The sequence below is a fragment of the Nonlabens sp. genome (assembly GCF_965657255.1).
Classification (GTDB): domain Bacteria; phylum Bacteroidota; class Bacteroidia; order Flavobacteriales; family Flavobacteriaceae; genus Nonlabens.
On the sequence record NZ_CBFHNM010000006.1, the window covers coordinates 1 to 190540 of the forward strand.

Annotated in this window: 164 protein-coding genes, 2 tRNA genes, 1 other RNA gene, 1 pseudogene and 1 riboswitch; of the genes and pseudogenes, 92 read left to right on the forward strand and 76 right to left on the reverse strand. The window is 34.6% G+C overall.

Annotated elements, in window-relative coordinates:
* Positions 1–1670, reverse strand: a 1670-nt coding sequence (locus ACTF54_RS08255; protein WP_438969135.1) for a beta strand repeat-containing protein, incomplete at its 3' end; no start/stop codon positions are given.
* Positions 1671–1915: 245 nt separating this feature from the next.
* On the opposite strand from ACTF54_RS08255, the gene ACTF54_RS08260 reads away from it, so the two are divergent.
* The 4 genes from ACTF54_RS08260 (at position 1916) to ACTF54_RS08275 (ending at position 10712) form a co-directional block, all read left to right on the forward strand.
* Positions 1916–3694, forward strand: a complete 1779-nt coding sequence (locus ACTF54_RS08260) for an AMP-dependent synthetase/ligase (RefSeq protein ID WP_438969136.1) — start codon at positions 1916–1918, stop codon at positions 3692–3694.
* Between the two features lie 103 nt (positions 3695–3797).
* Complete coding sequence (locus ACTF54_RS08265; RefSeq protein WP_347196694.1) at positions 3798–5075, forward strand: exonuclease domain-containing protein; 1278 nt, start codon at positions 3798–3800, stop codon at positions 5073–5075.
* Positions 5076–5129: 54 nt separating this feature from the next.
* Complete coding sequence (locus ACTF54_RS08270) at positions 5130–5840, forward strand: SAM-dependent methyltransferase (protein ID WP_347196695.1); 711 nt, start codon at positions 5130–5132, stop codon at positions 5838–5840.
* Positions 5841–5972: 132 nt separating this feature from the next.
* Positions 5973–10712 (forward strand): T9SS type B sorting domain-containing protein, encoded by a 4740-nt coding sequence (locus ACTF54_RS08275; protein ID WP_347196696.1) that lies wholly within the window; start codon positions 5973–5975, stop codon positions 10710–10712.
* Positions 10713–10796: 84 nt separating this feature from the next.
* Here ACTF54_RS08275 and ACTF54_RS08280 read toward each other — a convergent pair whose 3' ends face one another.
* Positions 10797–11192 carry a nucleoside triphosphate pyrophosphohydrolase family protein gene (locus ACTF54_RS08280; RefSeq protein ID WP_347196697.1) on the reverse strand — a complete coding sequence of 132 codons (396 nt, stop codon included), beginning with the start codon at positions 11190–11192 and terminating at the stop codon, positions 10797–10799.
* 54 nt (positions 11193–11246) lie between these two features.
* On the opposite strand from ACTF54_RS08280, the gene ACTF54_RS08285 reads away from it, so the two are divergent.
* Entirely contained in the window at positions 11247–11468 is a 222-nt protein-coding gene (locus ACTF54_RS08285) for a hypothetical protein (RefSeq protein WP_347196698.1), read from the forward strand.
* A 67-nt stretch (positions 11469–11535) separates the two neighbouring features.
* Here ACTF54_RS08285 and ACTF54_RS08290 read toward each other — a convergent pair whose 3' ends face one another.
* Positions 11536–13545, reverse strand: coding sequence for a dipeptidyl-peptidase 3 family protein (locus ACTF54_RS08290; protein WP_438969137.1), 2010 nt, complete (start codon positions 13543–13545; stop codon positions 11536–11538).
* 169 nt (positions 13546–13714) lie between these two features.
* Between ACTF54_RS08290 and ACTF54_RS08295 the strand changes: the two genes are divergently transcribed.
* Genes ACTF54_RS08295 through ACTF54_RS08305 form a run of 3 tightly spaced genes read left to right on the forward strand, consistent with a single transcriptional unit; the run spans position 13715 to position 17055 of the window.
* Positions 13715–15478 (forward strand): sensor histidine kinase, encoded by a 1764-nt coding sequence (locus ACTF54_RS08295; RefSeq protein WP_347196700.1) that lies wholly within the window; start codon positions 13715–13717, stop codon positions 15476–15478.
* Positions 15475–16104, forward strand: coding sequence for a response regulator transcription factor (locus tag ACTF54_RS08300; protein ID WP_347196701.1), 630 nt, complete (start codon positions 15475–15477; stop codon positions 16102–16104). Before ACTF54_RS08295 ends, ACTF54_RS08300 begins: the two co-directional genes overlap by 4 nt.
* A 3-nt stretch (positions 16105–16107) precedes the next feature.
* Positions 16108–17055: an alpha/beta hydrolase gene (locus ACTF54_RS08305; protein ID WP_347202167.1), complete on the forward strand. Its 948-nt coding sequence runs from the start codon at positions 16108–16110 to the stop codon at positions 17053–17055.
* A 94-nt stretch (positions 17056–17149) separates the two neighbouring features.
* Here ACTF54_RS08305 and ACTF54_RS08310 read toward each other — a convergent pair whose 3' ends face one another.
* Positions 17150–19114 carry a TonB-dependent receptor plug domain-containing protein gene (locus ACTF54_RS08310; protein ID WP_438969138.1) on the reverse strand — a complete coding sequence of 655 codons (1965 nt, stop codon included), beginning with the start codon at positions 19112–19114 and terminating at the stop codon, positions 17150–17152.
* Positions 19115–19246: 132 nt separating this feature from the next.
* Positions 19247–19474, reverse strand: a riboswitch (cobalamin riboswitch).
* A 122-nt stretch (positions 19475–19596) separates the two neighbouring features.
* Between ACTF54_RS08310 and ACTF54_RS08315 the strand changes: the two genes are divergently transcribed.
* The gene (locus ACTF54_RS08315) at positions 19597–20754 is read left to right on the forward strand and encodes an ABC transporter substrate-binding protein (protein WP_438969139.1); all 1158 of its coding nucleotides are present in this window, start codon (positions 19597–19599) and stop codon (positions 20752–20754) included.
* Between the two features lie 158 nt (positions 20755–20912).
* On the opposite strand, the gene ACTF54_RS08320 is transcribed toward ACTF54_RS08315, so the two are convergent.
* Together ACTF54_RS08320 and ACTF54_RS08325 are read right to left on the reverse strand one after the other, a co-directional pair.
* Positions 20913–23360, reverse strand: coding sequence for a T9SS type B sorting domain-containing protein (locus tag ACTF54_RS08320; RefSeq protein ID WP_347197257.1), 2448 nt, complete (start codon positions 23358–23360; stop codon positions 20913–20915).
* Between the two features lie 172 nt (positions 23361–23532).
* Positions 23533–23784, reverse strand: coding sequence for a type B 50S ribosomal protein L31 (locus tag ACTF54_RS08325; RefSeq protein ID WP_347197258.1), 252 nt, complete (start codon positions 23782–23784; stop codon positions 23533–23535).
* A gap of 148 nt (positions 23785–23932) precedes the next feature.
* Between ACTF54_RS08325 and ACTF54_RS08330 the strand changes: the two genes are divergently transcribed.
* From ACTF54_RS08330 to ACTF54_RS08385, 12 genes and pseudogenes are all read left to right on the forward strand, one after another.
* Positions 23933–24424, forward strand: coding sequence for a DUF4199 family protein (locus ACTF54_RS08330; RefSeq protein ID WP_347197259.1), 492 nt, complete (start codon positions 23933–23935; stop codon positions 24422–24424).
* 53 nt (positions 24425–24477) lie between these two features.
* A complete protein-coding gene (locus ACTF54_RS08335; protein WP_347197260.1) occupies positions 24478–25038 on the forward strand; it encodes a DUF4199 domain-containing protein in 561 nt (186 codons plus the stop codon).
* A gap of 1 nt (position 25039) precedes the next feature.
* Positions 25040–26008: a glycosyltransferase family 2 protein gene (locus ACTF54_RS08340; RefSeq protein ID WP_438969198.1), complete on the forward strand. Its 969-nt coding sequence runs from the start codon at positions 25040–25042 to the stop codon at positions 26006–26008.
* 153 nt (positions 26009–26161) lie between these two features.
* A complete protein-coding gene (locus ACTF54_RS08345) occupies positions 26162–27874 on the forward strand; it encodes a phospho-sugar mutase (protein ID WP_347197261.1) in 1713 nt (570 codons plus the stop codon).
* Between the two features lie 3 nt (positions 27875–27877).
* Positions 27878–29698 carry an ABC transporter ATP-binding protein gene (locus ACTF54_RS08350; RefSeq protein WP_347197262.1) on the forward strand — a complete coding sequence of 607 codons (1821 nt, stop codon included), beginning with the start codon at positions 27878–27880 and terminating at the stop codon, positions 29696–29698.
* Positions 29699–29719: 21 nt separating this feature from the next.
* Positions 29720–31387, forward strand: a complete 1668-nt coding sequence (locus tag ACTF54_RS08355; protein ID WP_438969140.1) for a pseudouridine synthase — start codon at positions 29720–29722, stop codon at positions 31385–31387.
* Positions 31388–31472: 85 nt separating this feature from the next.
* Positions 31473–32927 (forward strand): DNA recombination protein RmuC, encoded by a 1455-nt coding sequence (gene rmuC, locus ACTF54_RS08360; RefSeq protein ID WP_438969141.1) that lies wholly within the window; start codon positions 31473–31475, stop codon positions 32925–32927.
* Positions 32928–33035: 108 nt separating this feature from the next.
* The gene (locus ACTF54_RS08365; protein WP_438969142.1) at positions 33036–33656 is read left to right on the forward strand and encodes a MarR family transcriptional regulator; all 621 of its coding nucleotides are present in this window, start codon (positions 33036–33038) and stop codon (positions 33654–33656) included.
* A pseudogene (locus tag ACTF54_RS08370) lies at positions 33640–34082 on the forward strand (DUF3307 domain-containing protein). The gene ACTF54_RS08365 and the pseudogene ACTF54_RS08370 overlap by 17 nt, the downstream one beginning before the upstream one ends.
* The gene (locus ACTF54_RS08375; protein WP_438969203.1) at positions 34016–34345 is read left to right on the forward strand and encodes a hypothetical protein; all 330 of its coding nucleotides are present in this window, start codon (positions 34016–34018) and stop codon (positions 34343–34345) included. Before ACTF54_RS08370 ends, ACTF54_RS08375 begins: the two are co-directional and overlap by 67 nt.
* Complete coding sequence (locus ACTF54_RS08380) at positions 34342–34710, forward strand: 6-phosphogluconate dehydrogenase (RefSeq protein ID WP_438969143.1); 369 nt, start codon at positions 34342–34344, stop codon at positions 34708–34710. The genes ACTF54_RS08375 and ACTF54_RS08380 overlap by 4 nt, the downstream gene beginning before the upstream one ends.
* A gap of 50 nt (positions 34711–34760) precedes the next feature.
* The gene (locus tag ACTF54_RS08385) at positions 34761–35306 is read left to right on the forward strand and encodes an acyl-CoA thioesterase (RefSeq protein ID WP_438969144.1); all 546 of its coding nucleotides are present in this window, start codon (positions 34761–34763) and stop codon (positions 35304–35306) included.
* Here ACTF54_RS08385 and ACTF54_RS08390 read toward each other — a convergent pair.
* On the reverse strand, positions 35303–36637 hold the full coding sequence (locus ACTF54_RS08390; RefSeq protein WP_438969145.1) for an aspartate kinase: 1335 nt from the start codon (positions 36635–36637) through the stop codon (positions 35303–35305). The genes ACTF54_RS08385 and ACTF54_RS08390 overlap by 4 nt on opposite strands.
* Positions 36638–36734: 97 nt before the next feature.
* Here ACTF54_RS08390 and ACTF54_RS08395 point away from each other — a divergent pair, with 97 nt between their 5' ends.
* A complete protein-coding gene (locus tag ACTF54_RS08395; protein ID WP_347197270.1) occupies positions 36735–37409 on the forward strand; it encodes a hypothetical protein in 675 nt (224 codons plus the stop codon).
* Positions 37410–37472: 63 nt separating this feature from the next.
* Here the strand turns inward: ACTF54_RS08395 and ACTF54_RS08400 are convergent, their stop codons facing one another.
* Genes ACTF54_RS08400 through ACTF54_RS08410 form a run of 3 tightly spaced genes read right to left on the reverse strand, consistent with a single transcriptional unit; the run spans position 37473 to position 39559 of the window.
* Positions 37473–38318: a DUF5777 family beta-barrel protein gene (locus ACTF54_RS08400; RefSeq protein ID WP_347197271.1), complete on the reverse strand. Its 846-nt coding sequence runs from the start codon at positions 38316–38318 to the stop codon at positions 37473–37475.
* Between the two features lie 58 nt (positions 38319–38376).
* Entirely contained in the window at positions 38377–39144 is a 768-nt protein-coding gene (locus ACTF54_RS08405) for a choice-of-anchor V domain-containing protein (RefSeq protein WP_347197272.1), read from the reverse strand.
* A gap of 19 nt (positions 39145–39163) precedes the next feature.
* Complete coding sequence (locus ACTF54_RS08410; protein ID WP_438969146.1) at positions 39164–39559, reverse strand: OB-fold protein; 396 nt, start codon at positions 39557–39559, stop codon at positions 39164–39166.
* A gap of 73 nt (positions 39560–39632) precedes the next feature.
* On the opposite strand from ACTF54_RS08410, the gene ACTF54_RS08415 reads away from it, so the two are divergent.
* Together ACTF54_RS08415 and ACTF54_RS08420 are read left to right on the forward strand one after the other, a co-directional pair.
* Positions 39633–39989, forward strand: a complete 357-nt coding sequence (locus ACTF54_RS08415) for a hypothetical protein (RefSeq protein WP_347197274.1) — start codon at positions 39633–39635, stop codon at positions 39987–39989.
* A 5-nt stretch (positions 39990–39994) separates the two neighbouring features.
* The gene (locus tag ACTF54_RS08420; protein ID WP_347197275.1) at positions 39995–40558 is read left to right on the forward strand and encodes a YceI family protein; all 564 of its coding nucleotides are present in this window, start codon (positions 39995–39997) and stop codon (positions 40556–40558) included.
* An 8-nt stretch (positions 40559–40566) separates the two neighbouring features.
* On the opposite strand, the gene ACTF54_RS08425 is transcribed toward ACTF54_RS08420, so the two are convergent.
* The 4 genes from ACTF54_RS08425 to rpmH form a co-directional block, all read right to left on the reverse strand.
* Complete coding sequence (locus tag ACTF54_RS08425) at positions 40567–42093, reverse strand: serine hydrolase (protein WP_438969147.1); 1527 nt, start codon at positions 42091–42093, stop codon at positions 40567–40569.
* A 70-nt stretch (positions 42094–42163) separates the two neighbouring features.
* Positions 42164–42529 (reverse strand): hypothetical protein, encoded by a 366-nt coding sequence (locus ACTF54_RS08430; RefSeq protein WP_347197277.1) that lies wholly within the window; start codon positions 42527–42529, stop codon positions 42164–42166.
* A gap of 296 nt (positions 42530–42825) precedes the next feature.
* Positions 42826–45678, reverse strand: a complete 2853-nt coding sequence (carB, locus tag ACTF54_RS08435; RefSeq protein ID WP_347202067.1) for a carbamoyl-phosphate synthase large subunit — start codon at positions 45676–45678, stop codon at positions 42826–42828.
* A 101-nt stretch (positions 45679–45779) separates the two neighbouring features.
* On the reverse strand, positions 45780–45944 hold the full coding sequence (rpmH, locus tag ACTF54_RS08440; protein ID WP_082438615.1) for a 50S ribosomal protein L34: 165 nt from the start codon (positions 45942–45944) through the stop codon (positions 45780–45782).
* Between the two features lie 372 nt (positions 45945–46316).
* Between rpmH and ACTF54_RS08445 the strand changes: the two genes are divergently transcribed.
* Positions 46317–46832 carry a DUF2892 domain-containing protein gene (locus ACTF54_RS08445; protein WP_347202068.1) on the forward strand — a complete coding sequence of 172 codons (516 nt, stop codon included), beginning with the start codon at positions 46317–46319 and terminating at the stop codon, positions 46830–46832.
* 61 nt (positions 46833–46893) lie between these two features.
* Here the strand turns inward: ACTF54_RS08445 and ACTF54_RS08450 are convergent, their stop codons facing one another.
* The 5 genes from ACTF54_RS08450 to rpsA form a co-directional block, all read right to left on the reverse strand.
* Positions 46894–47802, reverse strand: coding sequence for a ribonuclease Z (locus ACTF54_RS08450; protein WP_347197426.1), 909 nt, complete (start codon positions 47800–47802; stop codon positions 46894–46896).
* A 93-nt stretch (positions 47803–47895) separates the two neighbouring features.
* Positions 47896–48228, reverse strand: a complete 333-nt coding sequence (locus tag ACTF54_RS08455) for a ribonuclease Z (RefSeq protein WP_347197425.1) — start codon at positions 48226–48228, stop codon at positions 47896–47898.
* Positions 48221–49156, reverse strand: a complete 936-nt coding sequence (locus tag ACTF54_RS08460) for an aspartate carbamoyltransferase catalytic subunit (protein WP_347197424.1) — start codon at positions 49154–49156, stop codon at positions 48221–48223. The genes ACTF54_RS08455 and ACTF54_RS08460 overlap by 8 nt, the downstream gene beginning before the upstream one ends.
* On the reverse strand, positions 49156–49701 hold the full coding sequence (gene pyrR, locus ACTF54_RS08465; protein ID WP_347197423.1) for a bifunctional pyr operon transcriptional regulator/uracil phosphoribosyltransferase PyrR: 546 nt from the start codon (positions 49699–49701) through the stop codon (positions 49156–49158). Before pyrR ends, ACTF54_RS08460 begins: the two co-directional genes overlap by 1 nt.
* A gap of 243 nt (positions 49702–49944) precedes the next feature.
* Entirely contained in the window at positions 49945–51798 is a 1854-nt protein-coding gene (gene rpsA / locus ACTF54_RS08470; RefSeq protein ID WP_347197422.1) for a 30S ribosomal protein S1, read from the reverse strand.
* 324 nt (positions 51799–52122) lie between these two features.
* Between rpsA and ACTF54_RS08475 the strand changes: the two genes are divergently transcribed.
* Together ACTF54_RS08475 and ACTF54_RS08480 are read left to right on the forward strand one after the other, a co-directional pair.
* Positions 52123–54258 carry a YfbK domain-containing protein gene (locus ACTF54_RS08475; protein WP_438969148.1) on the forward strand — a complete coding sequence of 712 codons (2136 nt, stop codon included), beginning with the start codon at positions 52123–52125 and terminating at the stop codon, positions 54256–54258.
* Positions 54259–54371: 113 nt separating this feature from the next.
* Entirely contained in the window at positions 54372–54830 is a 459-nt protein-coding gene (locus ACTF54_RS08480; protein ID WP_438969149.1) for a DUF1801 domain-containing protein, read from the forward strand.
* Between the two features lie 210 nt (positions 54831–55040).
* On the opposite strand, the gene cmk is transcribed toward ACTF54_RS08480, so the two are convergent.
* The 3 genes from cmk to mtaB all read right to left on the reverse strand — a co-directional run bounded on the left by cmk (position 55041) and on the right by mtaB (position 58158).
* Complete coding sequence (gene cmk / locus ACTF54_RS08485) at positions 55041–55736, reverse strand: (d)CMP kinase (protein WP_347202240.1); 696 nt, start codon at positions 55734–55736, stop codon at positions 55041–55043.
* Entirely contained in the window at positions 55737–56750 is a 1014-nt protein-coding gene (gene porQ, locus ACTF54_RS08490; RefSeq protein WP_347197418.1) for a type IX secretion system protein PorQ, read from the reverse strand.
* 67 nt (positions 56751–56817) lie between these two features.
* Positions 56818–58158 (reverse strand): tRNA (N(6)-L-threonylcarbamoyladenosine(37)-C(2))-methylthiotransferase MtaB, encoded by a 1341-nt coding sequence (mtaB, locus tag ACTF54_RS08495; RefSeq protein WP_438969150.1) that lies wholly within the window; start codon positions 58156–58158, stop codon positions 56818–56820.
* Positions 58159–58651: 493 nt separating this feature from the next.
* Here mtaB and ACTF54_RS08500 point away from each other — a divergent pair, with 493 nt between their 5' ends.
* From ACTF54_RS08500 to ACTF54_RS08515, 4 genes are all read left to right on the forward strand, one after another.
* Complete coding sequence (locus ACTF54_RS08500) at positions 58652–59257, forward strand: tRNA-(ms[2]io[6]A)-hydroxylase (protein ID WP_347197416.1); 606 nt, start codon at positions 58652–58654, stop codon at positions 59255–59257.
* A 283-nt stretch (positions 59258–59540) separates the two neighbouring features.
* Complete coding sequence (locus ACTF54_RS08505; protein ID WP_438969151.1) at positions 59541–60590, forward strand: COX15/CtaA family protein; 1050 nt, start codon at positions 59541–59543, stop codon at positions 60588–60590.
* A 90-nt stretch (positions 60591–60680) separates the two neighbouring features.
* Positions 60681–61199 (forward strand): IS1096 element passenger TnpR family protein, encoded by a 519-nt coding sequence (locus tag ACTF54_RS08510; RefSeq protein ID WP_347197377.1) that lies wholly within the window; start codon positions 60681–60683, stop codon positions 61197–61199.
* A 3-nt stretch (positions 61200–61202) separates the two neighbouring features.
* Positions 61203–62261, forward strand: coding sequence for a nucleoid-associated protein (locus ACTF54_RS08515; protein WP_347197376.1), 1059 nt, complete (start codon positions 61203–61205; stop codon positions 62259–62261).
* A gap of 96 nt (positions 62262–62357) precedes the next feature.
* Here ACTF54_RS08515 and ACTF54_RS08520 read toward each other — a convergent pair whose 3' ends face one another.
* Positions 62358–63422 (reverse strand): hypothetical protein, encoded by a 1065-nt coding sequence (locus tag ACTF54_RS08520; protein ID WP_347197375.1) that lies wholly within the window; start codon positions 63420–63422, stop codon positions 62358–62360.
* Positions 63423–63480: 58 nt separating this feature from the next.
* Here ACTF54_RS08520 and ACTF54_RS08525 point away from each other — a divergent pair, with 58 nt between their 5' ends.
* The 12 genes from ACTF54_RS08525 (at position 63481) to crcB (ending at position 81558) form a co-directional block, all read left to right on the forward strand.
* On the forward strand, positions 63481–64377 hold the full coding sequence (locus ACTF54_RS08525; protein ID WP_438969152.1) for an ABC transporter ATP-binding protein: 897 nt from the start codon (positions 63481–63483) through the stop codon (positions 64375–64377).
* Between the two features lie 8 nt (positions 64378–64385).
* A complete protein-coding gene (locus tag ACTF54_RS08530; RefSeq protein ID WP_347197373.1) occupies positions 64386–65228 on the forward strand; it encodes an ABC transporter permease in 843 nt (280 codons plus the stop codon).
* Positions 65229–65364: 136 nt separating this feature from the next.
* Positions 65365–68664 (forward strand): T9SS type B sorting domain-containing protein, encoded by a 3300-nt coding sequence (locus tag ACTF54_RS08535; protein ID WP_438969153.1) that lies wholly within the window; start codon positions 65365–65367, stop codon positions 68662–68664.
* A 25-nt stretch (positions 68665–68689) separates the two neighbouring features.
* On the forward strand, positions 68690–70738 hold the full coding sequence (locus tag ACTF54_RS08540) for a gliding motility-associated C-terminal domain-containing protein (protein WP_438969154.1): 2049 nt from the start codon (positions 68690–68692) through the stop codon (positions 70736–70738).
* Positions 70739–71099: 361 nt separating this feature from the next.
* Positions 71100–71558: a MarR family winged helix-turn-helix transcriptional regulator gene (locus tag ACTF54_RS08545; protein WP_347197370.1), complete on the forward strand. Its 459-nt coding sequence runs from the start codon at positions 71100–71102 to the stop codon at positions 71556–71558.
* A gap of 1 nt (position 71559) precedes the next feature.
* On the forward strand, positions 71560–73968 hold the full coding sequence (locus ACTF54_RS08550) for a 3-hydroxyacyl-CoA dehydrogenase/enoyl-CoA hydratase family protein (RefSeq protein ID WP_438969155.1): 2409 nt from the start codon (positions 71560–71562) through the stop codon (positions 73966–73968).
* Between the two features lie 4 nt (positions 73969–73972).
* On the forward strand, positions 73973–75163 hold the full coding sequence (locus ACTF54_RS08555; RefSeq protein WP_347197368.1) for an acetyl-CoA C-acyltransferase: 1191 nt from the start codon (positions 73973–73975) through the stop codon (positions 75161–75163).
* Between the two features lie 39 nt (positions 75164–75202).
* Positions 75203–77002 (forward strand): acyl-CoA dehydrogenase family protein, encoded by a 1800-nt coding sequence (locus ACTF54_RS08560; protein ID WP_347197367.1) that lies wholly within the window; start codon positions 75203–75205, stop codon positions 77000–77002.
* Between the two features lie 180 nt (positions 77003–77182).
* Positions 77183–78004 carry a mechanosensitive ion channel family protein gene (locus ACTF54_RS08565; protein ID WP_347197366.1) on the forward strand — a complete coding sequence of 274 codons (822 nt, stop codon included), beginning with the start codon at positions 77183–77185 and terminating at the stop codon, positions 78002–78004.
* Positions 78005–78326: 322 nt separating this feature from the next.
* Positions 78327–79664 (forward strand): M28 family metallopeptidase, encoded by a 1338-nt coding sequence (locus ACTF54_RS08570; protein WP_347197365.1) that lies wholly within the window; start codon positions 78327–78329, stop codon positions 79662–79664.
* 496 nt (positions 79665–80160) lie between these two features.
* Positions 80161–81183, forward strand: a complete 1023-nt coding sequence (locus tag ACTF54_RS08575; protein WP_438969156.1) for an SRPBCC family protein — start codon at positions 80161–80163, stop codon at positions 81181–81183.
* Positions 81184–81558 (forward strand): fluoride efflux transporter CrcB, encoded by a 375-nt coding sequence (gene crcB, locus ACTF54_RS08580; protein WP_438969157.1) that lies wholly within the window; start codon positions 81184–81186, stop codon positions 81556–81558.
* A gap of 100 nt (positions 81559–81658) precedes the next feature.
* Here crcB and ACTF54_RS08585 read toward each other — a convergent pair whose 3' ends face one another.
* The 5 genes from ACTF54_RS08585 to ACTF54_RS08605 all read right to left on the reverse strand — a co-directional run bounded on the left by ACTF54_RS08585 (position 81659) and on the right by ACTF54_RS08605 (position 84513).
* A complete protein-coding gene (locus tag ACTF54_RS08585; RefSeq protein ID WP_347197362.1) occupies positions 81659–81898 on the reverse strand; it encodes a hypothetical protein in 240 nt (79 codons plus the stop codon).
* A 17-nt stretch (positions 81899–81915) separates the two neighbouring features.
* Positions 81916–82419, reverse strand: coding sequence for an endonuclease/exonuclease/phosphatase family protein (locus tag ACTF54_RS08590; RefSeq protein ID WP_347197361.1), 504 nt, complete (start codon positions 82417–82419; stop codon positions 81916–81918).
* A gap of 127 nt (positions 82420–82546) precedes the next feature.
* Entirely contained in the window at positions 82547–82774 is a 228-nt protein-coding gene (locus tag ACTF54_RS08595; RefSeq protein WP_438969158.1) for a hypothetical protein, read from the reverse strand.
* A 169-nt stretch (positions 82775–82943) separates the two neighbouring features.
* Positions 82944–83906 (reverse strand): DUF3078 domain-containing protein, encoded by a 963-nt coding sequence (locus ACTF54_RS08600; protein WP_347197359.1) that lies wholly within the window; start codon positions 83904–83906, stop codon positions 82944–82946.
* A 136-nt stretch (positions 83907–84042) separates the two neighbouring features.
* Entirely contained in the window at positions 84043–84513 is a 471-nt protein-coding gene (locus tag ACTF54_RS08605; protein ID WP_347197358.1) for a PepSY-like domain-containing protein, read from the reverse strand.
* A 179-nt stretch (positions 84514–84692) separates the two neighbouring features.
* On the opposite strand from ACTF54_RS08605, the gene ACTF54_RS08610 reads away from it, so the two are divergent.
* A complete protein-coding gene (locus ACTF54_RS08610) occupies positions 84693–86906 on the forward strand; it encodes a TonB-dependent receptor plug domain-containing protein (RefSeq protein ID WP_438969159.1) in 2214 nt (737 codons plus the stop codon).
* A 289-nt stretch (positions 86907–87195) separates the two neighbouring features.
* On the opposite strand, the gene ACTF54_RS08615 is transcribed toward ACTF54_RS08610, so the two are convergent.
* Positions 87196–88266 carry a flavin-containing monooxygenase gene (locus ACTF54_RS08615; protein ID WP_438969160.1) on the reverse strand — a complete coding sequence of 357 codons (1071 nt, stop codon included), beginning with the start codon at positions 88264–88266 and terminating at the stop codon, positions 87196–87198.
* 203 nt (positions 88267–88469) lie between these two features.
* The gene (locus ACTF54_RS08620) at positions 88470–91952 is read right to left on the reverse strand and encodes a methylmalonyl-CoA mutase family protein (protein WP_438969161.1); all 3483 of its coding nucleotides are present in this window, start codon (positions 91950–91952) and stop codon (positions 88470–88472) included.
* Between the two features lie 126 nt (positions 91953–92078).
* Here ACTF54_RS08620 and ACTF54_RS08625 point away from each other — a divergent pair, with 126 nt between their 5' ends.
* The 6 genes from ACTF54_RS08625 to ACTF54_RS08650 all read left to right on the forward strand — a co-directional run bounded on the left by ACTF54_RS08625 (position 92079) and on the right by ACTF54_RS08650 (position 99023).
* Positions 92079–93185 carry a serine hydrolase domain-containing protein gene (locus ACTF54_RS08625; RefSeq protein ID WP_347197354.1) on the forward strand — a complete coding sequence of 369 codons (1107 nt, stop codon included), beginning with the start codon at positions 92079–92081 and terminating at the stop codon, positions 93183–93185.
* Positions 93186–93258: 73 nt separating this feature from the next.
* A complete protein-coding gene (locus ACTF54_RS08630; protein ID WP_347202276.1) occupies positions 93259–93729 on the forward strand; it encodes a DUF1206 domain-containing protein in 471 nt (156 codons plus the stop codon).
* Positions 93730–93858: 129 nt separating this feature from the next.
* The gene (locus ACTF54_RS08635) at positions 93859–94035 is read left to right on the forward strand and encodes a hypothetical protein (RefSeq protein WP_438969162.1); all 177 of its coding nucleotides are present in this window, start codon (positions 93859–93861) and stop codon (positions 94033–94035) included.
* Positions 94036–94214: 179 nt separating this feature from the next.
* Complete coding sequence (locus tag ACTF54_RS08640) at positions 94215–94556, forward strand: lipocalin family protein (RefSeq protein WP_438969199.1); 342 nt, start codon at positions 94215–94217, stop codon at positions 94554–94556.
* A 106-nt stretch (positions 94557–94662) separates the two neighbouring features.
* Positions 94663–97209, forward strand: coding sequence for a PIG-L family deacetylase (locus ACTF54_RS08645; RefSeq protein ID WP_438969163.1), 2547 nt, complete (start codon positions 94663–94665; stop codon positions 97207–97209).
* Between the two features lie 80 nt (positions 97210–97289).
* Positions 97290–99023 (forward strand): sodium:solute symporter, encoded by a 1734-nt coding sequence (locus ACTF54_RS08650; RefSeq protein WP_347195365.1) that lies wholly within the window; start codon positions 97290–97292, stop codon positions 99021–99023.
* Positions 99024–99608: 585 nt separating this feature from the next.
* Here the strand turns inward: ACTF54_RS08650 and ACTF54_RS08655 are convergent.
* From ACTF54_RS08655 to ACTF54_RS08675, 5 genes are all read right to left on the reverse strand, one after another.
* Positions 99609–100454 carry a DUF2911 domain-containing protein gene (locus ACTF54_RS08655; protein WP_347195364.1) on the reverse strand — a complete coding sequence of 282 codons (846 nt, stop codon included), beginning with the start codon at positions 100452–100454 and terminating at the stop codon, positions 99609–99611.
* Between the two features lie 69 nt (positions 100455–100523).
* Entirely contained in the window at positions 100524–100913 is a 390-nt protein-coding gene (locus ACTF54_RS08660; protein WP_438969200.1) for a TSUP family transporter, read from the reverse strand.
* Positions 100914–100933: 20 nt separating this feature from the next.
* A complete protein-coding gene (cls, locus tag ACTF54_RS08665; protein WP_347195363.1) occupies positions 100934–102412 on the reverse strand; it encodes a cardiolipin synthase in 1479 nt (492 codons plus the stop codon).
* A gap of 3 nt (positions 102413–102415) precedes the next feature.
* Complete coding sequence (locus ACTF54_RS08670) at positions 102416–103366, reverse strand: lytic transglycosylase domain-containing protein (protein WP_347195362.1); 951 nt, start codon at positions 103364–103366, stop codon at positions 102416–102418.
* Positions 103367–103441: 75 nt separating this feature from the next.
* A complete protein-coding gene (locus ACTF54_RS08675) occupies positions 103442–104089 on the reverse strand; it encodes an alpha/beta fold hydrolase (RefSeq protein ID WP_438969164.1) in 648 nt (215 codons plus the stop codon).
* 185 nt (positions 104090–104274) lie between these two features.
* Here ACTF54_RS08675 and ACTF54_RS08680 point away from each other — a divergent pair, with 185 nt between their 5' ends.
* A complete protein-coding gene (locus tag ACTF54_RS08680) occupies positions 104275–104586 on the forward strand; it encodes an N-acetyltransferase (protein ID WP_347195360.1) in 312 nt (103 codons plus the stop codon).
* A gap of 52 nt (positions 104587–104638) precedes the next feature.
* Here the strand turns inward: ACTF54_RS08680 and kdsB are convergent, their stop codons facing one another.
* From kdsB to ACTF54_RS08705, 5 genes are all read right to left on the reverse strand, one after another.
* Positions 104639–105382, reverse strand: a complete 744-nt coding sequence (gene kdsB / locus ACTF54_RS08685; RefSeq protein WP_347195359.1) for a 3-deoxy-manno-octulosonate cytidylyltransferase — start codon at positions 105380–105382, stop codon at positions 104639–104641.
* Between the two features lie 16 nt (positions 105383–105398).
* Positions 105399–105701, reverse strand: a complete 303-nt coding sequence (locus ACTF54_RS08690) for a hypothetical protein (protein WP_347195358.1) — start codon at positions 105699–105701, stop codon at positions 105399–105401.
* A gap of 294 nt (positions 105702–105995) precedes the next feature.
* Entirely contained in the window at positions 105996–106301 is a 306-nt protein-coding gene (locus ACTF54_RS08695) for a hypothetical protein (RefSeq protein ID WP_438969165.1), read from the reverse strand.
* 72 nt (positions 106302–106373) lie between these two features.
* Complete coding sequence (locus ACTF54_RS08700; protein WP_347195356.1) at positions 106374–106955, reverse strand: DUF4126 domain-containing protein; 582 nt, start codon at positions 106953–106955, stop codon at positions 106374–106376.
* Position 106956: 1 nt separating this feature from the next.
* Positions 106957–108381, reverse strand: coding sequence for an ATP-dependent DNA helicase (locus tag ACTF54_RS08705; RefSeq protein WP_347195355.1), 1425 nt, complete (start codon positions 108379–108381; stop codon positions 106957–106959).
* A gap of 118 nt (positions 108382–108499) precedes the next feature.
* Between ACTF54_RS08705 and ACTF54_RS08710 the strand changes: the two genes are divergently transcribed.
* The 4 genes from ACTF54_RS08710 to ACTF54_RS08725 are packed head-to-tail and all read left to right on the forward strand — an operon-like array spanning position 108500 to position 111104.
* Positions 108500–109252 (forward strand): hypothetical protein, encoded by a 753-nt coding sequence (locus tag ACTF54_RS08710; protein WP_347195354.1) that lies wholly within the window; start codon positions 108500–108502, stop codon positions 109250–109252.
* Positions 109233–110006 (forward strand): DUF3822 family protein, encoded by a 774-nt coding sequence (locus tag ACTF54_RS08715; RefSeq protein WP_347195353.1) that lies wholly within the window; start codon positions 109233–109235, stop codon positions 110004–110006. The genes ACTF54_RS08710 and ACTF54_RS08715 overlap by 20 nt, the downstream gene beginning before the upstream one ends.
* A complete protein-coding gene (gene rsmD, locus ACTF54_RS08720; protein WP_347195352.1) occupies positions 109997–110551 on the forward strand; it encodes a 16S rRNA (guanine(966)-N(2))-methyltransferase RsmD in 555 nt (184 codons plus the stop codon). The genes ACTF54_RS08715 and rsmD overlap by 10 nt, the downstream gene beginning before the upstream one ends.
* Positions 110552–110585: 34 nt before the next feature.
* Positions 110586–111104 carry a SecDF P1 head subdomain-containing protein gene (locus ACTF54_RS08725; RefSeq protein ID WP_438969166.1) on the forward strand — a complete coding sequence of 173 codons (519 nt, stop codon included), beginning with the start codon at positions 110586–110588 and terminating at the stop codon, positions 111102–111104.
* Here the strand turns inward: ACTF54_RS08725 and rnpB are convergent.
* Positions 111097–111453: RNase P RNA component class A (gene rnpB / locus ACTF54_RS08730), an RNA gene on the reverse strand. The genes ACTF54_RS08725 and rnpB overlap by 8 nt on opposite strands.
* Before the next feature lie 92 nt (positions 111454–111545).
* On the opposite strand from rnpB, the gene ACTF54_RS08735 reads away from it, so the two are divergent.
* Complete coding sequence (locus tag ACTF54_RS08735) at positions 111546–113375, forward strand: DNA polymerase III subunit gamma/tau (protein WP_347195350.1); 1830 nt, start codon at positions 111546–111548, stop codon at positions 113373–113375.
* A gap of 64 nt (positions 113376–113439) precedes the next feature.
* Here the strand turns inward: ACTF54_RS08735 and ACTF54_RS08740 are convergent, their stop codons facing one another.
* The 8 genes from ACTF54_RS08740 to ACTF54_RS08775 all read right to left on the reverse strand — a co-directional run bounded on the left by ACTF54_RS08740 (position 113440) and on the right by ACTF54_RS08775 (position 120705).
* Positions 113440–114009, reverse strand: a complete 570-nt coding sequence (locus ACTF54_RS08740) for a porin family protein (RefSeq protein ID WP_347195349.1) — start codon at positions 114007–114009, stop codon at positions 113440–113442.
* A gap of 72 nt (positions 114010–114081) precedes the next feature.
* The gene (locus ACTF54_RS08745; protein WP_347195348.1) at positions 114082–114978 is read right to left on the reverse strand and encodes a Ppx/GppA phosphatase family protein; all 897 of its coding nucleotides are present in this window, start codon (positions 114976–114978) and stop codon (positions 114082–114084) included.
* Between the two features lie 3 nt (positions 114979–114981).
* Positions 114982–117027 (reverse strand): polyphosphate kinase 1, encoded by a 2046-nt coding sequence (gene ppk1 / locus ACTF54_RS08750; protein WP_347195347.1) that lies wholly within the window; start codon positions 117025–117027, stop codon positions 114982–114984.
* Entirely contained in the window at positions 117024–117509 is a 486-nt protein-coding gene (locus ACTF54_RS08755; protein WP_347195346.1) for a SixA phosphatase family protein, read from the reverse strand. The genes ppk1 and ACTF54_RS08755 overlap by 4 nt, the downstream gene beginning before the upstream one ends.
* The gene (pdxH, locus tag ACTF54_RS08760) at positions 117509–118153 is read right to left on the reverse strand and encodes a pyridoxamine 5'-phosphate oxidase (protein ID WP_438969201.1); all 645 of its coding nucleotides are present in this window, start codon (positions 118151–118153) and stop codon (positions 117509–117511) included. Before pdxH ends, ACTF54_RS08755 begins: the two co-directional genes overlap by 1 nt.
* A 226-nt stretch (positions 118154–118379) precedes the next feature.
* Positions 118380–118454: transfer RNA gene (locus ACTF54_RS08765), tRNA-Pro, on the reverse strand.
* 44 nt (positions 118455–118498) lie between these two features.
* A tRNA-Ser gene (locus ACTF54_RS08770) sits at positions 118499–118582 on the reverse strand.
* Between the two features lie 95 nt (positions 118583–118677).
* Positions 118678–120705: an HD family phosphohydrolase gene (locus tag ACTF54_RS08775; protein ID WP_438969167.1), complete on the reverse strand. Its 2028-nt coding sequence runs from the start codon at positions 120703–120705 to the stop codon at positions 118678–118680.
* Positions 120706–120841: 136 nt separating this feature from the next.
* Here ACTF54_RS08775 and ACTF54_RS08780 point away from each other — a divergent pair, with 136 nt between their 5' ends.
* Both ACTF54_RS08780 and ACTF54_RS08785 read left to right on the forward strand, forming a co-directional pair.
* Positions 120842–122014 carry an acetyl-CoA C-acyltransferase gene (locus ACTF54_RS08780; protein WP_347195343.1) on the forward strand — a complete coding sequence of 391 codons (1173 nt, stop codon included), beginning with the start codon at positions 120842–120844 and terminating at the stop codon, positions 122012–122014.
* Positions 122015–122021: 7 nt separating this feature from the next.
* Positions 122022–122771, forward strand: coding sequence for a C40 family peptidase (locus ACTF54_RS08785; RefSeq protein ID WP_347195342.1), 750 nt, complete (start codon positions 122022–122024; stop codon positions 122769–122771).
* A 91-nt stretch (positions 122772–122862) separates the two neighbouring features.
* Here ACTF54_RS08785 and ACTF54_RS08790 read toward each other — a convergent pair whose 3' ends face one another.
* Both ACTF54_RS08790 and gyrA read right to left on the reverse strand, forming a co-directional pair.
* On the reverse strand, positions 122863–124047 hold the full coding sequence (locus tag ACTF54_RS08790; protein WP_347195341.1) for a tetratricopeptide repeat protein: 1185 nt from the start codon (positions 124045–124047) through the stop codon (positions 122863–122865).
* Between the two features lie 13 nt (positions 124048–124060).
* The gene (gyrA, locus tag ACTF54_RS08795; RefSeq protein ID WP_438969168.1) at positions 124061–126589 is read right to left on the reverse strand and encodes a DNA gyrase subunit A; all 2529 of its coding nucleotides are present in this window, start codon (positions 126587–126589) and stop codon (positions 124061–124063) included.
* 268 nt (positions 126590–126857) lie between these two features.
* Between gyrA and ACTF54_RS08800 the strand changes: the two genes are divergently transcribed.
* On the forward strand, positions 126858–129419 hold the full coding sequence (locus tag ACTF54_RS08800) for an ATP-dependent Clp protease ATP-binding subunit (RefSeq protein WP_347195339.1): 2562 nt from the start codon (positions 126858–126860) through the stop codon (positions 129417–129419).
* 168 nt (positions 129420–129587) lie between these two features.
* Here the strand turns inward: ACTF54_RS08800 and hutH are convergent, their stop codons facing one another.
* Both hutH and ACTF54_RS08810 read right to left on the reverse strand, forming a co-directional pair.
* Positions 129588–131090 carry a histidine ammonia-lyase gene (gene hutH / locus ACTF54_RS08805; protein WP_347195338.1) on the reverse strand — a complete coding sequence of 501 codons (1503 nt, stop codon included), beginning with the start codon at positions 131088–131090 and terminating at the stop codon, positions 129588–129590.
* Between the two features lie 249 nt (positions 131091–131339).
* The gene (locus tag ACTF54_RS08810; RefSeq protein WP_438969169.1) at positions 131340–132863 is read right to left on the reverse strand and encodes an NAD(P)H-hydrate dehydratase; all 1524 of its coding nucleotides are present in this window, start codon (positions 132861–132863) and stop codon (positions 131340–131342) included.
* Positions 132864–133009: 146 nt separating this feature from the next.
* On the opposite strand from ACTF54_RS08810, the gene gcvT reads away from it, so the two are divergent.
* A complete protein-coding gene (gcvT, locus tag ACTF54_RS08815; protein WP_347195336.1) occupies positions 133010–134092 on the forward strand; it encodes a glycine cleavage system aminomethyltransferase GcvT in 1083 nt (360 codons plus the stop codon).
* Positions 134093–134675: 583 nt separating this feature from the next.
* Entirely contained in the window at positions 134676–135491 is an 816-nt protein-coding gene (locus tag ACTF54_RS08820) for a sugar nucleotide-binding protein (protein WP_347195335.1), read from the forward strand.
* Between the two features lie 75 nt (positions 135492–135566).
* Here ACTF54_RS08820 and ACTF54_RS08825 read toward each other — a convergent pair whose 3' ends face one another.
* Entirely contained in the window at positions 135567–136406 is an 840-nt protein-coding gene (locus ACTF54_RS08825; protein WP_347195334.1) for a 1,4-dihydroxy-2-naphthoyl-CoA synthase, read from the reverse strand.
* A gap of 33 nt (positions 136407–136439) precedes the next feature.
* Positions 136440–136706: a hypothetical protein gene (locus ACTF54_RS08830; protein ID WP_438969170.1), complete on the reverse strand. Its 267-nt coding sequence runs from the start codon at positions 136704–136706 to the stop codon at positions 136440–136442.
* Between the two features lie 272 nt (positions 136707–136978).
* On the opposite strand from ACTF54_RS08830, the gene ACTF54_RS08835 reads away from it, so the two are divergent.
* From ACTF54_RS08835 to ACTF54_RS08860, 6 genes are all read left to right on the forward strand, one after another.
* Entirely contained in the window at positions 136979–137389 is a 411-nt protein-coding gene (locus ACTF54_RS08835; RefSeq protein WP_347195332.1) for a DUF2452 domain-containing protein, read from the forward strand.
* A 170-nt stretch (positions 137390–137559) separates the two neighbouring features.
* Positions 137560–137922, forward strand: coding sequence for a BlaI/MecI/CopY family transcriptional regulator (locus ACTF54_RS08840; protein ID WP_347195687.1), 363 nt, complete (start codon positions 137560–137562; stop codon positions 137920–137922).
* Complete coding sequence (locus tag ACTF54_RS08845) at positions 137919–139721, forward strand: M56 family metallopeptidase (RefSeq protein ID WP_438969171.1); 1803 nt, start codon at positions 137919–137921, stop codon at positions 139719–139721. The genes ACTF54_RS08840 and ACTF54_RS08845 overlap by 4 nt, the downstream gene beginning before the upstream one ends.
* Before the next feature lie 351 nt (positions 139722–140072).
* A complete protein-coding gene (locus ACTF54_RS08850; RefSeq protein ID WP_347195689.1) occupies positions 140073–140201 on the forward strand; it encodes a hypothetical protein in 129 nt (42 codons plus the stop codon).
* Between the two features lie 184 nt (positions 140202–140385).
* On the forward strand, positions 140386–141579 hold the full coding sequence (locus ACTF54_RS08855) for a PQQ-dependent sugar dehydrogenase (protein ID WP_438969172.1): 1194 nt from the start codon (positions 140386–140388) through the stop codon (positions 141577–141579).
* 489 nt (positions 141580–142068) lie between these two features.
* Complete coding sequence (locus ACTF54_RS08860) at positions 142069–142503, forward strand: c-type cytochrome (protein ID WP_347196079.1); 435 nt, start codon at positions 142069–142071, stop codon at positions 142501–142503.
* A gap of 138 nt (positions 142504–142641) precedes the next feature.
* Here ACTF54_RS08860 and ACTF54_RS08865 read toward each other — a convergent pair whose 3' ends face one another.
* Entirely contained in the window at positions 142642–142944 is a 303-nt protein-coding gene (locus ACTF54_RS08865) for a DUF2853 family protein (protein ID WP_347196081.1), read from the reverse strand.
* 91 nt (positions 142945–143035) lie between these two features.
* On the reverse strand, positions 143036–144706 hold the full coding sequence (gene menD, locus ACTF54_RS08870; RefSeq protein ID WP_438969173.1) for a 2-succinyl-5-enolpyruvyl-6-hydroxy-3-cyclohexene-1-carboxylic-acid synthase: 1671 nt from the start codon (positions 144704–144706) through the stop codon (positions 143036–143038).
* A gap of 372 nt (positions 144707–145078) precedes the next feature.
* On the opposite strand from menD, the gene ACTF54_RS08875 reads away from it, so the two are divergent.
* The gene (locus ACTF54_RS08875; RefSeq protein WP_347196077.1) at positions 145079–145267 is read left to right on the forward strand and encodes a hypothetical protein; all 189 of its coding nucleotides are present in this window, start codon (positions 145079–145081) and stop codon (positions 145265–145267) included.
* Positions 145268–145273: 6 nt separating this feature from the next.
* Here ACTF54_RS08875 and ACTF54_RS08880 read toward each other — a convergent pair whose 3' ends face one another.
* Together ACTF54_RS08880 and ACTF54_RS08885 are read right to left on the reverse strand one after the other, a co-directional pair.
* Positions 145274–146317, reverse strand: a complete 1044-nt coding sequence (locus ACTF54_RS08880; RefSeq protein WP_438969174.1) for a chorismate-binding protein — start codon at positions 146315–146317, stop codon at positions 145274–145276.
* A 30-nt stretch (positions 146318–146347) separates the two neighbouring features.
* Positions 146348–146761 carry a hotdog fold thioesterase gene (locus tag ACTF54_RS08885; RefSeq protein ID WP_347196075.1) on the reverse strand — a complete coding sequence of 138 codons (414 nt, stop codon included), beginning with the start codon at positions 146759–146761 and terminating at the stop codon, positions 146348–146350.
* Positions 146762–146796: 35 nt separating this feature from the next.
* Between ACTF54_RS08885 and ACTF54_RS08890 the strand changes: the two genes are divergently transcribed.
* The 5 genes from ACTF54_RS08890 (at position 146797) to ACTF54_RS08910 (ending at position 150434) form a co-directional block, all read left to right on the forward strand.
* The gene (locus ACTF54_RS08890) at positions 146797–147441 is read left to right on the forward strand and encodes an alpha/beta hydrolase (RefSeq protein ID WP_347196074.1); all 645 of its coding nucleotides are present in this window, start codon (positions 146797–146799) and stop codon (positions 147439–147441) included.
* A gap of 2 nt (positions 147442–147443) precedes the next feature.
* Entirely contained in the window at positions 147444–148022 is a 579-nt protein-coding gene (locus ACTF54_RS08895; RefSeq protein WP_347196073.1) for a non-canonical purine NTP diphosphatase, read from the forward strand.
* A gap of 49 nt (positions 148023–148071) precedes the next feature.
* Positions 148072–148890 carry a carboxypeptidase-like regulatory domain-containing protein gene (locus tag ACTF54_RS08900; RefSeq protein ID WP_347196072.1) on the forward strand — a complete coding sequence of 273 codons (819 nt, stop codon included), beginning with the start codon at positions 148072–148074 and terminating at the stop codon, positions 148888–148890.
* A 158-nt stretch (positions 148891–149048) separates the two neighbouring features.
* Positions 149049–150002, forward strand: coding sequence for a M28 family metallopeptidase (locus tag ACTF54_RS08905; protein ID WP_438969202.1), 954 nt, complete (start codon positions 149049–149051; stop codon positions 150000–150002).
* Positions 150003–150074: 72 nt separating this feature from the next.
* On the forward strand, positions 150075–150434 hold the full coding sequence (locus ACTF54_RS08910) for a hypothetical protein (RefSeq protein ID WP_438969175.1): 360 nt from the start codon (positions 150075–150077) through the stop codon (positions 150432–150434).
* Between the two features lie 70 nt (positions 150435–150504).
* Here the strand turns inward: ACTF54_RS08910 and ACTF54_RS08915 are convergent, their stop codons facing one another.
* Positions 150505–152019, reverse strand: coding sequence for a DEAD/DEAH box helicase (locus ACTF54_RS08915; protein ID WP_347196080.1), 1515 nt, complete (start codon positions 152017–152019; stop codon positions 150505–150507).
* 252 nt (positions 152020–152271) lie between these two features.
* On the opposite strand from ACTF54_RS08915, the gene ACTF54_RS08920 reads away from it, so the two are divergent.
* Both ACTF54_RS08920 and ACTF54_RS08925 read left to right on the forward strand, forming a co-directional pair.
* Positions 152272–152805: a YqaA family protein gene (locus tag ACTF54_RS08920; RefSeq protein WP_347196069.1), complete on the forward strand. Its 534-nt coding sequence runs from the start codon at positions 152272–152274 to the stop codon at positions 152803–152805.
* A 136-nt stretch (positions 152806–152941) separates the two neighbouring features.
* Positions 152942–153619 (forward strand): hypothetical protein, encoded by a 678-nt coding sequence (locus ACTF54_RS08925; protein WP_438969176.1) that lies wholly within the window; start codon positions 152942–152944, stop codon positions 153617–153619.
* A gap of 169 nt (positions 153620–153788) precedes the next feature.
* On the opposite strand, the gene ACTF54_RS08930 is transcribed toward ACTF54_RS08925, so the two are convergent.
* The 3 genes from ACTF54_RS08930 to ACTF54_RS08940 form a co-directional block, all read right to left on the reverse strand.
* Positions 153789–154673, reverse strand: coding sequence for an OmpA/MotB family protein (locus ACTF54_RS08930; RefSeq protein ID WP_347195685.1), 885 nt, complete (start codon positions 154671–154673; stop codon positions 153789–153791).
* A gap of 121 nt (positions 154674–154794) precedes the next feature.
* Positions 154795–155793, reverse strand: coding sequence for a glycosyltransferase family 2 protein (locus ACTF54_RS08935; protein WP_438969177.1), 999 nt, complete (start codon positions 155791–155793; stop codon positions 154795–154797).
* The gene (locus ACTF54_RS08940; protein ID WP_347195683.1) at positions 155790–156236 is read right to left on the reverse strand and encodes a type I restriction enzyme HsdR N-terminal domain-containing protein; all 447 of its coding nucleotides are present in this window, start codon (positions 156234–156236) and stop codon (positions 155790–155792) included. The genes ACTF54_RS08935 and ACTF54_RS08940 overlap by 4 nt, the downstream gene beginning before the upstream one ends.
* A gap of 33 nt (positions 156237–156269) precedes the next feature.
* On the opposite strand from ACTF54_RS08940, the gene holA reads away from it, so the two are divergent.
* The 3 genes from holA (at position 156270) to ACTF54_RS08955 (ending at position 158870) form a co-directional block, all read left to right on the forward strand.
* Positions 156270–157280 carry a DNA polymerase III subunit delta gene (gene holA / locus ACTF54_RS08945; RefSeq protein WP_347195682.1) on the forward strand — a complete coding sequence of 337 codons (1011 nt, stop codon included), beginning with the start codon at positions 156270–156272 and terminating at the stop codon, positions 157278–157280.
* Positions 157280–158416: a 1,4-dihydroxy-2-naphthoate octaprenyltransferase gene (gene menA, locus ACTF54_RS08950; protein ID WP_438969178.1), complete on the forward strand. Its 1137-nt coding sequence runs from the start codon at positions 157280–157282 to the stop codon at positions 158414–158416. Before holA ends, menA begins: the two co-directional genes overlap by 1 nt.
* 256 nt (positions 158417–158672) lie before the next feature.
* Positions 158673–158870 (forward strand): hypothetical protein, encoded by a 198-nt coding sequence (locus tag ACTF54_RS08955; RefSeq protein WP_347195680.1) that lies wholly within the window; start codon positions 158673–158675, stop codon positions 158868–158870.
* 77 nt (positions 158871–158947) lie between these two features.
* On the opposite strand, the gene ACTF54_RS08960 is transcribed toward ACTF54_RS08955, so the two are convergent.
* Entirely contained in the window at positions 158948–159886 is a 939-nt protein-coding gene (locus ACTF54_RS08960) for a hydrogen peroxide-inducible genes activator (protein ID WP_347195679.1), read from the reverse strand.
* A 411-nt stretch (positions 159887–160297) separates the two neighbouring features.
* Here ACTF54_RS08960 and ACTF54_RS08965 point away from each other — a divergent pair, with 411 nt between their 5' ends.
* From ACTF54_RS08965 to ACTF54_RS09030, 14 genes are all read left to right on the forward strand, one after another.
* Positions 160298–160744 (forward strand): c-type cytochrome, encoded by a 447-nt coding sequence (locus tag ACTF54_RS08965; protein WP_438969179.1) that lies wholly within the window; start codon positions 160298–160300, stop codon positions 160742–160744.
* A 69-nt stretch (positions 160745–160813) separates the two neighbouring features.
* On the forward strand, positions 160814–161314 hold the full coding sequence (gene tpx / locus ACTF54_RS08970) for a thiol peroxidase (RefSeq protein ID WP_438969180.1): 501 nt from the start codon (positions 160814–160816) through the stop codon (positions 161312–161314).
* Entirely contained in the window at positions 161315–161692 is a 378-nt protein-coding gene (locus ACTF54_RS08975) for a diacylglycerol kinase (RefSeq protein WP_347195676.1), read from the forward strand.
* A 96-nt stretch (positions 161693–161788) separates the two neighbouring features.
* On the forward strand, positions 161789–164230 hold the full coding sequence (locus ACTF54_RS08980; protein WP_438969181.1) for a DNA translocase FtsK 4TM domain-containing protein: 2442 nt from the start codon (positions 161789–161791) through the stop codon (positions 164228–164230).
* Between the two features lie 9 nt (positions 164231–164239).
* Positions 164240–164884, forward strand: coding sequence for a LolA family protein (locus ACTF54_RS08985; RefSeq protein ID WP_347197223.1), 645 nt, complete (start codon positions 164240–164242; stop codon positions 164882–164884).
* A gap of 1 nt (position 164885) precedes the next feature.
* Positions 164886–166328, forward strand: a complete 1443-nt coding sequence (locus ACTF54_RS08990; RefSeq protein WP_438969182.1) for an LptF/LptG family permease — start codon at positions 164886–164888, stop codon at positions 166326–166328.
* Between the two features lie 32 nt (positions 166329–166360).
* Positions 166361–167509: a 3,4-dihydroxy-2-butanone-4-phosphate synthase gene (ribB, locus tag ACTF54_RS08995; RefSeq protein ID WP_347197221.1), complete on the forward strand. Its 1149-nt coding sequence runs from the start codon at positions 166361–166363 to the stop codon at positions 167507–167509.
* Positions 167510–167547: 38 nt separating this feature from the next.
* Positions 167548–168363: an N-acetylmuramic acid 6-phosphate etherase gene (gene murQ / locus ACTF54_RS09000; RefSeq protein ID WP_438969183.1), complete on the forward strand. Its 816-nt coding sequence runs from the start codon at positions 167548–167550 to the stop codon at positions 168361–168363.
* Between the two features lie 2 nt (positions 168364–168365).
* Entirely contained in the window at positions 168366–168599 is a 234-nt protein-coding gene (locus ACTF54_RS09005; protein WP_347197219.1) for a DUF6095 family protein, read from the forward strand.
* Entirely contained in the window at positions 168599–169375 is a 777-nt protein-coding gene (locus tag ACTF54_RS09010) for a hypothetical protein (RefSeq protein ID WP_347197218.1), read from the forward strand. The genes ACTF54_RS09005 and ACTF54_RS09010 overlap by 1 nt, the downstream gene beginning before the upstream one ends.
* Positions 169376–169524: 149 nt before the next feature.
* The gene (locus ACTF54_RS09015; RefSeq protein ID WP_347203142.1) at positions 169525–171231 is read left to right on the forward strand and encodes an OstA-like protein; all 1707 of its coding nucleotides are present in this window, start codon (positions 169525–169527) and stop codon (positions 171229–171231) included.
* Entirely contained in the window at positions 171221–172405 is a 1185-nt protein-coding gene (locus ACTF54_RS09020) for an aspartate aminotransferase family protein (RefSeq protein ID WP_438969184.1), read from the forward strand. Before ACTF54_RS09015 ends, ACTF54_RS09020 begins: the two co-directional genes overlap by 11 nt.
* Positions 172406–172512: 107 nt before the next feature.
* Entirely contained in the window at positions 172513–173895 is a 1383-nt protein-coding gene (locus ACTF54_RS09025) for a tetratricopeptide repeat protein (RefSeq protein WP_347197215.1), read from the forward strand.
* Between the two features lie 60 nt (positions 173896–173955).
* Positions 173956–174636, forward strand: a complete 681-nt coding sequence (locus ACTF54_RS09030; protein ID WP_438969185.1) for a tyrosine-protein phosphatase — start codon at positions 173956–173958, stop codon at positions 174634–174636.
* A 17-nt stretch (positions 174637–174653) separates the two neighbouring features.
* Here ACTF54_RS09030 and ACTF54_RS09035 read toward each other — a convergent pair whose 3' ends face one another.
* The 12 genes from ACTF54_RS09035 to ACTF54_RS09090 form a co-directional block, all read right to left on the reverse strand.
* Positions 174654–177026, reverse strand: a complete 2373-nt coding sequence (locus ACTF54_RS09035) for a GumC family protein (protein WP_438969186.1) — start codon at positions 177024–177026, stop codon at positions 174654–174656.
* Between the two features lie 2 nt (positions 177027–177028).
* Entirely contained in the window at positions 177029–177808 is a 780-nt protein-coding gene (locus ACTF54_RS09040; RefSeq protein ID WP_438969187.1) for a polysaccharide biosynthesis/export family protein, read from the reverse strand.
* 61 nt (positions 177809–177869) lie between these two features.
* A complete protein-coding gene (locus tag ACTF54_RS09045) occupies positions 177870–179819 on the reverse strand; it encodes a polysaccharide biosynthesis protein (protein WP_438969188.1) in 1950 nt (649 codons plus the stop codon).
* A 160-nt stretch (positions 179820–179979) separates the two neighbouring features.
* Complete coding sequence (locus ACTF54_RS09050; protein WP_438969189.1) at positions 179980–181935, reverse strand: T9SS type A sorting domain-containing protein; 1956 nt, start codon at positions 181933–181935, stop codon at positions 179980–179982.
* A 157-nt stretch (positions 181936–182092) separates the two neighbouring features.
* Positions 182093–182767 carry a hypothetical protein gene (locus ACTF54_RS09055; RefSeq protein ID WP_438969190.1) on the reverse strand — a complete coding sequence of 225 codons (675 nt, stop codon included), beginning with the start codon at positions 182765–182767 and terminating at the stop codon, positions 182093–182095.
* A 170-nt stretch (positions 182768–182937) separates the two neighbouring features.
* Positions 182938–184074 (reverse strand): DegT/DnrJ/EryC1/StrS family aminotransferase, encoded by a 1137-nt coding sequence (locus tag ACTF54_RS09060; RefSeq protein WP_438969191.1) that lies wholly within the window; start codon positions 184072–184074, stop codon positions 182938–182940.
* A gap of 703 nt (positions 184075–184777) precedes the next feature.
* Positions 184778–185308, reverse strand: coding sequence for a sugar transferase (locus ACTF54_RS09065; protein WP_438969192.1), 531 nt, complete (start codon positions 185306–185308; stop codon positions 184778–184780).
* Positions 185298–185891, reverse strand: coding sequence for an acetyltransferase (locus ACTF54_RS09070; RefSeq protein WP_438969193.1), 594 nt, complete (start codon positions 185889–185891; stop codon positions 185298–185300). Before ACTF54_RS09070 ends, ACTF54_RS09065 begins: the two co-directional genes overlap by 11 nt.
* Positions 185891–186493 carry a sugar transferase gene (locus tag ACTF54_RS09075; protein ID WP_438969194.1) on the reverse strand — a complete coding sequence of 201 codons (603 nt, stop codon included), beginning with the start codon at positions 186491–186493 and terminating at the stop codon, positions 185891–185893. The genes ACTF54_RS09070 and ACTF54_RS09075 overlap by 1 nt, the downstream gene beginning before the upstream one ends.
* Positions 186494–186590: 97 nt before the next feature.
* A complete protein-coding gene (locus ACTF54_RS09080; protein WP_438969195.1) occupies positions 186591–187760 on the reverse strand; it encodes a glycosyltransferase family 4 protein in 1170 nt (389 codons plus the stop codon).
* A 42-nt stretch (positions 187761–187802) separates the two neighbouring features.
* Entirely contained in the window at positions 187803–188771 is a 969-nt protein-coding gene (locus ACTF54_RS09085) for a hypothetical protein (protein WP_438969196.1), read from the reverse strand.
* Between the two features lie 74 nt (positions 188772–188845).
* Positions 188846–190015, reverse strand: coding sequence for a hypothetical protein (locus ACTF54_RS09090; protein ID WP_438969197.1), 1170 nt, complete (start codon positions 190013–190015; stop codon positions 188846–188848).
* Positions 190016–190540 lie beyond the last annotated feature (525 nt).

Below are 190540 nucleotides of genomic sequence, written 5' to 3' on the forward strand. Positions count from 1 at the left end.
CCTCCATTTCCTGGCGCGCCTGGTCCAGTAGTTACTCCTGCTGTATTGTTACTTAAGTTTACATTAGTAAGCGTTACCGGTGCATTTCCGTTAGCTTCGATTCCTCCTCCGGCACGATTTGCACCATTACCAGTTATTGTGCTTCCTGTTGCATCAAAGGATCCTCCAGCTACTAATACCCCACCACCAGTACTCGTACTTCCTGTTGCATTATTATTGTTTATGGAAACTGTTCCGGTTATCACAATTGCTCCACCTTCATTGTAGATTCCTCCACCGCCAGCTTCTCCTGGATTCATAGCTCCCATTGAAGCTTCTCCGCTTGCTGTATTGTTATTAATTACAGCTGATCCCATTATATTCATAGATCCTGATCCATTCCATAGTCCACCACCTTCATTTGCAGCTATATTTTGTGTATAAGATCCATCTGTGATATTTACTGTTCCTGCTTGTGAAACATGAAGTGCACCTCCATTTCCTGGTGCGCCTGCTCCTGTTACTGCTCCAGTAATATTACCATCCATAGTTACGTTTGTAAGGTTGGTTGTTGATACCTGATTTTGCTCGATTCCTCCACCAGCTCGATTGGAACTATTATTTGAAATAGTAGAACCCATTGCTGTGAAAACTCCGTTTGCATTGAGAACACCACCACCAGTTCCTTGAGCTCCATTGGCAATATTGTTTGTAATAAGAGTTGTCGCATCTGTAGTTACTGTTCCACCTTCATTATAGATTCCTCCACCACCAGATGCACCTGCTACCATTGCATCACTACCTGACGCGATGTTCATATCTATGGTAGAATCTGTAACTGTCATTAATCCTGTTCCATTCCATAATGCTCCACCTTCATTTGCAGCTATGTTGTTTGAAAAAGAACTAGAATCAATTGTTGAATTTCCAGCACCTGTCATATGAATAGCACCGCCGTTTCCTGGATTGCTATTAGTCGTATTAGATATAAACTGAGAATTCTCAATATTTAATGCACCTAAAACGCCAGAATTGTCTTCTATAGCTCCACCTGCTCTGGAGGCAGTATTTGCACTAAAAGTAGCGCCATCCAGATTAATAGTACCTCCGTTTGCATTAAATATAGCACCACCACTACCTGAAATCCCAGTAGCATTATTTGACGTAAAAGAGGTTAATGATCCCGTAAAATTAATAGTAGCGCCATCATTATATAAGGCTCCACCACCTTCAGCAGCTGTATTTCCAGTTGCTGTATTTGAAGTAAAAACACAGTCTGTAAAATTTGCAACCGTAGTAGCACCACTAACTAAAACCGCACCACCAATAACAGAAGTTGAATTTGCAAATTCAATATTGTTAATTGATATAGCGCCTGCTATCAGAGTAGATATATCAAAAATTCTATTTGCAGAGGACCCAACTAATGTAGTAGATGATCCACCGTTATTGCCGTCAATTGTCAAACCGACAAATGCGCTTATATCAATATCACCATTAGTAATATTTATAGACTGTCCTTGAATTGAACTATCAAACGTAACGGTACCGTTTGCACCTGCATTTGCTATTTCAACTCTTAATGTTCCTGGAGTTCCATCGTCAACAGTTTTTGTTACTACCTGCCCAAATGAGAAAGTAGAAAACAAAAAAAGAATAAGAGGTAAACTCAATCTTGTAAAGTTCTTCATAAAGTTTAAGTATCGATTATGAAAAAGTTACGTAATTGACTAAAAGATGGTTTCCTAATGAAAAGTTAAATAAATTAAGACGTGATTTTTACTATTAATATAACCACAACTTAAAATATTAAGACTATTTTAATTTATTAATTCCATTTTCGCAAAAGCGGAATAAAGAAAATCTCCACCATAATAATTTTACGATTTGAAAAATGATATTCTTTCACTATTTTGCGATACAGAAATAACGACACATGCAATATAAAAGACTATTCGATTTCCCTCATTACCAGTTAGAAAATTTTCCAAGAGAAGATGCTCTAGTTTCAAAAGTTAATGGTGAATGGGTAAAAACATCTACAGAATCATTTGTAGAGCAATCAAGCGCTATATCTAGAGGTCTTTTGCGATTAGGTGTTGAAAAAAATGATAAAATAGCCATCATTTCTTCAACCAATAGAACAGAATGGAATATAGTGGATATAGGTATTATGCAAACTGGTGCGCAGGATGTTCCTATTTATCCTACCATTTCCGAAGACGATTATGCTTACGTACTCAATCATAGTGAATCTAAATATGTTTTCGTATCTGATAAAGAAGTCTACGATAAGGTAATGAGTATTAAAAGTCAGGTATCATCTTTGATCGACGTATATTCTTTTGAAGATATCGACGGTTGCAAAAGCTGGAAAGAAATTAAGACATTAGGTGAAGATAAAAGTAATCAAGATACTTTAGAAGGTATTATGGGTAGTATAGATGTAGAAGAACTGGCTACCTTAATATATACTTCTGGTACGACTGGTAGACCTAAAGGTGTAATGTTGTCACATAAGAATATTTCTAGTAATGCAATGATTAGTGCCACACGATTACCATTAGAATTAGGAAAATCTAAAGCTTTGAGCTTTTTACCTGTGTGTCATATATATGAACGCATGCTTCAATATATGTATACATATACTGGAACCGGGATTTACTTTGCAGAATCTTTAGAAACTATATCTGATAATTTGAAAGAAATATCTCCAGAAGTAATGAGCGCTGTACCTAGACTATTAGAAAAGGTATACGACAAAATTATTGCTAAAGGAACTGACCTTACCGGTGTAAAGAAAAAACTATTCTTTTGGGCTGTAGAATTAGGCCTAGAATGGCAACCTTACGGAGCTAATGGATGGTGGTATGAAAAAAAATTAGGCATTGCTAAAAAACTTATCTTTTCTAAATGGCAAGAAGCTCTAGGTGGCAACCTTCTAGCAATAGCTAGCGGTAGTGCTGCCTTACAACCTAGATTAGCAAGAGTATTTAATGCTGCAGGGGTACCAGTTATGGAAGGTTATGGTCTTACTGAAACAAGCCCGGTGATATCTGTTAATGATATGAGAGATGGTGGTTTTAGGATAGGAACCGTTGGGAAAATGCTATCGCATACCGATGTTCAAATTGCCGAGGATGGAGAAATAATCATCAATGGACCACAACGTATGATGGGTTACTTCAAAGACGAAGAAAAAACTAAAGAAGCTATCGATGAAAATGGTTACTTCCATACTGGCGACATAGGAGAAATAGATGCGGAAGGTTTCTTAAAAATCACTGATCGTAAAAAAGAAATGTTCAAAACGTCTGGTGGTAAATATATCGCACCTCAAGTAATTGAAAATATGATGAAGCAAAGTCGCTTTATAGAACAAATTATGGTAATAGGTGAAGGTGAAAAAATGCCAGCAGCTTTTATACAGCCTAATTTTGAATTTTTAACCGACTGGGCAAAACGTAAAGAGATCAAATTTACCGACTGGGACGATTTATGTTCTAATGAAATTGTTATCAGTAGATTTCAAAGAGAAATTGAAGAGCACAATAAGAAGTTCGGTAAATGGGAACGTGTTAAAACTTTTGAATTAACACCAGAAGAATGGACCATAGATGCTGAACATCTTACACCTACTCTAAAATTAAAGCGTAGAAATATAAAAACGCGCTATGAAAATCTATACCATAAAATTTATGGCGCAAAAATTTAATAAGTCATTGCATAAGTTACCTAAAGCCGTGTTTATGACACGGCTTTTTTTATTAGCTTACGCTCAATAATTACAGACAAATCTGTATAATAAAAAATTAGAATTGTACGCAATAGTAGATGTTGAAACCACTGGTGGAAAGTTTAATGAAGAAGGTATTACAGAAGTAGCCATCTATAAATTTAATGGTCATGAAATTGTAGATCAATTTGCTAGTCTTATTAATCCTGAAAAAGAAATACAACCATTTGTTGTAAAACTTACAGGAATAAATAATGCCATGTTGAAACGTGCTCCTAAATTCTATGAGGTAGCAAAAAGAATTATTGAAATAACTACAGATGTTACTCTAGTTGCTCATAATGCAGAGTTTGATCATCGCATGTTACGTTTAGAGTTTGACCGATTAGGTTTTAATTATGAAAGACCTACACTTTGCACAGTAGAACTAGCACAAAGCTTACTTCCAGAGCAAAAAAGCTTTAATCTAGGTAAACTGACTAAGGCCCTAGGTATTCCTATTACAGATAGACATAGGGCAACTGGTGATGCTCTTGCAACCGTTAAATTATTCCAACTTTTGCTACAAAAAGACGTCGATAAAAAGATTATCTCACAAAGCCTAAAATTTTATAAACCTCTAAAAATAGAGCCTAATTTAAAATTAATACTTGAGAATATTCCTAATTCTACAGGTGTATTTTATGTTTATAATCGAGATAATGAGATAATATTTATAGGTAAGAGTAAAAATATAAAGAAAAGAGTCACACAACTATTTACTGGCTCTAATAAAAAATCTAAAGAAATTCAAAAACAAGTAGCCGAAGTTACTTTTGAAAAAACTGGTAGTGAATTGATTTCTATTTTAAAAGAATACATAGAAGTTAAGAAACATTTACCTTCATTAAATGGTAAAATCAGAAGAACTAATTTTTCTCATGGATTGTATAGATATGTTGATGAGAAAGGAGTCTCACATCTTGAAATAAAATCTGTTGTGAAAAATCCTAATTATTTATTAAGTTTTTCTTCTTCAAAATCTGGAAAAAATTTCTTAGATAAACTAAATGGAGAGAATGAAAAACTTTCTAATTCAAATGAAAAGGAAGATTTATTTGAAAAAATAAAAGAACAATACAGTTTAAAAAATAAAACCAAACTCATAGTTGACAAGGGTCGTGAGGCTAGTGAACGTAGTGTCATACTTATTGAAAATGGTAAGGCGATAGGTTATGCCTTTGTTCACCTACGTATTCAAATGACAGATATCTCAATGCTCAAAAGCCTTTTAACGCCTGTAGAAGGAAGTAATCAGATAACGCATATTTTATCTAGTTATTTGAGACACAAAAAAGTATATCAGGTCATAGACTTATAAAAGTTACGCTTTCGCGAAAGCGAGGCCAACATCCAACTTTAACAATATCAAATTATGGAAGAAAAAGGAAGATTATTTCTTATACCAGTAACCTTAGGAGACATAAGCCCACTAGAAGTATTACCATTATCAGTTAAAAAAGTAGTTGAAATGGTGGATCATTATATTGTAGAAAACGAAAAAACAGCAAGGAGATTTATAAAAAGTGTTTATCCTTCAAAGTCACAACCTTCTTTAGAGTTCTCTACCATCAATAAATTTACAGAGCAAAGCGAGCTTCCTGCATTTCTACAACCTTGTTTAGAAGGAAAAAATATGGGATTAATGAGTGAGGCTGGAGTACCTGGAATTGCTGATCCTGGAGCAGATGTAATTGCCATAGCTCATGAAAAGGGCATACGCGTGCAGCCACTGGTAGGTCCTAGCTCTATTCTCATGGCAATGATGTCTAGTGGTTTAAACGGTCAAAATTTTGCTTTTAATGGTTATTTACCCATTGATAAACAAGAAAGACGTAAAAAAATCAAGGACTTAGAATCCATATCAACAAAATACCAACAGTCTCAATCTTTTATAGAAACCCCATATCGCAATAATAAAATGCTGGAAGAGCTTTTATTAAGTCTTTCAGGAAAAACAAAACTGTGTGTGGCTTGCGATATAAGTTTACCTACAGAGTTCATTAAGACGCTGCCCATTGATTTATGGAAAAAGCAAATTCCTGATTTACACAAAAGACCTGCTATTTTTATAATTCAGGGTTAATGTTTTAATTTTCAAGATTACTTAACATTTGATATTTGTAAGTCAACTAGTATGTAGTATAACGATTTTTGATTCAGTTTAAAGAATTCATATAAATACTGTATTTTACGAGCTCCAAATTTAAAAATAGCCATGAAAAAACTTTTATTCTTAACATTTCTATTTATTCCTATTTTAACATTTGCACAACTTGAAGCCGCATGGTGGTTTTTTGGGACAAATGCAAGTGTAGATTTTAATAGCGGCGCTCCAGTAGCTGCACCTGCCGGACAGTTAGATACGATTGAAGGATGTAGTAGTATTTCTGATCCATGTGGCGTTCTTCAAATGTATTCTGATGGTAGTAGAGTATGGGACAGAAATGGGAATATAATGCCCAATGGAAATGGACTTCAAGGAAACCAATCCAGTTCTCAATCTGCAATCATTATACCTGATCTAGGAAATGCCGATAGATATTTCCTTATTACTGTGAGTCAAGCAAGTAGTGTGGGTTTAAGGTATAGTATAGTAGATATGTCAATGAATGGTGGTTTAGGTGACGTTGTTGCCGGAAGAAAAAACATCTTGATACTCGATGATTATAATGAAAAGGTTACAGCAACTATAAATGATGCAGGAACATTTTACTGGATAGTAACTGGTAAAGATGGCGTATACAATTCTTTTCCAGCAGCTGGAGGAATTATTTTACCAGCAAGGGCTGTAACATCAACTTTACCTGGAACAGATTCGTTTATAAATATTGGATACTTAAGGTTAAGTCCTGATGGATCTAAACTTTGTAATACTCATGTAGCAGATTCAAATAATGCGTGGTTGATGGATTATAATAATGTCACTGGTGTGGTTAGCAATCCTATTGCACTTTCCAATCCTGGACCCAACAATAACTTTTATGGTGCTGAGTTTTCTCCAGATTCTAACTTACTATATTTAAACGGTAACTCTAGTAATACAGCAAATGGCTGTGGTGGTGGTAATAATAGAGAAATATTGCAATATAATATAGGTAATGGAGGTGGATGGAATTCAAATCCTTTTTCTTTTCCTGCAACAGGTGCAAATAGTGGACGTGGTGCATTACAGCTAGGTATCGATGGTAATATTTATCACGCGAGGACATGTCAGCCATGGCTAGGGGTTATTAGATCACCCAATTCTGTAGGAGCTGGCGCTTCTTATACTGATGATGGAGTAGCGCTAAACAACGACTGTTTTGAAGGTTTACCTCCTTTTATAACATCGTTTTTTGAACCTTCCTTCAACTCTTTTCCACAAGGATCTGCAACTGGTGGCTCTATAAATCAAACTAATTTTTGTGAAACGACTCCAGTTCAATTTGAAGCCTCAACTGCTGATTTGTGTCCGACATCTTTAATAACTTGGGATTTTGGTGACGGTAGCCCTACTTCAAATATATTTAATCCAGTACATACCTTTCCTGCTGCTGGTGTTTATACGGTAAGCTTAGTAATTAGTAATGGAGGCTTTAACTTTACAGCTACTTCTGATATTACCATTTATGAAAACCCAATAGCAAACTCAGTAACTAATGTGTTTTTATGTGATAGCGATGGAGATGGAATAGAAACAAGGGACCTCACTATCGTAGAAACTCCACAAGTTGTAGATATGCAGGTAAATACTAACTTTCAAGTAACCTATCACCTATCTCAAAGTGCAGCAGATAATAATTTGAGTGCAATTACATTACCATATGATTTTTCCATTGGAACTACTCCACTATTTGCACGGATTACTAATAATGAGAATTCAACTTTCAGAATCTGTCACGATACTGTATCTTTTGATGTGATTGTGGCTAGTGGTTCTGGAGCAACTAGACCAAGTGACTTAACTAATTGTGATAATGACAACGATGGTTTTTCTTTATTTGATCTAACAAGTCTAGAAGGAGAGGTTTTAAATGGATTGCCAGCAACTGCTTTTACTATTTCATATTATACAAGTGCTGCAGGTGCTGCCACTGGTGGAACAACTGATTTGATTTCTAACCCAAGTAGTTATACTAATGGTACTATAGACACTGAGAGAATATATATTAGATTAGAAGACAATAGCCCAAGTGGCTGCACCTCTACAACTGAGGTTGATCTTTTTGTTTGGGATACTCCTACTGCAAATCCAGTTATGGATATAGCTGTTTGTGATACAGGAAATGACAATTCTGAGATGATTTCGTTAACTGATTTTGATATTGAAGTGCTTAACGGTCAAACTAATCCTGATTACGTGATTACCTATCACTTAGATCAAACTGATGCTGATACTGGTGCAAATGATCAAACATCACCTTTCACTTTAACAGGAACTACGACTTTCTTCGCTCGTATTGACAACTTAAATAATGAGCTTTGTGCAAACACTGTATCTTTTGTAGTCGAATTAAATACTGTTCCAGAAGCAAATCCGGTAGCGGAATACCGACTCTGTGATGATATTTCAAATAACAATTCAGAGGTGTTTGACCTAGTTTCCAGGAATACAGAAGTGTTACTTGGTCAGTCTACAACTGATTTTAGCATTGAATATTTTACAACACAAGCTGAAGCTGATCAAGGAAGTTTAGGTGGCGCAACACCAGTGAATAACATGTATAGTAGTGGTGGACAAACTATTTTTGTACGTATAGAAAGTAATGCAAATAGAAATTGTTACAATACTACGTTTTTTGATTTAGTTGTTGACGCTCTTCCTATTGAAGCACCGGTTGTAGATCTTATGCTTTGTGATGACGACACAAATGATGGAACGGAAGATATTGATTTAAACACACGTTTTGATGCATTCATTTATAATGGTCAAAGCACAACGACCTTTAATATTAGCTACCACGCAACTCGTGCTGATGCAGATGCCGGTACTCCACTTCTAACAAGTCCTTATACAGTAGTGACTGGAACAAATTCTATATTTGCAAGACTGACTAATCCAGCAAACACTACTTGTTTTGCTGTTACACCTATCAACATAATTCTTAATCAACAAGCAATCGCAAATATAGTTGCAGAATATAGACTTTGCGATGATAGTACTAATGATGGTTTAGAAGATTTTGATTTAAGTTCTAGAAATGCAGAAGTTTTAAACGGTCAAAATCCAGCAAACTTTACAATTGAATATTTTACCTCGCAAGTAGATGCTGATCTAGGAAGTTTAGGAGGAGCAACTCCGCTACCTAATACTTATAATAGTGGTTCGACTACTATATTTGTAAGGATAGAAAATAATTTAGATCGAAATTGTTATAGTACAAACATGTTTAACATTTTTGTTGATCAATTACCAAGATCAGTAACACCTTCTGATATTATTGTTTGTGATGACCCTTCTAACGACGGTACAGAAGATGTAGATTTAACTCAATTTGATTCTATAATTTTAGACGGACAATCTAGTCCTATTAATGTCTCCTATCACGCTACACAAGCTGATGCTGATAACAATATATCACCACTTGGCAGTCCTTACACAGTGACTAGTGCAACGCCTAATATTTTTGCTAGGATTGATAATTCAAACAATGAAATTTGTGCTACTACAACAACGTTTCGTTTTGTAATCAGTCCTACACCTACTGCAAATGATGTGGAAGACATGATTACGTGTGATGATCCAGGAAATGATGGATCTGAAATATTTGATCTAACTATGGCAAACAGTGAAGTGTTAAATGGCCAAAATCCAGCAGAATTTAATATTACTTATCATACTACATTGAATGGTGCGCAATCTGGTATGGGTACTGATCAAATTATGAATGATACGGCATATCCAAGTAATACGACTACCCCAGAAACTATTTTTGTAAGAATAGAAGCTGCAACTAACCCTACATGTGCAGATGATACAAGTTTTACTTTAACTGTAAGTGAACAGCCTACAGCAGGTACTGCAATAGACTTAGTAGGCTGCGATGATATTAGCAATGATGGTTTTGAGGAATTTGACTTTACAATTCAAGATGCTGACATCTATGATGGCCAAAACCCAGCTGACTTCAATATAACCTATCACACAAGTCAGACAGACGCCATAAACGATACTGGTGCACTTAGTTTTCCTTATATTAATGTATCTAGAGTACAAACTATTTATGCTCGTATCGAAAACGCCTCTAATGAAGAATGTGCTGATTTTTCTTCTTTTGAAATAGAGGTGTTTGCAAGACCTGTAATTGCAGATCAAGGACCATTTACTATCTGTGCTGGAGTAGCAGAAACCATAGATGCAGGACCAGGATTCTCCAGCTACTTATGGTCTACAGGAGATACGACACAGTCTATAGATGTTGATTCTGGTGGTGATTATACTGTAACTGTAACTAATACCGATGGATGTGATAGTACTGCTACTGTAAGAGTAGTAGAATCTGATGTTGCTACTATTGAACGTATTGATGTAGGTCAATTTGAAGTAAATACAAATACGCTTACTGCGATTGTAACAGGAAGTGGTGATTATGAATATTCATTAGATGATTTTGTATATCAAGATAGTCAACGATTCTCTAACTTATATCCTGGATTCTATACCGTTTATGTACGAGATAAGAATGGCTGTGGTACCGTTTCAATGGACGCAGTCATTATAGGTGGACCACCATATTTTACACCTAATCAAGATGGGTACCACGACACATGGCAGGTTATTGCCGTAAGTGAAATTCCAGATGCTAGTATTTATATTTTTGATCGCTTTGGAAAATTGTTGAAACAAATAAGTCCTACTGGTGCTGGTTGGGATGGTACGTATAATGGCAACCCAATGCCATCAAGTGACTACTGGTATGTAGTAGAATTAACTGATGGACGTAGTTTTAAAGGACATTTTGCTTTAAAAAGGTAATCTTTAAGATTTTAAATAGAAAAAGCGAGTCATTTTCAATGACTCGCTTTTTGCATTTTATAGTATAACTATTATACTTCTACTCTATTCTTTACGATCACCTAAAATAGGTGCAAAATTAGGTTTAAAATAAGATGGCCCTTTTAAAACCTTACCGTCTTCACGGTAAATAGGTAATCCATCTGCTCCTAGTTTAGACATATTAGAGCGTTGTATTTCATCAAAAACATCTTCAATAACATCTTGCATACCATGCTCTATAATGGTTCCACAAAGAATATATAGCATATCGCCTAATGCATCTGCAACCTCTACTAGATCATTATTTTGAGCTGCTTCTAAATATTCTTCATTCTCTTCTTTCATTAATTCATAACGCAATTTATTACGACGTTCTGTTATGTCAGCAACTGGAGAATTATTCATTCCTAATTTAAACGCTGTGTGAAATTTATGCACACTTTCTATTTGTTTCTTCATATCTATGATGGTATTGCTAGTTTTGGTTTGTAATTTTGTAAAAATAAGTTTTCTATGAATGCATTGCCATTAGTTGTAAAAGATCCTATGTTCAGTACTGGACAAATTTATTTTGGAATCGCTTTCTTCATTGTCTTTTGTATCGTCATATCCTTTATGTACTTAAAAGATAAAGCATTGCATAAAAAAAACTATAAGGGCGTATTTTGGGTACTTATAGGGTTTGTTTCCTTTATCGTTCTTTTGGTCGCTATTAAATTCGGTCTAGAAAAATAAAAAAGCACCAGATTTGTTCTAGTGCTCTTTTGAGGTCTCGCTTTCGCGAAAGCGGAATTAAATAAAATTATTCCAAAAATCCATAATTCTTTGAGTACATCAACATCTGTTCTTCAAATGTATCTGGCTGCTCAATTTTAAAACTGGTTATCTTCTCGCCTTCCATTATAGGTACAATGACAGGATTTACAAAACCTCGATACGCAGGTGCTTTGAATTGTTTATTTCTATTTAGTACTTCTTTATGTATTGCTTGATCTACCTTCACACCATAAGTTTCTACTAACTCTTGTCCAGCTTCAAAATCTCCTTCACTCGTAATGCGCTGTGTTTCTCTAAGTAGCTCGCCAAAAAGCATCCTCAATTTATCATAATCTTTGATGTCATAGTAGGTTTTACCGTTTTTGATAACTTTTTCAATCACGTTCTCTTCCTTTCCTTTCTCATATACCCAAGCACTGACCCATTGTCTATTACGCATGTGCGCTTCTTCTACATCTTTTCCTAATTCTAAACGAACTAGCTGTGAAACCAATCCATTTCTAATATAACCGTCATAAGCAGCCATACCGTAATTTTTCCAATTATCTACTAATCCTAATTCTTCTAATTTAGGGTCCATTAGATAATAAAGTCCAAATAGATCTGCGCGGCCTTCTTCTATGGTAGATTTATAACTACCTAAAGTTTCTTTAGGTGTTCCTACTCCAGGATTGATCTGACCACTTGCATGTCCTACTACTTCATGTAAAGCTGTGTGTAATTTATCGGCTTTGGCACCATACTTTTCTTCTAATTCTATTTCTTTTTGATCGTGGGCAAACTCCTGTAATCTTCCAGATCCGCCTGCATTTGCATAAGCTGAAATGATGTTACCCAATGATACCGATTTGCTGCCATGAACGGTTCTTATCCATGTGTTATTAGGTAGATTTACTCCTATAGGTGTGGCAGGACTAGCATCTCCTGCCTCTCCAGCAACGTTTACTGTTTTATAACTGACGCCAGTTACCGTATCCTTTTTGTGCTCTTCCATTAATGGAGAATTATCTTCAAACCATTGAGCATTTTCACTAAGAACATTCATCTGTCGGGACATGTCAAAATCTTTGATTTGAACAATTGTTTCATAACTACCCTTATAAGCAATAGGATCGTTATATACTTCAATAAAACCATTGATCCAATCCACAGCACCTTCTGTACTAGTACTCCATGCGATACAGTATTCATCCCATTTATCAAGACTACCGGTTTGATAATATTCTATAAGTAAACCTAGTGCTTTTGATTGCTTATCAGATTCTGCAACACCTTGAGCAAGCTGCAACCAGTAAATCATTTGATCAATCGCTTCCCCATAAAGGCCACCACTTTTATAAACGTCATCTACTAGTTGACCATTCTTTCTCACCAATCTTGAGTTCAAGCCTAGTTCTACAGGTTGCTCTTTATTTACTTTTATAGAATTATAGAAAGCTTTTGCTTCTTTTGTAGTAATACCTGGCTCATAGAAATTTACGGCACTTTCTAGTACAATATCTTTGTCTTTATCAAGAACAACTTTTTTTGAATCTTGATCGTTAAAAATAACATCTACTGCTTCAGAAGGTATAGAAATACTTTGATCTTCCATTAAAGAAACTAGATATTCTTTTGAGAATTCAGGTTTCATCTTATCCATACTGTAATGGTGATGGATACCATTTGCAAACCAGACTCTATTTAAATAAGTCTCAAACTGTTGCCACTCTTTTGTGGATCTGTCGCCTTGAAAGCTGGTGTATATTTGTTCTAAACCTTTTCTTATAGATAAATTGTGTCTATAATTTTGATCCCAAGTAATATCTCTACCACTTAAGCCTGCTTGAGTTAAATAATAAACAAGCTTTTGTTGATCTAGATTCAATTCTTCCCATCCAGGGATTTGATATCGTAATACTCCTATGTCAGCAAACTCTGTCACGTTGTAACTGAAATCCGCTTGTTTTTCAATGATTTCTTGTTTTGGTTCATCCTGACAAGAAAAAGCAAATGCTATTGCAAAAAGGCAACTGGTTATTTTGAGATATCTCATTAATAAATCATTTTTTAAAATTATTTTGTTCTTTTCTCAAAAATAATCATTTGATTAAATACAATAGTTGACAACACCTACTTAAAGAGATCTACTATGAATTAATTATTTAAGAAAATTTTAAGGTTTTAACAAAAAGGCATATATTCCTACTTCCTACATTTAATATATGATAAAACAACTGATATTATTGATCTTTCTAGCTTGTAACACTGTTGTATTCACACAAGAATTAGTTCCATTTAATGACATGCTAACCATGTTAGATGAAGGAAAAGTGGAGGCAACAAAAAAAGCATTGAATACCTATGATTATGATTCTTTATCAAAAGAAGATCAAGCTAGCTATTTGCTCAATCAAGGAATTATTGAGTTTTTAGAAAATGATCTTTTAGATGCCTATAAAACTTTACTTAAAGTAAAGGATTTAAAATCTCATGCGCGTACTATGGTAATTTACAACGCAAATGATTACTTGATGCGCATTGCAAATTCTGTATCAGAGTATAGCACAGCTGCACCATCATTAATTGAGGAGAATTGTATAATAGCAGAAGAGCTAAATAATCCCAAGTTAAAAATAGATTGTATTTACAATTCTTTTTACAAAGAAATTGTAGGCGATAATTACGACCTGGCACTTAAATATAATTATCAAATGCAACGTATTGCAGTAGAAAATGATCTACAAGAGGAACTATTAGGCATAGAAAATAACATGGGTACGATTCATTATTTCAAAGGAAGTCTGGATTCTACGTTATATTATTTTGAAAGAAACTTAAAGCGCTCAAGAGCAACTAACGATACGCTAGCCATAGCACAACGTATAAATAATATGGCCATGTTGCGCGCCGCACTAGAAGATCATAACATATCATTAGATTACATTAATGAAGCAGAGGTTATGGCCCAATCCAGTAATGACTATCAATTGTTGTTGACTATTTTACGTAACAAAGCAGATATACTTTATAACAATAAAAAATTTGAAGATGCAGCGTCTTACTACTTCAAACATTTAGAAATGAATGATACGCTAGCAGCTTCACAAAATGCATTTGAATTAAATGAAATTCAAACAAAATATGAAACGGCAGAGAAAGAACTTAAAAATGCAGCGTTAGAAACTGAAAATTTAAGAAATGAGGTAAGTATTTATATGTTGCTTTTCCTTCTTACTATAACATTAGGCGCCGCTGGTTACTTTATTCTTAATAATTATAAGAGTAAAAAAATTATGGAAGAAAGAAAACTGGTTCAAGAACAACGTGAATTAAAAATGATGAAAGATCAAGAACTAGCTAGTATAGATGCCATGATTGCAGGTCAAGAGAAAGAGCGTCTTAAAATAGCTTCAGATCTTCATGATGATCTAGGCAGCTCTTTAACTGCGATCAAAATATCTCTTGAAAATGCTAAAGAACGTTCTGAAGACAAAGAAATAAGCAATATTCTAAACAACGCACATATCATTCTTAATGAAACTTATGCAAAAGTGCGTACTCTTTCTCACACCCAAAACAGTAGAGTTTTAAGTGAAGATGGATGGATAAACAGTTTAAAGGACTTAGTTGATAAGATTAATAAATCAGGTCAACTAGATATAGAAATTATACATAGTGGTTTAAAAGGTAGTTTAAGTAATTCTACAGAGTTGTATATCTTTAGAATGATTCAAGAATTGATCAACAACATTATGAAACATGCTAACGCCACAGAAGCCAGCATTAATATTACAGGATATGATAAATCACTAGATATCATGGTAGAAGATAATGGTAAAGGCTTTGATTACCCAAGTAGTAGCAATAAAGGTATAGGTCTTAGTAATATAAAGAAAAGGATCAACGATATGAGCGGTAGTTTTGAAGTAGACTCTAACACAAAAACTGGTGGTTGTAGCATTCACATAGAAATTCCAATAATATGATAACTGTAGCTATAGCAGAAGATCACATTTCCCTTAGTGATGGACTCAAATTATTTTTAGAACAAGATCCAGACATAAAAATCCTTTTTGCCGTATGTAACGGTTTAGAAATGTTGAAACGCCTTGAAAACACTACACCTGATGTAATCTTGACAGATATAAGCATGCCCGAAATGAATGGAATCGATTTATGTAAAGCCATTAAAACATTAAGGCCTCATACTAAATTAATTGCATTGAGCATGTTTGATAACATGGGCGCCATTGAGGACATGATTAATGCCGGTGCAAACGGTTATGTTTTAAAGAGTAGCCCATTAATAGAGTTACGACAGGCGATTAGAGATGTCTGTGAAGGTAAAAACTACTTTGATGAACATTTAGAGAAAAAAGTACAAGAAATCTATAATCGAAAAACAAAAAAAAATATTCTTTCTAGAAGCGAGCGAGTCATTTTAAAATCTATTTCTCAAGGAATGACTAGTCAACAAATAGCCGAAGAGCGAGGTACTGCCGTAAGTACGGTTAATAAACACAGAAAAAATATGATTCAGAAATTAGGACTCTCTGGAAAAGGCGAGTTATATCAATATTCACTCAAACAGCATGGCCATTCTAATCTATAACATATGAAATATCATGCTCCTTTTTTCTTTCTTTTAGCTACTTTAATTCACTTAAGCTGTAAAGACAACACTCCTAAAAATGTTTTTGAAGCAAAAGCCGTAAATAAAAATCAAACCGAATCGATCAACAAACCTATCGCAAAAGACACCACTATCTACCACGATAATTTCAAATCAAAATTTGTAGATAAGCGCAATGTAGAAGTATGGTTACCTAAAGGGTATCCTCAAAAAGAAGTTGAATATCAAGTTCTTTACATGCATGATGGTCAGAATGTACTCAACAAAGAAACCTCATATACTGGTATCGCGTGGGAAATTGATAAAAAAGTTGATTCATTAATGACTATTAAAGTCATACAACCTACCATTGTTGTGGCGATATGGAATAATGGCGAGAAGCGTTTTAGTGAATACATGCCTAAGCTACCGCACGATCTTACAGAATCCGCTTTCGCGAAAGCGGAACTTAAAAAGAACTTTGGAAGCGAAAACATTTATAGCGACGAGTATCTAAAATTCTTAGTAAAAGAATTGCGTCCATTTATCAATAATCACTATCAAACCTCTAAAAAACCTCAACATACTGCAATAATGGGCGCGTCTATGGGAGCGCACATTTCACTTTATGCGATGATAGAATATCCACATATTTTTGGTAAAGCTGGCTGTTTGAGTACACACTGGCCTATTCCTTACTTGGGACAAGCTTTCATAGACGCATTGCCGACGTCGGTACCTAAACCTACCTTTCATAAGATATACTTTGATCACGGTACCAAAACCCTTGACAAAGATTATGAACCATTTCAACTACAAGTCAACAACATGTTTTACGAATTAGGTTATACAGATAAAAATTTACTCTATAAAAAATTTGATGGACATGAGCACAGTGAGAAAGACTGGCAACGCCGTGTTCAATATGGATTAAAGTTTTTATTAAAATAGATCCTATCCATGAATCACAGATGGATTACTCTTGATAATTATAAAAAAAGGCTATTCAAATGAATAGCCTTTTTTTTTTAAGTTAAACTTTATATTAAAATCCTAACCTTACACCTACTTTATAAGTTCTGCCTCGAGTTTGAAAGCCCACGACTTCTTGAAAATCTTCGTCAAATATATTAGCAACACCTGCAAAGAAAGTTACCTCTTTGCTTTTCAATTTATATGTTCCATCTAGGTCAACTAATTGGTAGCTATCTAACTCTACATTTTGTGTCATAAATGTTGTAGAATCAAAAAAGACATCGCCTCTTTGATGATTGTATTGATATCTAGCTGTTATGAAAGCACCTTCAAAAGCCTCTATTCTGGCACTCGCGTTTACTTTGTGTTTAGGAATACGTCTTAATAATGGTTCATTATCTCGCTCTGTAAAAGTATAATTTGCTGTCAAATTTAATTTCTCAAATAGAAGTGTTTGTCCCACAATTTCTACACCTCTTGCAGTTAGGTTTTTGTCTTCATTTTGATATTGAGAGATAAAATTAGCTGGATCAATAGTTACAAATTGAACTAAATTTTGCTCTTCTCGTTGAAAAAAGGTTAGGCCTATACTAGTTTGATCCTTACTCCACGTAAAACCAGCTTCTAGAGTAGCATTTTCTTCTGGTTCAAGGTTTTCATTACCAAAACCACTAGCGTATAACTGAAATAAAGAAGGCGTGATATAAGCTGTACTATAACTAGTGTAAGCTTTTATAACATGCTCGCCTATGTCAAATCGATAAGATGGATTTAGATTATAAACGAACTGACCATCATAGTTACTATGTAGGTTGTATCGTGCACCGACATTTACATTAAAACCAGTTCCAGATAAATACACCACATTAAAATAAGGATCATAAATCTGAAAATTTACATTGTCTTTATCAGTGTTTTGTACAAATTCTGTACTACCGAATGGAATACTAAAATCCTCATACGTCTGATTTTGAAAGTTAAAACCTAGAATCGTTTTTAAACTGGATTCATTATCTAGATCAAAAGTGTATTTATTATAAAGATCTAGAGAATACCCATCTGCATTAAATAGAGAGGGAAAATTACTTCTGGTATCTCTACGAGTATGCGTGCTCACATCGTTATAAACAAGTTCTCCTTTTTCAGAATACTTCCAGTTCATATTTGTTCCCCATCGTATCTGGCGACTATACGTTTCATTGTCGCCATCGGTAAACGCACCATTATCAAACTCGGCCACATATTCATCAAATGAAAGATAACTACTTAATTTAAAATCTTTGTTATTGTTATAACCTATCCTACCTAATAGATTAATTCGGTTAAATGCGTCAGATTCAAACTGCTCATTATCATCAGCACTTTCTGCAGCACTTAAACCATTTGTGCTCTGATGGTTTAATCCTACTCCATAAGTAAGTCCGTTCATAGCTCTTCCTTGAAGTTGGATGCTATTGTTATATTCATCAGGACCATTGTTTGCCTGTTCTACGCTTTTATTGGTACCTATAAAAGAAGCCACATTAACGCGCACGCCAGATGTAGGTGCCTTTCTCAACTTGATATTGATTACAGCAGTACTTGCATTTGCACCATAAAGCGTACTCGCTGCACCCTTTAGAATTTCGATTTCTTCAATTTGATCAATATCAACTAGCCTTAAATCAAAATCTCCAGCAATATTACTTGGGTCATTGACCTGTGCACCATCGATCAAAAAAGAAACCTGACGGCTGTTTCCACCACGTACAAAGTAACTTTGATTTTGCCCTGCATTACTACGAGCACCATTGATCTCAATACCAGCGTATTGATTTAAAAGATCTGCAATATTAGCGCTGCGTTGCGCCTCAATATCTGCTCTTGTGATTTTAATAACTGGTTTACCGCTGTCTTTGCGTTTCAGTTCAAATTTTGACGAAGCTGTAACGATTACTTCTTCCAGTTTTGTTGCTGTAGAGTCTTGGACTACCTGTGCTTTTCCCGACACAAATACAGCGATCAGTGCGCTTAACGCGATGATTTGCTTTTTCATTAAATGATTTTTAAATACGGGAAAAGGAAAGTGAGGAGAATCTACACAAGCTAGATAACATGCAATAAACAGGTCTAGAATGCACTCGACCTGACGTATAAAAACCCATCGCTATCTTTATCCCGAAGATGAACAATTATTTGAAATATGGCAGGTCTCCTGACTTCAAAATAAAACCGCCTTCCCAAGTCCTGGACTCAGTGGCATGAATGGTTTTACCCTTTAAATAAAGGACGACCTTTAACGTCGTTTTGTTTACAGTTGCGGGAACAGCTCTAGAATTGCACTAGATTCCCTTTTAATTCGATAGCTTTTTATGATTCCGCTTTCGCGAAAGCGAGAACATTAAAAACTATGAAACCAAATTCAATCCACAAAAGTAGGATTATTATGAATAAAGAAAGTTTTATATACTAAGTATTATAATAAAATATGATTCTAACGAACTCCTAATCTATTATAATAATTACTTTTGGAGTTCTATGAAAAAGACATTGACACTTTTATTACTTTATATTACAATATTACAATCCTGTAAAAAAGAAGCGAAAACCGATCAAAAGCTACCTTCAAGAACAACCAATGCTACCTATGAAGAAATTGAAATTAAATATGCAGAAGGTTTTCAAATTCAAAATACAGATACTGGATATTATCTGACCATAATGAATCCATGGCCAGAAAGTGTAGTTACCTATCCTTTTAAATTGATAAAAAATCAAGAAAGAGAATTAATACCTGAGCCTGATGCGTCGTTAACGATTAAAATTCCTATTGATAAAATAGTACTTACCTCTACCACGCATATTCCGCCGCTAGTATTACTTAAAAAAGAAGAATCTTTGATAGGGTTCCCTGGAAGTGATTATATAAGTGATCCTAAAGTGCGTAAACTTATTGATACTGGTAAAGTAGAAGAGTTAGGCACTAACGAACTAATGAATGTCGAAAGCACTTTATTATTAGATCCAGATGTTGTAATGGGTTTTAGTATTGATGATAGCAATCCTACTTATCAAAAAATAATAACTGCAGGAATACCGGTTATTTATAATGGAGAATGGGTAGAAAAACATCCTTTAGGGAAAGCAGAGTGGATCAAGCTTTTTGGTGTTTTATATGGTAAAGAAAAAGAAGCTGATTCCATTTTCAAAACAATTGAAAGAGAATATTTAAACACGTTGGAATTAGTTGAAAATGTAGATAAACCTAAAGTTTTGAGCGGTGCCACATGGAAAGACACTTGGTATTTGCCATATGGTGATTCTTGGCAGGGAAAAATACTCAACGATGCAGGATCCAGCTACATCTATCAGACAACAACAGGAAGCGGTTCTCTCGCTTATAATATAGAAAAAGTATTGATGGATGGTCGCGACGCAGCTTTCTGGATTGCACCGGCGCAATATACTAGTTATTCAAAAATGCTGCAGGATAATACATCCTATGCACAATTTGATGCTTTTAAAAACAAGCAAATTTATACACATGCGCTTACTTTAGGTTCAAAAGGTGGCGTTACTTATTATGAAGAAGCTAGCATGCGACCAGATCTAGTTTTGAAGGATCTAGTAAAGATTTTGCATCCAGAAATAAAATTAGAACATGAGTTGTATTTCTTTAAAAAACTGAATGATTAATACGGCTAACTATTTAAATTAATAAGATTAAGGTATATAATAACTACTAGTCATAAACCTTTTAGTGATTATGCTTTCGCGAAAGCGTTATAAACAAATAGCCTTTATCAAATTTTGAGTTTATTTGATAAACTACAGCGATACACAGAAGCTATAAATTACCTTTTTAAAGCAAAATGACCTCGATATTCCTTACCGTCTAAAGTTAACACATACCAGTAATCTGATGATGGCAATGGCGATCCATTAAAGGTTCCATCCCAAGCTATGTCAGAGTTAGTATAACTTTTTAGAAGCTTACCATAGCGATCAAAAATATTTAAGTTTGAACTAGTAAAAAGTTCTAATCCATCAATAGTAAAGAAATCGTTGAAACCATCTTGATTAGGAGTGAAAAACCTCGGTACGTAAAAATGTATATAATCTACTATTAATTCGTATTCACAAAATTCTGTTCTAACATAAATGGTATATAGACCTACTGGCTGATTTCTAAAAACAGGACTGTTTTGATACGTAAAACCATCTAAAGAAAATTGATATATTCCAGCGTTTGCAATTGAGATTACAATTGAATTGTAATCAGACACTACACTAGCTATTACTGGTCGATCTTCTCTAGTAATAATATAGTTGACTATTTCTACTACACAGCCATCTGTAATTTCTACAGTATAAGTTCCTGTTAAATCGATGTCTAAAGTTGGTGTTTGCTCTCCACTATTCCATTGAAAAGTTGCATTTGTAATGGATGTATTTGGGTCTAGAGTCACAGAATCGTTTTCACATAAAAGTAAATCTTCAGTACGTGAATCTACATTTTGAGTACCGAATAGATCCCAAACACAAGTGGTAGTATTAAATGCAGTTGTTTGCCAGCATTCTAGTGTAGGCATTACTGGTTGTGTCCCTGTAACTTCCCATGTACACGTTGTGTTATTAAAAGTGGCTGTTTGCCAGCAATCAAGACTAGTTGGCATCACTGGCTGTGATCCTGTAATATCCCATACACACGTGGCATTATTAAAAGTTGTTGTTTCCCAACACTCTAGATTGGGTTGAGCAGGCTGTGTACCAGCAACTTCCCAAGAACAAGTTACCGTGTTGAAAGTTGCTGTTTCCCAACATTCGGTTGTTGGTTGTACCGGTTGTGTTCCAGATATATTCCAGGAACAAGTTACTGCATCAAATGTTGCTGTTTCCCAACATTCTATAGTTGGTTGTGAAGGCTGATTCCCTGTAACGTCCCAAATACAAGTTGTAGTATTAAATGTTGCTGTTTCCCAACATTCTGTTGTTGGTTGTACCGGTTGTGTTCCAGATATATTCCAAGAACAAGTTACTGTATCAAATGTTGCTGTTTCCCAACATTCTGCAGTTGGCTGTACAGGTTGCACTCCTGTTACATCCCAAATACAACTCGTTGTATTAAATGTTGCTGTTTGCCAACATTCTGTAGTTGGTTGTAAAGGTTGCGTCCCTACAATATCCCATGAACAGCTGGTTGTATTAAAAGTAGCCGTTTGCCAGCATTCTATAGTTGGTTGTAAAGGTTGACTACCAGTAACATCCCACGAACACGTAGCATCATTAATAGTAGCTGTTTCCCAACATTGTATTACTGGTTGAGTAGGTAAATTATTTACTGTTAATTGATAAACATCAGAGTAAGTTAGACAGTCAAGATTTGACAAATTAGCAGCAAACTCTGCTACTTTAGTCCTATAAAAAGAAGTAGAAATAATATTAGTAATAGTCACATTTTGATTAATTGCACCAGGAATATCATTCCAAATGATACCGTCAGTGCTATCTTGCCACTGATAGAAATGATTACTAAAAACTGCGTTATCTGGAATTGCATTTAAATTTAAGGTGAATGGAGTATTTGAATCACATATAGTGCCGTTGGGACTATTTGATGCATCTTCTACGGCTATTAAATCTCCGCAAGTTTTAAACTCAATATCATCAATGGCAAGATCATTACCACAGCCACCAGCACTATTATTGAGCATCCTAAGAATGACTGAAGTCTGAGCTGGTAAGGTTTGAAAAACCAAAGCATATTGATCCCATGTCGGTGTATTAGAGCTAAAAATATTTCCTGTATTACCGCTGGCTAATAAAATAGTGTCCGTATCATCCCATATTTCAAATTGAACATTAATAGGAACTCCGTTACCACCGCAAGCTGAAGGAGTTGAAGGTAATATATTGATCAGCCATGCAGAAAACTCATAAGTAGTATTTTGACAAAGACCACTTATAGGACGCACATAAAAATCACCTGGAGAGAAAGACCCATTAACTATTAAAGCTTTACCATTTACATCACCTACTGTATGATCACTCGGTAAATTCCACCCATAAGAAGAAGTGTTGCTCGCAATGGTATACTGACCATCTTGAGGACCACTGTTACCTACAAACGAATATCCAGGAATGGTTGTCCCTGGTAAAGCTGGACCAAAGTTGGTTCCTGTACCAAATGTCTCTGTAAAAATAGGATCACCAGAGTTTCCTTGACAAAAACCTAGTTGAGCAGACAATTGAAAACCTATCGATAAAAAAGAAAATAAAACAATAATTCTTTTGAGATTCATTAGTTATTTTTTTCAAACTTAACACAAAAATCAATTGATTAGTTAATTACGGATAAATAATTGAATTTGTTAAAAAACGTATTCCTAATTAAAATGCGTTTCCAAAATGAAAGTAACAAAAAACGCCTCACAAATTGTGAGGCGTTCAGATATAAGTGAAATTCTTAAAGTATTACTTTTTGAATTTTGCATATTTATTTTTGAACTTATCAATACGTCCTGCAGTATCAATAAGCTTGCTCTCTCCTGTGTAAAAAGGGTGAGACGTACGAGAAATTTCCAATTTAATTAATGGATACTCAACACCTTCGTGCTCTATGGTTTCACTAGTGTTAGCTGTAGATTTTGTAATGAAAACTTCTTCATTAGACATATCTTTAAAAGCTACTAATCTATAATTCTCTGGGTGTATTCCTTTTTGCATGACTTAATTCTTATTCTTTTGCGGCTGCAAAGTTAAATATTTTAATTTAAATAACAACCATTTGATTCTAAATTAATTTAAAACAAAGTTAAGCCATAAAACCACATTTCCTAGCTTTATATTTGCCTACTCATTTAAAAATATTTTTGTGGAACAAACGATTAAAAAAAACTCATTTATAGTAGGGTTTATAGGTGCTTTAATAACTTTAGGAATCTATATGTACATGTGGCAAGCGCAGGAATATTTAAATCCTTTATTAAACACATCCATATACATCTATCCTATCCTTCTAGGTGTGATTGCTCAAGTATGGGCGCGTATGGTCATGAAAGGAAATGTCTCTTTTAAGCAAGTAGTACTCGCTTATTTTATATGTATCCTTCTGGTTTTCTTAACAGAAACTGTTGTGTATTACCTTTTACTTAATCACATAGATGTGAATGCAAAAGAAATTCTTTTAAATGCCTGGAGAGGTATAAATGATCAAAGTCAAAGCGATCTGGCTCAAACTAAAATATTTAAAGAACCTACCTTTACACTTTCTGAATTTGCCTTAGGCTTTGCTACTAAAACTTTAATGTTTACGGTTCCAGGTTTAATAACAGGACTAATAATTAGTAAAATACCGCAGCGATAATTAATTTCAACTAATTTTATATTTGAAATCACGACAAAAACTAGCATTTTATTATGAATAGTGTATTAAAAAAAACATCTCTTAAATTCGGTCTAATAGGGTTTATGATATTTGTGATCTCCTATTTTGCTATTTGGCAAATAGATTTAAGCCTTTTTCTAAATCCGCTAGTGACGTATCCTATTTCCATTGCTGTTTTTATACTAGCCGTTTATGCTCAGAAACAGGCCAAAATAGAACTAGGTGGTTACATCAGTTTTGGTAGCGCCTTACTTTACTTTGTAGTTGCTGTTGCCATTGCCTTTTTAGGATATGTTGTTGCTGCTTTGTTAATTTTCAACATTATTGATCCTCAAGCAAAAGAACAATTACTTGAATTAACCATTCAGGCATCTATAGAAATGAGTAATAATATGTTAGGATGGTTAGGTATGGAAGAAGCAGCTGGACAGGTATCAGAAGAACAAATTCGCAGCTCTATGGCCTTAAGTCCTACACCTATGGGCATCGCTAGTATTGTGATAGGGTATATAAGCAATGTCGCTTTTTATACCGTTATCGGATTAATTTCTAGCCTAATTATCAAAAAAGACCAACCGTACGAGTTTGAATAAAATACAACTTTCTATAATCATCCCATTGCTCAACGAGGCAGATTCTATACCTGAATTACAGGCATGGATCGATCGTGTGATGCAAACAACTAACTTTTCTTATGAAGTAATTTATATAGATGATGGCAGTACAGATGGTAGCTGGGATATTATAAACTCGCTTTCGCGAAAGCGAGATAACAACCCTATTTCTAATCCAATAAAGGCTATTAAATTCCAAGCTAATTATGGCAAATCTCAAGCGCTTCATGCCGGTTTTGAAGCCGCTCTAGGAGATGTAGTCATTACTATGGACGCAGATTTACAGGACTCACCAGACGAGATTCCAGAATTATATTACATGATTTTTGATAAAGGTTATGATCTGGTAAGTGGTTGGAAAAAGAAACGTTATGACAGTGTAATTTCAAAAAACCTGCCAAGTAAATTATTCAATTGGGCAGCTAGAAAGACTAGTGGTGTGCAATTAAATGATTTTAATTGCGGTTTAAAAGCTTATAATAAACAGGTAATTAAAAATATCGATGTGCATGGAGAAATGCATCGCTACATTCCTGTACTAGCTAAAAATGCTGGATTCACAAAAATCACTCAAAAAGAAGTTATTCATCAAGCTCGTAAATACGGCACGACCAAATTTGGATACGAGCGATTTATAAATGGCTTTCTTGATTTAATCACCATTGCTTTTATATCAAAATACGGTAAACGACCTATGCACCTTTTTGGATCTTTGGGCGTGATCATGTTTCTAATAGGTTTTACAACTGCTGGATACGTAGGCGGCTCAAAGCTTTATAGAATGTATAGTGATATTCCGTATCGTTTAGTAACTGACAATCCATGGTTTTATATCGCACTAACGACCATGATATTAGGAACACTTTTCTTTATTGCTGGATTTTTAGGTGAATTGATACTAAGAAATGGAAATCAAAAAGATCGTTATAAAATCTCTGAAACTATTTAGTAGGTTTTAATTTACAGTCGTAGGTTTTAGCTATGATAAAAACTCATTTTGATATGCTTTTCAAAAAAATCCTACTATGACTGATACTGAATACTGATCACCGATACTGCCTACTTATTCCTATATTTGTGCTAGAAATTAAGACTACAGCACATGAACAAAGACCATATACTTAAAACAGCTCAATCATGGACTAAAGAGCCGTTTGATGAAGCTACTATCACTAGAACACTTGCTTTACTAACAGCAGATAATGAAGAATTTCAAGAATCTTTCTATAAAAATCTAGAATTCGGTACTGGTGGCATGCGCGGTATCATGGGTGTTGGTACAAATCGAATTAATAATTATACCTTAGGAAAAAACACACAAGGTCTTTCACAATATTTAAAAGAACAATTTCCTGAAGAGCAAATAAAAGTAGCTATTGCATACGATTGCCGTCGTAATTCAAAAGAACTCGCACAAGTTGTTGCAGACGTTTTCAGTGCAAACGGTATTCATGTTTATTTATTTGCCGAGTTACGCCCAACTCCACTACTTTCCTACACGGTAAAAGCAAAAAGCTGCCATGCAGGAATTGTACTGACTGCAAGCCATAATCCGCCAGAGTATAATGGTTATAAAGTCTATTGGCAAGATGGTGGGCAATTAGTACCACCACAAGATCAAGAAATCCTAGACTTAATTAGTTCATTAGATTTTAAGGATATTAACTTTAATAGTAAACCAGAATTAATAGAACTGCTCACAGAAGACGATGATAATGCTTTTATTGAAGACAGCATCAAAGCTGGTAAAATTGCTGGCAATGTAGATCGTTCTCGATTAAAAATAGTTTTTACCAGTCTTCATGGTACGAGCATCACGCTTATTCCTGAAACTTTGAAACGTGCTGGATATTCTGATTTACATGTGGTTAAGGAACAAGCTTTTCCAGATGGAGAATTCCCTACAGTAAAATCACCCAATCCAGAAGAGCCAGAAGCCTTAAAAATGGCAGTCGATCTCGCTAATCAAGTGAATGCAGACATTGTTATAGGTACTGATCCAGATTCTGATCGATTAGGTGTTGCCGTTAGAGATAATGACGGAAATATGGTATTGCTCAATGGTAATCAAACCATGATCGCCATGACCGACTTTTTATTAAAGCAAAGCGACTTAAAATCAATGAAGGATCCGTTTATAGGATCAACCATAGTCTCTACTCCCATGATGCATGACCTTGCAAGATCTTATAAAGTAGAATGTAAAGAAGGACTGACAGGTTTTAAATGGATTGCAAAAATGATAAAAGACCACTCAAAACAAGATTTTGTAGGTGGTGGCGAGGAAAGCTTTGGTTTCATGGTAGGCGATTTTGTTAGAGATAAAGATGCGGTTACTGCGTGTTTACTGGCTTGTGAAATGTACGCTTTCGCGAAAGCAAACAATTCAACCGTTTATAAAGAATTATTAAAACTTTACCTAGAGCATGGTGTTTATCAAGAGAAATTAGTTTCCTTAGTTAAAAAAGGTATTTCTGGCGCGGCAGAGATCAAACAAATGATGATAGATTTAAGAGAAAATCCGCCTGCGCAAATAGGTGGACAAGATGTCATTATTATTGAAGATTATCATGCAAGCACTAGAGAGAACAGGCAGTTACAGCAAACAGAAACCATAGATATTCCAAAATCAAACGTTTTAATTTTTTATCTAGCAGATGGCTCAAAAATTGCAGCACGACCTAGTGGAACAGAACCTAAGATAAAATTCTATATATCGGTTAAAACGACACTAGACCATGTCGATCATTACCCTAAGGTTCAAGCCCAGCTAGAAGAAAAGATTAATGGCATTCTTGCCAGTTTTGATATATAATTAATGAATTATTTTAAAGAGATTTTGAAGTATGCTAAGCCTTATAAACGCTATGCATTTCTCAACATAATTAGTAATGTATTTTATGCTCTTTTTGGTGCATTAAGTTTTGTTTCCTTAATACCTATGCTAGATGTCCTCTTTGATAAGACACAAGCGGTAAACATTGCTCCAACTTGGGATGGTATTAATAATACAATGGATTACATTAAAGGTTATTTAGGCTACTACATTACTACACAAACTGATGGAAAAGAACAAGCCCTTATCATTGTAATAGCTTTGGTATTGATTCTGTTCTTCCTAAAAAATCTTTTTGGTTATTTAGGAATGTATTTTATAGCTTATCTAAGAAATGGTGTATTAAGAGACGTAAGAGACGATTTATTTACCAAAATAGTACATCTCCCGATTTCTTATTTCTCTGAAAAACGCAAAGGAGATGTCATCGCTAGAACAAGTGCTGACGTGCTACAAATTCAAAATAGCTTTCTATCTATTTTAGAACTCATTATTAAAGAACCACTCAATATTATTTTTACACTAGCTATTATGCTAGTAATGAGTGCTAAACTCACTGTCTTTATGTTGATTTTTTTACCTGTTTCTGGATTCTTAATTTCTAGATTAGGTAAAAAACTTAAAAAACGTAGTGGTCAGGTTCAAAAAGAGCAGGGTTATTTTCTTTCCTTACTAGAAGAAACTTTAAGCGGTTTGAAAGTTATTAAAGGTTTCAATGCTGAAGATCGTTTAAGTGAAAGCTTTCAAAACAGTACCAATAGAATGTATCGATTTGCAGTGAAATTGAATCACCGTAAAGGTTTTGCAAGTCCAGTAAGTGAGTTTTTAGGTATTTTAGTTATTGGAATTCTATTATGGTTCGGTGGTCGTTTAGTATTAATAGAAGAATCGATTGATCCTACGACCTTTATAGGTTTCATGGTACTCGCCTACAATATACTGACTCCAGCTAAGGCACTTTCTAAAGCTAGTTATCAAATTAAAGAAGGTAATGCCAGTGCAGAACGAGTTCTAGAAATATTACAAACAAAAAATGAAATTGCAGACAAACAAGGAGCTGCAATAGTTCCCGCTTTCGCGAAAGCGATACATTTAAAAGATGTGACCTTTTCCTATGACAGCGAGCCTGTTTTAAAGAATTTTTCATTAACTATAGAAAAAGGAACCAGCGTTGCACTAGTGGGACAAAGTGGTTCTGGAAAAAGCACGATAGCAAATTTATTAACTAGGTTCTACGATGTAGAAAAAGGAACGATCACTATAGATGGACTTAACATCAAAGAAGTCACTTTGAAAAGTTTACGTGATCAAATGGCGCTTGTGACACAAGATTCTATTCTCTTTAATGATACAATTGCTACAAACGTTGCGCTAAGCGATAAAAATGCAAGCGAAGACCAAATTATAGATGCACTTAAAATTGCTAATGCGTGGGAATTTGTAAAAGGTTTACCTAAAGGAATTCATACCAATATAGGTGATAGTGGTGGTAAGTTAAGCGGTGGACAGAAGCAACGTCTCTCTATCGCTCGTGCGGTTCTTAAAAATGCTCCTATATTGATTCTAGACGAGGCTACCAGTGCACTAGACACAGAAAGTGAACGACTGGTTCAAGATGCACTAGAAAAAGTGATGAAAAACAGAACATCTATTATCATCGCTCACCGACTATCTACTATTCAAAATGCTGATCAAATCGTTGTAATGAAGAAAGGTGAAATAGTAGAACAAGGAACACACACAAATTTACTAGCAAAAGAAGGTTTGTATCATGGACTTGTTGGTATGCAGAGTCTTGCATAATAATTATATCTGTTCGATATTTTGAAATTACATTTATTTCGTTCAAAAATTGAAAGTAAAATACCACAAAAATTTACTTTTCCATTTCTATATGAGCCACATCCACTAGCTGTAGAAGCTGCTGAGCAACTTAAAAGTTACTTAGACAGCTTTGATAACTGGTTCTTTGATCTGAATTTAGGACCTGAGAATTACCAGCATCCACTTGGGAAAATGTTTGGGGTTCTTGTAGTGAAAAATAAAGATGGTAACTTAGGACATCTTTGGGCCTATTCTGGTGTGATCACTGGAAATCAAATTGATTCAGAGTTTGTACCTCTAGTTTTTAATATGTTTACTGAGGACAGTTTATACGCAAAAGAGAACTCAAAATTAGATCGTCTTAATAAAGAAATTAAAGCTTTAGAAAAAGACGCTAACTTTCTAAAAGCTAAAAAGCAATTTATTGAACTAGAAAAAGAAAGCAAGCTCCTACTCTACAATCAACGTAAAAAACACTCCAACCTCAAAGCAAACCGCAAAGCCGAAAGACTAAAAGCTTTAGAGACTTTAAATGATCAAGATTATCAGAAGCTAATTGATCAACATCAAATGCAAGGAATGCATGCTAAGTTCTTACTTAAAGAATATAAAATCTATCTAAACGAAAAGATTTTACCATTAGAAAATTTTATTTCTAAACAAGAAAGTGAAATTAAGAAACTTAAACAGCAACGTAAAGAACTTTCTAACCAGCTGCAAGAATGGATATTTGAACAATACAGCTTTTTAAATGCAAATGGTGAGCGTAAAAACGCCATGGAACTTTTCCAGAACATTCCGCCTTATTTACCACCATCTGGAACTGGAGATTGTGCGGCACCTAAATTACTGCAATATGCTTATCTACATGGTTTAAAACCACTTGCAATGGCAGAGTTTTGGTATGGAGAATCATTACGTTCACAAATTAGAAAACATGGTCATTTTTATCCATCGTGTCGTTCTAAATGTGAGCCGCTTCTCGAACATATGTTACAAGGGCTTGATGTAGATGATAATCCTATGTTAGAAAATCCTGCCGAAGGAAAAGAATTGCATTTAATATATGAAGACGAGCAAATAATGGCAGTGAACAAGCCTGAAGAATTTCTATCTGTTAAGGGTAAAACCATTGAGGATTCTGTAGAAACTAGAATGAAAAAACGTTTTCCAGAAGCGACAGGTCCACTAATTGTGCATCGATTAGATATGAGTACTTCAGGGGTTTTGGTACTTACTAAATCACTAAAAGTTCATAAAAAACTTCAAGATCAGTTTGAGAAACGTACGGTTAAAAAAAGATATGTAGCCCTACTCGATGGAAATGTAAAAGAAGATAACGGTTTTATAAATCTTGCTCTTAGAGTAGACCTCGATAATAGACCTTTTCAAATGGTAGATCCAGAGCTTGGGAAAAGTGCCAGAACTCGCTATGAGGTTATCGAGCGCAAAGATGGTAAAACCAGAGTTCACTTCTACCCTATTACTGGGCGCACGCATCAGTTGCGCGTTCATGCGGCGCATCCGCTAGGATTGAATTGTCCTATTATAGGTGATGATCTTTATGGACATAAAAAAGATAGATTATATCTTCATGCAGAGCAAATTGAGTTTATACATCCCGTAACTTTAAAGCCTGTGTTACTAAAAGTTCCTGCTCCGTTTTAGATAAAATCTATTCTTGTGAATAACTCGATTAGATTCTTATTTTAAGCAAGGTATGAGGATTGTATTTTTACATAAATCTTCTTTTATGTCTTCAGAAATTTCTTGGTTGCTATTCTTATTATTAGGTGTTGTCATAGGTGCAGTTGTCGCGTGGTTTTTTGCTAAAACTCGTTTTGCTGGAAGTCTGAATCTATTAGAATCAGAAAAAAAGCAGTTAAATTCACAACTTTCTCAATTACAACCTGCCATTCAAGAACGTGATAAATTGCGTCATGAGAACAGTCAGTACAGTGCACAACTAGAGCAGAAAATAGAAAGTCAGCAAGAACTGAGTACTAGACTTCAAAAGCTAGAAAAAGAATATCGAGATATCGCGATAGAGAAGGAAAACTTAAATGTGTTACTTGCTGAGCAACGTACCGCTTTCGCGAAAGCGGAAGAAAAACATACCGAAGCACAAGGTGAAATTGAGAAATTGAATGAAAAATTTACAAAAGAATTTGAAAACCTCGCTAACAAAATCTTAGACGAAAAAAGCACCAAATTTACCGATCAAAACAAGAAAAACATCGAGCAAATTTTAAGCCCGTTACAAGATAAAATCAAAAGTTTTGAAAAACGTGTAGAAGATACTCACAAAGACACCATTGATAGACAAAGTTCTTTACGTCAACAAATTATAGGGCTAAAAGAACTTAACCAGCAAATGAGTAAAGAAACCAGTAATCTTACCAAAGCGCTGAAAGGAGATGCTAAAATGCGTGGTAATTGGGGCGAATTAGTACTAGAAAGAGTTTTAGAAAAATCTGGTTTAACTAAAGGATCTGAATATGAAGTACAACACACTATCAAAACTGAAGATGGAAGAACTTTATTTCCAGATGTGGTGATCCATCTTCCTGGTGGCAAGAAAATGGTAATTGATTCTAAGGTATCGCTCAACGCTTATGAACGTTACATTAATGAAGAAGACGATAGTTTACAAGAAAGACATCTAAAAGAACATGTGGCATCTTTAAAAAAGCATGTTGCAGATCTTTCTGGTAAGTCTTACCATGATTATCATATAGAAAGTCCTGATTTTGTACTGCTTTTTGTGCCTATTGAACCGGCTTTTGCCATGGCTTTAAATCATGATAGTAATTTATATAGCGATGCATTTGATAAGAATATAGTAATTGTGACGCCTACCACTTTGCTAGCAACTTTACGTACGATTGACACGATGTGGCAAAATGAAAAACAACAGAAAAATGCGCTAGATATTGCAACAGCCGCCGGAGCATTATATGATAAGTTTGTAGGACTCACAGAAGACTTAATCAAAGTAGGATCACAACTGGATACCGTAAAAAAATCTTACTCTTCCAGTATGAATAAGCTTACTGAAGGTTCTGGAAATCTCGTGGGACGCATAGAACGATTGAAAAAACTAGGCGCAAAAGCTAATAAGTCTCTTAATGAAAAACTTGTAAATCGAGCAATAGAAAGCGATCCAGACTTTTTAGATGGTAGTGATGAAGACACTTTACTAGATTAATTTTGATTGTTTAAATATTACGCTTTTACGTAATAAAATATAATATTACGTTATTATGTAATTTATTTGAATTATTACACTTTTATGTAATAATTCAAATAAATGGATATGGAAGTAGTTTTAGCAGGTGATATTATAGGCTCACAGAAAAATAGTACTGATGATTATTTAAAGATCATTGAGCCTATATTAGAAAAGTATTCTAAAAAAGGAATGTATCAAATCTATCGTGGTGATAGTTTTCAAGCATGGTTAGAAAAACCGCAATTGGCTTTATTTGTTAGTATAAAAATTAAAGCTGCTCTTAAAAGAAATGGATTGCTTGACGTGCGCATTGCTATAGGTCTAGGTGATATAAATTTAATTGAAAAAAACATCGCAAAATCAAATGGTAGTGCCTTAACCAGATCTGGTGTATTATTAGATTCTTTGAAAGATATAGATCAAGATTTAATGGTTGACAGTGGTCACCCATTAGATAAGTATATGAACACAACCCTGCAAATCGCTTTAATATACATGAACGAATGGACAGAAAATGGAGCTTCTACCATATTTGAATCGTTAAATAATCCAGGAATTACACAAAAAGAATTAGGTGCTATTTTAGGGGTGAAACAAGCAACAGCAAGTCGTAGACTAGATCGAGCACACCAAAAGGAAACCGATCTTCTTCTTAATTTATTCATACAATACTACAAAGACGTGAGACATGCAGCTATTAATTAAACTACTAATCGCTCACTTCTTAGGTGACTTTGTTTTTCAAACAAATAAATTTACAAAGAAGAAAGAAAAACATAAGCTAGCCTCCTACCATATATACTTGCACGCTGCTATTCACGGTATTTTATCTTGGCTATTATTATACAGTATCGATTACGGTATATCGCACTAATTATTTTTATCACACACTTAATTATTGATGCTGGAAAGCTTTATTTGACTAATAGAAAGAATCAACGATGGTTATTTACCTTAGATCAACTAGCGCATATACTTGTAATTACTATTATTTCTATGAGCATCGCCTCCATTGACTTTACCATTTCAAATGAGTGGTTAAAAATCATCTGGCCACTTATATTATGTATTATCTTTTTAACAAGTCCTGTAGGGATCATGCTCAAAATATTTTTACGAGATGGACTTTAACTGATGATGATACAGGAATCTACGGACTTAAAAATTCTGGAAAATGGATAGGTATGTTAGAGCGCTTACTTATCTTTCTATTTATCATTACTAATCACTTTAGCGCGGTAGGTTTACTACTAACGGCAAAGTCTGTATTTAGATTTGGAGATCTCAGTAAAGCAAAAAATATGAAGTTGACAGAGTATGTATTGATAGGTACATTGCTTAGCTTTGGCATCGCAATTCTGATAGGACTGCTATTCAAAAACTACGTATTATGAAAAAGATTTTAGGAGTTATACTTGCCACGATTTTAATTATGATGGCATTATGGTATGCATTCATCTATTTTGCAAGTTATTCTGAAGGTTATCGCAGTGGTGAATTGATCAAATTTTCTAGTAAAGGTGTTGTGGTAAAAACATGGGAAGGCGAGATTTCTCAGGGAATAAGCGGTGCGCAAATATTTTCATTTTCTGTAATGGACAATCAACCTGCAGTAATTGAAAAATTAAAGGACTATCAAGGCAAATATGTAAAATTGAAATATGAGGAGAAGTTCGGCACATTCTTTTTTTGGGGTGATACTAAGTATTTTATTACTGAAGTAACGCTGGAAAACAGTCCTCATTTTAATCGCAATTGATTTTAAGCATCTCGCTTTCGCAAAAGCGAGAACGACAATAATTAAACAAAATGAAAGATAAATTTAAGTCTCCAGAACAATCTAAAGTGATGTTGTCATTACTCATGTTGCCATCTAATGCTAATTTTTCTGGTAAAATTCATGGTGGTTATGTGTTATCACTTATAGATCAAATAGCGTTTGCCTGTGCATCAAAACACAGCGGTAATTATTGTGTTACAGCAAGTGTGGATGTGGTGGATTTCTTAGCCCCTATAGAAGTAGGTGAAATGCTTACACTTAGAGCGTCAGTAAATTATGTAGGGACTTCTTCCATAGTGGTAGGAATACGTGTCGATGCAGAAAATATTCAAACTGGAGTGACAAAGCACTGTAATTCTTCATTTCTAACGATGGTCGCAAAGGATGAAAATGGTAATACAGTACCAGTTCCTGGTCTTAAGATAAGTAATGAAACTCATGTACGCCGCTTTGCACGAGCTATTAAAAGAAAGGAAATCAAAAAAAATAGCGCCGACGAAATTGCCAATGCTAATTTTTCAGATGACCGATATAAAAAAGAATTGAATAAATATAATGTAGAAATCAACCTTTAATGGATAGCATATCCTGATTGTGATTTAAACACATAGTCTTGAAGTTTACGTAAGGTATCCTTTTTATCATTAGTATTAATAAGCAATGATATATTGTTATTGCTACCTCCATAAGCAATCATTCTTACAGATACATCCTGAAGAATTTGAAATAATCTAGGCGTATCTCGATGATAAATGATGTTATTTCCTACTAGACAAACAATACTCATATCTTGATCTACTTCTACACTAGCTATTTTCTCTAATTCTGCTACTATAGCTTCCAGATGCAAAGGATTGTCAATGGTCAGTGAAACTGCAATTTCAGAAGTAGTAATCATATCAATAGGAGTCTCATACTTTTCAAATACCTCAAAAACACGTTTTAAAAAACCATGAGCTTGCAACATCCTTGCAGACTTTATTTTTATGGCATAAATACCATCTTTTGCGGCAATAGCCTTTATTCCTTCTCCGTGTACCTGCTGTGTGATTAATGTTCCATAAGAATCTGGGGACATGGTATTTTTTAAACGTACAGGAGTATTAAGATCTCTAACTGGCATTACCGTTTGAGGATGCAAGATTTTAGCACCGAAATAGGCTAGCTCTGCAGCCTCATCAAAGGAAATATTTGAAATTGCTGCCGTATTTTCTACAAATCTAGGATCATTATTATGGAAACCATCAATATCTGTCCAGATTTGCACCTCTTCTGCATTTATCGCTGCTCCTATGATAGAAGCTGTATAATCGCTACCGCCACGTTTTAAGTTTGAAATACGACCTTCTACATCTAGACAAATAAAACCTTGTGTAATATAAATATATGTACCTTCCTTTTCATTAAGCAGTCTGTCTAGGTTTTGTTTGATATAAAAAGAATCGGGATCGTTATTTTGATCTATACGCATAAAATCAAGTGCTGGTAACAAGGTTGCTTTGATTCCTTCCTGAATTAAAAACCGACTGAATAAATAAGTAGATAACAATTCTCCTTGACCAACAATATGATTATAAACATATTCAGAGTGTGGCAAGTCTATCAACTCTATTAATCCTTTAAAAACTTTATTGGTATAGACACTAGCGTCAAGTGCTAATTTTTCATCAACTAATAACTGTCTAATTGTTAATTTATACTTATTAGTTAACGATTCTATTAAATCAATAGCAGCTTGTTTATTTCCTAATTTAATGGTGTCAGAAATTTGAACTAATGCATTTGTAGTTCCTGACATTGCAGATAGTACAACAATTTTATTTGTGCCATCATTGATTATGTCTTTTACATGAGTCATGTTCTCTACAGAACCGACAGAAGTACCACCAAATTTCAAAACCTGCATTTTTCTTTTTAAACAAACATACAACCGGAATAAAGGAACTATATAAAAAACAAGTAAATTTGTTTAAATTTACACTACTTGTTAAATAATTAACAACATGAAAACTATATCAGATTGTGTGGAAGAAATCTTAGTCACACAACCCTTTCTGGAGGAAGCACTATCTAGACGTATCATCAACTTTTCTGCTCTAGCAGAAGAGTTGCAGGATACTATAAGCAATATGTTACGAAAGCCAGTAAAAACAGGTGCAATCATGATGGCATTGAGAAGATATCATCCACCCAAAGATTTAAGACATTCTAATAACTTAAAATCGGTTTTAAAAAATCTAGGAGATATCACAGTACGTTCTAATCTAGTAGATTTTACCTTTAAAAACTCTAGTACGTTGATATTAAGTCATAGTAAAATACTAGAATCTATAAACACTACTATTTTCTATGGATTTTCTAGAGGCGTTCATGAAAGTAACTTAGTAATTTCGTCAAGTGAAAAACAGCATATTATAGATGAATTTGTAAAAGAAACCATGATCGGTATGCAAGATAATTTGTGCGCAATAAGTATCGCATTACCTACAAATAACACCCAAATACCAGGATTGTATTATCAAATTTTTAAACGTTTTGCTTGGGAAGGTATTTCTTTACACGAGGTTATTTCTACCACTAATGAATTCAGCGTTTTAGTAGAGGATCACACAGTTGACAAGGCTTTTTCGGCTATTAAAAAGCTAGGTAATAACTACGGCGTTGGCTTATTTGATTAAAGAAAAATAGTTTTTTAAAATTCCGCTTTCGCGAAAGCGGAAAAGAACTAACAGTTGATCTTTTTAAAAGGAACGTACTAGATTAAAGCCAAAGTAAAACCGACCATCCAACCAGTCACCAGCACCTTGACTTAAAAAACCATTTGTTAACATAGGCTGTGCATTTGTAAAATGCATCTGAAAAACATGTCCACCGGTTTCTAAATCTACACCGATACTCAAAGGATTTACAAACGGGCTGCCATCTGCTCTATTTAAATGTGCTCCATAATCTGCGTTAAGGCTCCATCGGTTAGTAAGTTTGTAACGAGCTCCTAAACCTAATGCATATTGTGTATTATCCTGTGGATCAAAAGGAACAAAATTTTGATGGAAAAATGTAGGGCTTATTTGAGCAGATAATCTCTTAGAAATTTTCCTCGCGACTATAAATTGAGCCGTATATCCCAGCCTATCTACAAAATCTACCTTGGGAAAAATAGCTTCATCTAACTCTGTATTTGCATCCATGGCGGTGAATAAGGCTATTGAAAAAGGAAAACCTTCTTTTTCCTGTTGTTTTAGCTTGAATTTGCTAGCAAGTTGATAAGTTTTATTAAAACCACTTCTACTTGCTTCTATATGCATCCAGTCGGTAAGTCCATAAACAAATTGAAATCTGGTAATAGCGTTATCTAGGCCAAACAAATCATCAATACCATTTTCTACACTTCCAAAACGATGAGAAATAACAACTTGTAATTCTTTAGGCGCTACTAATTTAGTTGTTTCAAAATTTACCACTTTCAAAGATTTCCAGGTAGAGGTAACTTTTTTATCTTCTTCAATTTCCAATCCTTCTAATAGATCATCTTGTGCTATAGATATGAGTGAGGTTAAGAAGATTAATAAGGCTACAAAGTATTTCATAATTAGATAATGAAAAAAACCGCCTAAAAATAGAACGGCTTTGATTTAAAAATGATTTTTATTTTTTGACAAACTTTTGTGTAGATATCATATCGTCCACGATAACCTGACTTATATAAATTCCTGATGAGAGCGAGGCTACATTAATTTGACTTTGCCTTTCAAGGTTGCGTTGCATGACTGGTTGACCATTCATGTTATAAATGACTAATTGTGCCTGTTCAGAATGCGCCAGCTCTATAGTCACATCATTAATTACATGAGTAGGAAACAGTTTAAATGAACTAATTTGCTCATCATTATTTGTCAATACTCCATTAGATTGACCAGAAACCATTTGATCACCACCATTACCATTTGCATTATTTGCTTGGATCGTTGCATAATAAAAAGTTACTTCACCTAGATCTGAAGAAGGTGCCGTCCATGCGAGATCCCAATTATTGCTTGAAGAACCGGTGCTATTGTGTGTAAGTCCATTATTATCTGATCTTAAACGAGTTCCATTGCCTGCAGTCCAGCTTCCTACTTTTGTTCCGCCTGCAGTTTCTGCGGTGATATTAAAACCAAATTTTGAGACAGAAGAGCCATTTATAGCGAGGTTTAAATTATAAGTCTGTCCAGCAGCATATGCAGTTGGCACATTAGTAAGAACAGGAGTACCGCCGTGATTAGCGCCCGGACTATGACATTGTGTACAAGTAGAACCTCCATCGCCTGGTGAACCAGAAAACTGACCTGGCTGTCCACCTGTAAATGCTACCAGTACAAATAAAGCAATAGGTATTGCTGTTAGAGTGCTGTAAAAAGAGTAATTTTTTTTCATAGTTCTTTGTTTATAGAGTTTACTTTTCTAAAATAGCTTGGTCTATCCTTACCTCTTCTAGGAGGTCATCATAACCTAGACATCTTCCTTTAATAGTATAGGTCTGGTTTTTATTAATTACGTAATTAGAAGCATTATAGTTTTTTTGATCAAACTCAATAAATATTTTATGATCTAATATAACTGAATATTCAGACGCGCTAGTGGCTACACCAGTTATCAAGATCACTTGATCAAGTATTTCTTTATCATTCTCAATTACTGAATCCTGAAAAACATCCAATAACTGGTTAGAATTAAAAGTATTTACTGCAGTTGTAGCACTTACATCCCTATGATCCTGATATAAATAAAAATAACTACCCATAAGAATCACTAAAATTAGAACTGTAATAAAAACTAATATTTTTTTCATTGTAGATAAACTATTCGTAAATTTAATTCATATTTATCACAGTTTTGTTACCATATATCATTTATATTGCCCTATGAAAAAAAGCATAATATTTTTAATTTTAATGAGTTTATTCATTTCTTGTAGTGAAACAAGTCCTGAAGACCTTGTAAATGACAGGACCATAATCGAGACTGTTAAATACAACACTGATGTTTTTCCTATTGTTGAAAGTCAGTGTTTATCCTGTCACAACGATAATTTTGCATCAGGAAATAATAGCTACAGTACCTATGCACAGTTTAGAGAAGCAACAGAAAATGGTAATGTTATTGATCGTATCACTAGAGAAGAAGGCGATCCTTTACTCATGCCACAAGGCAGACGCTTACCTCAAAATAGTATTGACCTGATATTGCAATGGCAAACTGACGGTTATCTAGAAAATTAAACCTTATGAAGACTATCCTATTTTGTTTCTCATTTGTGCTATTAATGGCTAATAGCTCTTCTGACGTTATAACCGAACGATTTCAAACGCGCACTGGTACGATTACTTTTCAAGCATCTGTAGATACCTTTGAGCCTATTGAAGCTATCAATAAAAGTACTACTATAGTTCTGGATGTCAACTCAGGTGATCTTGCGGCTTTGGCATTAGTTAACGGATTTCGCTTTCCTAATGCACTTATGCAAGAGCATTTTAATGAAAACTATTTAGAAAGTGATGATCATCCTAAAGCAATTATAAAAGGTAAATTATCCGGTTTTAAAGCTACCGCAATTACACAGAATATTTCTAAAACTTATATTTTAGACGGAACTTTAAAACTTCATGGAATTACTCAAAATATTTCAATTCCTATCAATATTAATCGTACGGGAAAAAGTATCCAATTAAGTTCTGATTTTGTCATCAAACCTCAGGATTACAAAATTGAAATTCCTAAAATTGTTTCTGATAAAATTGCGGATGAAGTTCTTGTAAGTGTAAAAGCTGAATTGTTTAAAAATTATTAGTAGGCATATTACTTCACTTTCTTAGCATTCATCTCGTAAAAGAAGAAGTCGTCGTTAGGAATGTCAAAAGAGATACCAGTTACTTTACCATAAGCATCACTTTCAAACTTTACGGTCCCAAAAGAGAACCACGCCTGAGGCTCGTCCCATTTTATTTCATAAGCGTCATAATTAAAATGTTCTAAAGTACTATTTAACAAAGGTGTATGCTCCCAAAGTAATTTAAGTTTGCCATTTTTCTCAATAACTTCAAAATTACCATAGATATCTGCATGATAAGTTCCTAAAATAGCTTCCTTTTTTAGGATAGGCTGCGTCCCTTTTACTTGTTTTGCTTTTCTGTCTGCTATCCTAGTATCACTCGCTTTCCATTCATCATAACTGTCTAGCATTTCTTTACTCCAATCGTTTTGATCCCGATTTAAAAAACGGTCAAAAATGTAATAAGCAATAGCATTAGTAGGTGCTTTCACACCATTAGTAAGCACAACAACACCTAGATTTTCATCTGGTAGCATTTGTACGGTAGAGATCATTCCATCATATCCACCGCCATGTCGCACTCTATAATGACCATGATAATCACCTATAAACCAACCTAATCCGTAACCAGAATAATGCATTCCAGTAGAATTTCTCTTTACTTGATTTGTTCCAAAAGAATTATTGATATTCCACATTCTATTGCGACTATTGGTATTGAAAAGAGTATCGCTTTTTATGGTAACACCATGATTCATGTTAAATATCATCCATTTACTCATATCATGAACACTAGAAATAATACCACCAGTAGATTGTACATTGTCCCATCCTACCCATGGAATGACATAGTTCTCATTATTTGTATTCATCGCGTGAGGAGTTGCTACATTTGTATTAGAATCAAAATCTTTAATGCTCACAACTGTATTATCCATTTCTAATGGTTTCAAAAAACGTTCTGTTACATTTTCTTTGAAACTCTTACCAGTAACTTTTTCAATCAATGCACCTGCAGTGATAAACATCAAGTTTGAATAACCATAGCCATCTCTAAATTCAAAAGCTTGTGGTACAAATTTGATTCTCTTTACAATTTCTTCAGTGGTCAACTCACTTTTATACCATATTCCATCACCAGAAAATGTACCTAAACCTACATTATGACTAAGTAAATCTTCTATAGTTACCATTTTACTAATTGCAGGATCATACACTTCAAAATAAGGTAAATAATCTTGTACTTTATCATCCCAATTGACCTTTCCTTCTTCTACTAGTTGTGCTATGATAGCTGCAGTAAATGCCTTGGTATTGCTAGCAATGGCATAAATAGTATGCTCATCTGGTTTTCGGTTTTCATTGACATTCATCTTCCCGTAGCCTTTTTCAAATACTATTTTACCATCCTTTACTATTCCTACACTCAATCCTGGAATGTTCCAATCTTGTTGAGTTTGTGAGATATATTTATCTAAGGTTTTGTAATCTACGTTTTGAGCAAAAAGTGATGTAGAAATAAATAGAATGGAGAGAAATAAAATCTTTTTCATGTAATGGTTTTTGAGATAGGAAGATATTGGTTGTTTCGCTTTCGCGAAAGCGAGAAAATTCACTTTTAAATTAATAAACTTCAGAACAAAAATTGAATTTAGAATCTTTTTCTTTCAATTTCTTTGGCAATTTAATCAAAAAAGCTAGCAAAATCCATTTCCCAATAATCCCAAAAAAGAGTAATCCCAGAACTTTGTTTGTTTTTGAAACCTGTCTCATAGGCGCGACTTGAAGAACATACCATATCCCATAACCTGTAATCGGTAGACCTAAACCAATGAAATAAATAGATTTCATATGATTACCAAAAAGTTGATCATGAACTTCATGAAAACCATAATTTAAAATACAGTAACTCAAAAACAACACTGAAAATACAATGATGATGACCTTTAAGTTCTGAGTATGCTTGAGGATGTTATCTATTTTTTTCATGTTTAAATATAAAAACTAAGAATTTCAAAATCAAATACTTTAAAAAACATTAAGAACTAAAAGCCCTAAAAGCTTAAAACTTTTAGGGCTTTGATTTATAAATTTAAAATGCACGGTTGGGCGATAATCGAAAACCTTTTTACAAAGTACCATCTTTGCTGATAGATAAACGTTTTCTACAACCGCTTGAACTGGCATCTGGATACACGCTGTCAGTCTGAGCTTGTCTAGGACGAGTTGAAATCCAGATATTAAATCAATTTAGACAAGCTCAGTTTGACACCTGCATAAGTAAATTACTTACTCAAATACATTCTACGTCTTGCATATAAATCATAAAATGCATCATCTTTTAAACTGTCTATGAATAATATGCTCTCTCCGGTAGATTTCATTTCTGGACCTAAACGCTTATCAACATTTGGGAATTTATTAAATGAAAATACAGGCTGCTTGATTGCATAACCTTCTAATTGAGGATTAAAGTCAAAATCGGTAACCTTATTGTGACCTAACATAATCTTAGTAGCATAATTCACATAAGGTTCTCCATAAGCTTTTGCAATAAATGGAACCGTTCTAGACGCACGTGGATTTGCCTCAATGATGTATACCTTCTCATCTTTGATCGCAAACTGTATATTAATCAATCCTACCGTATCTAAAGCAAGTGCAATTTTCTTAGTATGATCCTTAATTTGTTGCATCACTAAATCACCTAGATTAAAAGGTGGTAACAATGCATTTGAATCTCCAGAATGGACACCACAAGGTTCTATGTGCTCCATAATACCTATGATGTAAACATTTTCACCATCACAAATAGCATCTGCTTCTGCCTCTATCGCACCATCTAGATAGTGATCGAGTAGTAAAACATTGTTAGGTATTTTTCTTAAAATATCTACTACATGTTCTTCTAACTCGTCCTTATTGATAACGATTTTCATTCCTTGTCCACCTAACACATAAGAAGGTCTTACGAGAATAGGAAAGTTTAATTTATCTGCAACCGCAAGTGCTTCTGCAGGAGTTGTTGCTGTTGCAAATTCTGGGAATGGTATATCGTTCTCTAATAACATCTTTGAGAACAATCCTCTATCTTCAGCTAGATCAAGAGCTTGATAACTGGTTCCCATGATTTTTATACCGTAACGATCTAGCTTTTCAGCTAGTTTAAGAGCTGTCTGTCCTCCTAATTGTACGATAACACCTTCTGGCTTTTCATGACGTATAATGTCATAAATATGTTCCCAAAATACTGGTTCAAAGTATAATTTATCTGCTGTATCAAAATCAGTTGAAACAGTTTCTGGATTACAGTTGATCATGATTGTTTCATAACCACATTCCTGCGCTGCATAAACTCCATGCACACAACAATAATCAAATTCAATCCCTTGACCTATTCGGTTAGGTCCTGATCCTAAAACGATTACTTTCTTTTTATCAGAAACAATACTTTCGTTTTGAGTGTATCGTTTTCCATCGGCAGTTTCAATATCTGCCTCAAAAGTAGAATAATAGTAAGGTGTATCTGCTTTAAACTCTGCCGCACAAGTATCTACTAATTTATATACTCGGTTTACGTTCATTTCATCACGTAAATTGTAAACTTCAGATTCTAAACACCCTAACATATGCGCGATTTGACGATCTGCAAATCCCTTTTGTTTAGCTTCTAGTAGTAGCTTTCGCGAAAGCGTGCTCACTTCAAACTTCCCGATTTCTTTTTCTAATAAGAACAGTTCTTCAAACTGCTTCAAATACCACATGTCAATCTTTGTAATTTCAAAGATGCGATCTAGCGATATTCCCATGGCAACTGCATCATACAATGCAAATACACGATCCCAACTTGCATTGGTTAATTTTTCAATCACTTGATTGTAATCGGTATAGCCTTTTCCATCTGCTCCTAAACCGTTACGTTTAATCTCTAGCGATTGTGTGGCTTTATGCAATGCTTCTTGAAATGAGCGACCTATTCCCATCACTTCTCCTACCGCTTTCATTTGCAGACCTAGAGTACGGTCTGCTCCCTCGAATTTATCAAAATTCCAGCGTGGTATTTTAACAATAACATAATCTAAAGTAGGCTCAAAAAGAGCAGAAGTATTACCAGTAATTTGATTATTCAACTCGTCAAGTGTATATCCTAGAGCTAATTTAGTAGCAACTTTTGCTATAGGATAACCAGTCGCTTTACTCGCTAATGCTGAAGATCTAGACACACGCGGATTGATCTCAATGGCAATAATTTCTTCTTTTTCATCAGGGCTCACTGCAAATTGCACGTTACAGCCACCTTCAAATTCCCCTATGCTGCGCATCATATGAATGGCCATGTCACGCATTTTTTGAAAAGTTCGATCTGACAAAGTCATCGCTGGTGCTACTGTGATAGAGTCTCCTGTATGGATTCCCATAGGATCCATATTCTCGATGGTACAAATAATTACAACGTTGTCATTTTTATCACGTAATAATTCTAATTCGTATTCTTTCCAGCCCAAAAGTGCCTTATCAATCATGACCTCATGAATAGGAGAAACCTCAAGTCCCATAGTCAGTAACTCATCATAGTCTTCTTCTTTATGAACAATTGCTGCTCCTGCACCACCTAAAGTAAAAGAAGAACGAATACATAATGGAAAACCAAATTCCTGAGCAATTTCTTTTCCTTTTAAAAATGAAGTAGCAGTAGCTTGCGGTGCCATACCTACTCCTATTTCACCCATCAACTTTCTAAACTTTTCTCTATCTTCAGTAATGTTAATAGCATCAATATCAACACCTATCAAGTCTACACCATGATCTTCCCAAATCCCTTTTTCTTGAGCTTCTATACATAAATTCAATGCCGTCTGACCACCCATTGTAGGTAATACCGCATCAATCTGCGGATGTTCTTTAAGAATTTTTCTTAAAGATTTTGTATTCAATGGCAATAAGTAAACATGATCTGCCATAGAAGGGTCTGTCATGATCGTCGCAGGATTTGAGTTAATAAGAATAGTTTCTATTCCTTCTTCTCTTAGCGATCTTAATGATTGTGAGCCAGCATAATCAAATTCACATGCTTGACCGATAATGATCGGTCCACTACCTATTAATAAAATGGATTTGAGGTCTTTTCTTTTTGGCATTGTAGTGTGTTTTTCAGGAGCTTAAATATCGTGATTTTTGGGTACAAAAAAAGGCGTCAATTCTAAGAATTAACGCCTAATATATAATTAAAGATAAATCATTATCTCTTGTGTCTTCTTTCAGTAGAAACAGATAACTTCTTACGTCCTTTTGCTCTACGACGTGCAAGAACTTTACGACCATTTGCAGAGGCCATGCGCTCCCTGAAACCGTGCTTGTTTCTTCTTTTCCTTTTACTCGGTTGGTATGTTCTTTTCTGTGCCATAGCTTGAAATCTGTATCTGTATATAAAAAGGTGCTGAAACCTTAATTTTTAATCGGCTGCAAATATAGCAACTCTTCTATTACATACAATAGTTAAGTGATTTTTTTTTGAAAATAATTTATCTGGGTAAAGATAAGATTTATATAGACTGTCAATATCGAAAAAGCTGCTAAATTTAATAAGGTTCTTACCGCGTTTTATAAAGGTGAAAATCATACAATACATTACTAAAATTTATGAGACCTATCTGTTTCATTTCACTAGAGTCGAACTTAAACAAAAACGACTACAACCTTCTGAAAACTGTCATTGCTACTATTAAGTAAAACGTACTAAATCCTTATCTTTGCAAACTTTAAAACAAACTATATAATGTTTAATAAAAACATCAAATTAGTCATCACTGCGTTAATCGTAGCTTATGCCATATATCAATTTACTAGAAACGAGATTCTTACTGGAATTTTCTTAATTCTATTTTCCGCAATATTCGTTTTTCTATATTTCAAAAACGAAATGATATTGCTTGCCTTTTGGAAGTTAAGAAAGCAAGATTTCCCAGGTGCAAAAAATTGGTTGGATAAAATATCTAATCCAGAAACAGCATTGGTTCAAAAACAACAAGGTTATTACAACTACCTACATGGTTTAATGATCTCACAAGAGAACATGACTAAAGCAGAGAAATACTTTAAGAAAGCCATCTCATTAGGATTAAGCATGGATCAAGATCTTGCCGTTGCAAAATTAAACCTTGCTGGTATTTCTATGATGAAGCGTCGCAAACGTGAAGCTACTGCCCTACTTACCGAAGCAAAAAAATTAGATAAACATGGAATGCTGAACGATCAAATCAAGATGATGAAGCAGCAAATGAAGAAGGTTTAATTCTTTTTAGAAAATATAAAATAAACAAAGCCCAATCTTGCGATTGGGCTTTTACTTTACATTAAATAAATTCAAAAACCTTTCCATCTTTGGCTAATTCTGTATTTTCAAATACTTGAATCGCTTCTTTTCTAAATAACTCATAATCGCCGTATCGAGAAGAATAATGGCCGATAATCAAAGTATCTACTTTTGCCATTTTAGCGATAGTTGCAGCTTGCTCTGCAGTGCTGTGTTTTGTTTTTTCACATAAATGCTCGTGTGATTTTAAAAAAGTACTTTCATGATACAAAGCAGTAACACCAGTGATTTGTGGTACAATGTCTTCTTTATAAACTGTATCACTGCAAAATGCATAACTTTTAGGCACATCACCATCCATTGTTAGCTCTTCATTAGGAATCACTTCACCATTATCTAAAGCAAAATCGTGTCCTTGTTTGATCTTGCGGTAATAGGCATGGTCTATTCCGTATTCCTCGCAGGCAACAATATCTAAATGTCGATCGCCTGGTTTTTCTTGAAAGAGAAATCCATGAGTAAAAACACGGTGTTCTAGAGGTATAGTAGTTACTGTAATAGCATCATCTTCTAGTAACAAATTTGGTGTATTTTCAATGCTTTCGCGAAAGCGTAAATCAAAAGAAGTATAAACCTTGGCCAATTTTAATTGAATCAAAATCATCTCTTTGATTCCTTTAGGTCCATAAATCGTTAACTCAGATTCGCGGCCTAATAAGCAAAATGTTGATATCAGTCCAATGAGACCATACACATGATCACCATGAAGATGTGAAATGAAAATATGTTTGATACGCGCAAACTTGATTTTGTTTTTGCGCAATGCCATTTGCGTACCTTCACCACAATCAATGAGAAACAAATGCCCTTTTATTTCTAAAACTTGAGCGGTAGGACGCGCATTGTCTTTAGGCGTGGCACTATGACAACCTAGTATAGTTAGTTTCAATTAAAGTTGTTTTGTGCTGTGAAAATACAGCATTCATTTCGTCTTAAAGTAAAAACTGTAAAACCTGACCTATATAAAAGTATATATACTCTTCTAAAAACCTAACTCGCGTTCCATTTCTTCCATTCCTATAACGTCTTGTGCTTCATGGATGGTAGGAACAATCATCAATTCTTCAGGAACTTCATCCATCGACAACGCTGTATTTACAATGACAAAAGAATGTTTTGTTGCCCTATGTTTATTACTTAATTCCAGGAAGCAAATCATGTCCATTAATGAAGCTTTTTCATATTGCAATAAATCAATTACCAAATTTTTACCCTGAAATTGGTCATAAATACGGCCTAAAAATATAGCAAACTCTTTTATATCGTCTCGCTCATCTTTAAGGAGCGTATAATTCTCATGTTCTTCACTAATCATTGCGTCTTATTTTTGCGGCAACTAAATAGAGTACTGCCATACGTATGGCAACTCCATTTTCTACTTGATTTAATATAATGGCTTGGTCAGAGTCTGCAACATCGCTGGTTATTTCTACACCTCTATTAATAGGTCCAGGATGCATAATTACAATATCTTTCTTGATACTATCTAATAATTCTCGATTCACTCCGTATTGTTGTACATATTCACGAACACTTGGGAAATAAGAAATATCCATACGTTCATTTTGAACACGTAACATGTTTGCCACATCACACCACTTGAGAGCTTTTTTGAGATTAAGTTCTACTTTTACACCTAAAGATTCAATATGCTTAGGTAATAAAGTTGCAGGACCGCATACCATAACTTCAGCTCCTAACTTTTTAAGGCAGTAAATGTTTGATAACGCCACACGACTATGCAATATGTCACCTACAATAACTACTTTTTTACCTTTTAAACTTCCTAACTTTTCTCTAATGGAATAACTATCTAATAAAGCTTGTGTAGGGTGCTCGTGTGCGCCATCACCAGCATTTACTATTCTAGCATCTACGTGTTTTGATAAAAACACTCCTGCACCTGGATTAGGATGCCTCATAACAACAATATCTACTTTCATAGCTAGAATATTGTTCACGGTATCTACTAAGGTTTCTCCTTTCTTAACAGAGCTTTGCGCTGCACTGAAGTTAATTACATCTGCACTTAAGCGCTTTTCTGCAAGTTCAAAGGAAAGCTTAGTTCTAGTAGAGTTCTCAAAGAATAGGTTTGCAATAGTAATATCTCTTAAAGAAGGTACTTTTTTAATAGGTCTATTAATAACTTCTTTAAACTGGTCTGCAGTTCTATGAATCAGATTGATATCCTCAACGGTAAGATATTTAATCCCTAAGACATTATCAACACTCAACTCACTCATTAGTCTTCATTTTTTAAAAGGTAAACAGCATCTTCTCCTCCATTCTCTTTCCAGAGTACCTTCACTTTTTGGTTATTTATAGCATCTACTTGACGACCGTTATAATCTGGCTGAATAGGCAAATGTCTTGAAAACCTTCTATCTATTAAAGTTAGTAACTCAATAGTATCAGGTCTTCCAAAGGATTGCAAGGCTGTTAACGCAGCGCGTATACTTCTTCCTGTATACAATACATCATCTACAATAACTACACGTTTATTTTCTACAACGAAATTAATTTCAGTGGAGTTTGCTTTTAAAGGCTCTTCATTTCTTCTGAAGTCATCGCGATAAAAGGTGATGTCTAACAAACCAGTTTCTAATTTTTTTATCTTATAGCTGGTTGTCAGCAAATGCTCAATCCTTTTTAATAAATATTTACCTCTAGGTTGTAAACCTATTAGGACGGTATTTTCAAAAGTATCGTGATTTTCAATTAATTGGCAAGCAAGCCTGTGAAGAATGATATCCAGAGCTGCAGCGTCGAGAAGTAATTTTTGACTCATGAAACCAATTTAATTTCAAAACTATAGGCGACATTACCCACAATTTTAACAAAGATAAGAATTTTGATCTGTGAACCTACTTACATTTTTATTTTACGGAGCAAAAAAATTCTATATTAGAATGTATGATGATAAAAATCATATTTATTGAATAATATGTTGTCTTCAATCTATTGAATTTTAGAAATAAAAAAACCCTTATCATTAAAATGATAAGGGTTTTGAATATTTAAAAGGAGAATTTTATTTTCCTTCCATTCTATCTTTAAGAGCTTGTAGCTTAGAGTTAGCATCACCTAAAGTAGGCTTAGACTCTTCAGCAGACTTAGCTGCGGCTTGCTGTACGTTCTTAGCTTCTTCTTCTTTATGAAGAATCATATGAGAACCTACTACTCTTTTAAATTCTTTGTTGAATTCAATGATCTGGATTTGCGCCTTCTCACCTTTCTTCAATTTAGAACCATCTTCTTTTTCTAAGTGACGTGTTGGAATAAACACAGAGATATCTTCATTAAAGTTCACTACAGCACCTTTGTCTACAGTTTCATCTATTTCAATATCGTGAGTTGTTCCTACACCAAATTCACCTTCGTATTTATCCCATGGATTAGGCATAGTCTGCTTATGTCCTAATGATAATTTACGTCCTTCTACGTCTAGTTCAAGAACCACTACTTCTAGTGTATCTCCTACTGCACAGAACTCAGATGGGTGCTTCACTTTCTTAGTCCAAGATAAGTCAGAGATGTAAATTAATCCATCTACTCCTTCTTCAAGTTCTACAAATACACCAAAGTTAGTAAAGTTTCTTACCGTACCAGAGTGCTTAGAACCTACAGGATACTTAGTAGTAATATCCGTCCATGGATCTGGGTGAAGTTGTTTCATACCTAGAGACATCTTACGATCTTCTCTATCTATAGTAAGTACTTCTGCATCAATAACGTCACCTACTTTTACAAAGTCACCAGCACTTCTTAAGTGCGTAGACCATGACATTTCAGATACATGAACAAGTCCTTCAACTCCTTCTTCTACTTCTACAAATGCACCGTAATCTGCAATTACAACTACTTTACCTTTTACTTTATCACCTGGCTTGATCTTTTCAGAAAGAGCTTCCCATGGGTGAGCTTCTAATTGCTTAAGACCTAACTGGATACGCGACTTATCTTCATCAAAGTCAAGAATTACAACGTTAAGCGTTTGATCCAATTCTACAATCTCATTAGGGTGGTTGATACGTGACCAAGAAAGATCCGTAATGTGTACCAATCCATCAACACCACCTAGATCAACAAATACACCGTAAGAAGTAATGTTTTTCACAACACCTTCTAGTACTTGTCCTTTTTCTAGACGAGAGATAATTTCCTTCTTCTGCTCTTCAATATCTGCCTCGATAAGCGCTTTGTGGGATACAACAACATTTTTGAATTCGTGGTTGATTTTCACCACCTTAAATTCCATTGTTTTATCTACATACTGATCGTAATCACGGATAGGCTTCACATCAATTTGTGAACCTGGTAAGAATGCCTCAATACCGAAAACATCCACAATCATACCACCTTTAGTACGACATTTTACATAACCATTAACGATCTCGCCAGTGTCATGTGCCGTATTAACGCGTTCCCAAGCCTTGATAAGACGTGCTTTACGGTGAGAAAGAACTAATTGTCCTGTCGCATCTTCACGTACATCTACAAGAACCTCAACTTTATCACCTTCTTTAAGGTTTTGGTTGTAACGGAACTCGTTAAGAGAGATAACACCTTCAGACTTTGCATTGATATCAATGATAGCATCACGATCCGTAATTTTGATCACTACACCTTCAATAACGTCACTATCTATTGTGTCAACAAAGTTGTCAGATACTAACTTTTCAAATGCTTGTAATTGCTCTTCATCAACTTTTTCAATACCTTCACTGTAGCGTTCCCAGTCAAAAGAGTCTAGAAATGCAGTTGGGTCTTCTTGTTGTGGAGATGTAGGTCTTGCGGTTGCTTTCTCTACTTGTTCTTGAACCTGAGTATCAGTTGCGCCATCTTGCGCAACTTCAAGTTCTTGTTTGTTTGTTTCTTCAGCCATAATAATTGGTGCTGATTAATTTTGTATTCTAAAGGGCGTGGAAACTGATAGAACTTCTCTAGAAGAATTATTTATAAAGTTTTGATTCCCAATCGGTTTCCTTATTCTCGATTTGGGTTTGCAAAAATACATTCTTTTTTTAAGTTTTCCTACTCCTATTCACTTCAAAATAATGGTAATTATTCCGCTTTCGCGAAAGCGGAACTAAGATCAGATATCTAGGTCAATTCTAGTTTTCACTCAATCAAAGTACTTGTTGACTCATTCTATATTTTTAGAGTTTGAAATGAGAAGTAGTTTTAAATAACAATTAAAACTCAAGTTATGAAAACTATTCTACTTTTTACAGCATTTCTGTTAATCACAACAGGCTGTTTTGCAAAAACGATTACTGGTAAAGTGACAGGTCCAGATAGCGATGAAGTTATAGGTGTCACTATAACAATTAAAGGTTCTAGCGTATTTACCTCAACTAATTTTGATGGCGATTATTCTATTGAAGCTGCACCTGAAGATATTCTAGTATTTAGCTACACTGGATATGATTCACAGGAGATTCTAGTGGGCAATCAAATGGTCATAAATATACAGTTAACTTCAAGTAGTCTGGATGCAGTTATTGTAACTGGATATAGAAACTATAATAAGCAAAATAGTAGCAAAGCTTCTTCTACTAATACTACCAGACCTAACACTAATGCAATACAACGTTTATCAGGGCAAACGGCTGGAATAAGAATTCAAAACGCAAATGGACAACCTGGAACCAATAGCACTATCCAGATACGTGGAGCAGCTTCTATAAATTCAAGAAAGAAACCTCTTGTGGTTATCAATGGAAAAACAATGACTGAAAAGGAATTAAAGAACCTAAATCCCTCAGATATTTCTGGTATTACCGTTTTGAAAGACGCATCAGCAACTGCCATTTATGGTAATCGTGGTACAAATGGAGTTATCCTAATTGATACAGAAAAAGATATAAAACTAAATGAGGCTGAGATAGTGATGCATCAAATCAGAGATTTATTTGAAAATGAATCTTATAAAAACATAGCAGAAAACGAATTTGAACAAGTAGGCACCTCACCGCTTTCAACGTTTTCTATAGATGTAGACAAAGCTTCTTATAGTAATGTGCGTCGCATGATTAATAACGGACAGACTGTTGCTCCTGACGCTGTAAAAGTTGAAGAAATGATCAATTACTTTAATTATGACTATGATCAACCTACTGGTGATCATCCTTTTGCCGTGCATACCGCAGTATCAAAAACCCCATGGAACAAAGAAACCCAATTAGTAAAAATAGGTTTACAAGGAAAAGACATCAATAAAGATGATCTACCAGCATCGCATTTAACTTTTTTAATTGATGTTTCTGGCTCTATGTCAAATCAAAATAAATTGCCATTGCTTAAATCTGCTTTTAAAATTTTGGTAGAACAATTAAGAGAACAAGACAAAGTATCTATAGTAGTGTATGCTGGCGCAGCAGGAATCGTTCTTGAACCTACCTCTGGTGCTGACAAAGAAACAATCATCAACTCGTTAGAAAACCTCGACGCTGGCGGCTCTACTGCTGGAGGACAAGGAATAGAGTTAGCCTATAAAGTGGCTCAAGAAAACTTTATTAAAAATGGAAACAATAGAGTGATTCTTGCCACAGATGGAGATTTTAATATAGGCGCATCTAGTGACCAGGCGATGGAAAAGTTAATTGAAGAGAAAAGAAAAAGTGGTGTGTTCTTATCAGTTTTAGGAATGGGATATGGCAATTATAAAGATTCAAAATTAGAAACTCTAGCAGACAAAGGAAATGGTAATCATGCTTACATTGATAACATTCAAGAAGCACATAAAGTTTTTGGAAAAGAGTTTAACGGTAGTCTTTATACTATTGCAAAAGATGTCAAACTACAAGTAGAATTCAATCCTAAGAATGTTCTTGCTTACCGATTAATAGGATATGAAAACAGATTACTTGATACAGAAGATTTTGTTGATGACACAAAAGATGCAGGAGAATTAGGTATAGGACATACGGTAACTGCATTATATGAAATCATTCCTACAGGAAAAGACAGTAAACATTTAAAGGAGTTGACTGATTTGAAATACACCAACACTTCTTTTTCAAAAGACTTTAATAACGAATTATTTACTGTTAAACTGCGTTATAAAAAACCTGATGGTGAAAAGAGTATGCTCATGGAATTTGTTCAAAACAACAAAACATCAAGAGCAGACGACAACATGCAATTTGCTGCTGCGGTAGCCATGTTTGGAATGCAATTGAGAAATTCTAGCTACTATAATGAGACAACTTTAGAAGATGTTGTTCAACTTGCTAAAAAAGGGAAAGGAAAAGATAAAAATGGCTACAGAGCAGAATTTATAAGACTGGTAGAATCATATCGGGATTATAATAAAGATATTCGTTTTTATTCAGGACAATAAAGTTTTTAACCTCGCAAATCAGATAAAAAGAATGACTTAAAAGCCAGAAGTATGTTCTTCATCTGCGAGGTTTTATTTTTAAAGTTCTATTTTTATTTTTCTGAAATAAAACCATGACCTCAAAAGCAACCACAACACAAGAGTACTTAGAAAATTTACCAGATGATCGCCAGAAACCTATGAACGATTTACGTGACGTAGTTCTTAAAAATTTACCTATCGGCTTTGAGGAAGGAATGCTTTACGGAATGTTAGGCTATTACGTTCCAAAAGATATGTATGCGCCAGGTTATCATGTAGGCAAAGAATGGACGCCATTACCTTTTATCAATATTGCCTCACAAAAGAACTATATCGCTTTATATCATTCTGGTATTTATGCTCAACCAGAATTGATGGAATGGTTCAAAAGCGAATTTCCTAAGCATTCTAAGTACAAACTGGACATGGGAAAAAGTTGTGTGCGCTTTAAAAAAGTAGACGCGATTCCTTTAGAACTGATTGGTGAATTGTGTCGTAAAATGACAGCGCGGGAATGGATTGAGATTTATGAAGGTGTGATTAAAAAATAAATCGAGAAATGATTTAAACAATACCAACACAAATGGTGCATCTCAAATGACAATTGTTTGATTTCTTCCTAATGCTTGATAGAGCAAGCGAGGAATCTTATTTAAATTTCTACGTAATGATTCGTTTTCGACTATCGCTCAAACTAGCATTATGATTTAAATTAAATTGAGAAAGCCTGAACCTATTTAGATCTGTTGGGAAATGTCATTTTAAGCCTTTTCAATCGCCTCTTCTGCCCAAGTGACTAGTAAATCAAATTGTTCTTCTCTAGTCATTTTTGAAGTATCTAATAATTTTGCTTCTGGTAATTGAACTAGCGGGCTGTCTTCTCTTGAAGAATCAATACGATCTCTTTCCACTACATTTTTCAATACATCATCGAGAGAAACATCATCGCCTCGTTCTACAAGTTCTTTATAGCGTCTTTGTGCACGTACTTCTGGTGCTGCAGTCATAAAAACTTTTAACTCGGCATCAGGAAAAACAACGCTACCTATATCGCGACCGTCCATAACGATACCTTTCTCCTCGCCCATTGCTTGCTGTTGTTCTACTAACTTTGCGCGTACTTCAGAAATTTCGGCTACTTTACTCACAATACTACTGACCTCTAGGGTACGAATTTGTTTTTCAATATTTTCACCGTTTAAGTAAACATCGGCACTATCTGTTTCTTTATTATAGGCAAAACTGATCTTGATTTTTGATAAAGATGCTACTAATTTTTTGCTATCTAAATTACCTGAAACAATCAAGTTTTCGCGTAAAGCGTACAAAGAAACAGCTCTATACATCGCGCCAGTATCTACATACACATACTTCAATTTTACAGCCAGTTGTTTTGCCGCAGTGCTTTTACCAGTACTAGAATGTCCATCTATAGCGATAGTAATTTTTTTACTCATTTACTGTAAATTAATATTAACCCCAAAAAGGCTTGTGTGAGACGCGAGTGTGTAGCGTGCATGTGTATAACTAAAACGTAGGTTATTCATTTTAAGTGAAAAACCACCACTTAATCCAGAAAAAGCACGTGTATTTTCAATACGTAATTCTTCTGATCTTCTAAAACTATAGCCTAATCGCACCTCAAAAATTTGCTCAGGAAAAATCTCTAACCCAATAACTGTATGACGTAGTGCATTGTTCAAAAAACTAGGTTTGTCTTCAGTAACGTTTCCGTCAAGGTCGGTTTGTGCGTTTGCATCATTTGAAAAAGCAATGTTCCATTGCTGTAAATTTTCTAAGGTCACGTGCAACCTTAGTGGTAAATTCTTCATTGTGTTTGAAAATCCAGCCGATATCTCTAAAGGTAAATCTTCATATATCTCGTTGTAAGGAGTAAATTGAGTTCCTAAATTGCGTATTACCACTGCAGCACGTATCGCTTTATCTTCATTGTAATAAAGCACTCCTAAATCTACTGCACCACCAAAAGAGGTATAAATATCTAGTTTTGAAGAGATCAATTTTAAGTTAGCACCTACATAAAAATCTGACCATGGAATGTTGTAAGCATAACCCATGGAAACAGCTACTTCATTACCACCAAATTCTCCTGTCGAGTTTCCCTGTTCGTCAAATCCATCAAATTTTCCATAGTTTAAATAGGTAACACCAGCGTGAAAAGTTTGCACATGCCTGTCCCAAGTGTAGGCATAACTGGCTGTTCCATAGTTAACATCTCCTAAGTAATTGACATAATTGACTTGCAACTGGTTGTCCATTTTGGGATTGATGGTCGCGGGATTAAAAATTCCAGAAGTAGGATCATAATCCACACCAGTCAAAACGCGTCCTCCTAAAGCTGCCTGCTTTGTCCCTGATACCAAATTTAAAAATTGATAGGTTGATCGTCCTCCTATTTGCGCTTTCGCGAAAGCGGAACATAACAAAATAAGAAGAAAAAAATGACGCATTAAATGGTTTTATAAACTGCTAATGGGATAACGACTGCAAGTTTAATTTATTTTTAATGGAAGTTAGTTATTTTAAAGTTGAATCTACTGCTTGTATTCGTACTAATCCATCTTCATCAATAGAAAGTAGTTGCACCTGCTGTAATTGATTTACTAATTCTGGATTCCAATAGGTTTTTACTTTCACATAATTCTCTGTAAATCCTTGAATAAAGCCTTCTCTATTTTCTGCTTCCCAAAGAACAGTTTTGGTTTTACCTAACTGACTTTCATAAAAAGCACGGCGTTTTTTCACAGAAAGGCCTCTCAACATTTTAGAACGTTTCTTGCGCACTTTTAAAGGAACTACTCCTTCCATAGTAGCGGCTGGCGTGTTCTCCCTTTCGGAATAGGTAAACACATGCAGATAAGAAATATTCAAATTGCTCAAATAATTATAGGTATCTAGAAAATGATCATCTGTCTCGCCTGGAAAACCTACAATCACGTCCACACCTATGCAACAGTCTGGCATCACTTCTTTGATCCTTGTTACTCTATCAGTGTACAATTCTCGATTATAACGACGTTTCATTTTACCAAGCAACTCATTATTACCTACTTGTAGCGGTATATGAAAATGAGGGACAAAAGCATTTGCTCCAGAGACAAAATCAATAGTCTCATTCTTCAATAAATTAGGCTCAATGGAAGAAATACGCAAGCGGTCTATTCCTTTCACAGTATCCAGCGCATGTACCAGATCTAAAAAAGTATGTTCATGCCGTTTATTACCGAACTCGCCTTTTCCATAATCGCCTATATTCACTCCTGTAAGAACGATTTCCTTAATACCACGCTCACTAATCTGACGTGCGTTTTTCATCACATTTTCTAAGGTATCACTTCTAGAAATACCACGCGCTAGAGGAATCGTACAATAGGTACATTTATAATCACAACCGTCTTGAACTTTAAGAAAAGCTCTGGTCCTATCACCTATCGAGTAAGATCCTACGTAAAAATCGGCTTCATTAATCTCGCAAGAATGTACTTGTGTAGGCTCTTCTTTTGATAGCTGATTGAGATAATCCGTGATTTTAAATTTTTCTGTCGCTCCTAGAACTAAGTCTACACCATCAACAGCGGCAAGTTCTTCTGGTTTCAATTGTGCATAACAGCCTACTGCAATCACAAAAGCATCTTCATTTACATTTTGCGCTTTCTTAACGATAGATTTAAAACGTTTGTCAGCATTTTCAGTAACACTGCAAGTATTGATGACATAGATATCTGCTTTTTGTTCAAAATCCACTTTATCAAAACCTTCTTGTTTAAAAGAACGTGCGATAGTACTGGTCTCACTAAAATTGAGTTTACAACCTAAAGTATAAAATGCAACCGATTTTGCAGCTGTTTCTACAAGCATGTTTTATGACGTTTTTGCGGTTGCAAAGGTACGTATTCAGTTGTGAAAATAAGTCACAGTCGCAGTTTTCAGTTTTGAGTAATAGATTGAATGTTAGTTTCGCTTTCGCGAAAGCGATGTTCTTTAAAAAAAACGTAAAAAAGTAGATAACTTTAGCATCTTAAATGGATAAACAGATGTTAAATTAGAGTTTTCCCTTTTCCAAAGGAAGAAAATATAATTCAGATATAAAATAAATAAGGGGTTTGTAATGCTAGAAATTTGTTCAAAATCAAGATGTATTTTCAAAACTAACATCGCGCCAAACCCTTTGCGTTTATGGCGGTCGCTACTTCACTTTTTCTCCTTTTTAAAAGGGAAATGCTCTTATACTGGATAATAAGAAATAATGAAATATGAATTAGTTAGAATCCACTTTAAAGACACAACAACTCAAAGACTAAAAAACTACTTTTTACTGTTATAAATCAACAATACTCACGACCTTTGTATTATGGAAAATACTGTTTCTAAAACCACGCTGGGATTGAATTTACCTACTGATCCTCGATGGGTAGATCTTGCTGCTTTGAGTATGCAAGATATTCTTACCGATCATGCTTTTTGTGAGCAAAAAGCGGCAAGTACGATTATTTCTATCATCCAGATGCACTCTGATAAACCAGAAATTGTAGAAGCTCTTTCTCCTGTGGTAACAGAAGAATGGGGACATTTTAGAATGGTACTAGCAGAATTGAAAAAACGCGGATTAACCTTAGGAATCCAGCGACCAGATGAATACATCAAAGAATTGATGAAAGGAAAACCTAAAGGAACTGGTCGCGATCAATTATTTCTAGACCAATTATTAATTTGTGCTTTAATTGAAGCACGAAGCTGTGAGCGTTTTAAAATTCTATCCCAAAAACTAGAAGAACAAGAATTAAAAGACTTCTACCACCAGTTTATGGTTGCTGAAGCTGCGCATTACAAACTCTTTTTGAAATTGGCTAAAAACTTTTTTGATGAAGACAAAGTAATGACGCGATGGCAATATTGGCTAGATCATGAAGCTAGTTTTTTACCGAATCTAGAAGTGCGTGGAGATAGAATGCATTGATGAAATTGAACTTGAACTTGAACTTGAACTTGAATTTGAACTCGAAATTTAAGTTTAAGTTTAGATTTAAGTTTAAAAATAGTTGGTAGTTGGTAGAAAAAATGAAATTTTGAAAATCGTTTCTAAAAATAAAAAATGATTTTTTTCTGCTCTAGATATTTGAAATTGAATTAAAGAAGCCGACTTCAGTAGGCTAAATAAAAGAACGCCGTAAGACGATAAGTTAATTCATAGCGTCGGACTTCAGTCCGCCTATGATGATAAATAAAAGAGCAACAATTAAATGAATCAAAATATAAAAAACTTCTTTTCAGAATCGCGTTACCGCTGGTGGTTAATGGCTAGTGTGATCATTATTTATTTAATCATTGTGGCTGGAGCTGTGGTGCGTATGACTGGAAGTGGTATGGGATGTCCAGACTGGCCAAAGTGTTTTGGCTATTTGATCCCGCCTACAGAGCAGTCGGAGATTGAATTTTCTCCTGAAACGCCGTATAAAGAAGGAATGGTGATTATAGTCGATGAAGAATTGCGCGTTGCAAAAGAAGACTTTTTTACTGGTAAAACTTTCAATGAAGAAAATTGGGAACCATATACCAAACACGATTACTCGGTTTTTAATGTATATCACACCTGGACAGAATACATCAATAGATTAATAGGTGCTTTAGGTGGTCTGGTCGTTTTTATCATGTTTATCTTCTCTTTGCGATATATTAAGAAAAGACCCAAGCTTACTATTTTAAGTTTGGTATCCGTTCTTTCCATGGGAATCCAAGCCGTAATCGGTAAAATAGTTGTGGATACGAATCTATCGCCAGCACTGATCACGTTTCATATGATTGCTGCTTTATTAATTGTAGGATTGTTGATCTATTTACTACACGAGGTAAAACCTATCGATTACCGTTATAAGAGTAATAAAATCATGGTAAGAGCTGCTGCCGGATTGATCGTGTTAACCTTGATTCAAGTTGTTATGGGAACTCAGGTAAGACAGTATATCGATGAGCAAGTAGATTTATTTGGTTATCCATTAAGTGATACATGGTTAGAAAATGGACCTTTAGTATTTTTAATCCATAGAAGTTATTCTATTTTATTAGTGGTTTTACATGGTTGGTTTATTTATAAAGCGGCTCATACATTTCTTCATCCTAAAAGATCCTACACGATTCTTGCTGTTTTATTTGTGATCACAATTTTAAGCGGTGTTTTTATGAATTATCTGGATTTTCCTTTTGGATCTCAAGCCGTACATCTGGTTGTAGCTTCTTTGATTTTGGGTTTGCAGTTTTATATTTGGATGCGATTGAGAGTGGCTTTGAAGTGAATGATCTTTATACAAGCATTCAATTTCCATTTCAACCTCAACTTCGAGTTCAAAAAATCTTATCTTTGCCATCCTTAAAAAATGAAGTAAATGATCTATAGATTAAGAGTTCTTCTGGATGCTAGTGTGGACTGTTTTAGAGATATTGAAATAGAAGACAACGCTACTCTTGAAGAATTTCATAATGTTATTGTCCAGGCTTTTCAACTACCTGGCGATGAGATGGCTAGCTTTTATGCTAGTGATGAAGAATGGAATCAAGGTGAAGAATACTGTCTTTTTGATATGTCAGGTGGTATGTCCACAGTTAAAAAAATGGCTGATACTCCTATGGAGAAAGCCATGGATAAGAATAAAACAAGAATGATATATATCTATGATTTCTTGAGTTTGTGGACCTTTTCTATAGAACTGGCAGATATTGTGTCCCCTACTTCTGGAACAGCTTATCCACAAGTGATTTTTGCAGTCGGTGAATTGCCAGATAATGCACCTGATAAAGAATTTGAGGCAGATCCACGTTTTCATGATGATAACGATGAAAACGATTATAAAGAAGAGGAAGAATTTTACGATGATGAGTCCTTTGACGAAAACGACTTTTACTAGCCTATGATCAATTTATTTAATACTAGAATTGAAGATCTTGCCATACACCGTGTAGGTAACAAGAATAAAGGAGAATTATTATTAACATCTAGCAGCAGTACAACCCTAGATGATGAGATGCATTCCTTATTAAAGGAATATTTCTTAAAACCCTTTCGCTCAAAAGAAGAGGCTTATTACAGCTTTTTTCATGAGGATGATCTAGAGTTTCACGATATGTACGCTTTCGCGAAAGCGATATTTTCCACACCAGCATCCTTACTAGAAAATAGTAAGAAGATGGCAAAACACCTATACGAGCAGTCAGAGCATCCACATATACGCAGTGGTGAAGTTTACATCTGTTATTTTGACAATGTAATGGTGGATAATAACAAAACAGATGCCATTGGGATTTTCAAAAGCGAGATCAAACAAGAATTCTTGCAATTTGAAGAAGGAGAAACAGACTTAAAAATGATCCTACAGCAAGGTGTCAATTTGAATAAACTAGATAAAGGTGCGATCATTTTTAATGTAGAAGAAGAAGCTGGATACAAAATCTTATCAGTAGACTCCAACCGTTATGATGCAAAGTACTGGTTGGAAAATTTCTTAGGTGTCGATGTATTTGAAGATGAAAACTTCTTCACTAAAAAATATTTGAAATTTTGTCAAGACTTTGCAAAAGACGTGGTTCTACCAGCTGAGGACAAAAAAGAAGAGGTTATGTTTATGAATCGTGCGGTAAATCACTTTGCTAAAAACGATAACTTTGAAGAGACTGCTTTTTTAAATGAAACACTAGAGAACCCAGAATTAATTCCAGAGTTTAAAAATTACAAAGTTGAAAAAGGGGCTAAACATTCTATAGAAGATGTTTCTAGTTTCCCTATATCAAACACAGCCGTAAATGCTGCTAGAAAAGGTATTAAAAGTGTAATTAATCTGGATACACAAGTTCAGATTAAAATGGATTTTACAAACTCTAGCAGTGCAGAAAAATTCATTGAAAAAGGCTGGGACGAGGAAAAACAGATGTATTATTATTTAGTTTACTTTAATCGAGAAGAGAAAAAATAAATCTAGTCGCATATTTTTCTAGATTAAAGAAATCCGATAAATAAACTTTACAGTTTACTTATCGGATTTTATTTTTAATTTGAGTGTCGATTTTATTTAGTGATTTACATCGTGGTAATTTCTTTTCACAAAATCTAAAGCTGTATTTAAGACACCACCCATACTTCTAGTAGATTTAAAGGCAACGTCGCCTGTAAACCCATGAAGTTCTTTTTTGAGCTGTTTAAACTTTAAAGGTGTTGAAATATAGTCTGCTTTCATACACTTTATCAACTGCTTGTATCGTTTTTGTGTATTGATTAACCGTTTTGCAATTAGAGAACGCTCCTCTTTTTTGTATTGCTCTATACTTTCTTCTTTCAAGCATTCTGCCACGTTCATAACCATGGACAAGTTTTCTTTGAAAAATTGAGGACGATACACTTTCAACTTGCCCTCATAAGATTGCTGGTCAAAATCAATCGCTCTAATTGCATAACTAACTCTATCAAAATCATGAGTGGGAATGACTACATAATTATAAGAACGCATGTCGCCGAGTAAACGAATCAAACAACGCTCATTGAATTTTACAAATTCTTTTGCAATTTGAGTGAGCTCTTGATGATCACATCCTTCCATATAATTTGCAATAAATTCATCGCCAGGAATTCCTGCAATATGCTCTTCAATCAATGTGTCTTTATAAACTAAGAAATTGATACGATGCGGTGATAATAAATGTTCTAATTCTAGTCCATAGACTCTAGATGCATCTGCTTTTTTTACGTAGAAGTAAGTAAAACCATCATTTAAAATATTTCTAATCTTTATTCTAAACGGTTTTGTATTACCAAAGGTGCAATAGTCAACTGCGTCCACACTCAAGTAATCTAACGTCTGGTCACGACCATCACTATGAAGAATATCATACATTTTTTTTAAATGCCTATCAATATGTTCTCTGTCAGAGTCTGAATAGTAACAACGCACCCATAATGTGTCTTCATCATTTTTATCATAAACAGTAATACAACCAGCAAACCTGAGAAGATCATCATAAGAAACTGGAATAGAAGTGCTTCTATTATAACGTTTTACATAGTCTGATAATGAACTACCTATAGGAAAGGTAGGTTTCTTATTAGACAATAATTTATCGTTAAGAATTTTTTCTGACATAAATACAGTAACATTTTTTGTTTCTTGCAGTCACATAATACAACAAAAAACTCTATTCATGGAAACCATCCTTGAAATTAATCAACTTCATAAAACTTATGGCACACTAACGGCAGTGGATCATATATCTCTTAAAATTGAAAAAGGCCATGTTTATGGTATCTTGGGTCCCAATGGTAGCGGTAAATCCACTACTTTAGGAATGGTTTTGAATGTTGTAAATCCTACCAGTGGTGATTATAAATGGTTTGAAGGCACCACATCAAATCACGACGCTTTAAAAAGAATAGGTGCGATCATCGAACATCCGAATTTTTACCCTAGCATGAGTGCCGTTCAAAATCTTGAATTGGTCTGTAAAATCAAAAATATAAATACCTCTAAAATAATAGAAAAATTGACGGTTGTGGACTTGCTTTCGCGAAAGCATTCTCCTTTTAAAAGCTACTCTCTAGGGATGAAACAACGTCTTGCGATTGCGAGTGCTTTACTCAATGATCCAGAAATATTAATACTTGATGAACCTACTAATGGACTTGATCCACAAGGTATACGTCAAATAAGAGATATCATTCAAAAGATTGCCGCTAGCGGAACAACTATTTTACTAGCTTCACACTTACTTGATGAAGTAGAAAAAGTGTGTAGTCATGTGCTAGTTCTAAGACAAGGTAAAATGTTGTACTCTGGTCCGGTTGATGAGATGAATAGAAATCACGGCTCTATATTTATTGATGCAGCAGATAGAGATGCTTTACATACCTTTCTTAAAAACAAACCTTATGCTGGTTCCATCACACGTCATGATGATGGACTAGAAGTAAAACTTTATGAAGATGTAGATAATGCTCAAATCAATAAAGAAGCATTTGAAAGCGGCCTTGTACTCAATAAATTGTTACATAAAAAACAGAGCCTTGAAGATCAATTTATTGAATTAACCAACCAAAACTAGTACACGCCATGAAAAGATTATTAGGTATAGAATTTCACAAATTCAGGTATAGTAAAAGTAGTAAAGTCCTAACTGTAATTTATTTAACTATAGTGGTACTCCTTATGCTAACTGGAATGATTAGAATAAATTTCAATCAATTTAGCGGAAGTTTATCAGATTTAGGAATTTTTAATTTTCCTTTGATCTGGCATATTACTACTTATTTCACTAGTTTTTTGAAGATTTTTATAGCGATTGTTCTAGTATCGTTGACCGCAAATGAATATAGTAATCGCACAATCAAACAAAATCTTATTGATGGATTAAGTAAAAAAGAATTGATTCTTTCTAAGTTCTATCTAGCACTAACTCTTGCAATTCTTACAACTCTAGTGGTTTTTGTAGCTTCTTTAATTTTAGGGTTAATTTATTCAGACTTTAATGAGTTTTCGATCATTTTTTCTCAAATGGGATATTTGGGAGCTTTTTTCTTAGCGCATTTAATCTTCTTTTGTTTTTGTCTTTTTGCAGGTATATTAGTTAAAAGAAGTGCATTTGCATTAGGTTTTATCGCGGTATGGTACATATTTGAAGGTATTCTAAATCTTATAGCAAGAGGTGTCGATCAATTTTATGACACTTCTATTTATGACGTATTACTGCATATTTTACCGTTAAATGCTATGTCTAACCTCATTAAACAACCTTTTACTAAAATAGATTTGGTACAATCAACTATGAACCAATTACCTATTGAAGGAATAGAATTTGGCTATGATATTGAATGGTTAGATGTGGTGTCTGTATGTTTATGGAGTGTATTGTTCATCTACCTATCCTATAAACTTTTGAAAACAAGAGATTTGTAAATTAAAAATTATCGTACAGAAATAAAAAAACTATACGGAAAATTATCCAAGAAACTTTTAATTTGTGAAATTTCTAAAAAAATTTAAGAATTGTTAAAACTCTATTAAATGTAACATCTGTGTACTAAATTCGCACATGATGAAAAAGTTTTCTTTACTAGCTATATTCATATTGGCGACAACGTTAAGTATCAATTTTAGTAATGCACAATTACAAGCATCTAATTGGTATTTTGGATTTAATGCAGGAATAAATTTTGATCCTGCTTCTGGTGCAGTAACACCGCTTACCGATGGACAAGTGTCAACTAACGAAGGTTGCGCAAGTATTTCAGATGAGAATGGACAACTTTTATTCTATACTGACGGTACCGTAGTTTTTGATAGGTCACATCAGATCATGCAAAATGGTCAAGGATTAAGAGGAAATCCATCTAGTACTCAAAGTGCGATTATCATTCCTAAACCACAAGATCCAAATATATATTACATATTCACGGTAGACTTACCTTCTTTTGGTGGTAGTGAAGGCGTACATTATTACGAGGTTGACATGACTTTAAATGCAGGTTTTGGAGCTGTAACCACTAGCATTGCAAATCCGCCTTTGTTAATAGGTGAAGCCGCCGAAAAATTATCGGCAATCAATCACGCTGTTAATGATGAAATATTAGTCACTGCTTTTGCAAATAGTAGTGGATTTGGAAGTTATGATTCTTTCCACACATTCACAGTTAGTGCTGCTGGTGTAAATACAACACCTATAATTTCAGCTAATGTAGCAACTCCAATTGCAGTCGGTGGTGGAAGAAGGGGAAATTTAAAGTTTTCGCCAGATGGTCAATTTTTGGTTTCTTGTAATATGAGTCGCAATAGTGGCGCTAGATCTTATATCTATGATTTTGATCAAAGCACAGGTATCGTATCTAATGAGAGGCCTATTTTAATGCAAGCACCTAACAACAATGGTTATGGTGTAGAGTTTTCTCCAGACAGCAGTTTGTTGTATATTACAGCAACTAATGATGCTAATGGTAATAGCGCAGCTTCTCACACATCTTCCCTTTATCAATATGAATTAACTCCTGGAAATCTTGCTGCAGCAGGATTAACAGGATTAGAAATAGACAACAGACCAGGCTATAGAGGTTCACTTCAATTAGGAATAGACGGAAAGATTTATCGAGCCTTAGCAGATACTTATGACATAGGCAGACCTTTTCTAGGTGTTATTAACAATCCAAATACAGTTGGTGTAGGATGTAATTATCAACATGACGCTATACCACTAGCAGGTAGATCTTCAACACAAGGTTTACCTCCTTTTATTCAAAGTTTCTTTGCTTTAATAGAGGTAGAGAATTTATGTTTGGGAGATGGAACTACTTTTGAATTTCAATCTGACACACCACCAGATGCAGTGCTCTGGGAATTTGGTGATGGTAATACTTCTAATTTAGAGAACCCTACTCATATTTATTCGAATGCAGGAACTTTCAATGTGGTTCTCTCCTTAACAAGAGGAGGAACAACTAGAATTTATCGTAAAAACGTTCAAATATATGAAACGCCTATCGCTAACTCTATTAGAAATGTTGCCATATGTGATACTGATAATAATGGTAGAGAACTCATCAATTTAGACCAATTGGTTACACCACTAATATTAGGATCACAAAATGCAAGCTTATTTAATGTTTCCTATTTTAATAGTCAATTAGATGCTGACACAAGCAGAGTTGGATTGCCTTTACAATATGAATTGAATACAGGTCAACAAACTTTATTTGCTAGAATAAATAATATAAATAATATTAGTTGTAGCGATACAGTGAGCTTTACTCTTTCACTATTTGAACAACCAGTAGCAAATCCTACAGCAAATCTTGAAATTTGTGATGATGACTTTGATGGTATATCAATATTTAACCTAAATGACCAAACGCCAACTATATTAGGTGCCCAAAATACGACAGATTTCAATATATCTTATCATTTGTCTCAAAATGATGCTGATATCAATTTGAACTCTTTGCCTTTAACTTACACTAATACTACTCCATTTAACGAGACCATTTATGTTAGAATTGAGAACTCATTAGAATCCATTTGTGTGGATACTACACAATCTTTTGAATTAATTGTCAATCCTAAACCCATAGCAAATGATTTTGCTGCATTTCAATGTGATGAAGATGGTGTTCCAGATGGAAGAACGATTTTTAGCTTTATGAGTTTTGACAATTCTGTAAGTAGCGGCGCTACAGGCGTAACAGTCACGTATTTTATTAATCAAACAGATGCTGACAATAATATGAACGAATTAGACAAAATTAGCTACACTAATCTTACTCCTATGCAAAATATTATTGCTAGAGTAACAGATGACACCACTGGTTGTTACTCTACTTCTACTGTTAGCTTATCAGTAAGCGCAAGTGATGCACAAAATACGAGCTTATCGGTTTGTGATAATGATGGTATAGAAGATGGTTTTACTATGTTTGATCTTTCTAACGCAAATAGCAATGTCCTAGTAAGTGCTCCTGCAAATGTCACAGTTAGTTATTATGAGTCTCTTAACGATGCACTAACTGAGCAAAATATACTACCTAACAACTTCACAAATACAAACCCTAACACACAAACTATATTTGCAAGAGCAGAATCTCCAGACGGTAACTGTTTTGGAATTAGTGAAGTTTTGCTTACCGTGAATCCTTTGCCAATTATCGAGTTAACAGAGTTATTTGATTATTGCGGTAATGACCCACAACCACTAATTATTGATAGTGGAATAATTACAGGCGTTCCAGCTGACTACACCTATTTATGGAACACAGGAGAAACTACTGAATCTATTTCTGTAGCCATTGGTGGTGATTATAGAGTTACGGTCTCTAATTTAGATGGATGCTCTAGAGATAGAATTGTGACTGTTATAATAAGTGAACCTGCAACGATTACTTCTATAGAAACGGTAAACGCTGGCACCAACAGTTTTGGATCTGCAACTATAAAAGTAACTGGATTAGGAGATTATGAATATCGTATCAACCCAGAAGATTCCTATCAAGATAGTCCTGTTTTTAACAATATTACACCAGGTTTTTACACCGTTTATGTAAGAGATAAAAATGGTTGTGGGACAACCACTCAAGATTTTAGTATCGTGGGCTACCCAAGATTTTTCACGCCCAATAATGATGGTTTCAATGACTTCTGGCAACTATTAGGTGTTTCTATTGTATTTGAACCTAATTCAGAAATATTCATTTTTGATCGTTATGGAAAACTGATAAAGCAAATTTCTCCTCAAGGTGTAGGATGGGACGGAACATACAATGGTAATCCATTACCATCTAGTGATTACTGGTTCAAAGCAACATTAATGGATGGCACGACTTTTTCTTCCCACTTTACTTTAAAAAGATAAGATTGCCTATTTTTACGATAGAGCAATGAAGTCCATATTTTATTTTATAATATTTATTTGTTCCGCTTTCGCGAAAGCGCAACTAGAATCCTCTCATTGGTATTTTGGGATCAATGCAGGTATTGATTTTAACTCAGGAACAGCTGTCGCAATCGATGATGGTCAATTAGTTACTGGAGAAGGTTGTGCTACTATATCTGATGCAGCAGGCAATTTATTATTTTATACAGATGGTTCATTAGTTTATGATGCTAACCATATAATCATGCCCAATGGAACAGGCCTCAAGGGTAATTCTTCAAGTACAAGCAGTGCCATAATTGTTCCTTTGCCAGGAGACCCAAATAGATACTACATTTTTACGGTCGACACGGATGACCTTGTTTACCGTGATACAGAAGGGCTGCATTATTCGATAGTTGATATGTCATTAAACAATGGAAACGGTGATGTAGATATATTTGAAAAAAACATCAATCTACTGCCTATAACTTCTGAAAAATTGACTGCTATTTCTAATGCTACTGGAGATGGATTTTGGATCATTTCACAATTTCAAGATTTATTTTATTCTTATGAATTGACAGCTTCAGGTTTAAGCATTAATCCTGTAATTTCTCAGGTAGCACCTTTTATTGAATTAGTGACCACACCTATTACAAATGTCGATGTTGCTGCGATGAGAGGTTATATAAAGGTAAATGCTAGAGGTAATCGATTGGTTGCTGCTCATTTCTCAAATAACACTACAGCAGAGTTTTCTGGTATTACTGACGTATTAACTGCAAGAAGTCTAGCCTATACAAATGGAGGCGAACTTTATTTATATGATTTTGATAATGCAACAGGTACCGTATCAAATCCACAACCCTTACTAACTAGACAAGATGGTGGTTCTATTTACGGTGTAGAATTCTCAGGAAATGGGCGGTATTTATATGCAGAAGTAGATTATATGAACGCCTCTACAACTGAAATATTTGAGCTTTTAAGAGGAGAAATTGTTCAATATGACCTTACTTCATCAAACATACCAATTAGTGCAACAGTTATACATCAAGATGTAATCACACCATTTAGGGGTGCTTTACAATTAGGTTTAGATAATAAAATTTATCATTCTCGATTTCAACAAAACGCTTTGAGTGTCATTAATAATCCAAATGATGCAGGTCTAAATGCTAATTATACGTTTAACTCATTTCCGTTACTTCAAAATACCACTGCCTGGTATGGACTTCCTATTTTTGTACAATCATTTTTGTTGAATGGAGAAATTGATGCTAAAGATCATTGTGTTGGAGAAGAACAAATAATAAGTATCAACACTGCTGCAAATTTAGTATCTGTAAATTGGGATTTTGGAGATCCCGACTCAGGCGCTGATAATTTTTCTAATGATTTGAATCCTTCACACCTTTTTACTGCACCTGGTTTTTACACAATTACTGCAATAGTTGAGACACTGGTACAGGTTTTTACAATAACAAAAACCATAGAGGTATTTGAACAGGTGATGACTAACGATTTTCCTAAATTATTAGAGGTTTGTGAAGAAGGTTTTGATCAAGCGGTATTTGATTTAACCTCAGTTGGCGATGTGCTTTCAACGCTTAACAATCAAAATGTCACCTATTATGAATCAGAAACAGATGCAATAGAACAACAAAATGAAATCATAAATCCGAATAATTATTTGAACCTATTCCCTATCCAAGAGTTATTTGTACGAGTATCAAATGAAAACTGTTTTGAAATATTTTCATTTGATATAGCAATTGAAAACTGCCCTGTAGAAGTTTTTAATATCATCACACCTAATGGTGACGGAGTAAATGATACGTTTATCATTTCTGGTCTATATAATATTTACAATAAACATAAATTACACATATTTAGTAGGTATGGGCAAAAAATTTGGGAAGGTGACAATGAATCTGGCTCCTGGGATGGAACCTCTAACACAGGCCTTCTTCATTCTGGTAAAAGGCTACCTACTGGAACATACTTTTACGTGTTAGAATTAAATGAACCTGATACAAAACCGCTGGCAGGCTATGTATATTTACAATAAAATATAAATTTTACAAAGGTAAAACTGCTACTTTAAATTTATTTTTGATGGGGATTTTGAGTAATTATCCTTTAAAAATGAGTTGGAGGTATTACATTAATTTATTGGAAGTAAGACAGATTTCAATTTATTAAAATAATTAATGTGATATCTAAGCATTATTCAAATCAATTAACGGTTTCTGTCTGGCAATAATCCTGATAGAATGTATCATTTTTTGTTTAATTAAATAATTGTTCAATAGCACGCTTTTGCGGAAGCGTTACCTAAATGAAATACTTTAACTATAACGTTTGATTTTTTTCTTGTTTTTACTATGCGTGCATAACAAAAATATGTATATTGCACTATAATTTAAGAAATGAGAGATAAAACTATTGACTACATTTTGAGAGCGACCTGGATGTCAGTATCAAAGATGTATAATGAACAAGCTGCTGTAAAAGGAAGCACCATGTCTACTGGATTTGCTCTTATCAGTATTGATCCAGAAACAGGGACACCTAGTACCGCTTTAGGACCTAAAATGGGAATGGAAGCTACTTCATTGTCCCGTACGCTTAAAATGATGGAAAATAAAGGTCTCATAGAAAGACGCAAAAATCCAGAGGATGGAAGAAGCGTTTTAATTCATCTTACTGACTTTGGTTACGAGATGAGAGAGTTTTCTAAATCTGTTGTAAAAACCTTTGACCAAGTAGTTAAAAGTGAAATAGAACCAGAAAAATTAGAGACATTTCTGGAAGTAGCTTTTAAGATAAATGAAATAGTGAACTCTAAAAAAATATTCAAAAAACAAACTCTATTAGCTCAAAAATAATATGGGAAAACGTAGAATAAAACATGTAACCGTAATAGGTTCTGGTATAATGGGAAGCGGTATTGCTTGCCATTTTGCAAACATAGGTTGTGAAGTACTCCTATTGGACATAGTCCCAAGAGAACTCACTGAAAAAGAAAAAGCTAAAGGTTTAACACTGGACGACAAAGTTGTGCGTAACCGTATGGTTAATGACAACCTTGCTGCGTCAATTAAAAGTAAACCAGCTCCTTTATATAACAATTCCTTTACTAGCAGGATTTCAACTGGTAATTTAACAGATGATTTAGCCAAAATAAAGGATACCGACTGGATTATTGAAGTTGTTGTAGAAAGGCTAGACATTAAAAAGTCTGTTTTTGAACAAATTGAGAAACACCGTAAGCCAGGAACGTTGATTACTTCAAACACTTCTGGTATTCCCATTTCTTTCATGAATGAAGGACGTAGTGAAGATTTCCAAAAGCACTTTGCAGTAACACACTTTTTCAATCCGCCGCGATATTTAAAATTATTTGAAGTAGTTCCAGGTCCTAATTGCGATCCTGCAGTGACGGATTTCTTAATGGAATACGGTGAAAAATACTTAGGAAAAACATCAGTACTTGCAAAAGATACTCCTGCATTCATCGGTAACCGTATCGGTATCTTCTCCATACAAAGCTTATTCCATACGGTTAAAGAAATGGGACTTACCGTTTCTGAGGTAGATAAATTAACCGGACCAGTCATAGGTCGTGCCAAGTCAGCTACTTTTAGAACTGTCGATGTTGTAGGACTAGATACACTTGTACATGTAGCAAATGGTGTTTATGAAAACTGTCCTAACGACGAGCATAAAGACACTTTTAAATTACCAGATTTCATCAACACCATGATGGAAAACAAATGGCTAGGTTCTAAAACAGGTCAAGGTTTCTATAAAAAGAACGTTGACAAAGATGGAAACAAAGAGATTCTAGCTCTAGACCTTGATAGTTTAGAATATGTAAAACAACCACGCGCTAAGTTTGCAACCCTTGAGTTAACAAAAACTATAGACAACGTAGCAGATCGTTTTCCTGTATTAATAAAAGGAAAAGATAAAGCTGGTGATTTCTATAGAAAATCATTTGCATCACTATTTGCTTACGTGCAACATAGAATTCCAGAAATAAGTGACGAATTATATCGTATAGACGATGCGATGAGTGCAGGTTTTGGTTGGGAACATGGTCCATATCAAGTTTGGGATGCTGTAGGTGTTGCAAAAGGTGTGGAATTGATGGAGGCAATCGGTAAAAAACCAGCTGCTTGGGTAACAGAAATGCTAGAGAAAGGATTTGAATCTTTCTATACAGTAAAAGATGGATCTACTTACTACTACTCTATTCCAGATAAAGATTATGTAAAGAAACCTGGACAAGATGGATTTATCATTCTAGACAATTTACGTGCCAATGCGCCAGTATTTAAAAACAGCGGTGTAACTGTTCACGATATTGGTGATGGTATCCTTAATGTAGAATTTACGTCCAAAATGAATTCTATAGGTGGTGATGTACTTGCCGGAATGAATAAAGCGATAGATATTGCCGAAGACCGTTTTGACGGACTAGTGGTGGCAAATAATGGAGCAAATTTCTCTGTAGGCGCAAATATCGGAATGATTTTCATGATGGCTGTAGAGCAGGAATATGATGAGTTGAACATGGCTATCAAACAATTCCAAAACACAGTAATGAGATTGCGTTACAGCAGTATTCCTACTATCGTTGCGCCACATCAAATGGCATTAGGTGGTGGTTGTGAAATGACCATGCATTCTGACGTTGCTGTTGCTAGTGCAGAGACCTATATAGGTTTAGTAGAGTTTGGTGTAGGTGTGATTCCAGGTGGTGGTGGATCAAAAGAAATGGCACTTAGAGCCAGTGACACTTTTCAGAAAAACGATGTGGAATTGAACCGACTTCAAGAATACTTCCTAACTGTAGGTATGGCAAAAGTGGCAACTTCGGCCTATGAAGCATACGATCTAGGAATTCTTAGAAAAGGAGTTGATCATGTGGTTGTAAATGATAATAGACGTATCGCTTTCGCGAAAGCGCAGGCAAGATTATTAGCAGATAAAGGCTACACACAACCTGCCATGCGCAAGGATATAAAAGTATTAGGTAAGCAAGCGTTAGGAATGTTCTTAGTAGGAACTGATGCTATGAAAGCTGGGAAATATATTAGTGATCATGATTTAAAAATAGCTAATAAACTTGCCTATGTAATGGCTGGAGGAGATTTAAGTGCTCCTACTCTAGTGTCAGAACAGTATTTGTTAGATCTAGAACGTGAAGCGTTCTTAAGTCTTACAGGAGAGAGAAAAACACTAGAGAGACTTCAACACATGATCCAAAAAGGTAAACCTTTAAGAAACTAAGAAAATGACAAACGCATATATAGTTGCCGCAAAGAGAACGGCAGTAGGAAAATCAGGTCGTGGTGTTTTTAGATTTAAAAGACCGGACGAACTAGCAGCAGAAACGATTCAAGGAATGTTGAAAGACCTTCCTGATTTTGACAAAGGCCGTATTGATGACATGATCATCGGTAATGCAATGCCCGAAGCTGAACAAGGACTTAATATGGCACGTCAGATATCACTTCTAGCATTAGAAAGAGTAGATATACCAGGTATAAGTATCAATAGATGGTGTGCATCTGGACTAGATGCTATCGGTGCAGCTGTCGCTAGAGTACAATCTGGCATGGCACAATGTATTGTGGCTGGTGGAGTAGAAAGTATGAGTTATGTTCCTATGGGTGGATACAAACCGACTCCTGCTTATAGTCTGGCAAAGCAAGGTCACGAAGACTATTATTGGGGAATGGGACTTACTGCAGAAGAGGTTGCTAACGATTATAAGGTTTCTAGAGAAGAGCAAGATCAATTTGCTTACGACTCGCATATGAAAGCCTTAAAAGCGCAAGCTGAAAACCGTTTCCAAGATCAAATCGTACCTATTGATGTGGAAGAAACTTATCTAGACGATAATGGAAAAAAGAAAACTAGAACGTACACAGTTACTAAAGACGAAGGACCTAGACAAGGTACAAGTCTAGAAGCATTAGCAAAATTACGTCCTGTATTTGCTGCAGGTGGTAGTGTTACAGCTGGTAACTCTTCTCAAACTAGTGATGGTGCCGCTTTTACACTTGTAATGAGTGAAGAAATGGTAAATGAATTAGGGATAAAGCCTATCGCAAAACTAGTAAGCTTTGCAGTAGCCGCTGTAGAACCTAGAATTATGGGTATCGCTCCTATTGAAGCGATTCCTAAAGCATTGAAACAAGCAGGACTAGAAAAAGAAGACATGGCTCTTATCGAGTTAAATGAAGCTTTTGCCAGTCAATCAGTCGCTGTAGTTAGAGAATTAGGTCTCAACAAAGAAATAGTAAATGTCAACGGTGGTGCTATCGCATTAGGTCATCCACTGGGTTGTTCAGGGGCAAAGCTGTCCGTACAAATCTTTGATGAGATGCGTAAAAGAGGCAACCAAGGTAAGCATTGTATGGTTACCATGTGTGTAGGTACTGGACAAGGTGCTGCTGGTATATTTGAGTTTTTAAATTAACAATTACGCTTTTGCGAAAGCGAGATAACAATAAATATTATGTCAACAGAAAATAAAATGATACGCGGTGGACAATTCATCGTTACGGAAACTAATCCACAGGATGTTTTTACTCCAGAAGACTTCACTGATGAGCAAAAAATGATGCGCGACAGCGTACAAGAGTTTGTAGATAAAGAAATCGTTCCTCATAAAGAACGTTTTGAAAAGAAAGACTACGCACTTACTGAGGAAGTAATGCGTAAGGCAGGAGAAATGGGATTCTTAGGAATTGCTGTTCCAGAAGAATATGATGGATTAGGAATGGGATTTGTTTCTACCATGTTAGTTTGCGATTACATTTCTGGTGCTACTGGTTCAATTGCAACCGCATTTGGTGCTCATACAGGAATAGGTACGATGCCTATTACATTGTACGGTACTGAAGAACAAAAGAAACAATATGTTCCTAAGCTTGCTACTGGTGAGTGGTTTGGTGCGTACTGTTTAACAGAGCCTGGTGCAGGATCTGATGCAAACTCTGGTAAAACAAAAGCAGAACTTACTGAAGACGGCAAGCATTACAAAATCAACGGTCAGAAAATGTGGATTTCTAACGCAGGTTTTTGTAACGTTTTTGTTGTTTTTGCAAGAATAGGTGATGATAAAAACATCACTGGCTTTATAGTAGATAACGATCCTAGTAATGGAATTACAATGGGTGAAGAAGAAAAGAAGTTAGGTATTCACTCCTCTTCTACTCGTCAAGTGTTCTTTAACGATTGCATGGTTCCTGTAGAGAATATGCTAGCTGGTCGTGGTGAAGGATTTAAAATCGCTATGAATGCCTTAAACGTAGGTCGTATCAAATTAGCTGCGGCATGTTTAGATGCTCAACGTCGTGTTATTTCTCTTGCTACACAATATGCTAATGAGCGTGTGCAATTTGACACGCCTATTGCTAAATTTGGTGCGATTCGTAAAAAAATTGCTGAAATGGCGACTAATGCCTATGTAGGTGAAAGTGCTTCTTATAGAGCTGCAAAAGACATTGAAAACAGAATTCATAAGCGTCAGGAAGAAGGAGCAACATTTGCAGAATCAGAATTGAAAGGTGTTGAAGAATTTGCAATAGAATGTTCTATACTTAAAGTAGCTGTTTCTGAAGATATGCAAACTTGTAGCGATGAAGGAATCCAGATTTATGGTGGTATGGGCTTCAGCGCAGATGCTCCTATGGAAGCGGCGTGGAGAGATGCACGTATCTCACGTATTTATGAAGGTACTAACGAGATCAACCGTATGCTAGCGGTAGGAATGCTCGTTAAAAAAGCAATGAAAGGTCATGTGAATCTTCTTGAGCCAGCGATGGCAGTAGGAAATGAACTTACTTCAATTCCTTCATTTGATACCCCAGATTTTTCAGAGCCACTTTCTGAAGAAATGGACATGATTAAGAAACTTAAAAAAGTATTCTTAATGGTAGCAGGAAGTGCGGTTCAGAAATTTGGAACAGAACTAGAAGAAAATCAACAACTATTGCTTGCAGCATCAGATATCCTTATTGAAATCTATATGGCAGAAAGTGCTATTTTAAGAACTCAAAAGAATATTGCTCGTAAAAGTGTAGAAGAACAGAAAGAACAGATCGCGATGTCGCAATTGTACTTATATCAAGCTACTAAAATTGTACAGGGAAGAGCTGAAGAAGGTATATCTAGCTTTGCAGAAGGTGATGAACAACGTATGATGCTTATGGGACTCAAACGTTTTACTAAATATACTAAGTTACCTAATATTGTAGAATTAAGAAATACAATTGCAGACAGAGTAACCGATGCTAATAAGTATCCTTTCTAAAGACTTTAATTTTAAATGTGTGAAACCGCTGTCACTTTATTGTTGCAGCGGTTTTTAATTTTATAGGAATTTGAATTTTTCCGCTTCCGCAAAAGCGGAATTTATATAATTAAAAATCCATCACAATTCTTAACAAATCATAAACATGCTTGTTTTATTGAACCACTACCTTTGCTCATTATGAAAGAATTTTTTGATAACTTTAAATTAGAACAAGGCATTGAACTTATTCTAGAATATGGAACACCTTTAGTAAAAGCGTTGCTCATCTTTGTAATAGGAAGATGGCTTATTAAAAGACTTTTAAAATTAACGAGAAAATTCATGCTCGCTAGAGAATATGATATAACTTTAGAAAAATTTGCTTTAAATCTAATCAAATGGCTGTTATGGATATTGTTAATAATAAGCATTATAGGAACTCTAGGTATTGAAACTACAAGTTTTGCAGCTATCATAGGAGCCGCAGGACTTGCTATAGGACTTGCTCTACAAGGTTCATTATCTAACTTTGCTGGTGGAGTTTTATTACTACTATTCAAACCGTTCAAGGTAGGTGACACAATTGAAGCACAAGGTATAACAGGAACGATCAAGGAAATTGATATATTACAAACTAAAGTTGTTACCTTTTCCCGTAAGCTTGCTATAATACCTAATGGCCCATTACTTAATGGTAACATTGTAAACTTCAACTCTGAAGGTATTTTAAGATGTGAGACTATGATAGGTGTAAGTTATGATGCAGATATTCCTAAAGTTCTGGAAACATTAAGAAGGCTATGTACTGATCATCCTCTTGTTTTAGAAGAGCCAGCACCTGTAGTTGAAGTAACAGAAAATGCTGGAAGTTCTATCAACATTATTGTAAGACCTTATACACTTACAGATGATGTATGGACAGTCAACTTTTATTTACAAAAAAACTTTAAGCCTGCACTAGATGCCATAGGTGTTGAAATTCCTTATCCACATCAGGTGGAAATACACAAAGAAGGATAAAATTATTTTTTAAATATAAAGCCGCTCTTGATCAAGAGCGGCTTTTTTATTTTGCAGCCTTTAATTATATTCCTAATAATATTATATATGGCTACATTATTTTAGCTATTTATCTTATGTGTTTTAGTAATGTCTGACTAGTGAAGTATTAAGTGAAACTATTGAAAGTAGATTCCATTGATGAAATTGAGGATAGATGTATGTTATTCAATTGATTAGAAGTAGATGTAAAATTGAAATAAAAGAATAGATAAAAAAAGCTTTTATTCATCTCGCTTTCGCGAAAGCGAATCACTCATTATCTTTAACCAAAAATAAATACATGAGATTTTTACTATTTACATTACTTGCCTGCACTGCATGTCTAGCTCAAATACCTAGCTCTAATCAAATTGATTTATATAAAATCATTGATGATGTAAGCGCAGATCGAATTGAAAAAGATGTACGTAAACTGGCTGGTTTTGGTACGAGAAATACGTTTTCTGATACGATTTCAAACACAAGAGGAATAGGTGCCGCTAGAAGATGGATCAAAGCAGAGTTTGATAAAATATCTGCAGAATGTGGTGGATGTCTTGAGGTTTTTTATCAAAAAGATTATGTCACTAAAGATATGGGAAGCCGTATACCTAAAGATGCCTGGGTGGTTAATGTTGTAGCCATACAGCGAGGCACAGAAAACCCAAACAACATGGTGATGATGAGTGGTGACATAGATTCACGTGCTAGTGACACCATGGATTTTACGACTGATGCACCTGGTGCAAATGATAACGCTAGTGGAATGGCAGGAACGATCGAGGCAGCAAGAGTTCTTTCAAAACGCAAATTTAAAAATAGCATTGTTTATGTAGGATTAAGTGGCGAGGAACAAGGACTTTTTGGTGGTAAAGGACTAGCAGAATATGCAAAGAAAAAAGAATGGAATGTTATCGGTTTTTTAAATAATGACATGATTGGTAATATTAAAGGTGTGGATGGAGTGATTGATAATCGAGAGTTTAGAATTTTCTCAGAACCTACAGATCCCACAGACACAGATAGACAAAAAGCTGGAAGACGTTTTTATGGTGGTGAAGTAGATGGTATATCTAGACAACTGGCACGTTATATTCATAATTCTGTTATTACTTATATGCCAGAGATGAAGCCTATGATGGTATATAGACTAGATCGTTTTGGTCGTGGTGGACATCACCGACCTTTTGCAGATTTAGGTTTTCCTGGAATACGCATAATGGAAGCTCATGAAAATTATACCCAGCAACATCAAGATATCAGAAAAGAAGATGGAATTGCTTATGGTGATGTTGTCGAACATGTAAACTTCCCTTACGCTAGAAAACTGACAGCTGTCAACGCCATTAATCTTGCACAATTAGCATGGGCTCCTACTCGACCTAAAAGTGTTAAAATAGGTGGAATTGTTGAAGCAGATGCAAAATTAAAATGGGATGAAGTCAAAGACGCTGTAGGCTATAAAATCTACTGGCGTGATACAACAAGTCCTACTTGGGACCATTCCAGATATGTAGGTAATGTGACTGAATATACATTGAAAGAAATTGTTATAGACAATTCATTTTTTGGAGTTGCAGCAATAGGTGCTGATGGTATAGAAAGTATGGTTAGTTTCCCGAGTGGTGTCTTTAGATAAACCATAGAATTGTTTAAATCACTCAAGCCTGTTTTTTTTTTTTTTAAAACAGGCTTATTTTTTTGAATATATATTCAACAGCTATTTAGAATTTTAAAACACCTTTTCAGTCGCTGCCATATGATCCAGCTATAAGATTAATACATATAAAATTGCATCCTTATAATTTTCATTTGAATACTCTAATAGAGAAAGAAACTGAACTTTAACAAAAAATACCCAATATGGGGTATTTTAAAATTAGAGGCGTTCATTTACTTTTACCGTATAGTTTAGTACTAACCAACCAAAACTATATATAATTTTAAGGGGAAGAAAGTTCATTTCATTGTAACTTTCGCTAAAACTGTCGGATTTCTTCCGGCAGTTTTTATTTAAACCTTATTTCAATTTCGCTTTTGCGAAAGGGAAACTTCATCAACTGTCTTTCTCTTAAGAAAATAGCAACAATCTTAATCATCTATAATTGTATCTTTGAATCTCTAAGCGTACATTTATGAAAGCTGTCAAATATATATTTATACTAATACTTATTTTATTCATAGGTGGTGCTGTATATTTTTCAATTAAAGATGGGAAATATGATATCACGAAATCAGAAAGCATAGACGCGCCTCCTTCATTGATATTTGATCAAATCAAAGATTTTAAACAATGGAGCAATTGGTATCCATTACTTAAGGATAAAGAGGTATCGGCAATTATGGGGAAACAAACTCAAGGTATAGATGCTAATTATTCTTTTACAAGTCCTAACGGAACAGGTACAATGACTATCACCAGTATAGAACCGGATAAGTCCATTACATTTAATATGATCTATGAAAACGGCATGACATCATCAAACAGCGAGGTTGTTATGAATTTAGAACCCATAGAAAACGGAACACAATTAACATGGAACATTAAAGGAGAACAAGGATTACTAGATAAAGTAATAAGCGAGATCTTTGGCTTTTATATAGAAACAGAAATCACTCCAGATTATGAAAAAGGACTTAAAAATATAGAAGCTGTAATCACAAAAAATATGGACATTTACACCACTAATATTGATGGAATTATTGAAACAGGTGGCGGCTATTTTCTATACATGTCAACCAGTTCTAATAAAGAGAATCTTCCAGATCTTATGGCGCAAATGTTGCAAAATATTATGTCTTATATGCAACGCAATCAAATAGACCTATATGGGATGCCTAGAATTATTTATGAAAAGAACGATCCATTGAGTAAAGATGTTATATTTTCTGCAGCAATTCCAGTTCAAAATAGAGAGATAACAGAAACAGATAGTAAGGTTTTATGCAGTTATCAAGAACCTTCTAAAGCCGTAAAAGTGACATTAAAAGGTGCTTACAAAAATCTACCAGAAGCGTGGAGAAAAGGAGAAGAATTTATTGATCAAAATGGTTTATTAAAATCTGATGCAGCACCTTATGAAATCTACAAAATAGATCCTAAGCTTGTTGTAAACCCAGCAGAGTATCTTACTGAAATCTACATATCCATTCAATAAATGAAGACACTTATATTCGTTTTTTTAGGTGGTGGAATAGGCAGTAGCTTAAGGTATTATATATCTACTTTAATCAATTATAATGAAATGAAGTGGATACCTACACTATCTGTAAATATTATAGGCTGTTTACTTTTAGGTGGTTTTCTAGCAGCTTTTCATAAAGAACAAATGGCACAACATTGGTATATACTATTAGGAGTTGGATTTTGCGGTGGCCTCACAACATTTTCTACGTTTAGTGCAGAACTTTTACTTTTAATTAAAAATGCCTCTTATACATCTGCTATTACATATTTGTTTTTAAGTGTTGTACTAGGAATAATTGCTGCAGGTTTGAGTTATTCCATAATCGATAAAAACTTATCACTCTAACCTGAAGCAATAAACTTATTGTAAAGTGGCCTTAATGAATTTTTATTTACAACAGCACAAAAATTAATCTACTTTAAATATAATAATACTTTCAAAAGGCTTAATCTGTGATAGTGTCACTAGCATCATTCATCATACTAGGTATATCGATTAAACTTTCCATACCAGATTTTTTCAATTGATCTTTAACTTTTTGCCAGTCTTCTCTGGTTGGTTTTATAGGCGTTTGCTCTGCAGCTAGATCAGGTTCGTAAGCTAGAACAGCCCAAGATGGGAAGTGATGAATTTCAAAATCTACACCTGTAACAGCATCTTTTAATCTAAATTCAAAAGATATCAAAACATAAGATCCAGTGGCTATTTAAAGATAGGATATTGCGCGTGATAGGTGTTGTAAAATCCTCTTCCTAAACGTAAATCAAGAAGTCCATCTATTGTCTTTGTAAGTTGTGTGCTATCTGTGCAGGCTACACCATTAAAATCACCCAATACAATCACTGGAATTTTTGATTTATTACTGGCAATTGCCGTTAAAATTAATTCCTTCTCGCGATCTGTAATTAGAGGATTATGCTGTGGCATAGGTGGCGTTAGGTCAAGAGCATACAATTGAAATTTGTGACCATTATTCATTTTTACTTTAGCTTCAATAGAAGGGATTTTAGGATCAACTTTAAAAAGCACCTTGCCTTCACTTAACTCTAATTTTGAATAAACCAACATACCATACGTATTATCTTGAGGTTGCTCTATTTTAAATGGGTATTCACTACCTATTTTTTTGTTTATATCATCACTCCATCTTTCATTTACTTCTGTAAAAACAATTAAATCAGGACGTTTATCTCTGATTTCTATCATTAACTTACCACTTTTGTCATTTTCCTGTAAAACATTTTCGGTATATATTTTTAGAATATTAGTTTCATTTACTTCAGCTGTGCTGTCTAAAACTTCTGTAGCTACAAATGGTGTATAATCAATAAATTTAGAAAATTGAAAAGCAACCCATTAAAATAGTAATGTATGCATAGTCGTTGACCCATTTAGGATTAAACGTAAAAAAGTATAAAATAATCGCTAGTAATGTAAATCCAGACAATTGTAAATGTGGAAAGTCAGATACTTTGATCCACCAGTAGTCTGCTACTATCAATGGAGTTAGGCTCAATAAAGCAGCGATAAGACCTAAAACTTGAAATGTTTTTCTGATCATTTTGTGAATATTTGAAAGATAAATAAATGTCTTTCAATTTGTTAGAAGATAATATAGTTAAATTGTTGCGATATCGCTTTCGCGAAAGCGAAACTTAACTACTTAAACATCCAGTAATAAATTTACAATGTACTTTTACAAAAGAGTAGAACATAAAGTGCCCTATACTTTATGCCTTTTTAGGTTGAGGCTTCTCTCCTAAATCATATTTAAAACCTAGACCGATTACTTGGCGTATTTGAAATCCTTTTGTCGTATTATCATCATAGATACCTTGAAAGGCAAAATTACCGCTGATATATTTATTCACTTTTAAAAAGAAATTAAGCGAGTAATCAATATCTATGTTTTCTGGTTCATCTAAATAATCACTATAAAGGCTTATGACATTCTCCATATGAATATTCTTTGCAATTTCAAATTTAGAATAGCCACGTAATGCGGCACCTACTTCCCATCGAGAAGTTTTATTTGCCTCCACACCAAAGAATGGTTCATAGTTCTCTAAGGCTTCTGGATCGTTGACATCTACATTTGTAAAATTAGAAGAAACCGTAATAAGTCTAGTTGTAACTGGTGCTAAGTTGAGATTAAAATTTTTTGATTTTTTCCATAAAACACCTAAACCTAATTGAAAATAAGATGGTGAAAAACCACCTGATGTTTCTTCACGGTCTTGTATGGTGGTTATAGAACCATCTGGATTAGTTTCTTCTCGATTAAAAAACCGATAACCTGATATCAATTGAGATCTAAAATTAAAAATCGTACTGTAATTCCAGTTACTTTGATTAATTTGATTTCCTAGAATACTATTGATATCAATTCGATCCGTTGTTTTACGCAGGTAACGCTGCTCTTTAACTTGTGATAAGCCAAATTCTGTAATTAGTTTTGTATCCCATGACAGTCGTTTGCGTTTGTATTGTATATCATAACTAACACCTATGTCCCCAGAAATATTTGTAACTCCGCCACCTTGCCAGTCTGCATTAAAAGCACTTTGATTAAAAAGAAAGCTCACTCTTCCCCATGTTGCCCATTTAGATTCTGGTGGCTTTGGTATGCTGTCTTGAGCGAGACTGAGATTTACTGTTAAAACGAAAAATACTATAGCTTTTGATAATTGCAATTTAACATCATTTTGGATCGTATCTTGCAAATATAAAAAAGCGCGACAAGCAATGAAATTTTTAATTAGTATCTAATTTATAAAATTAAATAAAGCTCCATGTGATAAATGGAGCTTTATTTAATTTTGATGTATTTTAGATTACTCTAGTGAACACAATTCTATCGATGTTGTTTCCATCATCATCACATCCTGTATCATCATCTAGGTCTTGATCTACCAGATTCCCGTTTGCGTCAAAATATAACTCAGTACCATCCACTAATTCTACTTCGTAGTCATAAATTTCGTCATTATCCTCTTCTTCTTCCACATAGCATACTTGCACACCATTATGATTTTGAGTCAGGTAATCTTGAGCCGCTTGTGGTAAATCAGTTACTTCAATACGGATATCATTATCATCGCTATCATCATCAGATAGTATGATTTCATTATCAGTAATGTTAAAAATTTCATGATCATCATCTAGTAAATCAATAGGATTCAAACCGTTAATGTCTATATCTAATTCAATATCATCATAGAAATCATCGTCTCCATCATCATCAGCCTCATCATGATCGTCATCATCACGATCCACTTCCCAGTTTCCATTGATCATCATTCCAGATGGTGTATTTACGATGAAAACATCATTATTTAAAAATTCAAACGAGTATCCAGCAATTGGAATCCCAACTACCCATTAAAATCACTAAAATATCAGATCGTTATTACGCTATTAATAGGTCAAAAAAAAATCTGTGCTTTACATTTTATGATGTTGAGTTAGGTATAACCTTAATGGATCAACCAGTCACAAACCTTATAAACAGTAAGGCTGTAATGATTAATGAGGAAGGTTACGCCTACTTTAACTCGGTAAATCAGAAGGAACTGCAATTATACATCGCTGGTTATAAAATAATTAAATATACCGTTACAGGCAGTGAATCTGACTGTATTCAGTTGGATCTAGAGTCTGATATCAATTTGCTAGCGCCAGTCGTATTACAACCTATTTTAACCAGTGGTATCTATCATACAGATCGTGGTGATATTAAGATCAATGTATCACAATACGGATCATTAGCAGGATTATCCAGTCCAGATGCACTGGAAAGCATCCAGTCTTTACCAGCAATTGAAAGTACAGATGAGACGATCTCTAATATTAATGTACGAGGTGGCGGTAATGATGAAAACCTGATTATTTGGGATGGTATAAAAATGTATCATACAGGACATTTTTTTGGCCTTATAAGCGCTTTTAATCCGTATGCTTTAAATGACATTACCGTCATTAAAAATGGAACCGATGCTTCATTAGGAGATAGTGTTTCTAGTACGATATTAATGAATACAAATGATGAGATTTTAGGAAAATTTGAGGGAACTATAGGTCTGGATTTGTTAAGTGCAGATACTCGATTAACACTACCTATTTCAAAAAAATTAGAAACACATATCGCCTTGCGTCGTTCTATTACAGATGGAGTCAGGACACCTACTTTTGAGCTATTTGCACAACGTAGCTTCCAGAATAGTCAGATCACAGGAGAAAGTAATGAAAGTAATAATATCAACAGTGCTGTTAATTTTTCATTTTATGATGCCAACTTAAAATTACTCTACGACGTTAATAAAAACCATCAATTACGATTTAATGGAATTCATATCTCCAATGATTTAATATATGATGAACAATTATTAGGAACCAGTCCATCGCAAATATTTCAAAGCAACCTTAATCAAACCAACACAGGTTTAAGCGCTAGTTATACGGGCAAACTCTCTAGTAAGTTGACTATAAACGCTATGGCCTATTTAAGTCAGTTTAATGTAAATGCGTCTGATAGTAGAATTAGTAGTAACCAGCGTCTTGAACAATTAAATGAAGTGATAGAAAATGGCGTTAAATTCAATGCGAGTTATCAATTCAATAATGCAACTAACGAACAAGGAAAAAATATAACCTTAAATACCGGTTATCATTTTTACGAGCTAGGAACATTAAACAGTACGGTAGTAGATAACCCTGCATTCTCTAGTCGTATAAAACAAGTACTTTTAAATCATGCCACATGGGCTCAGTTATCCATTCACAAACCTAATGCATGGGAAGTCATAACTGGTATTAGATCTAATTACTATCAGGACTTTAATAGATGGATCATAGAACCTAGAATCAACACGCACGTTAAACTATCACCATCTGTAACATTAAGCGCGAGAGGTGAATTTAAAAGCCAAAGCATCGCTCAAATCATAGATTACGACAATGACTTTCTAGGAGTAGAAAACAGGCGCTGGCGCGTCGCAGATGAACAAGGCGTTCCTATTATCACAAGCTTACAAGCATCTAGCGAACTAAACTATCATAAAAAAAATACGACCTTAAAACTAGAAGCGTTCCACAAGCAAGTAAATGATATCACTGCGCAAAGTCGTGGATTATTCAGCAATTTAGACACAGACCTTTCACTAGGTGATTATCGCAGTACTGGAGTAGAACTATTTGCCCAGCAACGTTTACAAAAAGTAAATGCATGGATGAGTTATACCTATAGTGTGAACGATTTTAATTTTCAAGCATTTACGCCACCTGATTTCCCTGCGACTACAGATTCTAGGCATTCCATACAGACCAGTATTACCTATGTTCCACATACTAATCTAGAATTAAGTGTAGGCGCTCAGTATAGAACAGGACTGCCGTTTACCAGACCAATCACTAGCGATCCTACACGTCAGGATGGATCATTTACGCTGGTAAATTTTGACGGCACAAATCAGTCTAGACTTCCTGACTATTTTAGACTAGACGCTACTGTAAAGTATCAATTCCAGTTAGGAGAAAATGACTTATCGCTCCAGTTAGGACTGCGCAATATCACTAATTATCGCAACAAAATCGAAAGGTTTTATAGCGTTTCTAGTCAGGACGGAAGCGTTGTAGAGAATATCAACTTCGGCTTACCTTTCACACCTAATATCAGCTTGAGATATCAGTTTTAAATGGAGAAGTTTTGAGGTGGTATGTGGTGAGGTGATTTCGCTTTCACGAAAGCGAGAACAAAAACGAAAGCCTCTTCATAAGAAAAGGCTTTGCTAATATAAAAATCGTGTTTGTGCTTACTCAACAATCACTTTCTCTACCCTTTGACCTAAACCTCTTTGAACAGTTACGAAATAAACTCCCAATAATAGAATGATATATTTATTTTAAAATAACCTTTCGAATACTAATAACAGAAAAATTTCCTTTACAAAGATTGTAATCAGTTGTAAAATAATACCTGTTTCATTAAACTAAAACCTCATTCTCAACCTCTAATAATCTTTCTATTAAATACGCAGCATCCTTAGAAACACCGCCTAAAGTGGCCGATCCTCTAGTATACATCCATGGCAATCCTATAAAATATAAACCTTCTATATTACTGACACCGCGGTAATTTTTAGGATAATGATCTTCGTCCAGTTCTAAGTCTTCAATCCAAGAAAAATTAGGTCGGTAGCCTGTCGCCCAAATGATATTTTTGATAGTATCTATTTTCTTAGATTCAAAGATAATCTCGTCTCCTACCGCATTTTTAGTTCTTCCTACCGCTTCAACATTTGCTCTAGCTAGAATACCTCTAACATCAGTTCCTATAACCGGCTGTCTAGAAGAAATGATCCTTTTCCCCATCCAACTGTACTTATTAAAACTTAAGAATCCACTTTTAGTAAACCACCACCAGATGGTTTTACCTAGGAATTGTTGTGGTATGGATTTTACGGTTGTGTCTCCAGAGAAATATACTTTTCTCTTTCCACATTTAGATATTTCGTCGAGAATTTGATATCCAGAATCGCCAGCACCTACTACCAGTGCATCTCCATCTTGTAACTGGGATAATCCTTTGTAATAATTACTATGCAACTGCACCACAGATTCTGAAATATTGCGATGGCATGGTGGTGTATAAGGTGTATGAAAAGGTCCTGTAGCAATAATAACTTGCACTGCATAAAAAGATCCTTTATCGTGGTCCAAATGAAAAACACCATCTTTTTTTGATACTGAAGTAATTAGGGTATTTAATTGAACTGGAAATGAAAAATGATTTACATAATTCTTAAAATACTGTGCTACCTCAACTTTGCTAGGATAATGACCTTTGGGTGCATTAAACTCAAAACCTGGTAGATGATTATATTCTGTAGTAGTAAATAATTTTAGAGAATCCCAGCGATTAAGCCAGGATTCACCGATTTCATTTCCTCCATCAACGATTAAAAAGTTCTTATTCCTTTTCTGTAAATGATACGCCGTTGACAGTCCAGCCTGCGCTGCACCTATAATTACATAATCGTATACATTACTACTCATAAACTTTTTAACTTCCTCAGTAAAACGTTACTGAATTTCGATTTACTTTATTCGTTATTTAAAACTTCCTTTTACAATCAAATTTTTATGATCAAAAATTATAACAGATTTTGAATTAAATTTCGGATAAACAGATCCCGATATCGCTTTGCTCATCGGGATAAGCGACCTCAATGGCTTTACAAGCAAAGCCGAGAGTCTGCTTACATATTTCTTCTATACTGTCCTCCTACTTCAAACAACGCCTCTGTAATCTGTCCTAGTGTACAAATCTTGGTAGCTTCCATTAGATGCTCAAAAATATTTTCTTGAGCAACAGCCGCTTTTTGGATTGCAGATAATTGTTCTTGTTGCGCTTTCGCGAAAGCGGCATGTAAATTATCCTTAATAGCTATTTGAGCTTGTTTCTCTTCTTCTGTTGCACGGATCACCTCAGCTGGTAAAACGGTTGGGCTACCTTTTGAACTAAGGAAGGTATTTACTCCTATAATTGGAAATTCACCTGTATGCTTCAGCATCTCATAGTGCATGGATTCTTCTTGAATCTTACTGCGCTGGTACATGGTTTCCATCGCTCCTAGAACACCACCACGTTCTGTAATGCGGTCAAATTCTTCTAAAACTGCTGCTTCTACAAGATCTGTAAGTTCTTCAATGATGAATGCTCCTTGGATAGGGTTCTCATTTTTGGCAAGACCTAATTCTTTATTGATAATCAACTGGATGGCCATCGCACGTCTTACAGATTCTTCTGTAGGTGTGGTGATCGCCTCGTCATAAGCATTAGTATGTAACGAGTTACAGTTATCATTAATCGCATACAGCGCTTGCAATGTCGTACGTATATCGTTAAAGTCTATTTCTTGTGCATGTAGTGAGCGACCACTAGTCTGAATGTGGTATTTCAACATTTGTGCACGAGAATTGGCGCCGTATTTGTTCTTCATCGCTTTAGCCCAAATCTTTCTTGCCACACGACCAATTACAGAATATTCTGGATCAATACCGTTTGAGAAGAAGAAACTTAAGTTAGGACCAAATTTATTGATGTCCATACCACGACTTAGGTAGTATTCTACATAAGTAAATCCGTTTGCCAGTGTAAAGGCGAGTTGCGTGATAGGATTTGCTCCAGCCTCTGCAATGTGATATCCAGATATGGATACACTGTAAAAGTTGCGCACTTTTTCTTCTATGAAATATTGCTGAACATCACCCATTAAACGTAGGGCAAATTCTGTGGAGAAAATACAAGTGTTTTGTGCCTGATCTTCTTTTAGAATATCGGCCTGAACGGTTCCACGCACTTGTGCAAGAGTTTCCATCTTGATACGTGCATAATCTGCTGGATCAAGAATTTGATCTCCTGTAAGGCCGAGAAGCATTAAACCTAGACCGTCATTTCCTTCAGGCAATTTGCTGGTATCTACCGCACCATTTTTAGAATATACTTTTTCGCCTTGAGCGTTTAAATAAGAAGGACGTTCTACATTATTATCATCATAAACTTCTTTGAGCTTTGCCTCTACTTTATCGCCCAGATCGTTTTCTGTTATGAATCGCTCACAGTTTTGATCGATTGCGGCATTCATAAAGAATCCTAACAACATAGGCGCCGGACCGTTAATAGTCATCGATACCGAAGTCATAGGATGTGATAAATCAAATCCTGAATAGAGTTTTTTAGCATCATCTAAACAGCAAATACTTACACCTGCATTACCGATTTTACCATAAATATCTGGTCGCAATCCTGGATCATTACCGTATAACGTAACAGAATCAAACGCCGTTGATAAACGCTTTGCAGGCATTCCCAAACTCACATAATGGAATCGCTTATTGGTACGTTCTGGTCCACCTTCACCGGCAAACATTCTGGTAGGATCTTCTCCAGTACGCTTAAACGGATACAGTCCTGCAGTATATGGAAATTCTCCTGGCACATTTTCTTTCAAACACCATTTCAATATATCGCCCCATGCGCTGTACTTAGGTAGCGCCACTTTAGGAATCATTTTATGAGAAAGTGATTCTGTATGCGTTTCAATTTTGATGACTTTATCGCGTACTTGGAATTCGTAAATAGGTTGTTTGTATTTATTTACTTTATCATCCCATGTGGTAATGATTTCCCAATTGTATGGATCGAGATCTTTTAGGGATTTATTGAATTGGGCGAGTAATAAAGTTATGAGTTCAGAGTTATGAGTTAATAGTAACTCTTCATTCAGACCCTTTTCATCCATCAATTCTGCACTCTTAACTCCGAACTCTGAACTTAAAACAGTCTGAATAGTTTTATAAACACCATACAACTTTTGAGCAACTTCAGACTGTACGGTTGCGGTATTATCATAAGCACGATTACTTTCTGCTATCTCGCTTAAGTATCGAGTTCTCGCTGGCGGAATGACAAATATTTTCTCACTTTGCGCTTTATTAAGTTCATTTTTAGAGCTTAAATCAACACCTGTTTTCTTAGTCACCTCAGCCATTAACGCCTCGTACAAAGCATTCATTCCTGGATCATTAAACTGACTTGCAATGGTTCCATGAACTGGTAAGGTTTCAGGATCTACTTCCCAAAGGTTGTGATTGCGCTGGTATTGTTTCTTTACATCACGCAATGCATCGAGAGAACCACGTTTGTCAAATTTGTTGATCGCCACCACATCTGCAAAGTCCAGCATATCGATTTTTTCTAACTGCGTTGCCGCACCAAATTCTGGTGTCATGACGTATAAAGAAACATCACTGTGTTCTAAAATTTCAGTATCGCTCTGCCCTATTCCGCTGGTTTCTAAAATGATTAAATCATAGTTAGCAGCTTTCAACACATCTACGGCTTCTTGCACATGCTTAGAAAGTGCTAGATTGGACTGTCTGGTCGCAAGCGATCGCATATACACACGATCGTTGTTAATCGCATTCATGCGTATTCTATCTCCTAATAAAGCACCACCAGTTTTACGTTTAGATGGATCTACTGATATGATACCTATGTTTTTCTCTGGAAAGTCAATTAAAAATCTGCGGATTAATTCATCAACCAATGATGATTTTCCTGCACCACCAGTTCCCGTAATTCCTAGGACAGGTGCTTGCTTTTCTGTTTTATCAGCTTCTGCAAAGTGTTTTACAAAATCTTCATGTCTATTCTCAGCTAGCGAGATCAATCTTGCTATGGTAGGAACGTCATTTTTGAGCAATTCTCCGTTTAATTCCGCTTTCGCGAAAGCGGGAACAGGAACATCACAGGTCTTCACAAGGTCATTGATCATTCCTTGAAGTCCCATAGAGCGTCCATCATCTGGACTGTAAATACGTGTAATCCCGTAATCCATAAGTTCTTTGATCTCTGAAGGAAGAATTACTCCACCACCACCACCAAAGATCTTGATATGTCCAGCACCTTTCTCCACTAGCAAATCACGCATGTATTTAAAATACTCGTTGTGTCCACCTTGATAAGAGGTCATGGCGATACCGTTTGCATCTTCTTGAATAGCAGTATTTACCACTTCTTCTACACTACGATCGTGACCTAAGTGAATCACCTCACAACCAGTAGCCTGTATGATACGGCGCATGATGTTAATAGCAGCATCATGCCCATCAAAAAGGCTGGCAGCCGTTACTATTCTTACTTTGTTAACTGGAACGTATGGAGTCTGATCTTGCATTATGATATTCTCATTTTATAGTTTGCAAAATTACGAAAACGATAACGTAGTTCTAGCAGACCTCTATAAACTTTTACATTTATTTATAGTCAAATCATTATCATTGTAATCTTAAAAGCAAGCCCGATGAAGTATTTGTATTTCCCCATAACTGTATGGATTATTCTCCTTTCCTCTTGCACATCGCCAGACAATTCTGATAATATAGAAGACCTAAATGAATTCACCTATTTCCCACCTATCACAGGAACAAACTGGGAAACCACTACTCCATCTACTTTAGGGTGGAACACTCAAAAACTCAATGAACTCCATACCTTTCTAGAAACTAATGAAACGAGAGCTTTTATAGTCTTAGTAGATGGTAAGGTCGTGGTTGAGGAATACTGGAATAATGATTTACTAGGACAACCCTTTGATATGAATAGCAACTGGTACTGGGCTAGTGCTGCAAAATCACTTACTGCGACTTTAATAGGAATAGCACAAGAAGAAGGCTTTTTAAATATAAATGATAAAACATCGGAATATTTAGGAACTGGATGGACCAGCATGCCACAGGACAAAGAGGATTTAATTACCATAAAAAATCATTTGACCTTTACTACAGGAATAGATTTTAATGTAACTAATGAAGATTGTTATGCCCCATCTTGTTTTAATTATCTTGTAGATGCAGGAAATGAATGGTATTACCATAACGGAACCTACTTGATCACGCATGATATTCTAGAAGCAGCAACAGGAGTTACTAATAATGAGTTTACAACTACTGCAATAAAAGATAAAATAGGCATGTCGGGACTTTGGGTTAATACCGCTCAATCCAGTAATTTGTTCTTTAGCAATGCAAGAAGCGCAGCACGTTTTGGGTTACTTACCTTAAATCAAGGGACATGGGATGGAACTGCTGTTTTAGGAGACAGTAACTATTTTACCGCCATGATCAACACCTCACAACCTATTAATGAATCCTATGGTTACCTCTGGTGGTTGAATGGAAAAAACTCCTTAAGATTTCCAGGCTCTACAGCCACCATTCCATCTGCAGTAACACCAGCAGGTCCTTCAGATATGATAAGTGCTCTAGGTAAAGATGGTCAGTTTATAGATGTAGTGCCTAGTTTAAACATGGTAGTGATACGCATGGGCGGTAGCTCTGCACAAGAACCTGTACCTGTTTTATTTCATGATGAAATGTGGCAGAAAATAACAGAAATGATAGGGAACTAAAATTTTGTTATAGTTGTTCTGATTTTTCTACAACAGTAGAACTACTTACTATCTCTGAGGTAGAGAGAACGTATTGAAAAATTACAGAAAATATAGTAGAATAGGAATTGCCACTAAAGGAGTTGTTTTTGCATTAATCGGAATCATGGCTATGATCACCGCTTTTCAACTTAATTATGCGTTAAAAAGCGGTGATGATGTATTGTTATGGATCTCTAGATTATCTTATGGTAGAATTTTGATGTTCTTAATGAGTATAGGACTAGCAGGCTATATTTTCTCTAGATTTTACCTAACCTTTAACAAACAAGATTATGATGGCTCTAATCAAAAACCTTTATTCCGTAGAGCAGCTTATTTCATTAACGGTTTAGGATATTGTTTACTTCTTTTTACTTGTTTAAAGCTACTTTTTGGAATGCCAGATGATGAAGGTAATTCTGGATGTAAAATCCTATTGTTACAATCAATTTGGGGTGAAGTCATTGTTTTTATTATAGCTACTGGACTAGCTATTAGCGCAATAAATGAATGGTGGATTTAGTTCTCGCAAATGATGAATCAAATGATACATCAAGAAGATCTAACTAAAACTCAATACAAATATTTGATGCTCTTAGGTCGTGTAGTACGTTTTAGTCGTGGTATTGTATTTGCCGTTTTTTCTTAAATCATGTATAGATCTATTTATTACGGACTCAAAAATCTTCCTAAAGGAGCTGATGCTGCTTTTCAGTTTATCAATGCTCAATATGGTGCGGTTATCATGGGAACTGTAGCCGCTGGATTGGCCTGTTACGGACTTTTTTTGATTTTAAGCGGTATGCATCGTAATATCCCTATTAAGTAGAATCAGCTTAAAAGTATTTAAGTTTTTCTTATTCTCGCTTTGGCGAAAGCGCAATGTTTAAAGTCAATGTTTATTGTAAAAAAGATTAATTTACTTTCAACTAAATAAATGAATCAATATGAAGTGGCTAACTTTTTTAATACTAATGTTTCTTTTCTTATTTCACTGATGCACAATCCATCCTTGAGTTACAAGGTAAATGGCATTTTGTAAAAATTGAGTTTAAAGGACTTGATGCAGAAGAAATAGACGGTGAAGGACCAGCCAGTTCTTGCATGAAAATGAACACAATGGAGTTTGAAGATGATAAGGTAACAACAACCATTTATTTTGATCAAGACTGTAAAGAACCTGAATCAGAGACTTTAACTTTTAGGTTACAAGAGAATAATTTAGAGTTTTGGTCAGATTACGAACAAAATTGGAATTCTGGTAAAGTTAAAAGGTTTTCAGGCGACAGGTTTGTGCTTGAAAACACAGAAGATGGTCTCATCACTAGTATTACATTAATAAGAATCTAGCTTTCATAAAACGTTTTCTACAATCTAAGAAGCTCAATGTATATGTTTTTTGTAAGCAAAACTTCACAAAAATTTAAGATTTGAAAATTCTATCTTCACAGCCTATATGAAGAACTTTATTTTTACCTCTACGATTGTATTATTATTCTTATCAACGACTGTTGCTCAGGAGAATAGACTAGCGCACAAGCAACCTAATACTGCCGAAATCTTTCACAAAATTGAGAAACTAGGTTTTCTAGGAACAGCACTTTATGTTGCTGCACATCCAGATGATGAAAATACTCGTTTGATATCGTGGTTAGCAAACGATAAAATGGCTCGCACTGCTTATCTTTCTTTAACACGTGGTGATGGTGGACAAAACCTTATCGGTCCACAGTTGAGAGAGCAATTAGGAATGATAAGAACGCAAGAACTATTAGAAGCTAGAAATATTGACGGCGGGCAACAGTTTTTTACGCGTGCAAATGATTTTGGTTACTCAAAGCATCCCGATGAAACTTTAGAAATATGGAACCAGCAAGAGGTGATGGAAGATATGGTTCAAATAATTAGAGAATTTAAGCCAGATGTAATTATCAATAGATTTAACCATCGCACTCCTGGAACCACTCATGGGCATCATACCACTAGTGCCATGTTAAGTATGAAAGTTTTTGAATATGCCACAGATAAAACCGTTTATGCAAATCAACTGAAAGATCTAGATACATGGCAAGCACAACGTGTATTTTTTAATACCAGCTGGTGGTTTTATGGCAGTCAAGAGGCTTTTGATAATGCAGATAAGACCAATCTATTAGAAATTGAGGCAGGTACCTATTATCCATATAAAGGATTATCTAACAGTGAAATTGCTGCTTTAAGTAGAAGTAAGCATAAATCTCAAGGATTTGGTAGTACTGGTTCACGTGGATCACAAACTGAATATTTAGAATTTTTGAAAGGTTCTTTTCCTACAGATAAATCTGATCTGTTTTCTGGAATAAATACTACCTGGACTCGTGTTAAAGGTGGCAGTCGCATTCAGACCCAACTCAACTCTATTATCTCTAATTATAACTTTAAACAACCTACTGCTAGCATTCCAGCTTTGATCCAGTTACGTTCCAGTATTGAGAAATTAAAAGAAGATCACTGGAAAGGAATCAAGTTAGAAGAACTGGATCAAATTTTATTAGACTTGACTGGTTTCTATGTGGAAGCTAGTGTTAATATACCTTCTGCAACGGCAGGAGAAAAACTTGATGTTAAAATTGAAGTTACAAATCGTTCCAACGAAGAGTTTAAAATTAATTTACTTCCCAATCAATTGATTCAAGTGGAAAATGAATCCTTCTTGTTATTAAAAAATGAAAGTAAAAACGTACAAGCGACATTACAATTTCCAGAAATATATGACGCCTCTACTCCTTATTATCTTAAGGAAAAAGGAACTCTAGGCATGTATCAAGTTAAGAATAAAACACTCACAGGTCAACCAGAATCAGAACCTGAATTTATCGTAAGAGCTTTCATTGAATTGCAAGGCATAAGACTATACAAAGACATTCCTATCATTCATAAGAGAACCGATCCTGTTAGAGGTGAAGTTAATGAGCCTTTTCATATTATACCAGAAATTGCTGTTAGCATTGAAAACCCAGTATATGTATTTTCTGGTAATGCAGCACAACCTATTCAAGTTACCATTAAAGCAAACAAGAAGATTGAAAAAGGTAGTTTAGAACTATGTCATCCTGATGGCTGGAAATTAACACCTACGGAATATACTTTTTCTAATCTTGAAAAAGGAGAAGAGAAGATATATACTTTTATTGTCCAACCACCTAAAGATGCGTCACGCGGACTTATATCTGGACTTGTTAAAGTAGGTTCAAAATCCTATTCTAAAGAAGTTATTAAAATTGATTATGATCACATACCAGATCAACAATTAGTGCGAAATAATGAATCTCAAGTAGTAAAACCAGGACTTCAAAATAGAGCAAGAACAGTCGCCTATATAAATGGCGCTGGAGATGATGTAGCACAAGCCATAGAAGCGATGGGTAGTAAAGTTTTTAAATTTGAACCTGATGAAGTTCCTAATGATCTTTCTAAATATGATGCTGTAGTTGTAGGAATAAGAGCTTTCAACGTTGCTGCACAGAACATGGAGGCATTGCAACCTAGACTAGATGTATATGTAAAAAATGGAGGAACCCTACTCATGCAATACAATACGAGTAGAAGAATTGATAGTGATGTTTTAGGTCCTTTGCCTATTACGCTTTCGCGAAAGCGAGTAACCGACGAAAACGCAGATGTAAAAATACTGCAGCCAGATCATAAAATATTATCAGTCCCAAATGCGATTACTTCAAAAGATTTTGAAGGTTGGGTGCAAGAACGCGGACTTTACTTTCCAGAAAAATGGGATCCTGCCTTCACTCCTATTTTAGGAATGAACGATAAAGATGAAGAAATGACTAAGGGAAGTCTTATTGTTGCAGACTATGGGAAAGGACATATCATTTATACAGGTTTGAGTCTTTTTAGAGAATTACCTGCTGGAGTTTCTGGAGCGTATAGATTACTGGCAAACATGATTAGTATAGGAGTTAAAAACCAACCAATTGAGCAAACAGATGGGCAAAAAAAACTCTAAAAAATGGAATCGTGTGTACGCACTTGTAATTATTGCAAATATAGTTTTTGCGATATTATTTTACTTTATAAGCTCTGTTTATGGAAATAGTTGATTGGTTCATATTAGTAAGCACGCTAGCTTTTATCGTACTCTATGGTGTTTATAAAACTCGTGGAAGACAGACAAGTGAAGAATATATTAAAGGTGGCGATGCGCGGTGGTGGACGGTAGGACTATCTGTCATGGCTACACAAGCTAGTGCGATCACATTTTTGAGTACACCAGGGCAAGCATACACTGATGGATTAGAATTTGTTCAATTCTACTTTGGCCTTCCTATAGCGATCATTATTATATGTGTGACATTTATACCTATTTATCACAAGCTTAAAGTGTATACGGCTTATGAATTCTTAGAAAAAAGATTTGACCTTAAAACTAGATCCCTTGCTTCTATCCTATTTTTAATACAACGTGGACTGGCTGCAGGAATAACTATTTATGCACCTGCTATTATTCTTAGTGCAGTGCTGGATTGGGAATTAAAGTACTTAAATATTATTATAGGTATTCTAGTCATTATTTATACAGTATCTGGTGGTACTAAAGCTGTTAACGTTACCCAAAAGCAGCAAATGATTGTTATCATGGCTGGAATGGTTACTGCGTTTATTTTAATAGTAACTCAGTTACCAGATAATGTGACCTTTGATAATGCACTTACTATGGCTGGCAGTGCAGATAAAATGCAAATTCTAGATTTTGACTTTTCACTAGACGATCGTTATAATGTGTGGAGCGCCATTTTTGGAGCAACATTTTTAATGCTCAGTTATTTTGGAACAGATCAATCGCAGGTACAACGTTACCTATCAGGGAAATCTGTTTCCCAAATGCGTATAGGGTTGCTTTTTAATGGATTACTTAAAGTACCTATGCAGTTCTTTATTCTTATGGTAGGTGTGCTGGTTTTTGTCTTCTATCAATTTAATTCTACACCACTTAATTTTAATCCTGCAGCAGAAAAGGCAGTAAAGGAAAGTGCTTATGCCGGACAGTATAGCAGGCTAGAGTCCAGGCATGAAGAAATCCTTGAGGAAAAACAACGCGTTCAGAAAAAATATGCTACCGCAATAAGCACATCTGCATCTGAGGATATCATTAATTATGAACTTGCTTTAGATTATTTAAGAAAACAAGAAGATGAAAATAGAGCAAATGCACGATCCCTTATTGAAAAAGCAGACAGCGGTATTGAGACTAACGATAAAGATTTTGTTTTTATTCATTTTATTCTTAATCACTTACCGAAAGGATTAATAGGATTATTGCTCGCAGTAATTTTAAGTGCTGCAATGAGTTCAACCGCTTCAGAATTAAATGCTTTAAGTTCTACTACTGCGGTTGATATCTATAAAAGATTTAGTAAAACTGAAGATAAAGATGATGATCACTATGTAAATATGAGTAAGTGGTTTACTCTAATATGGGGTATTATTGCCATATTTTTTGCCAGTTTTGTTTCTTTATTTGACAACCTTATCCAACTGGTTAATTTCTTAGGTTCCATATTTTATGGTACCATTTTAGGAATCTTCTTAGTAGCTTTTTACTTTAAAAAGATTAAAGGTAATGCGATTTTTATAGCTGCCTGTATCTCTCAAGTAATTGTGGCCGCCTGTGCTATCCTTCATGAGTTTGTTGAAGGGATAGAAATACTTCCTTTCTTATGGCTTAATCCACTAGGTGCTTGTTTAACTATAGGAATTGCATTTATTATAAGTACGATTACTCATAAAGATATGTCTAAATTTGAGTTTCAAAATAGTTAAACGATTACTTATTTTATGATATAAATTACAAAATCGCACAAAATAAAATTGGGTTGATTTTGTAACTATTTTATGAAATACCTTCATTTACGTTCTAAAGAAATTTTAGATCTTAATACATTGAAATAGAGAGTACCTCTATTGCTTTGCTCTTGATTTCGTAGAACTTTTCTTTAGATAATTCATGAAAATCTGTAGATTAGGTTAAATTAAAATGAGTAATCTCTGAATATTCAAAAGTTACTTTTGAATAGGTATAAAGATAAGAGACTGTGCGTACTTCTTCACTAAGTAGAAAATTCAACAAACTCTATAATCTGTTTCTATTAATTCTTCAGGATTTGTATCTCCTTAAAATCAAGTTCCAAAAGCTTATTGTTCCTTGTCGAGAATCCTACTTTAAGTAGAATTGGCATTTGCATATATTGAAAATCTACTTTTTTATATACTTAAATAAAGCTTAAAGAGAGAATGTTTGATTGATCTCATGTAACAGAAATTTGATTACTAAAAAAACCGTTTAGAAAATTTCTAAACGGTTTTAATTGGTTCCGCTTTCGCGAAAGAGATATGATCAATAAATATTTACATCTTCACGCCCCATTCTTTGAGGCTATCCGTATTTAATTTTACATAATCCATATTATTGGCCTTTTGAGCAAGAGATAAAGAAGTTTTTGCAGTAGCAATAGCAGCAGATTTGTTACCCATTTTTGCTTCAATTAAGGACTTCTTTCTATGCATCCAGTATGCTTCTGGACGTGCTTCAACAGCTTTAGAAATCCATTCATAAGCTTGTTGTAAATCTTTGTTTGCATCTAAATAAAAAGTGGCAGCGCTATAAAAATCATTTGCAGCAGGCCCAGCCATTACTTTATCAATACTAGCTTGCGTTTTTGCAGCGGTAGGAACTGTAAATGGTACTGCAACCATAGTATCATCCCACATCATTTGAAGATGCGCACCTTCCATAGTTAATTCGTTAATTGCCATTGTCCAGCTTTCAACTGCATTTTTAAGTTTAGAAGTTTCTACTGTTGCAGTTGCGGCTACTTTATCTTCATCCCATGTTCCAGGATTACCCCAGTTATTAGTATCGCTATATAACATAACTGTCCATTCTTTCTTACCTGGTTTTGTATAAACCGCATAAGTACCTGCTTTTACATCTGTACCAGCAAATTTTACATCATCAGAAAAAGTAATCATAGAATTTTGATTAGCACCAGTTCGCCATAACTTACCAAAAGGAACTAGATTTCCAAAAATCTCACGCTCTCTCTTTGCTGGACGCGAATACTCAAGAGTTACCTCTGTTAAACCTACAGTTTGCATTGCTTTTGCCTTTGGGCTAGGTTGTGGTGCGTCGATTTGAGCATTAACCGCAGTAGCAACTAACAATAAGCTGAAAATAAATAGTAATTTTTTCATTTTAAAATCTTTTGTTTTTAGTGTACACAAATGTCGTTGATTTGCATCTTAATTAATGTTAGGGTTTTCTTAACTAACTCCTTTTGCGCTAGAGAAAAAGATCATTTTTATAGCAACAATTATTAAGATGATTCCAAAAACCTTTTTAAGCATTTGCTGGTTGATATTAATAGCTATTTTAGAACCAAAATAACTTCCTATTACAAAAGCTATAGCAATAAAAGGTACGTAACGCCAGTCTAATGCATGTCCATTTTTGTGATACGTATAGGCAGCAAGTAAGGTTACTGGAACAGCAAGAACAGCAAGACTTAATCCTTGTGCTTGATGTTGTGAGTATCCTAAAAACCAGATCGCAAGAGGCACCATTATAACGCCACCGCCTACTCCTACACTACCACTTAAAGCGCCAGCTAACAGTCCTAATATTACTAAGAGAAGTATGGTTGATAAAGTCATTTTTTTGGGTTTCATGGTGGTTATAGTAAAGGAGCCCACAATCTACAAAAAGACTCTTTAATTTTATTCCATTTGCTTCTTTTAAGCCACTTTTCAAGAATTATTTTTTCACAATGACTTAAATCTTCTTCAAATTGTTCATTAAGTTCTTCGGATATATGATCATCAAAAATCAATGCGTTGATCTCAAAGTTAATATCAAAACTTCTGTAATCCATATTTGAAGTCCCTATGGTAGCAAATTCTTCATCAACAACCATTGTCTTTGCATGTAACATACCGCGATGGTACCAGTAAATCTTTGCACCACTTTCTAATATCTCTCTAAAATAAGAACGACTAGCATATCGCGCAGCCCAACTATCTCCATCTTTAGGGACCATTATTTCAACCTTTACGTCTGACCGTGCAGCACTTTTTAAAGCGGTCAATATTGCCTCATTAGGTATAAAATAAGGAGTAGTAATTTTTATACTTTTTTCTGCCGTTGTGATAGCCATAAAAATAGCTTCCATAATATTAGCCCAATCTGTATCTGGTCCACTTGCTGCAATTTGTACCGGCTTATTCTTGCTTTCATCAATTTCAGGAAAGTAGGAGTCTGGAATAATAAGGTCCGTTTCTTCTTTAATGTGATCACAAACAAAATACCAATTAAGAAGCCATTGCACCTGCATACTTTTAACTGCATGACCTTCTATTCTCAAGTGTGTGTCTCTCCAGTATGTTTTTGATCGATTCTCTGGATCGTTGACATAATCATCACTTATGTTTACACCACCTAGATAACCTATATGGCCGTCTATGATACATATCTTACGGTGGTTTCTGTAATTAGCTTTACGTGTAACGTTGGAGAATATAACTGGCATGAAGGCATGAAACTCTATTCCAGCCTGCTCCATTTTTTGTTTTGCATTTCTAGAAAGACTACTGCCTACAGAATCGTATATTAGTTTAACCTCTACGTCTCGTTTCCTTGCAGCAATTAATTTATCGATGAACGCATTTCCAATACGATCGTCTGTAATAATGAAGTATTCTAAATGTATATGATCTTTTGCTTGATCTAGATCTTTGAAAATGCTATTAAAGGTAGCCTGACCATTGATTAAAACTTTTAAATCATTTTTAAGAGTAAGTACAGCAGCTTGATTATGATTTAAAAGTTTTACTAGTTTTATGCGATCTTCAAGAAAATCGTTTTCATACTCAATAAGCTTCTCATCTGAAAGATGCAAACGGTTATTCCATTGCTTAACAAGATCATGTGCTGTTAGGTCTTTTCTTTTAAAAATCTTTGATTTACGGTATTCTAGACCAAAAAAGTAATAAATACCCAATCCTACAAAGGGAAACGCTACTAAAAATAGAAGCGATGACAATGTTTTTCTTGGATTCTGATTACTTCTAATTAAGAAAAAGGCAGCACTTAAGGCTATGATATAATTAATTATAAGTAAGCATGTCCATTTATTATTTAGAATCCAGTCTATCATTTTTTAGTTGTAATAACCGGGCTCAGGAATTGATATGAAGTATTCTTTTTTAGATCCGTTGTTCAGCTTTGGTTCTCTTAACCAAGGATTGTGAATTTTGAGTATTTTATAATTGATGTTGTTTGCTTTCGCGAAAGCGGAAAGATCATCTATCTCATAATCCACTAAAACCTTTTTAGTAGGAACTAGATCATAACCATGGCTAGGGTCTACATTAAAACCAAAATTCTTTGGGTTTTTAAGAATTTCCTTAATTGCCAAAATACGGAATACGTAGCGACCAGTTTCTTCACCTAACAATAGGTCGTAATAACTCTCCACGTCCTGAGCTTCTAATTGTTTATTGATCCCACCATTACCGGCATTATATGCTGCACCTGCTAACGTCCAAGTACCAAATTTCTCTTTACTTTCTTTTAAATATTCACATGCGGCTTTTGTTGCCATTTCTAGATGATAACGCTCATCTACATTATCATTTACTTCTAGTCCTAACTCTCTACCTGTTCTAGGCATTATTTGCCAGAAACCTCTTGCTCCTGCAGGAGAAGTAACATTTTGTAGTCCGCTTTCAATAACGGCTAAATATTTAAAATCATCTGGAACGCCATTTTCCTTTAAAATAGGTTCAATGATAGGGAAATATTTTTGTGCTCTTTTAATTAATAAAATACCATTAGACTGCCAGTAGGTGTTTACTAAAAACTCTCGATCTACTCGCTCTCTTATATCAGGTTGATTTAATGGTACTGTTTCTCCAGCAAAATCAAGTTTTTTAGGCAAATTGACACTGTACACATTATAATCCTGTACACGTTTTTCAACTTTACCATCAACTGCTGTATTTATAGCTGGATTCGTATTTGTTGTAGCTGTTCCACCACCTTGTTGTATGGCACTTATGGTGAATATAAAAACTATAGCAATAGCAACACCTAAAAGTATCTTTTTCATCTATTTAAGTAATTTTTTCAAAGATAAAAAAGATGTGATAACAATCTTATTTTTAACAAAAGGTATTCTAGTGATTTATGAACTAATAAGAGCTGGTAGATGTTCATTAAACCAGCGGAATCTGTTTACAATCATAACATGTGTTCCACCTGGAACTGTAATACATTGATCAATGTATTTAATGGGAAAGACCGGATCTTCATCACCGTGAATATGTATACAATCTCGTATAGATTCTTCTTGATCCCAATTCATTATGGTATCAAGAGCCCAATCTAAATATATAGAGCTATTTACAGAAAGGTATTTTTTATACATTTCTATCTTTTTAGGCGCGATACCAAAACTGTATTTACTTAAAACATCAAAACTTTGAACTAGGCTTGTAGGTAATATTTTATGTAAACCTGTTGTTTTAGAAAAGCGCATTCTTCTAGGAAACTCTTTATTTGATTTTACTGTAGAAACTAGAATAAGCTTTTCTACCTCTATCTGTTTGGCCATTTCTTGAACAATAACGCCGCCAAAGGATACACCTAAAAGTACTGGCTTTTTATGCACCACCTTAACTAATAATCTACTTACGTAAGAAGTGAGACTTTCCTTAGGTTCTGGAATGATCCATTCTAGATAATGCATGGTATAATCCTTTTCAGGTAATTTAATATTTTCAAAAATTAAAGAAGAGGCAGCCATTCCTGGCATGAGATAAATATGTTTCATAAAAAAGGCAATAGGTTACATCAATGCTTTAACATTTAAACTAGTTTAATGGTATCAATTTTGAACTATCTTTGAAGATAATTAGAAAATAATTTTACTCGCTTCACTAATCGACCATAAAATTACCTTTAAAAAAATTAGTGATTGTCTATTTGATAGATATTAATGAGTTAAAATAAAAGTATATGGAAACTGCCTCAACTCTAGAAGTTACGGACAACACCTTTTTACGCCAGTATGAAGGCCGCAAAGGAGAATTATTTGCAAAAATTGAATATGCACAACAAGAACGCAAGATATTTCTAACTAAATATATTGTACCAGAAGAACTGGAAGACGATAATGATTTTAGAAATGAATTTTTAACTCTTGTTTTTGATAACATTAGAGATGAAAAAGAACTTAAAGTAGTTCCTACTCATCCTAAAATAGCTGGTTTTGTTCGTAAATTTAGAATGAAATACAAGGATATGCTTCCGGTAGGAATTGCTATTTAAAGAATCGATATGATTAAAAAAGGCTCTTAAAGTTATAAGAGCCTTTTCTAATTTACCTATTTTCTACTGTTTTCCATTTCATACGTGCTTTATCTAGATCTTCTGGAGTGTCTATCCCTATACTTAGATGGTTAGTTGCAATCATTTTTATTTTCTTGCCGTGTTCTATATAACGAATGCACTCAATTTTTTCAGATAACTCTAGCGGCGTAGGCGTTTGATTATAAAACTCTATCAATGCTTCTTTTCTAAACGCATAAATGCCAATATGTTTATAAACTAACTGTTCTATGGATTGATCTCTGGGATACGGGATAACAGAACGTGAAAAGTATATGGCATTACCATTCAAATCTGTAATAACCTTTACATTATTGGGGTTTTGAATATCTTCTAAATCATCTATCACATGCATTAATGAAGCAAGAGCAATTTCATTCTTTTGATCTTTTTCAAAAACTTGAATTAATTTTTCTAGATCTTCTTTATTTGTAAAAGGTTCATCTCCTTGAACATTGATTACTATGTCTGCTTCATAATTCTCAACAGCTTCTGCAATACGATCGCTACCTGTTTCATGAGTTTTATGACTCATAACTGCTTCACCACCGTTATTAATAATTTCATTATAAATCAAGTCACTATCTGTGGCAACCAGAACTTGATCAAATAGTCTAGTATTTAAAGCTGCTTCATACGTGCGTAAAATCACAGATTTACCACATAGATCTTTCATGAGTTTACCAGGAAATCTACTGGCTTCAAAACGTGCTGGAATTACGGCTATTTTTTTCAATGAATCTGTTTTAATTTTAAGAGAATAAGAATTTCTTTTCTTTGATAATAATGTTTTGTTCTCTAAACAAAATTACAATCTCTTCTGCTCCTTCTACTTGATATATGTATAAATTTCTATACCTGTTATTTTTCATTTTGATCCCTAAAGTTGCAGTATTGTTATTTCTACGGTAGACCAAATGTTTAATCTGATCTAAAGGAACCAATTGCGCTACTGAACTAATCAAAAAACTCAAAACAAATACGATCAAAAAGAAAACACCTGCAATCAAAAACAAATAGCTAGGATCTTCAGATCTTATAAAATAGGCTGTCATGAATAAAAAATTAAAAACCATCAATATCCTCAAAAACCAAATTTGAGTTTTTGCATTGTCTTCAATAACAAAAGATTGATCCACTTGATTAAAAGAGACTTCTGAGTTTTTGTTTTTGAAGAAGTTTTTAAATACCATAAAACACTAATAATTAAGCGGCAACAAAGGTAATCTACTTTCTATGACTTTTACCTCTATGCCAGCTTCTCTTACAAAGAGGACAAAATTATATCTATTTGCCTCTGTTTCAAAAATCACATTGCGATATTTGCCATTTTTAAGTTTGATGGAAGTTTACTGCACTCGACCAGTATCGCGATAGAATAAATGGTCAATCGAGTCTATCTTAATTTTACTATCAGTGACTTGAGTGGTAAACATGAGATAAGTATGAACGACTGCTATTAAAGAAACAAACAATGCAAGCCCATTAAAGAACCCACCAAATTCTCTTGTAAAAAACCATAAATTAAAACTAGAAACTAGCATTAATAAAACAATAATTAAAAATTTAGATTTTACAAAATCCTTGATAATTAATGATGTGTTATCATCAGATAATTTATAAGAAGCATTTTTAGGTTTAAAAATGGAGAACATCGTTATAAGGTTAAAATTGTGCGTGCTTTCGCGAAAGCGATATTAAACATAAAAATATGAAATCATAAAGCATTATCCTACGGCAACTTCATCCTTTTTCTTCTTAAATAATTTCTTATACACTTTATTAATTCCTATCAATAAAAAAAACACTACGATCATAGCAAGAGGTGCAAAAGCGATCGATAAAACCGACAATACACTAGAGAAACCAGCCTCTACTGTGCTAATTAATGGATTACCAAAACCGCCGGTTGTTGCCGTGCTGGTTGCTCGTGCCGCACTAGTGGTTGTTGAAATGGCTGCTGCAGTTCCTCCACCAGCTATAATAGCGAGTGTCCATGTAAATACAGGATTCATATCTGCAGCAACGCTTACCATGACAACAGTACCGGCCACAGCAGCAAGAGGAACAGAAATGGTGTCCAGTAAATTATCTACAAACGGAATGTAATAAGCTAACAATTCTACAATGGATGCAACACCTAAAACAATCACTGCGGTAAGACTTCCAGCCCATTGCCAGCTTTCATGAAGTGGTATCACATCAAAATAGGCAGCAATACTTGCAAAAAGTAGCGGTATAAAAACTCTAAAACCAGCACTTGCAGCTAGACCAATTCCTAGACAAATGCTTAAAATAATTTCTGACATATTAATGTTCTATAAAGTGATCGTTTTTAAAACCTATAAGGTACAAATTTGATTTGGCTCGAGTTACTGCGGTATACAACCATCTTAAATAACCTTTATCTGGTCCTTCGGGCAGGTAAGGTTGTTCTATGATCACATTTTCCCATTGTCCACCTTGCGATTTGTGACAGGTAATAGCATAAGAGAACTTCACCTGAAGTGCATTAAAAAATGGATTTTCTTTAATCTCTTTATATTGTTTATATTTAGGTAATTTCAAATAATCCATGCGCACTTCTTGATAGAGTTTATTACTCTCGTCATAAGTAAGTGATGGAGATTCTGAGGTTAGTGTATCCATTAAAAGAACGGTTTCAAACTCTTTCATTTTGGGATAATCTACCATACGCACTTTTACTTCTGCAAAGTGAAAACCATAAATATTCTTAAAGGCAAAAATTTCTAACACTTCAATAATGTCACCATTTGCAATAAAACCAGCGTCGCTAGATGGCTGTAACCAGTGGTAATTATTTTTCACTACCATTAAATAATCACCTGGTGATAATTCGTTTTCATTAAACAGAATACGAGATCTAATTTGCTGATTATATAAATTTGCTCTTTTATTAGATCTTACGATGATGGCTGTTTCTTCATGACCATGAAAATCATAGGCACTATTAATGGTATCCATGATTTCATATCCATCAATTAATCTATTGATATCTGTAAAATTTTCGACATCAAATTTAAAGTCATACTCTTCATGCAGTATCTGATTACGTATTCCTGTTGCATTGAGTAGGATTCCTGAATTAGCACTTTGCCTTTTTACTTCGTCTAACTCTATTTCTGTAACTTCTTTCAAATAACGCTGTTCTATCAACTGACTATCTAGTGCAGGAGAAACATCCAGTTTTACTGGTGGTAATTGTGCGGTGTCACCTATAATCATGAGCTTACAATTCACTCCACTATAAACGTATTCAATTAAATCATCAAGTAAAGAACCATTACCGCCGAACATTTTATTCTCTGCGGCCACATCTGGAATCATTGAGGCTTCATCCACCACAAAAAGCGCATTGCGATGCTTATTTTGTTTGAGCGTAAACTGTACACCACCATTTCCTTGTCCTTTAGGATAATAAATTTCTCTATGAATCGTGGCAGCTTGTTTATTTGCATAATTACTGATCACTTTTGCGGCTCTTCCTGTAGGTGCGAGCAGTACACAACTCATTTTAAGCTTCCATATGCTCTTAACAATGGTACTTGTTAAAGTAGTTTTACCAGTTCCTGCATAACCTCGCAACATAAAGAGCCGGTCTTTATTTTTATCTATAATAAAGTCTGCTAGCGACTCTAAGGCTCTATCTTGCTCATTAGTAGGATTAAAAGGAAAATCTAAAAGTAGTATTTTGTAAAATTCTTGTGGAGTCATTGGCAATTGTGGAAAACTGAGTATAAACTTAACTCAAATTTTATATCTCAGGCTAGGACGAGCGAAAAAAAATTGTAGATTTGTTTGCGTTGAAAAAACAGTAATAAACCATTCATATATGTTCAATTTAATTATAGCATTTGTTTTAGGCCTGATAGTTCTTGTTCTATTAGCCGTATTTATTAACAAGATTCCTAAAAAATTACATCCTGTATTAATTGTAATACTATTGCTGATCAGTGGCTTTTTTGGATACAAGTTGTATAAGTCCATTGAAGAGCCTGTAAAATTTGAAGCGGCAAAAGAAGAACGCTACAAAGAAGTAGTTGCGCAACTTATTTTGATACGTGATGCTCAAAAAGCTCATAAAGACATTACTGGTACTTATACAGATGATATTAATAAATTAGCTCGTTTTGTAGATACAGCGCAATTTGCACTTACTCAAAAACGTGATAGCACTGTAATTGATGAGGAACGTAACCTTAAATTTAGATTAAGAGCAGACGACCCTAATGGATACAAAAAAGAAATTACTCTCATAGATACATTAGGTTTTCAGCCAGTTAAAGATTCTTTTAAGAATGTAGATATTTCTTCATTGCTTAAGTATAATACAATAGAAGGAGCTCCTGGATCGATCGAGATGAAAACAGATGTGGTTATTGATAAAGAAAATAGAGTTCCTGTTTTCCGTCTTGTAGCGCAAAAGAAAGACATCCTTTTTGATCAACCAGAGAGACTTGTGAAAGATGAGCTTGAAGCAAAAAGTGTAGAGTCTATTGACGGACCTACTATATTTGTAGGAAGCCTAGACGAGATCACAACTAGTGGTAACTGGCCTAGACAGTATGCAATTGACGACAACTAGTCCTAACGACACCATAAAGAAACTGTCCGTCCTGATTCATCAGGATGGACTTTCTTTTTATATCTATAACTCATCTGGTATTTTAGACACTTTGCATAAAGAGTTCAAACATCCAGCTAACGCTATAGAGATTTTGCAATCTATAGAAGATTGCTTTAAGGAAGAAGCTATTTTAGATGCCGCTTTCGCGAAAGCTACACTGCTCTACGATCACAACATATTTACCAGCGTCCCAGCTTCTATTTATAAAGAAGATCAAGGGATTGATTATTTGAAATACAACTCTAGAATTTTAGAAACTGATGTTTTAAGTGTTGATCAACATATAGGGACTCTGGATGTTCATACCGTTTATATTGCCTTTTCTAATATCAATAATTACTTTTTTGAAAAATACGGCAGCTATGAATACTTTCATTATAGTTCGAGAATATTAGAGCTGAGAAGTAAAGAAATAACAGCACTGCAACCACAGGTATATCTGGATATCAAGAAAAGTCATTTTTATCTTACCATTTTTAATAATGGGAAATTAGTAGCACACAACCTATTTCCTCATGACGCCATTGAAGATATTTTATATTACACTATGTTCACCACACATCATAACAGCCTCGATCCAGAGACCATGAAGATGATTTTGTGTGTAGAACAAAAACAAGAAGAACTCTTTGATCTTTTATATACATACGTGCGTTACGTAAGCTATGTAGAAGATTACCCAAATTACCTAGAACAAATCGTATGCGTATAATATCTGGAATACATAAAGGTCGTAGAATATCAGCTCCTAAAAACTTACCTGTTAGACCTACAACTGATATGTCCAAAGAGGCGCTATTTAACATCCTGCGTCATAAAATACATATTCACGATATCAAGATGTTAGAACTTTTTGCGGGAAGTGGTAATATGTCTTATGAGTTTTGTAGTCGTGGTGCAGGCAGCGTTATTGCAGTAGATCAACATTACCCTTGTATTGCCTTTATTAAAAAAACTGCCGAAGAATTAGATTTCCCGATCGACACGATAAAAGCAGACGTTTTTAAATTTTTAGAAAAACACAAAGGAAAGTATGATATCATCTTTGCAGATCCACCTTATGCGCTGGAAGAGGAAGAATTTCTAAAGATTCCAAATCTAGTTTTTGAGAACGAGCTTCTTGCTGAAGACGGTATTCTAATTATAGAACATTCTAAACATACCTCTCTAGCATCGCATGAGCATTTTGATAATGAGCGCCGTTATGGTGGTACGGTTTTTAGCTTTTTTGAAGGTCCTAGTAGTGAGGAAGAGTGAGAACTTATAACAAGATCTTCTCAATAATTTAAGTATGAAAAAAATAATAGTACTTTTTTTATTTTTCACAAGCTGCTCTCAGTTTTCAAAAAAAGACCTTCAACTTAATGGGCCAACTATTGAAGAAGCTGAATTATTAAACAGAACTAATGAGAAATATGTGGATGGTATTTATTCAGTAAGTGAATTTGAATCAAGTTTAGAATATTTCAACGAATTTGATAATAAAAACTATTTTGTCAACTACCGACCAGTTATAGTAGCGCAGAATTTTAAAAACTTAAAAAATGATCTAGATATCATGGGTAGATCGGTAATATCAGTTGAATTACATAAGAACGCACATGATAAACTTTTTAAAGCAACAGAAGTCGCATTTCAAAATAGAACACCAGTTTTTATAGTGATAGAAGGAAAAGTGATCAGTGCTCCTGTGGTTAACGGAGGACCAATTTCTGGTGGAAGATTACAAATAAGTACTAATTTAACTAAAGAAGAAAACCGTAAGTTGATAGAAGGAATTATCAAACGGAATTCTAAAAATAAAAAATAGCAGGTCTATAAGCCGGATTCTGTTCGTCCTGAACTTGTTTCAGGACCTCTCCTTAAACAGCGCAAAACTACCTCATCATTTATCTAGAATAACGATTGCTCGCTATCTCAAACTGCCTACCCTTCAGAATCGCGCGGATAGCGCTCAAGCTCTGATTTACGCGACATTTCACCACATAGAGTTTACCTGGTTTCACTACAGCATTATCTGTACATACTTTCTGTTGCACTAGTCCTATCTCGCTTTCGCGAAAGCGAAAACAAAACGACGGCCGTTAGCCGCTATGTTATCCTATGGTGTCCGGACTTTCCTACCTCGCTTGCGCAAGATCGATAAGGCGACCTGCTATGTCGCAAAACTAGTTAATAAATGTTGATAATTCACAGAAATTATAATCATAGAAAGTAAAGCTAAAACAGAGTAGAAAAGTATCTTTGACATATGGAACCATTTATAGTATCAGCTAGAAAATACCGTCCCGATACTTTTGAAGATGTCGTAGGTCAAGGCGCTATTACACAGACGTTAGAGAATGCGATAAAAAGCAATCATCTAGCGCAAGCATTGCTATTTACAGGTCCAAGAGGAGTTGGTAAAACTACTTGCGCACGTATTCTTGCAAAAAAGATCAACCATGAGAGTGGTGATTATGATCCAGACGAAGATTTTGCTTTCAATATTTTTGAATTAGATGCGGCTTCTAATAATGGTGTAGATCAGATTAGAAGTATAGTAGATCAAGTGCGTATCCCACCACAAGTCGGTAAATATAAAATCTATATTATCGATGAGGTGCATATGTTATCAAATGCAGCATTTAATGCATTCCTTAAAACATTAGAAGAACCACCAGCACACGCCATATTTATTCTAGCCACTACAGAAAAGCATAAGATCATACCAACGATTCTATCTCGTTGTCAGATATTTGATTTTAAGAGAATTACAGTAAGTGCAATGCGTGAGCATTTAAAGCGTATTTCTTTAAAAGAAGGAATCAATGCAGAGGAAGATGCACTTCAAATTATCGCTCAAAAAGCAGATGGTGCTTTAAGAGATTCCCTATCCATCTTTGATCGAGTGGTCAGTTTTTCAGGTAAAGAACTAACGGTTAAAGCCGTTACAGAAAATTTGAATGTACTGGATAGAGAGACTTATTTTACAGTTACGGATTTATTGCTTGATAATAATATTCCGCAATTACTAGTTGATTATGATGTCATCATGGCAAAGGGCTTTGATGGTCAACATTTTATAAGTGGTTTAGCTTCTCATTTCAGAGATCTAATGGTAGGTAAAGATGAGCGTACTATTGTACTGCTGGAAGTAGGTGAACAAACTAAGGCGAAATATCTAGAGCAAGCCAAAAAAGTAGATCTCAACTTTTTAAGGAAAGCTATAGAAATCGCAAATCAGGCCGATTTTAATTATCGATCAAGTCGAAATCAACGACTCCTTATAGAATTAACTCTCATGCAACTAGCCTCTATCAATACTGATGGAGAAAAAAAAAATGATGTAAAGTACATCATTCCTGCCAGTCAGTTTGAACAAGCAACTGCTGTTATTACAAAAGCAGAGAAAAACGAACCAGCTACAGTAGAGGATACCGAACAAGTTGTTACCACATCAACCGATAGCAAAACACATAGTACTTTACAAGAAGTGTCTTCTTCTTATCAAGCTGTAAAAAAGTCTACACAACAAAACGATACTGAAGAGACTTCTGTAGAAGTAAAAACAAGTGCGCCTTCACCTGCTATAGATAAATCTTTAGAAGAAAAACGTAAAGCTCTATTTGAAAAAAGTAAGCAAAAAGTAAGCGGACTTTCTATTCAAGGTATTGAGGCAAAAAACACACATATTGCGCAACAACAAGGTAAAAAAATAGATCGCGACCAGTTACCAGAAGATCCTTTTACTCAAGAACAATTGAGCGTTGTATGGGCAAAATATGTAGAACATCTCAAAGAAAGAGGTCAACAAATTCTAGCAAGTATCATTAATGCAGATAACCCTGTTCTTAAGCAAACTACTATTCACTTGCGTTTCCCTAATCAATCCATGAAAGAAGACCTAGAGAAATCACAAGGTCAAATATTAGAGTATTTGAAAAGGGAACTGAATAATTATCTAATTGATTTTGAAATCGCCGTTGATAAAAGTGTTACTAAAAAATACGTTTATACAGACCAAGATAAGTTTTCTAAATTAGTTGAAAAGAATCCCGCAGTAGATATACTACGTAAAACGTTTGATCTGGATTTCTAAAGTTTCAATAATCAGCATAAAAAAAGCCTCTTAAGGAAGAGGCTTTTTTTAATTGAATTACTTTCTACATTTTATAAGAGACACCTAGTTGAAACCATCGGTTATTTGCTTCCTCAATTTCTGCAAATTCTCTATCAAAAATATTAGAGAATCCATAACCATATCTTGCATCTATTCCTAGGTTTTCATTGAACATGTAACCTATTCCTATTACACCAGCTACATCATAATTGTAGTAGTCATTATTATCTCGTTCAGTTATATTTACACCTACTTGAGGACCTACTAAAGCAAATAGTTGTTTAGTAATGTTGATGTTACCTAGAACACCTACCTGTAACCAATTCGTTTTAAATTGAACGATATCACCATTCTCTAGTCTTAGCTCTTCCTCATTAACTCCTAATGATGAAATACCTATCTCTGGTTGCAAAGAGAATCTATCACTTATAGGGATGTCTGCAAAGAAATTTACATGCATTCCTATTCTATCATCTACATCCTCAATATTGTCACCGGATAAAGTAGAATAATTAAGTCCTAATCGAAAACCATAGGAAATATCCTCTAAAAATTGCCCATTAACAAAGGACACGCAGGATAAAAGAGCAATTGAGAGTATTATTTTTTTCATCTTATCAAAATTTAAAATCAAAGTTAATCTATTAGACTTATGGAAACGAGATAATTACACAAAGCTTTTTAATTATCGATGATCAGCATTAAAAATCGATTTTATGATGCCGTCTGTGAGTCCTATTTTAGGAACGTAGATGTTTTTTGCTTTACTCCATTTCATAGCTCTTAAATAAATACGACATGCAGGTATAATAACATCGGCTCTATCGTGATTTAAATTAAGATGGTAAACTCTTTCCTCATAGTTGTAGTTTTGCAGTTGCTCGTAATAATTAACTAAATAAAAATACGAAAGTGGCTTACCCATACTTTTCCCACTACTTTTAAATATGTTATTAATATTACCACCAGAGCCTATTAAATCGATATGCTCATAAGACGCTGTTATCTCCTTTATCCATCGCTCTGCGTCATCCCATAGAGATTTCCTAACCATATCATTAAGCAATCGGACGGTCCCTATTTTAAAAGATCTTGAAGTAACTTCTTTACCATAAGCAAATAAGGTAAACTCGGTACTTCCACCACCTACATCAACGTATAGAAAAACTTTACTATCATCAATAACTGCATGCAAGTCTGTCATCGCAATGATTGCAGCTTCATGAGATCCATCTATAATGTCTATGTGAATACCAGATTCTTTTTCTATTTGAGCAACAACATCCATCCCATTCTGGGCTTCTCTCATGGCACTAGTTGCATAAGCTTTATAGGTTTTAACTTTATGCACATCCATAAGTAATTGATAAGATTTCATTGAATCCACCATCCTAGTTATGTTCTCTTTAGAAATATTACCTGTAGTAAAAACGTCCTGACCTAATCTAATAGGAACCCTAACCAAACTTGTTTTTTTAAAAACAGGCGGTTCATCATTGTATAGAGTAACGGTAGCTATCAGTAATCTAATAGCATTAGAACCTATATCAATAGCACCATACTTTATTATTTTAAATCCCATTTACTATTGAATTTGGTTTTTATAGTAGTCATAGGTTGCATATTGCGACCTTACTGGCGACTCGTCATTTTCAACATAATTATTCAATTGATCTGCACAAATTTCACGCGCTTTCACATTGTCACTCCAGCAAATATCCATGGTCGCTATAATTTCTGCTTTGATGTCTTCATCATAAATGGGGCATGCGATCTCTACTCTACTGTCTAGATTACGTCCCATAAAGTCTGCACTAGAAATATAAAGGTCATTCTTACCTTCATTATAAAATCTATATACTCTAGGGTGTTCTAAAAATCTGTCAACAATACTTATCACTTTAATATTTTCGCTCATTCCTTTGACACCTGGTATCAAACAACATATTCCACGTATGATCAGCTCAATTTTTACACCTGCATTAGATGCTTCATAAAAAAGGTCTATCATTTTGAAGTCAGAGAAAGAATTGATTTTGGCACGTATTTTTGCTGGTTTTCCCGCTTTCGCGAAAGCGATCTCACGACGAACCAACCGTTCTATTCCATTTCTAAGATAGTTAGGAGACACTAGTAAGTGCTTGTAACGATGCTGTTTATAGTTTACTTCAAAAAAGTCAAAAACACGTTCTACCTCTTTTAAGATCTTACGGTTTGCCGTGAATAAAGTATAATCTGTATAAATCCCTGCTGTAGATTCATTAAAATTACCAGTAGATATAAAGCCGTATCTTACTATCTTACCATTATCTTCTCTTGTTATACAACAGGCTTTACAGTGTACTTTTAATCCTGGAACGCCAAAAATCATATTCACACCTTCCTCTTGCATCAACTCGGCATAGTTGATATTTGCTTGTTCATCAAATCTTGCTCTTAATTCAATAGAAACCGTGACTTGTTTTCCGTTTTTAACAGCATTAATTAGTGATCCAGCAATCTGTGAAACTTCAGCCAGTCTATAGATCGTTATTTTAATAGTTTTTACTTGTGGATCTAATGCGGCTTCTCTTAAAAACTTAATGGTGTTTGAAAAAGTGTGATAAGGTGTGTACTGGAGAATATCTTTCTTTGCGATTCTTTCTAAAAGAGAACCTTTGATTCTTACATCCTTGATTGGTAAACCAGGTAGTTTTGAATACAGTAAATCTGTTCTACCTAGGCTAGGGAATTTTAAATAATCTCTTCTGTTATGATATCTACCACCTGGAATAATACTATCGTTATTGTCGATTTGCAATTTATTCATTATTAACGATAATGTATCCTCATGGATATCTCTATCATAAACAAAACGAACTGGATCACCATCTTTACGGTCATGGACACTACGACGTATTTTTTCTAATAGACTTTTCTTAAGATCTAACTCCATATCTAACTCGGCATCTAGAGTCACCTTTATCATATGCGCCTCAATCTCCTTGTAATCAAAAATATTGAATATATAATGCATGCGATGCCTTACAAGATCATCTAAAAGTATAATATACTGCCTATCATCACCGTTTATTTGTGGTAGTACTACAAATCTATTGAGGTATTTAGGTTTTTCTATCAGCGCATACTTAATAGATTCGTCCTTCATTACCATCCTAATTGCTAGATAACCGTAACCATCTCTTAGATTAGGGAACTCTACGTCATCATTAATCATGATGGTACCTATCGCAGGACTTATTTTATCGTTAAAGTAGCTTCTTATGAAGTCTTCATGTTCAGGAAGAACTTCTGTCTCATCTACTATAATTATCCTTTCCTTTTTTAACTCCTCTTCAAGCTCTGCCAGAACATCAAAACTATGTGCTTGATCTACAATAACCATCTTGTTGATTTCTTGTAAAAGATCCTCAGAAGAAATTCCTCCTAAAGATTTCGTAGCGTTTTTTCCAGCTCTTTGAATACGTTGTATAGTTGCATATCTAACCTTGAAAAATTCATCTAGATTATTAGAAAAAATCCCTAAAAATCTTAACCGCTCAATTAGCGGAACGTTCTTATCACTAGCCTCTTGAAGAACTCGCGCATTAAATCGCAGCCAACTTAATTCTCTATTAAAGTATTTACTCATTTAATTTGTTTAGGAAATAAGTGAAACTTAGTAACTCCTCTATTTAATGAAGACCAAGAATCTGTATCAAATTCTATAGCAACCACACCTGTAGTAGGTACGTTATCAAACCTAGTATTACCCATTTTATTTACTAGGTCTGTGATACCATGATTGTGACTAAATATAATTAATGAATTTAAACTATCATCACAACTAGAGATAACATTTAAGAGTTCTTCACTGTCAAAGGTGTATAAAGTTCTTTTAAGCTTTAACTTTGTTAAATTATAATCTAAATATTCAGACACTAATGTCGCCGTTTGAAGTGCTCTTGCAGCGGTACTGCTCCAGATTATATCCGGATTAATGTGAAGTTCTTTTAGAGCTTCACCTATCAAATGTCCATCATCAACACCTCTTTGTGCTAATACACGATCATGATCTCTAACATTAAGATCCCATGAAGATTTTCCATGTCTTATTACTATAAGTCGTTTCATTAAGGTTGTAATCTTTTAAATTCCCACTCATTTCCCACATGTTCATAACAAATACGATCGTGTAGTCTATTAGGTCTCCCTTGCCAAAATTCAAAACTTAAAGGTTGACAAGCATATCCACCCCAAAATTCAGGCAGAGGAATTTCAATATCTTTAAACTTTTGTTCAAAATAAGCTAGCTGTTGCTCTAGCTTTTCTCTAGAAATCACTTCTGTACTTTGATTGCTAGCCCAAGCGCCTATTTGACTACCACGCGGTCTGGATTGAAAATAACTTAATGATTTTTCTCTAGTTACCTTCTCTGCTTTACATTTGATGATAATTTGGCGTTCTAGTGCTGGCCAAAAAAAGTGAAGACTGATTTTATTATATGCGTTTATCGCACTACCCTTCTCAGACGTGTAATTAGAGTAAAATAAAAACTTCCCTTGAATAATTTCTTTTAAAAGTACGATTCGGGATTTTGGAAAACCATCTGTCCCTAACGTACAAATACTCATCGCATTTGCTTCATCAATCTCTAATGATTCCTTTGCTTCTTGAAACCATGAATCAAATAGCCGAAATGGATTAACAGGCAAGTTTTTTTCCAATAAAGCATCCTTTTCATATGATTTACGAAGGTTTTGAAGATCTCTTTGCATGTGTCTTATTATTTCACTGCAATTTACATCAAATGCTTCTTTTGTTGTAGTAAACAATTCTTAAATATAAGACTAAGGAGTCGTGTATCGCTTTCGCGAAAGCGATAACATTAAACTATATCTGAAAAAAGATAATTTTTTTTTTAAACCATTGAAAGCTAAAGAAATAAAAAACCGTTTTCATCGAGAGATGAAAACGGTTGTAAAAAAGTTTTTCAACTTTTTGTCGGGGTGGCAGGATTCGAACCTGCGACCTCCTCGTCCCAAACGAGGCGCGATGACCGGGCTACGCTACACCCCGATTTTTATTTGTATCAGATCGGACTGATATGAGTTTTCTATTTGCGGAGAGACAGGGACTCGAACCCTGGCGACGGTTGCCCGTCGACAGATTAGCAATCTGCTCCATTACCACTCTGGCACCTCTCCTAAATGTTTAGGGAAATAATGTGTTTCCCAAAGCGGTTGCAAATGTAAGCCGATTTTGTAATTCTACAAACTTAAATTAAAGTTTTTTCGATAAATTATTCAGGATATTCAATACGTAAATGATAGATACTAGCTAACTTCTTTTTAATCACAGTTTTAATAGTCTCTATCTGTTTAAAAGTAATATTTGCATTAAGGAATTGCCCGCTATCCACCTGACCATCGATAATTTTACTGACCAATGTATCTATTTTTATCGAGGTAGGGTTTTTAATACTTTTAGAAGCAGCCTCTACGCTGTCTGCAATCATTAAAATTGCTGTTTCCTGACTGAAAGGCTTTGGACCGGGATAACAGAAGTTAGCTTTAGAAACATCTGGATTATCTTCTTTTGCCTTAGAATAAAAATAGTAAACAAGACTATCGCCATGATGTGTTCTAATGAAGTCGATAATTCTATCTGGTAAATTATGCTTACGGGCTAATTCTATCCCATTAAGTGTATGATCTATGATAATACGAGCGCTATCCTCTGGATCTAAATCGTTATGAGGATTAATACCACTACCTTGATTTTCTGTAAAATATGTAGGATTAGACATTTTTCCAATATCATGATAAAGTGCACCAACCCTTACTAACATAGCATTTGCTCCTATTTCGTTGGCTACAGTTTCTGCAATATTTGCTACATTCAGGGAATGATGAAAAGTCCCAGGAGCTTTATTAGAAAGCTCTTTTAAAAGTTTAGAATTGGTATCGCTCAATTCAAGTAGAGAAACGTCACTTACCAACCCAAATATTTTTTCAAAAATGTATATTAAAGGCCATACAAATAGCATTGCAAGACCACAAAGTACAAAATACCCCAACCTGCTCCATTCCCATCCAGTGACACCACCTTGATTAATGGCATAAAAGGAAAAGTAAGACAAGAAATAGATACCTATAATTTGAGCTACCGTAAGAAATAAATTAGCTCTTTTGTAGATTTCACTATTTGAAAGAATAGTAACAATACCTGCCATCATTTGTAAAAACAAATACTCGTCGCTATTAGGAACAATAAAGCTTAAAATAAAAATAGCGATAACATGAGCAAATAGGCCTAATCGAGCATCAAAAAAGGCTTTCAAAATAAGTGGTAAAATACAAACTGGAACTACAAAAATATATTGAATATCGATATTAACAACCACAGCTGTTAAAATGATAACCACTAGAATGTTAAAAAAGATGAAAAATAACTTTCTAAAATTATCAAAAATAGTTTTTCTGTAACGCCATAAGAATAAGATTAACATAGTATATGCCATACCTACCAGTATAATATATCCAGAAAGCTTCCAGGTATACTGAGAATCTGTCCAAGTTTGGGATTTGTAAGTGTTATTTAGAGTATTCAAAATCTGTAATTTCCCTCCTTCCACTATTTCACCTTGCGCTATTATTCGAGCACCTTCTGCAACAACACCACGTGTTGTAAGAATCTTACCGACCTCTTCCTTAATAGATAAATCCGTTAAATCTCTATCATAGGTAAGGTTGGGGCTTAATAATTCAATTAGCTCTGACACTAATTCTCTAGAATTAAAGCTTTCAAAATTTAATTTGTCAAATTTAAGACTACCTAGGTCAGAAGGTTTGTATAGATTTCCGTAAGTAGAAGCAATTAACTCATTATTGTACTCTATAAAAACTGGATGCCCATCCTCTAGTTCAAGTGGTAATTCTAAATAACCGACATTATAAATTTGAGAAATTATATCTTTCACTTGTAAATTTATATCTTGAATTTCTGAATTACTTATAGAATCTGTATTTCTAGAACTCATATTTATTAACCAGTCTCTGTAAACTTTATCTTTTATAGATTCATCTACTTTAAAATAGCGAGGAGCCAAATCTGAAACGGATTGTCTTTCTTGCTTAAGAGATTGTTTATCTTTTTCTATAGGAAATGAAAAAGGCGCATATAAGGTTTCATAATCCCAAGGCTCGCCTTGATTATAATCGTACTTAAATCTGTTGTTATTAGGAAAGACATAAACTGTTAATGCTGTACAAAAACACAACAATATAATTCGATAAGTAATATTTTGATAATTATATAAACTATTCATTCTAAGTAATAATAAAAACAAATTAACAACTATACTTTTTAATTACCATTGTTTTATTAATACAATTAGATTATGACCTAGCGGAAGTCTTTGATTACTTATTAAAATCATTATTTTTGCAAGTAAAAATTTTATCATGAAAAAAGTAGTTATTGTATCTTACGCTAGAACCCCTATAGGTAGCTTTATGGGGAAACTTTCTTCTGTACCTGCGACAACATTAGGATCTGTTGCGATAAAAGGTGCCTTGGATAAAATTTCTTTAGACCCTAAGCTTGTAGGAGAGGTTTTGATGGGTAATGTTGTTCAAGCTGGTACTGGTCAGGCACCTGCTAGGCAAGCTGCGTTAGGTGCTGGAATAAGCGATCAAACTCCTGCTACTACTATTAATAAAGTCTGTGCTAGCGGAATGAAAACTATAATGATGGCAGCCCAATCGATAGCTTTGGGAGATCAAAATATTGTAGTTGCTGGAGGAATGGAGAATATGAGTATGATACCTCATTACGTACATATGAGAAATGGTCAGAAATTTGGTCCAACGACTCTAATTGACGGAATGCAAAAAGATGGACTAGTAGATGCTTATAGTCAGGAAGCTATGGGTACTTGTGCAGACCTGTGTGCAACTGACCATAATTTTTCTAGAGAAGACCAAGATAACTATGCCATCCAATCTTACAGTAGATCTAAAGCAGCTTGGGAATCTGGAAAGTTTAAAGATGAAGTTGTTCCTGTTTCTGTACCTCAAAGAAGAGGTGATGCTATTATTGTAGATATCGATGAAGAGTTTACTAATGTGAAAATCGAAAAAATACCTGCTCTTAGACCTGCATTTTCAAAAGACGGAACAGTAACAGCTGCAAATGCCTCAACCATAAATGACGGTGCTGCTGCTCTTGTTTTAATGAGTGAAGAAAAAGCTAAAGAGTTAAAATTAGACATCATAGCCACCGTCGTAAGCTATGCAGATGCTGCACAAGAACCAAAATATTTTACAACTGCACCCGCAAAAGCATTGCCTATCGCTCTAGACAAAGCTGGCATTAGTTTAAATGATGTTGATTTCTTTGAATTTAATGAGGCATTCTCTGTTGTAGGTCTTGCAAATATGAAGATTTTAGGTTTAGAAGATAAGAATGTGAACATTTATGGTGGTGCTGTTTCATTAGGTCACCCACTAGGATGCAGCGGTGCTCGTATAGTTACTACTCTATTAAGTGTATTAAGTCAAGAAAATGGCTCCATAGGAGCTGCCGCGATATGCAACGGTGGTGGTGGTGCTAGTGCAATAGTACTACAATCTTAAGAAAGCTATGAGATACGGTATCTGTCCGATTTCCATCGCTCCTTTGAGACTTGAAACTAGTGACGCTAGTGAAATGGTTTCACAAGTTCTTTATGGAGAAATTTTCAAAATTCTGGAGAGCAGAAAAAAGTGGTCTAAAATAAGACTGGCTCATGATAAATATGAAGGTTGGATAGATAACAAACAATTTACTGAAATTGAGGCGGAAGAATATCATTCGTTACTTGATAAAGAACATGTTTTTTCAAATGATTTAATAGCTCACCTTACACATCAAGACCATACGTTAAGTACAGTAACCATTGGTGCACAGGTAAGCTCTAGTATCTTTCTAAAAGATTCATTTCAAATAGACCAGAGTAAAGGCATTAAAAATAAGACTCAACTAGTTGATAATGCTCTGTTATTTTTGAATACTCCGTACTTATGGGGTGGAAGATCGCCATTAGGAATTGATTGTAGTGGTTTTACCCAGCTTATTTATAGGTTAAATGGGTATCAACTTTTACGTGACGCTAGTGAGCAAGCTACACAAGGAGAGGTTCTTAGTTTCATTGAAGAATCAGAACCTGGTGATTTAGCTTTTTTTGACAATAACGAAGGTAAGATTACACATGTAGGTATTATCATGAGTGATAACTATATTATTCACGCTCATGGAAAAGTAAGAATTGACCGATTAGATCAAAGCGGTATTTTTAACATGGATAAAAACATTCATACTCACAAATTAAGGGTTATAAAGAAAATATTATAACGTTTTTTGAATACGTACAAAAAAAGCTCTTAGAAATTGATTCTAAGAGCTTTTTTATGTTCCGCTTTCGCGAAAGCGATACAAATTAGTACTACATTTTTGCCTTCATCGCAGCAGATTTTTCTTTCATACCTAAAAAGTCATATAAACTAACTAAAGTAGCTACTACACCTTTTTCCTCTGGCTTTACTTGATGTGCTTTTTCCAAATTAGTGATTGCTTCTTTGTACAACAACTCTTGATCTTCGGCAGAAGTTTCTGCTAAATTACCTTTTTCAAGATTAGCATTTGATAAGTTAACTAATGCATAGTAATTACTAGGGTCTAATTTGATACTCGACTGAAAATACCTCATAGCACTATCATAATTTTTAGACTTCATAGCTGCAGCGCCTAAATTATCAAATACTCTAGGGTCTGTTATATCTGAATCCATATTATCGATAGCCTCCTTATACTTATCCATCATACCTAAGGTCAAATAAATATCTGACTTGACTAATTTCAACGAGTTATCTTGAGGAAAATCTTTGAGAGCTTTTTCATAAACCTGATTAGCCTTGGATTTATCTCCTTTATTCGTGTACAACCAAACCGTTTTTAAAACAATATCACCTAGCATAGAAGGTGATTTTTCAGATGACGGATCTGTATGTGATCTCGCTTTAATTGCATAATCTCTTACTTTTTGATTAGAAAAAGCCTCTACAACGCCAGCTTTATTAGTCGCTAAATAAGAAACTTTCTCTCCAGTAAACTTCTTTTCCAACAAAACATTATAATGTTCTATTGCTTTATCAAACATCTCACTAGAATATGCTAGATTACCTGCATTATAAAGCATGCTTAGGTTTGAAGGATTACTTTTATAAAGCTCTTCTACTAAAATCAATGCGTCTTTTGAATTACCAGCTGCCACCATCTCATTTGCAATTTCTAGTTTACGGCTGTCGATAATGTTTTTTAACATAGGCTCTAATTTAGGGTTCTCAAAATTAAATTCCTTTGCTTTTAACAAAGACGCTTCTGCTTCATGCACTTGATCATTAGTTACCTTTGTCGCACCTGTTAAGTCCATTAAACTAGCCGCTTTGTAAAAGTAATATGACCCTGCATATTTTTCTTCTACAGCACTTTCATCAATTGATTGAAAAATTTCCTGAGCCTTACTAAAGTCTCCTTTTTCAATTGCTTTTTCAATTTTTCTAATTTCTTTTTTCTGAGCCATTGCTATTGAAGCTAAAGCTAGAAAAAGTATTGTTAATTTAAGTTTCATTTTATAAAATTTATTATTCTTCACTATCATCGTTTTCAACAGTCCTGCCATCGTTTTGAGTATCGGTAATAATAGCATCATCAGACACTATCTCTTCATCCTCTTCATCATTGACCACTTTTGCAACTGCTGCAATGGAATCATTTCCTTTTAAATTAATTAAACGTACACCTTGTGTTGCGCGTCCCATTACTCGCAGGTCTGCCACTTTCATACGTATAGCGATTCCAGATTTATTAATAATCATCAAACCATCTTCATCACTTACGTTTTTAAGAGCTACTAGTCCACCTGTTTTCTCTGTAACAGAAATAGTTTTTACTCCTTTTCCTCCACGATTAGTCTCTCTATAATCATCTAGACTAGAACGTTTACCATATCCTTTTTCAGAAACAACAAGGATATTTGAGTCCATATCATTTACAGCTACCATACCGATAACCTCATCTTCATCACTAGAAAGGGTAATACCTCTAACACCACTGGCATTTCTACCCATAGGTCTGGTCTTAGACTCATCAAAACGTATGGCTTTACCACTTTTAAGACCTAACATTACATGGCTATCTCCGGTAGTAAGTTTTGCCTCAAGAAGAGTATCTCCATCTCTAACAGTAATAGCATTAATACCATTTGATCTAGGTCTAGAGTATTGTTCTAAAGAAGTTTTCTTAACAACACCTTTCTTTGTACACATGATTACATAGTGGCTATTGATGTAATCTTCGTCCTTTATGTCTTGTGTACAGATAACAGCTTTTACATTATCATCCTGTTCAATATTGATCAAGTTTTGAATAGCTCTTCCTTTAGAAGTTTTACTTCCTTCTGGAATTTCATAGACACGCATCCAGAAACACTTTCCTTTTTCTGTAAAAAACAGCATGTACTGGTGATTTGTTCCTACAAACAAGTCTACTAAGAAATCTTCATCTCTAGTCGTACTTGCTTTCTGTCCTACTCCACCTCGGTTTTGTGTTTTGTACTCTGTCAGACTTGTCCTTTTAATATAACCTGCATGAGAGATAGTAATAACTACTTGCTCATCTGGAATCATATCTTCAATAGAAAGATCTCCACCAGCATATTCTATTTGAGAACGACGGTCATCTCCAAATTTCTCCTTAACCTCTTGAAGCTCTTCTTTAATAATTTGCATACGACGCTCTTTCTTTGCAAGAATGTCTTTCAAATCAGTAATCGTTTCCATTAACTCACTGTACTCATTGCGCAGCTTATCTTGCTCTAGACCAGTAAGCTGTCTCAATCGCATTTCAACAATAGCACGAGCTTGAATCTCTGACAATTCAAAACGCTCAATTAATTTACCTCGAGCCTCTTCACCATTACTACTAGATCTGATTAAGGCAATTACTTCATCAATATTATCACTAGCGATAATTAAACCTTCTAGAATATGCGCTCTTTCTTCTGCTTTACGCAACTCAAATTCTGTACGTCTAACAACTACTTCATGCCTATGCTCTACAAAATAGTGGATCATCTCCTTAACATTAAGAAGTTGAGGACGTCCTTTTACAAGAGCAATATTGTTAACACTAAAAGAAGACTGTAAAGCCGTATGCTTGTACAGTTTATTGATAACTATGTTAGGAATTGCATCACGTTTTAATATGTAAACAATGCGCATTCCATTACGGTCAGATTCATCCCTTATCATAGAGATTCCTTCTAACTTCTTATCATTAATTAAATCAGCTGTTTTTTTAATCATATCAGCTTTATTCACCTGATATGGCAACTCATCTACGATGATACACTCGCGACCTTTTACCTCTTCAATTCTAACACGACCACGTATTTTTATACGTCCACGACCAGTATGAAAAGCATCTTTCACACCATCATAACCATAAATAATTCCACCTGTGGGAAAATCAGGTGCTTTAATATGAGTAATTAATTCATCAATTTCTATGTCATTATTATCGATATAAGCAACCGTACCATCAATAACCTCTGTAAGGTTATGCGGTGGCATATTAGTCGCCATACCTACCGCAATACCACTGGCACCATTAACAAGAAGATTAGGTATTTTTGTTGGTAATACAGTAGGCTCTGATAATGTATCATCAAAATTTAACTGTGTATCTACCGTTTCTTTATCAATATCTGCAAGCATCTCTTCAGATATCTTGCGCATTTTTGCTTCAGTATAACGCATTGCGGCTGGTGGATCACCATCTACACTACCGAAGTTTCCTTGTCCATCAACCATCATGTAACGCAATGACCATTCTTGAGCCATACGTACCATAGTATCATAAACAGAAGTATCTCCATGTGGGTGATACTTACCGAGAACTTCTCCTACAATTCTTGCACTTTTTTTGTAACCTCTATTGGAAAGTACACCTAGTTCATACATACCGTAAAGAACCCTTCTATGTACTGGTTTCAGTCCATCTCGCACATCTGGCAGTGCGCGTGACACTATGACTGACATCGAGTAATCGATGTATGCTGACTTCATTTCATCCTCGATATTAATCGGGATTAACTTTTCTCCATCTGCCATTGAATTCAGATTATATTAAATTAGTTATTTTAACAATTAGCAATTTAAGCAAATCGCTAGTATTAATAAGGCTTTCATACCTATTTACAGCAGTTTTTATTAACACTTTTTAATTCCATACTGTGGATAAGTTTTAATGCTGTAAAAGACTGTTATTATTACGCTTTCGCGAAAGCAGACAAAGTATTAACCCTTTTTTATATAACGGAATGCTTTTTGAAAAGAATAATTTCAATACATTTAGACTAAAGAAGAAAGAAAAAGCAATATGGACGATAATTTTTCACCAAGAGTAAAGGACGTAATCGCCTATAGCAAAGAGGAAGCGTTGCGATTAGGTCATGATTTTATAGGAACTGAGCATTTGATGCTAGGACTTTTGCGCGATGGAGATGGGAAAGCAATTGAGATTTTAACCAATTTATCTGTTGATTTAGATAATTTGCGCCGTAAGGTAGAGATTTTAAGTCCTGCAAACCCAAATATATCTGCTGCAATAAACGAAAAGAAAAACTTACATTTAACTAGGCAGGCAGAGCGTGCTTTAAAAACTACTTTTCTAGAAGCAAAACTTTTCCAAAGCACCTCTATCAACACAGCTCATTTATTATTGTGTATTCTACGCAATGAAAATGATCCTACTACAAAGCTTTTAAACAAACTTAAAGTAGACTATGATAATGTTAAGGATGAATTTAAATTGATCCTTTCCCAAGAAGATGGTTATGTAGAAGATGTCAGTGCAACCTCATTTAGCGATGATGAAAATGGAGATGATATGCAGGACGGCGGTAAGGAAAACCTCTTTTCACCCAGCAGCGACAAAAAGGTTAATAAGAAATCTAAAACACCTGTCTTAGATAACTTTGGTCGCGATTTGACTAGGATGGCCGAAGATGATAAACTGGATCCGGTAGTAGGACGAACGGAAGAAATTCAACGTGTTTCTCAAATATTGAGTCGTCGTAAGAAAAATAATCCTTTGCTAATAGGAGAACCTGGTGTAGGTAAAAGTGCCATTGCAGAAGGTCTTGCATTGCGAATTATCCAAAAAAAGGTGTCTCGTACCTTGTTTGACAAAAGAGTTATTACTCTAGATCTAGCTAGCCTAGTAGCAGGTACAAAATATAGAGGCCAATTTGAGGAGCGCATGAAAGCTGTTATGAACGAGCTTGAAAAGAATGACGATATTATTCTCTTCATTGATGAGATTCACACCATCGTTGGTGCTGGAGGCGCAGCTGGATCATTAGACGCATCTAATATGTTTAAACCTGCATTAGCTCGCGGCGAGCTGCAATGTATAGGGGCGACAACATTAGATGAATATAGAAACAGTATTGAAAAAGATGGAGCTTTAGAAAGACGTTTTCAGAAAGTAATGGTAGAACCTACATCTGTAGAAGAAACAATTGCTATTTTGAACAATATTAAAGGTAAGTACGAAGAACATCATAATGTAGAATATTCTCCAGAAGCAATAGAAGCTTGTGTAAAGTTGACAAATCGTTATATGACGGATCGTTTTTTACCGGACAAAGCAATTGACGCATTAGATGAAGCTGGATCTCGCATTCACATTACCAACATAGAGGTTCCAGAACAAATAGTTGAAATAGAAAAACAACTAGAAGAAGTTAAGGAAGAAAAAAACACAGTAGTTAAAAAGCAAAAGTATGAACTTGCTGCAAAGCTGAGAGATGATGAGAAAAAGCTAGAACAACAACTAGCAGAGGCACAAGATGCTTGGGAAGAAGCCTCTAAAATTCATAAAGATTTAGTAACTGAAGACAACGTTGCTGAAGTGGTAAGTATGATGACCGGTATACCTGTAAGTCGTGTAGCTACCAAGGAAATGAAAAAACTAAGTAACCTTAATGAATCCATAGGAGATCTAGTAATAGGTCAAGATAAAGCGGTACAACAAGTCGTTAAGGCGATACAACGTAATAGAGCTGGATTAAAAGATCCTAATAAACCCATAGGATCATTTATATTTTTAGGACAGACTGGTGTCGGTAAAACACAATTAGCTAAAGTACTGGCTAGTGAATTGTTTGATTCTGAAAACTCTCTTATCCGCATAGATATGAGTGAGTATATGGAAAAATTTGCTATATCTAGATTAATAGGAGCTCCTCCAGGATATGTAGGTTATGAAGAAGGCGGACAGCTCACAGAGAAGGTAAGGCGTAAACCTTATGCCGTCATTCTTCTTGATGAAATAGAAAAAGCACATCCAGATGTTTTCAATATGCTTCTTCAAGTTTTAGATGATGGTTATCTAACAGACAGTCTGGGAAGAAAGATAGACTTTAGAAATACTATTATTATCATGACCTCTAACGTAGGAGCTAGAAAACTTAAGGACTTTGGTTCTGGAGTTGGATTTGGTACGGCTGCTCGTAAAAACGCAGAAAGTGAAAATGCTAGAGGTGTTATTCAAGCGGCACTTAAGAAAACTTTTGCTCCTGAATTCCTAAATAGAATTGATGATGTCATTGTATTTAATGCTCTAGAAAGAGAAGATATCCATAAAATCATTGATATTGAGCTGGCAAAATTATTCTCTCGCATAAAAGACTTAGGCTACCATTTAGATTTAAGTGAAACTGCAAAGGACTACATTGTAGATAAAGGCTTTGATAAAGAGTATGGTGCACGACCTTTAAAAAGAGCTATTCAAAAGTACATAGAAGATACACTAGCTGAAGAAATAGTCAATAGTCAATTAGTCGAAGGTGATTCTATTTTTATGGATTTTGATAAAGACAAGGATAAGCTAGTAGTTAGCATTGAAAAACCGTCTGAAGAAACATCTACAGAATAATCATTTCTATAATAATTCTACTAAAAGAGTCTTAAGAAAATTTCTTAAGACTCTTTTTTTAAGAAATGAATTCAATTGACAATATTCTTTAAAAAATGAACAAACTAGGGCTTGAACTGATCATGAAAACCACTAGTTAGTTGAAAAAAAGAATCAACTATTTATATATTAATTTAAAATTTCTGTGTCTAAATGAGTATAGTTGATAAATTCTTTAGCCAGTTGAATATCACCGTACATTACTCTATCTTCTTCATAAGGACTAATCGTTTCTCGTAACATAATGATTAAAGAATTTAAAAAACTAGAAGTCTCTTTATTATGAAACTCTAACGCTTGTGCACCAGAAATTAATTCTATTGCAAGAACTGTTTTGACATTATCCAAAATTTTAAAAGCTTTAGTTGCTGCATTTGCTCCCATACTCACATGATCCTCTTGCCCGTTAGAGCTAACGATACTATCTGTAGAGGCTGGATTTGCCAATTGTTTATTTTGACTAACGATGCTTGCTGCGGTATACTGTATAATCATAAGACCACTATTTAAACCTGCATTTTTGCATAAAAACGGCGGTAAACCTCTAGTACCACTCATCAATTGAAAAATACGACGCTCACTGATACTGGCAATTTCACTCATTGCAATAGAAAGAAAATCTAAAGCTAATGCTAGTGGTTGTCCATGAAAATTACCACCAGAAATAATAGTATTTGATTCTGGAAAAACATTAGGATTGTCAGTAACTGAATTACATTCTGTAACAACTGTTTTTATAACATGATCTAAAGTATCCTTTGTCGCACCGTGAACTTGAGGAGTACATCTAAAACTATACGGATCCTGAACATTCACTTTTTCTTCTATAGCTATTTCACTATCCTCTAATAGATCTCTAATAATAGAAGCACTCTCTAACTGTCCTTTATGAGGTCGTATCAAATGGATACGTTCATCAAAAGGAGACAGATTACAAGAAAAACCATCTAGCGATAGAGCTGTAGTAATATGTGCCCAATACCATAGTTTTTGAGATTCTATAGAAAGATGTAATCCGTATGCAAGCATGAATTGTGTTCCATTGATCAAAGCAAGACCTTCTTTAGATTGTAACTGTAAAGGCTTCCAACCTTTTAAAGTGTTGATTTCTTCACCTGTATAACGTGTGCCCTCATACTCTACTTCTCCTAGACCTATTAAAGGTAACGATAAATGAGCTAAAGGTGCAAGATCACCTGATGCTCCTAAAGAGCCTTGTTCATATACGATTGGAAAAACTCCATTATTGAAAAAATCTAGTAACCTTTGCACTACTTGTAAACTAATTCCGCTATGACCATAAGAAAGACTTTGAATTTTCAGAAATAACATCAATCTGACAATTTCTTTAGGTACTTCCTGCCCAGCGCCACAAGCGTGTGACATAATCAAATTATGCTGCAGTTGTGTCAATTGATCACTAGCAATTTGTGTATTGCATAATGACCCAAAGCCTGTGTTGACTCCATAAGTAGGATGACTATCTTTTGCTCCAAAATTATCATCTAAATAAGCTCTACAATTATTTATAGCAGTAATAGAGCTTTCTGATAATTGAAGTTCTGTTACATTATGTGCGATATGTTGAAGATCTTTAAAACTTAATCTTTTTGAAGAAATTTGATGTGTCATTTTGGGGCTGATTTTGGATGCTACAATGATAGGCAAACTGTGGATCGTCTCAAAATTGTAATCAAATTAATACCTGACTTGTAATTATGCTAAATCACTATTTTATTATTGTTAATTACAGTTAAAATACGCAATATGAATCAAGTAAATTCCATTACATTAATAAATGCTAGTTGTAATTTCTTATATAAATAGCTACTATAATCTAACGCCTGAAATTAACACTGGCCCATATGATTACTGTTGTTGCTACTCTTGTGCTGGATTTCTAAAAAGCTGTAAAATACTAGGACCTATAAAATTAGAAATTATAGATGCTTTTAAACCTTCATGAGCATATGTTTGCGCTGCCAGATCACCACTAGCACCATGTATATAAACAGAAAACACTGCAGCAGTTAATGGATCATAACCTTGTGCTAGAAACCCTGCAATAACTCCACTTAAAACATCACCACTACCAGCACTAGCCATTCCTGGATTACCAGTATTATTAACATACTGACTGGATCCTGCAACCGTAATGGTATGAGCACCTTTTAAAACTAAAATCAAGTTATTCTTTTTGGAAAATTCTTGTGCTTTTTCTAATTTCTCATAACTATTTTTCCATTCTCCTATCAATTCCTTCAACTCTCCATCATGAGGTGTAAGAATAGAGTCTTTAGGTAATTCCTTTAGCAATTCCGGATTTTTAGCAAGTATAAGAATCCCATCAGCATCTATAACTATAGGAGCTATTTGTTGTTTAACCGCTTTCGCGAAAGCGGAACACGTATCGTTCTCTGTGCCGATTCCAGGTCCTATGCACAAAACTGTATTTTTCAGATCATGTTTAAAATCTGTAATAAAATCTTCACCTTCACTTTTTATAGTCATCACCTCTGGAATGGAAGACTGTACGATCATATTTCCATCTTCTGGAACATAAGCTGTCACTTTTCCTGCACCAGCATTGATTGCTGCACCAGCGCAAAGAATAGCAGCACCCATTTTTCCCGTACTTCCAGCAAAAGTTATTACATGTCCATAATCACCTTTATAGGTAAAACTTACCCTAGGTTGATACATATTTTGTGCAGCTTCTCTTGTAATTAACTGTGCTAGTGGAGAAACTTGCATCAAATATTCTGGATCCAGCCCTATATTAATGATCTCATAGCTACCTACCTGTTGACCTGTTTCTGGAAGAAAAAAAGCTAGTTTAGGAGTTTGAAATGTAAACGTATGATCTGCTTTGAGAATGGCAGCGTCTGGAGATTGCAACGTGTTTGCATACATACCACTAGGCATATCAATTGCTACTTTAAATGCTTTGACGCTATTTATATAGTTGATCAAATCTGCCATCCAGCCATCTACAGGTCTGTTGATACCTGTTCCAAAAATGGCATCTATAATAATATCTTGTGATGTAAGTTCTGGAATATCCTCTTTACAACTTAACAAAACAGGCCAGTCCTTAGTGACGTTTTTTAAGCGATCGTAATTGACTAAAAAATCTGGTGATCTTTTCTTGCTGCAATTAGTCACGTAAACCGTAACATGGTAACCGTGTTCAATCATTAGTCTAGCTATCGCAAGACCATCACCGCCGTTATTTCCTATTCCGCAAAATATTTTTACTGGAACTTGCGCACCGTTTAATCGCTCATGTATTCTTTCAAAAACAAGTGTTGCTACTCGTTCCATCAAGTCGTTGCTAGATATTTGTTGTTGATTGATGGTTGATTGATCAGCTTCAGCTAGTTGTTGTGCGCTTAGAATTTTCAATATTACGGTTTTAAGTTCGTGCAATTTAATGAATAGAAAGCAAACCTTAGTACGTCGTTTTGTGAAATAATTTGCATTTTCAAAGGGTAAAACGTTGCGCCCATTTAATAGGAAACCGCTACATTTGAAGTCATAAAAATTGACCTATGAAAAACACAGCACTTACCTCTATACATGAATCTTTAGGAGCAAAAATGGTTCCTTTTGCCGGCTTTAATATGCCTGTACAATATGAAGGTGTCAATATTGAACATCAAAATGTAAGAGAACATGTAGGTGTTTTTGATGTTTCTCATATGGGTGAGTTTTTAATAAGCGGTCCTAATGCGCTAGAATTAGTACAACGTGTTTCTTCAAATGATGCGTCAAAACTGACCATAGGAAGAGCACAATATGCCTATTTACCTAATGAAACTGGTGGTATCGTTGATGATATGATCGTTTACAAAATGAAAGAAGATCAATACCTTCTTGTGGTTAATGCTTCTAATATTGATAAAGATTGGGATCATATCTCAAAGCATAATATCATGAATGCAGATATGAAAAATCTATCTGATGATTATTCCCTTCTTGCAATTCAAGGTCCTAAAGCTGTAGAAGCGATGCAATCACTTACTTCTGTAGATTTAAGTGCTATTAAATTTTATCATTTTGAAGTAGCAGATTTTGCAGGTATCGATAATGTAATAATTAGTGCAACTGGCTATACTGGTTCTGGTGGTTTTGAAATCTACTGTAAAAATACAGAGGTAAAACAAATCTGGAACAAGGTTTTTGAGGCTGGAGCGTCCTTTAACATAAAGCCTATTGGTCTTGCAGCTAGAGATACCTTGAGATTAGAAATGGGATACTGCCTTTATGGTAATGATATAGATGAGACAACTTCTCCTTTTGAAGCAGGATTGGGTTGGGTAACAAAGTTTACTAAGCCATTTGTAAACTATGAACAATTACAACAACATAAAGAAAAAGGAGTTGATAGAAAACTTGTTGGTTTTGAAATGGATGATCGTGCTATACCTCGCGGTGGTTATGAAATAAAAGACAGCAACCAGAAAGATCTAGGAATCGTTACTAGTGGTACCATGTCTCCATCTATGGCAAAAGGAATAGGAATGGGTTATGTACCACCTATTTTTGCTACTCCAGGAAGCAAAATCTATATCCAAATCAGAAAAAAATTAATGCCTGCAACAGTTGTGAAGTTGCCTTTTTATAAAAAATAAGGCTTGAAATAATCTGGAAAAAAAATCTGCTTTTAAAAAGAGTTGGTTTGACTTAAGCTGCCGGATTGAAACAGTTTAAAGTTGAATTCATTTATGATGCAAAGAATTAGTTTTTTTATCTGCGCTTTACTATTATTTAACTCATGTGATCTAAAAGAAACATTTGAAATAATACATAAATTAGAATCTGAATTAAGAAAGGAATTCAATGACCCTAATATTTCAGTTAATTTTAATTTAACTACTGAGGAAGATACCAGCTTTTGTCAAGTAACTTTTTATGAATATGACATTGCATTTCAAACTAATGCCGAATTAAAAGCAAAATCAAATTCGGTATACAATTTCATAATAAAGAAAATTGGCAAAAATGCGAGATTTAATTATGTAGAAATAAGATTTACTGGATCTACTAAAGAAAAGGCTCAATCATTTACCAAGTTCGTCTATAACAAGTATGATAGGTCCTAGTATACATTTCTAGCGTTATATAAAACCTTACTTATTAGGCAAAGACATTTTTAAAAACGCAGATGAAAATCAATGACTATTATAGTTTTCAATAATTAGTAAAAAAATATTTTTGAATAGAATTCTTATACTTGGTGGCAGCGGCTTTATAGGTAATGCACTTTATAAAGAATTAGCGCCGTTTTTTGATGTACACGCTACTTTTAAGACTGACAATGCTGTTTTTGAAAAAAACAAGCATTTTCACCAGTATGATTATGAATTAGAAAGTCTTCAAATACTTCTAGATAATTTAAAGCCCAACTTTATAGTAACCGCTTTAAGAGGTAACGTAACCAGTCTGGTGCGTTTACATTTTGAAATCGCAGATTATGTAGAGAAACACGACTGTAAAGTGATTTTTTTATCAAGCGCCAATGTTTTTGATCGCTTTACCAATTACCCTAGTTATGAATACGATAAAACACTGTCAGAAAGTATTTACGGCCGTTTTAAAATAAAGATAGAAAACGAACTGCTACGCAAACCTGTTTCCAAATATGTGATATGCCGTATTCCTATGATTTACGGTGCTGGATCGCCACGTATCAATGAAATCAAAGCGCAGATTAAACTTAATGAAGCAATAGACGTATTCCCTAAAGTAGTCATTAACGCGACGCACATTAGTAGACTAGTACAACAATTGCATTATATTATAAATAGAAGACGTCGTGGTATTTTTCATTTGGGCAGCAACAACCTCATTCATCATATCGATTTGATCAAAGATATTTGTGAACAATTAGGCCATCCAGATGCATTGATCAAACAGGTTTTTGATTCTAATGAAGATAGACATCTTGCCGTTTTACCTAAAGACAATATGCTACCCAAACATTTACAATTAACCATTGAAGATGTCGTAAAAAGTAGTGTGGTGATGTAGTATGTCTTGTGTTTCGCTTTCGCGAAAGCGAAACACCTTATACTATCTCAAATTTTCAGCCTTTTAATAAAATATCTATGGTATATAACGATCCGTTCCCCAATCTGGTGCACGTTTTTCTAAGAAAGCTTCTCTTCCTTCGCGGGCTTCATCAGTCATATAGATAAGACGTGTCATTTCTCCTGCAAAAACCTGTTGTCCTACCATGCCATCATCAGTAGCGTTCATGGCAAATTTGGCCATTTTTATAGCTATTGGAGATTTTTTGAGAATCTCTTGTCCCCAATCATAAGCAGTTTGATCCAATTCTTCATGAGGTACAACAGCATTTACCATTCCCATATCCATTGCTTCTTGAGCGCTATAGGTTCTACCCAAAAAGAAAATCTCACGAGCTTTTTTCTGTCCTACCATTTTAGCCAGATAAGCACTTCCATAACCAGCATCTACACTAGCAACGTCCGTATCAGTCTGTTTAAAAACACCATGCTCTTTACTAGCGATGGTCATATCACAAACCACATGTAAACTGTGTCCACCGCCTACGGCCCAACCTGGAACAGCACATATGACTACTTTAGGCATAAAACGTATCATGCGTTGCACTTCTAGAATATTCAATCTTCCAGTACCAGAATCGTCTTTATAACCATCGTGCCCACGAGCATTTTGATCACCACCACTACAAAAAGCCCAGCCGCCATCTTTCTTTGATGGACCTTCACCAGTTAGAATGACTACTCCTATGGATAGATCTTCTTGTGCGTCATAAAATGCTTTTATAAGCTCTGCAACTGTTTGAGGTCTAAACGCATTGCGCACCTCTGGTCTATTAAATGCAATACGGGCAATACCGTTGCATTTTTTGTAGGTAATATCGTCAAATTCTATAGCAGTTTTCCAGTCTATGGACATAAATCAAATTTTAATACAAATATAAGGTCAATCTTATTTATACCACACACGTATCTTATGAATCAAATACACATAACCACCATGCATATTTAATTTACTTGTATTTGAGTTTTCTTCGCCATAAGTAGACTTGTGTAAAACTATGGTCTCCACGTTTATAATCTCACGATTGTAATTTTTTCTAGTCCATTCATTGACACGTTCCATGACTGTTGTAGAAGATTCAAAGGTTTTTGTACCCCAAAAATTCTTATTCAGTAATTTAGGTTCAAAGTCTATATAATTAATTTCGTTTGTCATGAGGTATTAGTAGTAATAAGATTGTTTTTGTTACGCTTTAGCGAAAGCGGAATACATCCAATCCAATGAAAACTTTATAGATGGTAAAATTAAACCCATCGTTTAGTTAGTTACATTAAGAGTATAATAAATACCATCTAGCTTTGTAAATAATGGTTTCTGGTAATGGTGAATTATGGGAATCCCGATAGTTGATACTGACTTGAATTTCTTGTTTAAGAAAATCATGTTAATCTTCTACAAAACTGTTTTGCAAGTTGTAAATTTGTCACATGAGCGATGAAAAAAAACCAGATTACGTAGTTTATGATGAAGAAACCGGTACATATAACGCGGCACTTCTTCCCTATTCCAGCGGCGTTTCTGCTCCTAAAATTACGACACCTGATATTACCTCATGGAAACAGACCAATATCAATAAGGTCAACCATGAAATCAAATCTCAGTTTGACCAATTAAAAGAGCAATATGATGCGATGGTTAAAAAATATGAGGATAACCAACTGGTTTACGGTGCAAAATTCTCTTTTGAACCTATTGTAGGAGAAATTTACCATTTATATAAAGGACGCAAAGATGGATTACCATTCTTATCTGTCATCCATCCTACAGAGTGTTCTTGGGATTTTGTTGGGACTTATCGATTAAGTTCTGAAAAACTTTGGGAACAAATAGAAAGTTAACAGCACACTTTAAGGGATAAAAAGACTACATTAACACATCTTAAAAACTAATATTCAACACTTTATTAAATTAAAGTGTTTTTTTTATGTCATTTTGTAACTAAATAATTAGTTTAAACTAAAAACTTAGTTTATATTTGAACTAAGTTTTTAGTTAATCTAATGCAATTATGAAAACACTTACTACTGCCGAGGAAGACATCATGCAACACCTTTGGGATTTGAAAGAAGCAAACGTTGCTCAAATCATTGAGAAAATGCCAGCACCTAAACCTGCTTACAATACGGTCTCTACTATTATTAGAATTTTAGAGAATAAAGAATTTGTAGATTATCGTAAAGAAGGTCGTGGTCATATTTACTTTCCTAAAGTCACGAAAAGCGCTTATTCTAAAGCCACCGCAAATAAACTAGCGAGCAATTACTTTAAAGGGTCTTATAAAAGCATGGTCTCCTTTTTCATGCAGCAAGAAGATTTAAGTGTGAAGGAACTAGAAGAAATACTCAACGAAATAAACAAAAAGAAATCATGATACAGCACCTGATCCACAGTTCTATACTCGCTCTATTGTTTTATGGCGTTTATCTCTTCTTTCTAAGAAAAGAAACTTTTTTTCAATGGAACAGAGCTTATTTACTTGCTATTCCTTTGTTAAGTATTGCTATACCGTTTTTAAATGCACCTTTTAGTATTGAAGTAGCATCATTGAATAAGCCTTTTGCCATTCCAGCAAGTTTAGAAGTGTCAGAAGCTTTGATTATTAAGAGTAATGCACTTGCCGCGCCTCCAGTAGAAAAGCCTATCAACTACATGATGATTGCCTACCTTATATATGGATTAGGCGTTTTCATTAGTCTGCTATCATTTCTCTATAAAATATCTACCATTAAGGAGATTATTAGAAAAGGAACTACTCAATTTATGGATGGCCTTTTAATTACTAAAACCTCTCAAAAGCTTACCGCATTCTCTTTCTTCAACACTATCGTTATTGATGAACATATAGAGCAAGAAAAGGCAGTAGAAATCATCGCACATGAACGTGTGCATATTAAACAGCTTCACTCCTATGATTTAGTCGCTTTTGAAATTTGTAAAATTATATTTTGGTTCCACCCTATTCCTTACATAGCGCAACGCGAGTTGAAATTAATTCATGAATACATCGTAGATCAATTGATCATGAAAAACCAAGAAAGCACTACTTATCAGGAATCTTTATTAAAAACTGTATTTGGAACCGATCAATTTACACTGGCCAGTTCTTATTTCAATAAATCACTATTAAAAAACCGCATCCTTATGTTACAGAAAAAGAAAAGTACCGCAATATCATTATTTAAACTCGCCTTTATTATTCCTATCGTTTTAGGTAGTATCATTTTTACAGCTTGTACGCAGGATGTGGAAGACTTAAAATCTGCAGATGAAGCAAATGCAGAAACCAAAAGTGAAAAAATGGCATTCTTACCTCGTTTATCAACCTTTGAATACGGCACCAAAGATTATTATAATGGGCTTACTCAGGATGATATCAGTTTTTCAAAGACATTTATAGATAATATGAAGTCTTTTTCCAAGGACAAAGAAGTTACACCAGAAATGTTCAAAGATTTTGATTTTAAACGTTACTTAAGAATTTCTAGAAAAATAAGCGAGAATTCAGAAACATTAGTTGTTGATGATACAGATAATAGATTTCACATCATAAAAATAACCGAATCACCAGATTCAGAACCTAGTTTTACTGGTGGTCCTGAAGCATGGAATTCTCATGCATCTGATGCAATGGTAGAAGGATTTCTTGATGGAACAGGAAAGAATAATGTATCTGATCTTACAAATGAAGAGTACAGCAAGTTATGTGCACTTATATTAAAATCAGTTACCACTTCATCAGATTATATAGAAGAAATCGTAGAAATAGAAGAAGTTTATCCTGTTTATGGAGAAATCGATCCTAATTCCGAAATGATTACTGAAGACGTTCCTTTTGCAATAATTGACGAAGTGCCACATTTTGAAGAATGTACTGGAACAGAAGCAGAAATTAAAAAATGTACCTCTGATAAAATTACAAAATTTGTAAACAAAAACTTCAATACTGGTATTGCTAAAGATATGTTAGGTCGCCATAAAATTGCGGTTCAATTTAAAATTGATAAAAATGGTAACGTAATAGGCGTTCAATCAAGAGCCAAAAGCGTTGAACTTCAAAATGAAGCTTCACGAGTAGTAAAAATGATACCGCAAATGATTCCTGGTAAACAAAGAGGTGTGCCAGTTGGAACAATTTATGCGCTACCTATCATATTTGAAGTTCAAGGATAATATACAAACACGCTTTCGCGAAAGCGGAAACACATTATAACGCGACTCTTTGCTAAAAGCAGTCGCTTTTTTATTTATAATTGCTAAAAATATTAGCTTTTTAAGTATTTGATATTTAGCTACTTAAATAGCATTAACGTTTTATTTGATATTTCTATTGTAACAATTGAAAAGTAGTGTCGTCTATTAGGTATAACAATAAAACAATACAATTATGAAAACTTCAACAGGATTTTTAAACGGAAATAAGCCTACCAATAACAGAACAAGTAATGCAACTACTTTTTCAGATTCATGGAACTCGAGGCGTAGATTTAGATAAGTATCCAGACAACTTTTAAAACACAAATTATGAAAACATCAAAAAGAATTTTAAACACCACATCTGATTTCCCTGTTCTTTCTAGAAATAGATCTACAGACGAAAACAACCCTTTTAATGAAGAAATGGATGCTGTAAAACCCTTCTTTTTATGTTAAGATAAACAGTGTTTTTTATTGACGGTAGATTATTTGAATTAGCCTTCTTACCTACTCCATTTAAAGCACACTTTGCATATGATCAACCCAAAATGATCCATCCCTAAACAATGTTTAGGGATTTTTCATTTTATTAACGTTTTGTAGCACACTAAGATTTACTTTTAATTCAAATATCTATTTTATGAAACGTTTTTTCTTTTTTTGCATCGTCTTACTTTCTGTTATAAGCTGCAAAAATGAACCCAATACAAATGAAGAACTAGCAGTGAATGAAGAAAAAGCTGCTATAGCTTCTGACTTCAAAAGCAAACAAACTGTTCCTGAGGTAAATAACATTCCTCTTATTGAGGATCAAAAAAACTATACAGTTACACCTATCGTAAAAGATCTGACTAATCCATGGGGAATGACCTGGTTATCTAATGGTGATATGATTTATACAGAGAAAGAAGGGAAATTGTACCGTTTTAACGGAACAACTTCTAAAGAAATAAATGGTGTTCCAGAGGTTTATGTGCGTGGTCAAGGTGGTTTATTGGATGTAACGACACATCCTAATTTTAAAGAAAATAATAGAATCTATATCTCTTACGCCAGTTCTGAAGGTGAAGGATCTGGAGGAAATACAGCTATTGCAACTGGTATTTTAAAAAATGACCAATTAACAGAATTAAAAGTACTTTACAAAGCAACTCCTAATACTAAGAGAGGTCAGCATTTTGGAAGCCGTTTTGCATGGGATAAGGAAGGTTATTTATACTTTTCAATTGGAGAGCGTGGCGAGCGTGATGTGAATCCGCAGGATTTGAGTCGCGATGGTGGTAAAATTTATAGAGTTCATGATGATGGTCGCATTCCTAACGATAATCCTTTTGTAGATGTAAAAGGCGCTAAAACAGCTATATTTACTTACGGAAATAGAAATCCGCAAGGGATGACTGTTCATCCTAAAACTGGTGAAATTATTGCACATGAACATGGGCCACAAGGTGGCGACGAGATCAATTTTATCAAAGCTGGTCGTAATTATGGCTGGCCAGTCATCAGTTATGGTGAAAACTATGGTGGCGGCGAGTTTGCAGAAAGTACAGCAAAAGAAGGTATGGAACAACCCTTTTATTATTGGGTGCCTAGTATTGCTCCTAGCGGTTTTGCAATAATTGATAATCCAGCGTATGGAGATTGGAACGGCAATTACCTAGTAGGTTCTCTAAAATTTCAATATCTGGAGATGCTTTATGTTAATGATCAAGGAGTCACTAAAAGAGAAAAGTTAGTGGATCAAATAGGAAGATTACGCAGTGTAGAAATAGGTCCTGACGGAATAATTTACGTAGGCGTAGAAGGAAAAGGGATTTTTAGAATCGTTCGTTAGTTGGTGAGTTGGTGAGTTGGTGAGTTGGTGAGTTGGTGAGTTGTTGAGTTGGTGAGTTGTTGAGTTGGTGAGTTGGTGAGTTGGTGAGTTGGTGAGTTGGTGAGTTGGTGAGTTGGTGAGTTGGTGAGTTGGTGAGTGAAATTTAAAAATTTTGAAGTTAAAAAAGCAAACTTTAGTATGCTAAATAAAAAGAACGTCGCTAGGCGACAGCATATTCTCAGCGGCGGAATTCATTCCGCCTAAGTGTGTAAATTATTCCATAAAGTCATTTTCTATAGCAATGTAAAAATATTTCTCTTTGTAAAGGGAAGAAAGGTTAACGACAAATTCAGCTTGTTGATATAGGCACCAAAGGGCTTTCACGGTTGCAGTACAGATAATTTCTAAAAGACTAAGTTTTTATTTTAGTAAAACACAAATCAAATTATTCTACTTTAATCCAATAAGTTTCCAAGATTGCTTTGTATTTTTAAATCTTAAAGAAAAATTATGAAATATCTATTCATACTAATCATCGCAATTGTTTTAACAAGCTGTGGAAACGACAAAAAAGATGCAGCCACAGGAAATTATGGAGCTAATAAAGTACCGACTACACCTTTAGAACAAAGCGTCGCTACAGGAAAAGAAATCTATGGCGAACTTTGTGTTACCTGTCATATGCCTAATGGAAAAGGAGTTCCTGGTGCTTTCCCACCTTTAAATCCTTCTGACTGGTTAACAGATAGACGCAAAGAAAGTATTCACGCTGTGAAATATGGCTTAAAAGGAGAGATAGTTGTTAATGGTCAAACATATAATAATGTCATGTTACCTTTAGGACTGGACGATCAGGAAGTGGCAGATGTTATGAATTATACCATACAAACCTGGAATAAAGGTGATATAGTAACTGCTGAAGAGGTAAAAGCTGTTGTGAAGTAAGATTCACACAAAAAACATTGATTACATGTGATGAGCCTATCAAATCCAATTAAAATGATTGGAATTACATGACTACCGCAAACAAAAAATCCCATTTCAATTAAGAAATGGGATTTTATATATATCAACTAAAGAGTTCTAATTATAAACTGACTCTTTACCGTGGTGTACACAAAGCATATAATAGATACAAGCACGATATTTTGAACGCTTGCTCTTACCGTACTTTTCCATTACAGTCTCTACTGACGCCATAAGATTGTCACCAGACATTCCTGATTTTTTCTTAAGGTAGTTATCTAACACTCGTTGCATTTCTGTAGCTTCAGCACTTACAGTTTCTGCGTCTTTATTATAAATTGATGGGCCTAAACCTTTCGTTACTTTTCTCAATAACTCCTCGTCTAGCTTACCACCTACTTTGTCTTTGTAAGCCGCAATATATTTTTTTACTCATTTATCTAATTTACTCAAAGGCCATTTAGTTTTAGTGCTATACCCCGAAAACATGAATTAATAAGAAAGAGTAAATCTATTTTAAAAATTTAAAGTAATCTAGAAGAACGGTATCATTAATCTGTCTAGGTGTAAATACCTCGAGTAATTGAGGACTGTCATTTATGGTAAATAATTTTTTACACGCTTTCGCGAAAGCGGATTCATCACTAACACTATCATATTTCAAACCATGCATTTTACAAAGATGTTGTGCTGTTAGTTCATGTTTAGTTTCAAAATAGGTATCAAACTCATGAGTATCTTTGTGGCCAGGAAGGATCCTAAAGATCCCACCACCAGAATTATTGACTACAATAATTTTAAAGTTTTTAGGAATATATTTATTCCATAACGCATTAGAATCATAGAAAAAACTCAAATCACCAGTTATAAAAACAACCGGTTTCTCTTGAGCTATTGCAGCACCTATTGCTGTACTCGTACTGCCATCAATCCCGCTTGTTCCACGATTAGAAAAAACGGTGTGCGACTCATTCATTTTAAAAAGTTGCGCATATCGTATGGTGCTGCTATTTCCTAACTGTAAGACTATATTATTAGGTAAACTTGCAAAAGCTAGCTCAAATACTCTAAAATCGGACCAAGGCATTTTTGCAAAATAATCTTCTCTTTTAACTAAATAATTATTGAAATGGCTGGTCCATCTTTTTTGATAATCGCTTTCTCTATAAGTTTTAGGTAACTGATGTACCCATGTTTGAGGTCTTACTTTTATATGTCCGGCAAGTTTGAAAAAGGTGTCATAGGCGCGACGCTTTCCCACATGGTAATGAACTTTAGTCTCAAAACGCCTTAAATATTGTTTGATTTTTTTAGAAACAATCATGCCGCCTATAGTAATTACAAGGTCTGGCTGTAAATCTTTTATTTGATCATCCTCTTTTTCTATAGGAGCAATTAAAGTGTCAATTCCCCAGATCACCTTATCATGAACTACATTACTGCTTACCTCGCTCATGACCAGCACGCTAGGATCACTAGTCAACAAATCCAGATCTTCCTTTTCAAACACTGGCGGATTCAAAGTTGCGAGAATAACTAGTTTCCTATTAGCCGTTTTCCATTGCTCTGTAAAGTTATGAGGTATCTCGCTGGATTCATCCTTTAAAATATCAATGACCTTAACCTCTAAAGATGGTTCTTGTACTCTATTATACAAGGGTTCTTCAAACGGTACATTAATGTGTACAGGACCGTGCTGCGCGATAGAAGTATTGATTGCTTTATTGATCAATCGCTCATTTGTTGCGATACCTTCTTGATCATTCACTGTTTTAATGATCTCTAATTGCGTATCAAATAATATATGGTTAGCATAAACGTGCTGCTGGCGTATCGTCTGTCCATCACCTATATCTATTCTATTAGGTGGACGGTCTGCACTTAGAACAATTAAAGGTATCTCTGAATAATAAGCTTCTGTCACCGCAGGATAATAGTTTAACAATGCACTTCCACTAGTACAAAGAACTGCTACTGGTTCTTGTAATTGTTGTGCTATTCCTAGAGCAACATGGGCCGCACAACGCTCATCTACAATGCTATAACAATTGAAATAACTATTTTCTGAGAAACCGATGGTCAAAGGTGCATTTCTAGAACCTGGAGAAATGACAATGTTTTTGACGCCTCTCTTTTTAAATAAGAGAATAATTTGTTGGGCATGTAGAATTTCTGGATACATATTCTACAAAGGTAAACGCCAAAACCACTGCAAACAAAATCATTAACAGCTTCTTGTATAATTGAAAAATTATTTTGTGTTATCATGAATAAACCTTGATCCATGGAATATTTTTAAGCTTCATTTTTACAAGAAAATGAATTCATAACAACCTAAACACTGCGCTATATCTTTAAACATTAATTGTTTAAAAATGAACACTTTTCATATTCATAAAATATAGGATGACCTACTGAGCAAGTGGCTATTGCAAGAGATTTTATCGATTAAAATAAATATTTTAAAAACTTAAAAGCAAATTTTAGAAAACGAGTGTAGCTTATTTCAAATATTATAACGATATTTAAAAATCAAATTAAAGCTATCTTATCTATGATTATATTCAAATACCTTGTTTTTTACTCGTTTATAGGATTATATCAATCGACTTTATTTTTAAAAATAAATGTAAAAAGAACGACCAACTATTTCAAAACCTGGAATGAGAGTCGCAATGAGCAAGGTCAGATTGTAGGATTTAAAACTACATTATTGCGCACAGCGTTTAGAAGTATCTTATAATATTTTCTACAAGAGCTTTTTCATAGTCATCAACTTATTCATCGTTTCTTCAAATTCGGCTTTAGGGTCACTTAATTCGGTTATTCCTCCACCTACATAAATATCTACATGTTCTTCATGTACTTCCATACACCTTAAGTTAACAAAATAGTTAGCCACATCATTTTCTAGTATTCCTAAATAGCCTGTATAAAAAGAACGATCGTATCCTTCATTTGCCATAATGAACCCTTCTGCCTTATCTCTAGGTAAACCACAAACTGCTGGCGTAGGATGCAACGCTTCTATAAATCTGCTTTTATCGCTTTGATTAATTTTTGCGGTTATATCTGTTCTTAGATGGATTAAATTTCCAGCTTGGACAGTTTTTACTTCTGACTTTTGAATATTTTCAGCTCCATTTTGGGTTAGATTTTGAACAATAAAATCGGTCACTAATTTCTGTTCTTCTAATTCTTTTTCACCCCAAATATGACTTTCATTTTCTATGAAAATTGCAGTTCCAGCAAGAGACATCGTTTCCAATTTTCCATCCTTAATTTGAACTAAAGTTTCTGGAGTTGCTCCCATCCATTTACCTATTTCAGGATGGTAAAAAAAGTAACAATTAGCGGCTGGATAATGGTGCAATAATTGGTTAAGGATATCTAGATCAGTACTTCTTTTTGGTAATTTCTGCTTGCGTGATAGAACCACCTTTTTCAAGTTTGATTCCTTCATTTCTCGAACTGCTTTTTCCACCAATTTTATGTAACGATTTTGCTCTTCAATGTCTACTAAACTTACTGCTTTTAGTAAATCAGTTTTTTTTAAATCATTATTTTCATATATAAAGTAACTATCTACTTCACCATATATAAAAACCTGATCTTTATATATTTGAAACTTTGAAAAAGCACCACAAGTCATATTGTCATGTGCTGTTTTATGCCATTTTTGATCTAATTGTGAGAGAATGCGCACCTGGCTATCATTTGCCTTTCTTAATAAAAAGAAAGGTAACTTTTGATCGATTAAATCACCTATGTATGAGAGTAAATTTTGGCGCAAGCAATAAAGAAATTAAGGTATATATAATGGTTATTTTTTAATAGCAATAGTAGTTAATTTACAAATAGAAATTAACTTGTTTTCTTCGTCAGTAATTTTGATTTCCCATAGTTGTGTGGTTCTTCCTTTATGTAAAAAACGAGCCGTCGCAAATACGTATCCATCTTTCTTTGATCGTGTATGATTTGCGCTAATCTCTAAACCTCTAATTGCAAAATTTTCTGTATCCAAAAACATGTAACTCGCAGCACTTCCTACAGATTCTGCAAGGGCGACACTGGCACCACCATGCAACACTCCATCTGGCTGATGCACTTTTTTTGTTACTGGCATTCTAGCTGTTAAAAAATCTTTCCCAACATCTACAAAATCGATGTCCAAGGTTTCCATGAGTGTATTGCGGCAAATGGCATTACAACGCTGTAGTATCTCTTCTTTGTCCATATCTTTACCAAAAATAAGTCATAGAATCAAAACAAATGGTTAAAACGGTTTCCTATACACATACTAATACATATGAAACACTTTTTGAACGAACAGAAACTACTAAAAAAATCTGGGTCTGTTTTCACGGATTAGGTTATTTGTCTACTTACTTTAAACGCTATTTTGAAGGTTTAGATCCATATGAAAATTATGTGATCATACCTCAAGCACCTTCAAAAGCCTATATAGGGAAAGATTTTAAACATGTAGGCGCTTGCTGGCTTACTAAAGTAGATACAGATCAAGAAATGCATAACAACCTCAATTATATCCATGAGGTTTTAAAGTCTGAGAAACTGATAGGCGATAAACGTATAGTGCTTTTTGGGTATTCACAAGGTGTATCGATCGCTACTCGCTTTTTAAAGAATTACCACTACCCTATCAAAACGCTTATCATGCATAGTGGTAGTATTCCAAAAGAATTAAATAAAAACGATGCAAATCATTTTAAAAAGTACTGCCCTAAATTCATACATATTGCAGGAACATTAGACGAATATTCTAATGAAGAAATTATTAAAACGGAACGAGAGAAAATAGAACTTCTTTTTGGTACAAATTGTGTAATACACAGACCAGAAATAAAGCATGTGGTGCATGTGCCGCTTATTTTAGAAATTTCAAAAAAAATATAATTATGGAAATCATTTTTGCCACACATAACGACAATAAATTAAGAGAAGTACAGGCATTAATGCCTTCTCATGTAAAGTTGGTAAGCTTAAAGGACCTAAATTTTAAAGAAGACATTCCAGAGACTTCTGGTACAATTGCTGGAAACGCTATTCAAAAAGTAGAATTTCTCAAAGATAGATTTGATCTTCCCATTTTTGCTGACGATACTGGTTTACTAGTCGATGCGTTAAATGGTGAGCCCGGAGTTTACAGCGCAAGGTACGCGGGAGAACAAAAGAACAGTGAAGACAATATAGATCTACTGCTTCAAAAGTTAACAGATAATAACAATAGAGCAGCACGATTTGTGACTGCTATTGCCTTAAATTTGAATAGCTGTCAGACATTGTTTGAAGGCGTTTGTGAGGGAACTATCTTGAGGGAAAGAAGAGGTGACAAAGGCTTTGGTTATGACCCTATTTTTATCCCGCAAGGCTATGACAAGTCTTTTGCAGAAATGTCTTTAACAGAAAAAGGTGAAATAAGCCATCGTGCCAAGGCATTGCTTAAGCTTATCGACTATTTAAAAGAAGTTAAATAACTTATAAAAACTCATTAAATAAGCACATTAGCTTATTTTTATACCTGATATGAAAATACGACATTACATTTTATTCTTCTGTTTTACTTTAGTTTTTTCTATAAGTAATGCTCAAGGCGAAAAGGAAACTTCTAAAAAAACCGAGGCCATTACCACCAAAGTGAAAGGGAAAGTTCTAAATGCAAAAGACAATACAGTTCTTGAGAATGTTAACATCCTTAACCTAAATCAGATAAAAGGTACCATTACAACCAAAGAAGGTGTTTTTCAAATCACCGCTAAAGCAAATGACACCCTTTATTTCTCCTACTTAGGTTTTGAAACTATTAATGTGAGAGTCACTGAAGACTGGCTTAAATTTGGTGATGTAACTATATCTATGACAGAAAAAGGAATTGCGCTTGAAGAAGTTACCGTGACAGAAACTTCTCTTACAGGATTTCTTGAAATAGATGCAAAACGCGCACCTATTTATGCTACTAGAAGATATAAAATTGCTGGTTTACCTAAAGGTTATGAAGCCGGTGATAGTGAACCTGGCGCTATAACTCAAGTATTAGAAAGTGTCTTTAATCCAGCAGATTTTCTTTATAACACCTTTGGAAAAAAAGGAAAGTCCATGCGCAAACTACGTCAGGTAAAAGAACAGGACGAAATAAGAACGCTACTACAAAGTAAATACGATCGAGAAACCTTAATGAATTTACTACAACTCGATAAGTTAGATATAGATGCTATTTTAAGAAACTGTCAATATTCAAAATCATTTATTGATACGGCTAATGATCTTCAAATCTTAGACGCAATTAGTGAATGCTATGAAGAGTATAAGATCTTGAAAACATCCAAGGATAAAAATAAAAAATAAAAAAAAATACACTTGTGAATTACAAACACCTCATAACTTGCGCTTTTGCAGCTACTCTTTTAGTGAGCTGTATCAATATGAAAGGAAAAGATGGTAAACCTGGAAAAGATGGCGAGCCTGGAATCAATCAACAATCTGGAAAAGACGTTGCTGATGGCATGTCTGGAAAATCAGTTTTAGATTATTCTCAAGTAAAAGTAATGGATTATGCAAATACCATTACCCTTGATGAACTTAAGGAACAGCTTTATTACTATGCTAGTGATGAAATGGAAGGACGCTACACTGGCTCTCCTGGACAAAAGAAAGCCGTTAATTACCTAAGAGATCAATATAAAAAAATGGGTGTTCCTGGTGGTGGAGAATATGGTGACTACTTTCAAATAGTACCTGGTAAAGCTTTTGGAAAACCAGAACTTTCTTCTGAGAATGTACTTGCTTTTATAGAAGGAAGAGAATATCCAGATGAAGTATTAGTAATATCTGCACATTTAGATCACATAGGTGTAGAGGATGGAAAAGTATTTAATGGTGCAGATGATGATGGCAGTGGTACTATTGCACTACTGGAAATAGCAGAAGCTTTCAAACAAGCTGCTAATGACGGCTATGGCCCAAGAAGGTCTATTCTTTTTCTTCATGTAACTGGAGAAGAAATAGGACTTAAAGGAAGTAAATATTATGCTGACAACCCTATTTATCCAATGGCAAATACGATTGCTAATCTTAATATAGATATGATAGGCCGTATCGATCCAGATCAAAAAGAAGATCCAGATTATATCTATTTGATAGGAAGTGATATGCTATCTCAAGATTTGCATGACATGTCCGAAAAAGCAAATAAAAGTTCGGTTAATTTGAGGTTAGATTATACGTACAATGGTAAAAATGACCCTAATCGCTTTTACTACCGTAGCGACCACTATAATTTTGCAAAGAACGATGTTCCTGTGATTTTTTATTTTAATGGTACTCATGAAGATTATCACAAAGCAACCGACACACCAGATAAAATTGAATACGAATTATATCAGAGAAGAACTAAATTAGTTTTTGCTACCGCGTGGGAAGTTGCTAATGCAGATAAGCGTCCTGCTCTAAAAGAATAAAAAATAGAGTCTTTATAATTTTAAAAGCGCAAACTATAGTTTGCGCTTTTTTTAAATTCACAAACGATTTATTTGTATCATATAAAATATTATACTGCAAAAACAATTTGCTTTATAAGCGGTATTTCCTTTATTGCTTTATTATTACAAAGTATAGCTTTACTTATTTATTGTGTAGATGATTATTTCATTCTCGCAAATTTAGAAGCCAGTTTAAAGGGATCAACTCTTTTGTTATGCATGAGTTTAATTTTATTATGGAATCCTAAAATTTTAAAAGAATCAAATTCTGTAGATTTCTTTCAAAAGAATTCATTTGATCAACAAAAAGAAACCATCAATAAACAGCTAAATAAATCTCAAACGACAATTAAAATCCTGATTGGATCATGTTTGATTATTTTGATAATTTCTTGGATTAAATTCTTATAAACAAAAAAGGTGCGATTTATATCGCACCTTTTTGATTTAGCATCTCGCTTTCGCGAAAGCGTAAATAATATTACTGATCAGATTCTATACCGGCAAACTCTTGCTGTATCGCCATACGTAAACGGCGGTAATAATCTTCTTCTAACCAGTCTTTATAATTATTTGTATTGTTGATAATACAATACGCATAGCGTCTAATACGATCCTTAATATCTTCTTTCAATAGCTTTGCAAGAATACGTGCATCAAATACATCTTCACTATTCTCCACACACCACTGCACGTGCTGTGCAATTGATTCATCAAGAACATCTTTAGATTTACGACCTTCTTTAGTGATGCGTTTATAAGCTCCTTTTATATCAAATGTAAATTCTTTTGTGTTAGGAAACTCTGCCTTAGTAGCTTCTGGTATTTGATACACAAAATTGCGTTCTATCTCTTCGTCAGAAACGATATTCTCCACATAAAAATCAGGTGATCTAAAAACTTGTTGCCAATCTACTGGCTCGTTCCACAAACCAAAACGCGCCACATTATTTCCTAAATCGATAATCTGAAACTCTTTTTTATCATCTAGAATACGAGAACCACGACCTATCATCTGATAGTAAAGTGTCAATGATTTTGTAGCACGATTTAAAATGATACACTCTACACTAGGTTCATCAAAACCAGTAGTTAGAATACTTACAGATGTTAAAACAGCATCTGGTTTATTCTTAAACCATCGTAAAATCTCTTTACGTTCTTCCTTTGTATTGGTATTATCTAAGTGCCTCACTTCTATCCCGGCACGTCTAAAAGAATCCTCTACCTCGATACTGGTACGAATACCGTTATTAAAGATCAGTGTCTTTTTGCCTTTTGCAACTTCTAGATAAGATTGTATCAACTTATCTTGCATGTTCACCGCTGTGTAAAGCTTTTCACTGGACTTTACGGTATAATCTCCATTCATACCTATGGTAAGACCACTTAACCCTACATCATAAGTATGAGTTACAGCTTGGGCTAGAAACCCTTTTTCTACTAATGAAGAAATACTATTTCCTACAATAAGTTCCCTGTAATTATCCTTCATAGGCAACTTAAAGTTAGAACTTAAAGGTGTAGCCGTAACACCTAACATAAAACAGTGATCAAAGTACTTGAATAATTTTCTAAAACTATTGTAATGAGCCTCATCAATAATTACAAGACCGATATCATCTAGTTCTAATTTATCATCCTGAATACGATTATTCAAGGTTTCTACCATGGCTACAAAACAGTCAAAATCTTTTTGATCATCTAACTCTTTTACTTTAGAGTTAATGACCTTGTTTTTAACGTTGAAACCATTCAACATTTTTGAAGTTTGCTTACATAACTCGATACGGTGCGTTAGGATGACAACTTTCTTTCCTTTTTCTCTAATATACCTGCGTACAATTTCAGAGAATATAACTGTTTTACCACCACCAGTAGGTAATTGATATAACAAATTATAATCATCACTTTGATTGTTTATACGATCAAAGACAGCTTCCAGATCTTGTTCTTGATAATCGTATAATGATTTAATTTCACTCTTTTTGTTCATACTCATGCTCTGGAATTTCATTTTTGAGATTTGCAAAAATAGGACATTTCTAAAGTTATTAACCTTTGTTTAGTGTTAAGAAAACAAGTTTTTTTAATTGATAAGATTTTAACGTTGAAAAAGGTGTTTAAGTAGTAATTTTGTATTTAAAGGTATTTAGATTTGGAACAGTCCACTACAAAGAAAAAACCCTGGTTTCAACCTGATCGCGCTCATAAATACTATAAGCTGACAGGTTTCTATACATTCGTAGTGGATAGTATAAAAAAATCTATGCCACCTGTTTTAATAGTTGTTGGTATCCTTGCTATTGTTCATTTTGCTTATGAAGATGGACTGATGGGACTTTTAGAACTGGCTGTTGAAAAATTACCTGATTACGGTGTTCTAGCATTTTTCTATGTTTCTGAAACGGTTTTAGGCTTGATCCCACCAGAGTTATTTATCGCTTGGGCTGGAGAAACAAGCACACCTATTCTCAATTTATCACTAATTGCGCTTCTTTCCTACCTGGGTGGTTTTACTTCTTACTGGATAGGAAGAAGAGCTTTAAGAATCCCTAGTTTACATAATTATCTAGAGGTAAAAATGGCCAAACAACTTGTTATGGCTAGAAAATGGGGTGGCATTCTTATTGCTGTAGGCGCTTTATTACCATTGCCTTTCTCCATGGCTAGCCTGGTTGCAGGTATGCTGCGATATCCTATCAAAAGCTGGATACTTATAGGCTTATTGCGCTTTTTACGTTATGCTCTATATGGAGCAGCTATTTTCTCTTTGGTTTAAAATAATTTTATAATCCCGCTTTCGCGAAAGCGAGATACCACATAAAGCTCTCTCACATTTACCATTGATCGTTTGAAGATATAAAATTTGTGTAATTTGCTTTAGTCTTTACACTCTATCCTTTTAAACCTAGAAAATGAGAAACCTCATTGCCATTCTTTTGATAATAACAGCTCATTCTAATGCAAACGGACAAGTTAATCATCTAACACTTGAAAATCTCTACACTGATTTTGTAAAATCTATTAAAGCAGATAATGACGAAGAATTGCGCAGTTTTTGCACTCGTGTTGTTATGGATAAAGAAACCTTAAACTTTATGCGCCAACAGAATATGTGCTACAAAGGTGTTCCTTGCAAATTAGATCAGCAAGGGGAAACAATGGAATATGTAGTTGATATGTACTACAAGAAGTTATTGAGAGTTAAAAACAGGCTTACAAATGAAAACCTTTTAAAAAATTTAGAACTTGGTAAAAATATAGATTACAGATTTGATACAGAATTAATTCCAGCAGTGAAGAATAAGAAGACTAATGAGACAAAAATCATCTCTTATGGAGAAGTAGTCAGGTTTCAAAAGATACTGAAAGCTTCTGATAGCTTAAGTAAGAATGATGCTACATTTAAGGGTAAAAACTTAAACGATTATATGGAGTTGATAAATGTTACTATAAGAGGTACCGATCAAGGTATCGCATTAAAATCTGGAAAGGTTGAAATACATTATTCTATAGGTGAAGTTGCTTCTGTATATGGTAAAAAATGGAGTGTTGTAACTATTCCCAAAGATTCTTATAGTACAAATCGTTAGTCATAACGATTCAGATAACGACATTATGGAAATAACCAGCACTAATTTATAATCAGATCACTTCAATGATAGTTTACATGTGAATCTGTAGCTGGTAGTTACTGAGAACTATAAAATACAAAAAGCACCTAATTTCTTAGGTGCTTAATACATTTAAAAAAACAATTAATTAGTTCTTACTCTCAGTTTCCTTTTTTGCATTTTCTTTTGCTTGCTCCATTCCTTTTTCTACCATATCAAAGAATTGATCCAGCTTAGGAAGTACCACGATTCTTGTACGTCTATTTTTAGAACGACCTTCAGCGGTATCATTACTTGCTACTGGCATATAATAGGATCTTCCTGCCGCAGTCATACGCTCTGGTGCTACATCAAAATCATTTTGCAATACTCTAGTTACAGCCGTCGCACGCGCCGTACTTAAAGCCCAGTTGTCTGCAAACTTTGCACTAGAAATAGATTGATCATCTGTATGACCTTCTACCATAATGTCTATTTCTGGCTTATCGTTCACTACTTTAGCAACCTTTCCTAAAACAGCTTTTGCACTACTGTTTACTTTATCACTACCACTTGAAAACAATAACTTATCAGATATAGAAATAAAGACCACTCCTTTTTCTACGTTCACACTTATGTCTTCATCTTGTAAATTACCTAAAGAGCTTTTTAAACTAGTAACTAAGGCTAGAGTAACACTGTCTTTTTTAGTTATTGCATCGTTCAAAGATTTAATTTGTAAATCTTTCTCTCTTAGACTTTCAAGAGAACGTTCTAAATTACGGCTTCCTGTTGTTGAAAGGGTTACTAATTCTCCTTGATTGTTTAATAAAGCATTATTAGAATTTTTAAGAGTTGCTATTTGATCTCTCATAGCCTCTAACCTTGCTTGGGCTGCTTTCTCATCAGCTAAACAAGCGTTTAATTTTACCGTTGCAGTATCTAAAAGTTCTTTCGTCTCTTTTTGCTTGGCCATGGCGGCTTCAAGGTCTTTTTTTGAAGCACAGGATACTAAAAGTCCACCGGCAAGCAACATTAAAAATATTTTTTTCATTTTATTTGGGGATTTTATATTTTATTTAATTGTTCCTTTAATTGTTAAAAACAGTAACAAAATTAAAACTATTAAATATTTTTTAATAGCTATTAACAATGATTTATGTTATTGATCGTTACTATTCGTAGGTTTTATTTCCTTTTATAAAATATTGATATACGATACTTAAATCTGCATTTTTCACCATGGTTAAAGATTCAGATTCTTTAAGCAGTTTTCTCTTATTGAAAAGTGACCTTAGATTTATATAAAAATTAAAATGGGCTCTTAACACTGCTGTAAAATGAGTCCATTTCAATTCGGTTATAAATTTGATACCTGCAATTCCATCTAGAATCATTCTCACAAAAAGGATACAAAACCAAAACCTAGAACGATCATTTTTTACAATATTATATAAACTGTTTCTAAAATTAAAAAATGTCTTTTGCGGATTCAAGTTATTTAAAGTTCCGCCTCCTAAATGATAAACAACTGACTGTGGTTCATAACTTATCTGGTAACCGGCATGACGCAATCTCCAACATAGATCTATCTCTTCTTGGTGTGCAAAATAATCTTCGTCAAATCGACCTACTAAGTTAAAAGCCTCTTTTCTCAGGAATAAACAAGCACCACTAGCCCAATGTAAATCTACCACATGGTTATATTGACCTGTATCTTTTTCGATAGTATGAAACACACGACCACGACAATAAGGATAAGCATATCGATCTAAAAATCCACCTGCAGCACCAGCATATTCAAAATAGTCTCTTTTTTTATCGTCCAGTAATTTAGGTTGACATGCGGCAAGATGTGCATCTTTCTCAAATCTTGTAGCAATCGCATCGCACCAACCAGGCGTAACTGCAACATCGCTATTGAGTAAACAAACTACTTCTTCTTCAACTTTCTTTAAAGCCACATTATAGCCACCAGCATAACCGCGATTTTCATCCATCGCAATGATCTTAACAACTGGAAAAGCTTTTTGTGTCCATTTTATAGAATCATCTGTAGAAGCATTATCTGCTAAATAAACAACATGATCCTTACTGTGCTCTACAACACTAGGTAAATAGGTTTTAAGCAACTCGAGCCCATTCCAGTTTAATATGACGATTCCTATTTTCATAAAACGTATTCTGGTAAGTCTGGAATAAAATTATAAGTCTGCTTTTTATAATCCATGGTGCAAAAATAATGATCTATTCCATTGGTCACCATTAAGTAATCTGCTTTTAATGCTAGATTGTAACGAGCAATTTGATCAAAAACAGATTGATCGATTTTAATTTCTGGCGCTTTACATTCTACTACTAAATGTATAGAACCATCTGTGTTATAGGAGATAATGTCATATCGTTTTGTAGTTCCTGCGATGATCAATTGCTTTTCTATGTTAATGAGATTTTGCGGTATCCGCTTTCGCGAAAGCAGAAATAAAACAACATGTTGCCGCACCCATTCTTCTGGTGTCAAGTGTACAAACTTTTTCCTGATTGGGTCAAAGATAGCACGTCCTTTTTCAGTACTTTTGACTCTGAAATTTCCAGCTGGTAGTCGCAATGGCTTCATAGCGCAATATTACAAAAACCTCAACAGCTCTCGATGAGTGATGCAACAAAGATTATAGCCGATTTAAAGCAAAAGCGATATGCGCCCGTATATTTCTTGTGCGGTGCAGAACCTTATTTTATTGATCAAGTAAGTGACTTTATAGAAGATAACGTACTGGACGAAGGCGAGAAAGGCTTTAATCAAATGGTAATCTATGGTAAGGAAACGACCATGGAAGAGGTTCTTGAAAATGCTAAACGTTTTCCTATGATGGCAGAACATCAGGTAATTATCGTTAAAGAAGCGCAACATCTGGTAAAACAACTGGCCAAACTAGAAAGCTATGTAGAGAATCCACAAACGACCACGATTTTAGTTTTTGCCTACAAATACAAAACGCCTGACGGACGTAGCAAGATTACTAAATTGCTTAAAAAACACGCTGTTTACATGGAAAGTAAGCCACTTTATGAAAATAAAGTTCCTGCTTTTGTAACTGGTAGATTGAAAGAAATGGGATATCAAATCGATCCTAATGCGACCAGAATGTTAGTCGAGTATTTAGGAACCGATTTAGGAAAGATCAATAACGAGCTTTCTAAACTGGCGATTGTTCATACTCCAGATCGTCCTATAACTCCTCAAGTCATCGAGGATAACATTGGTATCTCAAAAGACTACAATAATTTTGAGCTGCGCAAAGCGATGGGAATGCGTGATGTGGTAAAGGTTCATAAAATCATCAATTACTTTAATGATAATCCAAAGGATAATCCGCTAGTGCTCACGACAGCGCAATTGTATAGTTTTTTTACACAGTTGCTGAAAGTACATACAATTAAGGACAAGAATGATTCACAAGCAGTGGCTCGTGCCGCTGGAGTGAATCCGTTTTTTGTTCAGGAAATTATTACTGCTGCAAAAAACTACCCTATGAAATATTGCAGTCGCGCGATTAAGATCATAAGAGATATGGATGTCAAATCAAAAGGTGTAGGAACACATCAAGCAAATCATCACGATCTTTTAAAAGAAGCTCTCGTTAATATCATGTCTAAATAATGGCTAGTACAAAACTAAAAGCATGGGTCAGTGCTGCGAGATTAAGAACATTGCCGTTGAGTATTAGTGGGATTTTGGTGGGTAGTGCGTTTGCTTATTCAAAAGTTAATAATTGGAGATCTACTCTCGATTATTTAAAGAAGTCTCCTGTTGAAGAAACTGGTGTGGTGGACTATTTACAATCTATAGGTTTTGATTTTAACTATACTATTCCGATTCTCGCGTTAATTACCACACTAGGTTTCCAAATCCTATCGAATTTTGCAAACGACTATGGCGATGGCGTTAAAGGAACAGATAATGAAGATAGAATAGGTCCTATGCGAGCGATCCAAAGTGGTATTATTAGTCCCCAAGAAATGAAACGTGGTATGATCGTTACGGCTGTTCTAACTTTAATATGTGCCATACTACTTATTTATGTAAGTCTAGGAATTGATAAGTTACTAGTTTCTTTGTTCTTTTTAGTTTTAGGTATTGCCGCTATTTGGGCAGCGATTAAATATACGGTAGGAGATAATGCTTATGGTTACCGAGGTCTAGGCGACGTATTCGTTTTTATCTTTTTTGGTCCAGTAAGTGTGATAGGGATTTATTATTTAATCACTAAGACTCTAAACTGGGAAATGATTTTTCCATCCATTACTATAGGTTTATTAAGTGTCGCGGTTCTCAACCTTAATAATATGCGAGATATCGAGAGTGATGCAACAGCTGGTAAAAATACAATTGTGGTAAAAATGGGACTTGCTAAAGCTAAGTTGTTGCATTATGGGTTTGTTGTTGTGGCGTTTGTTTGTGCGATTATTTTATCTATCAATATTTATCACGAATTAATTGAAAGAGAGTACTCAATTAATCATAACAAAAATGTAACTGAATTTGCAGAAAAAGTAGGAGCTAAAACTATTAATGTTCCAAATTCAATTTATGACGAAGGCTTCACTCCTGAACTTGGTATTTCACTTTTCGCTTTTTTACCTCTCCTAGCTTTTATCCCATTATTCATTCATTTATTGAAGGTCAAAAAAACAACATCTCCTGCTCTACTCGATCCTGAATTGAAAAAGGTAGCACTTTCTACTTTTATGTTTGCACTTCTTTCTATCCTAAGTGCTTACCTGATTACCGTATAAATGCACCACAAAAGCCAAGCATTTATCTCAACTCATTTATGGATTCCATAAAAAAGTTTTAAACATTATGCAATGCATAGTAATCCCTTTATTAACGGCTAGTGCAAGGATTCCATAGGTTATTAAGAGTTAATTTTGACATAATTTTAGATTTCCTTCGTTGTAGTAAACTATATATTGCACTATATTTATAAGACATAAATGAAAAATATCAAGTTATAGAAACAAAATTACTTTAATTATAAACTTTAATATTATGGCCAGAGCGATGTTTGAGTATACTAAAATGATACTCGAGAAAGTCAGTTTTGACTCCACCTTATTTTGTAGAGAACTACAAAAAGCAGTTGGACGTTTGTTACCCTATGAAATTAAAGAATTAGAAATTTGGATCAAACAACTCGTTTTACAAAATCCAGAATTAGGGTCTTGCGTTCCTTTATTAAAAGAATAAGGAAAGTTATAAACTAATAAAGCTGGAAATCTAAATAAAATTAGATTTCCAGCTTTTTTTATGGTTTTAAGCCTCGATTACTTTCCTGCTACTGGACTTATAATTTGTACATTCTGAAAGGCTATAGCTCCTTTAATAACGCCAGCAATTACATTTTGTAACGCATCTATAATTTGCATTTTCAACTCACTTTTATGATAAATAAGGCTTACCTCACGTGCTGGTGACGGATCCTCAAAAAATCTAAGATTCTCTTTTTTGCGTTCTGATAGATCCATGGTATTTAAATAAGGTAATAAAGTCATTCCTAAACCTTCGTCTGCCAGTTTTATAAGCGTTTCAAAACTACCGCTTTCTAGCATGAATCTTTCTCTTTCTATATCTCTTGTACTACGACATAAGTTTAAGATACTGTCTTTGAAACAATGCCCATCTTCCAGAAGTAGTAGATCGTCCACATTAATATCATCTACTTTAATTTTTGAATTAGGTTGACCAGATAATCTAGGATCATAAGCGACAAAAGGCTCGTAATATAGAACACGTTCTTTGATTAAATCATGTTTTAAAGGAGTGGCTGCAATTGCTGCGTCTATACTTCCATCTTGTAAGCCATCAATTATATTTTCTGTGGTCAACTCTTCAATACGCAATTTTACTTTTGGGTATTTATTGACAAAATTGGCAAGAAACATAGGTAACAACGTAGGCATTACTGTTGGTATGACTCCTATTTTAAACTCACCACCTATAAAACCTTTTTCTTGATCTACAATATCCTGTATGCGATCGCTTTCATTAACAATATTACGAGCCTGATTAACGATTTTTCTTCCTGTATCCGTAAGTTCGATAGGTTTTTTACTTCTATCAAATATTTGAACGTCTAATTCATCTTCTAGCTTTTGGATTTGCATACTCAATGTAGGCTGCGTCACAAAAACCTTATCTGCAGCTCTGGTAAAGTTTTGGTATTGTGCGACTGCAAGTACATATTTTAATTGCGTAATAGTCATGATAGAAATTTTCTACAAAAATAAAAAAGACTATTCATAAAATTGATGACAAGACAGAGTATTTTAATATAAATAATCACAAATGACATCAGTACTTTTTGATGTCTTACCGTGATATGCGTAAATGAATTCATTTAAAATAAAAATGATCAAGAGTTCATACTTTGTAACTTTTAATAAGGGCTTAAATTATAGCTCTTCAATTGAAATTTTACTTAGCATTTTACGACTTACATAATGGAATTACTTATCGTCAAAATAGACTTTGAGATCAATAAAATGTTCTAAAAGTATCGTGGAATAAATCTTCTTAAAATTTACGAACTATATCCTCGACCTTATCTTTGTAGTATAGTTTATTCCGCTTTCGCGAAAGCGAAAAACTTAATCATAATTAAAAAATAAGCCACTATGTTTAACGATCTATCTAAAGGTCTAGCTTTAATTGCTGGTTTGATATTAACCATGATCCTAGTAATATTCGGTGCCGCGTTTTTCGTTGCACAAGAACAGCAAAAATATTCTTTTCAAGCACCTCAAGAACCTATTGAGGTAAAACCACCAGTGGTACTTACCGAACAACAAGAACTAGGTGAATCTCTTTTCAAAACGAATTGCGCTTCCTGTCACAAGAGGTATAAAAAGGCCGTAGGACCGGCATTGTATGGTGTTACAAAGCGTCGTGATCAAGAGTGGTTATATAAATGGATTATCAATAGTGCGCAATTGATTAAATCTGGAGATGCCCAGGCAGTTGCCATATATAATGAGTACAATCAATCTAATATGAATGCTTTTCCGCAATTATCTAATGAGGACATTGATGCTATTTTATCTTGGGTAGAGATTCCTAAATAATTAACAAGACATTAAATTTGTAGAGCAATGATAATTGTAACTTGTCCTACTTAATTTAACTTGTAACAAATGGCTACTATAACTATAGGAGGAAATGAAATTTCTACTAGTGGAACACTTCCAGAAGTGGGAACAAAAGCTCCAGACTTTAAACTTAAAAGAGCAGATCTTTCTAATGCTTTATTAAATGATTATAAAGGTAAACGTGTTATTTTGAACATCTTTCCTAGTATTGATACAGACGTATGTGCAACATCTGTAAAGAACTTTAACAAACGCGCTACAGAATTAAAAAATACTGCAGTACTTTGTATTTCTAGAGATACTCCTTTTGCTCAAAAAAGATTTGCAAATGATGAAGATATCGAGAATGTAGAAAACTTAAGTGATGTCATTAATGGCAGTTTTGGAAAAGACTATGGCCTTACTATGACCTCTGGACCACTTGCTGGTTTTCACTCACGAGCAGTAGTTGTTCTTGATGAAGAAGGAAAAGTAATTTACAACGAGCAAGTTTCAGAAATTGCAGACGAGCCTAATTACCTAGAAGCCCTTAAATCGCTTTTATAATTGGGATTTCTTAAATTCATTACAGGTAGGATTAAGGCGATGGGTTATGCCACAAAAGGCGCCATCATTCTCCTTAAAACCGAACCTAGCATACAAGTACAAGCCGCAATAGCTGTAATAATGACTATTGCTGGCTTTTATTTTAATATCACTGCTACAGAATGGATGGCACAAACTCTTTGCATAGGTCTGGTTATGGGTCTAGAAGGAATAAATACCACCGCAGAGGCCATTGCAGACTTTATCCATCCTGATTTTCATGAAAAGATAGGACATATAAAAGATATTGCGGCTGGTGCTGTCGTTATTACCGCTATAGCTTCTACTGTCGTTGGGTTTATTATTTATACGCCTTATGTGGTTACGCTTTTTGAATAGAAAATTAGTTAGATAATTACTCTGTTAACTAATAACTAGCAACTACTTCTTTTTATACCACGCAATATTCTTATTTTTGCTCGTTCACTATAACTCATGGCGCGTAAAAAAACTGCAACAAAGAAATCTACTGCAAAGGCAAAAAAACCTTTACAAATACCTAGTTTCAAACTCAATAGACTACAACAAGTCATATTAGGTAGTGCTTTGATTGTCTTAGGCTTACTGTTGTTATTTTCTTTTACTTCCTATTTATTTACAGGAGAAGAAGATCAAAGTATTCTACATGAAATAGGCAGTCGTAGTACTGAAACTAAAAACTGGATCAGCCAGCTAGGTGCTTGGTTAGGTCATGTGTTTGTTTATCAAGGTTTTGGTATTCCAGCTTTTTCCATAGCCATATTGACCATTATTTCTGGGATTTTCTTATTTGCAAGCAGTGACAGTGTGTTTTCGCTTTCGCGAAAGCGGATTTCTAATCTATGGTTCTGGGGATTATTATTAATGCTGTGGTTTTCTGTCTTTCTAGGTTTCTTTCATAAAAGTAATGCTCTTTTAGGCGGCAAAGTAGGTTATGAATTGAACGACTTTTTACAAGACTATTTAGGATTAATAGGCGCTGTACTAATCATGGCATTTATCGCGATTGTATATTTAGTACTGAGATTGAAATTAACTCCAGAAATTATAAGTGCTTATTTCTCTAAAAAAGCAGATGAAGTAAAAGAAGGTTTTGACAACATTGAAACTACTGACGAAGAAAGTGAATGGGAAAAAGCAACCATAGAAGGAAGTAGTATCCAAGAAAAAACAGAAACAGCTGTTGATGAAGAGCGGCAACCAGCGATCCACCTTTCTGGTAATGATATGGAAATCACACCGCCAGAAGAAGAGATTCCAGAACCTGTTCTTAAAAAGACCGTTGCGCCTAAGGATGCAAATGATATAGGAATGGAAATCGAACAAATTATTGATGAAGAAGAAGTGATCGATAGTAAAGCATCAAAACTAGTAGAGGATTTTGGCGAATTTGATCCTACACTTGAGCTGAGCAACTTTAAATTTCCACCACTCAATTTATTAAAAGATTACACCGGTGGTAAAACGATCACCATAAATGAAGAAGAACTACAAGCAAATAAGGATAAAATTGTAGAAACCCTTAAGAACTATAAAATAGGTATTGCAAAGATTAGTGCGACTATAGGACCTACGGTAACTCTTTATGAAATCGTACCTGAGGCTGGTATACGTATTTCAAAAATTAAAAACTTAGAGGACGATATTGCGTTATCACTTGCTGCATTAGGAATACGTATCATTGCTCCTATTCCTGGAAAAGGAACCATAGGTATAGAAGTACCTAATCAAAATCCATCTATAGTTTCTATGCGATCTGTTATCGCATCTCCTAAATTTCAAAATGCCGAAATGGAATTGCCGATTGCTTTTGGTAAGAATATCTCAAATGAAACTTTTGTTGTAGATCTAGCAAAAATGCCTCACTTGCTTATGGCAGGTGCCACAGGACAAGGTAAATCTGTAGGATTGAATGCAATTCTAACGTCCCTACTCTATTCCAAACATCCTGCCGAAGTAAAATTTGTACTGGTAGATCCTAAAAAAGTAGAACTAACTTTATTTAATAAAATAGAACGTCACTACCTGGCTAAATTACCCGATAGTGCCGAAGCTATTATTACGGATAATTCAAAGGTAATCAATACTTTGAATAGTCTTTGTATAGAAATGGACCAGCGTTATGACATTCTTAAAGATGCGATGTGTCGTAACTTAAAAGAGTATAACGCAAAATTTAAAGCGAGAAAACTAAATCCTGCAAATGGTCATAAATTTTTACCATACATTGTTCTAGTAGTAGATGAATTTGCAGATTTGATCATGACCGCTGGTAAAGAGGTAGAAACACCTATAGCTAGACTGGCACAACTGGCTCGTGCGATTGGGATTCACTTAATTATTGCTACACAACGACCATCGGTAAATGTTATTACTGGTATGATCAAGGCTAACTTTCCTGCTCGTATTTCTTTTAGAGTAATGCAAAAAGTCGATTCTCGCACAATTTTAGATAGCGGTGGCGCTGATCAATTAATAGGACGTGGTGATATGCTTTATACTGCTGGAAATGAATTGATAAGAATACAATGTGCCTTTGTAGATACTCCAGAAGTAGAAAAGATAACAGATTTTATAGGGGCACAAAAAGCCTATCCAGACGCACATATATTACCTGAGTATGTAGGTGAAGAAGGTGGCACAAGTATTGATAACAATATCGACGAAAGAGATGCAAAATTTAAAGAAGCTGCAGAAATTATTGTTGTTGCACAACAAGGAAGTGCTTCTTTATTGCAGCGTAAGTTAAAACTAGGCTACAATCGTGCTGGACGTATTATCGACCAATTAGAAGCTGCTGGAATAGTCGGTGGTTTTGAAGGTAGTAAAGCAAGACAGGTTTTAATTCCAGATTTAGCGTCTCTAGAGGTATTTTTAAACCAAGAAAGTAATAGTTAAAAAAGTAAAATGAAAAATTATATCCTATCTGTTTTTATGATATTCGCTTTCGCGAAAGCGGCAACAGCACAAGATGCCAAAGCAGATCAACTATTAAAAGAAGTAGCAGAAAAATTCAAGTCTTACGACAATGTATCCTTCACTTATAAAGGAAACTTCAAAAACCCTAAGACTGGAACAGATATGGATGTTCAAGGGGACGCAAGAATGGCAGGTCAAAAATACAATGTCAACTTCTTAGGAACCACCTACATTTTTGATGGTAAAAAGCAATATGCTATCAATGCTGAAGATGAACAAGTAACTATTTCCAAAGTACGTAATGACGGCTCTCAAATGATAACGCCTTCAAATATCCTTACTTTTTATGAAAAAGGATATGTAAGAAAATGGGATATTGTTCAAAATGAAGGTGGAAGAAAAATACAATTCATCAAATTAACACCTATCAAATCAGCTTCTGAATATAAGAGTGTTTTATTAGGAATAGATGTGAATACAAAGCATATCTATAAAGCTATAATTACAGAAAACTCTGGTACGGTGGCTACGTTTACCTTAAAGTCATTACAAACAAACGAGCCACTTCCTAAAAATTCTTTCAACTTTGACGCTGCACAATATAAAAGTTGGGTGGTACAAGAAATGAATTAATTTGAAAATACTAGATCGCTACATATTAAAACAATACATAAAGACGTTTTTAAGCGTCTTTATTGTATTAATGTTTATCCTTATCCTGCAAGCCATATGGTTATATATCAAAGAGCTAGCAGGTAAAGATCTGGATGTAGTTACTATAGTTAAATTTTTATATTACTCTACTCCTGTTGCTGTTCCTATTGCCTTACCTTTAAGTGTATTATTAGCAGCTATTTTGGTTTTTGGTAACATGGCAGAAAACTATGAATTTGCTGCGATGAAATCTAATGGAATCTCTCTACAAAGAGCCATGAGATCATTAACCATCGTCATCTTAGGAATAGGCATTACCTCTTTTCTTTTTGCTAATTCTGTTATTCCATGGGGACATTTAAAGCAAAGAAATTTACGTGGGAATATTGCAAAAATTAAACCTGCGATGGCGATCAGTAAAGGAACTTTTAATCAGTTGGGTGACATCAATATTAAAGTTGCCGATAAAAGCGGTGAAAACGGTGAATTTCTCACTGACGTTATTATTCATAAGAAAAACTCTATGAAAAGCGGTAACCGTACCGTTATTAAAAGTAAAAGAGGCGAGTTAAAAAGCTCTTTAAAGTCTAATGTAATCCAACTAGTTCTTGAAGACGGAAATTACTATGAAGATCTGTATTTCAGGCAATTAAGCAAAAATAAAACATCACCTTTTGTAAGAAGTAGTTTTGATAGTTATACCCTAAACATTGATGTATCTAAATTAAATAAAGTAGACATTAACGATGAAACAGTTACTGATAATCATCGAATGCTTAAAATAAATGAACTCTATAATCGTATCGACACCTTTTCATTAGCGCTTACAAATAATTATAAAATTTATAGGACCAATCAACATAATACCTGGTCGCCTAACATCATAAATCGCAGAGTAAAACTGGATACCGTAAAGGAAAATCCAGAAGATTTACTGGCTAGTTTAGAAATTTTTAATCAAAGAAGAGCCATTGATGCAGCAATGTCTAAAATACGCAGTCAAAAGTCTTCCGTTAAGAATAGAGAATCTCAATTAAAAGGAGAAGAATCTAGGCTCGCTAAACATGAAATAGAAATTCATAAAAAATACGTTTTGGGTATTGCTTGTATTATTCTATTTTTCATAGGAGCACCATTAGGCGCTATTATTAAAAAAGGTGGTATGGGATTACCACTAGTTGTTGCCACAATTTTCTTCCTTACCTACCACTTTATCGGGATTTTTGCAGAGAAAGCAGCTACAGAAGGTGCTTTCCCAGCATGGTTAGGTGCATGGTTAAGCACATTCATTATTTTCCCTATAGGCATCTATCTCACCTATAGAGCGACTACAGATCAAGGAATATTCAGTAACGAATTTAGCTTTGCAAAGCTTTTTTCAAAGTTTAAAAAACGCCCAAAATCTCCTAGCACAATAGCTTAATCCTTATCTTTGTAGTCAAAGGATTTTGGTTTATGATTATGCAAGAAAAAACTTCAACGACCATTCAACTCGATCGTATTGAAGATGCTATAGAAGACATTAAAAATGGTAAAGTAATCATCGTAGTAGATGATGAAAATCGTGAAAACGAAGGTGACTTTCTTGCTAGTGCAAGGTCTGCAACACCAGAGATGATTAATTTCATGGCTACTCATGGTCGCGGTTTGATATGTGCACCACTTACACAGTCTAGAGCAAAAGAGTTAGAACTTGCCATGATGGTAAATAATAATTCTGACCCAATGGAAACCGCCTTTACAGTTTCTATCGACCTAAGAGGTCACGGCGTTACCACAGGAATAAGTGCTAGTGATAGAGCAAAAACTATCCAGGCCATGATAAACAAAGACACCCAACCTCATGATTTCAGTAAGCCTGGTCATATTTTTCCATTAAAGGCAAAAGATGGTGGTGTTTTAAGAAGAACGGGACATACAGAAGCTGCCATTGATTTTGCACGACTTGCCGGTCATGAACCAGCAGGCGTGATTGTAGAAATCATGAATGAAGATGGTACCATGGCACGTTTACCACAACTGGTAGAAGTTGCAAAACAACACCATCTAAAATTGGTTTCTATAGAGGATCTCGTTGCTTATCGTATGAAACACGATAGCCTGATCGTAAAGAAAGAAGATTTTATGTTGAAAACACGTTTTGGCGAGTATCGTCTACGTGCTTATCAACAAACGACTAACGATCAAATTCACATTGCACTTACCTTAGGAGACTGGAATCAAGAAGATACCGTTTTAACACGTATGAATTCTACGCAAGTAAATAACGACCTCTTCTCTACTCTAACCAGCGAGGCAGATCGTAAAATTGATGCGATGTTTGACACGCTCAATAAGGAAGGAAAAGGCGCGATTGTTTTTATCAATCAGCAATTTGAACCTGAAAATATGTTGGGCAGACTAGAAGAACTTAAGGATCTTCAAGAAAATGGTGAGGTTAAAGCACCTAGACGTCATTTAGATAATAAAGATTACGGCATCGGAGCTCAAATTTTGCACGATCTTAATATCACACGACTTAAATTGATGTCTAATTCAGAGCAAAGTAAACGCATTGGTATGATAGGTTATGGCCTTGAGATCAAAGAAATTATCTCTTATTAAGATTTTAAATACGCTTTCGCGAAAGCGGAATTACCATCATGGCATTTAAGAAAGTTACAGAACAAGATTCTCGTTACCAGCATCTGGAAAAGATGAGCACCAAAGAGCTGCTTCAAAATATCAATAAGGAAGATCAAACTGTGGCAATAGTAGTAGAAAAAGAACTACCAAAAATTGAAGCACTTGTAGAGGTTATTGTTGCCAAAATGAAACATGGTGGAAGACTTTTTTATATAGGCGCAGGAACCAGTGGCAGATTAGGAATTCTGGATGCTAGTGAATGTCCACCGACCTTTGGTGTGGCGCCTGATAAGATTATTGGACTTATTGCTGGTGGTGATCTTGCGATAAGAAATGCGGTAGAAAACGCTGAAGATAATGCTGAACAAGCGATCATAGATCTTAAGAAATATAATATCACTAATAAAGATGTAGTGATAGGTATCGCAGCTAGTGGCACGACACCGTACGTAATAGGTGGATTAAAAGCTTGTAATAAGCTTGATATAACAACAGGTTGCATTACTTGCAATGCCGGAAGTCCACTGGACGAAGTAGCTGTATTTCCAATAGCTGTTGTTGTAGGTCCAGAATTTGTGACTGGTAGCAGTAGAATGAAGGCTGGCACCGCTCAAAAAATGATACTGAACATGATCAGCACCAGTGTCATGATACAATTAGGCCATATTAAAGGTAATAAAATGGTGGATATGCAGTTAAGTAATGACAAGCTTGTAGATCGTGGTACGCGCATGATCATGGAAGCTACTGGAATTAATTATGAAATGGCACGCCAGCTTTTATTAGATCATGGTAGTGTGAGAAACGCGATCGCTCAACAAGGAATTTGTTAATTATGGCACAACCATCTACAGATAGAGAAGTTCTAGTAAAAGGTATCAAAAGACTTGCATTGAGCGTTTTATTTATTTTTGCAGGTCCTATTCTTATTTATATAGGCGCAGGATCAGAGCACCCTATCATTTTCTTAATGCCAGGAATTGTTTTTGCCATTCTCGCTGTAGTTTTTATATTTCAAGGAATCCATCTGATCTTAGACGCTATGTTTAAGTCAAATAAAACAAGATAATGTATAAATCCATATTACTTTTTGTTATTATCACTTTAGTAAGTTGCAAGCCTTCTGGCGAAGAGAAAAGTGCTAAAACAGAAGAGAAAATAATTGAAGAGTCTTCCTTTATCATTGAAAGTTCTTTAGAGAATTCTAATGGTATGAATGGCGACATTAATATTATGGGATACTTTGTTGATCCTTCCATCAAAGGAACTTTACAACAAGACGGAAGCTTTAGAATAGAATTACCAGGGAATTTTGACCAAGTCACTGAAAAAGCTTTTGAAGCTTACAATTCTTCTCCTGTAGCTGACTATAATCTTAAGTATACTACAGCCTTAGAAAGTTTCCCTAATGCAGATGCTTTATCGTTTACTGGTAAAGACGCTCGATTAGCCTTTGCAGGTAAATATTATAGGTTTGAAGTTTCTTCAGATAATGAAAGCGCCTTTATATATCCAGCTTCTAGCGAAAACTTTGTTAAATATGTCGTTGGTACTAAGGATGCCATTCCAGAAACAGGATTCAATTATTATTATATTTATGCTAAAGATCCTTTTACCATAAATGGGGAAACAATACATGATTACTTATTTGAAGATGGTACGGAAGAGATTTATTCCCGAACAGACTCTTATCGTCTAGATGTTAAAAAAGGATGGAACTTAATACGTTATGAAATTAAGGAACTGGCTGAAAGTTCTTTAGGAACTGAAAATATTGCCAAAACATCTGTTATGAATCTAGACATAAATACAAAACCAGAAAGCTGGTTCATTAGTTCAAAATAATTGCTTTCTATTTAAAGTGATTTCTTTGATTGATGTTAAGAAGTAAGGCTTTGTAATGAGCAACGTTTTAATTAAAACAGACAATTTTTAAAAAGCAATCAAAAGTAACGTGGCATTATTTTAGTTATTTACCATCAAAACCATTCTATTTGAAATACTTATTTGTTTTTATTTTTAGTTTCTTCTCCTTAACTGCTTTTTCTCAAAATGTAGCAACAGATTCATTGATTCAAGTTTCTTCTAGTGGTGGACTGAGTCAAATTGATGAACAATTATTTCCTGGTGCCGTGATTTATTCTGGAAGTAGAAATAATCAAGTTTACGTGCAACATAAAGGAATTAAGATGTGGTGTGATAGAGCTGTATTTTATCCTAAGGATAACTTCATACGTATTTATGATAATGTACGAATGAATCAAGGAGATACTATTAGAATGAGCTCTAAATATGCTGAATATAATGGGAAATCCCAATTTGCTTTTGCCAGTGGTAATGTAGATATGAAAAATCCTGGTACTACTTTAAAAACCGACACCTTATTTTTTGATCGTGTAAAACAACAAGCTTATTATAGAAGTGGTGGAACCGTTCAAGATACCGCGAGTACTCTTAAAAGTAGAATAGGCCGTTATTTCATGGCAGAAAAACGGTATCAATTTCTTGACAACGTAAAAGTGACAAATCCAGAATATACTATCGATAGCGATCACCTTAATTTCTACACAGAAAATGGACATGCGTATATGTATGGACCATCTACCATAAAAGGTACCACAAGCACGGTGTATTGCGAGCGAGGTTTTTATGATACCAGAGCAGATGAAGGTTATTTTATCAAAAATTCTAAAATCGATTATAACAACCGTAGGGTAACTGGTGACAGCTTATATTTTAATAGAGGTAATGCATTTGCTAGTGCAACCAATAATATAGTGGTTACAGATACCATAAATAAATCTATAATAAAAGGTCATTATGCTGAAGTCTATCGGGCAAAAGACTCTGTTTTCATAACTAAAAGAGCCGTTGCAATATCCATTCAAGATCAGGACAGCGTTTACATCCATGCAGATAAATTAATGGTCACTGGCCCAGAAGATGATAGAATTGTTAGAGGTTTCTATGATGTACGACTTTTCAAAAGTGATTTAAGTGGTCGTTGCGATTCGATAATTACAAGACAAAGTACTGGACTCACAAAAATGCTCAGAAAACCTGTTTTATGGAGCGGCAAAAGCCAAATGACCGGAGACACCATACACATTCAAAGCGATACCAAAACAGAAAGACTAGACAGTTTACGTGTATTTTATAACGCTTTTATAGTAGACCAAGATACCAGCGGTGGTTTTAATCAAATTAAAGGTAAAGAACTGATTGGTAAATTTAATGACTCCAGCCAGTTAGAGGTGATCAACATGTATAAAAATGTAGAGAATCTTGTTTATTCCAGAACTGATGATGGTGAACTTATAGGTATTAATAAAGGTACTAGTGGTAGATGGGAAGTAGTATTTAAAGACAGTGAAGTGTCCACCACTACTTTCTATAATGAATCTAATGATATCACTTATAAACCTGAAGAGTTACCAGAAAATGCAAGAGAATTACGTGGTTTTATATGGCGTGGTGAGGACATGATCTTGACTAAAGAAGATTTGTTTAAAGGTAAACCACTCCCTATCTTGACACCTATTCAAGGAATACCTTTACCTAAATTAGAAGAGGACTTCTTTGATAAAAATCAAAAGTTTGAGATTAATGAGAATTCTAGGTTGAAAGAAAAAGATCTGAAAACAAGAACCACGGACACACCCAAGGCAATTAGAAAAGAAAAAGACGCTGATGAAAAATGATTTTTACCATTACCAAGCCCAAACTACTCCTTTTGCGCCTGGTATGGAGATAAGTCATGCAAAAGGAAATTACATTTATGACAAAAACGGTCGTAAATATCTCGATATGGTAGCTGGTGTAAGCGCACTACCATTAGGTCACTGTCACCCAGCGGTAACCAATGCCATTAAAAAACAAGTGGATAGCTATATGCACGTCATGGTTTATGGAGAATACGCTCAAGAACCAGCGGTAGAGTTATGTAAAAAACTGGCTTCTCTCCTTCCCGATCCTTTGGAAACTACTTATTTAGTAAATAGTGGGACAGAAGCTATTGAAGCATCTATAAAATTAGCTCGCAAAATTACTGGTAATTCTCAAATTATTGCGATGAAAAAAGCATATCATGGCAATACTATGGGATCCTTAAGTCTCATGGATTATGAAGAGCGCAAAGCCCCATTCAGACCATTACTTCCAGATATCAGTCACATTAACTTTAACTGTTTGCAAGATCTTAAATTGATTACAAAGCAAACAGCTGCGGTCATTATAGAAAGTATTCAAGGCGGCGCTGGTTTTAAAATACCTAGTAAGATATGGATGCAAGAATTAAGTAAACGCTGCAAAGAAACAGATACTTTACTTATTATTGATGAGATACAGCCAGGTATAGGACGTACCGGAAGCATGTTTTACTTTACGCAACATAATATTGTGCCAGATATGGTAGTAACTGGAAAAGGCCTTGCTGGTGGACTTCCTATAGGCGCTTTGACTACCAGTAACAAACATATGTCTTATTTCAAAGAAGCACCCATGTTGGGGCATATAACTACCTTCGGCGGTCATCCTGTGATTGCAGCTGCAGCAGTTGCCACGCTGGAAGCTATAGAACAAGGTAAGTTTATGGAAGAGATGTTAGGCAAAGAGTTACGCTTTCGCGAAAGCTTACAACATAAAAACATTACTGAAATAAGAGGTAAAGGTCTTATGCTTATAGCTTTACTTCCAGATGATCAATTTACTAGTCAAATAGTTAATGAATGTAGAAACAGAGGTGTAATTTTCTTTTTATTACTATTTGAAAAACGCGCCATAAGGATAACGCCACCTTATACCGTCTCCGATTCTGAAATTGAATTTGCCTGTCAGACGCTACTGGAAGTAACAGAATTATTTTACCCCAACTAATATAAAAGACTCTGTTTATAAGTTGTTGACAAGAGATTACTGGTTTATATCAAGATCATGTCAAAAAATTTGAACTTAGTAAAACTAGAATTCTTAATATTCTGTGTATGCAATTTGATTTAAATGATGACGGAGATTTGAGTATCAAAAAATTTGAACTTATGTTGAAATCCAACGAAATTGGCTTTTTTGACAGTAGCGAATTTGAACAAATAATCGAGCATTACCTAGAACAAGGAAAGATGGTTCTAGCTCGCAAAGCGATCGCATTAGGCATATCCCAGCACCCAAGTGCTGTAAATTTGAAACTCTTTAAAGCTGAAATGTACATTTTTGACAATCAGTTTGCACAAGCTGAGCATGTATTAAATGATCTTTTTGAAATTGAACCACAGAACTCTGAAATTTATATTCAAAAGGCTAATATCTTTTCAAAAACAGAAAGACACGACAAAGCTATTGAATTATTGAAAACAGCTTTAGATCTAACCATAGATCAAGCAGACGTCTATAATCTAATTGGGATGGAATTTTTGTTTATAGAAGATTATTCTAATGCAAAGGTCAATTTTATGAAATGCCTAGAGTTAGATGACACAGACTACTCTGCTTTGTATAATATTATTTATTGCTTTGATTTTCTGGAAGAACACGAACAAGCGATAGACTTCTTAAACTTATTTTTGGATAAAAACCCCTATAGTGAGGTGGCGTGGCATCAAGTAGGCAAACAGTACTTTGATATCAAAATGTATGAAAAGTCACTTGCTGCCTTTGAATTTGCTATTATATCTGACGATCATTTTGTAGGTGCTTATCTTGAGAAAGGTAAAGTTCTAGAAAAATTAGGACGATATAATGAAGCTATCGAAAATTATCATATTACCTTAAAACTTGATGACCCTACCTCTTTTGCTTATCTAAGACTTGGTAAATGCTATGAAAAATTAGGCAATGACGAAAAGGCTATTGGTTATTACAAACAGTGTGTAAAAGAAGATCCTCTACTTGATAAAGGATGGTTATCTATTGTAAGGTTCTATACTAAGAAACTGGACTATCAAAAAGCGCTTAATTATATAGAAAAAGCGACAGAAATCGATACAGATAACGCGCTTTACTGGACAAAATATGCTTCCATAAATCGTAGGCTCAATTTTATAGAAGAAGCAGAATATGGATATAGAAAGGCTATTGAATTGGGTAATTATGAATTATCCACATGGATCAATAGATGTGATATATTGATCCATTTGGGTGAAATTGATGCTGCTATTTCAAATGTGGAAAGCGGCTTAGAGTTTTATACTGATGAAGTAGAACTTGTGTATAGGATAGCAGGTCTTTACTTCAAAAATGGTGAAAATGTGAAAGGAAAATTTCATTTACAAAATGCTTTCAAAAACAATCCTGATTATGTCATTATCATAGAAGAGCTTTTTCCACAACAATATAAAAGTCCTGAAATACAACAACTATTAAATTTATGATTCATGTTTTTCTTTCATAAATCTGTCTACCTTATCGATTTGATAGAGGGAATTACAGATATGCATAATCATATACTTCCTGGCATTGATGACGGTGCTCCTAATTTGGATACGACTATTGAAATGGTAAGAGCTATGAAATCCATAGGTATCAAGAATTGTATCGCAACACCGCATACCATGGAAGACTATTATCATAATGATGTAGAGAAAATAGAAAAAGTCCATTTATTTACTAAAAAGGAATTAGCGGCAACAGATACCAGAGACTTTATTATGAAAGCTGCATCAGAATACATGATGGATTCTCAATTTGATCAAATTCTAGAGGATAGAAACTTCTTATGTGTTCATAAAAATTATATTCTTACTGAATTATCTTACTTTCAAAGACCTGATCAGCTAGAAGAACTGGTTTTCAAGATGAATCAAAAAGATTTAATCCCTATTCTTGCGCATCCTGAACGTTATCGCTATTTTAAATCTTTAGAGGTTTTTAAAAACCTAAAGGAAAGAGGTTTTGACCTACAGCTTAATATATTATCTTTAACTCAACATTATGGTGATGAAGCATTTAAAAAAGCAAAAGAACTTTTAGAAAAAGGCCTGTATGAATTTATTGGGACCGATGCCCATAAAGTGGAGCATATTGAAAAAATCAAGGAAATAACTATTAAAAAGAAACAAATTCCATTTGTAAACAAGCTTGTAGATAACCACAAGCTTGTTTTTGATTTTTAAAATACAAAGTCGGTTGCTTAGGTACTGAAGACAGATTTTAATCTTTTCAGTAAAGATTTCTTTTCTGCACCATAAGCATAACCATATTTATTTCCATACCCAAAGTTAGCTAGCTTCACATTATTTATAACAGCAGCTACATTGCTCAACTTACCTTGATCAATGGTATCAGAAACAAACTCCAATAATGAAACATCTGTATAACTGGCTCTAGTAACGTATGCGGTAACGTCTGCATATTTATTGATTAATAGCGTATCTGTTACTAAAATAGTTGGTGCACTATCAATGATTACTAAATCATAATTATTTCTCGCTTCTTCAAATAGCTTTTTAGTTCTGTCCTGCATCCAAAGCTCAGCTGGATTAGGAGGTATTGCGCCAGATAATATGACATCAAGATTGCTATTTAAAGAAGATCGAATTACTAAATCTTCCAATAATAACTCATTAGTTACAAGGTATTCTGTAACACCTTTAGTTCTTTTTGAAACTTTATCAGAAGAATACCTATGCAATTGCGGATTTCTAATATCACCTCCAATTAATAATACCTTTTTACCAGAAAATGCAAAAGTATTTGCAATATTGTAAGCAACTAAGGTCTTTCCTTCTCCCTTAACAGTGGATGTTACTAGAACCACTTTAGTTTTATCATGATCTATAGCATTTAACTTGTACTGTAGATTAGTTCGTATGATTCTGAATGATTCTGCAAGGACAGAACGGTCATTAGGTACTATATAGTCCAATGTATCACTATCTAATTTAGGTACCTCTCCCAGAATATTCATATCAGGTAAATACCTTTGAATATCTTTTCTGGATTCAATTTTGTTATTAAATAATACCATTATATAAATAAAGACTATTGGCAATATAAATCCTGCTATCGCACTACCTGCATAAATGACTAAAGGTTGTGGTGCTACTTTACCAAGATCAAATGCTGCATCAACAATTTTTGCTTTAGGAGATGTAACCGCTAATGATATGGCTGTTTCCTCTTTTTTCTGAAGAAGGAAGAGATAAATAGACTCAATAATTTCTCTTTCTCTTTCAATGTCTCTACTTATACGTTCCGTTGATGGTATTTGTGCAATTCTACCGCTGATCCTATTACTTTCCTCAAGGATTTTTTGACGTTTAACAGAGAGTGATTTTTGATAATTCGAAATCGAACTTATAATGTTTGATTTTAAAAGATCTATTTTTTCTTTCAAATTAATAGCCGTAGGATTTTCGGTAGTAGAAAACTCTAGCAACTCATTATATTCAATTAAAGCAATGTTGTATTCGTTGATCAAGCCATTTAGATTGCTATCCGCAATACCTACATTTACTGGTAAAGTAGTTTTACTATTTGATTCTTTAATATAATTGATAAAATAATTGATAATTTGTATTTCAGTATCAATTTGAGAAACTTGTTTTTTATACTCTTGTGAACCTTGTAAGTTCATCATCACCTCAGCACTAATATCGGTTAAACCTAGTGATTCTTTGAAGTCTTGTTTTTTGAGTTCTGTAGAATCAAGACCTATTGAAATAGCATCTAATCGTTCATCAATGAAACGTGCCGTGTTTAAAGCAACAATATTTTTATCATTAATCGCATCTATATTGAACTGCTTAACCAATTCATTTAAAATATCTTTTGCTCTAGCAGGCACTTGATCAGATATTTTTAAATTGAGAACACTTCCACTTCTTGCCGCTTCAGTAATTTGCAATTTACCAGAGAATGATAAACTTGCCATTATTGGGTCTTTTATCTGCACCATCAATTCTAAACCTATCACTTTTTCAAGAACACTAAAATCAGGCACCAATATAAAACTGTTATTCAACGTTTTATGTATATCACCGAATGTAAATTCTTTATAATCCTCCTGTTGATTATTTCTAAAACTATAGGTACTATCAGACTGAATAACCACTTCAAACTTGGTGGTGGAAATAAGACTATCCACATTATTGTTGTCAAAAGTGTGAACTATAAAAGGATGCGACTGGTATAAATCTAAATTTTTAAAATTACCTTTTCTATAAATATTAGTACCCAGATTTAATTCTTTACATACAGACGACATCAATCTTCTGGACTTTAAGATTTGAATTTCGTTTTCAATACTATTAGAATTAGAACCTAGAACACCTATTTCAGAAAATGCTCCTAACTCAGAAATCCCACCGCCAGAACGAGTGTCTTTGATAAGTATAGTTGTTGATGCTTCATAAACATCGTCGGCATACCTCAAATAAATATGAGCAGCGGCAAGAAATAAGACTAAGAATAACAGCATCCAGGACCATCTACTTAAGTACGGTTTTAAAATTTGGTCTAAATTATCAGTACCTTGATATTCCTTATTGGGTAAGTCCTTCATAATTATCTTCTATCAATAACAATAAAAAGTGTTAAAGCTAATGATGTAATTGATAGTGCTAGCTGTGTGTAAAAGGTATTGTCTCCGGCAGCTCGTACTTGAGCACTGTTAGGTTCAACTACAATAACATCGTTTTGCTGTAAATAATAGAAATCTGATGCAAAAACATCGCTCTTAGTAAGGTCTATTCTGAAGGTATCCTGGCTACCCTCAGCATTTCTTATTATTAGTATATTATCTCTTTTAGCTTTAATATTAAGATCTCCTGCTAAACCTAGCGCTTGTAAAATAGTTATCTTACCTTCAGGAACATTGAAAGTTCCAGGTGCACTGACCTCACCCAATACCGTAAATTTAAAATTGAGTAATTTAATATTTACCGAGACGTCTTTTAAATACCGTAATAATTGTTTTTCAAGAAAATTCTCTAGTTCCCTTTGACTTAATCCTGCCACTTTAATTTTGCCTAGTTGCGGGAAGTTTATTTCACCATTACTATCTACTACATATTGTGGCCTTGAAAAGGTATTTTGATCATCTCCATTACTATTGGTTTCGATAGCAAAATAATTAAATGGCTTTGCAGCATTCATATTCTCACTAACAACAATTATCTCAAGTAAATCATTGACTTTTAGTATATCTTGGTTTTTATACTCTACGACTTTAGAAACCTGTTCCAAATCTTGAAAATAAACGAGTTCTTTTCTGGAAACACAAGATGAAAGAAGAAGCAATAATAAGAGTATAGATACCTTTCTAAGACGATAAATTAATTTCATAAAAAGATATAAGTTTTATTTTATTCTTAAAAGATCTTTTGGCGAGCAAAGATACATCTTTCTAAACTTTAACTTCCTTATCCAATAGCTCAAAAACACTATTTTTACTAATAAATTCAGGAACCAGAAGCTTTATCTTACTCACTACTGCTACATCATCCTCATTTATTGCTGCGTTTGTAATTTCATGAATATGGTTCATTACGATTTCATAATCCAAATAACTGTCGATAGTAATCATAATTTTTTGATGATGAGTAGGCAGCGTGGTAGATGTATTACTTAACAATTCTTCAAAGAGTTTTTCACCTGGTCGTAAACCTATTATCTTGATATCAATATCTTCATAAGGTTGAAAACCTGAAAGTTTGATCATTCGCTCTGCCAGATCCATAATTCTTACTGGCTTACCCATATCAAATACAAATATTTCTCCTCCATTACCCATCGTTCCCGCTTGTAAGACCAGTTGACAAGCCTCTGGGATGGTCATAAAATAACGGATGATATCTTGGTGAGTCACCGTAACTGGTCCACCTGTTTCTATTTGTTTTTTAAAATAGGGTATAACAGACCCATTCGAACCTAGTACATTACCAAATCTGGTGGTAATAAACTTAGTAGTTGTCTTGGCATGTTGTTGTAAAGATTGAACATACATTTCAGCAGCTCTTTTACTCGCGCCCATAACGTTTGTTGGATTCACCGCTTTATCTGTGCTTACCATAACAAATCTATCGATTCCATATTTTACAGATAAATCTGCTAGAAGAACAGTTCCTAAAATATTTACACAAACCGCTTCCTTAGGGTTCTTCTCGATCATAGGCACGTGCTTATAAGCAGCGGCATGAAAGACTACTGAAATTTTATTTGCCTTAAAAATTTGTTCCAATCGATCTTTTCTTCTTACGTCTGCTAAAACTACTTGGTACGCGACATTAGGGAATTGATCCTTCAATTCCAGCTCTAAGTCATACAAAGGTGATTCAGCCTGGTCTAAAATAAGAACGCATTTAGGGTGATAAGTAGAAACCTGTCTCACCATTTCACTACCTATAGAGCCTGCGGCACCTGTAATTAAAACGATCCGATCTTCTAAATAACTAGAGATTTGAGAGTCATCTAGTTGAATAGCATCCCGCTCTAAAAGATCCTCAATCTGAATTTGTTTTATTTTTGAACTCACATCTTCTTGATCTGACCATTGTGTAATTTCTGGAACATTAAAAATCTTTAAATGGTTAGCAAGAGCCTTATCCACCAACTCATTTTTTTGTGTAGTCGATAATTGAGAACCAGCTATGATCAGACCACTCACCTTCATAGGTGCTATCTTTTCATAAAATTTATTCCCATATCTAATGATAGGTTTTCCTAAAATTTTTATTCTTTGATGCTCTTTTCTAAAAGAAATAAAACCGGCTAAATTAAAATTTTGACTTTTTGAATTTTTTAAAGCCTTTGCCAACGCGATACTTTCATCGTCAACACCTACTATCAGTACCTTATAACTTTTTTGCTTATTTTGAGAAGCAAATGAATAAAATCGTTTCACTACCACCCTAAAAGAAAGTAAGCTTGCAAAAGTAATTGAAGTGTTGATTATGAGAAAAGGCATTAAAAACACCTTCTCATCATATAAAAAATCGTAACTGTAGTTAACAATAATAATTAAAACAGATGCTGATAAACAGGCTAATGCAATTTTAAAAATATCAACAAAAGTACTGTGCCTAATGAGTCCTGAGTACGTGCTGAAAACAAAGAAGAATGCAAGATAAACAAGAATAAAAAATAAAGCTTGTTGATAAATCGATAGCACCGAATATAAACTAGCGTTGATATTTTCTAACAGTAGAAATGAAATATAGAATGATATGACGACTAAAAGTAAATCAATAGCAATCACCACCCATCGAGGCAGGTATCTCAAACTACTGAATTGAAGAGAATTATCTCCATTCCAAAATATTTGAGCGATTCTATTTTTAAAGTAATTTACTTTCATTTTCTTTAACAAATGTAAAACAAAAAAAAAGACCGTGTATCCACACGGTCGTTTTTTTATCAAAAATTCAAAAGTAAAGCTTTATTTTTTTTAGTAAATCCAAACTTTTTAAAAATAAATCAAAATCCTGTCATTAGCTTGTTGACATGAGTTTCACCTGTTATTGCCTAACTATCTTATTGGTAGCCGATAAGCTTCCTTGTGTCACTTGAACGAGATACACTCCATTTTTCAAGTTATTTAAATTGATTAAGGTTTCCTTACCTGTAGACACTACGTTTTCAAATGCCACTACTTCCTGTCCCAGCATGTTATACACATTTATCTGTACTACCTCGCCTATAATTAGACCATCTATCGTTAATTCAGAACCATTGAATGGATTAGGATAAACTTGTACCGCTTTCGCGAAAGCGGAATCATCCAAAGTCAACACATTGTTCTCAAACTTTAAAGAAAATCTATTTTCATCTAAACTAGCTGGTATATTGGTATCAAAAGAAACACTAAGATTATTTACTCCAGCTGATAAAATAGTTTCAGCTCCTAGATAGTGATCTACCAAAATGGTTTGCATAGAATTCAATGCATTATTGATATGAAAAGTATAATCAACACCTGTTAATCCATTTAATTTCAAATCGATCTGCTCTGCAGGAACAGGAACTTCCCTTTGGGTTACACTTAAAGAAGTACCTAACGTTTCCACCGATAAATTTTCGTCTGGATTAACAAATTTAATGATATCCTGAGCATTGATCTGATTACTTCCATTAGCATCAAATGATATGATGATACCATCTCTTGCCTTTCCAGTGGACAACTCGTCATCTCTAAAAACAGACATGCTAATGAATTCGTTGCTATTACGGAACACAGCTGTAGTATTAGAGCTCGTTGACTTGAAAGACTCTTTGAACTTAATCACTGGTGATAATGTTGATGTATCATCATCATCCTCTGCGGTTGCTGTAAAGAACGCCTGACCAGGTTGTATGAATTCGTTTACTTCTGAACCTTCAACATTATTAGTACCTGTAGATATTGTATAGGTTACATAAGCACCTCGATCTCCAATGGTAGGGTCCCATGCGTAGTAAGCTCCTGAAATATCATTGGTTTCTGTATCATTATATAAGGTGGTAAAATTTACTTGCGCCTGATACGGATTTGCGACAAAATTGAAATCGCCTTCAACTTGGGATAAACCTACATTAAAATCTACGTCGTATTCACCGATATGTAATTCTCCAGTTGTGGTAAGCGTCGTTGCCGTAGGCGCTTGTGGACCAGCAGCCGTTAAGGAAACACTTCTATCACCTCTAATGAACAATCTAACAGGACTGCCAGGTGTAGGATAAGAATCGTTCATTGGAAAACCAATAGCACTAGTTGCCCCAGTCCACTGCTGTGCTGGTAAAAAAAAACGATTTGTATTAGCAAATATAAAAAAAGAAGGTGCATTGGTTCCAGACTGATCAAAACCGTCCTGTATGGAACCACCAGTAATGTGCGTCCCATATCCAGGAATATAACCAGGATCACCTGGGTTAAGACCACCTTGTTGCCAGTTTTCATAAATTGTACCTGCTGATGTAAAAGGTGTTTCAACTGTAGAACCTAAGAATCTAAAAGCTCTTTGAGCAGGGAAAAATTGTTCTACTGTTACATCGCCAGAAACAGCACCACTTACTACAGGCCCTACTACAGCAGTTTTGCCATCGCTACTTTTTAAAGTAAGGTTATCGTTAGTGGTTAGCGTACCAGATAACAAGTTCAAATTACCTATTAAATCTGTTTGCCCATTTAAATCAAGGTCTCCAAGAAGAGTTATTGACTCTACAGTACCTGAAGCTTCTACTGATGCATTCGTCGGATTTGCTAAAATTTGAATGTTATCAAGAGCAATTTCATCGCTGGATCCACTTCCTTGATCACTAGATGACCATGCAATAACATAAGTCCCATTAGCAGGGATAGATAGGCCTGTTAGATTCAACGCAACTAGATTTCTCTCCCACAATAGACTGCTATCATCAATAAGTCTTGATGACACACTAGATGCTGATATAGATATTAAACTTGATGAATCTACTCCATGAGATAGTAAAATCATTAGAACGGGATGCATTTTTATAAAAATAAGCATCATAAGCAATAGCAAGGTCTGTTATGGTTACCCCTGTATTATTTGTAAATACCAACTCGATGGTACCAGGCGTAAAATCACTTGATGTAGGCTGAAAACCTAAGGCGTAGTCGTTAGCAGCAACTTAAAAGGCATAAATACCACCTGCACTAACACCACCATCGGAAACCCCTTTACCAAAATCGTTGCCTGATTGTTCATCACCAAATGTTGTAGTACCATCTTCAAGACCACTTATTGCAAATGCATCTGCATCTAATTGACCAGTACTAGGCACTAATGCAAACCCAGAACCATCAAATGTACCATTATTCACATTTGTAACGGTATTATCAAAATCGATAAGGTATTTTGTGTCTACTACATCAATTTGTAATCCTTGAGGTTGAGGATCTAAAACCGTATACGTTTGTTCTGCGCTAGTGGTGGTTTCTGGCGTAGAATTACTATCCGTAGCAACAATTCTATAAAATACTTCTGTACCATCAGATTGTACTGGAATATCTCCTGTATACGTATTACCTGTCGAAGACATAGTAACATTATTAGATAAGTTGCCACTAGTCGTACCCCAATTCAATACTGCACTAGCAATACCATCTGTATCTGTAATATCTGCGGAAATGGTCACTACATCACTAGATGTAGGCATGCTAGGTGTGCCAGTTATGTTTGTGATTGATGGTGCTGGGTTCACCGCTCCAGTGTTTGCGACTACTTCAATGTTATCCAAATATATTCCTTCATCACCACTGGCAAAACCATTAAAGGTAAGGACAATAGACAACGTTGAATTCAAGTTTAAATTGATTAATTGTGAAGAAAAGGAAATGAATAGCTAACTTATTTGTAAATCGGTCAAAGATGCTCTAATGGCAGGTGTAAACTTTCTTCTACAAAAAGCCAAGAAACAAAACAGCCGCTTACTTTTAGGTTGCGGTTGTTCGTAAAAACTTAAAGTTATTACTTTTAAAAAACTTTAAGGATCGATTTTTTAATTCTATTTCTATCCTGATCGGTTAGATTTGATCCTGATGGTAAACACAGACCATTTTCAAAAAGAGTCTCACAAACATTGGATCCATAATAAGGAAAATCTTTGCACAACGGCTGTAAATGCATAGGTTTCCACAGTGGTCTGGACTCAATATGATCAGCCTCTAGAGCCAGCCTTAAATTTTCTCTGGTAATACCACCTGTTTTTGCTGGATCTACTAAAATGGCGCTTAACCAATGATTGGAGAAAATATGATTTGCTTTTTCTTTTTGTACGGTTACGCCATCTATATGTTCAAAAATGTCCTGATAAAAATGGTTCATTTTGCGACGTAAATCTATGTGTTTGTCTAGCACTTCCATCTGTCCACGACCTATACCTGCGCTTATGTTGCTCAATCTGTAATTGTAACCTACCTCACTATGTTGGTAATGTGGAGCGTTATCACGGGCTTGAGTAGCTAAAAATATGGTTTTCTCTTTTACCGCTTTAGAATGACATACCATAGCACCACCACCACTGGTTGTAATAATTTTATTACCGTTAAAACTCAATATACCATAATCTCCAAAAGTGCCACATTTTCGTCCTTTGTAAGTACTTCCTAGCGCTTCAGCACTATCTTCTATTACTGGTATTTGTTTCGCTTTCGCGAAAGCGTGGATCTCATCAATTTTATACGGCATACCATATAAATGTACCGCCAATATTGCTTTGGGTTTTTTGCCCTTTGCGATACGATCTTCTACAGCCTCTTTTAAAGCATTAGGACACATGTTCCAGGTGTCGTACTCACTATCAACTAGGATAGGCGTTGCTCCTAAATATTGAACTGGATTTGTAGTACCGCAGAACGTAAAACTTTGACAAATCACCTCATCACCAGGTCCGACACCAGCCTGAATTAATGCCAAATGTATAGCGGCTGTCCCACTAGAAAGAGCTGCGACATGCGTGTTTTCTCTTTGATAAACTTCTAAATCCTTTTCAAAACCTGTAACATTGGGTCCCAAAGGAGCCACCCAATTGGTATCAAAAGCTTCTGTTACATAATTCCTTTCGGTTCCACCCATGTGTGGAGAGGAAAGCCATATTTTATCTTTTATCATAAAACAATTTTGATAAACAAAGGTACTGTAATGAGTTGAGAATTTAGTTGGTATTCGGCTTGTTCATTTTTGCCATTGCTGCAAAAACGAACCAAAAAGATCTAGGCTGTGGGACACCTGTCTAAAAATTTTAATACTTCAACTAAAGAAAAATAAAGTTAGTGCTTTTTAAAAATGTTCTCCGCCTGTAATCAACGGCATCAATAGTTAGCACCTTTTTGCCTGTTAGGATTTTTCTTTGGTCGTTTCCGTATCTTTATTTTTTACGACAGACTATCCAAGGCCGTTTTTTAAGAATTCTATTGATGATTTCGGTCCGCTATTATTTAAATTCAAGCTATTTAGTGACTGTTCAGATCATAAAGGCATTTAATGGTTGTTAAGCTTGTTCATTTTTGCCATTGCTGCAAAAACGAACCAAAAAAATCTAGGCTGTGGGACACCTGTCTAAAAATTTCAATACTCCAACTAAAGAAAAATAAAGTTTGTACTTTTTAAAAATGCACTACGCCTGTAATCAACGGCATCAATAGTTAGTACCTTTTTGCCTGTTAGGATTTTTCTTTGGTCGTTTCCGTATCTTCATTTTTTACGACAGACTTCCCAAGGCCGTTTTCTTAAAACAGCATTAGTGGTTGTGATATAATGTTTTATAGTAACGAGTGACCAATAAAGAATAACGAAATTAAAAATTCTGAGATTGTTAGCGCCATAAAGATTTTAAGGTAAGCACTATGATTTTTACATCGTACCAGAAACTTCTTTTTTCTAAATATTCCAAATTCATTTTTACTTTGTCTGGAAATATTACGTCATCATTATATTTTATTGGATCATTTTGTTGAGCTAGTAATTGCTCTTCATTACGGTATTTAATTGCTGCCCTACTGGTAAGTCCCGGTTTTAGTTGGAGTACCTTACGGTCTTCGCCTGCTAACTTATCATAATAGCCTGGTAGGTCTGGCCTGGGTCCTACCAGTGACATATCTCCTTTTAAAACATTAACTAATTGGGGTAATTCGTCTATTTTAGTTTTTCTAAGGTATTCACCTAGCCTAGTAACTTTACCATTTTTCATGGTTTTTAACTTATAGATGGTAAATCGTTTGCCGTGTTGTCCTATTCTGGTTTGGGTGAATATGGTAATACCAAAGAGCAAACAACTAATGCCTAGCGGTACCACAAGCAACAAGCTAACGAACGTAGCGATAACTAGATCAAAACTACGTTTCATTGTGCGTCTTAATGATGCGTCCAGGATTTCCTACGACGGTTGAAAAATCTGGAATATCTTTTAAAACCACAGTTCCTGCACCTATATTGCACCATTTGCCGATTACAACACCTGGTAAGACAGTAGCATTTGCACCTATATGAGTGCCTTCTCCTATAGTCACGTTGCCACATAGCGTACTTCCCGGAGAAATATGTGCATAATCACCAATAGTACCATCGTGCTCTACCGTACAATTAGTATTGATTATCACATGGTTTCCTATAACAACATCTCGATTAGCCACAGCAGCTGGCATTATCACTGTACCTTTTCCGATTGTCACTTTTTCCGCTACTATGGCATTAGCATCAATGGCTATACAAAAGTGAGCATCAGGAAATAAATTGCTGATTTTTTTTCTGATTTTATTATCCCCAATAGCAATTATCAGTTCTTGTGGTATGTGATTTGACGCAACAGATTTCCCACAAAACTCTGTTATATTAGGATTATCATCAATAAAACCAGTAACCGACGTACCCTTTGAAGTCAATACATCAAAAACTACTTTACCATGACCACTTGCACCAAAAATATACATTACTGTCCTTTAAATTTAGTTGTAGTAACTTGTCCTTCAGCGGTTATACCTTCTGAAACAAATACCTTTTTAATCGTTTTACATACAATCTTTAAATCTAATAAAAAACTTTGATGATCTACATACCACACGTCCAGTTCAAACTTCTCTTCCCAACTAATGGCATTACGCCCATTTACTTGTGCCCAGCCTGAAATCCCTGGTTTTACCTCGTGCCTGCGCGATTGTTCTGTGGTGTATAATTCTAGATATTCTGGCAATAATGGTCGTGGACCTACAAAACTCATATCACCCTTAATAACGTTGAGTAACTGCGGTATTTCATCAAGCGATGTTTTCCTAATAAACTTACCTAAGCTGGTAAGTCGATCTGCATCTGGAAGTAGATTACCATGCGGATCTTTTTTATCATTCATAGTCTTAAACTTGATGATTTTAAATATTTTGGCATTTTTTCCTGGGCGTAGTTGGGTAAAAAATGGTTTGCCATTATTTGCTATAAACAAACCAGTCGTGACCAAAATAAATATAGGACTCAGCAATAATAAACCTATCAATGCTGCAAGTAAATCTGCAATGGGTTTTATGATAGTTTTGTACATGTTAGCTTTTCGATAAATTAGGCCTTCTCATTCATAATGTTTACCTCAATAAACAAAATTAATACAATATTGTTTAGTCGGCTGTACAATTAAGGATTCAATTGTTCCATTTTAAACTCAAAAGCCTTTGATACTCCTGCAATATGGCATCCCAAACCTGCTGGCGTTCATATCGATCTACAATTGTCGATCTGGAATGAGCAGCTAATGATAAACGCTTTTCTTTATCATTTAACAATGACACCATAGCATCTTGTAAACTCTTCGAATCTTTAACAGGGATGATTATACCATTCACATCTTGGGTAATAATTTCATTACAGCCATTGATGTGAGTTACAATCGACGGTAATCCCATTGCACCAGCTTGCATGACAACGTTAGGAAAACCTTCTCTATAGCTTGGAAAAGTAAGCACATCTGCAATAGCAAAATAAGGACGTACATCCTTTTGATAACCTACGTGGAATATTTTATTATGTGTTAATATGGTTGTTTTCGTATCAGAATTTAGAGCATCCAGTTCCTCTTCAAATGGACCAACTAATAATAAACTACAAGAATTTTTAGTTTGATCTATCGCAGTAAAAGCTTCTACTAATTCATTGATTCCTTTGTCGCCTACTATTCTTCCTACAAATACAAAAACCACATCTCTAGATGAAATCCCGATTGCCTGGTTTAAATCTTTTTTAAATTGATCATCAAAATTATCTTTGAAATGAGAGGTATCTATTCCGTTAGAACTACCATTCCCAATAATTTTAATTTTTGAAGCTTTCGATAGATTCTCTTTGATGATGAAATCTTGCAACCCTTTAGAATTTGGATAGACTCTAGTAGCGCAAGAATAGGTAAGTTTTTCAACTAGGTTTAGAATCGTTCTTTTGATACCATTTGTTTCCATGAGCGGTAATCCGGCAACAGTATGCAACCTGATAGGTACACCAGCTATTACAGATGCTATCATTCCTACAATACCTGCTTTGGGTGTATGGGTATGTACGATGCTTGGTTTTTCTTTTCTTAAGAATCGATATAGTTTCCGAATAGCGATTAGATCTTTTATAGGCGTTATTTTACGAGTCATTTCCAAAGGATGAAAATTTACACCTTCTCGTTTCGCTACTTCAGAAAGATACGGCTCATCGCTAGAAACTGCGGTAACTTCAAAATGGGAATTCATAAAATGGAGCTGCCTTTCTAGTAATTTGTCTAGAGAGATAGGCACCGTTGTGATTCTAATGAGTTTAGGCTTGCGATTCAAGTTTTGGCTTTTTGTAAGATTCTATAATGATATATAACATTACTATATAAAAAATGGGATAAACATCGATCTCGTGCGAGCAAAGATACCCAATCCAGCATAGCGCTGAATATAAATTAATGCACCTATAATATTAAATAGTAACATACTTAACAATGTTACATTCCATTTCACCATTTTATACTTTAAGATATACCTGATAGCACTCCAAATCAACAAACCAAAAACCAAAAGATTTTTAATACTTAGAATCCAACCATAAGGATGGCTTACATCATAGAAAAATGGTCTAAAAAAGAAGGTAAATAATTTATAGGGATAATTATAGTATTGGATAGGAACATAAGAACCACTACCTATAAATGAATCTCGCCATCGGTGATTGTTTAATAACCATCGATCTATATCCCATGGATCAATATGTATGATCTGACAAACCATAAGGTAAAAGATCAACAGCATAATGAATAGCAATGCTGTATATAGTAATTTACGCTTTCGCGAAAGCGGAACCAATATGAGATATGCAGCACCTATTCCAGATGTAAGCATTAATAAAACGTGAGGTCGCAATAGTGCCAGTGTAATAGCAGCTATCACCACTTGCCATGACCACCACTGCTTTAGGTAGGTTTGTAGAAATACTGTTACGATGCATAACAAACAAATCACTTCTTTAGTTATTCCTGAAGTCCAGAAATGTAAGTTGGGTAACAGTAACCATAAAGCAGCTATAGAACTATTAAACCTCGCTGAAGAGTTTCCAACTATCAATGTAATTAATTTAAATAATTGAAATACCGCCATCAAACCTATGATGCTGAAAAGGAAATGGCCTACCCAGAATGGTAATTTTAATAAGACTGCAAACGGATAATTAATCCACCTCATGAAAGGCGTACCTATTCTAAAATATTCAAACCAAATGGATGAATCAAAATTAGAATTGTTTACAAACCAGTAATATTGTGAATCACTAGGATTGCCTTCAAGATAGTAATAGTTTACCATAGTTGCTATGGTATGAACAATAAGAATGAAGCTATATAATAAGTTGTTTTTAGTAATAAAACGCATGAAGTGGGCTAGTGAGTCACTTTTTTAATTTCATGTTTTTGTTGTTGATATGAAAAAGCCCATAAACAAATGAATAACAAAGCTGGTATAAACATATTTTTTTGACGTAGCATGATACCTAAATTCCCTAAAATCAATGAAAAAGAAAGTGTCCCTACGATTAGGAAAATGAATAGGGATTTCACTATATAATTACCAGCTGCAAATATTTTAATGGGATTTAGTTTAAACATTTTCCAACTTAAAATCAAAAGAATTAAATTTTCAAAAGATGCAACAATGGCTAATACGCCATTAATATCAAAAAATAACGGACGGAACAAAAATGTAAATATTTTTAAAGGATAGGGATAACTTGAAATATCTACTGACGATCCTGTTCCAGAACGACTTAAATTAGTAGCTCTAGTCCCGGCAAAATCATTAATAGTTGACGCATCTAGATCTTCAATTTTTAAATATGCCATGATCTTGTCAAAAAGCAGTGCAAAAGCAATTAAAAACATAGTCCCGAAAATTATTTTTTGGAACAGCTTTAAGTTACCATCTAGCACAAAACCTGTCCCAAAGGAAATGATCAGGAACATTGTAATATGTGGTCTCACAAGATAAGAAAGCACCAATACAAGAGCTATTTTAAATAAATGTCGTGACGGCTGCTGCATACTGTACACAAATACTCCAATACAAAAAAACAACAAAGTATCCTTACTCAATCCAGCAGACCAGAAATGTAAATTAGGCAGAAAAAAAACTAATGGGAAAAGCTGATATGCTCCAAGTGTACTGTTATGAGTTACATTATTAATAAACACCCTATAAAAACAACCTAAACCTATGTAACCTATCAAAGTGTAAATCATAGTAAGTCCAAAAAAGCCCATCAACTTTGAAGGCAACACATTTAGCAGATACATTCCAAAAGTTCCTGAACCATTTGTTAAAAACAACGAAGTAGCCTCTTGTAATGATAAGCTTTCACTTACCTTATAGTATCCTAAAGAATCACCACCAGGACCATATACAATATAGAGCCAATAAATACAACCAAATAACAAATGGAATAACCATAAGCGTTGTAGATTTTTTTTATGCCAAGCGGAGAGTCCTTTAGAGAAGGAATTTTGAACCATGTTGCCAAAAAAAATCACGAATAAAAAAACTAGAATATCAATCAAGTGTTTAAATTTTTGTTATCGTTTTTAAAATTAAATGTTTAACTTTTTTGGTTGAGTATTTTTCAAAAGCTCTGTAATATAAATAACCGATTACAACGGCTATGAATAATATAATAAACAAATATATATATATGAATTAATTTCAAACTTAAATTTAGTAACTAATTTAACCAATGCTGATTGAATAGGATTATGAACTAAATAAATGGAATAACTCGAATTACCAATAATCGTAAATAATTATTTTTTATTAAATGAAAAATTATACTGAGTAATACTAAGCATCAAAAGTGAAAAAACAAACAAGGAAAAAATGGTATTGAAATAAAAAGTAAACAATTCTATTCTATAAAAAATAGATACACAGTATGTAGCCTTCCCTTTTTTGTAGGCTTCCCAAAAAATGTAGGCTTCCCGAAAAATAGGACAATGATTAATTAGAAAATTCTAATTTTAAACATCAATTGTCATTATGAAGAAAAGTAGATTTACAGAGAGCCAGATTATCAAGGCACTCAAAGAAAA

What these genes read in the sequence shown, in the direction of transcription:
- ACTF54_RS08575 (WP_438969156.1), top strand. Translation starts at nt 80,161, where the DNA reads ATGAAAGCTGTCAAATATATATTTATACTAATACTTATTTTATTCATA.
- ACTF54_RS09020 (WP_438969184.1), top strand. Translation starts at nt 171,221, where the DNA reads ATGAAAAATGATTTTTACCATTACCAAGCCCAAACTACTCCTTTTGCG.
- cmk (WP_347202240.1), bottom strand. Translation starts at nt 55,736, where the DNA reads ATGAGTAAAAAAATTACTATCGCTATAGATGGACATTCTAGTACTGGT.
- ACTF54_RS08530 (WP_347197373.1), top strand. Translation starts at nt 64,386, where the DNA reads ATGAAAAGATTATTAGGTATAGAATTTCACAAATTCAGGTATAGTAAA.
- ACTF54_RS08375 (WP_438969203.1), top strand. Translation starts at nt 34,016, where the DNA reads ATGTATTATCTTTTTAACAAGTCCTGTAGGGATCATGCTCAAAATATT.
- ACTF54_RS08740 (WP_347195349.1), bottom strand. Translation starts at nt 114,009, where the DNA reads ATGAAAAAAATAATACTCTCAATTGCTCTTTTATCCTGCGTGTCCTTT.
- ACTF54_RS08325 (WP_347197258.1), bottom strand. Translation starts at nt 23,784, where the DNA reads ATGCAAAAAGGAATACACCCAGAGAATTATAGATTAGTAGCTTTTAAA.
- ACTF54_RS08275 (WP_347196696.1), top strand. Translation starts at nt 5,973, where the DNA reads ATGAAAAAACTTTTATTCTTAACATTTCTATTTATTCCTATTTTAACA.
- ACTF54_RS08855 (WP_438969172.1), top strand. Translation starts at nt 140,386, where the DNA reads ATGAAACGTTTTTTCTTTTTTTGCATCGTCTTACTTTCTGTTATAAGC.
- ACTF54_RS08905 (WP_438969202.1), top strand. Translation starts at nt 149,049, where the DNA reads ATGTCTGGAAAATCAGTTTTAGATTATTCTCAAGTAAAAGTAATGGAT.
- ACTF54_RS08350 (WP_347197262.1), top strand. Translation starts at nt 27,878, where the DNA reads ATGAATTATTTTAAAGAGATTTTGAAGTATGCTAAGCCTTATAAACGC.
- holA (WP_347195682.1), top strand. Translation starts at nt 156,270, where the DNA reads ATGAGTGATGCAACAAAGATTATAGCCGATTTAAAGCAAAAGCGATAT.
- ACTF54_RS08830 (WP_438969170.1), bottom strand. Translation starts at nt 136,706, where the DNA reads ATGACAAACGAAATTAATTATATAGACTTTGAACCTAAATTACTGAAT.
- ACTF54_RS08560 (WP_347197367.1), top strand. Translation starts at nt 75,203, where the DNA reads ATGTCAACAGAAAATAAAATGATACGCGGTGGACAATTCATCGTTACG.
- ACTF54_RS08715 (WP_347195353.1), top strand. Translation starts at nt 109,233, where the DNA reads ATGCAATTGACGACAACTAGTCCTAACGACACCATAAAGAAACTGTCC.
- ACTF54_RS08430 (WP_347197277.1), bottom strand. Translation starts at nt 42,529, where the DNA reads ATGAAAAAAATAGATAACATCCTCAAGCATACTCAGAACTTAAAGGTC.
- ACTF54_RS09025 (WP_347197215.1), top strand. Translation starts at nt 172,513, where the DNA reads ATGCAATTTGATTTAAATGATGACGGAGATTTGAGTATCAAAAAATTT.
- ACTF54_RS08595 (WP_438969158.1), bottom strand. Translation starts at nt 82,774, where the DNA reads ATGATCAGAAAAACATTTCAAGTTTTAGGTCTTATCGCTGCTTTATTG.
- crcB (WP_438969157.1), top strand. Translation starts at nt 81,184, where the DNA reads ATGAAGACACTTATATTCGTTTTTTTAGGTGGTGGAATAGGCAGTAGC.
- ACTF54_RS08915 (WP_347196080.1), bottom strand. Translation starts at nt 152,019, where the DNA reads ATGAACAAAAAGAGTGAAATTAAATCATTATACGATTATCAAGAACAA.
- tpx (WP_438969180.1), top strand. Translation starts at nt 160,814, where the DNA reads ATGGCTACTATAACTATAGGAGGAAATGAAATTTCTACTAGTGGAACA.
- ACTF54_RS08335 (WP_347197260.1), top strand. Translation starts at nt 24,478, where the DNA reads ATGAATAGTGTATTAAAAAAAACATCTCTTAAATTCGGTCTAATAGGG.
- menA (WP_438969178.1), top strand. Translation starts at nt 157,280, where the DNA reads ATGGCTAGTACAAAACTAAAAGCATGGGTCAGTGCTGCGAGATTAAGA.
- ACTF54_RS08925 (WP_438969176.1), top strand. Translation starts at nt 152,942, where the DNA reads ATGAGAAACCTCATTGCCATTCTTTTGATAATAACAGCTCATTCTAAT.
- ACTF54_RS09050 (WP_438969189.1), bottom strand. Translation starts at nt 181,935, where the DNA reads ATGATTTTACTATCTCATGGAGTAGATTCATCAAGTTTAATATCTATA.
- ACTF54_RS08605 (WP_347197358.1), bottom strand. Translation starts at nt 84,513, where the DNA reads ATGATGATCAATGGAAACTGGGAAGTGGATCGTGATGATGACGATCAT.
- rmuC (WP_438969141.1), top strand. Translation starts at nt 31,473, where the DNA reads ATGTCTTCAGAAATTTCTTGGTTGCTATTCTTATTATTAGGTGTTGTC.
- ACTF54_RS08420 (WP_347197275.1), top strand. Translation starts at nt 39,995, where the DNA reads ATGAAGACTATCCTATTTTGTTTCTCATTTGTGCTATTAATGGCTAAT.
- ACTF54_RS08635 (WP_438969162.1), top strand. Translation starts at nt 93,859, where the DNA reads ATGTATAGATCTATTTATTACGGACTCAAAAATCTTCCTAAAGGAGCT.
- ACTF54_RS08780 (WP_347195343.1), top strand. Translation starts at nt 120,842, where the DNA reads ATGAAAAAAGTAGTTATTGTATCTTACGCTAGAACCCCTATAGGTAGC.
- ACTF54_RS08645 (WP_438969163.1), top strand. Translation starts at nt 94,663, where the DNA reads ATGAAGAACTTTATTTTTACCTCTACGATTGTATTATTATTCTTATCA.
- ACTF54_RS08540 (WP_438969154.1), top strand. Translation starts at nt 68,690, where the DNA reads ATGAAGTCCATATTTTATTTTATAATATTTATTTGTTCCGCTTTCGCG.
- ACTF54_RS08930 (WP_347195685.1), bottom strand. Translation starts at nt 154,673, where the DNA reads ATGAAAAAAATATTTTTAATGTTGCTTGCCGGTGGACTTTTAGTATCC.
- ACTF54_RS08710 (WP_347195354.1), top strand. Translation starts at nt 108,500, where the DNA reads ATGTTCAATTTAATTATAGCATTTGTTTTAGGCCTGATAGTTCTTGTT.
- ACTF54_RS08500 (WP_347197416.1), top strand. Translation starts at nt 58,652, where the DNA reads ATGGAAAATACTGTTTCTAAAACCACGCTGGGATTGAATTTACCTACT.
- ACTF54_RS08270 (WP_347196695.1), top strand. Translation starts at nt 5,130, where the DNA reads ATGGAAGAAAAAGGAAGATTATTTCTTATACCAGTAACCTTAGGAGAC.
- ACTF54_RS09030 (WP_438969185.1), top strand. Translation starts at nt 173,956, where the DNA reads ATGCATAATCATATACTTCCTGGCATTGATGACGGTGCTCCTAATTTG.
- ACTF54_RS08520 (WP_347197375.1), bottom strand. Translation starts at nt 63,422, where the DNA reads ATGTCAGAAAAAATTCTTAACGATAAATTATTGTCTAATAAGAAACCT.
- ACTF54_RS09070 (WP_438969193.1), bottom strand. Translation starts at nt 185,891, where the DNA reads ATGTATATTTTTGGTGCAAGTGGTCATGGTAAAGTAGTTTTTGATGTA.
- ACTF54_RS08895 (WP_347196073.1), top strand. Translation starts at nt 147,444, where the DNA reads ATGGAAATCATTTTTGCCACACATAACGACAATAAATTAAGAGAAGTA.
- ACTF54_RS08460 (WP_347197424.1), bottom strand. Translation starts at nt 49,156, where the DNA reads ATGAGTGAGTTGAGTGTTGATAATGTCTTAGGGATTAAATATCTTACC.
- ACTF54_RS08555 (WP_347197368.1), top strand. Translation starts at nt 73,973, where the DNA reads ATGACAAACGCATATATAGTTGCCGCAAAGAGAACGGCAGTAGGAAAA.
- ACTF54_RS08405 (WP_347197272.1), bottom strand. Translation starts at nt 39,144, where the DNA reads ATGAAAAAAAATTACTCTTTTTACAGCACTCTAACAGCAATACCTATT.
- ACTF54_RS08705 (WP_347195355.1), bottom strand. Translation starts at nt 108,381, where the DNA reads ATGACTCCACAAGAATTTTACAAAATACTACTTTTAGATTTTCCTTTT.
- ACTF54_RS09010 (WP_347197218.1), top strand. Translation starts at nt 168,599, where the DNA reads ATGTATAAATCCATATTACTTTTTGTTATTATCACTTTAGTAAGTTGC.
- ACTF54_RS08985 (WP_347197223.1), top strand. Translation starts at nt 164,240, where the DNA reads ATGAAAAATTATATCCTATCTGTTTTTATGATATTCGCTTTCGCGAAA.
- ACTF54_RS08620 (WP_438969161.1), bottom strand. Translation starts at nt 91,952, where the DNA reads ATGCAAGATCAGACTCCATACGTTCCAGTTAACAAAGTAAGAATAGTA.
- pdxH (WP_438969201.1), bottom strand. Translation starts at nt 118,153, where the DNA reads ATGCAAAGAGATCTTCAAAACCTTCGTAAATCATATGAAAAGGATGCT.
- ACTF54_RS08955 (WP_347195680.1), top strand. Translation starts at nt 158,673, where the DNA reads ATGGCCAGAGCGATGTTTGAGTATACTAAAATGATACTCGAGAAAGTC.
- ACTF54_RS08365 (WP_438969142.1), top strand. Translation starts at nt 33,036, where the DNA reads ATGGAAGTAGTTTTAGCAGGTGATATTATAGGCTCACAGAAAAATAGT.
- ACTF54_RS08835 (WP_347195332.1), top strand. Translation starts at nt 136,979, where the DNA reads ATGAGCGATGAAAAAAAACCAGATTACGTAGTTTATGATGAAGAAACC.
- ACTF54_RS08590 (WP_347197361.1), bottom strand. Translation starts at nt 82,419, where the DNA reads ATGATAGAAATCAGAGATAAACGTCCTGATTTAATTGTTTTTACAGAA.
- ACTF54_RS08885 (WP_347196075.1), bottom strand. Translation starts at nt 146,761, where the DNA reads ATGGACAAAGAAGAGATACTACAGCGTTGTAATGCCATTTGCCGCAAT.
- ACTF54_RS08515 (WP_347197376.1), top strand. Translation starts at nt 61,203, where the DNA reads ATGATCAATTTATTTAATACTAGAATTGAAGATCTTGCCATACACCGT.
- ACTF54_RS08415 (WP_347197274.1), top strand. Translation starts at nt 39,633, where the DNA reads ATGAAAAAAAGCATAATATTTTTAATTTTAATGAGTTTATTCATTTCT.
- ACTF54_RS08455 (WP_347197425.1), bottom strand. Translation starts at nt 48,228, where the DNA reads ATGATTAGTGAAGAACATGAGAATTATACGCTCCTTAAAGATGAGCGA.
- ACTF54_RS08565 (WP_347197366.1), top strand. Translation starts at nt 77,183, where the DNA reads ATGAAAGAATTTTTTGATAACTTTAAATTAGAACAAGGCATTGAACTT.
- ACTF54_RS08295 (WP_347196700.1), top strand. Translation starts at nt 13,715, where the DNA reads ATGATAAAACAACTGATATTATTGATCTTTCTAGCTTGTAACACTGTT.
- ACTF54_RS08840 (WP_347195687.1), top strand. Translation starts at nt 137,560, where the DNA reads ATGAAAACACTTACTACTGCCGAGGAAGACATCATGCAACACCTTTGG.
- ACTF54_RS08680 (WP_347195360.1), top strand. Translation starts at nt 104,275, where the DNA reads ATGGAAACTGCCTCAACTCTAGAAGTTACGGACAACACCTTTTTACGC.
- ACTF54_RS08300 (WP_347196701.1), top strand. Translation starts at nt 15,475, where the DNA reads ATGATAACTGTAGCTATAGCAGAAGATCACATTTCCCTTAGTGATGGA.
- pyrR (WP_347197423.1), bottom strand. Translation starts at nt 49,701, where the DNA reads ATGAGTCAAAAATTACTTCTCGACGCTGCAGCTCTGGATATCATTCTT.
- rpsA (WP_347197422.1), bottom strand. Translation starts at nt 51,798, where the DNA reads ATGGCTGAAGAAACAAACAAACAAGAACTTGAAGTTGCGCAAGATGGC.
- ACTF54_RS08315 (WP_438969139.1), top strand. Translation starts at nt 19,597, where the DNA reads ATGAAAAAGACATTGACACTTTTATTACTTTATATTACAATATTACAA.
- ACTF54_RS08425 (WP_438969147.1), bottom strand. Translation starts at nt 42,093, where the DNA reads ATGAAAAAGATTTTATTTCTCTCCATTCTATTTATTTCTACATCACTT.
- rpmH (WP_082438615.1), bottom strand. Translation starts at nt 45,944, where the DNA reads ATGGCACAGAAAAGAACATACCAACCGAGTAAAAGGAAAAGAAGAAAC.
- ACTF54_RS08960 (WP_347195679.1), bottom strand. Translation starts at nt 159,886, where the DNA reads ATGACTATTACGCAATTAAAATATGTACTTGCAGTCGCACAATACCAA.
- ACTF54_RS09085 (WP_438969196.1), bottom strand. Translation starts at nt 188,771, where the DNA reads ATGGTAAACTATTACTATCTTGAAGGCAATCCTAGTGATTCACAATAT.
- ACTF54_RS08475 (WP_438969148.1), top strand. Translation starts at nt 52,123, where the DNA reads ATGAAAACTATTCTACTTTTTACAGCATTTCTGTTAATCACAACAGGC.
- ACTF54_RS08615 (WP_438969160.1), bottom strand. Translation starts at nt 88,266, where the DNA reads ATGAGTAGTAATGTATACGATTATGTAATTATAGGTGCAGCGCAGGCT.
- ACTF54_RS08690 (WP_347195358.1), bottom strand. Translation starts at nt 105,701, where the DNA reads ATGACAGCCTATTTTATAAGATCTGAAGATCCTAGCTATTTGTTTTTG.
- ACTF54_RS08965 (WP_438969179.1), top strand. Translation starts at nt 160,298, where the DNA reads ATGTTTAACGATCTATCTAAAGGTCTAGCTTTAATTGCTGGTTTGATA.
- ACTF54_RS08850 (WP_347195689.1), top strand. Translation starts at nt 140,073, where the DNA reads ATGAAAACATCAAAAAGAATTTTAAACACCACATCTGATTTCCCTGTT.
- ACTF54_RS08570 (WP_347197365.1), top strand. Translation starts at nt 78,327, where the DNA reads ATGAGATTTTTACTATTTACATTACTTGCCTGCACTGCATGTCTAGCT.
- ACTF54_RS08825 (WP_347195334.1), bottom strand. Translation starts at nt 136,406, where the DNA reads ATGTCCATAGACTGGAAAACTGCTATAGAATTTGACGATATTACCTAC.
- rsmD (WP_347195352.1), top strand. Translation starts at nt 109,997, where the DNA reads ATGCGTATAATATCTGGAATACATAAAGGTCGTAGAATATCAGCTCCT.
- menD (WP_438969173.1), bottom strand. Translation starts at nt 144,706, where the DNA reads ATGTATCCAGAAATTCTACATGCCCAACAAATTATTCTCTTATTTAAA.
- ACTF54_RS08625 (WP_347197354.1), top strand. Translation starts at nt 92,079, where the DNA reads ATGAAGTATTTGTATTTCCCCATAACTGTATGGATTATTCTCCTTTCC.
- ACTF54_RS08290 (WP_438969137.1), bottom strand. Translation starts at nt 13,545, where the DNA reads ATGAGATATCTCAAAATAACCAGTTGCCTTTTTGCAATAGCATTTGCT.
- ACTF54_RS08775 (WP_438969167.1), bottom strand. Translation starts at nt 120,705, where the DNA reads ATGAATAGTTTATATAATTATCAAAATATTACTTATCGAATTATATTG.
- ACTF54_RS09060 (WP_438969191.1), bottom strand. Translation starts at nt 184,074, where the DNA reads ATGATAAAAGATAAAATATGGCTTTCCTCTCCACACATGGGTGGAACC.
- gyrA (WP_438969168.1), bottom strand. Translation starts at nt 126,589, where the DNA reads ATGGCAGATGGAGAAAAGTTAATCCCGATTAATATCGAGGATGAAATG.
- ACTF54_RS09075 (WP_438969194.1), bottom strand. Translation starts at nt 186,493, where the DNA reads ATGTACAAAACTATCATAAAACCCATTGCAGATTTACTTGCAGCATTG.
- ACTF54_RS08305 (WP_347202167.1), top strand. Translation starts at nt 16,108, where the DNA reads ATGAAATATCATGCTCCTTTTTTCTTTCTTTTAGCTACTTTAATTCAC.
- ACTF54_RS08800 (WP_347195339.1), top strand. Translation starts at nt 126,858, where the DNA reads ATGGACGATAATTTTTCACCAAGAGTAAAGGACGTAATCGCCTATAGC.
- ACTF54_RS09045 (WP_438969188.1), bottom strand. Translation starts at nt 179,819, where the DNA reads ATGAAAGTAAATTACTTTAAAAATAGAATCGCTCAAATATTTTGGAAT.
- carB (WP_347202067.1), bottom strand. Translation starts at nt 45,678, where the DNA reads ATGCCAAAAAGAAAAGACCTCAAATCCATTTTATTAATAGGTAGTGGA.
- ACTF54_RS08285 (WP_347196698.1), top strand. Translation starts at nt 11,247, where the DNA reads ATGAATGCATTGCCATTAGTTGTAAAAGATCCTATGTTCAGTACTGGA.
- ACTF54_RS08900 (WP_347196072.1), top strand. Translation starts at nt 148,072, where the DNA reads ATGAAAATACGACATTACATTTTATTCTTCTGTTTTACTTTAGTTTTT.
- ACTF54_RS09005 (WP_347197219.1), top strand. Translation starts at nt 168,366, where the DNA reads ATGGCACAACCATCTACAGATAGAGAAGTTCTAGTAAAAGGTATCAAA.
- ACTF54_RS08395 (WP_347197270.1), top strand. Translation starts at nt 36,735, where the DNA reads ATGAAAACTATATCAGATTGTGTGGAAGAAATCTTAGTCACACAACCC.
- ACTF54_RS08525 (WP_438969152.1), top strand. Translation starts at nt 63,481, where the DNA reads ATGGAAACCATCCTTGAAATTAATCAACTTCATAAAACTTATGGCACA.
- ACTF54_RS08545 (WP_347197370.1), top strand. Translation starts at nt 71,100, where the DNA reads ATGAGAGATAAAACTATTGACTACATTTTGAGAGCGACCTGGATGTCA.
- ACTF54_RS08790 (WP_347195341.1), bottom strand. Translation starts at nt 124,047, where the DNA reads ATGAAACTTAAATTAACAATACTTTTTCTAGCTTTAGCTTCAATAGCA.
- porQ (WP_347197418.1), bottom strand. Translation starts at nt 56,750, where the DNA reads ATGCGTCATTTTTTTCTTCTTATTTTGTTATGTTCCGCTTTCGCGAAA.
- ACTF54_RS08380 (WP_438969143.1), top strand. Translation starts at nt 34,342, where the DNA reads ATGAAAAAGATTTTAGGAGTTATACTTGCCACGATTTTAATTATGATG.
- ACTF54_RS08755 (WP_347195346.1), bottom strand. Translation starts at nt 117,509, where the DNA reads ATGAAACGACTTATAGTAATAAGACATGGAAAATCTTCATGGGATCTT.
- ACTF54_RS08875 (WP_347196077.1), top strand. Translation starts at nt 145,079, where the DNA reads ATGATTATATTCAAATACCTTGTTTTTTACTCGTTTATAGGATTATAT.
- ACTF54_RS08505 (WP_438969151.1), top strand. Translation starts at nt 59,541, where the DNA reads ATGAATCAAAATATAAAAAACTTCTTTTCAGAATCGCGTTACCGCTGG.
- ACTF54_RS08695 (WP_438969165.1), bottom strand. Translation starts at nt 106,301, where the DNA reads ATGTTCTCCATTTTTAAACCTAAAAATGCTTCTTATAAATTATCTGAT.
- ACTF54_RS08785 (WP_347195342.1), top strand. Translation starts at nt 122,022, where the DNA reads ATGAGATACGGTATCTGTCCGATTTCCATCGCTCCTTTGAGACTTGAA.
- ribB (WP_347197221.1), top strand. Translation starts at nt 166,361, where the DNA reads ATGATTATGCAAGAAAAAACTTCAACGACCATTCAACTCGATCGTATT.
- ACTF54_RS08670 (WP_347195362.1), bottom strand. Translation starts at nt 103,366, where the DNA reads ATGAAAAAGATACTTTTAGGTGTTGCTATTGCTATAGTTTTTATATTC.
- ACTF54_RS08400 (WP_347197271.1), bottom strand. Translation starts at nt 38,318, where the DNA reads ATGAAATACTTTGTAGCCTTATTAATCTTCTTAACCTCACTCATATCT.
- ACTF54_RS08735 (WP_347195350.1), top strand. Translation starts at nt 111,546, where the DNA reads ATGGAACCATTTATAGTATCAGCTAGAAAATACCGTCCCGATACTTTT.
- ACTF54_RS08940 (WP_347195683.1), bottom strand. Translation starts at nt 156,236, where the DNA reads ATGAAGCCATTGCGACTACCAGCTGGAAATTTCAGAGTCAAAAGTACT.
- ACTF54_RS09065 (WP_438969192.1), bottom strand. Translation starts at nt 185,308, where the DNA reads ATGAAACGTAGTTTTGATCTAGTTATCGCTACGTTCGTTAGCTTGTTG.
- ACTF54_RS08385 (WP_438969144.1), top strand. Translation starts at nt 34,761, where the DNA reads ATGAAAGATAAATTTAAGTCTCCAGAACAATCTAAAGTGATGTTGTCA.
- ACTF54_RS08410 (WP_438969146.1), bottom strand. Translation starts at nt 39,559, where the DNA reads ATGAAAAAAATATTAGTTTTTATTACAGTTCTAATTTTAGTGATTCTT.
- ACTF54_RS08935 (WP_438969177.1), bottom strand. Translation starts at nt 155,793, where the DNA reads ATGAAAATAGGAATCGTCATATTAAACTGGAATGGGCTCGAGTTGCTT.
- ACTF54_RS08535 (WP_438969153.1), top strand. Translation starts at nt 65,365, where the DNA reads ATGATGAAAAAGTTTTCTTTACTAGCTATATTCATATTGGCGACAACG.
- ACTF54_RS09040 (WP_438969187.1), bottom strand. Translation starts at nt 177,808, where the DNA reads ATGAAATTAATTTATCGTCTTAGAAAGGTATCTATACTCTTATTATTG.
- cls (WP_347195363.1), bottom strand. Translation starts at nt 102,412, where the DNA reads ATGATAGACTGGATTCTAAATAATAAATGGACATGCTTACTTATAATT.
- gcvT (WP_347195336.1), top strand. Translation starts at nt 133,010, where the DNA reads ATGAAAAACACAGCACTTACCTCTATACATGAATCTTTAGGAGCAAAA.
- ACTF54_RS08260 (WP_438969136.1), top strand. Translation starts at nt 1,916, where the DNA reads ATGCAATATAAAAGACTATTCGATTTCCCTCATTACCAGTTAGAAAAT.
- ACTF54_RS08610 (WP_438969159.1), top strand. Translation starts at nt 84,693, where the DNA reads ATGGATCAACCAGTCACAAACCTTATAAACAGTAAGGCTGTAATGATT.
- ACTF54_RS09035 (WP_438969186.1), bottom strand. Translation starts at nt 177,026, where the DNA reads ATGAAGGACTTACCCAATAAGGAATATCAAGGTACTGATAATTTAGAC.
- ACTF54_RS08550 (WP_438969155.1), top strand. Translation starts at nt 71,560, where the DNA reads ATGGGAAAACGTAGAATAAAACATGTAACCGTAATAGGTTCTGGTATA.
- ACTF54_RS08660 (WP_438969200.1), bottom strand. Translation starts at nt 100,913, where the DNA reads ATGACTTTATCAACCATACTTCTCTTAGTAATATTAGGACTGTTAGCT.
- ACTF54_RS08320 (WP_347197257.1), bottom strand. Translation starts at nt 23,360, where the DNA reads ATGAATCTCAAAAGAATTATTGTTTTATTTTCTTTTTTATCGATAGGT.
- hutH (WP_347195338.1), bottom strand. Translation starts at nt 131,090, where the DNA reads ATGACACATCAAATTTCTTCAAAAAGATTAAGTTTTAAAGATCTTCAA.
- ppk1 (WP_347195347.1), bottom strand. Translation starts at nt 117,027, where the DNA reads ATGAGTAAATACTTTAATAGAGAATTAAGTTGGCTGCGATTTAATGCG.
- ACTF54_RS08510 (WP_347197377.1), top strand. Translation starts at nt 60,681, where the DNA reads ATGATCTATAGATTAAGAGTTCTTCTGGATGCTAGTGTGGACTGTTTT.
- ACTF54_RS08725 (WP_438969166.1), top strand. Translation starts at nt 110,586, where the DNA reads ATGAAAAAAATAATAGTACTTTTTTTATTTTTCACAAGCTGCTCTCAG.
- ACTF54_RS08445 (WP_347202068.1), top strand. Translation starts at nt 46,317, where the DNA reads ATGTTTAATAAAAACATCAAATTAGTCATCACTGCGTTAATCGTAGCT.
- ACTF54_RS08345 (WP_347197261.1), top strand. Translation starts at nt 26,162, where the DNA reads ATGAACAAAGACCATATACTTAAAACAGCTCAATCATGGACTAAAGAG.
- ACTF54_RS08845 (WP_438969171.1), top strand. Translation starts at nt 137,919, where the DNA reads ATGATACAGCACCTGATCCACAGTTCTATACTCGCTCTATTGTTTTAT.
- ACTF54_RS08390 (WP_438969145.1), bottom strand. Translation starts at nt 36,637, where the DNA reads ATGCAGGTTTTGAAATTTGGTGGTACTTCTGTCGGTTCTGTAGAGAAC.
- ACTF54_RS08980 (WP_438969181.1), top strand. Translation starts at nt 161,789, where the DNA reads ATGGCGCGTAAAAAAACTGCAACAAAGAAATCTACTGCAAAGGCAAAA.
- ACTF54_RS08745 (WP_347195348.1), bottom strand. Translation starts at nt 114,978, where the DNA reads ATGGGATTTAAAATAATAAAGTATGGTGCTATTGATATAGGTTCTAAT.
- ACTF54_RS08890 (WP_347196074.1), top strand. Translation starts at nt 146,797, where the DNA reads ATGGTTAAAACGGTTTCCTATACACATACTAATACATATGAAACACTT.
- ACTF54_RS08655 (WP_347195364.1), bottom strand. Translation starts at nt 100,454, where the DNA reads ATGAAAAAATTACTATTTATTTTCAGCTTATTGTTAGTTGCTACTGCG.
- mtaB (WP_438969150.1), bottom strand. Translation starts at nt 58,158, where the DNA reads ATGCTTGTAGAAACAGCTGCAAAATCGGTTGCATTTTATACTTTAGGT.
- murQ (WP_438969183.1), top strand. Translation starts at nt 167,548, where the DNA reads ATGGCATTTAAGAAAGTTACAGAACAAGATTCTCGTTACCAGCATCTG.
- ACTF54_RS08310 (WP_438969138.1), bottom strand. Translation starts at nt 19,114, where the DNA reads ATGAAAAAGCAAATCATCGCGTTAAGCGCACTGATCGCTGTATTTGTG.
- ACTF54_RS08650 (WP_347195365.1), top strand. Translation starts at nt 97,290, where the DNA reads ATGGAAATAGTTGATTGGTTCATATTAGTAAGCACGCTAGCTTTTATC.
- ACTF54_RS08675 (WP_438969164.1), bottom strand. Translation starts at nt 104,089, where the DNA reads ATGAAACATATTTATCTCATGCCAGGAATGGCTGCCTCTTCTTTAATT.
- ACTF54_RS08280 (WP_347196697.1), bottom strand. Translation starts at nt 11,192, where the DNA reads ATGAAGAAACAAATAGAAAGTGTGCATAAATTTCACACAGCGTTTAAA.
- ACTF54_RS08860 (WP_347196079.1), top strand. Translation starts at nt 142,069, where the DNA reads ATGAAATATCTATTCATACTAATCATCGCAATTGTTTTAACAAGCTGT.
- ACTF54_RS08700 (WP_347195356.1), bottom strand. Translation starts at nt 106,955, where the DNA reads ATGTCAGAAATTATTTTAAGCATTTGTCTAGGAATTGGTCTAGCTGCA.
- ACTF54_RS08480 (WP_438969149.1), top strand. Translation starts at nt 54,372, where the DNA reads ATGACCTCAAAAGCAACCACAACACAAGAGTACTTAGAAAATTTACCA.